The organism is Noviherbaspirillum sp. L7-7A (genome assembly GCF_019052805.1).
Classification (GTDB): Bacteria; Pseudomonadota; Gammaproteobacteria; order Burkholderiales; family Burkholderiaceae_D; genus Noviherbaspirillum_A.
Genome location: NZ_JAHQRJ010000001.1, coordinates 566,825 through 794,870, shown reverse-complemented (window position 1 = coordinate 794,870; position 228,046 = coordinate 566,825). Strand labels below are relative to the sequence as shown.

209 protein-coding genes, 7 tRNA genes and 3 pseudogenes (1 of these 219 only partly in view) are annotated in these 228,046 nt (G+C 63.2%); 85 read left to right on the top strand and 134 right to left on the bottom strand.

Going from position 1 to position 228,046, the window contains the following annotated elements:
* Window positions 1–128, bottom strand: partial view of a flagellar basal body rod protein FlgC gene (gene flgC / locus KTQ42_RS03640; RefSeq protein ID WP_217344259.1) — the beginning only. The gene continues 277 nt to the left of window position 1, outside the view; only the first 128 of its 405 coding nucleotides appear in the window; it begins with the start codon at window positions 126–128; the stop codon falls past the left edge of the window.
* An 11-nt stretch (window positions 129–139) separates the two neighbouring features.
* On the bottom strand, window positions 140–592 hold the full coding sequence (locus KTQ42_RS03635) for a flagellar basal body rod protein FlgB (protein WP_217344258.1): 453 nt from the start codon (window positions 590–592) through the stop codon (window positions 140–142).
* 155 nt (window positions 593–747) lie between these two features.
* Here KTQ42_RS03635 and flgA point away from each other — a divergent pair, with 155 nt between their 5' ends.
* The 3 genes from flgA to KTQ42_RS03620 all read left to right on the top strand — a co-directional run bounded on the left by flgA (window position 748) and on the right by KTQ42_RS03620 (window position 2,309).
* Window positions 748–1,443 (top strand): flagellar basal body P-ring formation chaperone FlgA, encoded by a 696-nt coding sequence (gene flgA / locus KTQ42_RS03630; protein WP_217344257.1) that lies wholly within the window; start codon window positions 748–750, stop codon window positions 1,441–1,443.
* Window positions 1,444–1,537: 94 nt separating this feature from the next.
* Window positions 1,538–1,840, top strand: a complete 303-nt coding sequence (gene flgM, locus KTQ42_RS03625; RefSeq protein ID WP_217344256.1) for a flagellar biosynthesis anti-sigma factor FlgM — start codon at window positions 1,538–1,540, stop codon at window positions 1,838–1,840.
* A gap of 1 nt (window position 1,841) precedes the next feature.
* Window positions 1,842–2,309, top strand: coding sequence for a flagellar protein FlgN (locus KTQ42_RS03620; protein WP_217344255.1), 468 nt, complete (start codon window positions 1,842–1,844; stop codon window positions 2,307–2,309).
* Between the two features lie 33 nt (window positions 2,310–2,342).
* On the opposite strand, the gene rraA is transcribed toward KTQ42_RS03620, so the two are convergent.
* Both rraA and KTQ42_RS03610 read right to left on the bottom strand, forming a co-directional pair.
* Window positions 2,343–2,843, bottom strand: coding sequence for a ribonuclease E activity regulator RraA (rraA, locus tag KTQ42_RS03615; protein WP_217344254.1), 501 nt, complete (start codon window positions 2,841–2,843; stop codon window positions 2,343–2,345).
* A 28-nt stretch (window positions 2,844–2,871) separates the two neighbouring features.
* Window positions 2,872–3,483: a ParA family protein gene (locus KTQ42_RS03610; protein ID WP_217344253.1), complete on the bottom strand. Its 612-nt coding sequence runs from the start codon at window positions 3,481–3,483 to the stop codon at window positions 2,872–2,874.
* A gap of 103 nt (window positions 3,484–3,586) precedes the next feature.
* On the opposite strand from KTQ42_RS03610, the gene KTQ42_RS03605 reads away from it, so the two are divergent.
* On the top strand, window positions 3,587–4,003 hold the full coding sequence (locus KTQ42_RS03605) for a PaaI family thioesterase (RefSeq protein WP_217344252.1): 417 nt from the start codon (window positions 3,587–3,589) through the stop codon (window positions 4,001–4,003).
* A gap of 88 nt (window positions 4,004–4,091) precedes the next feature.
* Window positions 4,092–7,379, top strand: coding sequence for a carboxyl transferase domain-containing protein (locus tag KTQ42_RS03600; protein ID WP_217344251.1), 3,288 nt, complete (start codon window positions 4,092–4,094; stop codon window positions 7,377–7,379).
* A gap of 53 nt (window positions 7,380–7,432) precedes the next feature.
* Here the strand turns inward: KTQ42_RS03600 and KTQ42_RS03595 are convergent, their stop codons facing one another.
* Window positions 7,433–8,737, bottom strand: coding sequence for an ankyrin repeat domain-containing protein (locus KTQ42_RS03595; RefSeq protein WP_217344250.1), 1,305 nt, complete (start codon window positions 8,735–8,737; stop codon window positions 7,433–7,435).
* A gap of 378 nt (window positions 8,738–9,115) precedes the next feature.
* The gene (locus KTQ42_RS03590) at window positions 9,116–9,526 is read right to left on the bottom strand and encodes a hypothetical protein (protein WP_217347046.1); all 411 of its coding nucleotides are present in this window, start codon (window positions 9,524–9,526) and stop codon (window positions 9,116–9,118) included.
* On the opposite strand from KTQ42_RS03590, the gene KTQ42_RS03585 reads away from it, so the two are divergent.
* Window positions 9,525–10,820, top strand: a complete 1,296-nt coding sequence (locus KTQ42_RS03585; RefSeq protein ID WP_249222630.1) for a family 1 glycosylhydrolase — start codon at window positions 9,525–9,527, stop codon at window positions 10,818–10,820. The genes KTQ42_RS03590 and KTQ42_RS03585 overlap by 2 nt on opposite strands.
* 17 nt (window positions 10,821–10,837) lie before the next feature.
* On the top strand, window positions 10,838–11,575 hold the full coding sequence (locus KTQ42_RS03580; RefSeq protein ID WP_217344249.1) for an SDR family NAD(P)-dependent oxidoreductase: 738 nt from the start codon (window positions 10,838–10,840) through the stop codon (window positions 11,573–11,575).
* A 374-nt stretch (window positions 11,576–11,949) separates the two neighbouring features.
* On the opposite strand, the gene hemW is transcribed toward KTQ42_RS03580, so the two are convergent.
* The 5 genes from hemW to KTQ42_RS03555 form a co-directional block, all read right to left on the bottom strand.
* Window positions 11,950–13,179, bottom strand: coding sequence for a radical SAM family heme chaperone HemW (gene hemW / locus KTQ42_RS03575; protein ID WP_217344248.1), 1,230 nt, complete (start codon window positions 13,177–13,179; stop codon window positions 11,950–11,952).
* On the bottom strand, window positions 13,176–13,760 hold the full coding sequence (gene rdgB, locus KTQ42_RS03570; protein WP_217344247.1) for an RdgB/HAM1 family non-canonical purine NTP pyrophosphatase: 585 nt from the start codon (window positions 13,758–13,760) through the stop codon (window positions 13,176–13,178). The genes hemW and rdgB overlap by 4 nt, the downstream gene beginning before the upstream one ends.
* 67 nt (window positions 13,761–13,827) lie before the next feature.
* Complete coding sequence (gene rph, locus KTQ42_RS03565; RefSeq protein ID WP_217344246.1) at window positions 13,828–14,562, bottom strand: ribonuclease PH; 735 nt, start codon at window positions 14,560–14,562, stop codon at window positions 13,828–13,830.
* 8 nt (window positions 14,563–14,570) lie between these two features.
* Entirely contained in the window at window positions 14,571–15,503 is a 933-nt protein-coding gene (locus KTQ42_RS03560) for a PP2C family serine/threonine-protein phosphatase (RefSeq protein ID WP_217344245.1), read from the bottom strand.
* A 6-nt stretch (window positions 15,504–15,509) separates the two neighbouring features.
* Entirely contained in the window at window positions 15,510–16,511 is a 1,002-nt protein-coding gene (locus tag KTQ42_RS03555; protein ID WP_217344244.1) for a serine/threonine-protein kinase, read from the bottom strand.
* A 166-nt stretch (window positions 16,512–16,677) separates the two neighbouring features.
* Between KTQ42_RS03555 and KTQ42_RS03550 the strand changes: the two genes are divergently transcribed.
* From KTQ42_RS03550 to KTQ42_RS03540, 3 genes are all read left to right on the top strand, one after another.
* Window positions 16,678–17,577, top strand: a complete 900-nt coding sequence (locus KTQ42_RS03550) for a YicC/YloC family endoribonuclease (RefSeq protein WP_217346801.1) — start codon at window positions 16,678–16,680, stop codon at window positions 17,575–17,577.
* Between the two features lie 182 nt (window positions 17,578–17,759).
* Window positions 17,760–18,323, top strand: coding sequence for a biliverdin-producing heme oxygenase (locus KTQ42_RS03545; protein ID WP_217344243.1), 564 nt, complete (start codon window positions 17,760–17,762; stop codon window positions 18,321–18,323).
* Window positions 18,320–20,527 (top strand): ATP-binding protein, encoded by a 2,208-nt coding sequence (locus KTQ42_RS03540; protein WP_217344242.1) that lies wholly within the window; start codon window positions 18,320–18,322, stop codon window positions 20,525–20,527. The genes KTQ42_RS03545 and KTQ42_RS03540 overlap by 4 nt, the downstream gene beginning before the upstream one ends.
* A gap of 18 nt (window positions 20,528–20,545) precedes the next feature.
* Here KTQ42_RS03540 and KTQ42_RS03535 read toward each other — a convergent pair whose 3' ends face one another.
* Complete coding sequence (locus KTQ42_RS03535) at window positions 20,546–21,187, bottom strand: response regulator transcription factor (RefSeq protein ID WP_217344241.1); 642 nt, start codon at window positions 21,185–21,187, stop codon at window positions 20,546–20,548.
* 172 nt (window positions 21,188–21,359) lie between these two features.
* Between KTQ42_RS03535 and gmk the strand changes: the two genes are divergently transcribed.
* Genes gmk through KTQ42_RS03520 form a run of 3 tightly spaced genes read left to right on the top strand, consistent with a single transcriptional unit; the run spans window position 21,360 to window position 24,543 of the window.
* Window positions 21,360–22,004, top strand: coding sequence for a guanylate kinase (gene gmk / locus KTQ42_RS03530; RefSeq protein WP_217344240.1), 645 nt, complete (start codon window positions 21,360–21,362; stop codon window positions 22,002–22,004).
* Between the two features lie 22 nt (window positions 22,005–22,026).
* Entirely contained in the window at window positions 22,027–22,230 is a 204-nt protein-coding gene (gene rpoZ, locus KTQ42_RS03525) for a DNA-directed RNA polymerase subunit omega (protein ID WP_194714881.1), read from the top strand.
* 39 nt (window positions 22,231–22,269) lie between these two features.
* Entirely contained in the window at window positions 22,270–24,543 is a 2,274-nt protein-coding gene (locus KTQ42_RS03520) for a bifunctional (p)ppGpp synthetase/guanosine-3',5'-bis(diphosphate) 3'-pyrophosphohydrolase (protein WP_217344239.1), read from the top strand.
* A gap of 494 nt (window positions 24,544–25,037) precedes the next feature.
* Here the strand turns inward: KTQ42_RS03520 and KTQ42_RS03515 are convergent, their stop codons facing one another.
* Complete coding sequence (locus KTQ42_RS03515; RefSeq protein ID WP_217344238.1) at window positions 25,038–25,793, bottom strand: regulatory protein RecX; 756 nt, start codon at window positions 25,791–25,793, stop codon at window positions 25,038–25,040.
* Between the two features lie 79 nt (window positions 25,794–25,872).
* A complete protein-coding gene (locus KTQ42_RS03510; RefSeq protein ID WP_249222629.1) occupies window positions 25,873–27,348 on the bottom strand; it encodes an iron-containing redox enzyme family protein in 1,476 nt (491 codons plus the stop codon).
* Between the two features lie 242 nt (window positions 27,349–27,590).
* Here KTQ42_RS03510 and glpD point away from each other — a divergent pair, with 242 nt between their 5' ends.
* Genes glpD through KTQ42_RS03490 form a run of 4 tightly spaced genes read left to right on the top strand, consistent with a single transcriptional unit; the run spans window position 27,591 to window position 31,491 of the window.
* Complete coding sequence (gene glpD, locus KTQ42_RS03505; protein WP_217344237.1) at window positions 27,591–29,108, top strand: glycerol-3-phosphate dehydrogenase; 1,518 nt, start codon at window positions 27,591–27,593, stop codon at window positions 29,106–29,108.
* Window positions 29,105–29,794, top strand: coding sequence for an MgtC/SapB family protein (locus tag KTQ42_RS03500; RefSeq protein WP_217344236.1), 690 nt, complete (start codon window positions 29,105–29,107; stop codon window positions 29,792–29,794). Before glpD ends, KTQ42_RS03500 begins: the two co-directional genes overlap by 4 nt.
* Before the next feature lie 29 nt (window positions 29,795–29,823).
* Window positions 29,824–30,678, top strand: a complete 855-nt coding sequence (locus tag KTQ42_RS03495) for an endonuclease/exonuclease/phosphatase family protein (RefSeq protein WP_217344235.1) — start codon at window positions 29,824–29,826, stop codon at window positions 30,676–30,678.
* 15 nt (window positions 30,679–30,693) lie between these two features.
* Complete coding sequence (locus tag KTQ42_RS03490; RefSeq protein ID WP_217344234.1) at window positions 30,694–31,491, top strand: HAD-IIB family hydrolase; 798 nt, start codon at window positions 30,694–30,696, stop codon at window positions 31,489–31,491.
* Between the two features lie 15 nt (window positions 31,492–31,506).
* Here KTQ42_RS03490 and KTQ42_RS03485 read toward each other — a convergent pair whose 3' ends face one another.
* The 15 genes and pseudogenes from KTQ42_RS03485 to rpsO form a co-directional block, all read right to left on the bottom strand.
* Window positions 31,507–31,998 carry an RES family NAD+ phosphorylase gene (locus KTQ42_RS03485; protein WP_217344233.1) on the bottom strand — a complete coding sequence of 164 codons (492 nt, stop codon included), beginning with the start codon at window positions 31,996–31,998 and terminating at the stop codon, window positions 31,507–31,509.
* A complete protein-coding gene (locus KTQ42_RS24210; protein WP_217344232.1) occupies window positions 31,998–32,486 on the bottom strand; it encodes an antitoxin Xre/MbcA/ParS toxin-binding domain-containing protein in 489 nt (162 codons plus the stop codon). The genes KTQ42_RS03485 and KTQ42_RS24210 overlap by 1 nt, the downstream gene beginning before the upstream one ends.
* A gap of 104 nt (window positions 32,487–32,590) precedes the next feature.
* A complete protein-coding gene (ugpQ, locus tag KTQ42_RS03475; RefSeq protein ID WP_217344231.1) occupies window positions 32,591–33,358 on the bottom strand; it encodes a glycerophosphodiester phosphodiesterase in 768 nt (255 codons plus the stop codon).
* A 27-nt stretch (window positions 33,359–33,385) separates the two neighbouring features.
* Window positions 33,386–34,081: an MgtC/SapB family protein gene (locus tag KTQ42_RS03470; RefSeq protein ID WP_217344230.1), complete on the bottom strand. Its 696-nt coding sequence runs from the start codon at window positions 34,079–34,081 to the stop codon at window positions 33,386–33,388.
* A complete protein-coding gene (locus tag KTQ42_RS03465) occupies window positions 34,078–35,109 on the bottom strand; it encodes a sugar-binding transcriptional regulator (protein WP_217344229.1) in 1,032 nt (343 codons plus the stop codon). The genes KTQ42_RS03470 and KTQ42_RS03465 overlap by 4 nt, the downstream gene beginning before the upstream one ends.
* A gap of 88 nt (window positions 35,110–35,197) precedes the next feature.
* A complete protein-coding gene (locus tag KTQ42_RS03460; RefSeq protein ID WP_217344228.1) occupies window positions 35,198–36,100 on the bottom strand; it encodes a hypothetical protein in 903 nt (300 codons plus the stop codon).
* A 42-nt stretch (window positions 36,101–36,142) separates the two neighbouring features.
* Complete coding sequence (locus KTQ42_RS03455) at window positions 36,143–37,213, bottom strand: sn-glycerol-3-phosphate import ATP-binding protein UgpC (protein ID WP_217344227.1); 1,071 nt, start codon at window positions 37,211–37,213, stop codon at window positions 36,143–36,145.
* Window positions 37,214–37,305: 92 nt separating this feature from the next.
* Window positions 37,306–38,154 (bottom strand): sn-glycerol-3-phosphate ABC transporter permease UgpE, encoded by an 849-nt coding sequence (gene ugpE, locus KTQ42_RS03450; RefSeq protein ID WP_217344226.1) that lies wholly within the window; start codon window positions 38,152–38,154, stop codon window positions 37,306–37,308.
* Window positions 38,151–39,034, bottom strand: a pseudogene (ugpA, locus tag KTQ42_RS03445) (sn-glycerol-3-phosphate ABC transporter permease UgpA). The gene ugpE and the pseudogene ugpA overlap by 4 nt, the downstream one beginning before the upstream one ends.
* 22 nt (window positions 39,035–39,056) lie before the next feature.
* Complete coding sequence (gene ugpB, locus KTQ42_RS03440; protein ID WP_217344225.1) at window positions 39,057–40,367, bottom strand: sn-glycerol-3-phosphate ABC transporter substrate-binding protein UgpB; 1,311 nt, start codon at window positions 40,365–40,367, stop codon at window positions 39,057–39,059.
* Window positions 40,368–40,661: 294 nt separating this feature from the next.
* Window positions 40,662–41,591, bottom strand: a complete 930-nt coding sequence (locus tag KTQ42_RS03435; protein WP_217344224.1) for a DUF808 domain-containing protein — start codon at window positions 41,589–41,591, stop codon at window positions 40,662–40,664.
* 12 nt (window positions 41,592–41,603) lie between these two features.
* Window positions 41,604–42,455 (bottom strand): metallophosphoesterase, encoded by an 852-nt coding sequence (locus tag KTQ42_RS03430; protein ID WP_217344223.1) that lies wholly within the window; start codon window positions 42,453–42,455, stop codon window positions 41,604–41,606.
* The gene (locus tag KTQ42_RS03425) at window positions 42,452–43,399 is read right to left on the bottom strand and encodes a diacylglycerol kinase family protein (RefSeq protein ID WP_217344222.1); all 948 of its coding nucleotides are present in this window, start codon (window positions 43,397–43,399) and stop codon (window positions 42,452–42,454) included. The genes KTQ42_RS03430 and KTQ42_RS03425 overlap by 4 nt, the downstream gene beginning before the upstream one ends.
* A 318-nt stretch (window positions 43,400–43,717) precedes the next feature.
* On the bottom strand, window positions 43,718–45,817 hold the full coding sequence (pnp, locus tag KTQ42_RS03420; protein ID WP_217344221.1) for a polyribonucleotide nucleotidyltransferase: 2,100 nt from the start codon (window positions 45,815–45,817) through the stop codon (window positions 43,718–43,720).
* Window positions 45,818–46,004: 187 nt separating this feature from the next.
* Window positions 46,005–46,274, bottom strand: a complete 270-nt coding sequence (rpsO, locus tag KTQ42_RS03415; protein ID WP_194713528.1) for a 30S ribosomal protein S15 — start codon at window positions 46,272–46,274, stop codon at window positions 46,005–46,007.
* A 153-nt stretch (window positions 46,275–46,427) separates the two neighbouring features.
* Between rpsO and KTQ42_RS03410 the strand changes: the two genes are divergently transcribed.
* Both KTQ42_RS03410 and KTQ42_RS03405 read left to right on the top strand, forming a co-directional pair.
* Complete coding sequence (locus tag KTQ42_RS03410; RefSeq protein WP_249222628.1) at window positions 46,428–46,946, top strand: outer membrane protein assembly factor BamE; 519 nt, start codon at window positions 46,428–46,430, stop codon at window positions 46,944–46,946.
* 111 nt (window positions 46,947–47,057) lie between these two features.
* Window positions 47,058–47,483 (top strand): Hsp20/alpha crystallin family protein, encoded by a 426-nt coding sequence (locus tag KTQ42_RS03405; RefSeq protein WP_217344220.1) that lies wholly within the window; start codon window positions 47,058–47,060, stop codon window positions 47,481–47,483.
* A 287-nt stretch (window positions 47,484–47,770) separates the two neighbouring features.
* Here the strand turns inward: KTQ42_RS03405 and KTQ42_RS03400 are convergent.
* From KTQ42_RS03400 to gltX, 7 genes are all read right to left on the bottom strand, one after another.
* Window positions 47,771–47,846, bottom strand: a tRNA-Glu gene (locus KTQ42_RS03400).
* Between the two features lie 97 nt (window positions 47,847–47,943).
* Window positions 47,944–48,019: transfer RNA gene (locus KTQ42_RS03395), tRNA-Glu, on the bottom strand.
* Window positions 48,020–48,088: 69 nt separating this feature from the next.
* Window positions 48,089–48,164: transfer RNA gene (locus tag KTQ42_RS03390), tRNA-Ala, on the bottom strand.
* A gap of 144 nt (window positions 48,165–48,308) precedes the next feature.
* A tRNA-Glu gene (locus tag KTQ42_RS03385) sits at window positions 48,309–48,384 on the bottom strand.
* 52 nt (window positions 48,385–48,436) lie between these two features.
* Window positions 48,437–48,512: transfer RNA gene (locus KTQ42_RS03380), tRNA-Ala, on the bottom strand.
* An 81-nt stretch (window positions 48,513–48,593) separates the two neighbouring features.
* Entirely contained in the window at window positions 48,594–50,135 is a 1,542-nt protein-coding gene (locus KTQ42_RS03375) for an ATP-binding protein (RefSeq protein WP_217344219.1), read from the bottom strand.
* A 192-nt stretch (window positions 50,136–50,327) separates the two neighbouring features.
* Window positions 50,328–51,713, bottom strand: a complete 1,386-nt coding sequence (gltX, locus tag KTQ42_RS03370; RefSeq protein WP_217344218.1) for a glutamate--tRNA ligase — start codon at window positions 51,711–51,713, stop codon at window positions 50,328–50,330.
* A gap of 196 nt (window positions 51,714–51,909) precedes the next feature.
* Between gltX and metG the strand changes: the two genes are divergently transcribed.
* Both metG and KTQ42_RS03360 read left to right on the top strand, forming a co-directional pair.
* Window positions 51,910–53,982, top strand: coding sequence for a methionine--tRNA ligase (metG, locus tag KTQ42_RS03365; RefSeq protein ID WP_217344217.1), 2,073 nt, complete (start codon window positions 51,910–51,912; stop codon window positions 53,980–53,982).
* Window positions 53,983–53,988: 6 nt separating this feature from the next.
* Window positions 53,989–54,468 (top strand): GNAT family N-acetyltransferase, encoded by a 480-nt coding sequence (locus KTQ42_RS03360; protein ID WP_217344216.1) that lies wholly within the window; start codon window positions 53,989–53,991, stop codon window positions 54,466–54,468.
* Window positions 54,469–54,502: 34 nt separating this feature from the next.
* Here the strand turns inward: KTQ42_RS03360 and bamE are convergent, their stop codons facing one another.
* Window positions 54,503–55,015 (bottom strand): outer membrane protein assembly factor BamE, encoded by a 513-nt coding sequence (bamE, locus tag KTQ42_RS03355; protein WP_217344215.1) that lies wholly within the window; start codon window positions 55,013–55,015, stop codon window positions 54,503–54,505.
* 79 nt (window positions 55,016–55,094) lie between these two features.
* Between bamE and KTQ42_RS03350 the strand changes: the two genes are divergently transcribed.
* From KTQ42_RS03350 to panC, 3 genes are read left to right on the top strand one after another with little or no spacing between them, the layout of a single operon-like run.
* Window positions 55,095–55,301, top strand: coding sequence for a DUF3460 family protein (locus KTQ42_RS03350; protein ID WP_217344214.1), 207 nt, complete (start codon window positions 55,095–55,097; stop codon window positions 55,299–55,301).
* Window positions 55,302–55,311: 10 nt separating this feature from the next.
* The gene (locus tag KTQ42_RS03345) at window positions 55,312–56,145 is read left to right on the top strand and encodes a ScpA family protein (protein WP_217344213.1); all 834 of its coding nucleotides are present in this window, start codon (window positions 55,312–55,314) and stop codon (window positions 56,143–56,145) included.
* 45 nt (window positions 56,146–56,190) lie between these two features.
* The gene (panC, locus tag KTQ42_RS03340) at window positions 56,191–57,030 is read left to right on the top strand and encodes a pantoate--beta-alanine ligase (RefSeq protein ID WP_217344212.1); all 840 of its coding nucleotides are present in this window, start codon (window positions 56,191–56,193) and stop codon (window positions 57,028–57,030) included.
* Window positions 57,031–57,652: 622 nt separating this feature from the next.
* Here panC and clpB read toward each other — a convergent pair.
* The 8 genes from clpB to KTQ42_RS03300 all read right to left on the bottom strand — a co-directional run bounded on the left by clpB (window position 57,653) and on the right by KTQ42_RS03300 (window position 67,068).
* Window positions 57,653–60,238: an ATP-dependent chaperone ClpB gene (gene clpB / locus KTQ42_RS03335; protein ID WP_217344211.1), complete on the bottom strand. Its 2,586-nt coding sequence runs from the start codon at window positions 60,236–60,238 to the stop codon at window positions 57,653–57,655.
* 229 nt (window positions 60,239–60,467) lie between these two features.
* A complete protein-coding gene (gene crcB, locus KTQ42_RS03330; protein ID WP_217344210.1) occupies window positions 60,468–60,842 on the bottom strand; it encodes a fluoride efflux transporter CrcB in 375 nt (124 codons plus the stop codon).
* Window positions 60,839–61,300 (bottom strand): molybdopterin synthase catalytic subunit MoaE, encoded by a 462-nt coding sequence (moaE, locus tag KTQ42_RS03325; protein ID WP_217344209.1) that lies wholly within the window; start codon window positions 61,298–61,300, stop codon window positions 60,839–60,841. Before moaE ends, crcB begins: the two co-directional genes overlap by 4 nt.
* Window positions 61,301–61,317: 17 nt before the next feature.
* The gene (moaD, locus tag KTQ42_RS03320; RefSeq protein ID WP_217344208.1) at window positions 61,318–61,575 is read right to left on the bottom strand and encodes a molybdopterin converting factor subunit 1; all 258 of its coding nucleotides are present in this window, start codon (window positions 61,573–61,575) and stop codon (window positions 61,318–61,320) included.
* Window positions 61,572–62,807 (bottom strand): gephyrin-like molybdotransferase Glp, encoded by a 1,236-nt coding sequence (glp, locus tag KTQ42_RS03315; RefSeq protein WP_249222627.1) that lies wholly within the window; start codon window positions 62,805–62,807, stop codon window positions 61,572–61,574. Before glp ends, moaD begins: the two co-directional genes overlap by 4 nt.
* Before the next feature lie 9 nt (window positions 62,808–62,816).
* The gene (gene thrC, locus KTQ42_RS03310; protein WP_217344207.1) at window positions 62,817–64,277 is read right to left on the bottom strand and encodes a threonine synthase; all 1,461 of its coding nucleotides are present in this window, start codon (window positions 64,275–64,277) and stop codon (window positions 62,817–62,819) included.
* Between the two features lie 145 nt (window positions 64,278–64,422).
* A complete protein-coding gene (locus tag KTQ42_RS03305) occupies window positions 64,423–65,733 on the bottom strand; it encodes a homoserine dehydrogenase (protein ID WP_217344206.1) in 1,311 nt (436 codons plus the stop codon).
* A gap of 105 nt (window positions 65,734–65,838) precedes the next feature.
* Complete coding sequence (locus tag KTQ42_RS03300) at window positions 65,839–67,068, bottom strand: pyridoxal phosphate-dependent aminotransferase (RefSeq protein ID WP_217344205.1); 1,230 nt, start codon at window positions 67,066–67,068, stop codon at window positions 65,839–65,841.
* Window positions 67,069–67,249: 181 nt separating this feature from the next.
* On the opposite strand from KTQ42_RS03300, the gene KTQ42_RS03295 reads away from it, so the two are divergent.
* From KTQ42_RS03295 to KTQ42_RS03285, 3 genes are all read left to right on the top strand, one after another.
* On the top strand, window positions 67,250–67,633 hold the full coding sequence (locus KTQ42_RS03295) for an Mth938-like domain-containing protein (protein WP_217344204.1): 384 nt from the start codon (window positions 67,250–67,252) through the stop codon (window positions 67,631–67,633).
* A 229-nt stretch (window positions 67,634–67,862) separates the two neighbouring features.
* Window positions 67,863–68,339, top strand: a complete 477-nt coding sequence (locus tag KTQ42_RS03290) for a peroxiredoxin (protein WP_349292118.1) — start codon at window positions 67,863–67,865, stop codon at window positions 68,337–68,339.
* Between the two features lie 193 nt (window positions 68,340–68,532).
* Window positions 68,533–70,194: a PhoH family protein gene (locus KTQ42_RS03285; protein WP_217344203.1), complete on the top strand. Its 1,662-nt coding sequence runs from the start codon at window positions 68,533–68,535 to the stop codon at window positions 70,192–70,194.
* A 38-nt stretch (window positions 70,195–70,232) separates the two neighbouring features.
* On the opposite strand, the gene KTQ42_RS03280 is transcribed toward KTQ42_RS03285, so the two are convergent.
* The 4 genes from KTQ42_RS03280 to KTQ42_RS03265 all read right to left on the bottom strand — a co-directional run bounded on the left by KTQ42_RS03280 (window position 70,233) and on the right by KTQ42_RS03265 (window position 74,429).
* Window positions 70,233–71,147, bottom strand: a complete 915-nt coding sequence (locus KTQ42_RS03280; RefSeq protein WP_217344202.1) for a hypothetical protein — start codon at window positions 71,145–71,147, stop codon at window positions 70,233–70,235.
* Window positions 71,148–71,252: 105 nt separating this feature from the next.
* Window positions 71,253–72,260, bottom strand: coding sequence for an inorganic phosphate transporter (locus KTQ42_RS03275; protein ID WP_217344201.1), 1,008 nt, complete (start codon window positions 72,258–72,260; stop codon window positions 71,253–71,255).
* A gap of 90 nt (window positions 72,261–72,350) precedes the next feature.
* Window positions 72,351–72,977 carry a DUF47 domain-containing protein gene (locus tag KTQ42_RS03270; RefSeq protein ID WP_194713508.1) on the bottom strand — a complete coding sequence of 209 codons (627 nt, stop codon included), beginning with the start codon at window positions 72,975–72,977 and terminating at the stop codon, window positions 72,351–72,353.
* Window positions 72,978–73,034: 57 nt separating this feature from the next.
* On the bottom strand, window positions 73,035–74,429 hold the full coding sequence (locus KTQ42_RS03265; RefSeq protein WP_217344200.1) for a replicative DNA helicase: 1,395 nt from the start codon (window positions 74,427–74,429) through the stop codon (window positions 73,035–73,037).
* 146 nt (window positions 74,430–74,575) lie between these two features.
* Here KTQ42_RS03265 and KTQ42_RS03260 point away from each other — a divergent pair, with 146 nt between their 5' ends.
* Window positions 74,576–75,019, top strand: coding sequence for a MarR family transcriptional regulator (locus KTQ42_RS03260; protein ID WP_217344199.1), 444 nt, complete (start codon window positions 74,576–74,578; stop codon window positions 75,017–75,019).
* Window positions 75,020–75,132: 113 nt separating this feature from the next.
* Here the strand turns inward: KTQ42_RS03260 and rplI are convergent, their stop codons facing one another.
* From rplI to rpsF, 4 genes are read right to left on the bottom strand one after another with little or no spacing between them, the layout of a single operon-like run.
* Window positions 75,133–75,585 (bottom strand): 50S ribosomal protein L9, encoded by a 453-nt coding sequence (rplI, locus tag KTQ42_RS03255; RefSeq protein ID WP_217344198.1) that lies wholly within the window; start codon window positions 75,583–75,585, stop codon window positions 75,133–75,135.
* A gap of 25 nt (window positions 75,586–75,610) precedes the next feature.
* Entirely contained in the window at window positions 75,611–75,895 is a 285-nt protein-coding gene (gene rpsR / locus KTQ42_RS03250) for a 30S ribosomal protein S18 (RefSeq protein WP_194713504.1), read from the bottom strand.
* A gap of 1 nt (window position 75,896) precedes the next feature.
* Window positions 75,897–76,217: a primosomal replication protein N gene (priB, locus tag KTQ42_RS03245; protein WP_217344197.1), complete on the bottom strand. Its 321-nt coding sequence runs from the start codon at window positions 76,215–76,217 to the stop codon at window positions 75,897–75,899.
* A 21-nt stretch (window positions 76,218–76,238) separates the two neighbouring features.
* Complete coding sequence (gene rpsF / locus KTQ42_RS03240) at window positions 76,239–76,607, bottom strand: 30S ribosomal protein S6 (protein ID WP_217344196.1); 369 nt, start codon at window positions 76,605–76,607, stop codon at window positions 76,239–76,241.
* A gap of 269 nt (window positions 76,608–76,876) precedes the next feature.
* On the opposite strand from rpsF, the gene lexA reads away from it, so the two are divergent.
* On the top strand, window positions 76,877–77,533 hold the full coding sequence (lexA, locus tag KTQ42_RS03235) for a transcriptional repressor LexA (RefSeq protein WP_217344195.1): 657 nt from the start codon (window positions 76,877–76,879) through the stop codon (window positions 77,531–77,533).
* A 329-nt stretch (window positions 77,534–77,862) separates the two neighbouring features.
* On the opposite strand, the gene KTQ42_RS03230 is transcribed toward lexA, so the two are convergent.
* Window positions 77,863–78,693, bottom strand: a complete 831-nt coding sequence (locus KTQ42_RS03230; protein WP_217344194.1) for an RNA methyltransferase — start codon at window positions 78,691–78,693, stop codon at window positions 77,863–77,865.
* Window positions 78,694–78,846: 153 nt separating this feature from the next.
* Between KTQ42_RS03230 and KTQ42_RS03225 the strand changes: the two genes are divergently transcribed.
* A complete protein-coding gene (locus tag KTQ42_RS03225; protein ID WP_249222626.1) occupies window positions 78,847–79,641 on the top strand; it encodes an inositol monophosphatase family protein in 795 nt (264 codons plus the stop codon).
* 167 nt (window positions 79,642–79,808) lie between these two features.
* Window positions 79,809–81,143 carry a DEAD/DEAH box helicase gene (locus KTQ42_RS03220; protein WP_217344193.1) on the top strand — a complete coding sequence of 445 codons (1,335 nt, stop codon included), beginning with the start codon at window positions 79,809–79,811 and terminating at the stop codon, window positions 81,141–81,143.
* Window positions 81,144–81,189: 46 nt separating this feature from the next.
* On the opposite strand, the gene KTQ42_RS03215 is transcribed toward KTQ42_RS03220, so the two are convergent.
* Window positions 81,190–81,570, bottom strand: a complete 381-nt coding sequence (locus KTQ42_RS03215) for a hypothetical protein (RefSeq protein ID WP_217344192.1) — start codon at window positions 81,568–81,570, stop codon at window positions 81,190–81,192.
* Between the two features lie 211 nt (window positions 81,571–81,781).
* On the opposite strand from KTQ42_RS03215, the gene KTQ42_RS03210 reads away from it, so the two are divergent.
* The 5 genes from KTQ42_RS03210 to KTQ42_RS03190 all read left to right on the top strand — a co-directional run bounded on the left by KTQ42_RS03210 (window position 81,782) and on the right by KTQ42_RS03190 (window position 91,064).
* Window positions 81,782–82,396: a response regulator gene (locus tag KTQ42_RS03210; protein WP_217344191.1), complete on the top strand. Its 615-nt coding sequence runs from the start codon at window positions 81,782–81,784 to the stop codon at window positions 82,394–82,396.
* Between the two features lie 348 nt (window positions 82,397–82,744).
* Window positions 82,745–83,122: a hypothetical protein gene (locus KTQ42_RS03205; protein ID WP_217344190.1), complete on the top strand. Its 378-nt coding sequence runs from the start codon at window positions 82,745–82,747 to the stop codon at window positions 83,120–83,122.
* Window positions 83,123–87,349: an EAL domain-containing protein gene (locus tag KTQ42_RS24205; protein ID WP_217344189.1), complete on the top strand. Its 4,227-nt coding sequence runs from the start codon at window positions 83,123–83,125 to the stop codon at window positions 87,347–87,349.
* A 194-nt stretch (window positions 87,350–87,543) separates the two neighbouring features.
* Window positions 87,544–90,153: a DNA mismatch repair protein MutS gene (gene mutS, locus KTQ42_RS03195; RefSeq protein WP_249222625.1), complete on the top strand. Its 2,610-nt coding sequence runs from the start codon at window positions 87,544–87,546 to the stop codon at window positions 90,151–90,153.
* Complete coding sequence (locus tag KTQ42_RS03190; RefSeq protein ID WP_217344188.1) at window positions 90,150–91,064, top strand: hypothetical protein; 915 nt, start codon at window positions 90,150–90,152, stop codon at window positions 91,062–91,064. The genes mutS and KTQ42_RS03190 overlap by 4 nt, the downstream gene beginning before the upstream one ends.
* Window positions 91,065–91,143: 79 nt before the next feature.
* On the opposite strand, the gene KTQ42_RS03185 is transcribed toward KTQ42_RS03190, so the two are convergent.
* The gene (locus KTQ42_RS03185) at window positions 91,144–91,680 is read right to left on the bottom strand and encodes a peptidylprolyl isomerase (RefSeq protein WP_217344187.1); all 537 of its coding nucleotides are present in this window, start codon (window positions 91,678–91,680) and stop codon (window positions 91,144–91,146) included.
* A 96-nt stretch (window positions 91,681–91,776) separates the two neighbouring features.
* On the opposite strand from KTQ42_RS03185, the gene KTQ42_RS03180 reads away from it, so the two are divergent.
* Together KTQ42_RS03180 and KTQ42_RS03175 are read left to right on the top strand one after the other, a co-directional pair.
* Window positions 91,777–92,898, top strand: a complete 1,122-nt coding sequence (locus KTQ42_RS03180; RefSeq protein ID WP_217344186.1) for a cupin domain-containing protein — start codon at window positions 91,777–91,779, stop codon at window positions 92,896–92,898.
* 228 nt (window positions 92,899–93,126) lie between these two features.
* Window positions 93,127–93,414, top strand: coding sequence for a hypothetical protein (locus KTQ42_RS03175; protein WP_217344185.1), 288 nt, complete (start codon window positions 93,127–93,129; stop codon window positions 93,412–93,414).
* Between the two features lie 143 nt (window positions 93,415–93,557).
* Here KTQ42_RS03175 and KTQ42_RS03170 read toward each other — a convergent pair whose 3' ends face one another.
* From KTQ42_RS03170 to KTQ42_RS03125, 10 genes are all read right to left on the bottom strand, one after another.
* Window positions 93,558–94,337, bottom strand: a complete 780-nt coding sequence (locus tag KTQ42_RS03170) for an MBL fold metallo-hydrolase (RefSeq protein WP_217344184.1) — start codon at window positions 94,335–94,337, stop codon at window positions 93,558–93,560.
* A 14-nt stretch (window positions 94,338–94,351) separates the two neighbouring features.
* The gene (gene bamC / locus KTQ42_RS03165) at window positions 94,352–95,542 is read right to left on the bottom strand and encodes an outer membrane protein assembly factor BamC (protein WP_249222624.1); all 1,191 of its coding nucleotides are present in this window, start codon (window positions 95,540–95,542) and stop codon (window positions 94,352–94,354) included.
* Window positions 95,543–95,623: 81 nt separating this feature from the next.
* Complete coding sequence (gene dapA / locus KTQ42_RS03160; protein WP_217344182.1) at window positions 95,624–96,502, bottom strand: 4-hydroxy-tetrahydrodipicolinate synthase; 879 nt, start codon at window positions 96,500–96,502, stop codon at window positions 95,624–95,626.
* Between the two features lie 80 nt (window positions 96,503–96,582).
* The gene (locus KTQ42_RS03155; protein ID WP_217344181.1) at window positions 96,583–97,149 is read right to left on the bottom strand and encodes a class I SAM-dependent methyltransferase; all 567 of its coding nucleotides are present in this window, start codon (window positions 97,147–97,149) and stop codon (window positions 96,583–96,585) included.
* Window positions 97,149–98,351: a tryptophan--tRNA ligase gene (locus tag KTQ42_RS03150; protein WP_217344180.1), complete on the bottom strand. Its 1,203-nt coding sequence runs from the start codon at window positions 98,349–98,351 to the stop codon at window positions 97,149–97,151. The genes KTQ42_RS03155 and KTQ42_RS03150 overlap by 1 nt, the downstream gene beginning before the upstream one ends.
* 6 nt (window positions 98,352–98,357) lie before the next feature.
* Window positions 98,358–99,014 carry a site-2 protease family protein gene (locus tag KTQ42_RS03145; RefSeq protein WP_217344179.1) on the bottom strand — a complete coding sequence of 219 codons (657 nt, stop codon included), beginning with the start codon at window positions 99,012–99,014 and terminating at the stop codon, window positions 98,358–98,360.
* A gap of 41 nt (window positions 99,015–99,055) precedes the next feature.
* Window positions 99,056–99,679 carry an L-threonylcarbamoyladenylate synthase gene (locus tag KTQ42_RS03140; RefSeq protein ID WP_217344178.1) on the bottom strand — a complete coding sequence of 208 codons (624 nt, stop codon included), beginning with the start codon at window positions 99,677–99,679 and terminating at the stop codon, window positions 99,056–99,058.
* A 60-nt stretch (window positions 99,680–99,739) separates the two neighbouring features.
* The gene (htpX, locus tag KTQ42_RS03135) at window positions 99,740–100,612 is read right to left on the bottom strand and encodes a protease HtpX (protein ID WP_217344177.1); all 873 of its coding nucleotides are present in this window, start codon (window positions 100,610–100,612) and stop codon (window positions 99,740–99,742) included.
* Between the two features lie 242 nt (window positions 100,613–100,854).
* The gene (locus tag KTQ42_RS03130) at window positions 100,855–101,691 is read right to left on the bottom strand and encodes a 3',5'-nucleoside bisphosphate phosphatase (protein WP_217344176.1); all 837 of its coding nucleotides are present in this window, start codon (window positions 101,689–101,691) and stop codon (window positions 100,855–100,857) included.
* A 244-nt stretch (window positions 101,692–101,935) separates the two neighbouring features.
* On the bottom strand, window positions 101,936–102,811 hold the full coding sequence (locus KTQ42_RS03125; protein WP_217344175.1) for an alpha/beta hydrolase: 876 nt from the start codon (window positions 102,809–102,811) through the stop codon (window positions 101,936–101,938).
* Window positions 102,812–102,931: 120 nt separating this feature from the next.
* Between KTQ42_RS03125 and KTQ42_RS03120 the strand changes: the two are divergent.
* Window positions 102,932–104,617 (top strand): annotated as a pseudogene (locus tag KTQ42_RS03120) (AMP-binding protein).
* Window positions 104,618–104,654: 37 nt separating this feature from the next.
* On the opposite strand, the gene KTQ42_RS03115 reads toward KTQ42_RS03120, so the two are convergent.
* Both KTQ42_RS03115 and KTQ42_RS03110 read right to left on the bottom strand, forming a co-directional pair.
* A complete protein-coding gene (locus KTQ42_RS03115; protein ID WP_217344174.1) occupies window positions 104,655–104,909 on the bottom strand; it encodes a hypothetical protein in 255 nt (84 codons plus the stop codon).
* Window positions 104,910–105,034: 125 nt separating this feature from the next.
* Window positions 105,035–105,859 (bottom strand): ferritin-like domain-containing protein, encoded by an 825-nt coding sequence (locus tag KTQ42_RS03110; protein ID WP_217344173.1) that lies wholly within the window; start codon window positions 105,857–105,859, stop codon window positions 105,035–105,037.
* Window positions 105,860–105,913: 54 nt separating this feature from the next.
* On the opposite strand from KTQ42_RS03110, the gene KTQ42_RS03105 reads away from it, so the two are divergent.
* A complete protein-coding gene (locus KTQ42_RS03105; RefSeq protein WP_194713480.1) occupies window positions 105,914–106,438 on the top strand; it encodes a gamma carbonic anhydrase family protein in 525 nt (174 codons plus the stop codon).
* The gene (hslO, locus tag KTQ42_RS03100) at window positions 106,438–107,367 is read left to right on the top strand and encodes an Hsp33 family molecular chaperone HslO (RefSeq protein WP_217344172.1); all 930 of its coding nucleotides are present in this window, start codon (window positions 106,438–106,440) and stop codon (window positions 107,365–107,367) included. The genes KTQ42_RS03105 and hslO overlap by 1 nt, the downstream gene beginning before the upstream one ends.
* Window positions 107,368–107,689: 322 nt before the next feature.
* Here the strand turns inward: hslO and KTQ42_RS03095 are convergent, their stop codons facing one another.
* From KTQ42_RS03095 to KTQ42_RS03035, 13 genes are all read right to left on the bottom strand, one after another.
* Window positions 107,690–109,087, bottom strand: coding sequence for an IS66 family transposase (locus KTQ42_RS03095; protein ID WP_217343761.1), 1,398 nt, complete (start codon window positions 109,085–109,087; stop codon window positions 107,690–107,692).
* A 433-nt stretch (window positions 109,088–109,520) separates the two neighbouring features.
* Window positions 109,521–109,814, bottom strand: coding sequence for a hypothetical protein (locus KTQ42_RS03090; RefSeq protein ID WP_217344171.1), 294 nt, complete (start codon window positions 109,812–109,814; stop codon window positions 109,521–109,523).
* Between the two features lie 15 nt (window positions 109,815–109,829).
* Window positions 109,830–110,180, bottom strand: coding sequence for a cell division protein FtsB (ftsB, locus tag KTQ42_RS03085; protein ID WP_217344170.1), 351 nt, complete (start codon window positions 110,178–110,180; stop codon window positions 109,830–109,832).
* Window positions 110,181–110,232: 52 nt separating this feature from the next.
* Window positions 110,233–111,516 carry a phosphopyruvate hydratase gene (gene eno, locus KTQ42_RS03080; protein ID WP_217344169.1) on the bottom strand — a complete coding sequence of 428 codons (1,284 nt, stop codon included), beginning with the start codon at window positions 111,514–111,516 and terminating at the stop codon, window positions 110,233–110,235.
* A gap of 72 nt (window positions 111,517–111,588) precedes the next feature.
* Complete coding sequence (gene kdsA / locus KTQ42_RS03075) at window positions 111,589–112,443, bottom strand: 3-deoxy-8-phosphooctulonate synthase (protein WP_217344168.1); 855 nt, start codon at window positions 112,441–112,443, stop codon at window positions 111,589–111,591.
* Entirely contained in the window at window positions 112,440–114,098 is a 1,659-nt protein-coding gene (locus tag KTQ42_RS03070; protein ID WP_217344167.1) for a CTP synthase, read from the bottom strand. Before KTQ42_RS03070 ends, kdsA begins: the two co-directional genes overlap by 4 nt.
* A 121-nt stretch (window positions 114,099–114,219) precedes the next feature.
* Entirely contained in the window at window positions 114,220–115,011 is a 792-nt protein-coding gene (locus KTQ42_RS03065; protein ID WP_217344166.1) for an alpha/beta hydrolase, read from the bottom strand.
* A gap of 290 nt (window positions 115,012–115,301) precedes the next feature.
* Complete coding sequence (locus KTQ42_RS03060) at window positions 115,302–115,520, bottom strand: hypothetical protein (protein WP_217344165.1); 219 nt, start codon at window positions 115,518–115,520, stop codon at window positions 115,302–115,304.
* A gap of 243 nt (window positions 115,521–115,763) precedes the next feature.
* The gene (locus KTQ42_RS03055) at window positions 115,764–116,609 is read right to left on the bottom strand and encodes a DMT family transporter (RefSeq protein ID WP_217344164.1); all 846 of its coding nucleotides are present in this window, start codon (window positions 116,607–116,609) and stop codon (window positions 115,764–115,766) included.
* Between the two features lie 229 nt (window positions 116,610–116,838).
* A complete protein-coding gene (locus tag KTQ42_RS03050) occupies window positions 116,839–119,265 on the bottom strand; it encodes a DNA internalization-related competence protein ComEC/Rec2 (protein WP_217344163.1) in 2,427 nt (808 codons plus the stop codon).
* A gap of 5 nt (window positions 119,266–119,270) precedes the next feature.
* Entirely contained in the window at window positions 119,271–120,068 is a 798-nt protein-coding gene (locus KTQ42_RS03045) for a TatD family hydrolase (protein WP_217344162.1), read from the bottom strand.
* Window positions 120,069–120,080: 12 nt separating this feature from the next.
* Window positions 120,081–120,812 (bottom strand): lipoprotein-releasing ABC transporter ATP-binding protein LolD, encoded by a 732-nt coding sequence (lolD, locus tag KTQ42_RS03040; RefSeq protein ID WP_217346794.1) that lies wholly within the window; start codon window positions 120,810–120,812, stop codon window positions 120,081–120,083.
* A gap of 28 nt (window positions 120,813–120,840) precedes the next feature.
* Window positions 120,841–122,103, bottom strand: coding sequence for a lipoprotein-releasing ABC transporter permease subunit (locus KTQ42_RS03035; protein ID WP_217344161.1), 1,263 nt, complete (start codon window positions 122,101–122,103; stop codon window positions 120,841–120,843).
* 229 nt (window positions 122,104–122,332) lie between these two features.
* Between KTQ42_RS03035 and KTQ42_RS03030 the strand changes: the two genes are divergently transcribed.
* Window positions 122,333–123,379, top strand: a complete 1,047-nt coding sequence (locus KTQ42_RS03030) for a hypothetical protein (protein WP_217344160.1) — start codon at window positions 122,333–122,335, stop codon at window positions 123,377–123,379.
* The gene (recJ, locus tag KTQ42_RS03025) at window positions 123,376–125,070 is read left to right on the top strand and encodes a single-stranded-DNA-specific exonuclease RecJ (RefSeq protein WP_217344159.1); all 1,695 of its coding nucleotides are present in this window, start codon (window positions 123,376–123,378) and stop codon (window positions 125,068–125,070) included. Before KTQ42_RS03030 ends, recJ begins: the two co-directional genes overlap by 4 nt.
* Window positions 125,071–125,140: 70 nt before the next feature.
* Here the strand turns inward: recJ and KTQ42_RS03020 are convergent, their stop codons facing one another.
* Complete coding sequence (locus KTQ42_RS03020; protein WP_217344158.1) at window positions 125,141–126,640, bottom strand: hypothetical protein; 1,500 nt, start codon at window positions 126,638–126,640, stop codon at window positions 125,141–125,143.
* Window positions 126,641–126,897: 257 nt separating this feature from the next.
* Here KTQ42_RS03020 and prfB point away from each other — a divergent pair.
* The 3 genes from prfB to KTQ42_RS03005 all read left to right on the top strand — a co-directional run bounded on the left by prfB (window position 126,898) and on the right by KTQ42_RS03005 (window position 130,418).
* Window positions 126,898–128,002 (top strand): peptide chain release factor 2 gene (gene prfB, locus KTQ42_RS03015; protein WP_217344157.1). Its coding sequence is split into 2 segments (ribosomal slippage): window positions 126,898–126,978 and window positions 126,980–128,002, totalling 1,104 coding nucleotides; the frame shifts between segments, so codons are not numbered across the junction.
* Between the two features lie 2 nt (window positions 128,003–128,004).
* A complete protein-coding gene (lysS, locus tag KTQ42_RS03010; protein ID WP_217344156.1) occupies window positions 128,005–129,534 on the top strand; it encodes a lysine--tRNA ligase in 1,530 nt (509 codons plus the stop codon).
* Between the two features lie 170 nt (window positions 129,535–129,704).
* Window positions 129,705–130,418: a glycine zipper 2TM domain-containing protein gene (locus tag KTQ42_RS03005; protein WP_349292117.1), complete on the top strand. Its 714-nt coding sequence runs from the start codon at window positions 129,705–129,707 to the stop codon at window positions 130,416–130,418.
* A 252-nt stretch (window positions 130,419–130,670) separates the two neighbouring features.
* Here KTQ42_RS03005 and KTQ42_RS03000 read toward each other — a convergent pair whose 3' ends face one another.
* Together KTQ42_RS03000 and KTQ42_RS02995 are read right to left on the bottom strand one after the other, a co-directional pair.
* Window positions 130,671–133,145, bottom strand: a complete 2,475-nt coding sequence (locus KTQ42_RS03000; protein ID WP_217344155.1) for a DUF2309 domain-containing protein — start codon at window positions 133,143–133,145, stop codon at window positions 130,671–130,673.
* The gene (locus KTQ42_RS02995; protein WP_217344154.1) at window positions 133,142–134,701 is read right to left on the bottom strand and encodes an NADH-quinone oxidoreductase subunit L; all 1,560 of its coding nucleotides are present in this window, start codon (window positions 134,699–134,701) and stop codon (window positions 133,142–133,144) included. Before KTQ42_RS02995 ends, KTQ42_RS03000 begins: the two co-directional genes overlap by 4 nt.
* Window positions 134,702–134,797: 96 nt before the next feature.
* On the opposite strand from KTQ42_RS02995, the gene KTQ42_RS02990 reads away from it, so the two are divergent.
* Window positions 134,798–135,685: a LysR substrate-binding domain-containing protein gene (locus KTQ42_RS02990; RefSeq protein ID WP_217344153.1), complete on the top strand. Its 888-nt coding sequence runs from the start codon at window positions 134,798–134,800 to the stop codon at window positions 135,683–135,685.
* A gap of 137 nt (window positions 135,686–135,822) precedes the next feature.
* Here the strand turns inward: KTQ42_RS02990 and iscX are convergent, their stop codons facing one another.
* The 10 genes from iscX to uvrB form a co-directional block, all read right to left on the bottom strand.
* Complete coding sequence (gene iscX, locus KTQ42_RS02985) at window positions 135,823–136,017, bottom strand: Fe-S cluster assembly protein IscX (RefSeq protein ID WP_217344152.1); 195 nt, start codon at window positions 136,015–136,017, stop codon at window positions 135,823–135,825.
* Window positions 136,018–136,031: 14 nt separating this feature from the next.
* The gene (gene fdx, locus KTQ42_RS02980; protein WP_217344151.1) at window positions 136,032–136,370 is read right to left on the bottom strand and encodes an ISC system 2Fe-2S type ferredoxin; all 339 of its coding nucleotides are present in this window, start codon (window positions 136,368–136,370) and stop codon (window positions 136,032–136,034) included.
* Between the two features lie 41 nt (window positions 136,371–136,411).
* Window positions 136,412–138,277, bottom strand: coding sequence for a Fe-S protein assembly chaperone HscA (gene hscA, locus KTQ42_RS02975; RefSeq protein ID WP_217344150.1), 1,866 nt, complete (start codon window positions 138,275–138,277; stop codon window positions 136,412–136,414).
* 9 nt (window positions 138,278–138,286) lie between these two features.
* Window positions 138,287–138,802, bottom strand: a complete 516-nt coding sequence (gene hscB, locus KTQ42_RS02970) for a Fe-S protein assembly co-chaperone HscB (protein ID WP_217344149.1) — start codon at window positions 138,800–138,802, stop codon at window positions 138,287–138,289.
* Between the two features lie 90 nt (window positions 138,803–138,892).
* Window positions 138,893–139,216: an iron-sulfur cluster assembly protein IscA gene (gene iscA / locus KTQ42_RS02965; RefSeq protein ID WP_217344148.1), complete on the bottom strand. Its 324-nt coding sequence runs from the start codon at window positions 139,214–139,216 to the stop codon at window positions 138,893–138,895.
* Window positions 139,217–139,277: 61 nt separating this feature from the next.
* Window positions 139,278–139,676: a Fe-S cluster assembly scaffold IscU gene (gene iscU, locus KTQ42_RS02960; protein ID WP_217344147.1), complete on the bottom strand. Its 399-nt coding sequence runs from the start codon at window positions 139,674–139,676 to the stop codon at window positions 139,278–139,280.
* Between the two features lie 24 nt (window positions 139,677–139,700).
* Window positions 139,701–140,954 carry an IscS subfamily cysteine desulfurase gene (locus KTQ42_RS02955; protein WP_217344146.1) on the bottom strand — a complete coding sequence of 418 codons (1,254 nt, stop codon included), beginning with the start codon at window positions 140,952–140,954 and terminating at the stop codon, window positions 139,701–139,703.
* 20 nt (window positions 140,955–140,974) lie between these two features.
* Window positions 140,975–141,448: a Fe-S cluster assembly transcriptional regulator IscR gene (gene iscR / locus KTQ42_RS02950; protein WP_194714484.1), complete on the bottom strand. Its 474-nt coding sequence runs from the start codon at window positions 141,446–141,448 to the stop codon at window positions 140,975–140,977.
* A 150-nt stretch (window positions 141,449–141,598) separates the two neighbouring features.
* Window positions 141,599–142,384 carry a uracil-DNA glycosylase gene (locus KTQ42_RS02945; protein WP_217344145.1) on the bottom strand — a complete coding sequence of 262 codons (786 nt, stop codon included), beginning with the start codon at window positions 142,382–142,384 and terminating at the stop codon, window positions 141,599–141,601.
* Between the two features lie 45 nt (window positions 142,385–142,429).
* Window positions 142,430–144,523, bottom strand: coding sequence for an excinuclease ABC subunit UvrB (gene uvrB / locus KTQ42_RS02940; protein WP_217344144.1), 2,094 nt, complete (start codon window positions 144,521–144,523; stop codon window positions 142,430–142,432).
* 116 nt (window positions 144,524–144,639) lie between these two features.
* Here uvrB and KTQ42_RS02935 point away from each other — a divergent pair, with 116 nt between their 5' ends.
* The 4 genes from KTQ42_RS02935 (at window position 144,640) to KTQ42_RS02920 (ending at window position 146,722) form a co-directional block, all read left to right on the top strand.
* Window positions 144,640–145,854, top strand: coding sequence for an amino acid aminotransferase (locus KTQ42_RS02935; RefSeq protein ID WP_217344143.1), 1,215 nt, complete (start codon window positions 144,640–144,642; stop codon window positions 145,852–145,854).
* 101 nt (window positions 145,855–145,955) lie between these two features.
* Window positions 145,956–146,031 (top strand) — tRNA-Asn (locus KTQ42_RS02930).
* 127 nt (window positions 146,032–146,158) lie between these two features.
* Window positions 146,159–146,234: transfer RNA gene (locus KTQ42_RS02925), tRNA-Asn, on the top strand.
* A 296-nt stretch (window positions 146,235–146,530) separates the two neighbouring features.
* A complete protein-coding gene (locus tag KTQ42_RS02920; RefSeq protein WP_217344142.1) occupies window positions 146,531–146,722 on the top strand; it encodes a hypothetical protein in 192 nt (63 codons plus the stop codon).
* 25 nt (window positions 146,723–146,747) lie between these two features.
* Here the strand turns inward: KTQ42_RS02920 and KTQ42_RS02915 are convergent, their stop codons facing one another.
* The gene (locus KTQ42_RS02915) at window positions 146,748–147,377 is read right to left on the bottom strand and encodes a phospholipase D family protein (RefSeq protein WP_217344141.1); all 630 of its coding nucleotides are present in this window, start codon (window positions 147,375–147,377) and stop codon (window positions 146,748–146,750) included.
* Between the two features lie 638 nt (window positions 147,378–148,015).
* Between KTQ42_RS02915 and KTQ42_RS02910 the strand changes: the two genes are divergently transcribed.
* Together KTQ42_RS02910 and KTQ42_RS02905 are read left to right on the top strand one after the other, a co-directional pair.
* Window positions 148,016–148,810, top strand: coding sequence for a helix-turn-helix domain-containing protein (locus KTQ42_RS02910; protein ID WP_249222838.1), 795 nt, complete (start codon window positions 148,016–148,018; stop codon window positions 148,808–148,810).
* A gap of 206 nt (window positions 148,811–149,016) precedes the next feature.
* A complete protein-coding gene (locus tag KTQ42_RS02905) occupies window positions 149,017–150,138 on the top strand; it encodes an NDP-sugar synthase (protein WP_217344139.1) in 1,122 nt (373 codons plus the stop codon).
* 30 nt (window positions 150,139–150,168) lie between these two features.
* Here KTQ42_RS02905 and KTQ42_RS02900 read toward each other — a convergent pair whose 3' ends face one another.
* The 3 genes from KTQ42_RS02900 to KTQ42_RS02890 are packed head-to-tail and all read right to left on the bottom strand — an operon-like array spanning window position 150,169 to window position 152,925.
* Complete coding sequence (locus KTQ42_RS02900; RefSeq protein WP_217347045.1) at window positions 150,169–151,155, bottom strand: sterol desaturase family protein; 987 nt, start codon at window positions 151,153–151,155, stop codon at window positions 150,169–150,171.
* Complete coding sequence (locus tag KTQ42_RS02895) at window positions 151,152–151,997, bottom strand: polysaccharide deacetylase family protein (protein ID WP_217344138.1); 846 nt, start codon at window positions 151,995–151,997, stop codon at window positions 151,152–151,154. Before KTQ42_RS02895 ends, KTQ42_RS02900 begins: the two co-directional genes overlap by 4 nt.
* Entirely contained in the window at window positions 151,963–152,925 is a 963-nt protein-coding gene (locus tag KTQ42_RS02890; protein WP_217344137.1) for a cytochrome D1 domain-containing protein, read from the bottom strand. The genes KTQ42_RS02895 and KTQ42_RS02890 overlap by 35 nt, the downstream gene beginning before the upstream one ends.
* A gap of 424 nt (window positions 152,926–153,349) precedes the next feature.
* Between KTQ42_RS02890 and KTQ42_RS02885 the strand changes: the two genes are divergently transcribed.
* From KTQ42_RS02885 to KTQ42_RS02875, 3 genes are all read left to right on the top strand, one after another.
* A complete protein-coding gene (locus tag KTQ42_RS02885; protein ID WP_349292116.1) occupies window positions 153,350–154,456 on the top strand; it encodes an ABC transporter substrate-binding protein in 1,107 nt (368 codons plus the stop codon).
* Between the two features lie 72 nt (window positions 154,457–154,528).
* The gene (locus KTQ42_RS02880) at window positions 154,529–155,833 is read left to right on the top strand and encodes a diguanylate cyclase (protein ID WP_217344135.1); all 1,305 of its coding nucleotides are present in this window, start codon (window positions 154,529–154,531) and stop codon (window positions 155,831–155,833) included.
* A 244-nt stretch (window positions 155,834–156,077) separates the two neighbouring features.
* A complete protein-coding gene (locus KTQ42_RS02875) occupies window positions 156,078–156,314 on the top strand; it encodes a hypothetical protein (RefSeq protein ID WP_217344134.1) in 237 nt (78 codons plus the stop codon).
* On the opposite strand, the gene KTQ42_RS02870 is transcribed toward KTQ42_RS02875, so the two are convergent.
* Window positions 156,295–158,715 (bottom strand): EAL domain-containing protein, encoded by a 2,421-nt coding sequence (locus KTQ42_RS02870; RefSeq protein ID WP_217344133.1) that lies wholly within the window; start codon window positions 158,713–158,715, stop codon window positions 156,295–156,297. The genes KTQ42_RS02875 and KTQ42_RS02870 overlap by 20 nt on opposite strands.
* A 336-nt stretch (window positions 158,716–159,051) precedes the next feature.
* Between KTQ42_RS02870 and KTQ42_RS02865 the strand changes: the two genes are divergently transcribed.
* The 4 genes from KTQ42_RS02865 (at window position 159,052) to KTQ42_RS02850 (ending at window position 162,510) form a co-directional block, all read left to right on the top strand.
* The gene (locus tag KTQ42_RS02865) at window positions 159,052–159,696 is read left to right on the top strand and encodes a response regulator transcription factor (protein ID WP_217346792.1); all 645 of its coding nucleotides are present in this window, start codon (window positions 159,052–159,054) and stop codon (window positions 159,694–159,696) included.
* Window positions 159,697–160,140: 444 nt separating this feature from the next.
* Window positions 160,141–160,962 (top strand): helix-turn-helix domain-containing protein, encoded by an 822-nt coding sequence (locus tag KTQ42_RS02860; RefSeq protein WP_217346791.1) that lies wholly within the window; start codon window positions 160,141–160,143, stop codon window positions 160,960–160,962.
* A gap of 125 nt (window positions 160,963–161,087) precedes the next feature.
* Window positions 161,088–161,918: a response regulator gene (locus tag KTQ42_RS02855; protein WP_217344132.1), complete on the top strand. Its 831-nt coding sequence runs from the start codon at window positions 161,088–161,090 to the stop codon at window positions 161,916–161,918.
* A 31-nt stretch (window positions 161,919–161,949) separates the two neighbouring features.
* Window positions 161,950–162,510 (top strand): response regulator, encoded by a 561-nt coding sequence (locus KTQ42_RS02850; RefSeq protein WP_217344131.1) that lies wholly within the window; start codon window positions 161,950–161,952, stop codon window positions 162,508–162,510.
* Here the strand turns inward: KTQ42_RS02850 and KTQ42_RS02845 are convergent.
* Together KTQ42_RS02845 and KTQ42_RS02840 are read right to left on the bottom strand one after the other, a co-directional pair.
* A complete protein-coding gene (locus tag KTQ42_RS02845) occupies window positions 162,413–163,237 on the bottom strand; it encodes an IclR family transcriptional regulator (RefSeq protein WP_249222622.1) in 825 nt (274 codons plus the stop codon). The two genes, KTQ42_RS02850 and KTQ42_RS02845, sit on opposite strands and share 98 nt — an antisense overlap.
* A gap of 37 nt (window positions 163,238–163,274) precedes the next feature.
* Window positions 163,275–164,807 carry an AMP-binding protein gene (locus KTQ42_RS02840; RefSeq protein ID WP_249222621.1) on the bottom strand — a complete coding sequence of 511 codons (1,533 nt, stop codon included), beginning with the start codon at window positions 164,805–164,807 and terminating at the stop codon, window positions 163,275–163,277.
* A 335-nt stretch (window positions 164,808–165,142) separates the two neighbouring features.
* On the opposite strand from KTQ42_RS02840, the gene KTQ42_RS02835 reads away from it, so the two are divergent.
* The 4 genes from KTQ42_RS02835 to KTQ42_RS02820 all read left to right on the top strand — a co-directional run bounded on the left by KTQ42_RS02835 (window position 165,143) and on the right by KTQ42_RS02820 (window position 170,298).
* Window positions 165,143–166,684, top strand: coding sequence for a 3-hydroxyacyl-CoA dehydrogenase (locus KTQ42_RS02835; RefSeq protein ID WP_217344129.1), 1,542 nt, complete (start codon window positions 165,143–165,145; stop codon window positions 166,682–166,684).
* A gap of 72 nt (window positions 166,685–166,756) precedes the next feature.
* Window positions 166,757–167,935, top strand: a complete 1,179-nt coding sequence (locus KTQ42_RS02830) for an acyl-CoA dehydrogenase (protein WP_217344128.1) — start codon at window positions 166,757–166,759, stop codon at window positions 167,933–167,935.
* Between the two features lie 20 nt (window positions 167,936–167,955).
* On the top strand, window positions 167,956–169,152 hold the full coding sequence (locus KTQ42_RS02825; RefSeq protein WP_217344127.1) for an acyl-CoA dehydrogenase family protein: 1,197 nt from the start codon (window positions 167,956–167,958) through the stop codon (window positions 169,150–169,152).
* 3 nt (window positions 169,153–169,155) lie between these two features.
* Window positions 169,156–170,298, top strand: coding sequence for an acyl-CoA dehydrogenase family protein (locus KTQ42_RS02820; protein ID WP_217344126.1), 1,143 nt, complete (start codon window positions 169,156–169,158; stop codon window positions 170,296–170,298).
* Window positions 170,299–170,406: 108 nt separating this feature from the next.
* Here KTQ42_RS02820 and KTQ42_RS02815 read toward each other — a convergent pair whose 3' ends face one another.
* Entirely contained in the window at window positions 170,407–170,799 is a 393-nt protein-coding gene (locus KTQ42_RS02815) for a hypothetical protein (protein ID WP_217344125.1), read from the bottom strand.
* Window positions 170,800–171,082: 283 nt separating this feature from the next.
* Here KTQ42_RS02815 and minC point away from each other — a divergent pair, with 283 nt between their 5' ends.
* The 4 genes from minC (at window position 171,083) to KTQ42_RS02795 (ending at window position 173,262) form a co-directional block, all read left to right on the top strand.
* The gene (gene minC / locus KTQ42_RS02810; RefSeq protein WP_217344124.1) at window positions 171,083–171,862 is read left to right on the top strand and encodes a septum site-determining protein MinC; all 780 of its coding nucleotides are present in this window, start codon (window positions 171,083–171,085) and stop codon (window positions 171,860–171,862) included.
* A gap of 39 nt (window positions 171,863–171,901) precedes the next feature.
* Window positions 171,902–172,717: a septum site-determining protein MinD gene (gene minD / locus KTQ42_RS02805; protein ID WP_217344123.1), complete on the top strand. Its 816-nt coding sequence runs from the start codon at window positions 171,902–171,904 to the stop codon at window positions 172,715–172,717.
* 1 nt (window position 172,718) lies between these two features.
* Entirely contained in the window at window positions 172,719–172,979 is a 261-nt protein-coding gene (gene minE / locus KTQ42_RS02800) for a cell division topological specificity factor MinE (protein WP_217344122.1), read from the top strand.
* Window positions 172,980–173,079: 100 nt separating this feature from the next.
* The gene (locus KTQ42_RS02795; RefSeq protein ID WP_217344121.1) at window positions 173,080–173,262 is read left to right on the top strand and encodes a hypothetical protein; all 183 of its coding nucleotides are present in this window, start codon (window positions 173,080–173,082) and stop codon (window positions 173,260–173,262) included.
* A 56-nt stretch (window positions 173,263–173,318) separates the two neighbouring features.
* Here KTQ42_RS02795 and KTQ42_RS02790 read toward each other — a convergent pair whose 3' ends face one another.
* Both KTQ42_RS02790 and KTQ42_RS02785 read right to left on the bottom strand, forming a co-directional pair.
* Window positions 173,319–173,681, bottom strand: coding sequence for a hypothetical protein (locus KTQ42_RS02790; RefSeq protein WP_217344120.1), 363 nt, complete (start codon window positions 173,679–173,681; stop codon window positions 173,319–173,321).
* Between the two features lie 40 nt (window positions 173,682–173,721).
* On the bottom strand, window positions 173,722–174,237 hold the full coding sequence (locus KTQ42_RS02785) for a hypothetical protein (RefSeq protein WP_217344119.1): 516 nt from the start codon (window positions 174,235–174,237) through the stop codon (window positions 173,722–173,724).
* A 1,284-nt stretch (window positions 174,238–175,521) separates the two neighbouring features.
* On the opposite strand from KTQ42_RS02785, the gene KTQ42_RS02780 reads away from it, so the two are divergent.
* On the top strand, window positions 175,522–176,322 hold the full coding sequence (locus tag KTQ42_RS02780; RefSeq protein ID WP_217344118.1) for a DUF429 domain-containing protein: 801 nt from the start codon (window positions 175,522–175,524) through the stop codon (window positions 176,320–176,322).
* 324 nt (window positions 176,323–176,646) lie between these two features.
* Here the strand turns inward: KTQ42_RS02780 and KTQ42_RS02775 are convergent, their stop codons facing one another.
* A complete protein-coding gene (locus KTQ42_RS02775) occupies window positions 176,647–178,146 on the bottom strand; it encodes a hypothetical protein (RefSeq protein ID WP_217344117.1) in 1,500 nt (499 codons plus the stop codon).
* Between the two features lie 311 nt (window positions 178,147–178,457).
* On the opposite strand from KTQ42_RS02775, the gene KTQ42_RS02770 reads away from it, so the two are divergent.
* On the top strand, window positions 178,458–180,383 hold the full coding sequence (locus tag KTQ42_RS02770) for an AsmA family protein (protein ID WP_217344116.1): 1,926 nt from the start codon (window positions 178,458–178,460) through the stop codon (window positions 180,381–180,383).
* A gap of 33 nt (window positions 180,384–180,416) precedes the next feature.
* Here the strand turns inward: KTQ42_RS02770 and KTQ42_RS02765 are convergent, their stop codons facing one another.
* Complete coding sequence (locus KTQ42_RS02765) at window positions 180,417–182,420, bottom strand: acetoacetate--CoA ligase (RefSeq protein ID WP_217344115.1); 2,004 nt, start codon at window positions 182,418–182,420, stop codon at window positions 180,417–180,419.
* A gap of 294 nt (window positions 182,421–182,714) precedes the next feature.
* On the bottom strand, window positions 182,715–183,308 hold the full coding sequence (locus KTQ42_RS24200) for a hypothetical protein (RefSeq protein WP_217344114.1): 594 nt from the start codon (window positions 183,306–183,308) through the stop codon (window positions 182,715–182,717).
* Between KTQ42_RS24200 and KTQ42_RS02755 the strand changes: the two genes are divergently transcribed.
* Complete coding sequence (locus KTQ42_RS02755) at window positions 183,283–183,579, top strand: hypothetical protein (RefSeq protein WP_217344113.1); 297 nt, start codon at window positions 183,283–183,285, stop codon at window positions 183,577–183,579. The genes KTQ42_RS24200 and KTQ42_RS02755 overlap by 26 nt on opposite strands.
* A gap of 126 nt (window positions 183,580–183,705) precedes the next feature.
* Entirely contained in the window at window positions 183,706–184,074 is a 369-nt protein-coding gene (locus tag KTQ42_RS02750) for a hypothetical protein (protein ID WP_217344112.1), read from the top strand.
* Between the two features lie 12 nt (window positions 184,075–184,086).
* Here KTQ42_RS02750 and KTQ42_RS02745 read toward each other — a convergent pair whose 3' ends face one another.
* Complete coding sequence (locus KTQ42_RS02745; RefSeq protein WP_217344111.1) at window positions 184,087–185,013, bottom strand: 3'-5' exonuclease; 927 nt, start codon at window positions 185,011–185,013, stop codon at window positions 184,087–184,089.
* Between the two features lie 219 nt (window positions 185,014–185,232).
* On the opposite strand from KTQ42_RS02745, the gene KTQ42_RS02740 reads away from it, so the two are divergent.
* Complete coding sequence (locus KTQ42_RS02740; protein ID WP_217344110.1) at window positions 185,233–187,455, top strand: YgiQ family radical SAM protein; 2,223 nt, start codon at window positions 185,233–185,235, stop codon at window positions 187,453–187,455.
* A 321-nt stretch (window positions 187,456–187,776) separates the two neighbouring features.
* Here KTQ42_RS02740 and KTQ42_RS02735 read toward each other — a convergent pair whose 3' ends face one another.
* Window positions 187,777–189,891, bottom strand: a complete 2,115-nt coding sequence (locus KTQ42_RS02735) for an EAL domain-containing protein (RefSeq protein ID WP_217344109.1) — start codon at window positions 189,889–189,891, stop codon at window positions 187,777–187,779.
* A 205-nt stretch (window positions 189,892–190,096) separates the two neighbouring features.
* Here KTQ42_RS02735 and KTQ42_RS02730 point away from each other — a divergent pair, with 205 nt between their 5' ends.
* From KTQ42_RS02730 to KTQ42_RS02720, 3 genes are all read left to right on the top strand, one after another.
* Complete coding sequence (locus tag KTQ42_RS02730) at window positions 190,097–190,591, top strand: dihydrofolate reductase (protein ID WP_217346789.1); 495 nt, start codon at window positions 190,097–190,099, stop codon at window positions 190,589–190,591.
* A 17-nt stretch (window positions 190,592–190,608) separates the two neighbouring features.
* Window positions 190,609–191,178, top strand: coding sequence for a DUF4337 domain-containing protein (locus KTQ42_RS02725; RefSeq protein WP_217344108.1), 570 nt, complete (start codon window positions 190,609–190,611; stop codon window positions 191,176–191,178).
* Window positions 191,179–191,397: 219 nt separating this feature from the next.
* The gene (locus KTQ42_RS02720) at window positions 191,398–193,653 is read left to right on the top strand and encodes an arginine/lysine/ornithine decarboxylase (protein ID WP_217344107.1); all 2,256 of its coding nucleotides are present in this window, start codon (window positions 191,398–191,400) and stop codon (window positions 193,651–193,653) included.
* 649 nt (window positions 193,654–194,302) lie between these two features.
* On the opposite strand, the pseudogene KTQ42_RS02715 reads toward KTQ42_RS02720, so the two are convergent.
* Together KTQ42_RS02715 and KTQ42_RS02705 are read right to left on the bottom strand one after the other, a co-directional pair.
* Window positions 194,303–194,884, bottom strand: a pseudogene (locus KTQ42_RS02715) (transposase).
* Between the two features lie 29 nt (window positions 194,885–194,913).
* Complete coding sequence (locus KTQ42_RS02705) at window positions 194,914–195,699, bottom strand: transposase (RefSeq protein WP_217344104.1); 786 nt, start codon at window positions 195,697–195,699, stop codon at window positions 194,914–194,916.
* A 21-nt stretch (window positions 195,700–195,720) separates the two neighbouring features.
* Between KTQ42_RS02705 and KTQ42_RS02700 the strand changes: the two genes are divergently transcribed.
* Window positions 195,721–196,113 (top strand): hypothetical protein, encoded by a 393-nt coding sequence (locus KTQ42_RS02700; RefSeq protein ID WP_217344103.1) that lies wholly within the window; start codon window positions 195,721–195,723, stop codon window positions 196,111–196,113.
* On the opposite strand, the gene KTQ42_RS02695 is transcribed toward KTQ42_RS02700, so the two are convergent.
* Window positions 196,086–197,285 (bottom strand): hypothetical protein, encoded by a 1,200-nt coding sequence (locus KTQ42_RS02695; protein ID WP_217344102.1) that lies wholly within the window; start codon window positions 197,283–197,285, stop codon window positions 196,086–196,088. The genes KTQ42_RS02700 and KTQ42_RS02695 overlap by 28 nt on opposite strands.
* 165 nt (window positions 197,286–197,450) lie before the next feature.
* On the opposite strand from KTQ42_RS02695, the gene KTQ42_RS02690 reads away from it, so the two are divergent.
* On the top strand, window positions 197,451–197,729 hold the full coding sequence (locus KTQ42_RS02690) for a hypothetical protein (RefSeq protein WP_217344101.1): 279 nt from the start codon (window positions 197,451–197,453) through the stop codon (window positions 197,727–197,729).
* A gap of 35 nt (window positions 197,730–197,764) precedes the next feature.
* Window positions 197,765–198,187, top strand: coding sequence for a hypothetical protein (locus KTQ42_RS02685; protein ID WP_217344100.1), 423 nt, complete (start codon window positions 197,765–197,767; stop codon window positions 198,185–198,187).
* Window positions 198,188–198,241: 54 nt separating this feature from the next.
* On the opposite strand, the gene KTQ42_RS02680 is transcribed toward KTQ42_RS02685, so the two are convergent.
* Entirely contained in the window at window positions 198,242–200,410 is a 2,169-nt protein-coding gene (locus tag KTQ42_RS02680) for a hypothetical protein (RefSeq protein WP_217344099.1), read from the bottom strand.
* Window positions 200,411–200,666: 256 nt separating this feature from the next.
* Between KTQ42_RS02680 and KTQ42_RS02675 the strand changes: the two genes are divergently transcribed.
* Entirely contained in the window at window positions 200,667–200,867 is a 201-nt protein-coding gene (locus tag KTQ42_RS02675; RefSeq protein WP_217344098.1) for a hypothetical protein, read from the top strand.
* A 75-nt stretch (window positions 200,868–200,942) separates the two neighbouring features.
* On the top strand, window positions 200,943–201,170 hold the full coding sequence (locus KTQ42_RS02670) for a hypothetical protein (protein WP_217344097.1): 228 nt from the start codon (window positions 200,943–200,945) through the stop codon (window positions 201,168–201,170).
* Between the two features lie 20 nt (window positions 201,171–201,190).
* Here KTQ42_RS02670 and KTQ42_RS02665 read toward each other — a convergent pair whose 3' ends face one another.
* The 11 genes from KTQ42_RS02665 to KTQ42_RS02615 all read right to left on the bottom strand — a co-directional run bounded on the left by KTQ42_RS02665 (window position 201,191) and on the right by KTQ42_RS02615 (window position 213,745).
* Window positions 201,191–201,355, bottom strand: a complete 165-nt coding sequence (locus tag KTQ42_RS02665) for a hypothetical protein (RefSeq protein ID WP_217344096.1) — start codon at window positions 201,353–201,355, stop codon at window positions 201,191–201,193.
* Between the two features lie 212 nt (window positions 201,356–201,567).
* On the bottom strand, window positions 201,568–201,942 hold the full coding sequence (hpxZ, locus tag KTQ42_RS02660) for an oxalurate catabolism protein HpxZ (protein ID WP_217344095.1): 375 nt from the start codon (window positions 201,940–201,942) through the stop codon (window positions 201,568–201,570).
* A 34-nt stretch (window positions 201,943–201,976) separates the two neighbouring features.
* Window positions 201,977–202,744, bottom strand: a complete 768-nt coding sequence (locus tag KTQ42_RS02655; RefSeq protein WP_249222620.1) for an ABC transporter permease — start codon at window positions 202,742–202,744, stop codon at window positions 201,977–201,979.
* Window positions 202,741–203,523, bottom strand: a complete 783-nt coding sequence (locus KTQ42_RS02650) for an ABC transporter ATP-binding protein (RefSeq protein ID WP_249222835.1) — start codon at window positions 203,521–203,523, stop codon at window positions 202,741–202,743. Before KTQ42_RS02650 ends, KTQ42_RS02655 begins: the two co-directional genes overlap by 4 nt.
* A 68-nt stretch (window positions 203,524–203,591) precedes the next feature.
* A complete protein-coding gene (locus KTQ42_RS02645) occupies window positions 203,592–204,563 on the bottom strand; it encodes an ABC transporter substrate-binding protein (RefSeq protein ID WP_217344093.1) in 972 nt (323 codons plus the stop codon).
* A 19-nt stretch (window positions 204,564–204,582) separates the two neighbouring features.
* Window positions 204,583–205,083 carry a VOC family protein gene (locus KTQ42_RS02640; RefSeq protein ID WP_249222619.1) on the bottom strand — a complete coding sequence of 167 codons (501 nt, stop codon included), beginning with the start codon at window positions 205,081–205,083 and terminating at the stop codon, window positions 204,583–204,585.
* Entirely contained in the window at window positions 205,080–206,312 is a 1,233-nt protein-coding gene (locus KTQ42_RS02635; RefSeq protein ID WP_217344092.1) for an NAD(P)/FAD-dependent oxidoreductase, read from the bottom strand. The genes KTQ42_RS02640 and KTQ42_RS02635 overlap by 4 nt, the downstream gene beginning before the upstream one ends.
* Window positions 206,309–207,799 (bottom strand): amidase, encoded by a 1,491-nt coding sequence (locus tag KTQ42_RS02630; RefSeq protein ID WP_249222618.1) that lies wholly within the window; start codon window positions 207,797–207,799, stop codon window positions 206,309–206,311. Before KTQ42_RS02630 ends, KTQ42_RS02635 begins: the two co-directional genes overlap by 4 nt.
* On the bottom strand, window positions 207,796–208,905 hold the full coding sequence (locus KTQ42_RS02625; protein WP_217344091.1) for a ring-opening amidohydrolase: 1,110 nt from the start codon (window positions 208,903–208,905) through the stop codon (window positions 207,796–207,798). The genes KTQ42_RS02630 and KTQ42_RS02625 overlap by 4 nt, the downstream gene beginning before the upstream one ends.
* An 824-nt stretch (window positions 208,906–209,729) precedes the next feature.
* Entirely contained in the window at window positions 209,730–212,282 is a 2,553-nt protein-coding gene (gene mdoH, locus KTQ42_RS02620) for a glucans biosynthesis glucosyltransferase MdoH (protein WP_217344090.1), read from the bottom strand.
* Entirely contained in the window at window positions 212,282–213,745 is a 1,464-nt protein-coding gene (locus tag KTQ42_RS02615; RefSeq protein WP_249222834.1) for a glucan biosynthesis protein G, read from the bottom strand. Before KTQ42_RS02615 ends, mdoH begins: the two co-directional genes overlap by 1 nt.
* A 695-nt stretch (window positions 213,746–214,440) precedes the next feature.
* Between KTQ42_RS02615 and KTQ42_RS02610 the strand changes: the two genes are divergently transcribed.
* Complete coding sequence (locus KTQ42_RS02610) at window positions 214,441–214,677, top strand: hypothetical protein (protein WP_217344088.1); 237 nt, start codon at window positions 214,441–214,443, stop codon at window positions 214,675–214,677.
* Between the two features lie 343 nt (window positions 214,678–215,020).
* On the opposite strand, the gene KTQ42_RS02605 is transcribed toward KTQ42_RS02610, so the two are convergent.
* From KTQ42_RS02605 to KTQ42_RS02595, 3 genes are all read right to left on the bottom strand, one after another.
* Window positions 215,021–215,782, bottom strand: coding sequence for an ABC transporter permease (locus tag KTQ42_RS02605; RefSeq protein WP_217346785.1), 762 nt, complete (start codon window positions 215,780–215,782; stop codon window positions 215,021–215,023).
* Window positions 215,783–215,793: 11 nt separating this feature from the next.
* The gene (locus KTQ42_RS02600; protein ID WP_217344087.1) at window positions 215,794–216,579 is read right to left on the bottom strand and encodes an ABC transporter ATP-binding protein; all 786 of its coding nucleotides are present in this window, start codon (window positions 216,577–216,579) and stop codon (window positions 215,794–215,796) included.
* Between the two features lie 68 nt (window positions 216,580–216,647).
* Window positions 216,648–217,679: an ABC transporter substrate-binding protein gene (locus tag KTQ42_RS02595; RefSeq protein ID WP_217344086.1), complete on the bottom strand. Its 1,032-nt coding sequence runs from the start codon at window positions 217,677–217,679 to the stop codon at window positions 216,648–216,650.
* Window positions 217,680–217,875: 196 nt separating this feature from the next.
* On the opposite strand from KTQ42_RS02595, the gene KTQ42_RS02590 reads away from it, so the two are divergent.
* Both KTQ42_RS02590 and KTQ42_RS02585 read left to right on the top strand, forming a co-directional pair.
* Window positions 217,876–219,306 carry an amidohydrolase family protein gene (locus KTQ42_RS02590; protein ID WP_217344085.1) on the top strand — a complete coding sequence of 477 codons (1,431 nt, stop codon included), beginning with the start codon at window positions 217,876–217,878 and terminating at the stop codon, window positions 219,304–219,306.
* A gap of 84 nt (window positions 219,307–219,390) precedes the next feature.
* Window positions 219,391–220,263, top strand: a complete 873-nt coding sequence (locus KTQ42_RS02585; protein ID WP_217344084.1) for an alpha/beta hydrolase-fold protein — start codon at window positions 219,391–219,393, stop codon at window positions 220,261–220,263.
* Here the strand turns inward: KTQ42_RS02585 and KTQ42_RS02580 are convergent.
* The 7 genes from KTQ42_RS02580 to KTQ42_RS02550 form a co-directional block, all read right to left on the bottom strand.
* Window positions 220,251–220,925 (bottom strand): TIGR04282 family arsenosugar biosynthesis glycosyltransferase, encoded by a 675-nt coding sequence (locus KTQ42_RS02580; RefSeq protein WP_217344083.1) that lies wholly within the window; start codon window positions 220,923–220,925, stop codon window positions 220,251–220,253. The genes KTQ42_RS02585 and KTQ42_RS02580 overlap by 13 nt on opposite strands.
* Window positions 220,922–221,605: a TIGR04283 family arsenosugar biosynthesis glycosyltransferase gene (locus tag KTQ42_RS02575; RefSeq protein WP_217344082.1), complete on the bottom strand. Its 684-nt coding sequence runs from the start codon at window positions 221,603–221,605 to the stop codon at window positions 220,922–220,924. The genes KTQ42_RS02580 and KTQ42_RS02575 overlap by 4 nt, the downstream gene beginning before the upstream one ends.
* A 24-nt stretch (window positions 221,606–221,629) precedes the next feature.
* Window positions 221,630–223,780: a bifunctional TVP38/TMEM64 family protein/FAD-dependent oxidoreductase gene (locus tag KTQ42_RS02570; protein ID WP_217344081.1), complete on the bottom strand. Its 2,151-nt coding sequence runs from the start codon at window positions 223,778–223,780 to the stop codon at window positions 221,630–221,632.
* Between the two features lie 52 nt (window positions 223,781–223,832).
* Window positions 223,833–224,825 carry a hypothetical protein gene (locus KTQ42_RS02565; protein ID WP_217344080.1) on the bottom strand — a complete coding sequence of 331 codons (993 nt, stop codon included), beginning with the start codon at window positions 224,823–224,825 and terminating at the stop codon, window positions 223,833–223,835.
* Window positions 224,822–225,781, bottom strand: coding sequence for an arsenosugar biosynthesis radical SAM (seleno)protein ArsS (gene arsS / locus KTQ42_RS02560; protein WP_217344079.1), 960 nt, complete (start codon window positions 225,779–225,781; stop codon window positions 224,822–224,824). The genes KTQ42_RS02565 and arsS overlap by 4 nt, the downstream gene beginning before the upstream one ends.
* A gap of 81 nt (window positions 225,782–225,862) precedes the next feature.
* Complete coding sequence (locus tag KTQ42_RS02555; RefSeq protein WP_217346784.1) at window positions 225,863–226,732, bottom strand: ABC transporter permease subunit; 870 nt, start codon at window positions 226,730–226,732, stop codon at window positions 225,863–225,865.
* A 2-nt stretch (window positions 226,733–226,734) separates the two neighbouring features.
* The gene (locus tag KTQ42_RS02550; RefSeq protein WP_217344078.1) at window positions 226,735–227,607 is read right to left on the bottom strand and encodes a phosphate/phosphite/phosphonate ABC transporter substrate-binding protein; all 873 of its coding nucleotides are present in this window, start codon (window positions 227,605–227,607) and stop codon (window positions 226,735–226,737) included.
* A gap of 72 nt (window positions 227,608–227,679) precedes the next feature.
* Here KTQ42_RS02550 and KTQ42_RS02545 point away from each other — a divergent pair, with 72 nt between their 5' ends.
* The gene (locus KTQ42_RS02545) at window positions 227,680–227,913 is read left to right on the top strand and encodes a hypothetical protein (protein ID WP_217344077.1); all 234 of its coding nucleotides are present in this window, start codon (window positions 227,680–227,682) and stop codon (window positions 227,911–227,913) included.
* Window positions 227,914–228,046: the final 133 nt, after the last annotated feature.

Genomic DNA, 228,046 nt, shown 5'->3' with positions numbered 1-228,046 from the left:
CGGTAGGGCTGGCCGGTGGCGCTGGTGGCGCTGTCGGCATTGGCCAGGTTGGACGCCACGGTGTTGAGCCGGTGCCCCTGGGCGCTCATGGCCGAGCCGGCCACGTTGAAGATATTGAACAGCGACATGGCCTTTTCCCTTAACCCTGGATCGCGGTCAGCAGGTTCTTGATCTGGCTGCTGATCATCGTGATGCTGGCTTCATAGCGCAGCGCGTTGTTGGTGAACTGGTTGCGCTCGACTTCCATGTCCACCGTATTGCCATCCACCCCACCCTGCACGCCGGTGCGGTACAGCAGCGACGGCGCGCCGGCGACCAGGGTCGCGCCATTGCCGCCCGTTGCGCCCTGATGGCCGGCTGCGGTGCGGGCCAGGCCGGGCGCCGGCGCCGCCGGTGCGGCCGGTGCGGCCGGTGCGGCCGGATTGCCGCGGCCTACCGCGCCCTGCAGGGCTTGCGCGAAATCGAAGTCGCGGGCCTTGTAGTTGGGCGTGTCGGCATTGGCGATATTCGAAGCCAGAACCTGCTGGCGCTGGGCGCCGAGCTTCAGCGCCGCTTCATGAAAGGCCAGCGCCTGATCCAGTTTTCCTATCATTTCCGCTCCTGATGGTGGAATTGCATGCTGTGCATGGTAAATAAGCGGCGAGACTATCCATCGGGCAATAAAGGCGGCAAATCGCGGCCTGTTTGCCGCTTTGCCGCAAGCGCCGCGCCTTACCATGCAGGCTGGAATAAAACTCGGGTCAGACCATGAAACCTCAGTACAGCGCCCTGGCGCTTCTCGTCCTTGCCGGCGCCGCCAGCGCGCAGACCGCACCGGCGCGGCAGGACCACGCCGTGTTGCGCCAGACGGTCAGCCAGTTCCTGACGGTGCAGGCAGGCGGCCTGCCGGGCCAGATCACGGTCACGGTCGGCGCCATCGACCCGCGCCTGAACCTGGCCGCCTGCGCCGCGCCGGAAGCCTTCCTGCCCAATGGCGCCCGCGCCTGGGGCAAGACCTCGGTCGGCGTGCGCTGCGTGGCGCCCTCGCCCTGGACGGTCTACATCCCGGCGATGGTGCAGGTGCAGGGCGAATACCTGGCGGCGGCGGTGCCGCTGGCGCAGGGCCAGACCATAGGACCGAATGACGTCGCCAGAGTCAGCGGCGACCTGACCGCGCTGCCGCCGGGCATCGTTACCGAACAGGCGCAGGCGGTCGGCCATACCGTGGCCCGCTCGGTCGCGGTCGGCGCGCCGCTGCGCCAGGATGCGCTGCGCAGCCAGCAGGCGGTGGCGCAGGGCCAGGTGGTGCGCCTGGTATCCTCCGGGCCGGGATTCAAGGTGACCGCCGACGGCCGCGCGCTGGCCAATGGCAGCGACGGCCAGGTGGTGCAGGTCAAGACCCAGAACGGCCAGGTGGTGTCGGGCGTGGCGCGTGCCGGCGGCACGGTTGAAGTGACTTTTTAACTTGTTGTCGAAAAGAGGGTTAAAGTTTTTGCCAGACGCGCCGTAAAGCAGACATGGCAGAGGAATGTCCCCTCGAAACGACTAAGGAAACGTCATGAAAATCAATGACTCCGGCTCCATCAAGAAGCCCGCCGCGACCAGCGTGGCCGCAACCCAGACCGGCGCCAGCAAGGGCGCCGACAAAGCCGCCGCCACCGCCGCGGCTACCGACAACGTGCGCCTGTCCAGCCAGGCCAAGGCGCTCTCCTCCACGTCGTCCTCTGGCGTCTTCGATGCCAAGAAGGTCGAAGAGATCAAGGCCGCCATTGCCAATGGCACTTTCCAGGTCGACGCCAGCAAGGTCGCCGACGGCCTGATCGATTCGGTCAAGGACCTGATGAATCAGAAACGGAAATAGCATGACGCCAGCGCAGCACGGCCCCGCCGCCCTCATCGCCACTGAACTCGAACTCGCCCGCCAGCTGCAGGAATGCCTGCAGCAGGAGCAGGCCGAACTGGTGCGGGCCGACGTGGCTGCGCTGGCGCAAACGGCCGGGCGCAAGACCGGCCTGGTCGATCAGATGAACCTGCTGGCCCAGTCGCGCATGCAGGCTGTCGCCGCCGCCGGCCATGCAGGCGCCGAAGCCGGCATGCTGGCCTGGCTGGCCGCGCAGGATGAAGCGGTGCGCGCCGACTGGCAGGCGCTGCTGGCAGCAGCCGCATCAGGCAAGGAACTCAACCGCACCAACGGCCTGCTGATCCACCAGCACCTGAGCCGCAACCAGGCCGGCCTGCAGGCGCTGCGCGGCGGCGGCCAGCCGGCGGTGTATGGCCGCGACGGCCAGCAGAATGTCCGCACTGCAGGCCGCAGCTTCGTCGCCGGCTGATCCGGCAGGCCGCGCAGGCGGCCCGGCAAGGCCTTAGCCCTTGCCCAATGCCGTCCTGGACACCAGCACCCCATCCGCATCCGCATGGATCCAGTCGCCCGGCCGCACCGCCACGCCGGCGATGACGACCTGCAGTTCCTTGTCGCCCGCGCCCTTGCGCACGCTGCGCTGCGGATGCAGCGCCAGCGCGCGGATGCCGATATCGCAGGCATTGAGCTCGGCCGAATCGCGCACGCAGCCATGCACGACGATGCCGGCCCAGCCATTCCTTTCCGCCAGCACGCCCAGGTTGCCGCCCACCAGCGCGCAGCGCAGGCTGCCGCCGCCGTCCACCACCAGCACCCGGCCATTGCCCGGCGTTTCCAGCGTGGCGCGCACCAGCACGTTGTCTTCGAATACCTTCAGCGTGGCGGCCTGGCCGGAAAAGGCGGCGCGCCGGCCGAGCGCGATGAAGACCGGCGGCAGCACGGTCAGGCTGCCGTCGGCGATCAGGTTTTCATTGGCGTCGCACAGGTCGCAGGTGGAAAAGTCCATAAGAGCTCCGGTTGATGAGGAAAGTCGTTCAGCAATCTATCCAGTCCAGCAGCGGCTGCCATTGCGCAATGTCGCGCTCGACCCGGGCCGGCGCCGCATCCCACAGTGTGGCGCCCAGCGCAGCCAGCTGCACGTAGTTCTGCGTCTCGCGCAGATAGCCCAGCACCGGCATGCCCAGCTGGCCGACATAGTGGGCCAGCTGGTCGGCGGCGCGGGTGCGCGGATTGACCCGCATGCCGATGATGCCGACCTGCAGGCTGCCGCGCCGGCTTGCCAGGCGCTGCAGGAAGGCCTCGGTGGCGAGGATGTCGAACATCGACGGCTGCAGCGGCACCAGCAGGCGGTCGGCCACCCGCAGCGCCCGCTCCAGTTGCGGCCCGGCCATGCCGGCCGGGGTATCCAGCACCAGATGGGTGACGCCGCGCGGCGGCCGGGCCACCCGGTCCGGGCCGATGTCCCATGGCGCGATGGCCGGCAGGCCCGCCGGCCGCAATGCCAGCCAGGCACGCGAGGACTGCTGGCTGTCGAGGTCGCCCAGCATCACCTTGTGCCCTTTCCGGGCAAGGCAGCCCGCAAGATTGGTGGCCAGCGTGCTCTTGCCGACGCCGCCCTTGGGATTCGCAATGACGATGACGGGCACGGCATTCTCCTCGTTTTCTCTTGGGCGCCTGAGCGATGAAAGGCTGCATGGACAGGAAATTTTCGTGCAAGAATAGCACGCCCTATTCTGACCGGAGCCCGCCATGCAGCACACGCCCGAGCATTTCAATTCCATCCAGAACGGCACCCTGCCCGGCGTGCTCGGACTGCAGGTCACTGCGGTCGGCGCCGACGGCGTACGTGCCACCATGGCCATCACGCCGGCCCACATGGCGCCCAACGGCTTCCTGCATGCCGCCTCCATCGTGACCCTGGCCGACACCTGCTGCGGCTATGGCTGCATGTCGCAACTGCCGCAGGGCGCAAGCGGCTTCACCACCGTCGAGCTCAAGAGCAATCACCTCGGCACCGCGCTGGAAGGCAGCATCGAATGCCATGCCCGGCCAGTGCACCTGGGCCGCACCACCCAGGTCTGGGACGCCACCGTCAGCGTCGCCGGCAGCGGCAAGACGATCGCGCTGTTCCGCTGCACGCAGATGGTGCTGTGGCCCAAGGCATGAATCGCATGGATTCCGCATTGATTCGACAACCATCGCAGCGGCCGTGCAGCGCCGCACCGACAAGCTAACCTGAACACGGACCCTTCGCATGACATTGAAGAAGCTACTGATCGCCAACCGCGGCGAGATTGCGATTCGCATCGCCCGCGCCGCGGCGGCGCTCGAGATTCCCACTGTTGCCATTTATAGCGAGGACGATGCCGATGCGCTGCATGTGCGCCTGGCTGATGAAAGCCACGCGCTCGACGGACGCGGCGCCCGCCCCTATCTCGACATCCATCAGATGCTGTCAGCGGCGCAGGCGCATGGCTGCGACGCGCTGCATCCCGGTTACGGCTTCTTGAGCGAGAGCGCTGCCTTTGCAGATGCTTGCGCCACGGCCGGCCTGGTGTTCGTCGGCCCTTCGCCCGGAGCCTTGCGGCTATTCGGCGACAAGGGCCAGGCGCGCGCGCTGGCGCGGCGGCTGGGCGTACCGGTGATGGCCGGCACGGATGGTCCGACCACGCTGGCGCAGGCACGGGATTTCATGGCCGGCCTGGGCGCCGGAGCCGCGGCGATGGTCAAGGCGGTGGCGGGCGGCGGCGGGCGCGGCATGCGCGTCGTGCGGCATGCCGACGCGCTGGCCGACGCCTTCGAGCGCTGCCGATCCGAAGCCGAGGCGGCATTCGGCAATGGCGAACTGTACCTGGAGCGTTATTTGCCGGCGGCGCGGCATGTCGAAGTGCAGGTGCTGGCCGATGGACGCGGCGCGGTGTCCCATCTGTGGGAGCGGGAATGCACGCTGCAGCGGCGTCACCAGAAACTGGTGGAAGTCACGCCCAGCCCGACGCTGCATGCGCGTCAGCGCGAGGCAATGACGCAAGCCGCGCTGTGCATGGCCCATGAAGCCGGCTATGCCAGCCTGGGCACCTTCGAATTCCTGCTCAATGCCGATGAGGATGCGGATGCCGGCTGGGCCTTCATCGAGGCCAATCCGCGGCTGCAGGTGGAGCACACCGTGACCGAGCAGGTCACCGGCATCGACCTGGTGCAGGCGCAGCTCCAGATCGCCGGCGGCGCCACGCTGGCAGCGCTGGGCCTGCTGCAGCAGGACATCCCGGCGCCGCGCGGCTATGCGCTGCAATGCCGCGTCAACCTGGAGACCATGACTGCCGACGGCGGCGCGCTGCCGGCCGGCGGCGTCATCACCGCCTACGAGCCGCCATCCGGCCCCGGCGTGCGGGTCGACGGCCATGGCTATGCCGGCTATGTCACCTCTCCGGCCTTTGATTCGCTGCTGGCCAAGGTCATCGTGCAGGCGCCGCATTACGCGCAGGCGCTGACACGCGCGGCGCGGGCGCTGTCGGAATTCCGGCTCGAGGGCGTGGACAGCAACCTCGGCTTCCTGCAAAACCTGCTGCGCCATCCCGCGCTTGCCAACAGCCAGGTGAGCACCAGCTTCATCGACCGGCATGCGGCCGAATTGCTGTCGTCCGCGCTGCCTCCTCGCCGCCACGCGCAGCATCGCGCCGGGGCAGCCGCGGCAGGCGCACGCGCTGCCTTTCCCGCACCGCCCGGCACGGAAACGGTCGGCGCGCCGCTGCAGGGCTCGGTGGTCAGCATCGCCGTGCAGCCTGGCGACACGGTGCGCGCCGGGCAGCGGCTGGCGGTGCTGGAAGCGATGAAGATGGAGCATCTGGTTGCCGCGCCGCTGTCGGGCATCGTGCGCCAGCTGGCGGCGCGGCCCGGCCAGGTGCTGGCGGCCGGCGAAGCCATCTGCCATATCGAGCCGGCCGACGTCGACGGCGACGATGCGGGAGACGCAACCGAGATCGATCTGGATGCGATCCGCCCCGATTTGCGCAATGCGCTGGAACGGCATGCGATCGGGCTCGATGCGCAGCGGCCGGACGCGGTGGCGCGCCGGCGCAAGACCGGACAGCGCACTGCACGGGAAAACCTCGACGACCTGTGCGACCCCGGTAGCCTGCGTGAATACGGCGCTCTGGCGCTGGCCGCACAGCGCCGGCGGCGGCCGATGGATGAGCTCATCCGCATCAGCCCGGCCGACGGCCTGGTGTCCGGCATCGCCAGCATCAATGGCGACCTGTTCGACGAGGAGCGCGCGCGCTGCCTGGTGATGGCCTACGACTACACCGTGATGGCCGGCACCCAGGGCATGATGAACCACAGGAAGACCGACCGCATGCTGCGCCTGGCCGAGCAATGGCGCCTGCCGGTGGTGTTCTTCACCGAGGGCGGCGGGGGCCGGCCGGGCGACACCGATGCGCTGCTGGTGGCCGGCCTGGACTGCACCTCCTTCGCGGCCTATGCCCGGCTTTCGGGCCTGGTGCCACGGGTGGGCATCGTGTCGGGCCGCTGCTTTGCCGGCAATGCGGCATTCCTGGGCTGCAGCGACGTCATCATCGCCACGGAGAACGCCACCATCGGCATGGGCGGGCCGGCCATGATCGAAGGCGGCGGCCTGGGCGTCTACCTTCCCGAGGAAGTTGGGCCGGTGGCAATGCAGAGCCCGAACGGCGTGATCGACCTGGTGGTGCGCGACGAGGCCGAGGCGGTGCGTGCGGCCAAGCAATATCTGGCCTATTTTCAGGGCACGCTGGCAGACTGGACCTGCGCCGACCAGCGCCTGCTGCGCCATGCGATTCCCGAGAACCGGCTGCGGGTCTACGACATCCGCACCCTCGTGGAAACGCTGGCCGACACCGGCTCGGTGCTGGAACTGCGGCGCGACTTCGGCGTGGGCATGATTACCGCGCTCGCACGCATAGAAGGCCGTCCCGTTGGGCTGATCGCCAACAACCCGGCCCATCTGGGCGGCGCCATCGACGCCGACGGCGCCGACAAGGCGGCCCGCTTCATGCAGCTGTGCGACGCCTTCGGTTTGCCCATCGTATCGCTGTGCGACACGCCCGGCTTCATGGTCGGCCCCGATGCCGAAGCCACCGGCATGGTGCGCCATGTGTCGCGCATGTTCGTCACCGCGGCCAGCCTGTCGGTGCCGCTGTATGCCATCGTGCTGCGCAAGGGTTATGGCCTGGGCGCGCAATCCATGGCGGCCGGCAGCTTCGGCGCGCCTTTCTTCACCATCGCCTGGCCGTCGGCCGAGTTCGGCGCGATGGGCATCGAGGGTTCGATCCGGCTCGGCTACCGCAAGGAGCTGGAAGCGATTGCCGACCCTGCGGAACGCAAGCGGCAGTTCGATGCGATGGTGGCGGCAGCCTACGAGAATGGACGCGCGGTCAACATGGCGTCCTACCTGGAGATCGACGATGTGATCGACCCGGCCGAGACCCGCGGCTGGATCATGCGCGGCCTGAAGTCGGCCCCGGCGGCGCGGGAGGGAAGGAAGCGCCGCTTTGTCGATACCTGGTGAGGTCCGGGACCGGCTCGTTCACAACTGACCTGTTGGCCTGTTGGCCTGTTGTGTTATTGCTGAGCGCCACGGGCCAGGAGGCAGTCGACAATGCCCCGATGGCCTGATCCAATGGCTCTGCTCAGCGCGGTGTCGCCATTGGCATCAACGACGTTGACATCGGCCCCACAATCAATCAGCAGTTCGACCATGTCATCAAGTCCCCTGGAAACCGCAAACAGCAGGGCCGGCTGCGGCACGCGTTCCAGGCGCGGCGGCCCCAGCGTACGCCTGCCAGGGCCGTCCTCGTCCTGGAATTCGGCATCCTCCGTCTTGCAGACGGCCTCGCCAATATGACGCACCATGCGCGCATGGTGCGTCATTGTTGCCCCGCGCCCCAGCAAAATATGAACCATATGCTTGTTCGACAACTCGACCGCGCACAGCAGGGGCGTGTAGTAGCGCGTATCACGGGCGTCGATGTCGGCCCCGGCATCCAGCAATGCAGTCACGCAGGCCACGCTGTCGCCGCGCACGGCATAAAAAAGCGCGGTGGCAGCCATCCAGTCGGGCTCATCGGGATTGGCGTGAGCGGCCAGCAGATCGCGGAGCATTTCGATATCGCCCCTTGCCGCCGACACCATCAGCGGCGTCATGCTCGACATCTCGTGAAAATGGCAATCGACCTGCGAATGTTTCTGAAGAAGCAGGCGCGTCATTTCTGCATCTTCAAGCAGAACCGCTTCGAACAGGGCCGAACAGCCTTTGTTGTTAGGCTGGTCAATTTCCTGCTGGCTCATCCGGTCAAGCAGCGCTGCGGCAGCAGCATGCTGCCGGCATAGCACCGCCACGTGCAGCGCGGTGTTGCCGGCATTGTCGCGCTTACCCGCATTGGCGCCGTGATCGAGCAGCGCGTGAATCACCTCTGGCGAGCCGCCGGAGGCCGCATAGATCAACGGCGTCCGCTTTTGCCCGGAGCGGGCATTGACGTCAGCACCGGCATCGACCAGCAGGTGCAAGCCCTTCAGATGCCCCAGATTGGCCAGCGCATGCAGCAGCATCGGACTTTCCCTTGCGCGCTGCCGCAGGTCCGCGCAGGCCAGCAGCGCTGCCTCGATGGCAACTGGATCCTGCTCCCGCAGTGCTGCGTCCAGGCTGTCCTCTTCTTCCGATTCCGAATCCGAGGAAGCGCTTTCCTCCGTCGATGAAGTGCTGGCTTTTTCCTTACTATCTTCTTCCTTACTGCTTACTTCGCTACCGGCCTTTTCCTTACTGGCATCTTCCTTGAAACCCAGTCCCTTGCTTGAGGGCGATGGCGTCGGCCTCTGTGCTGACTTTGACTGGTCGAGGAAAGGCGTTGCCCGTTGCGCGCTGCGCAAATGCGCAAATGCGCATCCATTACGACCTCTACTGCGGCCCGATGCTGCAAGGCGCCGGGCTGCCCGGCCCGCGCGGTCGTCGACTTGTCGACGACATCAATGCGATTGTCCATTTCCTGCCTTCCTGATCGACGCGAGCCCAAAGCGCGGGGGTCGCTGGCGCGCTTCGCCGCGAAGCGAAGTCAACGTCCGTAAAAGAAATGCATCGCTGGTTCCTGAACAATGCTTGAACAAGATCAATAGCGCGAACCAGGAGACGCCAGAGACACTTTCACGATTCGTCGATGGCCGCTGCGGAAGCCATTGACGATGCCTTGGACGGCGGTTCGGCAGTTGCCATGACGCGCCAATGTTTGTGTCGCCGTTAAAGTCTTTTTCTTATTGTGCGTGCGCAGTAACCCGCCATACCGCATCGCCAACGTCGTCGGCGATGCGCAGCGCGCCCTTCCTGTCCCGTGCCAGCCCGACTGGTACGCCATACAGCTTCTTGTCGTCGCCGGAGCAAATGCCGCTGACGACGACCTTGCGTTGCCCCACTTGCTTGCCCTGCCGGAAACCGACAAAGACAACTGCATAGCCGCTGAGTGGCGCACGGTCCCAGCTGCCATGCTCGCTGACGAACGCACCGCCTTGGTACGCCTCCCGCAGCGCATTGTCAGGCGAGGAACCCAGGCCCAGCGCGGCACATGAATCATTCCAATCGCTGCGTGATATCAGGCCGCAATCCTGCCGCTGGCGAACCCTGACCGGTATCCAGCATCCAATCCTCACGAGGAGTGATGCGATCATGTCTGGATTCATTTTTGCCACCGGAATAGAAAACAGCATTCCCACGATTGATGGCGGCCGCCTGAGAATGGATGAGCTGGAAAAGTGCGGCCACTACCAGCACTGGGAAACCGATTTCAGGCTGGTCAGGGAACTGGGCACTGGTTTCCTGCGCTACGGCCCGCCACTTCACCGTGCCTTTCTCGGTGCCGACCGGTATGACTGGGAATTCGCCGATCTTGCCTTCGGGAGGCTGCAGGCACTGGGCATCGTGCCTATCGTCGACCTTTGCCATTTCGGCGTGCCGGGCTGGATCGGCAATTTTCAGAACCCCGACTTCCCGACACTCCTGGCGCAATATGCAGCGGCCTTCGCCCGGCGTTATCCGTGGGTGCAGCTCTATACCCCGGTCAACGAGATGTATATCTGCGCCCTGTTTTCCGGACTGTATGGCTGGTGGAATGAGCAGATGACCACGGACCGGGGCTTCGTCACGGCATTGAAGCATGTGGTCAAGGCCAATTTGCTGGCGATGCGGGCAATCCTGGCGGCGCGGCCGGATGCCATCTTCATCCAGAGCGAATCCTCGGAGTATTTTCACGCCGAGAACCCGAAGGCGATCGGCCCGGCCGAACTGATGAACGCTCGCCGCTTTCTTTCGCTGGACCTGAACTATGGCCGCCGGGTGGATTCCGAGATGTACGAATACGTGACGGACAACGGCATGACCCGCGAGGAATACCACTTCTTCCTCGACAATCACCTGAAGCATCACTGCATCATGGGCAACGACTACTACATCACCAATGAGCACAGGGTCGATGCCACCGGTCTGTGCTGCGCCTCTGGCGAAATCCTTGGGTATTCCGTCATTACCAGCATGTATTACCAGCGTTACCAGTTGCCGGTCATGCATACCGAGACCAATGCCTGCGAGGGCCCGAAAGGCAATGAAGCGGTGAACTGGCTGTGGAAGGAATGGGCCAATGTCCTGCGGGTCAGGAACGATGGCGTGCCCATCGTCGGCTTCACCTGGTATTCGCTGACGGACCAGGTCGACTGGGACAGTGCGCTGCGCGAAAACAATGGCAACGTCAATGCGCTTGGCCTGTATGACCTCGACCGCAATATCCGGCCGGTCGGCCGGGCCTATCAGAAACTGATTGCGGACTGGCGCGAAGTCCTGCCGACCCAGAGCGTCTGCCTGCAGGTGCCCATCGTGATGCCCGCGCAAGCGCAGGAAGTTGCGCCGGCGGCGGAGCCGGCCGGGCCCGATGCCACTGCTGCAACTGCGGCGCCGGCCAACACGCAATAGAGGACAGGGAGCAGAAGATGCGGTTTTCCGACAGGGTGGTCGTCGTCACGGGCGGCGCCAGCGGCATTGGCCTGGCCACGGCGCAGCGCTTCGCCTCCGAGCAGGCAAAGGTGGTGATTGCGGACAGGGACAGCCAGCGAGCGGAAACCGCCGCCCGGCAGTTGCGCGCGGCAGGCGCGGCCGGAGTTCTGGCAAGCACCTGCGACGTCGCGGTGGAAGCGCAGGTCAAGGCGACGATCGATGCCGCCATTGAACACTTCGGCCGGCTCGATGTGGTCGTCAACAATGCCGGCCTGATGACCTTCCGTTCCCTGGGCAAGTTGACGCAGGAGGAGTGGCGACGGGTACTGGATGTGGATCTTCTGGGCGCGTTCTATTTCATCAAGCATGGCTTTGCCGTGATGAAGCCAGGCAGCGCGGTCGTCAACGTCGCCAGCATTCATGCAATCCAGACCAGTCCGCTGGATGCGCCCTATGCCGCTGCAAAGGCGGCGCTGCTGTCGCTGACACGCAGCGCCGCCATCGAGGGAATGAATCAGCAAATACGGGTCAATGCCATCCTGCCGGGCGCGATAGACACGCCCATGCTTTGGGACAATCCCAACGTTCGATCGGGCGCGGAAAGCATCGACCCCAAGGATGTTGGCAAGCCCGCGCATGTGGCGGCGGCGATTGCCTTTCTCGCGTCAGAGGACGCCGCCTTCATTCAGGGCACGACGCTGATCGTGGATGGCGGACGCCTGGCCCGGCTATGAGCCTTTATACCAATCCCAATCCGTAACGTCCCGGATGAAACCGATGGATTTTTTCGCGCGGCAAGACGGGTGAGGCGTCAATAGCCCAGCTATCGACGACGATCCCAACGCAGCCAGGCGGACAAAGACGCGGTTTCATGGGGCGTTATGGGTTGGGATTGGTATAAAGCCTGAGCGGTAAGGCAGATGGTCCACCGCCGGCGCGGTATCGCAAAACATCATCGTCCTGCGGCATCACCACTCGGCTACGAGAAACAAGACCTGCTGCATGCGACCCGGTCCGCCCCAGCGCATTCTTTCCGGTGCCAGGAAAACGTATTGAAAATGCCGAGCCCGCACTCCTTGCCCGCCTGCAGGAGAAGTTCAGGAGCCTGCTACGGCTGCTCCATCAGGAACATTTCCTGCAGGTCGTTCAGGAAGCGCTGGCCCAGCACGGTGGGCCGGATCAGCTTGTGGTCGCGGTACAGCAAGCCCTTGGCCTCCGCCGCATTGAGCCGCTCCTCGATGGCATTGAGCGACAGGCCGGTACGCTCGGCGAACAGGCGCGGATCGAAGCCGCCCGTCAGCCGCAATGCATTGAGCATGAACTCGAACCCGAGGTCGGCCCGCCCCACTTCGTTTTCCTCGTGGACCGCATTGCCGGCCATGGCCTGTTCCATATAGGTTTTCGGCATCTTGAAGCGCGCCTGGCGCACGATGCGATGCGGGAAGGATATCTTGGAATGGGCGCCGGCGCCCACGCCGAGGTAGTCGCCGAATTCCCAGTAATTGCGGTTGTGCCGCGCCTGGCGTCCGGGCTGGGCATAGGCCGACACTTCGTAATGCTCGAAGCCGGCCGCTGCCATGCGCTCGGCAATCATGTCCTGCATCTCGGCGCTGGCGTCGTCGTCCGGCAGCGCTGGCGGGTACTTGGCGAACTCGGTATTGGGCTCCATCGTCAAGTGATACAGCGACAGGTGCGGCGGCGCGAACGACAGCGCGGTCGCGAGATCCGCCCCGGCCTCGGCCAGCGTCTGCGAAGGCAGCGCATACATCAGGTCGAGGTTGAAATTGTCGAAGCTGGCCTGCGCAATGTCGATCGCGCGCCGGGCCTGCTCGCCGTCATGGATGCGGCCCAGCGCCTGCAGATGGTGTGGACTGAAGCTCTGGATGCCGATCGACAGCCGGTTGATGCCCGAGGCGCGGTAGGACCTGAACTTCTCGGCTTCGAAGGTACCGGGATTGGCTTCCATCGTGATCTCGGCCGAGCCATCGAGCGGCAGCAGGGCGCGGATGTCAGACATCAGCCGGTCCAGGCCGCGCGCCGACATCAGGCTGGGCGTGCCGCCGCCGATGAAGATGGTGTAGATCTTGCGGCCCCAGATCAGCGGCAGCGCGGTTTCCAGATCGGCCCGCACCGCATCCAGGTAGGCCTCTTCGGGAAAGTCCCCGCTGGCCTGATGCGAATTGAAGTCGCAGTAAGGGCACTTGCGCACGCACCAGGGGAAATGCACATACAGCGACAGCGGCGGCAAGGCCGTGAGGTTGAGCGCGCCGGGCGACAGGTAGGCGCCGGCGGCGCGGGCAGCGGCGGGCCGGGCGCCGGCCGGAACAATGGGTATCACTTCAGCTTCTCCACCAGCGCGCGCAGGGCCTGGCCGCGATGCGACAGCCGGTTCTTGTCGGCGGCCGGCAGTTCGGCCGCGGTCAGGCCCAGTTCCGGCAGCAGGAAGTAAGGGTCGTAGCCAAAGCCGCCCTCGCCGCGTGGCGCCTCCAGCATCACGCCATTCCAGCGGCCGTCGGCGATCACCGGCTGCGGATCGTCGGCATGGCGCACATAGACCAGCACGCAGTAGTAATAGGCCGATTTGTCGGCATGCGGCGCCAGGTCGGCAATGAGCTTGTCGTTATTGCGCTGGTCCGATTTCGGCTCGCCGGCATAGCGCGCCGACAGCACGCCGGGCGCGCCGCCCAGCGCATTGACGCAGACGCCGGAATCGTCGGCCAGCGCCGGCAGGCCGGTCAGGCGCGATGCATGGCGCGCCTTTTCCAGTGCGTTCTCGACGAAGGTCAGGTGCGGTTCCTCGGCCTCGGGCACGTTGTGCATGCCCTGCGGCTCCACCGCGAGGCCCAGCGGCGCCAGCAGGGTCGCGAATTCGCGCAGCTTGCCGGCATTGTTTGATGCAAGAATCAGTTTCTGTGTCATGGGAAAAGCGAAATCGTATTGAATGAAGCCGGCGTGGTGACGCAGCAGCGATGAAACGATGCGGCAATCAGCTGACGAGCCCCAGCGCGCGCTGCTGCTGGCGTACCAGTTCGGCGATGCCGCCTTCGGCCAGGTCCAGCAGGCTGTTCATGGCGCGCCGGTCGAAGGCCTCGCCCTCGGCGGTGCCCTGCACTTCGATGAACTGGCCGGCTTCGGTCATGACCACGTTCATGTCGGTGTCGCAGCCGGAGTCTTCCACATAGTCCAGGTCCAGCAGCGGCAGGCCGCGGTAGATGCCGACCGATACCGCCGCCACGAAATGCCGCACCGGCACCGCGGTAAGCACGCCGCTGTCGACCAGCTTCGCGAACGCATCATAGGCGGCGACCATGGCGCCGGTGATGGACGCGGTGCGGGTGCCGCCGTCGGCCTGCAGCACATCGCAGTCCAGTTGCAGCGTGCGTTCGCCGAAGGCGCGCAGGTCGAAGGCGGCGCGCAGCGAGCGGCCGATCAGGCGCTGGATTTCCTGGGTGCGCCCGGACTGCTTGCCCTTGGCCGCCTCGCGGTCCATGCGGCTGTGGGTCGAGCGCGGCAGCATGCCGTATTCGGCGGTCAGCCAGCCCTGCCCCTGGCCTTTGAGGAAGGGCGGCACCTTGTCCTGCAGGCTGGCGGTGCACAGCACCCGGGTGTCGCCGCATTCGATCAGCACCGAACCCTCGGCATGCCTGGTGTAGTGACGGGTAATGCGCAATTGGCGCAACTGGTCGGCGGCGCGTCCGCCGGCGCGTTCTGGCTGCTGCATGGTTGTCCTCAGTTTTTGGATGTCAGCCGCGACGACTTGTCGATCGCGTCGCGGATTTCGGCAATGGCCTTTTCAATTTCCTGCTCGTCGAACTGGTCGGCGTCTTCCAGGTCGGCATGGCGCGGCGCATGGATGGTGGTGGTCACCGCGCCCAGCGGCACCAGGCTGGTGGTGATCAGGCCGCTGCCCTGGCTGGCAAAGCCGCCATCTTCCCACATCATCGCCAGCGCCGTGACATTGTCGCTGTGCCGCCCGGCCAGCGAGGCCGCCGCCTGCACCATGTCCGGCACCGCCCGCACCACCGTGCTGCCGGCCAGCGCCGACGCCAGCGCCTGCTCGGGCAGCACCGACCAGAGGCCGTCGGAACACATCAGGATCACGTCGCCCGACTGCAGCGTGGCCGGCTTGCCCATGTCCACCAGCGGAATATGCGGCGCGCCCAGGCAGTTGAACAGCTTGTTGCGGTCGGGATGGGTGTCGCGCTCGGCCGGGTCCAGCTTGCCCTGCGCAATCAGGGCCTCTACCCGCGAATGGTCCCGCGTGCGCGACACGATCTGGCCGCGCCGCATCCAGTACAGCCGAGAATCGCCGCAGTGCGCCCACAGCGCCGTGCCATGCTGCACCAGGCAGGCCACCAGCGTGGTGCGCGGCGTTTCCGGCAGGTTGTTGACGGCGCGGTAGCGATGGATTTCCCGGTGCGCGGCAAACATGCCGTCTTCCAGGAACTGCTCGGGCTTCTTCACATGCGGCGTGGCCATTTCCTGGAACAGCGCCGACATGGTCTGCATCGCAATGGTTGCCGCCACCTCGCCCTGGAGATGGCCGCCCATGCCGTCGGCCAGCAGCATCAGCAGCGCGTCGCGGGTATAGCAATAGCCCATGCGGTCCTGGTTGAGCTTGCGCCCGCCGATCAGGCTTTCCTGGTAGATGGAGAATCGCATCGCGGCTTACCTCGTGTTTTCCTGGATGGTGTCGGCGTCGGGCTGGCGACGCGGCGAGAACAGCGCGCGCCACTGGCGCTTCACGCGCGCCAGCAGATCCGGCGCCGGCGGTGCCTGCAGCGGTTCCTCGCGCAGCGCCTTCTGCAGCGCGAACACGCTTTGCGGGCGCTGCAGAGGATCGGTCATCAGGCACCAGCGGATCACCTGGATCAGCTCGGCCGAATAGACGCCGTGCAGCTTCTGGAAATGATGTTCCATGCGGTCGTTCTTCAGGCGCTGGTCGGCCGCCTGCGGCGGCGCGCCCACCATGCAGGCGAACATCGAGGCGCCAATGCTGTAGATGTCGGACCACGGCCCCAGGTCGCCGCCGCGGGTATAGAGCTCGGGCGGCGCAAAGCCCGGCGTGTACATCGGATACAGCTTGGGCAGGTCGGCGCGCAGTGTCTGCCGGGCCGCGCCGAAATCGAGCAGGATGGGCGTGCCGTCCAGCCGGAGATAAATGTTGGCAGGCTTCAGGTCCAGGTGCAGCAGCTTGTTGGCATGCACCTCGCGCAGCCCCTGCATCACCTGGCTGAACATGCGGCGGATGAAGCGCTCCGACACCAGCGGCTTTTCGCCGCGCTCGCGGCGGCGCAGGATATGGTCCTGCAGCGAGCGGCCGGACTCGTAGGCCATCACCATGTAGACGGTGTCGTGGGCGCGGAAGAAATTCTGCACCGACACCACATTCGGATGGCCGATGCGGGCCAGCGCCCTGCCCTCCTCGAAGAAACATTTCAGGCCGATGCGAAACACCGGCAGGTTCTCGGGCGCGATCTGCGGCGCGAGTTCGCCCGACTTTCGCAACGCCAGCGAACTCGGCAGGTATTCCTTGATCGCCACCGGCTTGCCTTCCTCGTCATGGGCGAGATAGACGATGCTGAAGCCGCCGGCGGCGATCTTCTTGACAATGCGGTAGCCGGAAACCAGCAATCCTTCCGGCAATGGGGCATTGTTTTGCGCGGCCATGTCTTTCCTGAGTCCTTGATGTCGTATACTGCCGCCGCGAGGCGTCTGGTGATCCGCGGCCCTCCCTGCCATGACTGGCAAGCCGGCGCCGCCGGCAAGCATGGATTGTGTTTAACAATCCCCGATTTGTAAAGAATTCAAGGACTTCATCTTGGCTATCAGCAGCATGACAGGCTACGCGGTCACCACCCGCGAAACAGCGCACGGCACCCTGACCCTCGAATTACGCAGCGTCAACTCCCGCTTCCTCGACTTGCAGTTCCGCATCAATGACGACCTGCGCTCCTTCGAGCCGATGTTGCGGGAAGCCATCATGTCGCGCATCGTGCGCGGCAAGGTGGAGTGCCGGCTGAGCTTCGGCCGCAAGGCCGCCGGGCCGGGCAATGCGGTCAATACCGCGCTGCTGGAGCAGCTGGCGGCACTGCAGGCGCAGGTGCAAACCCGTTTTGGCGATGCCGCGCCGCTGTCGGTGAATGAACTGCTGCGCTGGCCCGGCATGCTGGAGGAAGCCGCCGCCTCGCAGGAAACCCTGCAGGCCGAGATCGGCGCCGCCGCCGCCGACACGCTGAACGCCTTTGTCGAGTCGCGCCAGCGCGAGGGCGCGGCGCTGGAAACCATGCTGCTGGCGCGGGTCGCCGACATGGAGCAGATCGTGGCCCGGATCACGCCCATCGTGCCGCAGGTGATTTCCCAGTTCCAGCAGAAGGCCACCGACCGCATGCGCGAAACCCTGGGCCTGGCCTGGCAGTCGGCTGAGGCCGGCGCCCAGCCGCAGATGTCGCAGCAGGAAGCCGCCGAGCGCATCCGCCAGGAAGTCACGCTATATGGCATCCGCATCGACATCGCCGAGGAACTGACCCGCCTGGGCGCGCATCTCGGGGAAACCCGCCATATTTTGAAAAAAGGCGGCCAGGTCGGCAAGCGGCTGGACTTCATGATGCAGGAGCTCAACCGCGAGGCCAATACGGTGGGCTCGAAGGCGCCTGCCAAGGAATTGTCCGACGCGGCCATGGCCTTGAAACTGTTGATCGAACAAATGAGGGAACAGGTGCAAAACCTCGAATAAGCGGACTCATGCGGTAGCCGCACAACAGTCGCGGTTGCCGGTCCGGCTGGACAATGCGCAGGCGCAAATCCTGCGCAGTAGGCGTTAAGCGAGCATTCCGACGGTGCGTATAATTTCCCGTCAAACATACTCCGATAGCCAGCCTGACGGCCCACGCCAAATATTTCCTGATGCCAAATGCAATGCTCATCATGCGGGAAGCCACCCGCGCCATTCATGATGATTTCGAAACAGGCCTGAAAGTTGGCCGGCCGGATGCTGGCCGCGATGACTACCTTGGCTTCATCAGCGCAATGTACGGCTGGCTGAGCCCGTTCGAGGCGCGCCTGTGGCAGGCTGAATGGCCGTCGGCACTGACGCCGCAAACACGCGGCCAGAAAAGCGCCTGGCTGGAATGCGACCTGCGCGCCGCCGGCCTGGACGATGCCGCCATCGCCGCGCTGCCGCTGGCGCCCGACACCCTGCTGCTGGACACCCCGGCCCGCCGTTTCGGGGTGGCCTACGTGATGGAAGGCGCCCAGCTCGGCTCCCAGCTGCTGGCAAAAACCCTGAAGCCCAGGCTGGCGCCGTGGCCGGCGCGCTGGCTGTCCGGCTATGGCGAGAATGCATCTGCTTACTGGCTGAGCTTTCGCAAGGAGGCCGAACGGGCGCTGGCCGATGCCCAGTCGCAAACGGAGGCCGGCGCTGCCGCGGCTGCCGCATTCCGCAGCCTGGCCGACTGGTTCCAGGCAAGAGGCGCCGCATGAGCACCGGCATGCCTGCAGTCGATCTCACCAACTGCGATCGCGAGCCCATCCATATCCCCGGCTCGATACAGCCGCACGGCGCGCTGCTGGCCTTCATGCCGGACGGCGCCCTGGCGGTGCGCAGCGCCAATGCGGCCGCGATGCTGGGCGAGCTGCCGGCGCCGGGCGAGCGGCTCGACGAACGGCACCTGAGCGCCCTGCTGCGCAGCGAGATCGGCAGCGCGCTGCAGGCCTTCGACAGCGTGCTCGGCTCGCTGTCAGCCGAACTGCTCACGCGCTGCTTCGACGTGATCATGCACCAGGCCGACGGCCTGCTGGTGGTCGAGTTCGAGGAACGCGAAGCCGCCAGCGACAAGCTGGAAACCTTTGCGCTGCGCGCCCAGAAGTCGATTGCGCGCATCCAGCGCCAGCGCAGCATCGAGCAGCTGCTCGCGGTGGCGGTAGAGGAAATCGCCCGGCTGTCGGGCTTCGACCGCGTGATGGCCTACCGCTTCCTGCATGACGACAGCGGCGAGGTGGTGGCCGAGCACCGGCGCGCCGATCTGCCGCCCTATCTCGGGCAGCGCTATCCGGCCAGCGACATACCGCGCCAGGCGCGCCGCCTGTATGTGCTCAACCCCATCCGCCTGATCGCCGATGTCGGCTACCAGCCGGTGCCGCTGGTCCCGGAGATCGCGCCCCACACCCGGGCGCCGCTCGATCTATCGGAGAGCATGCTGCGCAGCGTCTCGCCGGTGCATATCGAGTACCTGAGGAACATGGGCGTGGCGGCCTCGATGAGCATTTCCATCGTGGTCAAGGGCAGGCTCTGGGGCCTGTTCGCCTGCCATCACGCCACGCCTTACCTGGTGCCGCATGCGGTGCGCATGTCATGCCAGGTGCTGTCGCAGATCGTCAGCATGCTGGTCGACCGCAACCTGACCGCGCAGCACGCGGCGGCATTGCAGCGATCGCTCGCGCTGCGCGACGTGATCCTGCAGCAGTTCGAACGCAATGACGACATCGTGCTGGCGCTGGCCGAGGATCCGACGCCGTTCCGGCAACTGCTCGCCTCTGACGGCGTGGCCGCCTCGGCCGAGGGTGCGCTGCATATCAGCGGCGCCGGGCCGGAACGGGAAGCGCTGGGCGCACTGATCGAATGGCTGGTCGAGACCGATCAGCCTGACATCTTCCATACCGCCAGCCTGCCCGGGGATGTGCCGCATCTGGCCGGGCGCTTCGGCGCCGTCTGCGGCGTGCTGGCGCTGCGCTTTGACCGCGAGCAGAAAGGCTATGCCTTCTGGTTCCGCAATGAGCAGGTGATGGATGTGCGCTGGGCCGGCCCGCCGCACAAGGAAATGGCGCATGGCCCGCTGGGGCCGCGCCTGACGCCGCGCGGCTCCTTCGAAGAATGGAAGGAAACGGTGCGCGGCCAGAGCCTGCCGTGGGGACGCAGCGATATCGACATCGCCTTCGCGCTGCGCGGCGGCCTGCAGGAAGGTTCGATGGCCAAGGCCAGCGCCCTGCGCCGCGCACGCGAGATGCTGATGGCGACGCTGGGCCATGACCTGCGCGACCCGCTGCAGGCCATCATGATCGCCGCCCAGATGCTGGACCTGAACAGCGGCAGTGGCGGCGTGCATAACCGGCTGTCGCAGCGCATCACCTCATCCAGCGGGCGCATGCAGCGGTTGATCGACCAGATGGTCGACATCAGCAGCCTGCAGGGCGGACTGGGCTTGCCGGTCAGCATGCGCGAGGTCGAACTCGGCCCGCTGCTGGCGGAAGTGACGGAGGAGATACGGCTGGCCCAGCCCGGCGTCGAACTCCATGCCCGGATCGATGGCCTGGGCACGGTGCGGGTCGATCCGGACCGCATCAGCCAGATGGTGTCCAACCTGGTCAGCAATAGCTGCAAGCATGGCGTGCCCGGCACGCCGGTGCTGCTGGAAGGCTGCCGCCTCGATGACGCGGTGGTGATCACGGTCAGCAACCGCGGCGCGCCGATCGCGCCGGAACTGGTGGACACCCTGTTCCTGCCCTACAAGCCCGGCTCGCTCAACAATAGCCGCAACCGCGGTGGCCAGGGGCTGGGACTGTATATCGTGCATGAAATTGTGAAGGCGCATGGCGGCACGATAGGCGTGCGCTGCGCCGGTGGCATGGTGGTATTCGAGGTGCGCCTGCCGCAGAGCGAGACGCCGGTCAGGCAGGCCGCCGCATAGAGCGGCAACGTGGAGCGCTCAAACCAGGAGACCTGTTTCGAGCGCGTAGCGGGTCAGCTCGACATTGCTGCGGGTGCCGGTCTTGGCCAGGATGCGTGAGCGATAGGTCGTGACGGTGCTCGGGCTCAGGTGCAGCATGTCGGCAATGCGCACCAGGCTCTCGCCTGCGGCAAGCAGCTTCAGCACTTCGAGCTCGCGCTGCGACAGGGTTTCATGGGAAGCCACATTGCCACGGCTGATCATGCTGGCCAGCTTCTCGGTCAGGGTCGTGCTGACATGGTGGCCGCCGGCGGCTGCCTTGCGCACCGCATCGGCAATGGTGCCGGCCGGCGTGTTCTTGGTGAGGTAGCCCGCCGCGCCCAGCTTGAGCGCCCGCACAGCGTACACCTGCTCGGCATACATGCTCAGCATGAGCACCGCCAGCCGCGGACGCACCGCGCGGATCGCCTTCAGCAATTCCAGTCCGCTCTTGTCGGGCAGCGCAATGTCGAGCAGCGCCACATCCAGCCGCTCGCTCTGTACCAGCTGCATGGCCGCCTCGGCCGTCTCGGCCTCGCCCACGACCTCGATATCGTCAGCCGTGCTGAGCATCAGCCGCACGCCGTTACGCGCGATGATGTGGTCATCGACGATCAGCACACGAATCTTGTCAGCGCGCAAAGTCTCGCTCCTCGTTGGCCGGACAAGCGCCTCGACCCTGGTTTGATTTCAAAAACTGCATCATACCGCTGACCGCCACTTTCCTGCAGGGCGCCGTCTGCGCCAAATGCGGCGCCTGCCGGCCGGCTGCTACAATACCGCCGCAATACCGGCTTACACATCAAGGTTCTCCATGCCCCTTCTCTCGGCCCCCTCCGGCAGCCTGTTCATGGTCGTTGCGCCTTCCGGCGCCGGCAAGTCCACCCTGGTCAACGCGCTGCTGGCGCAGGACAGCGCGATCCGCCTGTCCGTTTCCTATACCACCCGGCCGCCCCGTCCCGGCGAGCAGAACGGGCGCGAATACCACTTCATTACTGTCGACGACTTCCTTGCCCGTCGCGAGGCCGGCGAGTTCCTGGAGTCGGCCGAAGTGCATGGCAACTACTACGGCACCTCGCGCATCTGGATCCACGAGCAGATGCGCGCAGGCACCGATGTGCTGCTGGAAATCGACTGGCAGGGCGCGCAGCAGGTGCGCAAGCAGTTTCCGCATGCGGTCGGCATGTTCATCCTGCCGCCGTCGATCTCTGCGCTGGAGGAAAGGCTGCACAAGCGCGGCCAGGACGATCCTCAGGTCATCACCCGTCGCCTGCTGGCGGCCGGCGGGGAGATCGCCCATGCGCCCGACTTCGAGTATGTTATTATCAACCACGAATTTTCCGTGGCCCTATCCGAACTGACTTCCATCGTTAAAGCAACCCGCTGCAGGTTCCCGCAGCAAGCGGCCCGCAACGCCTCCCTGTTTGCCCAACTGGGCATTCATGCCAACTTAAGTTAATCACTGTCATCCTGGAGCACAAATGGCACGCATTACCATCGAGGACTGCCTCGTCAAGATCCCAAACCGTTTTCAACTGACCCTGGCCGCCACCTACCGGGCCCGCCAGCTGGTCCAGGGCCACACCGCGATGGTGGATGCCAAGGACAAGCCGACCGTTCTAGCACTGCGTGAAATCGCCGCCGGCAAGGTGGGCATTGAAATGCTGAAGAAAGTCCCGAGCTAATCCTCCTCTTCCTGCGCGCTTAGTCGCTGATAAGCATTCATGAACCTGACCTCAACAGATTCGACCGTATCAGCCGCAACCGCGCAGCGGGGTGATACGCCCCGCACGCCCAACCAGCGGCCGACCCGGCAGGATCCGTCGGCTGCACCCGCTCCCGCACCGGGAGTGGCTTCCGTCTCCCGCCTCTCCGAACAGCTTGCCGAATACCTGACGCCTTCCGAACTGAAGAAGGTCAAGGAGGCCTATCGCTTCTCTGATGAGAAGCATCTGGGCCAGATGCGCAAGTCGGGCGAGCCGTATATTTCCCATCCGATCGCCGTGGCCGAGATCTGCGCCGAGTGGAAGCTCGATGCGCAAGCCATCATGGCCGCACTGCTGCACGACGTGATGGAAGACCAGGACGTGCAGAAGGACGAGCTGATCGAGCGCTTTGGCGCGCCGGTGGCATCGCTGGTGGACGGCCTGTCCAAGCTCGACAAGATCGAGTTCCAGACCCAGATCGAGATGCAGGCGGAAAACTTCCGCAAGATGCTGCTGGCCATGGCCCGCGACGTGCGGGTGATCCTGGTCAAGCTGGCCGACCGGCTGCACAACATGCGCACCCTGGGCCACATGGATGCCCACAAGCGTCGCCGCATCGCGCGCGAGACCATGGATGTCTACGTGCCGATCGCGCACCGGCTGGGCCTGAACAACCTGTACCGCGAACTGCAGGACCTGTCCTTCTCGCATCTGTACCCGGTGCGTTACCGCACGCTCGGCAAGGCGGTGAAGGCGGCACGCGGCAACCGCCGCGAGGTGGTCAGCAAGATCATGGATGCGGTCAAGAACACGCTGGCGGCCACCGGCATCCAGGCCGAGGTGTATGGCCGCGAGAAAACCCTGTTCGGCATCTACCGCAAGATGCGCAACAAGCACCTGTCGTTCTCGCAGGTGCTCGACGTGTACGGCTTTCGCATCGTGGTCGACAGCTTTGCCAACTGCTACGTTGCGCTTGGCACGCTGCATGCGCTGTACAAGCCCATGCCGGGCAAGTTCAAGGACTACATCGCCATTCCCAAGCTCAACGGCTACCAATCGCTGCACACCACGCTGATCGGCCCCTATGGCACGCCGGTCGAGTTCCAGATCCGCACCGCCGACATGCACCGGGTGGCCGAATCCGGCGTGGCCGCACACTGGCTCTACAAGAACGACGAAGGCGCCCTGACCGACCTGCAGCAGCGCACCCATGCCTGGCTGCAGTCGCTGCTGGACATCCAGAAGCAGACCGGCGACTCGGCCGAGTTCCTGGAGCATGTGAAGGTCGACCTGTTTCCGGATTCGGTCTATGTGTTCACGCCGAAGTCCAAGATCATCTCGCTGCCGCGCGGCGCCACAGCGCTGGACTTTGCCTACACCATCCATACCGACATCGGCGACCATGCGGTGGAAGGCATCATCAATCACGAGCATGTGCCATTGCGCACCGAACTGCGCAATGGCGACATCGTCGAGATCGTTTCCTCGTCGGACGCGCGGCCGAGCCCGACCTGGCTGGGCTTCGTGCGCACCGGCAAGGCGCGCTCCGCGATCCGGCATCATCTGCGCACCATCAACCGCTCGGAATCGGTGGCGCTGGGCCGAGATCTGCTGGCACAGGCGCTGGAAGCGCTGAATCTCTCGCCCGACCTGCCGGCGCCGCTGGCCGAACGCCTGCTCAAGGAGTCCAGCGCCAAATCGCTGGAAGACCTCCATGCAGACATCGGCGTGGGCAAGCGCATGGCCACGCTGGTGGCGCGCCATATCTTCGGCCTGGCGGAGAACGCCACCGGTTCGGCGCCGGCCGTGGACGACCAGGGCGAGCTGATACCCAACAAGCTCGACCCGGTGGTCATTACCGGCAGCGAAGGCACCGCGGTGCATCTGGGCCAGTGCTGCCTGCCGATTCCGGGCGACAGCATGTATGGCCAGTTCCGGCGCGATCAGGGCCTGACGGTGCATGCCGCGGACTGTGACATCGCCAAGCGCCAACGCGCCAAGGAACCGGAACGCTGGACCGAAGTGGTCTGGAGCCCGGAAGTGAATCGCCGCTTCGACTGCCGCATCAAGGTGCTGGTGCATAACGAAAAAGGCGCGCTGGCGCGTGTGGCTGCCGAACTGGGCGAGTCCGACGCCAACATCGTGCATGTCAGCATGGATGACGACAAGGATCAGGTGATGCAGCAGCTGCGCTTTACGGTGCAGGTGGAGGACCGGATTCATCTGGCGCGGCTGATGCGGAATGTGCGGGGGATACCGAGTGTGGCGCGGATTTTGAGGGAGCGCTCTTAGGGCGGGGAGCGCAAGGGATGTTTGCGGGGGTGGCACCCTGCTTCCTGCTGAGTGCTTCCTGCTGAGTGCTTCCTGCTTCCTGCTGAGTGCTTCCTGCTGACTGCTGATTGCCTCGTGGTGCCGTTTTACGTCTGGTGACCCAACACGCCTGCACTGTCGTCATGACCAGGCCGGGTGTTCGCCCCGGCAGGCGACCTACTTCTTTTGCTTCGCCAAAAGAAGTAGGCAAGAAAAGGCGACCCGGTGATCGCGCCCCGCTGCGTGGGGTCCCCGTGACGGCGACGCCTGAAGCGGGGCGCGGCTAAACTCGCTGCGCTGCGCTGCGCTCAAACAGACGCCGCACCTTATCCGCTTCAGGCATCGCCGTCACGGCGCGCTCAACGGGACTTGACCTGCAACGGCAACTGCAACTCAACTGCAACTGCAACTGAAATAGGGACGACAACGGGTATCGTGCGGTGCTTCCCAAGGAGCTTTCATCCTGTAAAAATAACTCATTCACTCTCGCCAATGTCCTCCACCCAGCTGCCATCCGTACCCAGCGACTCGATGCCGGTCCGGATGGCCTTGGAGGAAAAGCCGCGGTAGGCCAGGAAGCGGTAGATCTTCAGCTTGAGTTCCTGCGTCATGCCGTCGCGCTTGACCTGGGCCTGAAATTTGGCCACCGCATGCAATACCCGCTCCTCTTCCGGCGCCAGCTGCTGCACCTGCGACTTGGCCAGATCGGCTTCGATGCCCTTCTGGCGCAAGGTCATTTCGATGCGCCGGTTGCCGGCGCGATTCTCGATGCCGCGTGAACGCTGTTCGGCGAAACGGCCATCATCCTGATAACGGTTGCCGATGACAAAGGCCATTGCGTCTTCCACTTCGGCCTCGTCATAGCTTTTGGAAGCAAGCTTCCTGCGCAATGCGGCGGCGCTGTAGTCCTGCCGCGCAAGCAGCCACACGGCATAGGCCTTGGCCGACTGCGCCGGCTTTTCCGGTGGCGCGCCGGGCTCGCGCGGAGCGACCGGCCTGCGCTTGCGGTCCGACGTGCGGCTGTATTCGCCTGGAGCGGCCGTGGTGCGCGCGGGCCGCTTGCGGTCGGACGTGCGGGTGTATTCGCCGGGGATGGGTTCCGGCTTGCGGCGGCCGAAACTGCTGGCCTGGCGGCGCGGCTTGTCAGGCTTGTCGGTGCCTGCAGGCTGGGCGCCAGCCTCTTCCTCCGGCAGCGGTTCGGGCACGCCGGTTTTCTTGTTGATCAGATACATGGCTGCACAGGCGGCAATGAAGATCGTTCGATGATACTGGATCGACCGCGCCTGTGCCGCCCTGCCTTCAGCTAGCGCTTCACGCCAGCATGCGGCTGTAGATACGCGTGGCCATCAGCCCGGCCGGCGTATGGTGGCTGGCCGGCGCCATCAGCTGCACCAGCAAATCCATTGCCTGTTCGCGGCTTTCCTGCGCAGCCAGGGTTTCCTCCAGGGTGCGCAGTTCGCTGTTGAAGTCGTTCTGCCCTTCGGTCGCGCTGCGCTGCGCCGGATTGCGCAGCACGCCGCGTACGCCATGCCAGTCGCTTGGCGCCGGCTGGCCCAGCGTGTCCATCAGCCGCTGCCGGGCGCGGAAGCTGATCTGGCGGCGCTGCGCACCTTCCCAGTCGGCCGCGATCCAGTCATGGATCACCTGCTGCTCATAAGCGGAAAACACGCCGAACATTTCGGCCCGTTCACCCTGCAGCAGACGCCAGAAGCGGCTGTTCTGCGGGTCGTCGCCGCGCCGGATCCAGTCGCGCTCGACCAGCGCATCGAGGAAGGCGGGAATCTGCGTCGGGTCCGACAGCCAGTCGTTGACGGCGCGGCCGCCGATGCGGCAGTAGTCGGAGTGGGCTTCCTTGCCGGTCGCGCTCTTGCCGGTAAATACCGCCACGATTTCCCGATCAATATCGAATTCGGCGATCACGGAATTGGTGCAGGCGCCCAGCATGTTGAGCTTGTAGCCGCGCGCCACACGCTGCATGAAAGCCTGACGGTCGCCCACCCGCGGCATGGTTTCCATCAAGCCTTCGAGCGCCTTGCGGGCATGGCCGGTGTCGGCATTGTCAACCGTGACATGCAGCGTGAAATAAGTCGGGTCGATGCCGAGTTCATTGAGTTCATAGGCGCAGATCAGCAGGTGCAGCGGCAGTTGTTCATAGCCGAGGTTAAAGCCAATGACTTCCGGCAAAAAGTCGCCGGCATGCCGGGCCAGCGCCAGCTGGATCACGCCCTGCACATAGTGGTCTTCACTCAGGTTTTCCCAATGCTCGCAGCCGTGCGCGGCCAAAAGCCGCTTGAACAGCAGCACATGATTGCGCTCTGGCACGCCGTCGCCGAGCTCTTCCAGGTAGATGCGTATCAGCGCGGTAAAGCGGGCATCGTTCCAGTAAGGCGTCAGGCCGTACAGCCAGGCGCCATCGACCAGCTTGGTCGGCGCAACCGACTTCAGGAAGTACAGCGCATGCGACTTGCTGGAAAAATACTGGCGCGGCCCGCCCGCCTTGCGTGCTTCCAGGTAGTGCCGGTAGCGCTGGCCGACCAGGGCAGTGTTGCTGGCAATCCAGTCGCCTATGTCGTCCATCTGCTCCGGCAGGTCGGATTCCAACTCGTCTGTTGCCACCAGTTGTTGCCGCAGCCACTGCTCGCTGCGTTGCAGCGCTGATGGCTCCGGCTGGTCGCGCATCAGTTCGCGGTACAGCCGGCGCAGCGGTGTTGCCGACGCCGGCGCCGCGATGCCGCTCGCAGGGCGGGCCGGCTGGATGTAGTGAATGTCGTCAGTCAGGTTTTGCATGATGTCTTCTGTTCGCTGCCCGCTGCTGGAAGAGCTGCCGGCTGTCATGGTGGCCTAAGCCAAAAGTGGTTCGATTATCGGAACCACGTTGCGGACCAACAATCAGCGAACAGGAGGAAAAGGGGTCGGACGATGCCTACAAGCGGCGGAAATCTTCGTACTGCACAATATTTCAAACATATTGCACATACGTTCAAAGGGGCGTATATTTACAGTTGTTCATACGCTCGGCACAAACGTTCATGACTTTTCCCAATCAAGTTGACTTGTTGATCATCGGCGGCGGCATCAACGGCGCCGGCATCGCCCGCGACGCCGCCGGCCGCGGTTTGTCGGTCGCCCTGTGCGAGCAGAATGACTTTGCCAGCGCCACCTCGTCGGCCAGTACCAAGCTGATCCACGGCGGCCTGCGTTACCTCGAACATTATGAATTCCGGCTGGTGGGCGAAGCGCTGGCCGAACGGGAAGTGCTGCTGCGCATTGCGCCGCATATTGCATGGCCGCTGCGCTTCGTGATGCCGCATGCCAGGGGATTGCGGCCGGGATGGATGATACGGCTGGGCCTGCTGATGTACGACCGCCTCGGCGGCAAGACCACCCTGCCGCGTTCTTCCGGCATCAGCCTGCTGCGCACGCCCTACGGTGCCGGCCTGAAGACCGAATTTCACAAGGGTTACATCTATTCCGACGCCTGGGTCGACGACGCCCGGCTGGTGCTGCTCAACCTGCGCTCGGCGGCCGAGCATGGCGCAGCGATCCTGCCGCGCACCCGCTTCCTCACGGCGCGCCGCGAGAACGGCCTGTGGCATGCGGAACTGGAAGACCTGCGCACCGGCCAGCGCCATGCGGTGCGCTCGCGCATGCTGGTCAACGCGGCCGGACCGTGGGTCAGCAAGGTGGCGGGCAGCATGGGCAAGGCCAGGACCAGGGCCGGCGTGCGCCTGGTCAAGGGCAGCCATATCGTGGTGCCCAAGCTGTATGAAGGCGAGCATGCCTACATCGTGCAGGACAGCGGCAAGCGCATCATTTTCATGATTCCCTACGAGCGCGATTTCACTTTGATCGGCACTACCGACATGGTGGTCAACGACATCAGCGAAGGCAGTGCGATCAGCCAGGAAGAACTGGATTACCTGTGCGCCCAGGTCAGCCGCTACTCTGCCCGGCCGGTCACGCCCGACCAGGTGGTCTGGAGCTACAGCGGCATCCGCCCGCTGTATGACGACGGCACCGAAGATCCGTCCGCCGTCACCCGCGACTACACCCTGGTGCTGGAGGATGGCGATGTCAACGTGCCGCAGCTGTCGGTCTATGGCGGCAAGATCACGACCTATCGCAAGCTGGCCGAGGCCGCGCTGGACAAGCTGGCGCCATGGATGGGAACAGCCAGCGGCAAATGGACCGGCACCGAACCGCTGCCCGGCGGCGATCTCGGACCGGGCGGACAGGCCGGTTTCCTGCCGCAGCTCGCCGCCCGCTATCCCGGCATGCCAGAGTCCCTGCTGACCGCGCTGATGCAGCGCCATGGCACCAACACCGAGGCAATCCTGGGCGATGCCGCAAGGCCGGCGGACCTCGGCGAGTATTTCGGCGGCAACCTGTACGAGCGCGAAGTGCGCTACCTGGTCGAGCATGAATGGGCGCAGCACCCCGACGACATCCTGTGGCGCCGTACCAAGGCCGGCCTGCACATGAGCCCGGAACAGCGGGCGCGTTTTTCCCTCTATATGGAAAGCATCGCCCCGCAGCAGCCGGCATGAACCTTCTTTACGAAAACATCCTGCTTCACCTCCTGACAGCCCTCGTGGCGGGCGGCCTGATCGGCCTGGAGCGCAGTTACCACGGCCGTCCGGCGGGCTTTCGCACCCATGTGCTGGTCTGCGTATCGTCGAGCATGCTGATGCTGGTCACGCTGTACCAGTCGAGCTGGTATATCGCGCCGCTGGCCGATACGGTACGTACCGACCCGACCCGCATGGCGCAGGGCATCATGACCGGCATCGGTTTTCTGGGCGCGGGCGTGATCATGAAGGACGGCCTGTCGGTGCGCGGCCTGACCACCGCCGCCTCGATCTGGATGACGGCCGCCATCGGCATCCTGGCCGGCATCGGCTTCTATTTCCCGGTGTTCGTGGTCACGACGCTGACCGTGGCGGCGCTGTCCATCTTCCGCTGGCTGGAACGCATCCTGCCGTCCTATTACTATGCGCACCACGTGGTGCGCTTTTCCTGCGCCGGCGTGATGGATGAGGAGGCGCTGCGCGAACTGATCGCCGCCCACGGCTTTACCATCGCCAACATGAGCTACAGCATGGAAGACTCGGGCCGCATTTTCGAATACCGCATGGTAATCCGCTCGCGCGACCGCGATAATGCCACGCGGCTGGCCCAGACCTGGCACCGCGCCAATGGCAGCGTGCTGGGCTTTCGCATCGAGCCTGCCTGACGCCAGCGCCTGCAACGGGAGGATGCCTGATGAATCTGATTACCTGGAATATCCAGTGGGGCCGCGGCTGCGACGGCGTGGTGGATCTGCGCCGCATCGTCGGCCATGCCCGCGCGCTGGCCGACTTCGACGTGCTGTGCCTGCAGGAAGTGGCGGACAACTTCCCGGCACTGAAGGGCAACAACGACGCCAACCAGTTCGCCGCGCTGGCCGCGCTGCTGCCCGGCTATGCGGCGATCGACGGCGTGGCGATCGACCTGCCCGGCCAGCAGGGACGCCGGCGCCGCTTCGGCAACATGATCCTGTCGCGGCTGCCGGTGCGGCAGGTGCTGCGCCATCTGCTGCCCTCGCCGCCCGACCCCGCCGTGAAGAACATGCGCCGCATGGCCCTGGAAGCCGTGCTGGAGGCGCCGTTCGGCCTGGTGAGGGTAGTCACTACCCATCTCGAATACTATTCGGCGCCGCAGCGCGCGGCCCAGGTGGAAGCCCTGCGCGGCCTGCATGCCGAAGCCTGCGCAGAGGCGCGCGGCTTCGTTGAAACCGACAGCAGCGAAGGCACGTTCCGCAGCCTGCCGCGTCCGGCATCGGCCATCTTCACGGCCGACTTCAACTACCAGCCCGACGATCGCCTGCATGCCCGCATGCAGCAGGGCCATGCCGACGGCAGCCCCGCGCTGCGCGACGCCTGGGCGGCGCGCTGGCCGGGCGTGCCGCATCCGCCGACCCTGGGCCTGTACGACAGGCGGCAATGGCCATCGGCCATGAGCACCGATTTCATCTACGTGACCGACGACCTGGCGCCCCGGATTGCCGATGTCCGGGTCGATGGCGCAACCCAGGCATCCGACCACCAGCCGGTGCTGATCACGCTGCAACAAGACTAGGAAAGAACAACCCGCATGCTGCCACTGCACGACCTGCCAGACGCCACCCTCGCCCGCATCACCGGCCTGTTCCTCGATATCGACGACACCCTCACCACCGAAGGCAAGCTGCCGGCCAATGCCTATGCCGCGCTGGAAGCGCTGCAACGAAGCGGCCTGCGGGTGATCCCGATAACGGGCCGGCCGGCCGGCTGGTGCGACCACATCGCCCGCATGTGGCCGGTCGATGCGGTGGTGGGCGAGAACGGCGCATTCTACTTCTGGCACGATGAACAGGGCCGCAAGCTGCGGCAGCGCTTCCTGGCCGGCGAAGCGTCCCGCGCCGCCAATGCTGCCCGCCTGAAGGAGATTGCCGGCGCGATCCTGCAAGCGGTGCCGGGCTGCGCGCTGGCCTCGGACCAGTTCTGCCGCATCGCTGACATCGCCATCGATTTCTGCGAGGACGTGCCGGCGCTGCCCAGGCACGAGGTCGACCGCATTGCCACGCTGATGCGCGACGCCGGCATGACGGCCAAAATCAGCTCCATCCATGTCAACGGCTGGTTTGGCGACTACGACAAGCTGGGCATGGCGCGCATGCTGATGCGGGAGCGCTATGGCGTGGACCTGGATGCGGAACGGGAGCGCTACATCTTTATCGGCGACTCGCCGAACGACGAGCCGATGTTTGCCTACTTTCCGAATGCGGTAGGCGTGGCCAATGTGGCTGACTTCACCGACCGCATGCGGCATGCCCCTGCCTACGTGACCGGAGCGCGCTGCGGTGCGGGTTTCGTGGAACTGGCCAGGCGCCTGCTGTCGGCCCGCGCCTGACGTCGCTGGCCGGCGTCAAGGCCGCGGATCGTAGATGAACCGCCGCGCCACCGAGGCGCGGATCAGGCGCACATCGGCATGGGCCGGGTTGATCAGCAGATCGCTCTCTTCCGGCACGATCGCGGACGGCACTTCCAGTACGGCGGCCACGGCGCTGTCCAACCAGCGGTCGCCCTGGGCGATCGTGGCCGACCCAGCCGGCTCCGCCAGCCAGGCAGGATCGAGGTCGGCCGGCGTCAGGCGGCTGCGCCGTTCCCAGACCGCAAGCGCGATATCGATGCGCACCAGAAAGGCATTGCGCACGGCAATGCTGTCGCCCAGATGGGCCAGGGTTTCCAGCGTGGCCAGCGCAATGCTGGCGGAGGCATACAGCACCGAGCGCCCCTTGCTGTTCCAGCGGCCGCCGGTCTTCTTCGCGCCGCCGCCGCTCAGGTCATCCGCCGAAAACTCTGGCGTGTGCTTGGCGATGCGCCATACCGTAATGCCGGGAGCCTTGCCAGCCGTCATCAGGACAGCACGCCGTATTCGATGCGGCTCAGGGTGTCCTGCACCAGTTCATAGCCTGCTTCGGTATCGAGCAGCGCCAGCGGCGCCTCGCCGCCCAGCGCGCGGTTTTCCCGGTTGATCCAGACGATGGCGGCCGCCTCGTCTTCCAGCACTGCCTGGGCACGCTCCAGCACGCGGTGCACCCGGTACATCCGGTCCTGCTCCACTGCCGCCAGCGGCTGGCCCTTGCTGACACGGCTTTTCAGCGTACTGCGGGGCAGGCGCAGGCGTTCATACAACTTGTCCTGGCTGATGCCCAGCCGGCTGGCGGTGTCGGCCACGATCTGGGCCGGCATGCCGGCCCGCATCGCGCCAACCACGTCGATGGCGCTGGCATTGAATCCGGCGCTGTAAGGCGCCAGGTTTCGCGCGACCGTGTGTACCGGGTCGGTTTCGGGCAGGCGGTATTTGACGGATTTGCGGTCTGAAGGCGGTTTGGCAGTGGTCACGGCTGTCCAGAACAGGATGAAATTTCGTCCAATTCCATACCAGATTCTTTTTCCGCCAGGCTTTGTTTCCAGCCGTCCGCTCCGCCAGGCAGGCCAACGCCGCCTTACCCGGCGAAGTCCGGCCCGATCAGATCGATCCGGTCGGTGCAGAATGCATCCACGCCCCATTCCAGCAGCCGCCTTGCCGCTTCCGGGTCGTCGACGGTGTAGCAGAAGAGGCCATAGCCGGCGTCCTTGATCGCCTGCGCCTGCTCCTGCTTCAGGTTCCTGTGGTTGGTATGGAGCGCCATTGCGCCGACCTGCTCCAGCCTGGCCTGCCAGTCCTCGGGCACATGGCCGATCAGCAGGCCGCGCGGGATGTCGGGCGCGATATCGCGCGCCGCCATCAGCGCCTCCGGCGAAAACGAGGAAAACAGCGGCAGCGGCATCGAAGCGTCGTCGGCCAAGCGGGCTTCGGCCTGCTGCGCCAGCATCTGCTTCAAAAGCGCAGCGGCGGCACGCCCGGTCTCGGCGGCGAAACCGGGCGAGGGCTTGATCTCGGCATTCATCCAGATGCCCTCGCGGTGGCAGAACGCGATGACCTGCGCAAAGCCGGGCACCGGTTCTCCCGCGAACTGCGGGCCGAACCAGCTGCCGGCATCCATGCCCGCCAGCAGCGCGGCGCTGGTTTCGGCGACATTGCCGATGCCGGGCACGGTGCGGCCGAAGGCGGGATCATGCATCAGCACCGGCACGCCGTCGGCGGCCAGCATCACATCGAATTCCACGGCGCGATAGCCGTGCGCCAGGCCGCAGCGCAGGCCGGCAAGTGTGTTTTCGGGCGCAAGCGTGCCGCCACCGCGATGCGCGATGACGCGGGGAAAAGGCCACATCGTGTATTACTCCTTCAGGCTAGGGAATCAGGCGGGATCGATGCGAAACTCGATCACGCCATGGCGCATGCTGCGCCAGGAATCGACCAGACGGCTGGCATTGGCGCGGTCGCGCGAGCGGATCACCATGCGGTACTCGAAGGTGCGGCCGGCGTCCTGCATGCCGTAACTGAGGTTGGCGATGGAAAAGCCATGCTCGGCGATCAGGGCGCGCAAGGCATCTTCCTCCATCACGCTGTCGGACTGGAAGCGCACCACATGCTGCGCATAGTAATAGGACGGCAGCACGCCTTCCAGCCAGCGGAAGAAGGACAGCGCCGATACCGTCAGCACCGTCACCACCACCACCGGGAAATAGAAGCCGATGCCGGCCAGGATGCCGATGGCGGCCGTCATCCAGATCGAGGCCGCGGTGGTCAGGCCGCGCACCGAGAAGCCATCCTTCATGATCACGCCGGCGCCCAGGAAGCCAATGCCGGTCATGATGCCCTGCGCCATGCGGGTGGGGTCGGTGCTGGTTGGCGCATGCCCTGGTTCCATGCCATACCAGACCGACTGGTACAGCGTCACCAGCATCAGCATGCTGGCCGACACGCATACCAGCACATGGGTGCGAAAGCCCGCCGGACGCCCCTGGTAGCTGCGCTCCAGGCCAATCAGCCCGCCGGCAATCAGCGCCACCAGCAGATGCTGGATGATCTTGTATTGAATCGACTCCGTCATCGCTGCGCTCCGGCCGGCCCGGCCTCTGGCGACTCCGGCGGACTGCTTTCCAGCAGCAGCCTGGCGGTGGGCTCGTCGATGATCAGTTCATTGACGAAGCCGCCGCGCAGCGCCGCCCGCAGGCCTTCGACCTTGCCGCGGCCGGATGCCACGCAGATTGAATGCCTGGCGTGCCTGAACAGTTCCAGGTCGGGACCGCTGGTGCGGCTGTTGAGCGCGATGTCGCGATAGCTGCCGTCGGCGCGGAAGAACACGGTGGCGATGTCGCCCACCGCCCCGGCCTCGGTCACGGCCTGCAGGTCCTGCGGATCGAGGTAGCCGCCGCTATGGATCTGGCTCGGCACTTCGGCCGCCAGCGCGCCGACGCTATAGACCAGGATATCGCAGCGCTGCTGCAGCTCCACCAGCCGCCGCACGCTGCGCTCGCGCCACAGCGCGGTCTTGGTCTCGGCATAGTCGAAGAAGGCCGGCACCGGGAACGGCTGCGGCCGGGCGCCGTAGTTGGTGGCGAAGCGCATGATGATCTCGCTGGAAAACGCGTTCGACATGCTGTGGGTGTTGCCGGAGCCGTTCAGCTGCACCACTTCCACATTGACGGTGGACTTGGGCGTGAGACGGGAGACGATTTCATTGACCGTGTTGCCCCAGGCCAGGCCGATCACCATGTTGGATTGCACCAGCCGGTTCAGGTAGCTGGCGGCATGGCTGGCGACCCGCTCCAGCCATTCCCGCTCGCCGCCGGACTCGCGCACCGATACCACATGCGCCTGCGGCAGGCCGAAGCGCTGCTTCAGTTCGGCCTCGATCTGCTGCGGATGATCGCGCGGATCGTTGATATGGATTTCCACCAGGCCGTTGTCGCGCGCAAAGCTCAGCAGGCGCGAGACCTTGGAGCGCGACAGGTTCAGTTCGCGCGCGATGTCGGTCGTCGTCATGTCCTGGTAGTAGTACAGCCGCGCCACCGTGATGGCATTGATGTACTGGGCCGAATCCTCGGTGGAAGGGACGATCTGCTTGTCATGATGCATGGCGGCGTTTCCATAGGGCTGGCCTTGCGGCCGGCCTCGTTGATAGTCAATTGGCAAGCATGATACTGCAGGCATCCCTTTCCCCGGCCTAGCGCAGCCGCGCCGGGTCGATCGAGAACAGCACCGGATACGCATGCGACCAGCGCGACCAGCGCAGCGAGCCTGCTTCAGAGACCATCCACAGCCTGCCCTGCGCATCGAAGGAGATGTCTTCAACGCCGATCACCATGTCGTAGGAAGCCAGCACCGCGCCGCTGGCGGCGTCGAGCTTCTTCAGCGCGCCGGTCTTGCTGTTGGAAAAGGTCATCCACAACCCGCCTTCACCGTCGAACGCGGCGCCCTGCGCCAGGGCGGGCACTGCAAGGACGCGGCTGGCATCGGCCGGCGCCAGCACTGTGCCGTCACGGGTATCGAACAGCGACAGCGGCAGGAAGAAGCCGCGCGCCTTGTCCGCGTCCTTTTCCGATGAGGCAATGAAGATGGACTTGCCGTCGAAGCCGGCCAGGGAGCCTTTCATGTCGCCGCCCAGCCCCAGCGTGGCCACCACGAAATCGTCCCGCCCGCCAAGGGCGCGCGCCAGGTCGATCTTGTAGAGCTTGCGGGTGTCGGCCACCAGCAGCATGCCCTGTCCCAGAGAGGCCAGGCCGCCGGCGTGGCCGCAGGCGGGCGGCATGTCGAACTGGCCGGTGGTGCGGCCGCTGGCCGGGTCGATCCGGTAGACCCGGCACGGACCGCTGCCAACCTTGGGATCGGCGCTGCGGTAGCTTGATACCAGCAGCACGCCATCGGCCACGGCAACGCCCTGCGGCACATAGCCTTCATCGATGCCAGGCGCCCAGATGCGACTCAGGATGGCCGCATCGTTCGGCACCGCCGGCAGCTCGCCGGAAAGATGCGCGGGCCGCGCGCCCAGCACCCCGGCGGCGCCGGCATGGCTGCCCGCCATCAGCAGCATGGCAAGCGCCGCCAGCGTGCCTGCAAGCCGGATCATCGGCCTTCCCTTCCCTTGCAGCTTCGCCGCCCCATCATGGCGTCAATTGAGGCGCTGGGTCGTGGCCGCATCGAACCAGTGGACCGAGCTGGCCTCGAAGCCGGCGCTGACCCGCTGCCCGGCTGCAACGGGCGTGCCGGCCGGCGCGCGGATCACCAGCGGCTGGCTGCCGGCGCGGGTATGCACCAGGAGGTCGGCGCCGAGCGACTCCACCATCTCGACTTCCATCTCCAGGCCAGGCCGGCCCAGTTGCAGGTGTTCCGGTCGTATGCCCAGGATGCATTCGGCCTGCGCAGGCACGGCCACGCCGGCCGGCAGCGACACGGCGCCATCGCCTTCGAGCTGGAAGCTCCCGCCCGCCACGGTCTTGCCATGCAGCAGATTCATCGGCGGCGAACCGATGAAGCTGGCCACGAAGGTGGTGGCCGGACGGCCATAGACTTCGGCCGGCGTGCCGATCTGCTCGGCGCGGCCGCCGTTCATCACGATCATGCGCTGGCCCAGCGTCATCGCCTCGACCTGGTCATGGGTCACATACAGGCTGGTAGTGCCGAGCGCGCGATGCATCTTCTGGATTTCCAGGCGCATCTGCACCCGCAGCTTGGCGTCGAGGTTGGACAGCGGCTCGTCGAACAGGAACACTGCCGGCTCGCGCACGATGGCGCGGCCCATCGCCACCCGCTGGCGCTGGCCGCCGGACAGCTGGCGCGGCGTGCGTTGCAGCAGCGCGCCCAGCTCCAGGATGCCGGCCGCCTTCTGCACCCGCGCATCGATGTCTTCCTTGGAAAAGCGCCGGATCTTCAGGCCATAGGCCATGTTCTCGTAGACGCTCATATGCGGATACAGCGCATAGTTCTGGAACACCATGGCGATGTCGCGGTCCTTGGGCTCCAGGTTGTTGACCACGCGGTCGCCGATCACGATGTCGCCGCCGGTGATCTCCTCCAGGCCCGCCACCATGCGCAGCAGCGTGGACTTGCCGCAGCCGGACGGGCCGACCATCACGATGAATTCGCCATCGTCGATATCAATCGAGATGCCGTGGATGACGGCGACCGATTTGGCGCCACTGCCATAGGTCTTGGTGATGTTTTTCAGATGTACTTGTGCCATGTCTCTTTCCTGTGCCGCCGCCGGAATGGCGCGGCGTGTTCGCTAAATCGTCGGCCGCAAGGCCAGCGCCGGTTCCGCCGGCGCAACCCGCCCTACTTCTCCGAATCGACCAGTCCCTTGACGAACCATTTCTGCATGATCACCACGACCAGGCCGGGCGGCAGCATCGCCATGATCAGCGTGGCCATCACCATGTTCCATTCCACCGCCGCGTCGCCGCCGGCGATCAGGCGCTTGATGCCGATGCCGATCGGGTACATGTCCTGGTCGGTGGCGATCAGGAGCGGCCACAGGTACTGGTTCCAGCCATAGATGAACATGATCACGAACAGCGCCAGCACGTTGGTGCGCGACAGCGGCCAGATCACATCCTTGAAGAAGCGAAGCGGCCCGGCGCCGTCAATGCGCGCCGCTTCCGCCAGTTCATCCGGCACGGTCAGGAAGAACTGGCGGAACAGGAAGGTCGCGGTGGCTGAGGCCATCAGCGGTATCGTCAGGCCGGCATAGGTGTTGAGCATGCCGAGGTCGGACACCACCTTGTAGGTTGGCGTGATGCGCACCTCCACCGGCAGCATCAGCGTCAGGAAGATCATCCAGAAGAACAGGCCGCGCCCCGGGAAGCGGAAGTAGACCAGCGCGAACGCCGACAGCATCGAGATCGCGATCTTGCCGATGGCGATCGCCAGCGCCGACACCAGGCTGACCCACATCATGCGGCCCACCGGCGCCACCGCGGTGCGGGTGGTGCCGGCGCCCAGCACCTGGGTGTAGTTCTCGATCATGTGGCTGCCCGGCACCAGCGAGATCGGCGACATCGACGCCTGCTCCACGGTCTGGGTGCTGGCGACGAAGGCCACGTAGACGGGGAATGCCACGATCAGCACGCCCAGGATCAGCACCAGATGGCTGATCATGTCGAGGATTGGTCTGCGCTCGATCATGAGTAATTCACTTTCTTTTCAACGTAACGGAACTGCACCACGGTCAGCGTGATGACGATGAACATCAGCACCACCGACTGCGCCGCCGAGCTGCCCAGGTCGCCCCCTTGAAGCCGTCGGTGAAGACCTTGAACACCAGGATCTCGGTGTCCTTGCCCGGCCCGCCCGAGGTGGTCGCCTCGATGATGCCGAAGGTGTCGAAGAAGGCATAGACGATGTTGATCACCAAGAGGAAGAAGGTGGTCGGCGACAGCAGCGGGAAGACGATGGAGAAGAAGCGCCTCACCGGGCCGGCGCCATCGATCGCGGCCGCCTCGATCAGCGACTTCGGTATCGACTGCAGGCCGGCCAGGAAGAACAGGAAGTTGTAGCTGATCTGCTTCCAGACCGCGGCAACCACGATCAGTATCATCGCGTGGGTGCCGTTCAGGGTGTGGTTCCAGTCGATGCCCAGCGGCCGCAGCGCATGCGAGATGATGCCCAGGGTCGGGCTGAGCAGGAACATCCACAGCACGCCCACCACCACCGGCGCCACCGCATAGGGCCAGATCAGGAAGGTGCGGTAGATCGCGGTGCCGCGCACCACGCGGTCGGCGAAGACGGCCAGGATCAGCGATATCGTCAGGCCCAGCACCGCCACCGATACCGAGAAGATGGCGGTGGTCTTGAACGACTCCAGGTAGCTGGGGTCGTTCCACAGCGCCTCGAAGTTCTCGAACCAGACGAACTGCACGCTGCTGCCGAAGGCGTCCTGCAGCAGCACCGACTGGTACAGCGCCTGCACCGCAGGCCAGAAAAAGAACAGGACGGAAACGATCAGCTGCGGCGCAACCAGCGCGAAGGGCAGCCAGGCGGATTTGTAACGGGCGCGTTTTTCCATGATTTCCTTCGTGTTGCCGCGGCTAGCGGTTGGCTTTTTCGAACCGGGCCAGCTGCTCGTCGCCGCGCTTGACGGCCGCGTCCAGCGCATCTTTTGCGGTCTTCTTGCCCGACCAGACGTTTTCCAGTTCCTCGTCGATGATATTGCGTATCTGGACGAAATTGCCGAGGCGGATGCCGCGCGACTTGTCGGTGGTCTTGACGATCATCTGCTGCACGGCGATGTCGGTGCCGGGATTGTTCTGATAAAAGCCGGACTTGCTGGTCAGTTCATAGGCCACCTTGGTGGTGGGCAGATAGTTGGTGTCCTGATGCCACTTGGCCTGCACCTCGGGCTGCGACAGGAACTTGAAGAAGCGCGCCACGCCACGGTTCTCGCTGGCGCTCTTGCCGCTCATGGCCCACAGCGAGGCGCCGCCCAGCACGGTGTTCTGCGGTGCGCCCGGCACGTCGCTGTAGTACGGCAGCGCCGCCACGGCAAACCTGAACCTGGCGTTCTTGGCGATGTTGGCATAGGTGGCGCTGGACGATGTGAGCATTGCGCATTCGCCGGAATAGAACTTGGCATCCGGCTCGCTCTTGCGGCCGCCATAGGTGAAGTAACCCTGCCTGGCCCAGTTCGCCAGGTTCTCGACATGGCGCACATGCAGCGGGCTGTTGAACTTCAGGCGGGTATCGAGACCCCCCAGGCCATTGCCCTTGCTGGCGAATTCCACGTTATGCCATGCAGAGAAGCTCTCAAGATGCACCCAGGACTGCCAGCCGGTGGTGTAGGCGCAGCGTTCGCCGCTGGCCTTGAGCTTGGCCGCGGCCGACACCACGTCCTGCCAGGTCACCGGCGGCTTTTCCGGATCCAGCCCGGCCTTGGCGAACTTGTCCCTGTTGTAATAAAAGACCGTAGTCGACGCATTGAACGGCAGCGATTGCATCTCGCCGCGGGCCGACGTGTAGTAACCGGCCACGGCGGGCACGTAGACGGACGGGTCGAAACTCTCGCCCGCCTTCTTCATCAGGTCGGACACCGGCACCACCGCGCCCCTGGCATACATCATGGTGGCGGTGCCGACTTCGAACACCTGCAGGATGTTGGGCGCATTGCCGGCGCGGAAGGCCGCGATCGCGGCTGCCATGGCTTCGTCGTAACCGCCCTTGTAGGTGGCGATGATCCTGTAGTCGGACTGGCTCTTGTTGAACTGGTCGGCCAGTTCCAGCACCCGGTCGCTGATTGCGCCGGTCTGGGAATACCACCATTGGATGTCGGTAGCGGCCTGAGCCGCGCTCAGGGAAGCGGCGCAGAGGCCGGCGGCGCACAAGGCCTTCTTGGCGTGGAACATACGGGTCTCCTGTCAGTATTCTCTTCCGGACGCGTGGCCTGGCATCCGGAATGGGCTGGCGCGGCAGGCTTGCCAGCTTGAAAGCTGCGAGAATATAACTGATGTTGAACGTATGTGCAATTAATTTGAAATTATGTGCATCAATAGTAGGCAAGCAGGTAAACCTGCCTGTCAACCGGATCAGGAGGCTAGCCGCCTGACATGCATTCTTGCAAGAATTCCTGGCGGGTACCAGCACCGAACACAATGACCTGCTACGCCGGCCGGGCAAGGCAAACCAGACCGGCGCCCTGTTCAACGCCCCATCAACTTCTTCACCAGGCCAACCACCATGAACACAATGGCTCCGGCGACGACGCCCGCCACCGCGCCGCCGGCAGCACTGGCCAGCCAGCCCAGGACGCCGCCCACGCCAGGCACGGCATGCGCGGCTTCCTCCAGATGATGCAGCCACTCCCCCAGTGCCGCTATGCCATGCACCAGGATGCCGCCGCCGACCATGAACATCGCCGCGGTGCCGACGATGGACAGCAGCTTCATCAGCTTGGGCGCACCGGCCAGGATCAGCCGTCCCAGTGAGCGCTGGAAGCCCGCTCCCGGCCCGGGACGCTGGCTCAGGTAAAGGCCGCCGTCGTCGAGCTTGACGATGCCCGCCACCAGGCCATACACCCCGATGGTCATTGCCACCGCAATGCCCGACAGCACCAGCACCTGGGTTGCCAGCGGCGCGTTGGCTACCACCCCCAGCGTGATGGCAATGATTTCGGCCGAGAGGATGAAGTCGGTCCGGACGGCGCCCTTGATCTTGTCCTTTTCCATTGCCACCATATCGACCTTCGGATCGGCCAGCGCATGCGCCAGCGCTTCATGCCCGGCGTCGCCGCCATGCGGCCAGAACCGGTGCGCCAGCTTCTCGAAGCCTTCGTAGCACAGGAAGGCGCCGCCTATCATCAGCAGCGGCGTCACCAGCCACGGTGCAAAGGCGCTGATGGCCAGCGCGGCCGGCACCAGTATCGCCTTGTTGATCATCGATCCCTTGGCCACGGCCCATACCACCGGCAGTTCGCGGTCTGCATTGACGCCAGTGACCTGCTGCGCATTCAGCGCCAGGTCGTCGCCCAGAACACCGCTGGTTTTCTTCGCGGCGACCTTGGCCATCACCGAGACATCGTCGAGGATGCTGGCAATATCATCGATCAGCGCCAACAGGTTGCTAGCTGCCATACACGCTCCTTGTCATTCGTTGGAAAAATCGTTCGCCGTTGCTTGCGCCACGCCCCGGTCCAGATCGAGCGCCACCACGTTCACCGGCGTGAAGTGCCGCGTCTGGTGCTGGTAGTCCCAGCGTTCCACGGCGCATGTCATCGGCCCCTGCCCGCCATTGTCATAGCGGATCAGGTTGACGGAATTGCTGGCGCCATGCCGCACCCGCGACGATACCGCAGTGCCAGCCTGCACTGCCCACAATCGCCGCGCCACCTTGTCATGCCGCTCGTGCAGCGCGCATACATAGGGCAGATGGATATGCCCGCCCAGGATCAGGTCGGCGCCCGCCTCCGCCCAGCGCCGCACCGCGGCGGCGCTGCCATGCAGCACATTGCATTCATCTTCCGGTAGCAGCGCGCAGATAGGCTGGTGCGTCACCACGATGCGCAACTGCGCCGCAGGCGACGCCTCCAGCCTGGCGGCCACCCGCTGTATCTGCGCCGGCGACACTTCGCCGTCGGCATGCTTGTACGGGCGCGTGGTATTGACGGTTACCACCAGCAGCTGCGGCTGCTCGAACTCCGGCTCGAGTTCATCGCCAAAGGCGCGCCGGTAATTGGCATAGGGCGCCACCATGCGCAGGCCGACATTGAACAGCGGTATGTCATGGTTGCCCGGAATGGCGACCAGCGGCGTTGGCGCCAGGCGGTCGACGAAGGCGCGCGCGGCGGCGAACTGGCTGCGGCGGGCGCGCTGCGTGATGTCGCCGGACAGCACCACCAGGTCTGGCGCCTGTTCCCGTATCAGGCGCACCAGCGCCTCCACCACGTCGTTCTGCTCGGTGCCGAAATGGGTATCGGAAATCTGGATCAGCAGGCTCATGCTGCCTCACCCGTCGGTGCAACGCTCTTGAGCAGATAGAGCGGCTGCGGCGACACCCGGAATTGCAGGGGTTCGGCCATCTGCATGATCTCGCCGTCGACTGCCACCTTGATGCTGCGCGTGCGCCGCCCTGCCCGCATCACTTCCAGTTCGCGCAGCAGGAAGCTGCGCACATGTTTGGCATCGCCCAGGTTGCCGAGCGCACCGCGCAGCGCCAGCCAGAGCAGCGACAGGGTGCCAACCGGATGCGGCGCGATTGCCACCAGAAAGCCATGGTCCAGCGCCGCGGCCTCCTCCATGCCTATCTGTTCCAGTTGCAGCCGGTTGTTGCCGACGAACAGCGTCGGCGTGCGCCAGCCAGCGACTTCGCCATCCTTTTCCAGCCGCAGGCGCAGTTGTCGCCGGGCGCGCAGCACGCTGACCAGCCCGGCCCACAAGGCTACCAGCCGGCTGCGGCCATACTGCTTCTTCCAGGCCTCCCTGTCCTCCAGCAATTTGGGATACAGCCCGAGGCTGGCATTGACCAGGAACGCCCTGTCATTGACCAGTCCTACCTGCACCGCATGCGGCGTGGCGGTCAGCAGCATGCGCACCGCCTGCTCCGGATCTTCGGGTATGCCGTGGGTGCGGCCGAAATAATTGAAGGTGCCATGCGGCAGGACACCCAGCGGACACGCGCTTGCCAGCACGGCATTGGCCACCGTGTTGATGGTGCCATCGCCGCCGGCCACCACCACGGCGCCGCCGACATGATTGGCCTCCAGCACCGCCGCCCGCGCCACCGTGGCCAGCTCGGCCGGGTTTTCCACCAGGCGCAGGTGATGCTCGCGCCCTGCTTCCCGCATCACGCGCGCAATGACTGCCCGCGTGGCGTCGGATTCCCGATGGCCGGATGCGGTGTTGAGGATGATGAAGAACGGCATTTCTGGTTGCATGGCGGACATGGAAGCGTCATGGGTCAGTAATCGATGAAGGCAGGCGTTTCGGCAGACAGCACGGAGTATAGGAATACCGGGTGCTGCACATCGGTCTGTTAGCTCACATCACGCCACATAAACTGCAAAAAGGTTGCGCAAGCCGCAACCGTTAACAAGCAGCCTTTGCGGTGCTGCGGGGATTTCGCGCATCCAGGCAATCATTATCACCATGCCACCAGATTGTTCCCGCCCTTGGCCCCGGTAATGAACGTGTTCACGCCTGGGCAAAAAAAATCCGGGGCAAGCCCCGGATTTTTCAGATGCAAAGCAAGAGCGTTTACCGCCTCACTCCGCGGCGGCTTCCGCTGCCACTGCCTTCATCGACAGCTTCAGGCGGCCACGGTCATCGGTTTCCAGAACCTTGACACGAACCTGCTGGCCTTCCTTCAGGTAGTCAGCGACCGCATTGACGCGCTCGTTGGCGATCTGGCTGATATGCAGCAGGCCATCCTTGCCCGGCATGACCTGCACGATGGCGCCGAAATCCAGCAGCTTCAGCACGGTGCCTTCATAGGTCTTGCCCACTTCGACCGATGCGGTCAGCTCTTCGATGCGGCGCTTGGCTTCCTGGCCGGCGGCAGCGTCGACCGAAGCGATGGTGACGACGCCTTCGTCGCTGATGTCGATCTGGGTGCCGGTTTCCTCGGTCAGCGCGCGGATCACCGCGCCGCCCTTGCCGATTACGTCGCGGATCTTTTCCGGGTTGATGCGGACAGTGATCAGGCGCGGCGCGAAATTGGACAGCTCGGCCTTGCCATGCGGCACGGCTTCCTGCATCTTGGCCAGGATATGCACGCGGCCTTCCTTGGCCTGTGCCAGTGCGACCTGCATGATTTCCTTGGTGATGCCCTGGATCTTGATGTCCATCTGCAGCGCGGTGATGCCTTGCGCAGTTCCGGCCACCTTGAAGTCCATGTCGCCGAGGTGATCTTCATCGCCCAGGATGTCGGTCAGGACGGCGAACTTGCTGCCTTCCTTGATCAGGCCCATGGCGATGCCGGCCACATGCGACTTCATCGGCACGCCGGCGTCCATCAGCGCCAGGCAGCCGCCGCAGACCGACGCCATCGACGACGAGCCGTTGGACTCGGTGATTTCCGATACCAGGCGCACCGAGTAGCTGAAATCTTCCGGCGCCGGCAGCGCTGCCAGCAGCGCGCGCTTGGCCAGGCGGCCATGGCCGATCTCGCGGCGCTTGGGCGTGCCCACGCGGCCGGTTTCGCCGGTGGCGAACGGAGGCATGTTGTAGTGGAGCATGAAGCGGTCGCTGTACTCGCCCATCAGCGCATCGATCTTCTGTTCGTCGCGGGCAGTGCCAAGCGTGGCAATGACCAGCGCCTGGGTTTCGCCGCGGGTGAACAGGGCCGAACCGTGGGTACGCGGCAGCACGCCGGTACGGATCGAGATCGGACGCACGGTGCGGGTGTCGCGGCCGTCGATGCGCGGCTCGCCTTCCAGGATCTGGGAGCGCACGATCTTCGCTTCCAGGTCGAACAGGATGTTGCCCACTTCAACGCTGTCGGCCGACACGCCATCGGCGGCCAGCGCGGCGGCGACCTGGGACGAGACGTCCTTCAGCTTGCCGGTACGGGCCTGCTTGTCGCGCACCTGGTAAGCCTCGCGCAGCGGGCCTTCGGCCAGCGCGGTCACGCGGGAAATCAGTTCTTCATTCTTCGCGGCGGGCTGCCATTCCAGTTCCGGCTTGCCGCCGTCGCGCACCAGTTCATGGATCGCATCGATCACGGCCTTCATCTGGTCGTGGCCATAGACCACCGCGCCCAGCATGACTTCCTCGGACAGTTCCTGCGCTTCCGATTCCACCATCAGCACCGCGGTCTCGGTGCCGGCAACCACCAGGTCGAGCTGGGTATTGGCCAGTTGCGACACGGTCGGGTTGAGCACGTACTCGCCGTTGATGTAGCCCACGCGGGCGGCGCCGATCGGGCCGTTGAACGGGATGCCGGACACGCACAGCGCAGCCGAGGCGCCGATCATTGCGGCGATGTCGGGATCGACTTCCGGATTGACCGACAGCACGTGGATGATGATCTGCACTTCATTCAGATAGCCTTCCGGGAACAGCGGACGGATCGGGCGATCGATCAGGCGCGAGGTCAGGGTTTCCTTCTCCGAAGGACGGCCTTCGCGCTTGAAGAAACCGCCGGGGATACGGCCGGCGGCATAGCTTTTCTCGATGTAATCAACGGTCAACGGGAAAAAGTCCTGGCCCGGCTTCACATCCTTCTTGGCCACGACAGTCGCCAGCACAACGGTATCCTCGATCGACACCATGACGGCGCCGGAAGCCTGGCGGGCGATCTCGCCGGTTTCCAGGGTGACCTGGTGCTGACCATACTGGAAGGTCTTGCTTACTTTATTGAACACGGTGATTCCTTTCTATTTTGCCGACAGATTTTCAGGAGCTGTCGTTCCACCTCACCACCGACGACGCGACATCGTCGCGCCGTCTTCATGCATCCAGGGAATGGCAAAAGAACCGCAAAACGCAAAATGCCCGCATCAGCATCACTGACGCAGGCATTTCACATGTTTCTTGGATCTGGCAATGCGATTACTTGCGCAGGCCGAGCTTCTCGATCAGTGCGCGATAGCGGGTTGCGTCCTTGCCCTTCAGGTAGGACAGCAGGCTCTTGCGGCGGTTAACCATCATGATCAGGCCACGGCGGGAGTGGTGATCCTTGGTGTGGGCCTTGAAGTGGCTGTTGAGTTCGTTGATGCGTGCCGTCAGCAGTGCGACCTGCACTTCCGGGGAGCCCGTATCGTTCTGGCCGCGCGCGTTGTCCGCGATAATGGCTGCCTTGCTGCTTTTTTCTACCGACATGATGTACCTTTCACATGCGGTGCCTGGAGAGATTACCCCGGACACCGTGAACAAAGTGTTAATGAAATTCCAGCCCGAATGGACAGGATCGGCGAGTATAGCGGATTACCGCCGGCGATTCAAACCTTATATACCGCATCGAGGAGAGCAGGAATGATGACTTACCGGAGCGCCGCAATCACTGCCCTGTTTGCGCTCGGCAGCCTGGCTGGCTGCAGCAGTATCTATCTTGCCCCGCCACAGCCGGGCGAGTCCGAAGCCAGCATCGTGGCCCGGCTGGGCGAGCCGACCCATCGCTACGGCGAAGGCAATACCCACCTGCTGGAATACATGACCGGCCCGTGGGGCCAGTCCACCTTCATGGCGCGCATCGGCGCCGACGGCCGCCTGATCTCGTACGAGCAGGTGCTCGATACCGCGCACTTCAGCAGGATCGTCCCCGGCAAGTCGGACAAGCAGGAAGTGCTGCACCTGATCGGCGCGCCCAGCGCGACCTCCTACCTGACGCTGCCGCAGCTGGAGGTCTGGTCTTACCCCTATCGCGAAAGCAATGCCTGGGACTCGGTGATGCATGTCCATTTCGACAATGCCGGCATCGTCCGCATGCTGCAGAACGGCCCCGACCGGCGCCGTACGCCAGACATGGCATGGCCGATGGGCAGTGGGCTCTGAACATGGGCTTCCCACGCAATTCGCCATTTTCGGACTCTTGAAATCGATCTGAAGCGCCTTATTTACGGATCATCGGAGCGATGGCTCCAGACCCAATCAGGAGAAAAAGAAATGAATGTGATTCTGCGTAACCGTGCTTTTCCCGTCCTTAACAACCGCGCCTTCGACAGCAGCTTCGAGCGCCTGGTCGGCAACCTTCTCGACAACGCGCCGCTGGCGCCCCGGGTGAATGTGGTGGAAACCGGCGCCGAGTACCGAATCGAGGCGGAACTGCCTGGCGTGATTCGTGAAGACATCAGGATTTCGGTCGACAAGAAGCGCGTCTCGATCGAAGCCGAGGCGAAGGTGGCAAATGAAGTGGCCGAAGGCGAGAAAGCACTGCTGACCGAGCGCACTGCCCGCAAGTTCGGCCGCGTATTCACGCTGCCGACCGAAGTGGATGATGCCGCCGCAGTGGCCAAACTGGAAAACGGCGTGCTGAGCCTGACCCTGCCGAAAAAAGCGGCTGATCAGCCGAAGCAGATCACCGTCCAGTAAAAGCAGGAGCAGGCGCTGTCATCCGGATCAGTGGCATTGGCAGACTGAGGCCGCGCTGACCGGGCTCCATGCGCGGCTTGCTGCGGGAAACAAAAAGAAAAGGGCCGGATGAAGATCCGGAGCTTTTTCTTTTTTCTGGCGTCCCCAAGGGGATTCGCCTGCATCCTGCAGGCCGCCGACCGGGCTTGCAAGCCCGGTCGCTTCGAATCCCCCGGAATGCGCTCAAGCGCATTCCTGTTGGGGACTTACAAATGGAAAAAGCTCCTTGCGGAGCTTTTTCTTTTTTCTGGCGTCCCCAAGGGGATTCGAACCCCTGTACTCACCGTGAAAGGGTGATGTCCTAGGCCTCTAGACGATGGGGACAAAACTTGTCCGACTACTTGCGGCAGCGATGCCGCCTAAAATCAGGGGCCGCTCTGCGGCCCCGATTTTGGTTCAGGCATTGCTGCCCGGATGATGCTGGCGTCCCCAAGGGGATTCGAACCCCTGTACTCACCGTGAAAGGGTGATGTCCTAGGCCTCTAGACGATGGGGACATGAATATGCCCGTACTGCCGGCCTTTGCTACTCATTACTACCAAACTGCTTTCCTGCTTCTTCTGCGATGGTGGAGGTAAGCGGGATCGAACCGCTGACCTCTTGCATGCCATGCAAGCGCTCTCCCAGCTGAGCTATACCCCCCTGTGCGAAGAAGCGGAATTATAGCCTAGCAATACTATGCTGTAAATCGCCTTTGCCAAAATCTTGCGATCACCGCACCGTGTAACCTGAGCGTCTTCAAACAAAAACCCGCCAGCCCTGTTGCGTCGGCTGGCGGGCCTGTCCTGGCGTCCCCAAGGGGATTCGAACCCCTGTACTCACCGTGAAAGGGTGATGTCCTAGGCCTCTAGACGATGGGGACAGAAACTGCCCATACTGCTGGCCACACACGATATTGCCTGACTATTTGCTGTTGGTGGAGGTAAGCGGGATCGAACCGCTGACCTCTTGCATGCCATGCAAGCGCTCTCCCAGCTGAGCTATACCCCCGAACAGGCGGCGAATTATAGCAAAGGGTTTTCCGCAATACAAATATGCGCGGTGAACTTTTTTACATGAACCGTTTGCCCTTCAGGCAGCCCATTGCGACAGCTGCGACAGCAGGCAGCGGGTATCGACCGGCTTGACGAAATACTCATCGAAGCCAGCCTGCAAGGCGCGGGCACGATCCCGCTCGTGGCCATAGCCGCTCAGGCCCAGCAGCCGGCAATCCTGACCGCCCGGCAGTGCGCGCACGCGCCGCGCCAGGCTATAGCCATCGACATCCGGCAGGCCGATATCGAAAATGCAGACCTCCGGCAGGCTGGCTTCCAGCGTGGCCAGCGCGCCGCCGACGTCATACCTGACCGCCACCTGATGCCCGGCATCTTTCAGGAAGGCGGCCAGGGTATCGGCAGCGTCGGCATTGTCATCCACCAGCAGGATCCGCAGCGGATGGGCCGCCACCTGCGCATGGTCCAGCAGTTCCGGCTGCATGTGTCCGGGCGCCATGTCCGGCAGCCGCAGGCGCGGCAGGCGCACGGCAAAACGGCTGCCCTGCCCGATCCCGCCACTGCTGGCGCATACCGTGCCCTGATGCAACTCCGTCAGGCTCTTGACCAGCGCAAGCCCGAGGCCCAGCCCGCCCTGCGACCGGTCGGGCGAACGCTCGGCCTGGGTAAACAGGTCGAACACCTGGGACAGCAGCGCTGGCGCTATGCCGATGCCATTGTCGGTGACGGCCAGTTCGACATGCTCCGGCTGCAGGCTGATCGCAAGACTGATGGCGCCGCCTTCCGGCGTGTATTTGGCCGCGTTGTTGAGCAGGTTGGCGATGATCTGGACCATCCGGGAGCGATCGGCGAAGATGCAGGCCGGCTCCTCGGACGGCTGCACCGTCAGCCGGTGGCGGCGCGCATCAAGCAGCGGGCGCACCTGCTCGACCGCGTCGATCAGCAGCGTGTTCAGGTCCAGCGCATGCTGCTCCAGAACCACCAGGCCGCGGGTGACGCGGGACACATCCAGCAAGTCATCCACCAGGCCCACCATATGGCCGACCTGCCGCGCAATAACCTGGCTCAGCTGGTCCACGCGGGCCGTATCGCCGGGTGCTCCCATCAGCAGCTGCGCGGCCATGCTGATCGGCGCAATCGGGTTGCGCAGTTCGTGCGCCAGCATTGCGAGGAACTCATCCTTGCGGCGGTCGGCTTCGCGCAATGCCGCGGCCGCGCGGTTGCGCTCGGTGACATCGCGCACGATCGCAATCAGCACTTCCTCGCCATGGATGTCGACAATATTGGCAGATGCCTCGACCTCGATCACTCGGCCATCGGCGCAGCGCAGGTAGCCGGGGTAATCCCGCACGGCCCGTTCCTGGTGCAGTTTTATTGCATAGGCCCGTCGCTGGTCCGCGCCGAATTCCGGCCAGATGCCGACTTCGTAGGAAGTCTTGCCGATTACGTCCTCGCGCCGGAAACCGAGCAGGCGCTCGAAACCCGGATTGACGTCGATGAAGCAGCCGTCCGACAGCCGGCTGAAGGCAATATAGTCGGGCGACGCATAGAAAATGCGCCGGTATATCTCCAGTTCGCTGGCGCCGGCAAGCTTGGCCAGCGCGTCGACCTCTGTCTCCATCCTGTGCGTTTCCATTGAACGCCCTTGTCGTCCGCACACCTGGGCAACGGCAGCGTCAGACGCCGCCACGGCCCGGGCCGGTATTGTTTTAAGCCACCACTACGCCGCGTACTGTGCCATAAAATCGATGCAGTATATTAACTTCCGCCAAATTTTTTAACTTATTGCGCCCGCCCTGTTAGGGCGTCATGTTTACCGATGAAGGCGCGCCAGCACCGCATTCCGACCAAACAGCTCCACCACCGCATCGATCGACGGCGTCTGCAACTGGCCGGTCAGCAGCAGGCGCAGCGGCATGGCCAGTTGCGGCATTTTCAGCTTGTGGGCCGCCAGCACGTCCTTGAGCATGGCCGACAGCGACGCCTTGTCCCAGGCAACCGTCTTCAGCCGCTCGGCATAGTCCGCCAGCGCCGGCTGCACCGCGCCGGTCAGGTGCTGGGCCAGCAAGGCCGGATCCGGCCGTGGCTGGCGGTAGAACAGCATCGCCGCATCGGCCAGCTCCACCACCGTGGCGGCGCGTTCCTTCATCAGGGCAATCACCGCCGGCAAGGGCGGCGCGCCGCTGAAGTCGGCGCCATCCCGCTCCAGCTGCGGCCGGGCCAGGTCGGCCAGCCGCTCGTTGTCGGCCGCCTTGATGTAGTGATTATTCAGCCAGGCCAGCTTTTCAGGATTGAACTGGGCGGGCGAGCGCGACAGGTGATCCAGGTCGAACCAGCTGCAGAACTGTTCCATCGTGAAAACCTCCTCGTCGCCATGGCTCCAGCCCAGCCGCGCCAGATAGTTCAGCATGGCTTCCGGCAGATAGCCCTGGGCCGGGTACTCCATCACGCTGACCGCGCCGTGCCGCTTGGACAGCTTTTCGCCGTCGGCGCCGAGGATCATCGGCACATGGCCGTAGATCGGCGGCGTGGCGCCGAGCGCCTTGAGGATATTGATCTGGCGCGGCGTGTTGTTGACATGGTCGTCGCCGCGGATCACATGGGTGATGCGCATGTCCCAGTCGTCCACCACCACGCAGAAGTTATAGGTGGGCGTGCCATCGGGGCGCGCAATGATCAGGTCGTCCATCTCGCGGTTGGCGATGGTGATCGGGCCCTTGACCGCATCTTCCCAGGTGACCTCGCCGTCGGCCGGATTACGGAAACGCACCACCGGCTTGCGGCCTTCCGGCACCGGCGGCAGGGTCTTGCCCGGCTCGGGGCGCCAGGTGCCGTCGTAGCGCGGCTTTTCGCCGAGGGCGCGCTGGCGCTCGCGCATGGCCTCCACCTCTTCCGGCGTGCAATAGCAGTAATAGGCGGTGCCGGCCTCGAGCATCTGGGCGATCACCTCGCGGTAGCGGTCCATGCGCTGCATCTGGTAGAACGGGCCTTCGTCGTGATGCAGGCCCAGCCACTGCATGCCGTCGATGATGGCCTGGACCGCTTCCGGCGTGGAACGTTCCAGATCGGTGTCCTCGATGCGCAGGATGAACACGCCTTCGAAGCGGCGGGCATAGGCCCAGGCGAACAGCGCGGTGCGGGCGCCGCCCAGGTGGAGAAAGCCGGTCGGGCTGGGAGCGAAGCGGGTGCGTACGGTCATGGCGGAATAGGTGGACGGCCAACCTGTCTGGCGGCCTGTGCTGGAAAAACCGCCATTCTAGCGCCTGCGCCGCCTGCCATCCATGCGCCATCCGTGCGGCCGCGGTCCGCGTGCGGGCGCGGCAACCTCGCATGGACTGCTAGAATTGACCCTTTATCCAGTTCGCCACTCCTCTTTTACCCGAACGCATTTCCCTATGAGCCAGCCACAGCCGCGCAAGCTATTCGTCACGACCGCCCTGCCCTACGCCAACGGCGCATTCCATATCGGCCACATCATGGAGTACATCCAGGCCGACATCTGGGTACGCTTCCAGCGCATGCAGGGCAACGAAGTCAACTTCGTCGGCGCCGACGATGCGCATGGCGCGCCCATCATGATCGCCGCCGAAAAGGCGGGCGTGACGCCGCAGGAATTCGTCGCCCGCATCGCCGCCGGCCGCAAGCAGTACCTGGATGGCTTCCATATCGCCTTCGACAACTGGCATTCCACCGATGGCCCGGAAAACCACCAGCTGTCGCAGGACATCTACCGCCGGCTGCGCGACGACGCCAAGCTGATTTCAATGAAGACCGTCGAGCAGTTCTTCGACCCGGTCAAGAGCATGTTCCTGCCCGACCGCTACATCAAGGGCGAGTGCCCGAAGTGCCATGCCAAGGACCAGTACGGCGATTCCTGCGAGGTCTGCGGCGCGGTCTATGCAGCCACCGAGCTGATCAACCCGTATTCCACCCTGACCGGCGCCACGCCGGTGATGAAGACGTCCGAACACTATTTCTTCCGCCTGTCCGACCCGAAGTGCCGCGACTTCCTGCGCGAATGGGCGCTGGACGACAAGCGCCTGCAGCCGGAAGTGGCCAACAAGGCGCGCGAATGGCTGGAAGGCGACGACGGCCTGGGCGACTGGGACATCAGCCGCGACGCGCCCTACTTCGGCATCGAGATTCCGGACGCGCCGGGCAAGTATTTCTATGTCTGGCTGGATGCGCCGATCGGCTACCTGGCCTCGCTGAAGAACTACTTCGCCAGGACCGGCCGCGACTACGATGCCTTCATGGCCGACCCGGCCACCGAGCAATATCACTTCATCGGCAAGGACATCACCTATTTCCACACCCTGTTCTGGCCGGCGATGCTGCATTTCGCCGGCCTGAAGGTGCCCAACAATGTGTTCGTGCATGGCTTCATCACGGTCAGCGGCGAGAAAATGTCGAAGTCGCGCGGCACCGGCATCTCGCCGCTGCGCTACCTGGAAGTCGGCATGAACCCGGAATGGCTGCGCTACTACATCGCAGCCAAGCTGTCGGCCAAGGTGGAGGATGTGGACTTCAACCCGGAAGACTTCATCGCCCGCGTCAACAGCGACCTGATCGGCAAGTACGTCAACATCGCCAGCCGCGCCGCCGGCTTCATCACCAAGCGCTTCGAGGGCCGTCTGAGTTCCGACTGGGCCAGTGCGGCCGACCCCTTCCTGGCGCGCCTGCGCGAGGCCGGCGCATCGATCCAGGCGCTGTATGAAGGCCGGGAATACGGCAAGGCGCTGCGCGCCGTGATGGACGAAGCCGACGCGGTGAATGCCTATGTCGACGCCAACAAGCCCTGGGAACTGGCGAAGAATCCGGAAAACGGTGCGCTCCTGCAGGAAGTCTGCAGCCGCCTGATCGAGGCCTTCCGCATCCTGACGATCTACCTGAAGCCGGTGCTGCCGGCGCTGGCGCAGCAGGTGGAAACCCTGCTCAATGTCGGGCCTCTGCAATGGCCCGACGTCCGCACGCCGCTGCCGACCGGCCACCGGATCAACACCTATTCCCACCTGATGACCAGGGTGGAGCCCAAGATGCTGGATGCGCTGTTCGATGCGCCCGCCGCACCCGCCACACCGGCGGCCGACGAAGCGCCGGCGGCTGCCGGCATCGAACCGCTGGCGCCCGAAATCAGGATCGACGACTTCGCAAAGATTGATCTGCGCATTGCGCTGATCGTCGATTGCGCCGCCGTGGACGGCTCCGACAAGCTGCTGCGCCTGACGCTGGATGTCGGCGAAGGCCGCATGCGCAACGTGTTCTCGGGCATCAAGTCGTCCTACGATCCGTCGCAGCTGGTTGGCAAGCTGACGGTGCTGGTGGCCAACCTGGCGCCGCGCAAGATGAAGTTCGGCGTGTCCGAAGGCATGGTGCTGGCGGCATCGGCGGCCGACGAGAAAGCCGATTCCGGCATCTACATCCTCACCCCGTGGCCGGGCGCCAGGCCCGGCATGCGCATCCGCTGAGCCGCCATGGGCCTGGTGCTGCGCGAAGCCACGCTGGCCGATGCACCGTTGCTGGCGGAACTGACGCGGTCAGCGTGGCGCCAGACCGTGGCGGTGACATCCAGCGGCCACCGGGAAACCGCGGTACAGGTTGCGGAGCATTTGCAGCATGGCGGCGGCTTCATTCTGCTGATCGACGAGCAGCCGGCCGGCGCGGTGCGCTGGCTGCCGGTGGACGGCGCCGCCGATGTCTGGCAGATCCTGCGCATGGGCGTGCTGCCCGACTATCGCGGCAGGCACCTCTCGCAACATCTGCTGGAAGCGGTGCTGCATCATGCGCAGTCCTGCGGCGTTGAAGAGCTGAGGCTGGCAGTACGCGCCGAGCAGACCAGGCTGGTGCATCTGTACGCCGCTTACGGTTTCGAACTGGCGCCGGAGCTGGAATACGGGCTGGCCAATCCGGTCGAGCCGCCGCCGGTGGTGATGCGGCGCCGGCTGCGGCGCTGAGCGCGGTTTCTCAATTCATCAGCGCCCACGCAGCTCAGTAATTCGCCTGGGGATCAGGCGACGCCGAGGTGCCGGTCACCCGCCCGGTGGCACGGTCGAAATGCACATTGAACATGCGGGTCTTCTGCGTGGCGTCGAGATAGCGCCAGTCCCACACTTCCTCGTTCTTGAGCTTGAATTCCGCCACGCTCTTGGGCCTGCCCAGCAGGCGCCGGACCGCATCCCTGCTCATGCCAGGCTTGATCTTCCCGAAGGTTTCCTCGGTCAGCACCTGCCGGTAATCCACCAGCTTGCCGCTGCGGTCGATCTCGAACATCCAGGTGCGGCTGCCTTCCGGCCCTTTCGGATATTCCAGCGTGCGCGCGCCGCTTTCCTCTTCCCACACCGTGTCCGGCTGGCCCATCACGCCGCGCACATCAGACTCGGTGGAAATGCCTTTCGCCAGTTTATCCAAGCCAAACTCCTGTATTGGACCTCCTTCCCGGTCGCAGCCGCCGAGCGGCAGCAGGCATGCCAGTGCCAGCAGCCCTGCAAGCAATGTTTTCATAGACTCTCCCGTGACGAAATCCTGCAACACTCAGGGTAGAATAGCGCCTGTTTCCATCCCCCACCTTGTTTAAAACCCCATGAAACTCAGCAAGCAGCAGCAAGGCTATCAATCCGAACTGACCCAGTTCCTGTCCACCCTCAAGCAGCAGAACCCCAATCTGGAAGCGTCGCAGCGCGAAGGCCGCGCCCGCCTGTGGGACCAGCCGGCCCTGGACCTCGATACGCAGGACCGCGTGAACGCGTCCCGCGTGCGCCAGAAGCCCTACGTCTATCAGAACACCTGATCCTTTCGTCATGACCGTCGACAGCGCCGTGGCGCCCGACAGCATCGCGGCAGGCCCGGCGCACGACGACCTGCCTCTGGCGCGGCTCTATGGCGAGCCGCTGCTCAAGCTGCCCAACGACCTGTACATCCCGCCGGATGCGCTGGAAATCTTCCTCGATGCCTTCGAAGGCCCCCTGGACCTGCTGCTCTACCTGATCCGCAAGCAGAACTTCAATATCCTCGACATCCCGATGGCGCAGGTCACGCGCCAGTACCTGGGCTATATCGAACAGGTACGGTTGCACAACCTGGAGCTGGCTGCGGAATACCTTCTGATGGCGGCCATGCTCATCGAGATCAAGTCGCGCATGCTGCTGCCGGTGAAGAAGGCCGACGACGAGGAAGCTGCCGACCCGCGCGCGGAACTGGTGCGGCGCCTGCTCGAATACGAGCAGATGAAGCTGGCCGCGCGCCAGATCGATGAACTGCCGCAACTTGGCCGCGACACCGTGGCGGCCCAGATCCATATCGAGCAGAGCCTGGTGCTGCGCTGGCCGGAGGTCAATGCGGCGGACCTGCAGGCAGCCTGGGCCGATCTGCAAAAGCGCGCCCGGCTGGTGGCGCACCACACCATCAACCGCGAAACCCTGTCGGTGCGCGCCCACATGACGGGCATCCTCCGGCGGCTGCAGTCGGCCCGCTTCGTCGAGTTTTCCGATTTGTTTCAACCGGAAATGGGCGTGCCGGTGCTGGTGGTCAATTTCATTGCGCTCCTGGAGCTGGCCAAGGAAACCCTGATCGAAATTACCCAGGCCGAGGCGTTCGCGCCGATCTACGTGCGGCTATCCTATACACCAAGCTGAAATCTTTCCGGCCGCGGATCGCGGCGCATTCAAGAAGGCTGATTCATGAAAATCATTTCCTCCATCGACGAGTTGCGCGACCAGATGCGCGGCCAGCTGCGCACCGTGTTCGTGCCAACCATGGGCAACCTGCATGAAGGACATCTGTCGCTGATGCGGCTGGCGCGCAAGCATGGCGACCCCATCGTCGCCTCCATCTTCGTCAACCGGCTGCAGTTCGGGCCGAACGAGGACTTCGACAAATATCCGCGCACCTTCCATGCCGATGTCGAGAAGCTGGAAAAGGAAGGCGTCTATGTGCTGTTCGCGCCGACCGAGAAGGATCTCTATCCGGAACCACAGCAATTCCGCGTCAGCCCGCCGAATGACCTTGGCGATATCCTCGAAGGCGAATTCCGGCCAGGCTTTTTCGGCGGCGTCACCACGGTAGTGCTGAAGCTGTTTTCCTGCGTGCAGCCCAGGGTGGCCGTGTTCGGCAAGAAGGATTACCAGCAGCTGATGATCGTGCGGAACATGTGCCGCCAGTTCGCGCTGCCAACCGAGATCATCGCCGCCGAAACCTATCGGGCCGAGGATGGCCTGGCGCTGTCGTCGCGCAACGTCTATCTGTCGGAACCCGAGCGAACAGAAGCGCCGGCGCTGTACCGCACGCTGAATGAAGTGGCGGCGGAAGTGCGCAAGGGACAGCCCGATATCTTCACGCTGGAACGCGACGCGATGGCCCGCCTGACAGCCCGTGGCTGGAAGCCTGACTACATCTCGATCCGCAAGCGCATCGACCTGCAGCCGCCTTCGGCCGGCGACATCGCGCAGGGAGAGCCGCTGGTGGTGCTGGCCGCTGCCAAGCTCGGTGCGACCCGCCTGATCGACAACCTCGAAATCTGAGCCTTCTGGCAGCGTCGGACGTTATCGCAAGGCTTTTCCGGGCCGTGGTGATGTCTGACGGTTTGCTTGCCTGAACTAACTTCTCCCGCCGCTCCACCGTTTCCGTTTATCCTCCCGCTGCCTTTTTTCGTCAGGCGTGAAATTTTCCCTGAGTATCAACGACTTGCCCTTTTCACAGCCTGCTTATCAACAGGGTAGCCCACACAATCTGTGGAAAACTCGGCTGGTTTCGGAATACTGGGCATGGCGTCGGCCACCACCCCCGTTTGCGGCGCTGTCCCTCAGCACTTGATGGTTGTTGCCCGCCACTGCCCATTTTCTCTGCTTTGCGAATTAGTCATTATGTTTCAAAGACTTGCATTTTTTGCATCCGGCTTATCCACAAACTAGCCCACATCTTTTGTGGAAAAAATTTTCCGAAATCGGAACAAAGTTATGCACCGCTCAATAAATATTCCTGCCGATAGCAAAAAAATATTTCCCATACGAATCAGTGACTTGCCGACTAACCCACAGACTTACTCACAGAGTTAATCACATAAATTGTGGATAAGTGTCTCCCACGAAAAAAACCCGCCTCCGGAAAGGCGGGTCTGCCGGGTAGGCCAGCTAGCGAGCCAGTTCAGGCAGCGGCTTTCCCGAAACTCAGTTCGCCGTTGCTGACATTGACGTCGATGACGTCCTTCGGACCGAACTTGCCCTGCAAAATGGCTTTGGACAGCGGGTTCTCGATTTCCTGCTGTATTGCCCGCTTCAACGGCCGGGCGCCATACACCGGATCGAACCCGGCCTCGGCAATCTTCTGCAGTGCCGCGTCGCTCATCTGCAGCGCCATGTCCATCTTCGCCAGGCGCTGTTCCAGCACCGCCAGCTGGATCTTGGCGATCGCGCCGATATTCTTCTCGTCCAGCGCATGGAACACCACGATCTCGTCGATCCGGTTGATGAACTCCGGCCGGAAATGGCTGCGCACTTCGGCCATCACCGCCAGCTTCACCAGCGCCGGGTCGCTGTCTTCCATCGACTGGATCTTGTGCGAACCCAGGTTGGAGGTCATCACCACCACGGTGTTCTTGAAGTCCACCGTGCGGCCCTGGCCGTCGGTCATGCGGCCGTCGTCCAGCACCTGCAGCAGCACATTGAACACGTCCGGATGCGCCTTCTCGATCTCGTCGAGCAGGATCACGCTGTAGGGCTTGCGCCGCACCGCCTCGGTCAGGTAGCCGCCTTCCTCGTAGCCCACATAGCCCGGCGGCGCGCCGATCAGGCGGGCCACCGAATGCTTCTCCATGAATTCGCTCATGTCGATGCGAATCAGCGCTTCCTCGGTGTCGAACAGGAAGCTGGCCAGCGCCTTGCACAGCTCGGTCTTGCCGACGCCGGTGGGCCCGAGGAACATGAAGGAACCATACGGCCGTCCGGGGTCGCCCAGGCCGGCGCGCGAGCGGCGGATCGCATCCGACACCGCAACGATGGCCTCGTGCTGGCCGATCACCCGCTTGTGCAGTTCATCTTCCATGTGCACCAGCTTGTCGCGCTCGCCTTGCATCATCTTCGACACGGGAATGCCGGTCGCGCGCGATACCACCTCGGCGATTTCCTCGGCGCCGACCTGGGTGCGCACCAGCTGCGGCCTGCCCGGCGTGACTTCGTCGGCATCGGCCTGCTTCAGCTGCGCTTCCAGTTCGGGCAGGCGGCCGTATTGCAGCTCGGAGACTTTCTGCCAGTCGCTCTTGCGCTTGGCTTCCTCCATCTGCAGCCGCACCTTTTCCAGCTCTTCCTTGATGTGCTTGCTGCCCTGCACTGCCGCCTTTTCCGACTTCCAGATTTCCTCCAGGTCGGCGTATTCCCGCTCCAGGCGGCCGATCTCTTCCTCGATCAGGCCGAAGCGGCGCTGCGATGCCTCGTCGGTTTCCTTGCGCACCGCCTCGCGCTCGATCTTCAGCTGGATCAGGCGACGGTCCAGCTTGTCCATGACTTCCGGCTTGGAATCGATCTCGATCTTGATCTTGGATGCGGCTTCGTCGATCAGGTCGATCGCCTTGTCCGGCAGGAAGCGGTCGGTGATATAGCGGTGCGACAGCTCGGCCGCGGCGACGATCGCCGGGTCGGTGATGTCCACGCCGTGATGCACCTCGTAGCGCTCCTGCAGGCCGCGCAGGATGGCGATGGTGGCTTCCACGCTGGGCTCGTCCACCATGATCTTCTGGAAGCGCCGTTCCAGCGCTGCATCCTTCTCGACGTACTTGCGGTATTCGTCCAGCGTGGTGGCGCCGACGCAGTGCAGCTCGCCGCGGGCCAGGGCGGGCTTCAACATGTTGCCGGCGTCCATCGCGCCTTCGGCCTTGCCTGCGCCCACCATCGTATGCAGCTCATCGATGAAGACGATGGTCTGGCCCTCATCCTGCGCCAGCTCCTTGAGCACCGCCTTGAGCCTTTCCTCGAATTCGCCGCGGTACTTGGCGCCGGCCAAGAGCGCTGCCATGTCCAGCGACAGCACCCGCTTGCCCTTGAGGCTGTCCGGCACCTCGCCATTGACGATGCGCTGGGCCAGGCCTTCGACGATGGCGGTCTTGCCCACGCCCGGCTCGCCGATCAGCACCGGATTGTTCTTGCTGCGCCGCTGCAGCACCTGGATGGCGCGGCGGATCTCGTCGTCGCGCCCGATCACCGGGTCGAGCTTGCCCTGGCGGGCGCGCTCGGTCAGGTCCATCGTGTATTTCTTCAGCGATTCGCGCTGCCCTTCGGCATCCTGCGAATTCACATTGCCGCCGCCGCGCACGGCCGTGATCGCGGCTTCCAGCGCATTGCGGGTCAGGCCGTTTTCGCGGGCCAGGCGGCCGGCTTCGGACTTGTCCTCGGTGAGTGCCAACAGCACCATTTCGCTGGCGATGAACTGGTCGCCATGCTTCTGCGCTTCCTTGTCGGCCAGGTTCAGCAGCGACAGCAGTTCGCGGCCGATCTGGACCTCGCCGCCGTTGCCGCTGACCTTGGGCAGGCGCTGCAGCGCGCTCTTCAGGCCGTTGGTCAGGCCGCCGATGTTGGCGCCGGCCCTTTGCAGCAGCGAACGGCTGCCGCCATCGTCCTGGTTCAACAGGGCGATCAGCAAGTGCACCGGGTCGATGTACTGGTTGTCATTGCCCACGGCCTGGCTTTGCGCGTCGGCCAGGGCTTCCTGGAGTTTGGTAGTGAGTTTGTCGAGTCGCATCGCAATGCTCCTGATAGTTTTAATCTAAGCGACAAATTGGGCTGTTGATTCGCTTTTCAAGCGTATGCCGCAAGCGCTGGCTCGCAGTCACTGTAGCGGCTGCCCGGTCCCTGCCCGGTTGATATAGGTCAAGCGCCGCCGGATGAAGCACGGACGGACAATGGTGCGAGCCGGTCTATGAAAGGGAAAACAGCAGGCCGGAAACAAGCCGTGAAGAGTGGACCAGTCGCTAGCCGGCCAATGCGCGATAGGCAGCGAAACCGGCGATGCAGCAGGCAATCGAGCCTGCCAGATGCAGCAGGATATGGCCCAGCGCCCAGCCGTACTGGCCGCGCTGGAGCAGGATCATCGATTCGGCGGAGAAAGTGGAAAAGGTGGTGAGGCCGCCGAGGAAGCCGGTGACGGCGAACAGCCGCCATTCAATTGGCAAGCCGGGGTAGCGCTCGAAAAATGCGACGGCAATGCCGATCAGGAAACCGCCGGACAGATTGGCCACCAGCGTGCCGTAAGGCAGCATCGCATTCGCGGTGTTGAGCGCGATGCCGAGCAGCCAGCGCAGCCAGGCGCCGAGCGCGGCGCCCACGCCGACCGCAAGCCAGCTCACGCGGCCGGCTCCGACCACCTGCGCAGCGCGGCTTCGTCGCTGCTGCGGGCGTCGACCCAGCGCGCGCCTTCGGGCGTCTGTTCCTTCTTCCAGAACGGCGCTTCGCTCTTCAGGTAATCCATGATGAATTCGCAGGCGGCGAATGCCTCGCCGCGATGGGCGGACAAGGTCACCACCAGCACGATCTGCTCCTGCGGCAGCAAGGGCCCGACCCGGTGGATCACCAGCGCATCGGCCAGCTTGAAACGCACCCTGGCGCGTTCGACGATGTCTTCCAGCGCCTTCTCGGTCATGCCGGGATAATGCTCCAGCTCCATCTCGGCGACGCTGGCGCCTTCATTGATGTCGCGCACGGTGCCGATGAAGGTCGCCACCGCGCCCACCTCAGGCCGCCCTGCGCGCAACTGGCGCACCTCGGTGGACAGGTCGAAATCCTCAGTCTGCACGCGTACCGGCATGATGTGCTCCGTAGAAGTCAGCCGCCGGTCACGGGCGGAAAGAAAGCCACTTCACAACCTTCCGACAGCGGCGTGGCCTCGTCCGCCATCTGCTGGTTGCAGGCCATGCGCAGCGCCCGACCCGGCGCCAGCGCCGCCGCCCAGGCCTCGCCGCGCTCGCGCAGGTGATGGCGCAAGGCGCCCACCGTGCCAACCTCCTGCGGCAGGTCCAGCGTTTCCTGCGACGTGCCAAGCGCCTCGCGGATGCTGGCAAAAAAACGCAACTGTATCTTCATGACAGGTAGAGCATCTGGTTGAACGGAAGGAAGCGCACCAGGTCGCCAGGCGCAATCGTCTGGCCGGGCGGATTGTCGATCAGGCCATCGCCCCAGACGGTGGAAGTCAGCACGCCCGAGCCCTGGTTGGGGAACAGGTCCAGGCCGCCGTTGGCGTTGACGCGCGCTCGCAGGAATTCGTTGCGGCGGTCGGCCCTGGGCCAGGCGAAGTCGGCGCGCAGCATGAAGCCGGCCGGCGCCGCGTCGGACATCCCGGCCAGGCGGCGGATGAAGGGCCGCACGAACAGCAGGAAGGTCACGAAGGAGGACACCGGATTGCCAGGCAGGCCAAGGAAGAACGCGCTGTCGCCGGCATTGCCGTTGCGGCTGACTTCGCCAAAGGCCAGCGGCTTGCCCGGCTTGACCGCGATCTGCCACATGTTGAGCCTGCCTTCGGCTTCCACCGCCGGCTTGATATGGTCTTCCTCGCCGACCGAGACGCCGCCGGAGGTGATGATCAGGTCATGCCCGGCAGCCGCTGCGCGCAGGGTGTCGCGGGTGGCCTGCAGCGTATCCGGCACGATGCCGTAGTCGGTGATGTCGCAGCCCAGGTTCTCCAGCAGGCCGCGCAGTGTGTAGCGGTTGGAGTTGTAGATCGCGCCTGGCGCCAGAGGCTCGCCCGGCATCGCCAGTTCGTCGCCGGTGAAGAACACCGCCACCCGCGGCCGGCGCAGCACCGGCAGTTCGGCCAGGCCGACCGAGGCAGCCAGGCCCATTTCCTGCGCCCGCAGCAGCGTGCCGGCCGCCAGGATCACGCCGCCGGCGCGGATGTCCTCGCCGGCGCGGCGGATCCAGGCGCCGGCCTGCGGCGCCGCATTGATCCGCACCAGATCGCCGTCGACCTCGCAGGCTTCCTGCATCACCACCGCATCGGCGCCGGCCGGGATCATCGCACCGGTGAAGATGCGCGCCGCGGTGCCGGGCTGCAACGGCTGGCCGACATGGCCGGCCGGGATGCGCTGCGATACCGGCAGCCGCGCCGCGCCGCTGGCGCAGTCGGCGGCGCGCACCGCATAGCCGTCCATCTGGGTGTTGTCGGCCGGCGGCACGTCGAGTTGCGAGCGCTGGTCGGCAGCCAGCACGCGGCCGTTGGCCTGCAATGTGGAGACGGTTTCGGTGTCGGTGAGCGGGCGCGCCGCGCCCATCAGGAAGTCGAGCGCCTCGCGCACGGTCAGCATGGGCCTGGCATTCATGGTCGCTTCCTAGAGTCCGGTATGGACCGCGATGTACTGCTTGACCTCGGCCGCGTCGGCCGGCATCACCACGAAGCGCTGCGGCAGCGACTCGATGTTCTCGAAGCCGTGCGGCCGCTCGGCATCATGGCCCAGCGCTTCCTGAATGGTCTCGTTGAACTTGGCCGGCAGCGCGGTCTCGAGCACGATCATGGGCACGCCCGGCCTGACGTATTCCCGCGCGACCTTCACGCCGTCGGCGGTGTGGGTATCGATGGTCACGCCGTAACGCGCATGCACGTCGCGTATCGTCGCCAGCCTGTCCTGGTGGATGGACTTGCCGGACACGAAACCGTACTGCGCCACCCTGGCGAATTCATCGCCGTCGCTGCCCGGGCCGCCCGACAGGTCGAAGCCGCCGTGCGTTTCCACTTTCCTGAACAGCGCCTTCACCCGATCGCCATCGCGGCCAAGCAAGTCGTAGATGAAGCGCTCGAAGTTGGACGCCTTGCTGATGTCCATGCTGGGGCTGGTGGTGTGATAGGTCTCGGACGACTTGCGCACCCGGTAGATGCCGGTGCGGAAGAATTCATCCAGCACATCGTTCTCGTTGGTGGCCACCACCAGCTGGTCGATCGGCAGGCCCATCATGCGCGCAATGTGGCCGGCGCAGACATTGCCGAAATTCCCCGATGGCACGGTGAACGAGACCTTCTGCTCGTTCGATGTGGTGGCCAGCAGGTAGCCGCGGAAGTAATACACCACCTGCGCCACGACGCGTGCCCAGTTGATGGAATTGACCGTGCCGATCTTCTGCGCGCCCTTGTAGGCGAGGTCGTTGGACACCGCCTTGACGATATCCTGGCAATCGTCGAACACGCCTTCGACCGCGATGTTGAAGATGTTCTCGTCCTGCAGGCTGAACATCTGCGCGGTCTGGAAGGCGCTCATCTTGCGGTGCGGCGACAGCATGAACACCCGTATGCCCTTCTTGCCGCGCATCGCATATTCTGCCGCGCTGCCGGTGTCGCCCGAGGTCGCGCCGAGGATGTTGAGCTCGGCATTCTGGCGGCTCAGGGTGTATTCGAACAGGTTGCCCAGCAGCTGCATGGCCATGTCCTTGAAGGCCAGCGTCGGGCCGTTGGACAGCGCCTGCAGCATCAGCTTGCCACCATCCTTTTCCTCCAGCGTGCACAGCGGTGTGATCAGTGCGGCATCCTCGCCCTCGCGGCCGTTGCAGTACACCTCGGCGGTATAGGTTTTGCGCACCAGCGCGCGCAGGTCCTCGACCGGGATATCGGTGGCGAAGCGCGACAGGATCTCGAAGGCCAGGTCGGCATACGACAGGTTGCGCCAGGCATCGAGTTCGGCGCCGCTGACCTGCGGATAGACGTCCGGCAGATAGAGGCCGCCGTCCGGCGCCAGGCCGGCCAGCAGGATTTCGGAAAAGTTCTGGGCTGCGGCATGGCCGCGGGTGGAGATGTAATGCATCGGCTGTCTGGTGGCGTGTGGCGTGGGGATGGCGAATTATAAGGCCTTGCCCCGGCGGACACGGGGCAAGAGGCTGTCATGGACCGCAGAAAGGCGCCTGCGGGCCCTGGGCCGGGACGGCATGCGCGGCCAATGCCGCGCGGGCTCAGGCCAGTTGCTCGAGCCTGATCCGCGTGACCCGGCCTTCCACTGTCGGCAGCGCCTCGATGCGGGCAATCGCCGCATCGACATGCTTTTCCTGTGTCTGGTGCGTCAGCAGGATGATGTCGGTCTGGGTCTCGCCTTCGCCCGGCTCCTTCTGCAGCATCGCGTCGATCGAGATGGTGGCGTCGGCCAAGATGCGGGTGATGTCGGCCAGCACGCCGAGCTTGTCGGCCACGCAGATGCGCAGGTAATAGCTGGTGGTGACTTCCGACATCGGCAGCACCGGCGTGTCCGACATCGCATCCGGCTGGAAGGCCAGGTGCGGCACCCGGTGTCCGGGGTCGGCGGTGGCCAGGCGGGTGATGTCGACCAGGTCGGCAATCACGGCCGAAGCGGTCGGCTCCGCGCCCGCGCCCTTGCCGTAGTAGAGCGTGGCGCCCACTGCGTCGCCCTGCACCAGCACCGCGTTCATCGCGCCTTCGACATTGGCGATCAGGCGCTTGGACGGGATCAGCGTCGGATGCACCCGCAGCTCGATGCCGGCATCGGTGCGGCGGGCAATGCCCAGCAGCTTGATGCGGTAGCCCAGTTGCTCGGCGTAGCGGATATCGGTGGCGCTGAGCTTGGTGATGCCTTCTACATGCGCGCGGTCGAACTGCACCGGTATCCCGAAGGCAATCGCCGACATCAGGGTTGCCTTGTGGGCCGCGTCCACGCCTTCGATGTCGAAGGTCGGGTCGGCTTCGGCATAGCCCAGGCGCTGCGCCTCCTTCAGCACGGTGCCGAAGTCCAGGCCCTTGTCGCGCATCTCGGACAGGATGAAGTTGGTGGTGCCATTGATGATGCCGGCCACCCATTCGATGCGGTTGGCAGACAGGCCTTCGCGCAAGGCCTTGATGATGGGGATGCCGCCGGCCACTGCCGCTTCGAAGGCCACCATCACGCCCTTGTCCTGCGCGGCGCGGAAGATCTCGGTGCCATGGATGGCCAGCAGCGCCTTGTTGGCCGTGACCACATGCTTGCCGTTGGCGATGGCCTTCAGCACCAGTTCCTTGGCGATGCCGTAGCCGCCGATCAGCTCGACCACGATGTCGATGTCGGGATGGTTCACCACCAAGTTGGCATCATTGACCACTTCGCACTGGCCATGGGTCAGCTCGGTGGCGCGGGCCGTGTTCAGGTCCGCCACCATCACAATCTCGATGCCGCGGCCGGCACGGCGGCGGATCTCTTCCTGATTGCGTTTGAGGACGTCAAAGGTGCCGCCGCCGACGGTGCCTATGCCTAACAAGCCTACTTTGATGGGTTTCATGGTGATTCCGGACTCTGGTGACAAATGATTGGGGATGGGAATGGCGCCGGCATCGGCCGGCTGCCTGCAGCAGGCCGATGCCAGCCCGTGCTGCGCGTGCGCTTTCTATGCGATGCTGTGACGCCGCCGGTAGCCGTCGAGGAAGCGGGCAATGCGTCCAACAGCTTCGGTCAGGTCGTCGGTATTGGGCAGGAACACGACGCGGAAATGGTCCGTGGTCGGGCAGTTGAAGCCGGTGCCCTGCACGATCAGCACCCGCTCTTCGGCCAGCAGCTCATAGGCGAATTGCTGGTCGTCTGCGATCGGATACATCTTCGGATCGAGCCGCGGGAACATGTACAGCGCCGACTTCGGCTTGACGCAGGTGACGCCCGGAATGTCGGTCAGAAGCTTGTGCGCAAGGTCACGCTGGCGCAGCAGCCTGCCGCCCGGACGCACCAGGTCGTCGATGCTCTGGTAGCCGCCGAGCGCGGTCTGGATGGCGAACTGGCCGGGTGCATTCGCGCACAGCCGCATCGAGGCCAGCATGTTCAGGCCTTCGATGTAATCCTTCGCATGCTTCTTCTCGCCCGACACCACCATCCAGCCGGCGCGATAGCCGCAGGAGCGATAGTTCTTCGACAGGCCGTTCAGGGTGATGAACAGCACGTCGTCGGCCAGCGACGCCAGCGAGGTATGGGTATTGCCGTCGTACAGCACCTTGTCGTAGATCTCGTCGGCAAACACCACCAACTGGTGCTTGCGCGCCAGTTCGACGATCTCCTTCAACAGGTCAACGGAGTACAGCGCGCCGGTCGGGTTGTTCGGATTGATCACCACGATGGCCCGGGTATTGGACGTGATCTTCTTCCTGATGTCCTCGATGTCGGGCATCCATTCCGACTGCTCGTCGCAGACATAATGGATGGGCGTCCCGCCGGACAGGCTGACCGCCGCGGTCCACAGCGGATAGTCCGGCGCCGGCACGAGCACTTCATCGCCGGTATTGAGCAGCGCATTCATGCTCAATACGATCAGCTCGGAGGCGCCATTGCCCAGGTAGATGTCATCGATGGTGACGCCGCCGATGTTCTTCTGCTGGGTGTAGTGCATCACCGCCTTGCGCGGCGCGAACAGGCCCTTGGAATCGGTGTAGCCGGAAGCATTGCCCATGTTGCGGATCATGTCCTGCACGATCTCGTCCGGCGCGTCGAATCCGAAGGCGGCCAGGTTGCCGATGTTGAGCTTGATGATCTTGTGACCATCCTCTTCCATCTGACGTGCCTTTTCCAGCACGGGACCACGGATGTCGTAACAGACGTCTGCCAGTTTCCTGGATTTCTGAATCGGTCGCACGGGGCGCTTCCTTGAAATGTGAGGCGGTCAGGCTGAATGCTGCGCCGCGATAAAAGGCCCATTTTGCCGAAAGCAACTGGTTTTATCAATCGATACCGAAAGTTCGAATATTGAAAACCGTTACAATGCTCCTCATTTCCGCCTGTCCGCCGGCATTCGACATGGCCGGCGCATTCATCTCATGAAGCTACACGCCACTTCCACCCAGCAATACCAGACCGTCACCGCCTACGACGAGAGCGGTGTCGAGATCAATGCCGTCCACTACCGCAACAGCCTGGTGGTCATGCCCGAAATGGCTCCCGTCGATTGGCCGGTCGCGTCCTTCGACGCCCTTGCCGCAGAGGACTTCCAGCATATCGATGCCCTCTCACCCGATGTCGTCATCCTCGGTACTGGCGCCCGCCAGCACTTCATCCATCCGAAACTGATTGCGTCGCTCAATGCGCGCCGGGTCGGCGTGGAAACCATGGACAACCAGGCGGCATGCCGGACTTACAACATCCTGATGGCGGAAGGTCGCAAGGTGGCGCTGGCGCTCATTCTGGAATCGCCACAAGGCTGACTATCCTGTCATGCGGACAGATTATTCCGGCTCTGATCAACGCCGGAATGGCTTTGATGATGTTGAACTTGAAACCCGGAAACCCGGCCCAATATGGCCTGCATTCCCGGGCGTCCGCCACCCGGCGACGGGCGCCCAAGCGGTGAACGTTCTCCGTGCTGGCCCGCTCTATGGCTTTGACCGGCTGCCGATTGGCCGGCAAACATCGATGTAACAACAGGAGAACACTGTGGTAGAGAGCCCACCTGCGCTGCACGAAATCGTGCCTGATTTTTCTGCCGCCATGACCAGCGACCAGACTTTTCACCTTGCAGACTATCGGGGCAAGAACATCGTTCTGTACTTTTATCCAAAGGACAATACGCCAGGCTGCACCACCGAAGGCATTCGCTTTCGTGAGCTGTATCCCGAATTCCAGCATGCCAATACGGAAATCTTTGGCGTCAGCCGCGACAGCCTGCGCTCCCATGAAAGCTTCCGCACCAAGCTGGCGATGCCCTTTCAGTTGATTTCGGATCCCGACGAAGCCCTTTGCAATCTCTTCAATGTGATCAGAAGCAAGACCATGTACGGAAAAGCCGTGCGCGGCATTGATCGCAGCACATTCATCATTGACGCTTCCGGGCGATTAGTGAAAGAATGGCGTGGAGTGAAAGTGCCCGGGCATGTTGATGAAGTGCTCGAATTCGTGAAGGCTATCCATTAATTCGCTCGATACGTTGAAGCCTAAAAGAAACCTCAGTCCAGAGCCGTTTGAAGAAAAGGAGCCTTCCTTTTCCAAAACGGCTTTTTGCATTCTGCGGTACCGCAGCCATTCCATGCACTACCCCGCCAACCGTCCCTCCTGTCCGTCCGCCCACCCGGCTGGCGGCCTGCGGACATCCTAGATTGAGGTCCTGATGCCCCTTCCGAAACTACCGACCAAGCCTGCAACGCTGCTCTCCCCGAGCGACTATCCCAAGGCGGAAAAAGGCAAGACCGTTAAGCCATCGATCAAGCTGCTTGAACCTGCAGCCGCGCCTGCCCGGCCAGAACCGGCGCCTGCCACCCGCGCCAAGCTGCCCGAACTCGCCGCGGCCAAGTCGCGCCCGAAGGTACTGAAGGCAGTTGAAACCCGCGCCAAGTCCAGCACCAGCCGCGCCGCCGACAAGGCTGGCAGCACCAAATTGTTCGTGCTCGACACCAATGTGCTGATGCATGATCCGACCTCGCTGTTCCGCTTCGAGGAACATGACGTCTATCTGCCGATGATGACGCTGGAGGAACTGGACAATCACAAGAAGGGCATGTCCGAGGTGGCGCGCAATGCGAGACAGGTATCGCGCTCGCTCGACGCGCTGGTTGCCGACATCGACGACAACGCCATCGATGACGGCATCCCGCTGGCCAAGCTGGGCAACAAGGACGCCCGCGGCCACCTGTTCTTCCAGACCAAGCTGCAGAATATCGAGCTGCCCGAAGGCCTGCCGGTCGGCAAGGCGGACAACCAGATCCTCGGCGTGGTTCGCGCGCTCGAAGCGCAGTATCCGGGACGCGCGATCGTGCTGGTGTCGAAGGATATCAACATGCGCATCAAGGCGCGGGCGATGGGCCTGCCGGCCGAGGAGTATTTCAACGACCATGTGCTGGAAGACACCGACCTGCTGTACTCCGGCATCCTGCAATTGCCGGACGACTTCTGGACCAAGCATGGGAAGGGCATGGAGTCCTGGCAGGAGAGCAAGAATGGCACTGGCTATACCTATTACAGGCTGACCGGGCCGCTGGTGCCGGCAATGCTGGTCAACCAGTTCGTCTACATGGAGCCCAGCAACGGCGAGGCATCGTTCTATGGCAATGTCACGCAGATCAATGGCAAGACCGCCGTCATCCGCACCCTGCGCGACTACAGCCACAACAAGAACAGCGTCTGGGGCATCACTGCACGCAACCGCGAGCAGAACTTCGCCTTGAATTTGCTGATGGATCCGGAATGCGATTTCGTCTCGCTGCTGGGACAGGCCGGCACCGGCAAGACCCTGCTGGCCCTGGCCGCCGGCCTGACGCAGGTGCTGGAAACCAAGACCTATAACGAAATCATCGTTACCCGGGTCACGGTGCCGGTCGGCGAAGACATCGGCTTCCTGCCGGGCACCGAAGAGGAAAAGATGTCGCCCTGGATGGGTGCCTTCGACGACAACCTCGAAGTCCTCAACAAGTCGGATAACGAGGCCGGCGAATGGGGCCGCGCCGCGACCCAGGACCTGATCCGTTCACGCATCAAGATCAAGTCGCTCAACTTCATGCGCGGGCGTACCTTCGTCAACAAGTACCTGATCATCGACGAAGCCCAGAACCTCACGCCCAAGCAGATGAAGACCCTGATGACGCGCGCGGGCCCCGGCACCAAGATCGTCTGCCTCGGTAACATTGCGCAGATCGATACGCCTTACCTGACCGAAGGCTCCAGCGGCCTGACTTATGTAGTCGACCGCTTCAAGGGCTGGTCGCATGGCGGCCATGTGACGCTGGCCCGCGGCGAACGGTCGCGTCTGGCGGATCATGCGAGCGAGGTGCTGTAACCGCAATGAAAGCGGGACTCGCTCCCGCATCTGAAACCTTACTGACTACTCAACGTCAACCGGGCCGGCGAATCGCATTCGAAGGCCCGGTTTTTTTTCAGGGCTGCGGTTGCAAGGTCATTGAACACAACGGCGACCGTATCGCCGTGCGCTTCCCATGCACGGGTGGCCTTCGTCACTTCATCGGCTGCATAGGTGTCGAGCGCATTGGCAGTAAGGTTGTCGATCAGCGCAAAGCCAAATGCAATCGGCTCGCGGCCAGATGAAGAAGGCAGCATGGCATTGAATTTCAGGCCCTGCTCCAGAGCAGTCCGGTCGGCTTCGGTGCATTGCAGATGCTTGACAGCCGTCAGAAAGCACATGGTTTTTTCATTGCCTTCCCTGTCCTTCCACTTGTCGGTGTGGATACAGACGCGTGGCTCCCAGCCTGCGTCCGTCTCGATGGCATCGAGCAGCTGCGCCAACTGCCCTTGCACCCGGCTCGCTTCAGGCGTTGCAACAGATAGACCTTCACGCATCACCTTTGGCCTCGCAGCAGCCAGGATGGCGCTCTTCAGCGGCGTCTCCGGATTGGGAAGGTAGCCGCCGACGCAGGTATTCATCTGCAAGGGATAGGGCTGTCCATTCGGTGCACGGCAAGACTGAAGCGCAGGGTTGGCACGCAGCGATCCAAAGACAAAGCGTCCACTCTCGGTGTGCAGGATGACGATTGCCCCTGCGCCATCAGGACGATAACCAGGAAAGCGCGGTGAGCTTGCTGCGGCCATATCGCAAAGGCTTTGGGCTGACTGCGACATGTCGATCTGGCCGCTGATCACGGTCATGATATCCGAGCCGCGCTCCAGAACGGTCAGCGTGGGGCCTGGCTGCTGCGCACGGCCAGTCGGGACAGCCGACCGGAACGCTGCCTGTGCATTGGTAGTTGGAGCAGGAACGCTGGGAAAAGGTCGCATGGAAAGTTTCTCCGGAAAAGGTGGTTAAAAATAAAAATGCGCCACGTATGTGACGCATTCCTATTCTTGGCTCCGGAGAAAACCGCCAGGGCGACGACACCCGTCTTAGAGGATCAGCGTGCCTATCCACCATGCAATCGCCGCCATGAAGGCGGAAGCCGGGATCGTGAAGACCCAGGCCCAGACGATGTTGCCCGCCACGCCCCAACGTACCGCCGACATCTTCTTGGATGCACCGACGCCGACGATGGCGCCGGTGATGGTATGCGTGGTCGACACGGGCACGCCCAGCGCGGTGGCAAGGAACAGCGTGATCGCGCCGCCGGTTTCGGCACAGAAGCCGCCGACCGGCTTCAGCTTGGTGATCTTCTGGCCCATGGTCTTGACGATGCGCCAGCCGCCGAACAGCGTGCCCAGGCTGATGGCGGTATAGCAGGAGATCACCACCCACCATGGCAAGTGCTCATCCGGCGACGAGGCGCCGGCGGCGATCAGCAGCATCCAGATAATGCCCATGGTCTTTTGCGCGTCGTTGCCGCCATGCCCCAGGCTGTACATCGAGGCAGACACCAGCTGCATGCGGCGGAACCACTTGTCGACCCGGCGTGGCGTCGCCCGCACGAACAGCCAGGACACCAGCACCATCATCAGCGAGCCGAAGATGAAGCCCAGCAGCGGCGACAGCACGATGAACAGGATGGTCTTGAGCAGTCCGCCGGCGATCAGGGAGCCGGTGCCAGCCTTCGCGACAGCGGCGCCCACCAGGCCGCCGATCAGCGCATGCGAGGAAGACGAAGGAATGCCGTAATACCAGGTGATCAGATTCCAGACGATGGCGCCCACCAGCGCGCCGAACACCACATAGTGGTCCACCACGGAAGGATCGATCGTGCCCTTCCCGACCGTTGTCGCCACCTTTAGCTGGAATACCAGAATCGCGACGAAGTTGAAGGTGGCGGCCATGGCCACGGCGGTCTGCGGCTTGAGCACGCCGGTCGATACCACGGTTGCGATCGCATTGGCGGCATCATGGAAGCCGTTCATGAAATCGAATATCAGCGCCAGCGCAACAAGGAATGCGAGAGCATAGATGCTGATCTGTAGAGTTTGCATAATTGTTCTTGGGATTTTGTTAAGGCAGGCGTGCGCCAGGGATGGCGCATGCCAGAGAAGGCGGCACGCAGCCGCCGGCATCGGAAAACGTCAGGCGTTTTCGACGATGATGCCTTCCAGGATATTGGCCACGTCCTCGCAGCGGTCGGTCACGGTTTCGAGGATCTCGTAGATGGCCTTGAGCTTGATGAGGTTGCGAACATCGGGCTCGTCGCGGAACAGCTTGGACATGGCGGCGCGCATCACATGGTCGGCGTCCGATTCCAGGCGGTCGATCTCGGCGCAGATGGCGAGGATCTCGCGCGAATTGTCCATGTTGTGCAGCAGGGCGACGCCGGCGCGGACCTTTTCGGTACAGGCCAGGCACAGCTCGGCCAGGCGCTTGGCTTCCGGTGTGGTGTTCTTGATGTCGTATAGGGAAATCGTCTGGGCCGCATCTTCGAGCAGGTCGAGGATGTCATCCATGCGGGTGATCAGCTGATGGATGTCGTCGCGGTCGAGCGGCGTAATGAAGGTCTTGTGCAGCATTTCCAGCGTGTTGTGGGTGACCTTGTCAGCCTGCTTCTCGATGCCTTCGATGGCATGCACCCGGTTTTCCAGGTCATCGAAACTCGTCATCAGCGCCACCATCTCGCGCGCGCCCTTGACGCACAGGTCGGCATGCTGAATGAACAGCTCGAAAAACTTGCCCTCGTTGGGCATCAGACGTCCAAACATGATTATTTCTCCAGATAAAAAGAGGTGACAGCGTCCTTGCGTTGGCCGCGACAGCGCTTACTCGCTGCTGTACATCGGCGCATTGCCAACGTAGTTGTCAAACTTGGTGAACTGGCCAAGGAATGTCAGCCGAACCGCCCCGATGGGGCCATTACGCTGCTTGCCGATGATGATTTCGGCAGTGCCCTTGTCCTGGGAATCGGGGTTATACACTTCATCGCGATAAATGAACAGAATGACGTCGGCATCCTGCTCGATAGCGCCGGATTCGCGCAGATCGGACATCACCGGGCGCTTGTTGGGCCGCTGCTCCAGCGAGCGGTTCAGCTGCGACAGCGCAATGACCGGACAGTTGAGCTCCTTTGCCAGGCCCTTCAGGTTACGCGAGATTTCCGAGATTTCCGTTGCCCGGTTTTCGCCGGCCGAGTTCGCCGACATCAGCTGCAGGTAGTCGACGATGATCAGGCCCAGCTTGCCGCATTGCCGGGACAAACGGCGAGAACGGGCGCGCAATTCGATCGAGCTCAACGCCGGCGTCTCGTCGATGTAGAGCTGGGCATCATTCATTTTCTGGATCGCATGGGTCAGGCGCGGCCAGTCCTCGTCGGCCAGCCGGCCGGTGCGCAGCCTGTGCTGGTCGAGCTTGCCCACCGAACCCAGCATACGCATGGCCAGCTGCGCGCCACCCATTTCCATCGAGAACACGGCCACCGGAAGGCCGCTGTCGATCGCCACGTTCTCGCCGATGTTGATCGAGAATGCCGTCTTGCCCATCGAAGGACGGCCGGCAACGATGATCAGGTCGCCCGGCTGCAGGCCGGAGGTCATGCGATCGAGGTCGACAAAACCGGTTGGCACGCCGGTGATGTCATTCTGGCTATCACGGTTGTACAGTTCGTCGATGCGCTCGACCACCTGGGTCAGCAGGGGCTGGATTTCCTGGAAGCCCTGGGCGCCGCGTGCGCCCTCCTCGGCAATGGCAAAAATCTTGGATTCCGCCTCGTCCAGCATCTGCTTGACTTCCTTGCCCTGCGGGTTGAAGGCGTCGCCGGAAATCTCGTCAGCCACCGTAATCAGTTTGCGCAGCACGCCACGGTCGCGCACGATCTCGGCATAGCGGCGGATATTGGCGGCAGATGGCGTGTTTTGCGCCAGCGCATTCAGGTAGCTGAGGCCACCCACTTCCTCTGCCTTGCCCGAAGAGGAAAGCGCCTCGTAGACAGTAATGACGTCCGCGGGGCGGGAATTATTGATTAATTTGACAATATGCTGGAAGATCAGGCGGTGATCGTACCGATAGAAATCTTCCTGGCTAACAAAATCGGCGATGCGGTCCCAGGCAGCATTGTCCAGAAGCAGACCGCCCAGCACGGACTGTTCTGCTTCAATGGAATGTGGCGGGACGCGGAGGGAATCGACTTGCGGATCGGGACGGCTATTCATGGCGCGCATTATACCTGCTCGCCGCAGGCCAAAGCAGCAGGCCAAGAATTCGCTCACCGAACTGTTTACGCTTCGATACGGTACTTGATCATCGGGTACTTGATAATTGGATGGCCCCTGTTTACATTGGCTGCTCCTTTCACCTGACGCCGCCCATGAGCCAACCTTACCGACTGGACAACTACACCCCGGATGAGAGCATCGGCTACCTGCTCAAACGCGCCGGCGGCCAATTGAGCACGACGATAGACCGCGCGCTTGCCGAGTTCGACATGACCCATGCCCAGCTCGGCATTTTTCTGCGCCTGCTGCACGGCCATGCCGACACGGCAGCCGACCTGGCACGGGAAATGGCCATTGATACCGGCGCAATGACGCGGGCGCTGGACCGGCTGGAGGAAAAGGGTTTCATACGGCGCCTGCGCAGCCATGCCGACCGGCGCATGGTGCAAGTCAGCCTGACGGACAAGGGCAAGAGCCTGGCCGACCAAATGACGCTGGTAGCCATCAATGCGCTCAACCATCACCTGCGTGACTTCACGCCCGATGAAGTCGCGCAATTCAAAGTCTTCCTGCGGCGGATGATAGGCAACAGCTGAGCCTTGACATGTTGCCCAGTGCTGCGCCTTCGCAACGGCGATGCAACGAATCAGGCAGGCAAAAAAAATGCCGGGGATCCCCGGCATTTTTTATCGGATAAGAATCCGCGGCATCAGGCGTGCTCGCCCTGCACTGCAACGGTCAGTTCAACCGCCACGTCGGTGTGCAGCGAAACGGTGACAGGATGCTCGCCGGTGGTCTTGATCGGACCTTGGGGCATGCGAACCTGCGCCTTTTCAACGGCAAAGCCCTGCTTGCTCAGCGCTTCGGCAACGTCTGCGTTGGTGACGGAACCGAACAGACGGCCGTCAACACCCGCTTTTTGCGAAATCTGAACGGTCAGGCCGTTCATCTTGTCGCCTTGCGCCTGGGCAGCTGCCAGCTTCTCGGCGGCGGCCTTTTCCAGGTCAGCGCGCTTGACTTCGAATTCAGCCACGGCGGCCTGGGTTGCACGGCGTGCCATGCGGTTAGGGATCAGGAAGTTACGTGCGTAACCGTCCTTGACGCGAACGACGTCGCCCAGATTGCCCAGATTGACGACTTTATCCAACAGAATGACTTGCATGTTTTTCTCCTATTCCAGTCGTCGATTACGCGTTGTGCAGATCGGTGTACGGCAGCAGCGCGAGATAGCGTGCGCGCTTGATTGCGGTGTCGACCTGACGCTGGTAGTGGGCACGGGTGCCGGTCAGGCGTGCCGGCATGATCTTGCCGTTTTCCTGGACGAAGTCCTTCAGGGTGTCGACGTCCTTGTAGTCCACCTGCTCGACCTTGGCGGCGGTGAAGCGGCAGAACTTCTTGCGCTTGAACAGGGGGTTCTGCTGCTTGCGCTTTTCCTTGAGCTTGCTCTTGTCGAATTTTTTACCGAATGCCATTTTAGGCTCCTGTATCTATATCACTATGTTGGTTGACTGCCTCGAAATCGCTGACATGAAACACGAGGCTTTTACTGTTGCGACTCTTGCGAGAGAGGAAGCCGGAAAACCGGTAGGTTCCGCCCAGGTCGGCATTGTGGAATCTTCCTGAAATCTCGCCAGCGGCAACCGCGGCGATTTCAAATTCCACCCGTCTGTCTATTTTCGCCTCGGTCTGCTGCGATACATGCAGCAAACGGGCGGAGACGATCGGGATGCCTGCCGGGGTGTAGCGCAGAACCTCGCGCTCGGCAATTGTTGCAACAAACTGAAACTGGTTCACGCTCCGGGAATATCCCTCGCCTTAGGCAGCGCTGGCTTCAGCGCGGTGGCTCTTGGCGGCGTCTTCCTTCTGCACTGCCTTCATCATCGGCGACGGGCTGGTTTCAGCGCGCTTCATCTTGACGGTCAGGTGACGCAGGACAGCGTCGTTGAACTTGAAGCCGGTTTCGATTTCGGCAAGCGTCTCGCTGTCGCATTCGATGTTCAGGCAAACATAGTGTGCCTTGGCAAGCTTCTGGATCATGTAAGCCATCTGGCGACGGCCCCAGTCTTCAACGCGGTGAACGATACCGCCGCGGGTGGTAACGATGCCCTTGTAACGCTCGATCATCGCCGGAACCTGCTCGCTCTGGTCCGGGTGAACGATAAATACGATTTCATAATGACGCATGAAAACTCCTTTTGGACTGATTGAAGAATCGCCCACCCCGGCGTCAAGACGAGTGTGGGAAGAGGAAAACCCGCGATCATACTAGAAAGCCCGATCCGACTCAAGCCGTTTAACTGCTCCGGCAAGATTTCCCTAATATATTCCGTTAAATGCAGCTAATTCGCGGGTTATACGCTTGCTTTTATACAGCCACTGTATAAAAATACAGGCTGTCATTCCAAACAGCTTTACAATTTCGGCACCCCGCTTCTTACAATCCAGGTGTTCCCATGATCAAACTTACCGCCCGCCAGGAACAGATACTCAAACTGATCCAGGATGCCATCGAAAACACCGGCTTTCCTCCCACCCGTGCTGAAATCGCCCAGATACTGGGTTTTCGTTCCGCGAATGCCGCCGAAGAACATCTGCAGGCGCTGGCCCGCAAGGGCGCCATTGAAATATCGCCTGGCACGTCGCGCGGCATCCGGCTGGTAGACGCCTCGCACGACAGAGCCGGCTTGCGTGGCATGGCGCCGGCATCACATCCGGCAGTCATGCACCTGAGCCTGCCCCTGGTCGGCCGGGTGGCTGCCGGTTCGCCCATCCTCGCGCAGGAACATATCGATGCGACCTATAGCGTCGACCCGTCGCTGTTCCGCAGCCGCCCCGACTATCTGCTGAAGGTACGCGGCATGTCGATGCGCGACGCCGGCATCATGGACGGCGACCTGCTGGCGGTGAAGAAGGCGGACAGCGCCAAGAACGGCGAGATCGTCGTCGCCCGTCTGGGAGATGATGTCACCGTAAAGCGCTACAAGAAGTCCGGGTCCGTGATCGAACTTCTTCCCGAAAACCCGGACTTTGAAACCATACGGGTACACCCGGGACGCGAAGAATTTGCGCTGGAAGGCCTTGCGGTGGGTTTGCTGCGCGCCTGGAGCTAGGACAGGCATCAGGGGCCGGCACTAGCTTCCTGCTAGCCAAGCCTGACCCCTGTCATTGCACTTCCGGTTGCTGCCTTACCGGTTATCGCAGCACTTACTGTCATATCGACCACCCGAAATCCGACCTGCACGTGGCACCAGCGGCCAGAATCTGCATGTTTGACATGGCCTTCAGTACTTAATGCCGGCTTGCCGGCAGGCTTGGATCGCGATTGCGGTTGCGGCTTGCATTGCCTGGCAAGTTAAGGAGCAGGACGCCTCGGCTGCTTGCCTTTGGCAGGCCTTGCAGCGGGCCCACGGCCCCGGCAGCCTGTGCGGCAAGACACCATTTAATCCGCTTGACCATTGTGTCGTCCCTTGCCTTCATTCAAAGGCGCTTCGCCCTGCTGCGCAGCCGCTGCCGCATTCCGTCCCTGCCCTCTTCTTCCCGGCTCCGCCTGCAATATCTGGCGGGCGATGCCGCGCAGGATGTTGACCTCTTCTGTTTCAAGACCGCTACGGGCGAACATGCGCTTGATGCGCGGCATCAGCTTCTTGGGACTGGCGGGGTTCAAAAAGCCGAGATGAACGAGGGCTTCTTCCAGATGCGCATACATGCCGTCGATCTGGACCCTGTCCGCCGCCTCGCCGCGAAATCCCACACCCGCCTCCGGCAATGCATCGCCGAGCGAAGCGAGCCGGCACTCATAGGCAAGCACCTGCACCGCCTGCGCCAGATTGAGCGACGAGTAGTCGGGATTGGCCGGGATGTTGATCAGCACATTGCAGCGCTGCACCACCTCGTTGGGCAGCCCGAAGCGCTCATTGCCAAACAATACCGCTGCCTTCAGGCCTTCGTCCGCCGTCAGATGGGCAGCCATGCCGCGCGGCGTCAGCACGGGCGGCGAGTATTCCCGCAAGCGGGCGCTGACCGCGGCAGCGAAGTTGCAGCCGGCCAGTGCCTCATCGACCGTCTCGACGATCCGCGCGCCGGCCAGAATATCCTGGGCGCCGCTGGCGAATGCCACCGCTTCCTCTTCCTGCAGCGCATCGTCGCGCCGCGGGCGCACCAGCACGAGTTCGGAGAAGCCCATGGTTTTCATGGCGCGGGCGGCGGCGCCGATATTGCCCGGACGACTGGTTTCGACCAGCACAAAGCGAACGCGGTGGAAAAGAGACATACTGGTTTTCAAGGCTTCATTTAAAATAGCGGGAATTTCGCGGACGGGCTGGCAAGCTGCAGGAACCGAGCCAACCGGACCGCATCGCTCATTAATATTCTTTCCATGCGGTCCATTGCCTCACGAGGCATGCGCCATTTTAACGGAACCACTATGCATCCCATGATCAATACGGCGGTCAAAGCCGCCCGCCGCGCGTCCGCCATCATCAACCGCGCTTCCTTCGACCTCGACCGACTGCAGGTCACGGAGAAAAACCACAACGACTTCGTCACCGAAGTCGACCAGGCCGCCGAACAGGCAATCATCGAGGTACTGCGTAGCGCCTACCCGGATCATGCGATCCTGGCGGAGGAATCCGGCGCATCGGCCAACCTGCATGACGAGAATGAAAACGTATGGATCATCGATCCGCTCGACGGCACCACCAACTTCATCCATGGCTTTCCCCAGTACTGCGTATCGATTGCGCTGCAGCAGCGCGGCCAGATCACGCAGGCAGTGGTATATGACCCGAGCCGCAACGACCTGTTCACCGCATCCAAGGGCGCTGGCGCCTACCTGAATGAAAAGCGTATCCGCGTGACCCGCCGCGACAGGCTGGCCGACGCCCTGGTCGGCACCGGTTTCCCGTTTTCCAACATGGACGCGCTGGATGAATATCTGAAGATGTTCAAGATCATGACCCAGAAAACCGCCGGACTGCGCCGCCCCGGCGCGGCAGCGCTGGACCTGGCCTATGTCGCCTGCGGTCGCCTCGACGGCTTCTTTGAAAAGAACCTGAAGCCCTGGGATGCCGCCGCTGGCTCGCTGCTCATTACCGAAGCGGGCGGCATCGTCGGCACCTTCGCCGGCGAATCCGACTATCTGTACAAGGGCGATATCATCGCCGGCAACCCGAAGATTTTTGCCCAGATGGTCGCGCACCTGTCGCCATTCTCCCGCTGATCCACCACGCCAATTCACCGTTTTGGCGCGCCACTCCGGCGCGCCTGTTATACTGCGGCGCGCGGCACACTGCCAGTATGCTGCCGCTGTCGACTCCGACCCCTACTTCCCGATCCGTCTGCCGGCTGCTGGCGCTCATGGCGGGCCGATCCATCCAATAGAGCTTTATGTCATTTAAAGAACTCGGCTTGTCCGAAGCAATTGTTCGCGCCGTTACAGAACAGGGCTACAACAGCCCCACCCCGATCCAGAAGCAGGCGATTCCCGCCGTCCTCGCCGGCGGCGACCTGCTGGCTGGCGCTCAGACCGGCACCGGCAAGACCGCCGGCTTTACCCTGCCGATACTGCACCGGCTTTCCAGCGCGGGCTCGCAGCCTGCCTCCGCCGCGCGCCCGATCCGCGCATTGATCCTGACACCCACCCGCGAACTGGCGGCACAGGTCGAAGAAAGCGTGCGCACCTATGGCAAATACCTGAAGCTGAACTCGGCCGTGATCTTCGGCGGCGTCGGCATCCATCCGCAGATCAAGACGCTGAAACAGGGCGTCGACATCCTGGTCGCCACCCCTGGCCGCCTGCTGGACCATATGCAGCAAGGCACGATCGATCTGAAGAAAATCGAAATCCTGGTGCTCGACGAAGCCGACCGGATGCTGGACATGGGCTTCATCCGCGACATCCGCAAGGTGCTGGCCGCACTGCCGCCCAAGCGCCAGAACCTGCTGTTTTCCGCCACTTTCTCCGACGAGATCAAGGCGCTGGCCGATGGCCTGCTGGATTCGCCGGCCATGATCGAGGTGGCACGCCGCAATTCGACCGTGGAAGTGATTGCGCAGAAAATCCACCCGGTCGACCGTGACCGCAAGCATCCGCTGCTGGCCCATCTGATCAAGGCCCATGACTGGCGCCAGGTGCTGGTGTTTACCCGCACCAAGCACGGTGCGAACCGCCTGGTGGAACAGCTGGGCAAGGATGGCATCACCGGCATGGCCATCCATGGCAACAAGAGCCAGACGGCGCGCACGCGGGCGCTGGCCGAGTTCAAGGATGGCAGCCTGCAGGTGCTGGTAGCGACCGACATCGCCGCCCGTGGCATCGATATCGATCAGTTGCCGCATGTGGTGAATTACGACTTGCCGAATGTGCCGGAAGATTATGTCCATCGCATCGGCCGCACTGGCCGCGCAGGCGCAACGGGTGAAGCGGTTTCGCTGGTATGCGTGGACGAGCACATCATGCTGCGTGACATCGAACGCCTGATCAAGCGTGAATTGCCGCGGGAAGTGGTTGCCGGTTTCGAGCCGGACCCGACGGCACGGCCACAGCCAATCCAGCTGCGTAGCGGGAATGGCGGCGGCAGGAATAATCCGCCGCGGGCCAATGCCCAGCCGCGCGCGAGGACGGCGGCTCCGGCGGGCAGGACAGCCGGCAGCGGTACGGGTAATCGTGGCGCCGGGTCGGAAAACCGGCGCAGCGACAACCGTTCACGCAAGTTTGGCTAAGCGCCCATGATGCAACAGCGCCGCGATAGCGGCGCTGTTGCATTGCTTAGTCAGCGGTGCGCGCAGTACGGCGCTTTCTGGCCGGCAGCGGCGCGATGGGGCTGTATACAACATTCTTCAGCGTCCTACCTTCACGTGGCTGCGGAATCGGCAAACCCAGCATGGTCCTGACCTTGTTGATCGACATGCCAGTCACATCATGAATGCGCACCAGCAGGCCTGCCGATACGCCAATCTTGTTGTTGCGCAGCTTGCTGATCACTGGCGGCGGCACCATCAGCTTGCGCGACAGAGCGGCGTCGCTCGTCACCTTGAGGTTTGCCATCAACGCATCCAGCATCGGGCCGTGGTTGCATCCAGCAGATGAACCCGCCATCGATTCCAAGTCATTCATCGTTTTTTCCTTATCCGTTTTTTCAGTTGTCATTGCGCACAACGTTGCTTTTGCGTCCTGCGTGCTGCATCGTGCGAACGCGAATTAAAGAATGAGAACCATTATTTGTGGAAAACTGTTGTTTTCAACAAATAGCGTTACGACTGCATAACTATGTCCCCATGGAAACGACATCATAGGCCAAAATTTTAAGAAATACAATAATTTGACATATTTGGTATTTTTTATGAGAATTAACAAAATCATGAATGCGGAGTCCAATATGACTGAAGGTGTATGCACTACCCAACAAGCAGCGACCTTGCTCGGCATGTCGGTTACTTCCGTGCAGCATCTGGTCGAGTCAGGGGAAATTGAAGCCTGGAAGACACGCGGTGGCCATCGCCGGATTCCAATCTCCGCCGTACATGCCTACAAGGCCACCATCGGCAAGACACCAACCCAGGTTGACGATCGTTTTACCGTACTGATTGTTGAGGACAACCCAGTGCAACGTGGCATCTATGAAGCGCAGCTTGCCGCATGGAAGATGCCAATCGATGTCAGGATGTGCGAAAACGGTTACAAGGCACTGATCGATATCGCCGGGGTGCGTCCAGACATCCTGCTACTGGACATCGTCATGCGGGGTATCGACGGCTACGAGGTCATGCAAACCGTGATGTCCTACTCGGAACTGTCGGACATCAATATCGCGGTACTGACCAGCCTGAGCCTGGAAGAACTGGAAGCACGAGGCGGCTTGCCCAAGGGCGTCACCTACTTTCCCAAACCCATCGTCTATGAGGAATTGAAAGGCTACATTCGGGCCTGCCATGCGCAGAAGGCCAAGCGCGCGCCTATGCGTTCTTCTGTCTAGTGCTTGCAAAAAGTTGAATCAGTCAGTGGTCCCGCTGACCAAGTTGGCAAAATTAACAGTCTCGCCTGGCAATGCCGGAATCTGGAGAAATAAGCACATGTGCAGACAGGGTGTTTATTCCTGCCATGTAGCTGCAACACCAGGCAATGACCTGCCGACCGTGATGAACTTTTTCGCTGCCGCACCGCCGCTTCCTGCGAAAAAAGGGCGGCGGGAGAAAAAGTTTATTATCGGAAATCACTCCTGGGCGCCCAGAAATTAAAAGTTAATGTATATTAACTTTTAATTTCTACTGCTCTACCTTCAATCATTACCATGCATGCAGTGTTACAGAGGCTGGGCCGCCTGATGCGCCAACATCGCGCAGCCAGGCGCAAGCCATCAACCAGCATGGTGGCGGCCCTGTTTGTGGTGATGGCCTGCCTGCTAGTGTTGGGCATCAATGGATGGCGCAGCATAAGCGCCCGCCAGCAACAGCTGGCCGAGACGAAGACTTCCGCATCCAACCTGGCCCGCGCCGTTTCCCAGCATGCCAATGACACCCTGCGCGTAGCCGATACCACCCTGATCAGCATCGTCCAGCAAGTGGAGGCGGACGGCCTCGATGCAGACCGCAGCCAGTCCATGCATCAGTTCCTGATGCGCCTCACCCAGGAAATCCCGCTGCTGGACAAGCTCACGATCATGGACAGCCAGGGGCGCTGGCTGGTGAATTCCCAGCAATAAATGCGTCACGACCTGACCAGCGAATTTCGCGAATATTTCATCTATCACCGTGACAATCGCAGTGCCGCCGCTTTCGTGGGGCCACCGCTGAGGGACCGCACCACTGGCGCCTGGGTCGTCACCCTGTCGCGCCGGATAAACAGCCCGTCAGGGCAGTTTGCCGGCGTTGCCGTCGCTTCGATCAGCCTGGCCTACCTTCAGCGATTCCACGAGCGCTTCGATATCGGCAAGGATGGCGCCCTCATTCTGATGCTGGCGGATGGCAAGGTACTGACGCGCCGTCCAGTGGTGGAAAACCTGATCGGCAAGAATATTTCCGACCGCCCCCTGTACCGCGATTACCTTGCCAGAAGCAGCGAAGGCAATGCCCTGCTAACAGCACAGCAGGATGGCATCGAGCGCATCTATGGCTATGTGCAGCTCACGGACTTCCCGCTGATCGCCGTGGCGGCGCTGGGCAAGGAAGAGGTGCTCGGACCCTGGCGCTCGGACACCTTCTTCACTACCATTGCAGTGACCGGACTGGTCCTGCTGCTTCAATTTCTCGGATTTGGCCTGGTGCGCCAGATCCGCCTGCAGGCAAGGACTGAATCGGCCCTGGTGTCCAGCGAATTCCGATGGAAGAACGCACTGGAGAGTACCGGCGATATCGTCTGGGACCTTGAACACCGGAGCGGCTCGGTCAAGTTGTCCAAGGAATGGTCCCTGTTGATGGGCTATCCACCCAACAGCCCGGGGCGAAACATCGACAAATTCAGGGATTTGCTGCATCCCGATGACAGGCAGGCTGCCCTTGAAAAGTTTGAACGGTATCTGCGTGGCGAAACCACGGAGTTCGTCAACACCCAGCGGGTTCAGACCCGTGACGGTCAATGGAAGTGGCTGCTGACACGCGGCATGGTGGTAGCGCGGGATGCCAATGGCAGGCCCCTGCGCACCCTGGGCACCCATACCGACATCAGCGAACAGAAGGCGCAGGAGGAAAAGCTGCGCACCGCCCGTGATGCGCTGGAAGCACGGGTGGACCAGCGCACCAGGGAGCTGCGCCATAACAATGCCCTGCTGTTGAACGAGATCACGGAACGCAAGCGTGCCGAGCAAGCCCTGCAGGAAAGCGAGCTGCGCTGGAAATTCGCGCTCGAAGGCGCGGGCGACGGCATATGGGACTGGGACATTCCAGGCCGGCTGCTGCACACATCGCGCCGCTGGCGCGCCATGCTGGGCTACGGCGACGAAGAAGCAAGCGAATCCGTCGAGACATGGCGCGAGCATATCCATCCGGACGATGTCGAGCGGGTCAGCCGCATGGCGCTGGATGCGGCCAGGGGCCGCATTCCGGCTTATCACGCAGAACTGCGGCGGCGTGGCAGGAACGGCGCCTGGACCTGGGTGCTTGACCGCGGCACTGTCGTCAGCCGCGATGCGCAGGGCAAGCCGCTGCGCATGATAGGCACCACGATTGACATCACTGAACGCAAGGAAGCGGCGCTGGAACTGAGCCGCACCAATCGCGCGCTGAAGATGCTGGGCCGCTGCAACGAGGCGCTGCTGCGCTCGTCCGACGAAGCCACGCTGCTGCAGCAGGTGTGCAATGTCATCCGTGAGGTGGGCGGCTACCGGATGGCATGGGTAGGCCAGGCCGAACAGGACGCCAGGCGCAGCGTCGTGCCGGTGGCGCATGCCGGCGACGACCGCGACAGGGCCTACCTGAAACAGCTGAAAATGACCTGGTCGGAGCAGCATCCGGGAGGCCGCGGCCCGGTTGGGAAGGCTATCCGCAGTGCCCAGCCTTCCATCTCCGGCGACCTTTTGCATGATCCTGACTATGCCAACGACCCGGTGTTCGCGGCCTGGCTGGAATGGGTGGAGCAACGCGGCTACCGCTCGGTGTTGTGCCTGCCGCTGCGCGACAAGGACCGCGCCTTTGGCGTGCTCGCAATGTATTCCGAAGCCGTTGAGCAGGCCACCGCCGAAGAGACACGCCTGCTGCAGGAACTGGCCGACAACCTTGCCTACGGCATGGTCACGCTGCGCGCCGAGGAAGAGCGGCGGCGCATGCAGGCGGCGGTGCTGAAGATCGCGGCCGGGGTCTCGTCCAGCACGGGCACGCAATTTTTCCAGCAGCTCTGCCACAACATCACCGATGCGCTGCATGCGCAGGCCGCGCTGGCAATACGGCTGCATCCCGACCGGCCCGGCGAGGCGGCGACGGTAGCGGCAATCGTGCAGGGCGAACTGATCGCCAATTGCAGCTTTGCGATCGCGGGATCGCCATGCGACACCCTGCTGCAGCAAGGCGCCGCGGCTGGCGGCATGCGGCTCGAAGGCCGCTTTCCTGCCGGCTCGGCACTCGAACAGCTCAATGGCCAGCCCTGCATGGGCGCATTGCTGGAGAACGGTGCCGGCAAGCCGATCGGCATGCTGCTGGTCCTGAGCGGACAGGCGCCGCCCGCCTCCGACTTTGGCATCTCCACACTGCGCATCTTCGCCTCCCGCGCCGCCATGGAAATGGAACGCGAGGAAGCGGCCCGGCGCATCGGCGCCCAAGCTTCCCTGCTGGACAAGGCGCAGGATGCCATCATCGTGCGCGACCTCCAGCACGGCATTCATTTCTGGAACGACGGCGCGGCCCGGCTCTATGGCTGGCGCGCCGATGAAGCAGTCGGCAGGTCGATTGCCAGCCTGCTCTACAGCGACCAGCAGCAGTTCAATGCCGCCACCGAGCAGGTGATCCGCAATGGCGAATGGCGTGGCGAGATCGTGCAGCGGCGCAAGGACGGCAGCAGCATCACCGTCGAAGGACACTGGACCCTGGTGCGGGACGACGCCGGCCAGCCCAAGTCCATCCTGGCCATCAACACCGATGTCACCGAGCGCAATGCGGCGCAGGAAAAGATACAGCGGCTCGCTTACTACGACCCGCTGACCCGGCTGCCCAACCGGGTGCTGCTGCGGGAGCGTCTGCAGGCGCTGCTCTCCACCCACGACTTCCGGCAGGGCCTGGCTGCGCTGTTCTTCATCGACCTCGACAATTTCAAGACCCTGAACGATTCGGTCGGCCACGACCAGGGCGATCTTTTGCTGCAACAGGTAGCGCAGCGGCTGTCGGGCTGCGTGGATGCCGAATCGACCGTTGCCAGGCTGGGCGGCGACGAGTTCGTGATCCTGCTGCCTGGCCTGGCGGCGGACGAGCCGGGCGCGGAGAGCCAGGCAGTCGAGGCGGCAAAACGGATGATCGAGGCGCTCAACGCGCCCTATCGCCTGGCCACGCTGATGCACCACAGCACCGTCAGCATAGGCATTACCCTGATCAGGCAGCAGAGCGATACCGTGACCGAATTGCTCAAGCACGCTGACCTGGCCATGTATCGCGCCAAGAACGCGGGCAAGAACACCCTGCGCCTGTTCACGCCCGACATGCAGCAGGCAGTGACGGCGCGCGCTGCGCTCGAAGCCGATCTGCGACAGGCGCTGGCGCAAAACGAGTTCATCCTGCATTACCAGCCGCAGGTCGATGCCGCATCCCAGGTGACGGGCGCGGAAGCGCTGGTGCGCTGGCGCAGCCCGGCGCGCGGCCTGGTCAGCCCGGCGCTGTTCATTCCGCTGGCCGAGGAATCCGGCCTGATTCTTGAGCTTGGCCGCATGGTGCTGGAAGCTGCCTGCGCGACCCTGGCGCGCTGGGCGGAGATGCCGGCGATGGCCCACCTGTCCGTGGCGGTCAACGTCAGCGCGCGCCAGTTCCTTCATCCCGATTTCGTGTCGCAGGCGATGGACGCGCTCATGCATAGCGGGGCCAATCCCCACCGCCTGAAATTGGAACTGACGGAGAGCGTGATCATCGAGGAAGTCGATACGGTGATTGACAGAATGCGCCTGCTGAAGTCGCACGGCGTCATGTTCTCGCTCGACGATTTCGGCACCGGCTACTCCTCGCTGGCCTACCTGAAGCAACTGCCGCTGGATCAGCTCAAGATCGACCAGTCGTTCGTGCGGGATGTACTGGACGATCCGAATGACGCAGCGATCGTGCGGTCCATCATCGCGCTTGGCCAGAGCCTGGGCCTGACGCTGATTGCCGAAGGCGTGGAAACGGCGCCGCAACGCGACTTCCTCGCCGCGCACGGCTGTCCGGCCTGCCAGGGATATCTCTTCAGCAAGCCGCTGCCGCTTCCGGAATTCGAATCGTATTGCGCTACCCAGGGCGTGCCCGCGCCGCACTTTGCCTGATACGCCAGCCCCCTCTGGCCCGGCCGGTCGCATACAATCTTGTCTTTGGCCTGCCTGACAAGGGCAGCGCCAGCCCGACACCCTCACTTTATTGCACACAAGCATGCGCCGGCCGCCAAGCGGTGGTGCGACAGGCAAGCAATCGGACGGACACAGCGTTGAAACCCACTGAAAACACCAGTTTTTTGCAAAACATGGAAAAACAGACGCCCATGATGCAGCAGTACCTGCGCATCAAGGCTGCCTATCCGCACATCCTGCTGTTCTACCGCATGGGTGATTTCTATGAACTGTTCTTCGACGATGCCGAGAAAGCGGCGCGGCTGCTGGGCATCACACTGACGCAGCGCGGCACCTCCAACGGCGCGCCGATCAGGATGGCCGGCGTGCCCTTCCATTCGGTTGACCAGTACCTGGCGCGCCTGGTGCGGGCCGGCGAGTCGGTCGCCATCTGCGAACAGATCGGCGACCCCGCCACCAGCAAGGGCCCGGTGGAACGCAAGGTGGTACGCATCATCACGCCCGGCACCCTGACCGATGCCGACCTGCTGCCCGAAAAGGCCGAGCGCCCGCTGCTGGCGCTGTGCCGCCATGCACAGCGCAAGACCATGTCCATTGGCCTGGCCTGGCTGTCCATGGCCAGCGGCGCGCTGCGCCTGCTGGAATTCTCCGGCGAACCCGGTTTCGTGCAGGCCAGATTGCGGCATGAACTGGAACGCATCGCGCCGGCCGAAATCCTGCTCGGCGACGACTGCGATGCCGACGCCGAATGGGCCGCGCATGCAACCACGGTGCCGGGCTGGCATTACGATGTGCCGGCCGGCGAAAAGGCCCTGCTGGCGCAATTATCCTCGGCCACGCTTTCCGGCTACGGCGCCGACGGCCTGCATTCCGCGCTCGGCGCGGCCGGCGCGCTGCTGCGCTATGCACAGTCGACGCAAAGCCAGAGCCTGCAGCATGTGCGCTCGCTGACGGTGGAAAAGGAAAACGAATTCATCGGCCTGGACGCCGCAACCCGGCGCAACCTGGAACTGTCGGAGTCGTTGCGCAGCCAGGACCCCGGCCCTACCCTGTTCTCGCTGCTCGACCACTGCCGCACCACCATGGGTTCGCGCATGCTGCGCCACTGGCTGCATCATCCGCTGCGCGAGCGCCTGACGGCACAGCGGCGCCATGCCGCGATCAATGCGCTGCTGCGCGCCGACAGTTGCAGCAGCCTGTCGGACAGCCTGTGCGATGTGCCCGATATCGAGCGCATCACCACCCGCATCGCGCTGCTGTCTGCGCGGCCGCGCGACCTGGCTGGTCTCGCACGCGGCCTGCAGCAGCTGCCCGCCATCCGCGGCTGTATCGATGCCTGCCTGCGCGACGCGGAAGCATCGCTGCTGGTCAGTCTGGGCAACCGGCTGGCCACGCCGCATGCCTGCCTGGACCTGCTGACGCGCGCCATCATGCCGGAGCCGGCCGCCATGGTGCGCGATGGCGGCGTGATCGCGGCCGGCTTCGACGCCGAGCTCGACGAACTGCGCGGCCTGTCGCAGAATGCCGGCCAGTTCCTGCTCGACCTCGAAACCCGGGAACGGGCACGCACCGGCATCGCCAACCTGCGGGTCGAATACAACAAGGTGCATGGCTTCTATATCGAAGTCACCCATGGCCAGACCGACAAGGTGCCCGAGGACTACCGGCGCCGCCAGACCCTGAAGAATGCCGAGCGCTACATCACGCCCGAACTGAAGGCGTTCGAGGACAAGGCGCTGTCGGCGCAGGAGCGCGCGCTGTCGCGGGAGAAGCATCTGTATGAACAGCTGCTGCGCGACCTGGCCGAGCATATCGACACCTTGCAGTCGGTGGCGCGCGCCATCGCCGAGACCGATGTGCTGATGTCCCTGGCCAGCCATGCGCTGCGCCATGGCTGGTGCGCGCCGATGCTGGTCGACGAGCCCATGCTGGCCATCGAGCAGGGCCGCCATCCGGTGGTGGAAAACACGATCGAGCGCTTCATCGCCAATGACTGCGCGCTTGGCGACGACAAGCGCCTGCTGCTCATCACCGGCCCCAACATGGGCGGCAAGTCGACCTACATGCGGCAGGTGGCGCTGATCGCGCTGCTGGCCTATGTCGGCAGCTTCGTTCCCGCGGCCAGCGCCACCATCGGGCCGATCGACCGCATCTATACCCGCATCGGCGCGGCAGATGACCTGGCTGGCGGACGCTCCACCTTCATGGTCGAGATGACGGAGTCGGCGGCCATCCTGAACGGCGCAACCGCGCAGTCGCTGGTGCTGATGGATGAAGTGGGCCGCGGCACCTCCACCTTCGACGGCCTGGCGCTGGCCTGGGCGATTGCCCGCCACCTGATTGAAACCACGCGCAGCTTTACCCTGTTCGCCACCCATTACTTCGAACTGACGCAACTGCCGGAGGCTTATCCGTCCGCGGCGAATGTCCATCTGTCGGCGGTTGAGCACAAGGACAGCATCGTCTTCCTGCACGCGGTGCAGCCGGGCCCGGCCTCACAGAGCTATGGACTGCAGGTCGCCCAGCTGGCCGGCGTGCCGCCGGCGGTGATCCGCGCCGCGCGCCGCCATCTGGCCGAACTGGAAGCGCATTCCATGCAGCCGTCGCCACAGTTCGACCTGTTCTCGGCCGCCGCGCCGGCCGAGCCGGTAGACGACGTGCCGCCCGCGCCAGGCGCGCTGGCGCAGGCACTGGCCGAACTCGATCCGGACGCCATGGCGCCGCGCGAGGCGCTGGACGCCCTGTACCGCCTTAAAGCGCTGTTGCGGCAAGACGGCGAATGACCGGGCCGCATGCGCGCTGCCTGGCGCTGATGCTGGCGCTGGCCCTGCCTGTGCCGGCGTTGGCCCAGCCCACGCCATTCAGCTTCGGCGCGATCGGCCATGTGTTTCGCGCCGCAGCCGACGGCGGCGTCATGCGCAAGGCCATCATCGAGAGCGACGCCGACAACCTGGCTTTCGTGGTGGTCAATGGCGTCAAGGCCGCGGATGAACCGTGCAGCGATGCGCTATACGACCAGCGCCTGGCGATGCTGTCGCAGGCCAAGAACGGCGTGGTGCTGTCGCTGGCCGGAAGCGACTGGGCCGACTGCAAGCGCAGCAACGGCCGCCCGGCGGCGATGGAGCGACTCACCAGGATCAGGGACGTCTATTTTCAGGAAGAAATGAGTTTTGGCGCGACCCGGCTTCCGTTGTCGCGCCAGTCGACTTCGAATAAATTCCGCAGCTATGCGGAAAATGCGCGCTGGGAAGTGGGCAATATCGTGTTCGCCACCATCAACCTGCCGGCGCCGAACAATCATTACCTCACCGATGCCGGCCGCAATGGGGAATTCGAAGACAGGCTGATCGCCAACCGCTACTGGCTGCAACGCACCTTTACCTTTGCCCAGCGGGAAAAGCGGGATGGCATCGTTCTGTTCTGCGACGGCAACCCGGCAGTGCTGTCAGGACGCACCGGCATGCGCGCGCCGGACGGCACGCGGGATGGCTTCGTTGAAGTGCGGCGCCAGATCGCTGCGCTGGCCAGCGCCTACAACGGCAAGGTGCTGGTAGTACATGGCAGCGCCCGCCTGCCAGCACCGAAAACCATAGGCTGGCGCGGCAATCTTGGCGAACTGGCATTGCCGGCGGGATGGCTCAAGGTCAACGTCAAGCCCGATGATGAAACGCTGTTTTCGCTCAGCGAGCGCTGATTGAAAGCAAAGGCCCCGCTGCCGGTTTCGCTTGGGCGAAATGGCCGGGCGGGGCCGTTTGAAAACCTGGCGTACAGGCTTAGTGGACCTGGATCGTACGGTAGGAATCGCCTTCGTCATCATCGTCGTCATGATGACCGTGGCCATGGGCGCCATGCACATGCCCATGGGCGATTTCTTCGTCCGTTGCGGTGCGTACTTCAGTCACATTGAGTTCGAAACGCAATGCCATGCCTGCCAGCGGATGATTGCCATCAAGTACGACCTTGTCGTCGGCAATATCGGTCACGGTGAAGATCATGGCTTCGTCCTCGCTGCCGGAGTCGGGCATGCCTTCAAACTGCATGCCGACCTGGGTGTCTTCAGGGAAGCGGTTGCGCGGTTCGACCTTCACCAGCTCGGCGTCGTATTCGCCAAATGCGTCTTCCGGCTCGACCTGGATCTGGCCCTGATAGCCCTGCTCCTTGCCGTCCAGTGCCGCTTCGATTGCCGGCAGCGTGTTTTCGTAGTCGCCATGCAGGTACACCATGGGCTCGCTGCTTTCCTCGATCAGATTGCCTTGGGCATCCGATAATTTGTAGTGGACTGTCACTACGGTGTTCTTGGCAATCTTCATGACCCTTCCTTTCAGTGAATATGACGGCGATTATACGCGGCGCATCGGGTGCTTTTGGAGTGACCTGCAGCAGCCCGTTTCCGGGATAATACCGCCATGAAAAAAATGACCCTGTTAGGCGACATTACGCCGGCCCAGTTCTTGCGCGATTACTGGCACAAGAAACCTCTTTTGATCCGACAAGCGCTGCCGGGTTTCCAGCCTTTGCTGCCACGGGACGATTTGTTTGCGCTGGCCGCGCGGGATGACGTCGAGTCCCGCCTGATCATCCGCGATGGCGGCAAGTGGAATCTGCAGTCCGGGCCACAGGCCAGCCTGCCCGATCCGGCCCGGAAGGACTGGACGCTCCTGGTGCAGGGCGTGAATCTGCATGACGATGCAGCCGATGCCCTGCTGCGGCAGTTCCGCTTCATTCCCGATGTCCGGCTGGACGATCTGATGATCAGCTATGCCAGCGATAATGGCGGCGTCGGGCCGCATTTCGACTCCTACGATGTGTTCCTGCTGCAGGCGCATGGCCAGCGCCGCTGGCGCATCAGCGCCCAGAAAGACCTGTCGCTGGTGGAAGGCATGCCGTTGAAGATCCTGGCCAATTTCGAGGCGGAGGAGGAATTCCTGCTGGAGCCGGGCGACATGCTGTACCTGCCGCCGCATTATGCGCACGACGGCACGGCAGTCGGCGAATGCATGACCTATTCAATCGGCTTTCGCGCACCGGCCTATCAGGAACTGGGAGAAGCCTTCCTGCAGTTCATGGCCGATAGCATCGACTTGCCCGGCCGCTATGCCGATCCGGACCTGTCGCCCGCGAAAAACCCGGCGGAGATCGGCAAGCCCATGCTCGACGCCGTTGCCGCGGAACTGGCCAAGGTGCGCTTTACCGAGGACGATATCGCCATCTTCCTGGGCGAATACATGTCCGAGCCCAAGCCGGCCGTCTACTTCGACACCCCCAGTCCCCTGCTCCAACCGGCCAAGTTCCGCCAGCGCGTGCTGAGGAAAGGCGTGAAGTTGTCGCGCAAGACCAGCATGCTGTATGCCGGCAAGCATCTGTTCATCAACGGCGAATCGTTCGCCATCGGCCGGGCTGACCGCAAGGCGCTGCTCCTGCTTGCCAATGAGCGTTCGCTGAGCGGTGAAGAAGTGGCGGCAAGTTCCGATGATGTGCAGGAAGCCTTGTATACATGGTACGAGGACGGATGGCTGCTGCCGGGGTGATGCCGGCCGAAAACTTTTGTTACATAAAAGCCAGCGCAAAACCGGGTTTTGGGACCGTTGGCGGAGTTGGCTTTATCCCAATGGCAAATGATTCCGCTATAATGGCCGGCTTAGGAATCCTGGCTTGTGCGGTGCATCATTGAACACCTGACACGGGCTCTGTATGCCTATCGAGCGATATTACCGGTAACCATTCGTCGCAAATTGCTAATCCACTGAGGAAATTTCATGAAAAAAACATATCTGATCGCTACCCTGCTGGCTGCCGTTGCTCTGTCGGCTTGCGGCAAGAAGGAAGAAGCTGCTGCTCCTGCCGCCGCACCTGCTGTAGAAGCACCTGCCGCCGCTCCGGCTGCCGCGCCTGCTGCACCTGCTGCTGAAGCACCTGCCGCTGCACCGGCTGCTGACGCTGCTGCTGCACAAGCTGCTTCCGCTGCCTCCGACGCTGCCGCCGCCGCTTCCGCTGCTGCTTCCGCAGCGTCCGAAGCCGCCAGCGCCGCTGCTGCAGCAAAGTAATCAGCATAGCGATCTCAAACCGGCCTTCTGGCCGGTTTTTTTCGTCTTGTGAAAGCGTGTTGGGAGCCGTGGTGTAAGGAATGCAGCACGGGTTGCTGGCTGGTGCGAGAGCGCAATCCATGCCTTCGGACCAGCGGCGATAATCAGGCTTCGATGCCGGTCCAGCCAAAGCCTTCGGACTGACAGGCGATGATGATGTCGGGACCGCCGCCAACCAGCACGCTCTCAAGCGCCTGGCGGGCCAGTTCAGGGGTATTGTTCTGCTGGCTCAGATGCGCGCCGACAACACGCTGCAGCCGGCTGCGATCGATCGCCGCGAGAATGTCGGCCGCGGTGTCATTCGACAGATGGCCATAGGCGCCGCCGATGCGCTGCTTCAGCGACCAGGGGTAACGCGAGTTGGCCAGCATGTCGCGGTCGTGATTGCATTCCAGGACCAGCGCGTCGCAGCCGCCCAGCGCCTGCACCAGGTGCGGCGTGGACTGGCCGGCATCGGTCAGAACGCCCAGACGGGCCTTGCCGTCGTTGAGCACATACTGCACCGGCTCACGGGCATCGTGCGGCACGGTATAAGGCGTCAGTTCCAGGTCGCCTATCTCCAGGGCGTCGCCATCGCGGCAGATGTTGATCGCCACATCATGGCAGTCGCGCTGCACTGCCTGCCAGGTGCCATAGCTGAGCCAGACCGGCACCCGGTGACGGCGGGCGAACTTGAACACGCCGCCGACGTGGTCCGAATGCTCATGGGTGACGACGATGCCGTTCAGCTCGCCCGGCAACATGCCCAGGCGCGCCAGGCGGCGTTCGGTTTCACGGATACCAAAGCCGCAGTCCAGCATCACACTGGTGCGGGCAGCGCCGGCGCCGCCCGAAATCAACAGCGCATTGCCTTCGCTGCCACTGCCCAGACTGGCAAATCTCAAACCCCTACCCGTCCTTACTTGAGTTGCTCGGTCAGCAAGGCCAGGATGCGATCGCCGGTCTTGGAAGTTTCCGGATTGCCCTCGTTGTTGAGCACGCTGACCTGGCTGACCTCGCCGGCCGGCTTGACTGCGATCTGGTAGCGCTGGGCCTGCTTGGACTTGTCATCCTTGGAGCCGGAGAACATGCGGCTCAGGAAGCCTTTCTGGGCAACCTTGCCATTGGCGTCCTGGTTCTGGTCCACATAGCGGACGTAATACACGCCCTGCGAGCGGTTGCGGTCTTCGACCGTGAAGCCAACCCGGTCCAGCGCCAGTCCCACGCGGCGCCATGCGCGCTCGAAGCTTTCATCGACCTGGACCACGCCGCCGTTGGGGGCGCGTACCAGCTTGGCACGCGACTGATCGACCGGCGCGGCATTGGCGACGATCGCCTTGGCCCGGGTGTTCTCGACGCCCAGTCGTGCCATCAGGCGCGACAGGAATTCCGCTTCCAGTTCCGGATCGGCCGGGCGCGGCGTCCAGACGGTTCTTTCCTTTTCCACGCCGGTCAGCACTTCCTGCGCGCCGCGATGGCTGATGTAGACCTCGGTGCCGCCGTCGGCGGTGCGCTCGAATCGGGTGCGGAACTTGTCGCGCTCGCCGGTGGAGTAGAAGGAATCCAGCGCCTTGCCCAGCGTGTTGCGCAGGAAGCCTTCCGGTATCTTGGCGCGGTTTTCCGCCCAGTCGGTTTCCATGACGCCGGCTTCCTGGTTCTCGGAAGCGATCAGGAAGCCCGAATCCTGCCAGAACTCCTTGACCTGCGGCCACAGCACTTCCGGCGCCATCTTCACCACCAGCCAGCGCTGGCTGCCGTCGCGCTCCACCCTTGCCTGCTCGGTCACGCGCGGGGCTATCGGGGTGGCAGCGGTCGAGGCCGCAGGTGCAGCCGCCGTGGCGCTCTGCGCCATGTTGAAGCCGGATGCGGTGGCCGTGCCGCGGTTGGTGGACTCGGGCAGCGCATAACGGTTATCGCGCTGCAGTTGGGTCAGGTCGGGCGGCACTTCCAGTGACTTGCCCTTGCTGACAGCGGTCGACGCGCTTTTGTAATCGATGCGTTCCGGTTCGAGCAGAGTGCCGAAGGAGGAATTGATGGAGCCGCAGCCAGCGAGGCTGGCCAGGGCGAGCGCATAAGCGATATTGCGCTGCACGGTGCTGCGTTCTGCCATAAAGGTGGTCTTCCGAAAGGTCATGGTCGTGCTGAATCAGTAAGGAAGAGCGGCATTGCCGCCCCGGACCAGCAAAGCAAGCTATTGTAATACACCCGACTCGCGCAATGCCGCGCGCACCGTCTCGCGCAGGCCTTCGGCCAGCGGCACCAGCGGCAGCCGGATGCCATGCTCCATCAGACCCATTTCCGCCATTGCCCATTTCACCGGCACCGGGTTGGGTTCGACGAAGAGCTTGTTATGCAGCGGCAGCAGGCGGTTGTTGATGCGCACCGCCTCGGCGATATTGCCGGCCATGGCGGCCACGCACAGTTCATGCATGGCGCGCGGCGCCACGTTGGCGGTGACCGAGATATTGCCCTTGCCGCCGCACAGCATCAGTGCCATCGCGGTCGGATCGTCGCCCGAATACACCGCAAAGGAAGCAGGCGCCAGGCGGATCAGGTCGGTGTCGCGGCCGATGTTGCCGGTGGCTTCCTTCACGCCCACCACGCCCGGCACCTCGGCCAGACGCAGGATGGTGTCATTGGACATGTCGGCCACGGTGCGGCCCGGCACGTTGTAGAGGATCACTGGCAGGTCAACCGATTCGGCGATCTTCCTGAAATGCTGGTACATGCCTTCCTGGGTCGGGCGGTTGTAATACGGCACCACCTGCAGCGATGCATCGGCGCCGACTTCCTTCGCATAGCGGGTCAGTTCGATCGCTTCGGCAGTCGAGTTGCCGCCGGTGCCGGCGATGATGGGAATGCGGCGGGCCGTATGCTCGACCGCCACCTTGATCAGTTCGCAATGCTCGTCCACCGAGACAGTGGGCGACTCGCCGGTGGTGCCGACGATGACAATGCCATCGGTGCCTTCGGCGATATGCCAGTCGATCAGCTTGCGCAGGCCGGGCAGGTCGAGACTGCCGTCGGCATGCATGGGAGTGACGATTGCTACGATGCTGCCCTGGATCATGATGTTGTATGAGGGAAAATTGTTTAAGGGGACGATTGTAGCGGATAGCACCGGACCGCGGTACCGCCGCCCACAACCGGTTACAAGGCCAGCGCCCGGGCCGGATCGGCATCGGGATCATGGCGCAGCGCGCAGATGCGCTGCACCAGCGCCGGCTTGGGCTGGGACAGATAGCCATCCTCGTAAGCCAGCACCCGCATGCCGTCGCCATGCAGCCTGACCTGTTCGATCAGCTCGCCTGGCTGCAGCAGGAAGTCCGGGCTGGACGGCCTGCCATATTGGCCATTGCCCGCCGCAAAAGTTTCATAAATCAGCACGCCGCCAGGTGCCAGCGCCTCCAGCAACGGCCCAAACAGCGGCCGGTGCAGATAGTTGGTCACCACGATACCTGCGAAGCGGCGTCCGGCATACGGCCATGGCGCGCCGTCTTCCAGGTCATGCCGCTCGCAGCGGATGCCGGGCGCGGCGCAGGCGGCCAGCGCCTGTTCGTCGCGGTCCACCGCCAGCACCGGGTGGCCCAGCCCGGCCAGCAGGCGGGCATGGCGCCCGCTGCCGCAGGCCAGGTCCAGCACCTCGCCTGCTGGAATCAGCGGTGCAAAGCGCCGCACCCAGGGCGAGGCGGCGGCCACGGGAGCATGCGCCGCCATCAGCTGTACGACAGGCCCATGACGTCGCGCACGTCGCGCATGGTTTCCTGCGCCATCCGGCGCGCCTTTTCGCAGCCGTCGGCGATGATGGCGCGCACCAGCGTCGGGTCGTCCAGGTATTGCTGGGCGCGCTCGCGCATCGGCTCCTGCTCCTTCAGCACCGCGTCGATCACGGGCTGCTTGCATTCCAGGCAGCCGATGCCGGCGCTGCGGCAGCCGGTCGCTGCCCATTGCCTGGTCGGCTCGTCGGAATAGACCTTGTGCAGCTGCCAGACCGGGCAACGCTCGGGTTCGCCCGGATCGGTGCGGCGCACCCGCGCCGGGTCGGTGGGCATGGTGCGCATTTTCTTGGTGACCGATTCACGGTCTTCCCGCAGGCCGATGGAGTTGCCATAGCTCTTGGACATCTTCTGGCCATCCAGGCCCGGCAGGCGGGACGCCTCGGTCAGCAGGGCGCGCGGCTCGACCAGGATCAGCTTGCGGCTGCCTTCGAGATAGCCGAACAGGCGCTCGCGGTCGATCATGGACAGGTTCTGCGCCTCGTCCAGCATGGCCCGCGCCTGCTCGATGGCGTCGGCGCTGCCCTTTTCCTGGAACTCGGTGCGCAGCTCGATATAGAGACGGGCGCGCTTGCCGCCCAGCTTCTTCACCGCCTCCTTCGCCTTTTCCTCGAAGTCCTTTTCCTTGCCGTAGATGTGATTGAAGCGCCGCGCCAGCTCGCGCATCATTTCAATGTGCGGCACCTGGTCCTCGCCCACCGGCACCATGCTGGCGCGGTAGATCAGCACGTCGGCCGCCTGCAGCAGCGGATAGCCCAGGAAGCCATAAGTCGCCAGGTCGCGGTCGGCCAGCTTTTCCTGCTGGTCCTTGTAGGTCGGCACGCGCTCCAGCCAGCCCAGCGGCGTGGTCATCGACAGCAGCAGGTGCAGCTCGGCATGCTCGGGCACCTTGGACTGGATGAACAGGGTGGACTGCGCCGGGTCGATGCCGGCGGCCAGCCAGTCGATCACCATGTCCCAGGTGCTTTTCTCAATGATGCTCGGATCGTCGTAGTGCGTGGTCAGGGCATGCCAGTCAGCGACGAAAAACAGGCATTCATGCTCGGACTGCAGCTTCACCCAGTTCTTCAGGGCGCCGTGGAAATGGCCAAGGTGCATTACGCCGGTGGGGCGCATGCCGGAGACTACGCGATCAGGGTACATGTTGGTTCAGCTCAAAAGAAAAGTCAGGGGGGAAATCAGCGCCATCAGCGCGGTATTGGCAACCATCATCACCGGCGCCATCCAGTACTTCAGAAAGCCCAGCATGGCCAGGCCCAGCACGATGAAAAAGCCATAGTTCTCCAGCTGCGCATATTTGTAGGCATAGGGCGCCGGCAGGATGCTGGTCAGCACGCGGCCGCCGTCCAGCGGCGGCACCGGGAACAGGTTGAAGGCGAAGATCACGAGATTGGTCAGGATGCCGGCCTGCGCCATGCGCATGAAGTAGTCGCCGGCATCCATGAACATGCCGAAGACCATCACGGCGATCATCCACAGCAGGGCCATCAGCAGGTTCGCGCCCGGCCCGGCCAGCGCCACCCAGGCCATGTCGCGCTTGGGATTGCGCAGGTTGCGGTATTCCACCGGCACCGGCTTGGCATAGCCGAACAGGAAGGGGCTGCCGACGAAGAACAGCACGATGGGAATGAGCAGCGTGCCAACCGGGTCGATATGCTTGGCCGGGTTCAGGCTCATGCGGCCTTCCATGAAGGCGGTATTGTCGCCAAAGTAGCGCGCGGCATAGGCATGCGCGGCCTCATGCAGCGTGATCGCAAACAGGATGGGCAGCGCGTAGACGGCAAAGGTCTGGATCAGATTGTTCATCGCACGGATTTTAACAGAGGCCAATTGCGGGCCTGGCAGGCTCAGAGCCCGAATGGTGCGGCGTCGCCCAGGCCCTGGCGCACCAGGATCGGCTCGCTGCCGCTCAGATCGATGATGGTGGTAGGTTCAAGCTGGCAGGCGCCACCGTCGATGATGAGATCGATCACCTTTTCCAGGCCATCGCGAATCTCTTCCGGGTCGGACAGGGGATGTTCTTCGTCCGGCAGGATCAGGGTGGTGCCCAGCAGCGGCTCGCCCAGTTCTTCCAGCAGGGCCTGGGCGATGGCGTTGTCGGGCACGCGCAGGCCGATCGTTTTGCGCGACGGGTGGCTCAGGCGGCGCGGCACTTCCTTGGTGGCTTCCAGGATGAAGGTATAGGCGCCGGGCGTTGCCGCCTTCAGCAGCCGGTACTGCTTGTTGTCGACCCGCGAATACTGGGCGATCTCGCTCAGGTCGCGGCACAGCAGCGTCAGGTGATGCTTGTCATCGATGCCGCGGATGCGGCGCAGGCGGTCGACCGCGGCCTTGTCGTCAAGCCGCGCCACCAGCGCGTAACAGGCGTCGGTCGGCAGCGCGACGATGCCGCCGGACTGGATGATCTGGGCTGCCTGCCTGATCAGGCGCAGCTGGGGATTTTCGGGATGGATCTGGAAAAATTGGCTCATCGAATAAAAAAGGCGGAAGCTTCACGCCGCCGCCCTCCTGGATTGAAAATGACTACCGCGTCAGCGCATCCCGCGCAGCGCGGCAATGCGCTGCTCGATCGGCGGATGGGTAGAGAACAGGTCAAGGAAGCCGGGCTTGTCATGGATGCCCAGCGTGGCGACCGATTCCGGCAGGTGGCTGGGCTCGACGCCGCCGAGGCGGGCCAATGCCTTGACCATGGGCTGCGGGCTGCCCAGCAGCTGTGCCGAGCCGGCGTCGGCGCGGAACTCGCGATGGCGCGAGAACCAGGCCACGATCATCGACGCGGCGATGCCGAACACGATCTGGCACACCATCACCGTGACCATGTAGCCGATGCCGGGGCCGCTGTTGTTGTCACGCGAGATGGCGCGGTCGACCACATAGCCGACCACGCGCGAGAGGAACACCACGAAGGTGTTGACCACGCCCTGCACCAGGGTCATGGTCACCATGTCGCCGTTGGCAATGTGCGCGATCTCGTGGCCCAGCACGGCCTCGACCTCGTCGCGCGTCATGCCCTGCAGCAGGCCGGTGGAAACCGCAACCAGCGCCGAATTCTTGAAGGCGCCGGTGGCGAAGGCATTCGGCTCGCCTTCATAGACCGCGACTTCGGGCATGCGGATGCCGGCGCGGTCGGACAGCTTCTGCACCGTATCGAGCAGCCACAGCTCGGTGGAATTGGCGGGCGCATCGATTACCTGGGCGCCGGTCGACCATTTCGCCATGGGCTTGCTGATGAGCAGGGAGATGATGGAGCCCGTGAAGCCCACCACCGCCGAGAACACCAGCAGCATCGGCAGGTTGAGCCCTGACCCGGCCAGGAAGCGGTTCACGCCCAGCAGCGACAGGACGACGGACAGCACGACGAGCACTGCGATGTTCGTTGCCAGGAACAGGAATATTCGTTTCATTGATTGGTCTCCCTTTTTAACGTCCTGCATATGCGGCCTGGCGCCAGGCTCTTCAAGAGCCGGCGCCAGGCCAGAAGCAATACTGGAGCGTGTTCGCCCCGACCTGGCTTGTCGATGCCGGCCGGATTACCCCCGGCACTGCGTTGCGCCGTATCAAAGTACCCCGGTACGACGCGTCGGCACGCCTTGTTCCGGGGGTAATCCGCCTCGGTCTCGCCTAAGCCAGTCAGGGCGAACACGCTCTAGATAACCCAGTCGTGCCAGACCGGCTTGACGCTGGATGGCAGCGGCGGCAGCGCGCCCAGGTCCACCCGCGACTCGCCGGGGCCGTGGAAGTCCGAGCCGCGCGAGGCCAGGAAGCCGTAGCGCTGCGCGACCCTGGCATATTCCTCGTACTGGTCGGGCGTATGGCTGCCGGTGATGACTTCGATCGCGGTGCCGCCCAGGTCCTTGAACTCCGAGAACAGCGCGTCGTAGGCCATGGCGTCGAAGTTGTAGCGGCCGGGATGGGCGATCACGGCGGTGCCGCCGGCTGCCCTGATCCATTCAACCGCCTGCTGCAGGGAAGCCCAGCGGTGCGGCACGTAGCCGGGCTTGCCCTCGATCAGGTAATTGCGGAACACGGACGGCACATCGCGGCAGATGCCGCGGTCGATGATGTAGCGCGCAAAGTGGGTGCGGGAAATCAGGTCCGGGTTGCCGGCATAGGCCAGCGCGCCCTCATAGGCGTCGGGTATGCCGGCCGCGGCCAGTTGCCCGGCCATTTCGCGGGCGCGCAGTTCGCGCCCCGAACGCGTGAGGGCCAGGCCGGCCAGAAGCACCGGGTTGCGCTCGTCCACATGCAGGCCGACGATGTGCACCGTCTGACCGGCCCAGGTGATGGAGATTTCCACGCCGGGCACGAAAGGCAGGCCCAGCGACGCGGCGGCGGCGCGCGCTTCGGCGATGCCGCCGACCTCGTCGTGGTCCGTCAGCGCCCAGACATCGACGCCGCGCGCCTTGGCGCGCGCCGCCAGCGACGCGGGCGCGAGTACGCCATCGGACACATTGGAATGACAGTGAAGATCAAAGTTGCGCATGCGGTATCGGGGCCAGGTTCTGCTTGGGAAGACATGATTGTACGCTGGCGGTTCCGCGGTCGCTGGGCTAGGAGCCTGCGCGGCAGAAGGCTTTGATGCGAAACCCGCGAAAGACGGGTGCGGTTTGATAGCACTGACAAGCCCAGGGTGGTCCCCTGGGCGCAGGCAGTGATGCCGAACCGGACCGTTTTCTCGCGCGTTGCAGCCGCCGATCCTTCTGCCGCGCAGGCTCCTATAACAGGCGCTACGCCAGAAAGCCTTCAATGATGTCAGCAAGGATCTCGGGCTGGTCATGATGCAGCATGTGGCCGGCGTTTTCTATCATGCGGGAAGTGACCTTCGGTATGGTGGCGATGCGGCGGTCGATTTCAAGTCTTGCCTCTTCCCGCGCGCCCATCCAGCGCCAGAGATCGGTGTCGCTGGCTTCCATGTACAGCGTGGGCGCCTCGATGCGCGCCCAGCAGGCCATGATCTCGTCGCGATGGTACAGAAGCGGGCTGATGCCCTTGTGGGCCGGATCGCCCAGGATTTCCCAGACGCCGGGCGCGGTTTCGCTTGCCCAGTGGCCCGACAGGAAGGCGGCGCGCTCGTCGGACAGACGCGGATTGGTCTTCTGCAGACGGGCCGCGACCTCGGCCTGCGAGCCATAGGCGCGCATCGTCGGCGGCGTGCGCAGTTCATTGAGCCATTTCTCGACACGGCGCGGCGCCTGTTCCGGGCGGCTGGCCGGCATGCCCACGCCTTCCAGGTTGATCAGCCGCGCGATGCGCTGCGGCCGCACGCCGGCATAGGTCGTCACCACGTGGCCGCCCATGCTGTGGCCGAGCAGGTTGATCGCGTCACCAGGTGCGTAGTGGTCGAGCAGCGCGTCCAGGTCGCCCAGGTAATCATGGAACCAGTAGGTGTCGGAATGGGCTGACTCGGTCAGGCCGAAGCCGCGCCAGTCGGGCGCGATCACATGCCAGTCTTTCTTCAGGCAGTCGACCATGAACTGGAACGAGGCAGCCACGTCCATCCAGCCATGCACCATGAACAGCTTGGGCGCGCCGGCGTCGCCCCAGTGCCGGACGTGGTAGCGCAGGCGGCGGATGGTCAGGAATTCGGAGCGGGATGGTTTCATGGTGATCGGGTGTCTGGTGAGGAAAGAGGCGCCAAGCGATAATACGATCGCCTTTTCCGCTGACCTTGCTGACAGGCAGCTTAAAAAGAACGATCGTTCGATAATTATAATGGAGACAGCATGATATCCGCCAGCAACAACGCTGCGCCTGCGACCGACGACTACGACGCGCTGTACCAGGGCTTTCACTGGCATGTGCCGCCCGACTTCAACATTGCGCAGCTGTGCTGCATCCGCTGGGCGGACGATCCGCAGCGCATCGCCATCCATTACGAGGACGATGCCGGCAACACCGCCAGCCTGACCTATGCCGGCCTGCTGCGCGATGCCACGCGCCTGGCGCAGGCCATGCACAGGCATGGCGTGGACCGCGGCGACCGGGTTGCCATCGTGCTGCCGCAGCGCCCGGAAACCGCAGTGGCGCATATTGCCTGCCACCTGATCGGCGCGATTGCCATGCCACTGTCCATCCTGTTCGGCCCGGACGCCCTGGCTTACCGCTTGCAGGACAGCGCCGCGGTGATGGCCATCGTCGACCGGGCCGCTATTGCCCCGCTCAACGATGTGCGCCGGGACTGCCCATCGCTCAAGCGCCTCCTGGGCATGGAGTGCGATGGCGAACTGGACTGGGCATCGGAACTGGCGGCATCCGACGGCAAGCTCGAACCGGTCGCAACCAGTGCGCAGGATCCGGCCATCCTGATCTATACCAGCGGCACCACCGGCGCGCCCAAGGGTGCGCTGCTGCCGCAATCGGCCCTGCTGGGCAACCTGACCGGCTTCGTCGCCTCGCAGAACTGGTTTCCGCAGGAAGGCGACGTGTTCTGGTCGCCGGCCGACTGGGCCTGGACCGGCGGCCTGATGGACGCCCTGCTGCCATCGCTGTATTTCGGCATGCCCATTGTCGGTTACCGCGGCCGCTTTTCGGCAGAGACGGCCTTCCGGCTGATGGAGAAATACGGCGTCACCAACACCTTCCTGTTCCCCACCGCGCTGAAGATGATGATGAAGGCCATACCGGCGCCGCGCGAACATTACCGGCTGCGGCTGCGCGCCATCATGAGCGCCGGCGAAGCGGTCGGCGACGCGGTCTTCCATTGGGTGCAGGATGCGCTGGGCGTAACCGTCAATGAAATGTTCGGCCAGACCGAGATGAATTACATCGTCGGCAACAGCGCCGGCCGCTGGCCGGCGCGGCCGGGCAGCATGGGCCGACCCTACCCCGGCCACCGGGTGGCGGTGATTGACGACGACGGCAAGCCGGTCGAGCCCGGCGTGATTGGCGAAGTGGCGCTGCACCGCACCGATATCCATGGCCATCCCGACCCGGTGTTCTTCCTGGGCTACTGGAACAATCCGCAAGCCACCGCGGCCAAGTACAGCGGCGACTGATGCCGCACCGGCGACCTGGCCAGCAGCGATGCCGACAGCTATCTGTGGTACCAGGGACGGGCGGACGACATGTTCAAGGCCGCCGGCTACCGCATCGGCCCGTCGGAAATCGAGAACTGCCTGGTCAAGCATCCGGCGGTGGGGAATGCGGCCGTGGTGCCCAAGCCCGATCCGGAGCGCGGCAATATCGTCAAGGCGTTCATTGTGCTGGCGGAAAATGCCGGGATTGCCGATGAGGCTGCCCGCCAGCGTCTCGTGGCGGAATTGCAGGAGCATGTGCGGGGCAAGCTTGCGCCCTATGAATATCCGAAGGAGATCGAATTTCTCGATGCGCTGCCCATGACCACCACCGGCAAGGTGCAGCGCAGGGTATTGCGCGAGCGGGAAGCGCAGCAGGCAACGCCGGCCGGCTGACTATTTCATCTACCGGAACCAGCCGGCGCGGCCGGATTTATTTTTTCTCGCCGTTCTTGGCCTGGGCCTGCTCGGCTTCCTTGCGGATGTTTTCGCCGGCCTTTTCCATGCCGGCGCCGGCCTTCTCGGCCAGCTTGTTGATGCCTTCGGTGGCCTTGACCGCGGCCTGGTCGATCTTCTGGCCTACCTGCTCGGCCGGCCCTTCGGTGCGCGCCGGGTCGTCGCGCTGGCAGCCCGCCAGCGCGGCCAGCAGTATGCCCAGCGCGATCGCTGATGTTAATGATGCTTTCATGTATCACTCCCGATGATGGTCTGATGGATGAGGGCGGATCCGGCCTGACCTGGCTCGCCGATGCCGCTGGACTCCGCTCCGGCAATCCCCAGTGTAGCGTTGCGGCCCCAGCCCGCAATCGGCTATCAGCAACCCAGTTGCGCAAGCTCCAACTCGGAAAATCCGGCGGCGCGCCGCGCCTCCATGTTGAACGGCCCGCGCAGCGGCGGCGCGTTGTAGCGGCTTGCCAGCTCGGCATATGCCGGCACCGGGTCCAGTCCGCGCTCGCGGCACAGGTAGCCGTACCAGCGGTTGCCGATGGCCACATGGCCGATTTCGTCGCGCAGGATGATGTCGAGGATGGCTGCCGCTTCCAGGTCGCCAGCCTGGGCCAGCTTGGCCCGCACCGGCGGCGACGCATCCAGTCCCCGGGCTTCAAGCGTGCGCGGCACCAGCGCCATGCGGGCCAGCACATCGCCCGCGGTTTTCTCGGCCATGTCCCACAGGCTGTTGTGGGCGGTGAAGTCGCCATAGGCATGGCCCAGGGTGGCCAGATGCGCTGCCAGCAGGGAAAAGTGATACGCCTCCTCGGCAGCGACCTGCAGCCAGTCGGCGTAATAGCCGGCCGGCATGGCTGCGTAGCGCCAGATCGCATCCAGCGCCAGATTGATCGCATTGAACTCGATGTGCGCCAGCGCATGCACGAGCGCCGCCCTGCCCTCGGCGGTCCGCATCGAGCGCCGCTCTACTGCCAGAGGCGGCACCAGTTCCGGGCGCGCGGGCCGGCCCGGAATGCCCGGCGGCGCGGCCAAGGCACGTTCGGGCGCAAGGCTGACGGCACCCTGCAGCCAGCGCTGGCGCAGTGCGGTCACGCCCGCCGCCTTGCCTGCCGGGTCGGCTTCCAGCAGCCAGCCCAGGGCGGCGCCGCGCAATTCGTCGTTGATGGCTTGTTCGGTGGTCGGTGAATTCATGGAGGCGGCGGTAAAATACGGCTCGTCAAAAACCTTCCATTCTACGAAAAATCCATGGCCATCTACCAACTGGGCGACCTCGTCCCTGACGTTCATCCGACCGCTTACGTTGCGGAAACCGCCACCGTGATCGGGCGGGTCAAGCTGGAAGCCCATACCAGCGTCTGGTCCAACGTAACCATCCGCGGCGACAATGACCAGATCACCATCGGCGAGAACAGCAACATCCAGGAATCGGCGGTCCTGCATACCGATCCCGGTTTCCTGCTGACGCTGGGACGCGGCGTGACCGTTGGCCATCAGGCGATGTTGCATGGCTGCACCATCGGCGACAACACCCTGATCGGCATCCAGGCGGTGGTCTTGAATAACGCGAAGATCGGCCGCAACTGCCTGGTTGGCGCCGGTGCGCTGGTCACGGAAAACAAGGAGTTCCCGGACAATGCGCTCATCATCGGTTCGCCTGCCAAAGTGGCGCGGATACTTTCGGACGAGGAAGTCGCCGGCCTTCAACGCCCCAGCGCCGGTTATGTACAGCGAGCGCAGGACTTCAAGACTAGCCTGAAGCGAATCGATTGATGACGGATACCCTGCAAAAATTCATGTTTGAAGACACGCCCGTGCGCGGCGAGCTGGTGGAGCTTTCCGACACCTGGCGTGAAATCCTTTCCCGGCGCGACTATCCCCGTCCGGTGCGCTCGCTGCTGGGCGAGATGCTGGCGGCGGCGGCGCTGCTGTCGGCCAACCTGAAGTTCAATGGCGCGCTGGTGATGCAGATCCATGGCGACGGCCCGCTGCATCTGCTGGTGGTGGAATGCGATGCCGAGCTGAAGATGCGCGCGACTGCCAAGCTGGCGCCGGATGCCGTGGTGGCGGACGACATCACCCTGACCGAGCTGGTCAACCGCAACGGCAATGGCCGCTTCGCCATCACGCTCGATCCCAAGGACAAGCTGCCCGGCCAGCAGCCGTACCAGGGCATCGTGCCGCTTGACGGTGGATCGATTGCCGTGATCATTGAAAACTACATGATGCGTTCCGAGCAGCTCGACACCAGGTTGTGGCTGGCCGCCGACGACCAGGTATCGCGCGGCCTGCTGCTGCAGAAGCTGCCGACCCAGGGCGGGGTGGGCGCGCCCTCGTCCGACGATGCCCTGGAAGCCTGGGACCGCACCGTGATGCTGGCCTCGACACTGCGTCCGGACGAGCTGCTGAGCACCGACATCCAGACCGTGATGCGGCGGCTGTTCTGGGAAGAGACGATACGGGTATTCGACCCGCTGAGCCCGGCCTTTCACTGCACCTGCAACCGGGAACGGGTGGGCAACATGCTCAAGATGCTGGGCGAGGAGGAAGTCGAGGCGGCGATCGCCGAAGTCGGCCATCTGGCCATCGACTGCGATTTTTGCGGGCAGCATTACGACTTCGACAAGGTGGATTGCGCGCAGCTGTTTGCGGCCGAATCGACAGTGGATGCGTTGCAGACGCCGGGGCCGAGCCGGCATTGAGTCGCAGGACGGAGCGCCGTTGCAGTTGCAGTTACGCGCAGCGACAGATGCCGTTGCTTCTGCCGTCGCGGTTGCGGTTGCGGTTGCCGTTGCCGTTGCAGTGAAGTCCCGTTGAGCGCGCCCTGAGGGCGATGCCTGAAGCGGATAAGGTGCGGCGTCTGTCTGAGCGTAGCGTAGCGAGTTTAGCCGCGCCCCGCTTCAGGCGTCGACGGCACGGGGACCCCGCGCAGCGGGGCGCGATCATCGGGTCGCCTTTTCTTGCCTACTTCTTTTGGCGAAGCGTAACTATTCAGCATTCATAGAACGCAAGACGTATGCAGCCTTAACCTGTCGAAGGCATGCGACCGCTAAATAGCATGGTCAATGCCTGTATCAGATCCTTCGATTGCTTCTGCAATGTCCCTATGTAGGAACGAATGCTGCAATACGCCTGCGCGCCCGCAAAGCTGCGGTAGCATCCGCATACCTTCTGCTTGAGCTTGGGCATGCGAAGGTCGCGCTCGGCAAGGTTGTTCGTGAACGGCACCCGTGCATCATGCATGAAACGCAGCACATCATCAGCGTGTTGCTCCAGCCGCTTGATCAGGTTGTATGTGGTGCTTTGCTTGATGCCGCCTCGCTTGTCCTTGCGGGTCAGGTCAGTCAGCCTTTGCGGATTATGCTGGCGACCCTGCTCAAGGAGCTCACGGTATCGGCGACGGTAGCTTGCAGCAACATGCTGGCTCAACACCCCATCCTCGCTGGCATCCACAGCATGATTCATCTTCACAAGCAAGCTCATCATGTCTTGCGCCCATTGCTGCCCGGTCGAGTCGATTACGAACTCCAGCTCACGCAAATGATGCGCGTTGCATAACGCATGTTGTACGTTGAAACGGTAGTAGGAAGGCCAGCCGTCATGCACGGCCACACCCTTGAAGCGCGGCAGCAGGTTCAACGCCTCCAGCGCCTGGTAGCCGCGGCGCGCATGCACCTGATAGACCACTGCGTCCTCGGTCGATGCACTGTGCATCCAGTACAGCTTGGTGCCCACGCGCATGCCCGTTTCATCGAAGTGCACTACTGGCGCCTGCAGCAGTGACTCGCCCAGCGCCTGCACCACCGGTGCCACAGCGGCGTGCGCCTGCGCAATGGCGGCATGCACGCTGGCCGGGGACATCGTCACGCCAAACAAGTCCTGCATCAGGCGCGTGCATCGCTTCATCGGCACATGCTGATACTGCGTCAGATAAACCACCGCAGCCTTGATGGTCGCACCGTACTGTGCCGCCTGCGTCACCCCCTCGGGATAGCATCCGGTATGCGCCTGGCCGCAACGGCAGCGCACACGCTGCAGGCGATGCTCGATCACCGTCATGCGAATGGCAGGCAAGTCAATGACCTGACGCCCTTGCACATCGATCGTGGCGGTGCGCAGGTCGAGTTTGCTGCCACATGCCGTGCAGCGTTGCGGTGGCTGATGCACTTGCACTTGGTCAGCCACGTCGACTCGTTTCAATGTCGATCCGGGATGTCCCTTCTGCCCGCCCGCACTGGCCTTGCCAGCCACGCGGCGTGATTTAGGCTTGCGTTTGAAGCCGTCTGACGAAGGCGGCTTGCTGGAGTTACTGCTGTTTTTAAGCAGCATCGCTTCGAGCTTGTCGAGGCGATCCCAGAGTTGCAGGATCAGCTCGTCCTTTTGCTCGAAGCTCAGAGTGGAGAGATCGGGACGTGATTTCATGACATCGCACTATGCACCTGAATGAAGGAATTTAACAGTCTGATGCTGAATAGTTACGGCGAAGCAAAAGAAGTAGGTCGCCTGCCGGGGCGAACACCCGGCCTGGTCATGACGACAGTGCAGTCGGGTTGTTTCACCAGGCGTGAAGGCGTCACTGCGAAGCAGCAGTTGCTCTTGACGTTTGCAGAGCTCGCTTACAAAAGTCAACTTCAACGACGACAGTGCTGCCCGTGCCTTGCCGGGTGACGCAATGCGATTGCACTGCCGTGGAGGCAAGCCGGGAGTCCGTCCCGGCGGCCGGGTCACTTTTTTGCTCCGCCAAAAAAGTGACCAAAAAAGGCGGCCCCGATGATCGCGCCCTCGCTGCGCGAGGGTCCCCGTGTCAGCGGTACCCGAAGCGGGGCGCGGCTAAACTCGCTCCGCTTCGCTCCACTCAGACAGACGCCGCACCTTTTCCCGCTCCGGGCACCGCTGACACGGCGCGCTCAACGGGGATTTCCACTGCAACAGCTACTTCAAAAACAACGGCAACGGCAACGGCAACGGCAACGGCAACGGCAACTGCGACCGCAACCGCAACCGCAACCGCAACCGCAACCGCTTCGGAACTTGCGTTCGCGCTTGCCTCTCTCCATGCATTGACCTTCAGGCATGAGCTTGAAAGGCGATCTCGGTCTTTCCGCTCCAGTGCGCCCCAATCCGCATCGACCATAAAAAAAAGCGCCATTGAATGGCGCCTTCTTCATTGCGGCTTCTTGCGCGGCGGCGGCTTCTTCACCGGCTTGACCGGCGCCGCCACTTCCTGCAGCGGCGGACTGGTATTCGGGTCCAGGATCTGCACGAAGATCTCGTCCTGCTTGATCATGCCGAGTTCATAGCGCGCCCTCTCCTCGACCGCGCCGGTGCCCTCTTTCAGGTCCTGCACTTCCGAGGCCAGCTTGCCGTTGCGGGCACGCAGTTCGTCATTCTTTCTCTGCGCGGCAAAGACCTGCTGGTCCAGGTCCCAGACCCTGAGCCATCCGCCCTTGCCCAACCAAAGCGGAAACTGAACCAGAATAAGCAAGGCCGCAAGACTAAACAGAATCAGACGCATGGACGCACTTCGCAAGTAGCAGCCGGCGGCACGAGCCGCCGGCGGGGGCGGATTACTTCAGGTTGTAAAACGCTTCGCGGCCAGGGTAGGTGGCGATGTCGCCCAGGTCTTCCTCGATGCGCAGCAGCTGATTGTACTTGGCCATGCGGTCCGAACGGGACATCGAGCCGGTCTTGATCTGCAGCGCATTGGTACCGACGGCGATGTCGGCAATGGTCGAGTCCTCGGTCTCGCCCGAACGGTGCGAAATCACCGCTGTGTAGCCGGCGCGCTTGGCCATTTCGATCGCGGCGAAGGTCTCGGTCAGGGTGCCGATCTGGTTGATCTTGATCAGGATGGAATTGGCGATGTCCTTCTGGATGCCTTCACGCAGGATCTTGGTGTTGGTGACGAACAGGTCGTCGCCCACCAGCTGGATCCGCTTGCCCAGGGTCTTGGTCAGCGTCGCCCAGCCGTCCCAGTCGTTCTCGGCCATGCCGTCCTCGATCGAGATGATCGGGTACTTGTCGCACCAGGTTGCCAGCAGGTTTGTGAAGTCGGACGAGGACAAGGCCAGGCCTTCGCCGTCCAGGCGATACTTGCCATCCTTGTAGAACTCGGAAGCGGCGCAGTCCAGGCCCAGCGCGATCTGGGTGCCCGGCTCGTAGCCGGCCTGCTCGATGGCCTGCAGGATCAGCTTGATCGCCGCTTCATGGTTGGCCACCGACGGGGCGAAGCCGCCTTCGTCGCCGACCGCGGTGGTCAGCTTGTTGTCGTGCAGGATCTTCTTCAGGGTGTGGAACACCTCGGCGCCGTAGCGGATCGCTTCGCGAAAGCTGGGCGCGCCGACCGGGATGATCATGAATTCCTGAAGGTCCAGGTTGTTGTCGGCATGGGCGCCGCCGTTGATCACGTTCATCATCGGCACCGGCATCTGCATCGCGCCGGAGCCGCCGAAATAGCGGTACAGCGGCAGGCCGGCTTCCTCGGCGGCGGCCTTGGCCACGGCCATCGAGACGGCCAGCGTCGCGTTGGCGCCCAGGCGGGCCTTGTTCTCGGTGCCGTCCAGGTCGATCAGGGTGCGGTCCAGGAAAGCCTGCTCATTGGCGTCCAGGCCCATGATGGCTTCGGAGATCTCGGTGTTGATGTTCTCGCAGGCCTTGAGCACGCCCTTGCCGAAGTAGCGGCTCTTGTCGCCGTCGCGCAGCTCGATTGCCTCGCGCGAGCCGGTCGACGCGCCCGACGGCACGGCGGCACGGCCCATCACGCCGGATTCCAGCAGCACATCGCACTCAACGGTCGGGTTGCCACGGGAATCGATCACTTCGCGGCCGATAATATCAACAATAGCGCTCATTCAAGTCTCTCCAATGTGTACGAAAAGGGGGCGGGCCGCCGTGCCGGGCCCGCTTGTTCTTTACTTGCCGCCTCAGGCGAAGCCGTTTTCCAGGAAGCCGGCGCGCTTGACCACGCGGTCCAGGTCCTGCAGTGTCGCCAGCAGTTCCTTCATGCGTCCCAGCGGCACCGCGTTGGGGCCGTCGGACTTGGCTTCCGCCGGATTCGGGTGGGTTTCCATGAACAGGCCGGCGATGCCGACCGCCACGGCGGCACGCGCCAGCACCGGCACGAATTCGCGCTGGCCGCCGGAAGACGTGCCCTGCCCGCCCGGCAGCTGCACCGAATGGGTGGCGTCGAACACCACAGGGCAGCCGGTCTCGCGCATGATCGCCAGCGAGCGCATGTCGGACACCAGGTTGTTGTAGCCGAAGGATACGCCGCGCTCGCAGGCCATGAAGTTGTCTTCGTTCAGGCCGGCCTCGCGGGCCGCGTCGCGCGCCTTGTCGATGACATTCTTCATGTCATGCGGCGCCAGGAACTGGCCCTTCTTGATGTTGACAGGCTTGCCGGAACGGCCGCAGGCCTGGATGAAGTCGGTCTGGCGGCACAGGAAGGCCGGCGTCTGCAGCACGTCGACCACAGCGGCCACTGGCGCGATCTCGTCGATGGCGTGGATGTCGGTCAGCACCGGCACGCCCAGCGCCTTCTTCACGTCCGTCAGGATGTCCAGGCCCTGTTCCATGCCCAGCCCGCGAAACGAGGTGCCGGACGAGCGGTTGGCCTTGTCGAAGGACGACTTGTAGATGAAGGGGATGCCCAGCGCAGCCGTGATTTCCTTCAGCTGGCCGGCGGTGTCATGCGCCATCTGGCGCGACTCGATCACGCAGGGGCCGGCGATCAGGAAGAACGGCTGCTCAAAGCCGACATCGAATCCGCATAGCTTCATGCCGCTTTCCTTTCGGACAGCGCCTGCTTGTGCGCCAGCGCAGCCTTGATGAACGAGATGAACAGCGGGTGGCCGTCGCGCGGCGTGGACTTGAATTCCGGGTGATATTGCACGCCCATGTACCACGGGTGCGCATTCTCGCCGCTGCGCGGCAGTTCCATGATCTCGCACAGCGACTCGGTCGGCGTGCGCGCCGCCACGATCAGGCCAGCCTCTTCCACCCGGCCCAGGTAATGGTTGTTGGCTTCATAGCGATGGCGATGGCGCTCGGTGACCACCGCGCCATAGATCTCGGCGGCCAGCGTGCCCGGCTTGACTTCGCAGGTCTGCGCGCCCAGGCGCATGGTGCCGCCGAGGTCGGAATTGGCGTCGCGCTTCTCGACCTTGCCGTCGTGGTTCTGCCATTCATTGATCAGCGCCACCACCGGATGCTCGGTGCCGGTGTCGAACTCGGTCGAGTTCGCATGGGCCAGGCCAGCCTTGTTGCGCGCATATTCGATCAGCGCAACCTGCATGCCCAGGCAGATGCCAAGATACGGAATCTTGTTTTCGCGGGCAAAGCGGGCGGCGGCGATCTTGCCTTCCACGCCGCGCTTGCCGAAGCCGCCCGGCACCAGGATGGCGTCGAACTTCTGCAGCTGGCCGGTGCCATGCTGCTCGATCTCTTCCGAGTCCACGTATTCGATGTTGACCCGGCTCTCGGTATGGATGCCGGCGTGGCGCAGCGCCTCGGTCAGCGACTTGTACGACTCGGTCAGGTCGACGTACTTGCCGACCATGCCGATGGTCACGTCGGCCTTCGGGTTTTCCAGCGCGTGCACCAGGCGGGTCCACATCGACAGGTCGGCGGGCTTGGGCGAAAGCGCCAGGCATTCGCAGACGATGGCGTCCAGGCCCTGGTCGTGCAGCATCTGCGGGATCTTGTAGATGGTGTCGGCATCCCACACCGAGATCACGCCGGCTTCCTGCACATTGGAGAACAGGGAGATCTTGGCCCGCTCGTCGTCCGGAATGCGGCGGTCGGCGCGGCACAGCAACGCATCCGGCGAAATGCCGATCTCGCGCAGCTTCTGCACGCTGTGCTGGGTCGGCTTGGTCTTCAGTTCGCCGGCCGACGCCAGGTAAGGCACCAGCGTCAGGTGGACGAAGGCGGTGGAATTGCGGCCGGCGCGCAGCGCCAGCTGGCGTGCCGCTTCCAGGAAGGGCAGCGACTCGATGTCGCCGACCGTGCCGCCGATCTCGACGATGGCCACGTCATGGCCTTCGGCGCCACGGTGGATGTATTCCTGGATTTCATTGGTAATGTGCGGAATCACCTGCACCGTCTTGCCCAGGTATTCGCCGCGGCGCTCCTTGCGGATGACCGACTCGTAGATCTGGCCGGTGGTGAAATTGTTCACCTTCTTCATCTTCGGCGTGATGAAGCGCTCGTAGTGGCCGAGGTCGAGGTCGGTTTCGGCGCCGTCGTCGGTGACGAACACCTCGCCGTGCTGGAACGGGCTCATGGTGCCGGGATCGACGTTGATATACGGATCCAGCTTCAGGAGGGTGACTTTGAGGCCGCGGGATTCGAGGATCGCAGCCAGGGAGGCGGCGGCGATTCCCTTGCCCAGGGAAGACACGACGCCGCCAGTGACGAATACAAACTTGGTCATTACAGATGGTGCCGAACGGCACGTGCGGGAAATGGAAATTATACCGCAAACCACTTTGGTTCCAGCCTCCGCGGGCCGGGTCATTGATTCCGCTAAAGCCGCGATGTTGCAAGCATGCAATTCAGGCGTGCAGCAGCGCCTGCACCATCTGGTGCACCGCACTGGCCGCCGCCACAGGATGCTCCAGCGGAAACAGGTGGCCGCCCGGTATCTTGCGGAAATGCCGGCCGACCAGGCGCCGGGTGGCGCGCAGGCCAGCCTGGCGGCACTCCACCGAATCGGCGCCGCCGATAAAGCCCACCGGCACCGGGAAATTCTCCCTGAGCAGCGAGCCGAGATGATGCGGCAGGCTGCGGTAGACCGCGGTTTCCGCTTCGCGGGTGAAGCGCAGCGTCACGCCATCTTCCTGCGCCACGGTGCCGTGCTCCACGTAGTCGCGCAGCACCGCTGGCGGCCAGGCGGCAAACAGCGGTTTGGCGGCGTAATGCTGGTAGGCCGCTTCCCTGTCAGGAAACTGGTTCCGGCGTTTTTCGGAAAACCGCGCCGGCGACAGCTTGCGGTCCAGGCCCACCGACTTGGCGATGCGCAGCAGCACAGCGCGCCAGCCGGCCACGACCGGCGCATCCATCAGCACCACTGCGCGCACCAGGTCAGGCCGAGCGCGCGCCGCCATCAGGCTCAGCATGCCGCCCATGGAATGCCCGACGAGGATGGCCGGATGACGCGGATCCAGCGCATCCACCAGTTCCTGTACCAGCGACGCCCAGCCGTTTTCGATGGGATAGTCCGGGTTGTGGGCATGCAGCGGCAAGGCAGAAATGGTGTAGTGCGACTTCAGGTGGCTGAAAAAAACCCGGTAGGTGTCTGTCGGGAAACTGTTGGCGTGGACGAACTGGATCAGCTGCTGGCTCATGGACTGCTGCGGCAAGGCATTGGGACTGGGAAAAGCATTCTACGGGATTACGCGCAGCGCGATCTTGCGTAGGAAGGACATCAAGAACCGTAATGGGTTGCCAGCCCGCCTGATCGCTCCGCGGATGGGAATAGACATCGCACATTCGGTATTGACAGCGAAAGGCAGTCGCTGATGTTAAATCGCGAAAAAATTGCGCCACGGCTTTGCATTCACGCCCGCGGGAGACTCCTGCCTGTAGACGCCTTTGCTCTTAGATGGCGCCTGGTGAGTTAAGCGGGGACCAAGAATCAGGCATAGTCGATTCTCTTTTTGCTGTTCTTTTTGTTGAGTATTTCCACATCGGTTGGGCCAGATACAGAAGCCGGTTCGATGTGCTGGCCATTGCCGGTGATGGCACTTCCCCCGCCGGTGATCGTATCGAGCAGATCGTCGGAAAGCGACTGCTCTTTACTGCTGCCCACGGCCGCATTCCTGACCTGCACATCCTGTCTCTGTTGATCCTTCACGGCAGGTTCCTTGAAAGTAGATGGATTTCGCTGAAGATCCGTTAATCGCACATTTACCCGACATCGTATTGGTGTTCAAATGCGGCCATCCTATCCTCTCTGCGCAAATTTCTCGGCAAATTTATTTCAGCAGCTCACCGGCTTCGGCAGGCGGCACTGGAAACAACAGGTCCGGAATGCCGGCATGGCGGCGCATGCTTGCCCTTCCGAAAAGGCATGCAGCAACGTTCAGGCTCCCGGCCTTCACCCGCGTTGCTGCGGTTTCCTGGCCATGACCAGCGCAAGACCGCCCAGAATCGCCAATGCGGAATACAGCAGCTGCAAGGAGAACGGCTCCGACAGCAGCACCACGCCGCCCAGCGTTGCCAGCACCGGCACGCTCAACTGGACGCTGGCCGCCACCGTGGCAGTCAAGCCGCGCAGGGCCTGGTACCAGATCACATAGCCCAGCCCCGAGGCCAACGCGCCCGACGACAGCGCGTAAGCAATGCCGGCGCCATCGACTTCGGACCACGGCAAAAGAACCAGGCCAAGTGCGATGGCAATTGGCGCTGCCCGCAGGAAATTGCCCGCCGTAGCGTTCGCCGGATCGCCGGAACCTTTCGCCCGCAAGGAATACACGCCCCAGCTGATGCCTGCGGCTGCCATCAAGAGGGAGTGCGGCAAGGATGGCGCGGCAAGTCCGGGCAACAGCAAGGCAACCAGGCCCAAGCCCGCGATCATCAGTCCAGCCACCTGCCGCGCGGTGAGTCTTTCGCCTGCATACAGCCCATGGCCAATCATGGTTGCCTGCACCGCGCCAAACAGCAGCAAGGCGCCGGTTGCGGCGGTCAGCCCGAGGTAGGCCCAGGAAAATCCGGCGGCATAGATGAACAATGACCAGGCCGAACGCCAGTTGCCAGCAGCAAGCGGCCGGGCCCCGCGAGCCCGGATGATCAGCGCCAGCACCAATGCGCCCGACGCGATGCGCAGGGCGGTGAAGCTGGCGGCATCGATATGCCCGTCCTTCAAGGCCAGCCGGCACAGCAGGGAATTGGCGGCGAAGGCCAGCATGGCGAGGAAGGTCAGGCAGGCAGTGCGCATCGTCATCGTTGTTCTTTCCTATGGTTCAAGGCTAGATAAAGCAATTTACTGCCTGAATTTTCGGCCAGGCGTAAGCGCCGTTGACGCCAGAAGATGAAACCGTCTGACAAGCTTGGAGATCGCAAGCCGGCGTAGGGCCACTATGCCGGCTCTGCGATGATCAGGTTGGACCGCTGACATGCCCAGCGTTCCACGGGCCGACACCGCCTGAGACATCCCGGCGGCGCTTCGTCGGCTACCTGCCAAACCAATAGCGTTTTTGCTTGAGCCTGCGGGTTTCTATGCCGACCACTCCTGGCGCCCCTCCGCTCGCACTGGCGGCAAAATCCAGCACCACGGCGCCGTCCATATCCGACCGCAGCCGCCGCACGCCGCGTGCCACATAGCGCTGCTCCACCTCCGCTTTCGGATGTCTATACCGGTTGCGGTACCCGACCTGGAATACCGCGATCTGCGGGGCCACCGCGTCCAGGAAGTCCGGTGTCGACGAGGTGCCGCTGCCATGATGCGGCGCCAGCAGCACGGTCGATGGCAGGCGTTGCGGCATGCCCGACAGCAGCAGCGATTCCTGCGGCGCCTCGATGTCGCCGGCCAGCAGCATCGACACGCCGCCGGCGCTCACCTTCAGCGTGCAGCTGCGGCCATTGGGCTTCTGGCCAGGGATGTCATAGATGGAAGGCGTCGGATGCAGCATCTCGAAGCGCACGCCGTCCCAGGTCCAGTTCTGCCCGGCGAGGCAACGGCTGTGGCGGCTGGCCTGGTTGATGATCTCGTGGCCCGGCTCGAGCGAGGAGCCGACCCAGCCGACGTCGATCTCGTCCAGCACCGACAAGGCGCCGCCGGCATGGTCGATATCGCTGTGGGACACCAGCATCGCATCCAGCCGGCTGATGCCGCGATAGCGCAGATAGGGCAGGATCACGCGGCTGCCGCCATCCGAATCCGGCGTGTAGGCCGGACCGGTGTCGTACAGCAGGCGATGGCTTGCGGTTTCCACCAGCAGCGCATTCCCCTGGCCGACGTCGAAGGCCGTTACCCGAAAGCCCTGCTCCGGCGCATCGGGCGCATGCAGCAGCAGCGGCAGCCACAGCAGCAGGCCCAGCCAGCGCGCCGGCCAGCCGCGTGGCGCGAGCAGCCACAGCATGCCGGTCAGGCCCAGCGCAAACATCCACCATGCCGGTATCGGCGCGGCCCACACCGCCAGGGCGAAGCCGCTCAGCCATTCAAGCAACAGCGCCAGTTGCGCCACCAGCCAGTGCGCTGCCTGTAGCAGCCAAGCCGACAGCGGCGCCGGCGCGACGCTGCCGGCCAGCGCCAGCGGCGTGACCGCAAAGCTCACCAGCGGAATCGCCACCGCATTGGCCAGCGGGCTGACCAGCGAGATCTGGCCGAACAGCAGCAGCGTCAATGGAACCAGGCCCACCGTCACCGCATACTGGGTGCGCGCGGCGTCGCACAGCATCTGCCTGCGCGATGCCGTTCCGTCCGGCGCGGAGGAACGCTGGCGGCCCACCGAGACATACAGGATCACCGCGACCGCGCTGAAGGACAGCCAGAAACCCGGCCACAGCACGGCCCAGGGATCCAGCAGCAGCACCATCGCCAGTGCGGTGCACAGCACATGCGACACGCTGGCGATGCGCCCGGTCCAGAGCGCGATGCCCAGCACTGCGATCATGTAGAGCGTGCGCTGGGCCGGCACGCCGAAGCCGGCCAGCAGCACATAGACCAGCGCCGCCGCGGTACCGGCCAGGGCGGCCACCTTTTGCGCCGGCAGCAGCAGCGGCAATTGGGCGCGGGTGTAGAAGGAGCGCCGCCACAGTGCCTGCACCGACGCAGCGAACAGGCCGGCCACCATGGTGATATGCAGGCCCGAGATCGACACCAGGTGGCCGATGCCGGTGCGGGTGAAGACCTTCCAGTCGTCCTGGCCAATGTCACGCTGGTCGCCGATGACCAGCGCAATGATCACGCCGGCATAGCGCTGCCCCGCCAGCGCTGTCGCCATGCGCTCGCGCAGCCAGCCGCGGCAACGTTGGACCATGGCCGTGGGGCTGAAGACAAAGGCGTCCAGCTTGCGATTGCCGCTGTCGGGAGCCACTCCACGCACGCTGCCGGTGGCGCGCAAACCCTGCTCCAGCAGCCAGGCCTCGTAATCGAAGCCGCCCAGGTTTGCATTGCCATGCGGCCGCTTCAGTTTTACCGATAGCCGCCAGCGCTCTCCCGGGCGCAGGGCCGGCGGCGACAGTTTCGCGCGTGGATCGTCATACCAGGACAGCGCAATCCGCGACGGCAGCGCCAGCGCGCTGCCGTCGGCACCGGCTGCCTGCTCCACCGTGAAGTGAAAACGCAGGCCGCGCTCGAAGCGATATGGCAGATTGGCCACCACGCCGGTCACCGTCAGTTCCTGTCCTTCCAGCGCAACGGGCAGTTCCTCGGCAAGGTACTGCGTGGCCAGCAGCGCAGCCCACAGAAAGCCGGTGATGACGCCGCTGGCGATGCGAGCCAGGACGCGCGCCCATGCGCGGTGCATGCGCCGCGCCAGCAAGGCCGCCAGCATCAGGGCCATGAGCAGCAGGGCGGTCTGCATCATGCCGGGCAGCGCGGGCCGGGTCTGCAGCAGGCAGACGCCGGACGCGAATCCGAGCAGCAGGCCGCGCACGGCGCTCAGGCGGGAAGCTGCAGCCGCGGCAGCGCGGCATGCGCATTCGCGGTGGTGAGGGAGGCGATCTCGTCGACCGGCATGCTTCGCAGCTCGGCCAGCGCCGCGCCGATGCGCGGCAGTTGTTCAGGGGTGTTGCGCTGCGGATGCAGCCATGCCGGGGAAATGTCCGGCGCATCGGTTTCCAGCACCAGCGCCGAGGCCGGCACGGTGGACGCCAGCCGGCGTATCTGCAGCGCCCGCGGAAAGGTCATCGCGCCGCCGAAGCCGAGCTTGAACCCCAGTGCGATGAAGGTCTCTGCCTGCTGGAAGCTGCCGTTGAAGGCATGGGCGATGCCGCCCGGCAGGGCGATGCGGCGCAGGTATTTCAGGATGATGTCCTGCGAGCGACGCACATGCAGCAGCACCGGCAGGCCGACGTCGCGCGCCAGCTTCAACTGCTCCTGGTAGAAATATTCCTGCTTCTGCCGCATTGCCGGCTCGCACAGATCGGGCAGGAAAAAATCCAGGCCGATCTCGCCGATGGCCACCAGGTTCGGATCGTCCATGGCGCCGGCCACCGTCTGGCGCAGCAGGTCCAGGTCTTCCTCGCCGGCGCCCGGCACGCAGATCGGATGAATGCCCAGCGCATAACGGCAGTTGGGCTGACGGGCGGAGAGGTCGCGCACCAGGCGGAAGTTGTGCCGGTCCACCGCCGGGATCACGATCTGGCCGACACCCTGTTCACCGGCCTGCCGCGCAATGGCGTCGGAGGCGCCGCCGAACTCGCCGGCGTCAAGGTGGCAGTGTGTGTCTATCCACATCGGGGTTGGTCCTCAGTCCACGTAGGGTTCCAGGCCATTGTCGGAAAGCCGCAGCACGCGGTCGCAATGGCGCGCCAGCTCGATGTCATGAGTCACGATCACGAAGGAAGTTCCGAGGGTGCGCGACAGTTCCAGCATCAGGTCGAAGGTTCTCTGTGCGGTGTGGCGGTCGAGGTTGCCGGTGGGCTCGTCGGCCAGCACGCAGGCCGGCTGCGTCACCAGCGCCCGCGCCAGCGCCACCCGCTGGCGCTCGCCGCCGGACAGTTCGCCCGGCACATGGGTGACCCGCTTTTCCAGGCCGACACGGGCCAGGATCGCGGCGGCGATTTCGTGCGCCTGGCTGCGCGGCATGCGCCGGATCAGGAGCGGCATGGCCACATTGTCGAGCGCGGAAAACTCGGGCAGCAGATGATGGAACTGATAGACGAAGCCCAGCGATTCATTGCGCAGCCGGCCGCGGGTCCTTTCATCGAGCGAGGCGAAGTCCCGGCCCTGAAGTTGTACGCGGCCGGCGCTTGGCACGTCCAGTCCGCCCAGCAGATGCAGAAGGGTCGACTTGCCCGAGCCCGATGCGCCGACGATGGCGACCCGCTCGCCGCGATGCACCTCGAAGCTGATGCCCGACAGCACATCCACCGAATACTTGCCCTGGGTATAGGTCTTGCCCAGGCCCTGGCAGGACAGCACTGCCTGGCCGGCCGGCGGCTGGCCTGCCGCCTGCTGCTGCGCTTTCTGCTGATTCATCACGCTACTCATGGTTGTCATTTCCGGATCATTCATAGCGCAGCGCCTCGGCCGGGCGCACCCGCGCCGCCCGCCAGCTCGGATACAGGGTTGCCAGGAACGCCAGCACCACTGCCACCATGCCGATGGTCCAGACATCCGGCCAGCGCAGGTCGGACGGCAAGGCGCTGATCAGGTAGATGTCGCGCGGCAGGAACTGCACGCCCAGCAGGTGCTCGATGAAGGGCACGATGATATCCACGTTCAGCGCCACCAGCACGCCGCCGCCCACGCCGATGGCGGTGCCGATCAGCCCCACCAGCGCGCCCTGGATCATGAAGATCTTCATGATCGAGCCGGGCGAGGAGCCGAGCGTGCGCAGGATGGCGATGTCGGCCTGCTTGTCGGTCACCGTCATCACCAGCGTCGACACCAGGTTGAAGGCGGCCACCGCGATGATCAGGGTCAGGATGATGAACATCATGCGCTTCTCGGTCTGCACCGCGGCGAACCAGTTGCGGTTCTGCTGGGACCAGTCGCGGATCAGCACGTCGCCCGTCAGGATGCGCGACAGGTCCTGCGCCACCTGCGGCGCCTGCTGCATGTCAGCGATGCGCAGCCGCAGGCCGGAAGGCGCCGACAGCCGGAACATCTTTTCCGCATCTTCCAGATGCATGAAGGCCAGCGAGGAATCGAATTCGAAATGCCCCGCTTCGAAGATGCCGACCACCGTGAACTGCTTCAGGCGCGGTATCACGCCGGCCGGCGTGACCTGCCCCTGCGGCGCAATCAGCGTGACCCGGTCGCCGACCCGCGCCTGCATGCTGCGCGCCAGTTCCAGCCCCAGCACGATATTGAATTCACCCGGCCGCAGGTCATTGAAGCTGCCCTGCTTGACCTGGGACGCCACATCCGACACCTTGGGCTCCTCCTGCGGCAGCACGCCGCGCACCACCACGCCGCGCACGGTGTCGTCACGCGTCATCATGGCCTGTCCGGCGACATAGGGCGCCGCACCCTTGACCTCGCGGTCCATGAAGGCTTCCTTCGCGGTCTGCTGCCAGTCGGGCAAGGCGCCGGTGGCGTCGAACACCTCGATATGGGCCAGCACCGACAGCATGCGGTCGCGCACTTCCTTCTGGAAGCCGTTCATCACCGACAGCACCACGATCAGCGCGGCCACGCCCAGTGCGATGCCGGCCATGGAGATCATGGAAATAAAGGAAATGAAACTGTTGCGCGCGCTGCGCTTGCCGGCGCGGGTATAGCGCAGGCCGACCAGCCATTCGAACGGCAAGTTCTTGAGACTCAAATGAAAACTCCTGAAGGCAAAAGGCAGGTAGGCGGCTGGCGACAGGACATGGCCGCGGAATGCGGCCAGCGGCGACCGCCTCGCGATGCCGCCCGCAGTTTGCCATAGTCCGGGTTTCATTTCAGGACATTGCGCAAAAGAATGACAGTATGACAATGTTCCGACAGTGCTGAACCGATACCGCGCATCGGTCACAATCCCCGTCCTGCTTTGCCCTTACAATCCCGGCATGCCGCAACTCGATATCCTGCTTCCCTTCAGTTTCCCCTCTCCGGAATTGGCCGCCGACCTGCTGCGCGCCCTGCGCCTGCCGGCGTTTTCCCTGCTGGCCGCGCGCGGCACGCCCGGCGCGCTGCAAACCAGCGAAGACTTTTCCCATGCGCTGCAGCATGAAGCCTGGCTGGCGCGCCGTTTCGGGCTGGACGCAGGCATGGAGCAAGGCGGCAGTCCGCCGGTGGCGCCGGCCGCGATGGCGGCGGCCGGCCTGGCGCCTGAAGCCGGCCAGTGGTTCATGCTGCAGCCGGCGCACCTGCATGTGGCGCGCGACCACCTGGTGCTGACCGACCGCCGCCAGCTGGCGCTGGAGGAAGCCGATTCACGCGCCCTGTTCGCCAGCGCCAGCGCCCTGTTCGAGGAAGCCGGCATGCCGCTGCGCTATGGCGATGCGCACACCTGGTTCCTGCGCGCGGACGACTGGCGCGACCTCAAGACCGCCACCATGGACGCCGCCTGCGGCCGCAACATCGATATCTGGATGCCCAGGGGCGCAGGCGAGCGCGCCTGGCGCAAGCTGCAGAATGAAGTGCAGATGGAATGGCATGCCCACCCGGTCAACGAGGCCCGCGCCGGCCGCGGCGCCAAGCCGGTCAATTCGGTCTGGCTGTGGGGCGGCGGCGAAGCGGTCCATGCCATGCCGCAGCCTGCCTACAGCCATGTATGGGCATCGGGCTGGCCCGCTGCGCTGGCCGCTGGCGCGATCAGCAGCATGCCGGCCGACGCCGGCGCACTGCTGGCTGCCGAACCCGAACGCGGCCTGCTGCTGATCGATGACCTGAGCGCGCCGGCGCTGGCCGGCGACTGGTCTGCCTGGCTGGAAGCCTTCCATGCGATCGACGCCGACTGGCTCGCACCGCTGGTGGCAGGGCTGCGTGCCGGCAAGCTCAGCGGGCTTAAACTCGTCACGAGCGACGGCAACCGGCTGCGCGAAACCGATGTCAGCCGCCTGGCCCTGAAAAAATTCTGGCTCCAACCTTCTCTCGCCCGACTCGTTCCATGACCCGCATCGCCACCCGACCCTATTCCTTCCGCCACGCGGAGATGCTGCGCCAGAGCGGCGTGCACCCGGTGCTGGCGCGGCTGTTCGCGGCGCGCGGCCTGGTCGACCCGAGCGAGCTGTCGTCCGAATTTTCCGCGCTGATCGCGCCGTCCGGCCTGCTGCATATAGATGCCGCCGCCGTCTTCCTGGCCGACGCGATCGCCGCGCAAAAGCGCATGACCATCGTCGCCGACTACGACTGCGACGGCGCCACCGCCTGCGCGGTGGCATTGCGCGGCCTGAAGGCGATGGGCGCAAAAATTGACTACATCGTGCCCAACCGCTTCGAATACGGCTATGGCCTGACGCCTGAAATCGTGGAACTGGCAGTGCGGGAAAAGTCGCCCGACATCATCGTGACCGTCGACAACGGCATTGCCAGCATCGACGGCGTGGCCGAAGCGAACCGGCGCGGCATTGAGGTGGTGGTGACCGACCACCACCTGCCGGCCGACAGCCTGCCGGCGGCGCGCGTGATCGTCAACCCGAACCAGCCAGCCTGCGGCTTTCCGAGCAAGAACCTGGCTGGCGTCGGCGTGATGTTCTACGTGCTGCTGGCCTTGCGGGCGGAACTGCGCCGGCGCGGCGTGTTCACGGCGGAAAACCAGCCGCGGCTGGATGCGCTGCTGGACCTGGTGGCGCTGGGCACGGTGGCCGACGTGGTCAAGCTCGACGCCAACAACCGGGTGCTGGTCGCGCAGGGATTGAAGCGCATGCGCGCCGGGCGCATGCATGTCGGCATTGCGGCCCTTTTCCGCGTGGCCGGCCGGGAGGCGCGCCGCGCCAGTCCCTTTGACCTGGGCTTTGCGGTCGGGCCGCGCCTGAACGCCGCCGGCCGCCTGGCCGACATGTCGCTCGGCATCGAATGCCTGACCACGGACGACGCCGGCCGCGCCTGGGAAATCGCGCAGCAGCTCGACACCATCAACCGCGAGCGACGGGTGATCGAGGCGCAGATGCAGGACAGCGCGCTGGCCTCGCTCGACCATATCGACCCGCGCGACAACACCACCATCAGCATCTATGACGACAGCTGGCACCAGGGCGTGATCGGCATCGTCGCTTCGCGCCTCAAGGACAAGTTCTACCGCCCCACCATCACCTTCGCGCCGGCCGGCGACGGCCTGATCAAGGGCTCGGGCCGCTCGATCGCCGGCTTCCATTTGCGCGACGGCCTGGACCTGGTGTCTAAGCATGCGCCGACGCTGATCGAGAAATTCGGCGGCCACTCGATGGCCGCCGGCCTGACGATACGGGCCGACAACCTCGAAGGCTTTACCCATGCCTTCGAGGAGGTGGGCCGCGCTTCATTGACCAGGGCGCAGCTGGAACGGGTGCTGGAAACCGACGGCCCGCTGGAAGACGCCTATTTCTCCACCGCCTTCATCGAGCTGATCGATGGCCACGTCTGGGGCCAGGGCTTCGCGCCGCCGGTGTTCTGCGATGAGTTCCGGGTGGTGAGCCAGCGGGTGCTGAAGGAAAGGCATCTGAAGCTGCTGCTGGAAAAGAATGGCCAGCAATACGATGCGATCTGGTTCGGCCATGCGGAGGGGTTGCCGGAACGGGTGAATGTGGCGTTCCGGCTGGATGCGAATGAATTCAATGGCAGGACCAGGGTGCAATTGCTGGTGGAGCATGCGGAGGCGGCCTGAATGAGCCACGGCTGCAGCAATGCATCGCAGTCTAGCGGGAGTCAGAGCAGCACAGCGGTATGAAAGACGATCAAGCCTTTGGAACCAATTCATCGATCGCACCCATCACTTCCCTGAAGGTGGCGACACTATCCGAATAATCGTTCATTGAAAACACACGACCGATCCCGCGTTTCTCCCTGAGATATTGCAACGAGCCCGTATTGGCATCCTGATCGGGCCTGGATCGCTCCCTAATAGCCTCCCTCAACTCCATTGCTTCGGCCGGGTCCAGGCAAGGGAGATAATCCTGCATTAATCGCCTGGCAGCCGCTTTCCCCTTTTCCAGGCTGATCGGCACACGCGATTCACCGATCGCTTCCAGCTCTTTGATAAAGAACCGATAAGGAAGCCGCATTTCCTTTGCGGCGGTTTCGAACAATTCCTTCGCGGAGGTCTCGGCAAATCCGCAAGTCGCTTCCACGAAGCGCTTTACTTCATTAAAGTCCGTGATGCATATTGCTGCTGCACAGGCGCCATTTCTTTCATTGGGCTGCATCCACTTAAGGGAAGCCGCATGGTAGCCCGCATGCTTCATTGTCCGGATGAATTTCCCGGCATGGAGCGCGTCACTGAAATAAAGCGTCAATCCGGCACTTGAAAGATGGGCGTTGGACACTCGCGCATTTTTTTCCACCCCTCGCAGCAACAAGCTGGCCGTCGCGGCGATGGATTCCCTGATGCCATTCGCTGCAACAGGCGCTACGTGTCTGAATACTGGCGCTTCAACATACTCCTGGCCGGCATGTTCAATCTCGGATTGCATGCTGACGTAGCCGTCAATACCAGGGAGCCCAGGTGCGAGAAACATTCCCAGGCGAGAAAGCACATCCAGTGGCAGCATTCCCAGGGCGGCAGCATCTCCGGTACGGACAGCTTGTGCAATGAGCGGCGCAGCCAGGCTGATTTCAATCGGGATTCCTTCCGCGATCATGCGAATGGAATGAGCGCTTTCCACGCGCATCGTCGCATAGAAACGGTTTTCCATGCTTTTGATTTCCACTTCGATGAGACGCGCGAAGTACGGTGTCTTCTTTAAGACCTTGTCCACAAATGCCGCAGCCTGGTCTTTTTTCTCGAAAGGATCTGAGTCGAACATGACCAGATTTTCATTCACCACGCGCCACTCGACACCGGTTCCTGATTTCAGCTTATCCGCCACAGTTTTTGCGCCTGTCGTTTGGTATTCCACATCTCCACAGGCAGTGAGATTGATTTCCTCGTGAATGCAGGACAACCGAGTATCAGCTGGATAGCGCCTTCCACCAAATGAAAAGCCAAAGGAACGTCCAAGCTCGATTGGCGGAAACGCGTGGGTAGATTGTCCGCCCCGGTGATACAGCAAGTGCGCCAAGTCCTTCAAGGAAGAGCCGGCTCCTATCTCTACCACTGTGAGTCTGGTGCCATCAGGCGTTCTGAACGTCAGCGTTTCCGGGCATGCAACCTTTCCGGCAGCGTCATTGCAATGCTCGAATCGCTCGACGGAAGCGCTGGCAGGGGTTCCCACTGGTTTTTGTGCGGTTGGATACATGACAACTCATTTTTAAAATTGGCTGGAAAAAAATGGGTATCAAAAATAATAAGTAGCGTTCGCTCGTTGTGCGCTACAGGTAGAAAACCATGCCCCGGCGGCCCAATGGCCGGGAACCGTTGCAGCAGCAGGTGGAAGCGCCGAGAAGTGTCGAGCCGAATGAACCAGGCAACCAGATTTCTCCGTAAGGACGCCGCCAGCCTCACCCTCCCCTTCAGTTATAATCGCCGGTTTCCCCCGCACGAGACGCACACATCATGGAAGCAGAACGCCTGAACTCCCTGTCGGCCTTGCTGGCCGACCTGACCACCCGGGAAGCTGAACTTCGGAGGTATCTTTGACTTCGATAACAAGTCAGAGAAACTAGAGCAGGTCAACCAGGAACTCGAAGATCCCACCGTCTGGAACGACCAGAAACGCGCGCTGGCCCTCGGCCAGGAAAAAAAGGCGCTGGAAGGCGTGGTTCATTCCCTTACCGACATCGATGCCGGACTGCGCGACGCCCGCGATCTGTTCGACATGGCCCGCGAAGAGCAGGACGACGACACCCTCGAAGCCATCGAGGCCGACGCGGCCGGCCTGCAGAAGCAGGTGGAAACCCTGGAATTCCGGCGCATGTTCGCCAACCCGATGGACCCCAACAACTGCTTCATCGATATCCAGGCTGGCGCCGGCGGCACCGAGGCCCAGGACTGGGCGTCGATGCTGCTGCGCCAGTACCTGCGCTATTGCGAGCGCAAGGGCTTCAAGGTCGAGATCCTGGAGCAGTCCGAGGGCGAAGTCGCCGGCATCAAGACCGCGACGCTGAAGGTCGAAGGCGAATATGCCTACGGCTTCCTGCGCACCGAGACCGGCGTGCATCGCCTGGTGCGCAAGTCGCCGTTCGACTCCGCCGGCGGCCGCCATACCTCGTTTGCCAGCGTGTTCGTCTATCCGGAAGTCGACGAGTCGATCGACATCGACGTCAATCCGGCAGACGTGCGCGTTGACACCTACCGCGCTTCCGGCGCCGGCGGCCAGCACATCAACAAGACCGATTCCGCAGTGCGCCTGACCCATGCGCCTTCCGGCATCGTGGTGCAGTGCCAGAACGACCGCAGCCAGCACCGCAACCGGGCCGAGGCCTGGGAAATGCTGAAGTCGCGGCTGTATGAACTGGAACTGCGCAAGCGCATGAGCGAGCAGCAGAAGCTGGAAGACTCCAAGACCGATGTCGGCTGGGGCCACCAGATACGCTCCTACGTGCTGGACCAGTCCCGCATCAAGGACCTGCGCACCAGCTTCGAAACCGGCAATACCAAGTCGGTGCTCGATGGCGACCTCGACGGCTTTATTGCCGCCTCCCTGAAACAAGGCGTTTAAGCATGATGACTGACAAATACACCGCGCTGACGGAAGAAAAGGACGAGAACTCCATCATCGCCGAGCGTCGCGGCAAGCTGGCGGCGCTGCGCGAGCAAGGTCCGGCCTTCCCTAATGACTTCCGTCCGCAGCATCAGGCCGCCGCGCTGCAGGCCGAGTACGGCAATGTCGACCGCGAACTGCTGGAAAGCCAGCCGGTGAAGGTGGTTGTGGCCGGCCGCATGATGTTGAAGCGCGTGATGGGCAAGGCCTCGTTTGCCACCATCCAGGACGCTTCCGGCCCGCGCGCCGATGGCCGCATCCAGCTCTACATCAGCAACGAGCTGACCGGCGAGGCGGCGCATGAAGCCTTCAAGCATTACGACATGGGCGACATCCTCGGTGCCGAGGGCACCCTGTTCAAGACCAAGACCGGCGAGCTGTCGGTCAAGGTCAGCACGCTGCGCCTGATCACCAAGTCGCTGCGGCCGCTGCCGGACAAGTTCCACGGCCTGGCCGACCAGGAAACCAAGTACCGCCAGCGCTACGTCGACCTGATCATGAACGAGGACACCCGGCGCACCTTCAAGGCGCGCACCGCGGCCATGTCCTCGATCCGCCGCTTCATGGCCGAGAACGGCTTCATGGAAGTCGAGACGCCGATGCTGCACACGATCCCCGGCGGCGCGGCGGCCAAGCCCTTCATCACCCATCACAATGCGCTGGACATGGAAATGTTCCTGCGCATCGCGCCCGAGCTGTACCTGAAGCGGCTGGTGGTGGGCGGCTTCGACCGGGTGTTCGAGGTCAATCGCAATTTCCGCAATGAGGGCGTGTCGCCGCGCCACAATCCGGAATTCACGATGATGGAGTTCTACGCCGCCTACACCGATTACAAGTGGCTGATGGACTTCACCGAAGCCGTGATCCGCCAGGCAGCGGTGGATGCCCATGGCACCGCGCAACTGACCTACCAGGGCCGCGAGCTGGACCTGTCCAGGCCTTTCCGCCGCATGACCATCGTGGAAGCGATCAACATGTACGCGCCGCATTACACCGCTGAGCAATTGCAGGATGCCGGTTTCCTGAGGGCGGAACTGCTGAAGTTCGGCGTGAAGCCGCACGTGATTTCCGGGCTGGGGGCGCTGCAGCTGTCGCTGTTCGAGGAAACCGCCGAAGCCCAGCTGTGGGAGCCTACTTACATCATCGACTATCCGGTCGAAGTGTCGCCGCTGGCCCGCGCCTCGGATACGGTGCCGGGCATCACCGAGCGTTTCGAGCTGTTCATCACCGGCCGCGAAATCGCCAACGGCTTCTCCGAACTCAATGACGCGGAAGACCAGGCGGCACGCTTCCAGGCCCAGGTGGCCGCGAAGAATGCCGGCGACGAGGAGGCGATGTACTACGACGCCGATTACATCCGGGCGCTGGAATACGGCATGCCGCCGGCCGGCGGCTGCGGCATCGGCATAGACCGGTTGATGATGCTGATCACCGATTCGCCGAATATCCGCGACGTGATCCTGTTCCCGCATCTGCGCCGCGAAGACTGATTTTTCTTCACGACTCATTTCTGGTCCTGTTCCTGGCCCGCTTGTGCGACAACGCAGGCGGGCCAGTTTTCATTCTGGGCCGCACGTTACATCCTCTTACACCTTACACACCTTCCTTCTGTTAATCGCACAAGCGTTTAAAGATAATAAAAAGCAAACAACAGGAGCTGATGATGGATACCTATAACAAGCCAGGCAGCAAGCCCAACCGACTTCATCCGCTGGTCGCCGGCGCAGCCATTTCGGTAATGCTTGCCAGCCTGACCGGCGTAGCCGCAATGACCGGGCTGCTGCCGAATTCCCATAGTGAAAACAAGCTTGCTGCGGAAGCGGCTCATCCACAAGCGGCGCAGTCCTTGGCAACGAAACCAGCTGCGGTGGCAAAGACACCCAAGGCCGTCGGCGGCGAGCGACTGGCACTGAAGGACGAGGAGCAGGCACCGTCGCCCCGCCAGCAACAGGCCGCCTCCTTGCCCGCATCGCAGGCTGGTCATGCGGCGCCGGATTATGCGCAAGACATGGTGCGCGTAGCCCAGCCGGCCCGTGCCTGCAGCAATTGCGGCCGTGTGGAATCGGTGCATGCCGTGCAATCGCAGGCCGATCCCAGCGGTGTCGGCGTGGTGGGCGGCGCGGTGGTTGGCGGGCTCCTGGGCAACCAGGTAGGCGGCGGTACCGGCAGGACCCTGGCGACCATTGCCGGCGCGGTTGGCGGCGGCTATGCAGGTAACGAGGTTGAAAAGCGTACGCGCAGCGCGACCAGCTATCAGGTCAGGGTGCGCATGGAAAACGGCCAGGTGCGCAGCTTCCCCTACAACAACCAGCCGCCATGGCATCAGGGCGACCGGGTGCGGGTGGTGGATGGCTATCTGCAGCCGGACCGTTAGAGCGGTTGCGGTGTACGGAGCTTTTTCCGCAAGTCGCTTTTTTGCCGGGATAGCATTTTTCGCCTGATGCCTTGGTAGGGTGTAATACCCCGCAGAGGCATTACACTGCGGGTCGCAGACCGGGATCGCATTGTCGGCAGACTTCCTTGATCAACCACTCGTGTAATACCCCGCAGGGGTATTGCGCCCTACGAACGCTGCCGATTGCCTGTCCCAGGTCGTTCTTCCGCAGCGCAGGCACTGCCTGCGGGTTCATACCACCTGCGAAGCATCTCCTTCAGAAACTTTATTCCACGCCTGCCAGGCGCCATCAGCAAACGCTTCCACGGCAGAGGTATTGCTGTCGATGCGGAACAGATAAAGCCACTTGTTTTCCACCAGCTGACGTACCGCTTCATGCCTGGCCATCACCGCCTCGATGCGTTCGCGCGGCGCCTCGATGAATACGGACAGGCGCAGCGGCGTATGCATCCACTGCTGGCCGTCGTGCAACGATTGCATCGGCAGGCCAATGCGCAGGTCGCCGCCATTGCCTTCGAACACGCCGATATGGCCGCCCACCACGTTATGCAGCACCTTGTTGCCGCTGCCGTAACGGCCATTGTCGACCGTGGATGCGTAGTACTGCATGTTGATCCAGTGGGCCACTACCATGGGCGCGGTCATGATCAGTTCCAGAATGCTGTTGTCGGCATCCTGGGTCCACTGGTAATCATGCAGAAAGCTGCGCCCCTGCAGATTGATGCCCAGGGTACGCACACGCGGCGCGGCAATGAAGGCGGCATTGTTGGCCAGCCCCCACTCCGGGCGGGTCTGCGCCCAGTCATTCGAGCGCGATGTCAGCGCGTCGCGCAGTGCCTGCGGCTGCGCTGCGAGATGCGCCATGCCAAGCGCCGGCGCCCGCTCCCGGCGCGCCAGGTCGCCAGCCAGCGATAGCCAGCCGCGCAAGGCCGCAAGATCCTGCTGGTGGCTGGCTGGCACGGCAGCGGTGTCGAACAGCGCCACCTCATCCGTCGTGGTGTTGTGCAGGCCGGCGACAAACACCGTGTCATGCGGAATCGGCGTGCCGCGCACGACGAGCAGTTCGCGCACGCCTTTGTGGTTCAGGAGTGCGGCCAGGGCGCGTGCATTGACTTCACCAGTCTGTCCGCAGCAGGCGCCGCAATCCAGGCCTGCGGCATGGGGGTTGTTTGCGCTCTGGCTGCCATGACCGGCAAGCAGCACGGTGCGGGCAAAGCCGTCGCGCAAGCCCATGGCCTTGAGCACCTTTTCCGCCAGATCGGCCTGCTGCACCAGCGCATCGCTGCCTTCGAACACCAGGACAGGACGCAGCCCGGCCTGATCGGCAACGCCTTGCCTGCCCGGATCCGCCAGCGCATGCCGTGCCGGCAGGCTGCGCCTGACCAGCTTGGCAAGATAGGAAAGGCCCAGGGTTTCCACCAGGGCGAACGCGGAACCCGGCAGGCGCTGAAACGGCTGCCATGACTTCACGGCGCCCAGCCTGGCACGCCGCGCCGCCGCCAGTTCGCGGTCCTGTTCGGGCACGCCGCAGCTGTCCGTCACGCACAGGCTGGGCGAGAGCAGACCGGGCAATTGCGGCCGGACGAGGTCACTGCCCAGCGCCCGATAACTGATGGGCAGGCCGAAGAAGCCCGCGAAGCCCATGGTTTGCACCTGCGGCGAAACGGCTTCGAGCGCGCGGCGCAGCACCTCGGAACGCACGTCGATGCAGAACACGGCCTGCACGGCCGTGGCGGTGGCAGGCTGCGCAGGCCTGCGCATCAGTGAAGCGCACAGCCTTTCCTGATAGGCGATTTCCAGCGCTCTTTGCAGCAGTCCATCGATATCCGGCTGAGCGGCGGCGGCGCTCTGCCCTCCTTCGGGGTCGAAATGCCAGGCTGCCTTGCCGGTACCGGATCCTTCCTCATGCAGCAGGTATTCCCAGCACAACCGGATCGCCAGCAGATCGACAATGTGCTCGTCATCCCTGCCTTCCAGCCTGGCTTGCCAGCGCAGATAGGCGCACCATGCGGCCCAGCCATTGATGCGCAGCAGGCACGCAGTCATCAGGGACTGGCTGCTGGAGGCCGGCACGGCCAGGCCGTCGATGGCCATGGCAATGGCCTCCATTGCCGTGCCAGGCAGGGACTGAATGCGGCTACGCAGTTGAGGCGCGTTCATCAGCATGCCAATGCCGTAGTCATGCAGGAGATTGGCGTGCCAGCCGGCATAGAGGGTGGACGCATGCGGCAGGTGCCAGTCTGCCTGGTCCGTATCGAAATAGGCTGCGCAGAACTGGCTCACCTGATGGGTGATCGTTGCGCGCCAGGCCGGCTCGCGGGACAGGTCACGGTCCGCGTCGAGCAGGTCCGACGGCAACGGCAGCACAGCAGGAAGCGGCGCCGGCTGGTTCATTGCCTCGATCACGCTGTCGACACTGCACAAGGCGCCGGCTTCCCTGATCGCAAGGGCCAGATGAGCGTGCGTCAGCTGCCCTTTCTCCCATGCGTTCCGGTAGAAGGAACGCGGCATCCACATCCGGCTGCCGGCCAGGCGGCCAAGCTGGGCGGCGGTGGCCTCGAAAGGCTGATTCACCCAGTTCCAGTAGGGATTGACGGCGATGAAGCGGTCCAGAGGCCAGGTCGGAGCGATCGTCCGGCAGGCTGCTTCCAGCGCTTCCGTGATGGTTTCCTCTACAGGGCGAAACACGGCGTCTGCGATTTTCATGCTTGTTCTCCGGTGGCGACGTTGAATTGGTGTGGCGGGCGCTGAGGCAACTGCACCGGCCAGATGCGGAAGGTCAGCCTGGTAAAGCGCTCATCGAGATAAAAGCCGGCATAGGCCCAGGGATACAGCGCAACCGAAAGCCGTCCGCCGGGAAAGGCAAGCAGCCAAGCCTGCACGCCGTACAGCAGCGCAAAGCAGATCGCGACCCAGGCCACCAGGAATGACGCAACCTGGCTATCCGGCAGTGCCAGCAGCGTCGCAAACAGCAGATGCCATCCAACATAAAGCTGGGCCAGCAACAGCACCGCCAGCAGGCCACGCAGCATGCCGGAGAGCTTGTCCTGCCAGAGCAGCGGAGCCAGCCCGAGGCCGATGATGAGCACCACGATGGCGGGCACTTGCGCATGCGGCGACACCAACTGCCACATGAATGTGGAGAGCCAGACGGCAGCCATGGCCAGCGGCGCGGCGGCAAGACGCCCAAGGAACAGATGCATTGGAGCGGCTCCGACGCTATTGGGAAACAGCTGGCGGCGACGGGTATCCATCACCGCCTCGCCGGCCGTCAAAAAGGCGTAGGCCTTGTACAGCGAATGCGCCAGCAGGTGCAGCAAGGCCAGTTCATACAGGCCCAGACCGCATTCCAGCAGCATGAAGCCCATCTGCGCGCAAGTTGACCATGCCAGCCTGACCTTGATGCTGATGCGGGTCATCATCACCAGGCCGGCCAGCACCGCGGTCAGGCTGCCGACAATGACCAGCATCGCCTGCGCCACGGGTGCGGCCGACAGCAGCGCCGCCAGCCTGATGAGCACGAAGCCGCCCAGGTTGACCACGCCCGCATGCAGCAGTGCGGATACCGGCGTCGGCGCTTCCATGACCTGGATCAGCCAGCCGTGCACCGGCAGTTGCGCCGACTTGAAGATCACCGCCAGGGCGATCAATGCCATCGCGGCATGCATGCTGGGGGCCAGCTTCGCGGAGGCAGCAACGTGGGCAGCGATGCCCTGCATGGAAAGCGTGCCTGCCTCGGAATAGATCAGCCACAGCGCGAGGGCGAGGCTGAGATCGGCCAGCCGGCTGGCCAGGAATTTCTTGTGCGCGACCACGCATGCCACGGGGCGGTCGGCATAGAACATCAGCAAGCGATGCAGGCCCAGGCTGCTGGATAGCCATGCCAGCGCCAGCACGCCAAGGTGATCGGTGATAAACACCACGCTGACGGAGGCAAGCGTGAACAGCATGGCGGCGATATAGCCACGCTGGCCAGGCTCTCCCTGCAGATACCGACGGGAAAAGCGCAGGATGACCCAGCTGAGGAGGCTAATCAGGCAGGCCATTGCAAGGCCAGGCGCATCGATTGCAACATGGCCCGTGGCGGCCTGCGCGGCTGCAACCGCCACAGCGCACACTGCCACGCCAAGGGCGCCGGCCGCGCTCGCTTCGGCAAACCGCCATGCACGGGTCTCGCCAACGCCGGCAAGCGCGGGAACAAGGGCAAGCGCATAGGCCAGCGGCATCAGCCATAGCCATGCAGCGACATCAGGATGCATCATTCGAATACTCCGGCAGAAAAGATGCGTTACTGTGCCGGCCAGTGCCGCTTAAGTAAAATATATAATTAACCAATAATAATTCATTAAAACAGAACGATGCCCTTTTCACGCCTGAATTACCGCCACCTCTACTACTTCTGGATGGTTGCCAAGGAAGGCCACCTGACGCGGGTTGCGGAGCAGATGCACCTGTCGCAGTCGGCGCTGTCGATGCAGATCAGGCAGCTCGAAGAGCAGCTCGGCTATGCGCTGTTCCTGCGTGAAGGCCGCACCCTGAAGCTCACCGAGCTCGGCCATGTGGTGCTGGATTACGCGGACAATATCTTCGCCATGGGCAATGAGCTGATGGAAGTGGTGGCCGCCGGCAAGGGCCACAGGTCGCAGCGCCTGCGCGTGGGCGCGGTCGCCACGCTGTCGCGAAATTTCCAGGAAAATTTTCTGCGGCCCGTAATGGGCATGGAAGATGTGAAGCTGGTGCTGGAATCCGGCACGCTGGACGAGTTGCTCGGCCGGCTTGCGGTGCACAAGCTGGACATCGTGCTGTCGAACCGGCCTGTGAGTGCCAATGAAGAGCAGGCGTGGCGCTGTCGCAGGATAGCCAGGCAGCCGGTCTGCCTGGTTGGCAGGCCGCGTGCAGACAGCAAGCCATTCCGGTTTCCTGCCGGCCTGAAGGGCATGAAACTGCTGCTGCCCGGCCACAGCAGCGACATCCGTACCGAATTCAACATGCTGTGTGAAGCCAGAGGCATCGCCATGGATATCTTCGCGGAGGTCGACGACATGGCCATGCTGCGACTGCTGGCGCGCGACTCGGGCGGCGTGGCGCTGGTGCCGGCCGTGGTGGTACAGGACGAATTGAAGATGGGTGTGCTGCAGCAGTACTGCGTGGTGCCGGAGGTGTTTGAGAATTTTTATGCGATTACGACGGAAAGGCAGTTCCAGCCGAAAGTGCTGGAGGCGCTGCTGACGCAGAGCCTGCCGTGAGTGAAGGCAGGAGCCAGGGCAGCGTCACGGCCTCGGCCTGCTGACGAAGGGGATCGCACTGCCTACGGCAGAAATCAAAAAGCCCCGGCGCCAATCAAGGCGACGGGGCTTTTGCGTGGATGCGCAAGAACCAAGCCCTACTCCGCTTCCTCTATCCAGGCCATCTGGATGGCTTCCAGGATCTTTTCATTCGACCGCGACGGCTCGTCATCGAAGCCATCGAGCTCGCAGACCCAGCGATGCAGATCGGTAAAGCGCACGGTCAGCGGGTTGACTTCCGGGTGCTTCTCGAACAGCTCTTCCGCGATGCGTATGGTGTCGGTCCACTTCATGGTCGCCTCCTTGCTCAGTGATTTTCGCGCGCATGGTTGATGGTGTATTTCGGGATCTCCACCACCAGGTCCTCCTCGTCCACCACCGCCTGGCAGGATAGCCGCGAACTCGCTTCCAGGCCCCAGGCCATGTCCAGCAGGTCTTCTTCCTTTTCCTGCGGCTCGTTGAGCGAGTCGAATCCCTCGCGCACGATCACGTGGCAGGTGGTGCAGGCGCAGGACATCTCGCAGGCATGCTCGATCTCGATATCGTTTTCCAGCAGCGCATTGCAGACTGTGATGCCCTTGGGCGCTTCGATCACTGCGCCTTCCGGGCACAGGGTGGGATGGGGTAACACGACGATTTGTGGCACGTGGCTTTCCTTCAAAAATCCTGTTTGTTCAATGCGCCCGTTCAGGCAATCTCGTCCAGCTTCCTGCCGGCCAGCGCGGCACGCACGCTGCGGTCCATGCGCCTTGCGGCGAATTCCTCGGTGCCGCGGGCCAGGGCTTCCACCGCTTCCTTGATGGCCTGGTGGTCGCTACCCTGCGCAGTCATGCGCAGCGACTCGATCAAGCGTGCAATGTCGGCCCGCTCCTCAGCAGACAGCAAGGCGGCATCCGCATCCAGCGCCGATTGCGTGGCCAGCAGGATGCGCTCGGCTTCCACCTGCTCTTCCCGTAACGCACGCAGCTGCATGTCGGTGTCGGCGGAAGAAAACGATTCCTGCAGCATGCGGGAGATGTCGTCGTCGCCCAGGCCATAGGACGGCTTGACGGTGATCGATGCTTCCACGCCGGAGATCAGCTCGCGCGCCGATACCGACAGCAGGCCATCGGCATCGACCTGGTAGGTGATGCGGATGCGGGCGGCGCCGGCCGCCATCGGCGGTATGCCGCGCAGCTCGAAGCGCGCCAGCGAGCGGCAGTCCGACACCAGCTCGCGCTCGCCCTGCACCACGTGGATCGCCATCGCGGTCTGGCCATCCTTGAAGGTGGTGAATTCCTGCGCTCGCGCGCAGGGAATGGTCGAATTGCGCGGAATGACCTTCTCGGCCAGGCCGCCCATGGTTTCCACGCCCAGCGATAGCGGGATCACGTCCAGCAGCAGCCAGTCGTCGCCCGGCGCGCGGTTGCCCGCCAGCAGATTGGCCTGCACCGCGGCGCCCAGCGCCACTACCTTGTCCGGGTCGATATTGGCCAGCGGCAGGGTCTGGAAGAATTCGCCGACGGCCTTGCGGATATGCGGCATCCGGGTTGCGCCGCCAACCAGCACCACGCCGTCCACATCGTCCACCGCCAGGGCGGCATCGCGCAGCGCCTTGCGCGATGCGGTAATGGTCTTGGCCACCAGGTGCTGGGTGATGTCGAAGAAGGTGGAGGCGGTCAGCGTCAGGTGCACTTCCTCACCGGAGCCCAGCACCGCGTCGATATGGGTTTCCGCATTGGTCGACAGCAGTTCCTTGGCTTCCCGCGCCTTGACCATCAGCACCCGTGTGTCTTCATCCGACAGCGGCGACAGATGGGAATGCTCGACGATCCAGCAGAAGATCCTGTGGTCGAAATCGTCGCCGCCAAGCGCGGAGTCGCCGCCGGTGGCCAGCACCTCGAACACGCCCTTGGACAGGCGCAAGATGGAAATATCGAAGGTGCCGCCGCCCAGGTCATACACCGCGTACACGCCTTCCGAGCCATGGTCCAGGCCATAGGCAATCGCGGCGGCGGTCGGCTCGTTGAGCAGGCGCAGCACGTTGAGGCCGGCCAGCTTGGCCGCATCCTTGGTGGCCTGTCGCTGGGCATCGTCGAAATAGGCCGGCACGGTAATCACCGCGCCCACCAGGTCGTCGCCCAGCGCATCCTCGGCGCGCTGGCGCAGCGTGGCAAGGATCTGGGCCGAGATCTCGACCGGGCTCTTGACGCCGGCGACGGTGCGCAACTGCACCATGCCCGGCTGGTCGACGAAGTCGTACGGCATGTTTTCCGCATGGGCGATGTCCTTCAGGCCGCGGCCCATGAAGCGCTTGACCGACACCACCGTGTTGCGCGGGTCGGTGGTCTGCGCCGCCTGTGCCTTGTGGCCGATGTTGGCATGGCCGTTGGGCAGGTAGCGCACCACCGACGGCAGCAGCGCATGGCCCTCCTCGTCGTCCAGCACTTCGGGAATGCTGTTGCGCACGGTGGCGACCAGCGAATTGGTGGTGCCGAGGTCGATGCCGACTGCCAGCCTGTGCTGGTGCGGCGCGGTGGACATGCCGGGTTCTGAAATCTGCAGTAATGCCATGGTGTGGTCTTAATCCGTCAAGCGGTCGAAAGCGGCGGCGACTTCGTCGCCGAATTTTTCCAGGAACATCAGCTGGCGCACGCCCTGCGCGGCAGTGGCGAAGTCGCGGCCATCCAGCGCGGTGCCGATCCGGCCCAGTTCCTGGCGGCGCACCGTGCCGAGTTCCTTGTCCAGGCGCTCCAGCGCATCGAGGTCGCGGCCGGCGCGGGCATCGTCCAGCGCCTCGCGCCATTCCATCTGCTGCATCAGGAAGGCCGGCGCCATTGCGGTGTTGGACTCGGCCTGCAGTTCCACGCCGTTCAGTTCGCACAGGTAAGTGGCGCGCTTGAGCGGCGACTTCAGCGTCTGGTAGGCTTCGTTGGCGCGGGTGGCCCATTGCATCGCGACGCGCTTCTCGGCGTCGGGGCTGCTGGCGAACTTGTCCGGATGCACCTGGTTCTGCACTTCACGATAAGCCTGGTCCAGCGCCTTCATGTCGACGTCAAACCGCTGCGGCAGGTGGAACAGCTCAAAGTGATTTTGCATGGTCATCTAAAACAAAAGCCTGTCCGACTTCAACAGGCTGGGTCAACACAGGCATTAAGCCTGTTGCCGGGACAAGGCAGGGATCGTGGCTCAGATGCGGAAGCTCTCGCCGCAGCCGCACTCATCCTTGACGTTCGGGTTATGGAACTTGAAGCCCTCGTTCAGGCCTTCGCGCGCGAAGTCCAGCTCGGTGCCGTCGATATACGGCAGGCTCTTCGGGTCTACGAAGACCTTCACGCCATGCGACTCGAACACATTGTCCTCCGCCGCCGCCTCGTCCACGTACTCCAGCTTGTAGGCCAGGCCGGAACAGCCGGTGGTGCGCACGCCGAAGCGCAGGCCCAGGCCCTTGCCGCGCCGGTCTATGTACCGGGTGATATGCTTTGCCGCTTTTTCAGTCAGTGTGATTGCCATCGTTACGCTCTCTCCATGATGCCGGCGGACGGTATCGCCGTCCGCCCATGCCGCCCTGCTCTCAGGCGACTTCGCTGCCGGCGCCGTGCTTGGCCTTGTAGTCCTGCACCGCGGCCTTGATCGCGTCTTCCGCCAGGATCGAGCAGTGGATCTTCACCGGCGGCAGCGCCAGCTCTTCCGCGATCTGGGTGTTCTTGATCGACATCGCCTGGTCCAAAGTCTTGCCCTTGACCCATTCCGTGATCAGCGAGGACGACGCGATGGCCGAGCCGCAGCCATAGGTCTTGAACTTGGCATCCTCGATCACGCCATCGGCGCCGACCTTGATCTGCAGCTTCATCACGTCGCCGCAGGCCGGCGCGCCGACCATGCCGGTGCCGACGGTCTCGTCGCCCTTTTCAAACGCGCCCACATTGCGCGGGTTTTCATAGTGGTCCAGTACCTTGTCCGAATAAGCCATGGTGTTGCTCCTTGAATGCAGTAATTAGTGTGCCGCCCATTGGATCGAATTGATGTCGATCCCTTCCTTGTACATGTCCCACAGCGGCGACAGTTCGCGCAGCTTGGTCACCTTGTCCTTGATCAGCTGGATCGTGAAGTCCACGTCTTCCTCGGTGGTGAAGCGGCCGAAGGTGAAGCGGATCGAGCTGTGCGCCAGTTCGTCGCTGCGACCCAGCGCCCTCAGCACATAAGATGGCTCCAGGCTGGCCGAAGTACAAGCCGAACCGGACGACACCGCGATGTCCTTGATCGCCATGATCAGCGACTCGCCTTCCACATAGTTGAAGCTCACGTTCAGGTTGTGCGGCACGCGATGCTCCATGTCGCCGTTCACATAGACTTCTTCCATCTGCGTGAGGCCAGCGGCCAGGCGGTCGCGCAGCGCGCGGATGCGCCCGATCTCGCTGTCCATCTCTTCCTTGGCGATGCGGAAGGCTTCGCCCATGCCGACGATCTGGTGCACCGGCAGCGTGCCCGAACGCAGGCCGCGCTCATGTCCGCCGCCATGCATCTGCGGCTCGATCCGCACGCGCGGCTTGCGGCGTACGTACAGCGCGCCGATGCCTTTCGGGCCATAGGTCTTGTGCGCGGTGAAGGTCATCAGGTCGACCTTGGTCTTCTGCAGGTCGATCGGCATCTTGCCGGTGGCCTGGGCTGCGTCGCAATGGAAGACGATGCCCTTCTTGCGGCAAAGCTCGCCGATCTCGTCGATCGGCTGGATCACGCCGATCTCGTTATTGACCAGCATCACCGAGACCAGGATGGTGTCCGGGCGGATCGCTTCTTCCAGCTGGGCGATGGTGATCAGGCCATTGTCCTGCGGCTGCAGGTAGGTGGCCTCGAAGCCCTGGCGCTCCAGCTCGCGCACGGTGTCCAGCACGGCCTTGTGCTCGGTCTTGACCGTGATGATGTGCTTGCCCTTGGTCTTGTAGAAATGCGCGGCGCCCTTCAGCGCCAGGTTGTTCCCTTCAGTCGCGCCGGAGGTCCAGATGATCTCGCGCGGGTCGGCATTGACCAGCGCCGCCACCTGTTCGCGCGCCTGCTCCACCGCCTGCTCCGCGGTCCAGCCATACATGTGGCTGCGCGACGCCGGATTACCGAACTGCTCGCGCAGGTAGGGAATCATCTTGTCGGCCACGCGCGGATCGATCGGCGTGGTCGCCGAATAATCCATATAAATGGGGAAATGCGGCGCTTTCAGGGTGTCGATCAGGTTTTTGGTCAGGGGTGCATTCATAGTGTTCAACTCCGTTCGGATCAGGCGGCCGCTTGGGGACGATGTACGACGACCACGTTGTGTTCATTCATTTTTTGCTTCTGCTGGTCTACCAGATCCTTCAGGGACACCGAGTCCAGGTAATCGACCATCTTGGCATTGAGCGTCGCCCACAGGTCATGCGTCATGCAGCGGGTGCCGTTTTCCGGGGTATGGCCGTGGCAGTTTTCCTTGCCGCCGCACTGCGTGGCGTCCAGTGGCTCGTCGACGGCGATGATGATGTCGGCCACCGTCACGTCTTCCGCCTTGCGCGCCAGGTGGTAACCGCCACCCGGGCCGCGCACGGATTCGACGATTTCATGTCGGCGCAGCTTGCCAAACAGCTGCTCCAGATAAGACAGGGAAATTTCCTGACGCTGGCTGATGCCGGAGAGCGTGACCGGACCCTTGTCCTGGCGCAGCGCCAGGTCAATCATCGCGGTGACGGCAAAACGGCCTTTGGTTGTTAAACGCATGCATCCGGCTCCAAGTACACAGAAAAGACATTCCCGAACATTTCGGTCAAGTATAACAAACTTGAGTAATCTTGTCAGGTATTGGTTTCGGATGGAACCTTTGGAATTCCTGGCCCGCCCGCATTATTTCACAGGTAAGAAATTAACGTATCACCTGAGCAATAAATCCATCGGCCCGAACAGGGCTTGCATGCCGGCGTTATCGATGAAGGTCAGGTTGTAGGGATGTTCGGACACCACCTTGGGGAACAGCGCATTTTCCGGCAAACCGCTCAGAAGCTCCGCGGCCTTGCCCCACAGCACCATGGTTGGCAATGCCGCCTTTTCCTTGTCAGCCTGCACGGCCAGTGCTGCCAGCACTGCCTGCATCAGCGGCTGCCATGCCTTCGCCTCCTTCAGCGGCGGCACATGCGGGCGAAACACCAGCGCGGCATTCAGGAGCAAAAAACCGTGCTGCAGCAGCTTGTCCTGCAACTCTTCCCGGGTCTGTATCCATGGCGAACCGGCAGCGCTGGCCTGGGCCGCAATCGGTTCCAGGGCCGCGCCGCTGGTCTGTCCTTTTTTCAGGTGACCGCTGGTCACCAGCAGCATTTTCATGAAGTTGCGCAGCGAAGTCGCGCGATTGACCGGCTTGGACAAGCCTTTCTCCGACCATAGCGCATGCACCGCGCCATCCATGAAGCAATAGCCGGTGGCGCTTTCGGCCCGGGGATATGGCCCCTCGCCGACCAGCACATAACGCACCGACGGCAAAGGCTGGGAAAAGGCCGCGAAAATCCGGCCTTCGGTCGGCAAAAAGGTGTCCGCTGCCAGTTCGGGCAGATATTTCGGATTGGCCCTGGAGACGGCGGCCAGACCGTCATGCAGCACTGGCCGCCAGGAGGCATGCGCCAGCTTCAGCGCATCGGTGAACAAGGAAGGAATCGCGTCGGACATCGGCTGCACCCGCAAGCAAAATCGCGATTTTACGTTGTCCGGTAATTAACTGCGGGCGATAGGAACAACGTTGTCGCTGCCGCCGGCGCCAAACAACTGCTCTTTCAGAATCCGCAACTGGTCGCGCACCTGCGCTGCCTTCTCGAATTCCAGGTTCTTGGCATGATCAATCATCGCTTTTTCCAGGCGCTTGATTTCCTTGCTGACCTGTTTTTCGCTCATCGACTCATACTTGGCCTGCTCCTGCGCCACCTGCAGCTCGGCACGCGCTTCCTGCGGGCTGTAGACGCCATCGATCAGGTCGCGGATTTCCTTGCGGATGCCCATCGGCGTGATGTTGTTGGCGGTGTTGAACGCAACCTGCTTGGCGCGGCGACGCTCGGTCTCGCCTATCGCCCGTTTCATCGAATCCGTCACCTTGTCGCCGTACAGAATGGCCATGCCGTTCAGGTTACGCGCGGCGCGGCCGATGGTCTGGATCAGGCTGCGCTCGGAACGCAGGAAGCCTTCCTTGTCCGCATCGAGGATCGCCACCAGCGACACTTCCGGAATATCCAGCCCCTCGCGCAACAGGTTGATGCCGATCAGCACGTCAAAGGTTCCGATACGCAGGTCGCGGATGATTTCCACCCGCTCGACGGTATCGATATCGCTGTGCAGATAACGCACCTTGACGCCGTTGTCACTGAGGAATTCGGTCAGCTGTTCGGCCATGCGCTTGGTCAGGGTCGTGACCAGCACGCGTTCATTCTTCGCTACCCGATCAGTGATTTCCGACATCAGGTCATCGACCTGTGTGCTTGCCGGGCGCACCGCGATGATGGGGTCCACCAGACCGGTCGGCCGTACCACTTGCTCGACAACCTGGTCGGCATGCGAACCTTCATATTCGGACGGCGTGGCCGAGACGAAGACCGTCTGCCGCATCTTGGTTTCAAATTCATCGAAGCGCAGCGGACGATTATCGAGCGCCGATGGCAGACGGAAGCCGTAATCCACCAGATTGGTCTTGCGCGCCCGGTCGCCGTTATACATGCCGCTCAGCTGTCCGATCAGCACATGGGATTCGTCCAGGAACATCAGCGCATCACGCGGCAGATAATCGACCAGCGTCGGCGGCGGCTCACCCGGCTTGGCGCCGCTCAGGTGACGTGAATAGTTCTCGATGCCCTTGGTAAAGCCGATTTCCTGCATCATTTCCAGGTCGAAGCGGGTGCGCTGCTCCAGCCGCTGCTCCTCGATCAGCTTGTTTTCCTTGCGGAAGAAATCCAGGCGTTCACGCAATTCTTCCTTGATCGATTCGATCGCCCGCAGAACGGTGCCGCGCGGCGTCACGTAGTGCGAGCCGGGATACACGGTAAAGCGCGGAATCTTTTGCCGGATACGGCCGGTCAGCGGATCGAAAAGCTGCAGGCTTTCGATTTCATCATCAAATGTCTCCACCCGAATCGCCAGTTCCGCATGTTCCGCCGGGAAAATATCGACGGTATCGCCGCGCACACGGAAGGTGCCGCGCCCGAAGTCGACTTCATTGCGGGTGTACTGCATCTGGATCAGACGTGCGATCAGGTCGCGCTGGCTGACCTTGTCCTTGGCCCGCAGGGTCAGGATCATCTGATGATATTCATTTGGATTACCGATACCGTAGATCGCCGACACGGTGGCGACGATCACCACGTCGCGCCGCTCCATCAAGGACTTGGTGCAGGACAGGCGCATCTGCTCGATATGTTCGTTGATCGAAGAATCCTTTTCGATGAACAGATCGCGCTGGGGCACGTAGGCTTCCGGCTGATAGTAATCGTAGTAACTGACGAAATACTCCACCGCATTACGCGGAAAAAACTCGCGGAATTCGCTGTAGAGCTGGGCCGCCAGGGTCTTGTTGGGCGCAAAGACGATGGCCGGACGGCCCGAGCGGGCGATCACATTGGCCATCGTGTATGTCTTGCCGGAGCCGGTCACCCCGAGCAAGGTCTGGTAGAACAAACCATCGTCTATCCCCTCCACCAGCTTGGCGATAGCATCCGGCTGATCGCCGGCAGGCGGAAACGGCTGGTAAAGCTGGTAGGAAGAATTGGGAAAAGTAATGATTTTCGATTCGTCGATCGTGCTGGAAACCTCGGATAATTCAGCCATTGTCATCAGACCTTTGGTAAAATATCAGGCTGCATATTTACGCAAGGCAACACGCCCTCCACGCAGTATTCAACCCGACTGTAATCGATTTTGCGGTCACTTTTCATTCAACCACAATGAACGCACCTGCTCCTGCATCCCTCTTTGCCGCCATCGAGATGGCGCCCCGCGACCCGATTCTGGGCATTACCGAAGCCTTTGTTGCAGACAAGAATCTCAACAAGATCAACCTCGGCGTCGGCGTATATTACGATGACAACGGCAAGGTGCCTTTGCTGGAATGCGTGCGCAAGGCGGAAGCGCTGCTGATGGAGAAAGCCGCGCCGCGTACCTATCTTCCGATCGACGGCCTGGCTGCGTATGACAAAGCGGTGCAAGAACTCGTATTTGGGGCTGACAGCGCAGTAATTCAAGAAAAACGTGCGATTACCGTTCAAGCTTTGGGCGGCACCGGCGGCCTGAAACTGGGCGCCGATTTCCTGAAGCGCTTCTCGCCGAACGCGCAGGTCTGGATCAGCGATCCGAGCTGGGAAAACCATCGCGCGCTGTTCGAATCGGCTGGCTTCACTGTTAACAACTACCCCTACTACGACCCCGCCAGCCGCGGCGTGAACTTTGACGGCATGCTCAGTGCGCTGCAAACCATGCCGGCCGGTTCCATCGTCGTGCTGCATGCCTGCTGCCACAACCCGACCGGCGCCGACCTGAGCGATGCCCAGTGGGACCAGGTGATTGAAGTGGTCAGCCAGCGCGGCCTGCTGCCTTTCCTGGACATGGCGTACCAGGGCTTCGGCGACGGCATCGAGCAGGATGGCAATGTGGTGCATCGCTTCGCCGCTACCGGCGGCCCGCTGTTCGTTTCGAACTCCTTCTCCAAGTCGTTCTCGCTGTACGGCGAGCGCGTTGGCGCGCTGAGCATCGTTGCTGTCAGCGCCGAGGAAGCGTCACGCGTGCTGTCCCAACTGAAGCGCGTCATCCGCACCAACTATTCCAACCCGCCCATCCATGGCGGCCAGGTGGTTGCCACCGTGCTGTCGACGCCGGAACTGCGCCAGATGTGGGAAGAGGAACTGGCTGGCATGCGGGTACGCATTCGCGAGATGCGCAAGCTGCTGGTGGACAAGCTGGTTGAAAACGGCGCGTCGCAGGATTTCGGCTTCGTGGTTCGCCAGCGTGGCATGTTCTCCTATTCCGGCCTGACCAAGGCACAGGTCGAGCGTCTGCGTACCGAGCATTCGATCTATGCAATCGACACCGGCCGCATCTGCGTTGCCGCCCTGAACAGCAAGAACATCGACCTGGTCGCCAAGGCAATCGCAAGCGTTCTGTAAAGACAGGTAAAAAACCGGGCATTTGCCCGGCGAATTGTAGTCTTTATCTACTGCAATGCTTTGACAAAGTAAGATCGGCAAGACTATAATCTTGCCTCCTTTCCCTGATAGCTCAGTCGGTAGAGCGACGGACTGTTAATCCGCAGGTCCCTGGTTCGAGTCCAGGTCGGGGAGCCAGAACAAGAGGGCCTGATTGCAAGATCAGGCCCTTTTCTCTTTAGTGAGAGCACTGCGGCGACGCGGTGAATTTTTTAAGAAACGCTCTTGGCGAACTGCAATATCCCGCCTATAATAGCGCCTCTTTTCCCTGATAGCTCAGTCGGTAGAGCGACGGACTGTTAATCCGCAGGTCCCTGGTTCGAGTCCAGGTCGGGGAGCCAGAATACAAAAAGCCACGTTCACACGTGGCTTTTTTCATTTCCGCAGCCGCCAGAACGTGCCGGCATCATGAAAACTTTTCCGATCCTTTTTACCAGGATTGCTTTTTTTTCAATGCGCAGCAATTGCAGTCTCTTTATGATTTCAAGATAAAAGTCCTGCTATTGAGGTGTTTGGCCGTTAAATAATTACTTTAGCTGCACACCCTCTTCCATTCCCCGTCTGGCATGCCGATTGCATAACATTCCCAAATCATCAGCATACCCATGCATTGCCGCATCCAAGGAGAATGAGAACCATGAAACGATCCGACGAGATGATAGACATGCTGGTCTCTTCCGTCAGGGAAGACACCAGCGAGAGGGACAAGGCTGTTCTCCGACGTGTACTGTGTGAGCTTGTGCGCGTTGCCCAGGCGGAATCGGTCCAGTCTATTGAAGCCGACTTCCGCGCCGTGGAAATGGCGATCAGCAGCAAGTATCGCCACTAGAAGGCCTATTCGGCCCTGAAACTCATCAGTATGTACTCTTGTAATCCCGGCCCTGGTCGAAACGGTCCTGCCAGTGTTTCAGGTAGGACAAGGCAAGGTCGGGGTTATTCCAGATAACCATCACATTCTCGCTATTCGACTTGGCCGCTGCCTTGCTGTAATTAAAGGAGCCGGTCTGCACGGTAGCCTTATCCACCACCATGTATTTGTCGTGATGAATCGCGTAACGCGAGATCGTGCGGGTGGGAATACCTGCGCCAATTAGTAAATTCAGCGCCGCCAGGCTGGCCTTGGATTTGTTCCCGTTTTCATCCACCACGACACGCACATCCACGCCGCGCTTCTTGGCATTGAGCAGCGCTTTTGCGATAACCGGGGAAGTAAATGAATACGCTGCTACCCCGATGCTGCTGCGGGCCGACTGAATTGCCTTGACGACCAGATCCTCGCTCCCTTCATTCGGCGAGAATGCGACCTCGATCACCTGGGTGCCCGGCACCTGCGCTGAACCGCTGCCGCGTACGCCGGCACCGCGCAGCAGATCGCCTGTCTTTTCGAGGACCTGATCGACCAGCATTTCCACAGCGTCTCCACTTTTTGCAGAGACACCGAAATAGGCCGTAGCCAGGATCAGGGTAAGAAGGATCTTTTTCATGTGCCGCTATCGATTACTCTGCTCGTTTAAAGAGCGAAAGCGGCTGAATTGTACTGTATATCTATACAGAGCAATAAGCGTTCATGGAACTTATGTTCGTTTTCATAGGTACAAATTGCCTGCCAACGGGCCGATCGCCAAGTAACGCTGGCCGGCTCTAAAGGTTCTCGGAAAAGTAGTTTCACGCTGCCAAGCCCTCTCCAAAGCCGACATCGCGCAAAGCAATCGCAAATAACTGCCATGGAGTCTACGAAAAGCATTATTTTCCTGCAACCTGCTATAGAAAAAGCAGTCATATTCCTGCTTCCGACACGAGCCGCCAGCAAAACCTGCCTCGCTGTCATCCCTCCGCGCCCTCCCGAGCAACGCGAAAAAGTCGCGGGACTTCATCTTTTCCTACAACGCAACAAGTGCCTGTCCTATACCGGCCGCGTTTTCATTTCGACATACTTCCTCCTGAGACTGCCGCACAGAAATGCTGACGCTTAAGAAGATGCGGCGCTAATCGATTCAAACTTAACCCATCACAGGAGATCACCATGTCGTGTGCGCAAACTATCGAAAGCAACACTGCTCCGACTACTACACCGACGCGGTCTGCGGGATCGGGCAGTCGCACGCATAAAATCTGGTCCAATATGCATGATGTCTGTAATCTCCTCCGCATTCCGTCAGGCACATTCGTCGGCGACGACGACCAGCATTTCCAGCATGTCCAGTTCAAGGCCGGTCAACGCATCCATACCGCGGGCCAGCCGTTCGACATGCTCTACATCGTTAATTGCGGCTTCCTGAAGTCGGTAATGATCGATGAATTCGGCAACGAGCAGATTCTCAGCTTCCCGATGAAGGGCGACCTGTTCGGCATCGATGGCATCCACACCAAAAAGTACACCTCCGAAGCAGTGGCATTGTCGAGCTGCGACATCATCCTCATTCCGTTCGCGAAATTCGCCGCTCTCGGCCGCACCAACCCGGTTCTGGAAACCGCGTTGTACGGTCTGATGAGCCGGGAACTGATTCGTGAGCAGGGCATGATTACCATGCTGGGTTCCCTGACGGTTGAAGCCCGCGTTGCGCGCTTCCTGGTGTCGCTGTCCGAGCGCTTTTCGGCGATTGGCTACTCCGGCAAGGCTTTCAACCTGCCGATGACCCGTCGCGAGATTGGCAATTACCTGGGTGTGACGCTGGAAACCGCCAGCCGCACGCTGTCGGCCTTTAATGAGCTGGGCCTGATTTCAGTTGACCAGCGTTCCATCTACATCCACGACATCAACGCATTGAAAACCCTGCGTCGCTTGCCACCGTCCCGTGCGCGGATCGAACAGCAGGAAAAGAAAGCTGCCGCAGCTGCCGCCGCCGCCTCTTCGGGCAGCGAATTTATCCAGGTAACGCCGTCGACGGCAATGCGCGAGCAGATGGCAGTTGTGTAAACCCTGTTGTGGGCGCATTGGAAACAGATAGCCACTTGTATTTCGTTTCACGCCCAGCAAAAAACGCCGGATCAGCGACTTGGTTGTCATCATGACATCCAGCCGTGGTTCGGCGTTTTCATGCCCGCCCCCGGCACACCAGTCATGAGGTTCTGGACTGCAGGCTTATCCTTATCGATCAACAACCATTACTCACGAGTGAATATATGAAAGCAATGATACTCGCCGCTGGCAAGGGGACGCGCGTACGGCCACTGACCTATGATTTGCCCAAGCCCATGATTCCGGTGCTGGGCAAGCCTGTCATGGCCTATCTGATCGAGCATCTGGCACGTTGTGGCGTGGATGAGATCATGGTCAACGTCAGTCACCTGCACGAAAAGATCGAGGAATATTTTGGCGAGGGCCAGCAGTTCGGCGTCCGTATCGGCTATTCCTTCGAAGGCTATACGGACGATAAGGGCGAGGTCGTGCCGGTACCGCTTGGATCGGCCGGTGGCATGAAGAAAATCCAGGAATTCGGTGGCTTCTTCGATGAAACGACAATCGTGCTCTGTGGTGATGCGCTGATCGACCTCGACATCAAGGCCGCCGTGGAAGAACACAGGCGCAAGGGCGCAATGGCAACCGTGATTACCAAGGAAGTGCCTTGGGACAAGGTTTCAAGCTATGGCGTTGTAGTTACCGATGGCGATGGCCGCATCCAGCGTTTCCAGGAAAAGCCGGCGCAGGAAGAGGCGCTTTCCAATTTCGCCAGCACCGGCATTTATATCTTCGAACCGGAAGTGATCGACCTGATCCCGTCAGGCACCGAGTTCGATATCGGCTCCGACCTGTTCCCGCTCCTGGCGGAAAAAGGCCTGCCGTTCTATGCCCAGGGCCGGCCTTTCGAATGGATCGATATCGGCAGCATTACCGACTTCTGGACCGTGCTGCAAAGCGTGATGCAGGGCGAAGTGGAAAGCCTCAAGTTGCCGGGCAGGCAGGTGGCCGACGGCGTCTGGGTTGGATTGAACGCCCGCATAGACTGGGAAGGCACAACGATCGAAGGCCCGGTATACATCGGTTCCGGCGCCCATATCGAGGCCGGCTGTCACATCGTCGGGCCGACCTGGATTGGACATGGCAGCCACATTGTCGGCGGCGCCGAAGTGGTGCGCAGCATGATTTTCGAATACACCCGCATTGCCCATGATGTCGAAGTCGAGGACATGATCGTCTTCAAGGACTACTGCGTCAGCCGCGACGGCGAAATGCGCCATATCAGCGACTGCACCGACACCATCTGGGGCAATGCCCGCGACCGCCGCATCGCGCGACGCGCCTGAAGAAGCAGCACCCCGAACGACAGCGGGACGTCAGCGACGCGCCCGCTGGCCGTACTCCACCATGCGTCGCAGGCCCAGCCATTGCTGGCGCCAGAAGCCCCGGCCATAGTCCCTGCCCTTGCCTTGCGGCGGCGGCAGCTGGTCCCGTATACCGGTCAGTGCAAATCCACCGCCGAAGCGGGCCGTGCCGAACAGCACGTCCCATACTGGAAACAGCACCGCGAAGTTGTGACCGCCCAGGCTGCCGCGGCCACGGCTCTCATGACCGACCCCGATCGCATGATGCAGCCGGTGAAAGCGTGGGGAAACCAGCAGGCGCTCACCCACCGAACCGAAGTGCAGCCGGATATTGGCATGCTGGACACTCTGCAGAATGCGCGACAGGGCAACCAGCAGAACATACTGTCCTGGCTGCACGCCGATGAACAGCGCGATGACCGCCAGGAACAGATCGCGCAGCAAATCATCCAGCAGGTGGTTGCGGTCGTCGCTCCAGAGATTCATGTTCTGCTGGCTGTGATGCAGGCTGTGCAGCCCCCACCACCAGCCGATATTGTGCTGGGCGCGGTGATACCAGTAATCGAAAAAGTCCAGCACGAACAGATACAGGAAGAAGGACACCAGCGGCAGGTCGGTGACGCCGGGCCAGACCTTGTCGAGATCAAACTGATGTATGCCGTGCAGGTGCAGGAAGGCAGTGAACTGGTCGATCAGCGGATCGAGCAAAAAGAAAATTACCAAGGTAAAAGCGCCCAGGCGATGCACCACGGTATAGATGAAATCATTCCAGCGCGCTCGGCGATCATTGAACGCATGGACGGGAATCAGCGCCTCCAGCGGACGCAGCACCAGCCACAGCAGCACCAGCTCGCAGACGCCAATCAGAAACCATTCCGTCCCTTCGAAGGCATTCTCGGTAAATTCTCCCAGGCCCGACCAGAACAGCAGCGGCTGCACAACGGTTTCGAACAGCCATGCCTGGGCAGTGGCAAAAGAATCGGACAGCGATGCGATCACGGGCGACTTCCTTTCACGGCGACGCCGGACTGCAGCCGCTTGCCCAAATCGGGATGCTCGCGCAGCGTCGCAAAACAAAAGCCCTTCTGTTCCAGCCCGGCCAGCAATGGTTCCAGCACCGCGGGCGCCCATGGGTCCTTGCGTGACCAGATACCGAGATGCGCCATGAAGATATCGCCGTCACGCAGTCCATTGAGTGCGCGCGCCAGCAGCGCCTGATTCGAGACACGCTCGCTGGGCAATTCATCGCCCGAAAACCCGGCCGGCGCCCAGCCGGCATGCACCAGGCCGCAGGCCTGGCCGGCCGCCTGGCTCGCCTTGGTCAGCTTGCCACCTGGCGCGCGCCAGAAGGGATCCAGCCCGGCGCCGGTCAGCTCGCGGAACCGGCCATCGACACGGCGCAATTCATCGCAATACTGCTGCTGCGTCCAGACCAGTTTCCTGCCAGCCTGCGGCCCGAACTGCGGCCGCACTTCCAGCTTGCCGTCAGACATGTCGCGCAGCGCATAAACATGATCGAACGTATGGCTGCCGAAGGCATGGCCTTCCGCACGCAGCGCTTTCCAGTACGGCGCCCAGGACGGGTCGAGGGAATAATCGTCGCGTACGGTCTTTTCATTGGCCAGGAAGAAAGTGGCCTTGGCATGATGACGGCGCAGCGTGTCCGCAATGAGCTGCGCCTGGGACTGGCTGCCCGTGTCGAAGGTCAGGTAGATGGTGCCGCGGCAGTCGCCGGCATGCGCCACGGATGCCCCCGGCGCAGTCGACAGGAGGATGCAAGAAGCAGCGACAAGGCGTCGCACCGGCTTACCTCGGTGAGTGATTGATGAAATAGACGCCATGCGGCGAGCGGCCTACCGGGATCATCTGTATGACTTTCTTGCTCGGCACATCGATCACGGCCACCTTCTTGATCCAGCGCAGCGTGACCCACAATGTCTTGCCATCGTCAGTCAGTTCCATGCAGTCCGGACCGCCCGGAACGTCGATCGTGCCCACGTTCTCCAGCTTTTCCTGGTCGATGATGTTGATGGTATTGGAGACCCGGTTGGAAACGAAGATGAAGCGCTTGTCGCCGGTCAGGCGGAAATTGTGCGCGCCCGCCCCTGCCTTGATCCGCTTGACGGTTTGCTGCGTGCGCCAGTCGATCACCTCGACATAATCGCTACCCATGATGCCGACCAGCAGATATTTTTCGTCTGGCGTCATGGCGATACCGGCAGGCAGCTTTCCGACCGGCATGGTCCATTTCACTGCTTGCGTGGTCAGGTCGATGGCGCTGACCTGGTCGCTTCCCTGCAGGGTGATGAACACCATCCTGCTGTCCCTGGTGAATGCCATGTGGCTGGGCATCTTGGCCAGCGGCACCCGCTTGTTCAGCTTCAGGTCCTTGCCGTCATAGGCATAGATATCCACCCGGTCCAGGCGCAGCGCATTGGAGACGAACCACTTGCTGTCCGGCGAAAAACCGATCTGGTAGGGATCGATGATGTCCGGGATCCGGCGCTGCATCTGGCCGGTGCGCGGGTCCAGGAAAATCAGTTCATTGCTGACGGCACTGGCAACGATGAGCGACTTGTTGTCCGGTGTTGCCATCAGATGGTGTGGCTCCTTGCCTACCGGGAGGGAACCGATTTCCTGATGGGTCACCTGGTCCAGCAGGCTGACTGTGGCATCCCGTGAATTCAGGACAACGACGACATTGGCGTGCGCTACGGCGGCTGTCAGAGCAAGGACAAGACAGATGGCGCGACGAAGAAGTTGAAGCATGATGACCATTCAAACAAGACGATTAACAGAGACTTTCCTTGACACCGGCAGCGTTGCCCCGAAGCTGCAAGCGCATCGTGGATCGCCATGCCAGCCGGAGAATCGGCCCGGCAGATTCAGTATCACTACCCGGCTAAACGTTCTCTCATGGCAGGTCGCTGACCGAGCATCACTATAACTGAATCGACTTTCGCACCCGGAATAATTTCAGAAACGACCACAGGGTTTTCGTCAGCAGCGTTTCATCCCGCCGACAAGCCACGAATGTCTTGCAATTACAAATTACGAACATAAATTTCTTTAAATCAATACAAATATTGCATGTGGGAATGCATTTTTCTGATACATTCGACTTGCCGTCAAGATTGCCCAGAGGCTACTCATGTTTTCCTTATCCAGTCGTTTCGCCCACAGCCTTGCCTGCGTGCTGCTGGCTCTGTCACCCATGCTCTGCCTTGCGGAAGCCGGGGTCAGCGCCAACCGGATCTTGCTGGGCCAGTCCGCCGCCTTCAGCGGCCCTGCCGCTCAACTGGGCATTGACCTGAATGCCGGCGCACGGTTGTATTTTGACCAGATCAACAAACAGGGTGGAATTCATGGCAGAAGGATCGAGATCGTTACTGCCGATGACAAATACGAGCCCGCATTGACGGTCGAAAATACCAGGCGCCTGATACAGAATGATCAGGTATTCGCCCTGTTCGGCTATGTTGGTACACCCACGAGCAACGCTGCACTTCCCGTCTTTAGCAGCGCCAAAGTGCCATTTTTCGCGCCCTTCACTGGGGCCCTTTCGCTACGCGAGCCATTCAACCGGCAGATATTCCATATCCGCGCCGGTTACGTGGAGGAAACCGAACATCTGGTCGATCAGCTGGTGCGTGTTGGCATACGCAATATCGCTGCATTCCATCAGAACGATGCCTACGGCCAGGCCGGCCTGGATGGCGTCCAGCGGGCGCTACGCAAGCGCAACATGAACCTTGTCGATAGCACCACCGTCGAGCGCAACAGCAACAACGTCAGCCAGGCGGCGCAGCGGCTGCTCGCCAGGCGTCCCGATGCAATCATTCAGATCAGTACCTATGCCGCGTCGGCCGCCCTGGTCAAGCAGATGCGGGCTGCGGGATATACCGGCCAGTTCCACAATGTGTCCTTCGTCGGCAGCCAGCCGCTGGCGCAGGCGCTCGGCCCGGATGGCCAGGGCGTAGGCGTATCGCAGGTCGTTCCCTTTCCCTGGAAAGCCTCGAACCCGGTGGTGGCCGAATATGCACGCGCCCTGAAAAACGAGGGCAAGGGCGAGCCCAACTTTTCCAGCCTGGAAGGCTACATCGCCGCCAAGGTCTTTGCCGAAGGGCTGCGGCGTGCCGGCGCGGACCTGAGTCGGGAGAAATTCATTGCCGCGCTCGAGACCATCACGCTGAAAAATTACGACATCGGCTTTCCAGTCGAATTTTCGCCAACACGGCATACCGGATCGACCTTTGTCGATATGACCGTCATCACCAAGAACGAAAAATTCCTTAATTGAACTTCCCGGCTATCGCCGCCAGTTGACGCTGTGCCAGGCAACGCCTTTTCCTGACGACCCATCCTGCCCGCCATGTCCAACCACTGCACCCTGCTCTACGCCGAATCCGATGCCCTGCGCGCGCGCGATGTCCAGCGCCGCCTGGAACCGTGCGGCATTGACGCCATCCTGGTAAGCAGCGACATGGCGGGCATCACCGCACTGTCGCAGCACCGCATTGACATGCTCGTGGCGAATTTCCGGCTTGCCAGCGGCAGTGGCCTGGATATTCTGCGGTCCGCCCGCAAATCCCGCCCTGACCTTCCCGTGCTGTTGCTGGTGGAACCGGCCGACATCGCCCAGGCAGCGCCGGCCTTGCGCCAGGAGAACCTGGACTATCTGGTCAAGGATAGCGAGGAACTGTATATCGACCAGCTGCCGCGCCTGGCCAGGCGCTTGGTGCCTGTATTTGCCGCGGAAAACGAGACAAATTCCCGGACCATCGACGCCGCACTGGAAAAGGAGCGCAGCCTCATGCTGGCGATTGCCAACAGCCAGGAAAGCGGCCTGGCCGTGTTCGATCCGCAATACCGGCTGCGACTGTGCAATGCCCGCTTTTCCTCACTGCTTGGCTTGCCGGAAAGCCTGACAGGCAGCGGCAACGCATTGGTTGAAATCCTGCACTACCGCGCTGCGCGGGGCGACTTTGGCGACGCTGCATTTGCCGAAGTCGTCGAGCAACAAATGCGCCGACTGACATCCGAACCGGCGTTTTGCTTCGAGCAGGAAAACTCGGCCGGAACGGCCTGCGAAATCAGGGGCAACCGGCTCGACGATGGCAGCCTGATGCTGAAAGTCACCGAACTGGGCAGCGCCGCACGGCTGGAACAGCACAACTGGCGCAATGCCAACTTCGACAGCCTGACCGGCTTGCCTGGCAGGGCACTATTCGTGGAATTGCTGAAGCACCAGGTGCAGCGTGGCAGCCGTTGCGGCTACAACGGCGCCGCGCTCTTGCTGCTCGACCTCGATGGCTTCAGACAACTCAATCAGGCCTATGGCAACCGCCACTGCGATCAATTGCTTGCCGAGGTGGCGAGAAGACTGATGCGCGCGGTGCGTGAATCGGACGTGGTTGGCCGACTGAATGGCGACCAGTTCGGCATCCTGGTCGTCGACGTCAACACATCCGAAAACACCGAGATTGTCGCAGGCAAGCTGCTGGCGGCGATCGCCCGGCCATTCAGGATAGACGGCATGGAAATCAGGATAACGGCCAGCATCGGCATATGCTTCCATCCAGCCGAACTGCACAGCGCCACGTCATTGGTAGACATGGTGGAAGAAGCTGTCGTCAAGGCAAAAACCGCAGGTAAAAACCGCTATATGTTTGCGTGAAATCATGCGGGATGCGCACGGCGGCAAAACCTGATGTAACATGCCGACTTCGGCGATTTTCATGCAGATAACAAATAGTTAATGCTTATTTGCAAGAAGATAACGGAATGCAGCTTTTTTAATACACTCGCCGCGCCGATTCACCCTTTCCTAAATCCTGGTAAGAAATTTACTTGGGGAAACTTTTGTTTGTCGCGATAATGTGCAGATCCTGTCGCCACATCCCCGCTCATCAAGGTTTTTCATGAACAACCAGTCCAAACCGAACAAATCCCGATTCCTTTCCGCCTTCTCGAAGAATTATTCCGGTCCGCTGAGCCACGTCGCCCTGTCCGCGTTGAGCGCCTGGATGATGGTCCAAGGCCTCAAGGGCCTGGCCGGCTTCACCGTCAGCACCCAAAGCGCGATGGCTGACCTCGTCGGCATTGTCGTCATCGTCGGCATTGCCCGCTGGATGCGGGTCAAGCCGGACGTGAAGTAAGCGTAGCGGCGGGGTGCCGATGCATGAATTCCCGCAACTGGTCAACGGATAAGGGTTGGCTCAGGTAGTAGCCTTGAATCGCATCGCAGTCGTGACGCTGCAAAAAGCCAAGTTGATCCGGCGTTTCAACTCCCTCGGCAATGACTTTCAGGTTGAGTGCGTGCCCCATCGCAATGATGGCCTTGACGATGGCGGCATCATTCTGCTCGCCCGGAACGTCCTGCACGAAGGACCGGTCTATCTTCAGGCTGTTCACCGGAAAGCGCTTCAGTTGCGCCAGCGACGAATAGCCAGTGCCGAAGTCGTCGACCGCAATCTGCACGCCAATCGCCTGCAAGGCGGATAAAACCTTCACCGCGCGCGCCGGATCCTCGATCACCAGGCTTTCCGTCACTTCAAGCTCGAGCAGTGCGCCATCCAGATCGTAGCGCCGGATGGCGGATTCGATATGGGCAGCCAGAGCGGGGTCGGCAAACTGACGGGCCGACAAATTGATGGCGACTGGCAACACGACCTCGCCTGCTGATCGCCAGGCCGCCATCTGCCGGCACGCTTCATTCAGCACCCAGTTGCCGATGTCCATGATGTCGCCGGAAGTCTCGGCGATCGGGATGAACATGGATGGCGACAGCAAGCCATATTGCGGATGCATCCAGCGCACCAGCGCTTCCGCGCCTGTCACCTGCCCGGACCGCAGTTCCAGCTTGGGTTGGTACAGCAGGCATAGTTCCTTGCGCTGGGCTGCACCGGGCAGATCCGCCCTTAATGCCAGCCGCTGCACCGAGGCGGCCAGCATATCGGCGGCGTAATGACAGACCACATTGCCGCCCTGCGCCTTGGCCTGGCTCATCGCCAGGTCGGCACCGCGCATCAAGGCCTGGGCATCGTCGCCATCGTCCGGAAAGAGGCATAGGCCGATGCTGGCCGTCTGGCGAAATACCCGCTGGTCCACTTCGACCGGTTCAGACAGCGCCTGGGCCAGTTCCCGCGCCACGGATTGCAGGCTTTCCATCGAGGCAGGATTACGCACCAGCACGACGAATTCATCGGCGCCCAGCCGTGCAGTCTCATCGGCTGCGCCGGCAACCTGGCGCAAGCGGCGCGCCGCCTGCCGCAGGACGGCATCGCCCGCCTTCTGCCCCAGGCTTTCATTGACCAGCCTGAAGCGATCCAGATCGATGCAAAGCAGCCCCGCCGCCTGTCCCCGCCGCCGTGCCTGATGCAACTCCTCCTCAAGCAGCTGCCGGAAACGATCGCGGTTGGGCAGGCCGGTCAATGCGTCATAACTCGAAAGGTCGCGTATCTGGCGCTCGGCAATATAGGCACTGACCGCAACGCCGGCCAGGTCGGCTGCGGCGGTCAGGATCTCCATTTCAAATTGACTCGGGGCGCCTGGTATGTGATGGTAGATCGCCACGGTGCCGAGAACTTGGCCTGACTTGCCGAAGAACGGCCTTGAATAGCAAGCCGCCAAACCGTTGGGCACTGCCAGGCCCTGGTAATTACGCCACAGGGGGTCACTGGCGATGTCGGTGGTAATGACCGGAGCGCGTCGATAGGCGGCGGCGCCGCAGGAGCCGGTAGCGGGATCCACCGTTAACTCCAGAATTGCCTGATGAAATGATGAAGGGAGCGACGGCCCGGCGGAGCGTCCGAAATGCTCGCCGTCCTCGCTCAGCAGCAGCACGGAACACAGCGAATCCGGCGCCAGTTGCTCAACCATGCGCGCGACATCCTCCAGAATGGCCTGCAGGTCATCGCCATGCAGGACCATTTTCATCACACGCGCCTGGGCTGCGAGAAAACCGGACAACACGGACGCTTCGGACACCGCAGCGCTGGCTGCCTGCGGCGAGCCACTGCCTGCAGCCAGTTTTGTGCTTTTTCCCAGGGGACGGTCGCGCGCCAGCAATGCCTGAAGCGTCGCGCCATTGGTAATCGGATGAAGCATGGCCACGATGCGGGTAATGTGCCCGCCTTCATCAAACGCCATGCCGCGCATGGTTGCGGTAACTGGCAGCCATCCTTCAGGAGTACGCACGCGCAGATCGACGGTCACGATGGGCATGTTTCGCGAAAGACAGCGGCTGATTGCCGCATTGAGTTCGCTATGATCATTCGGATGAAGCAGGGCGCGGGCCGCCATCGCATCGAGATAGCTTGGGACGGCGTCGCTTTGTTCAGGCCCTGCAGTTGGGTGCAGGATGCACACCAGATCATCTTCGATCTGCCATATCACCGTAATCGTTTCAAGCACGCTGCTGACAAGCTCGCGCACGGAAGCAGTCATTCCCCCGCCTTCGCCATGACTTAAGGCATCGCTTCTGTCCGATTCGCCGCGGTTCATTCCCATCCCTGTTACCCACCGATGTGTGTTCAGTGACCCCCAATCGATTACCAAAACTCAGTTTCCTTGCAAGAAACTGAAGATATAGTCGCACCGAGGCCGGGCAGGCTCTATGCGCAGGATCATTATTCGGACAATATTTATTCATTGTTGCTTTTTTGTTATTTACAGATGTCCGGGTCACCGATTACCAGAAGTCAGCGAAGAGACGTGGTTGTATGAAAATTTCACCATTTCCAGTGAAACGGTTGAAGCATCAAAAGAACAACGCGGACTAGGCGTTCCAGCACAACCTATCTATACTTTCGCAAGCACTGGACATGCATGTCTGGCAACATCACAGGCGTGCTCACGATTTCCAACAAGAAATTTGCCGAAGGCAAGCCAACCATGATTCGCATCGTAATTGCTGATGATCACACCATCATGCGTGAAGGGCTCAAACGCATTCTGGATGGCGCAGATGACATCGAAGTGGTAGGAGAAGCAGTTGATGGTTTTGAAGTTCTGGCGCAGGTGCGCAAGGGCGGATTCGATCTGCTGATGCTGGACCTGTCGATGCCCGGACGCAGCGGGGTCGAACTGATCCGTCAGATCAAGGACGAGGTGCCCAAGCTCAATATACTCATCCTGACAATGCATGAGGAAGAGCAGTATGCGGTGCGCGCCATTCGGGCTGGCGCCCGTGGCTATCTCACCAAGGAGAGCGCAGGCACCCAGCTTGTCAGCGCCATACGCCGGGTGGCATCGGGCAGGCCTTACATCAGCATCGAGGTTGCCGAGCAACTGGCCATGGAAGCCATGCCATCAGTGGAAGAGCTACCGCACAAATATCTTTCCGACCGGGAATTCGAGGTATTCAGCTTGCTTGTCATAGGCAAATCGATTACCGAGATCGCGGAGCTCCTGCATCTGAGCGTCAAGACCGTGAGTACTCACAAGACGCGAATCCTGCACAAGATGGGCATGCCTTCCCTGGCTGAACTGGTGCAATACGCGGTAGCACACCGCCTGCTGATGCCAATGCGGCTTTAATTGCCGATTAATGAACGCCCCGAAACCTGTGCCAGCAGGTTTCGTCCGATTTTGGGCAGTCAATCTGGCCGTTAACCGCTCCATTTGTCTGTCAGCGGACATGTAGGACAGCCGTAGGAAAATCCCTACACTCCCATTCAGCGCATCCCGATAGTCAGTAACCGCCAGTATTGGGATACTTGCCCACGTGTTTCACGCGCCTTGCTTCAAGTAGTAACAAACCTGGCTGCCACGCCTTAAGACGCAAAAACCGTGCGTCACCGATCTGGCAGGCAAGGCACGCAAGACATTGATGCCATGCAAGACCACTGCCGGGAACTGGCTTTCGTCCCCTTTCCGGCCCGATGCTGTATCTATGCAATGATTTGGGAGATCGCTATGGGTGCCACGCAAGTTCAAGAAAACCGTTCCGACGCCGCTGCGATGTCGATGCGCCTGCCGCCGATGGAAGCCGGCTGGCAGCGTCAAGGCAAGCTCTGGTCCAATCTGAAAGAGTTGTGCGCGCTGCTGCGGATTCCAGCGACATCCACGATGAACGATGATGACTTGCTGTTCCAGCATGTGCAGTTCAAGACCGGGCAACGCATCCACACCATAGGGCAGCCATTCGATACGCTCTACATTGTCCATTCAGGTTTCCTGAAAACCGTCCTGATCGACGAATACGGCAACGAGCAGGTCTTGAGCTTCCCGATGAAAGGCGACTTGTTCGGCGTGGATGGCATTCATACCCGGCGTTATGCATCGGAGGCGGTGGCGCTGTCGAATTGCGACCTGGTATTGCTCCCATTCAAGAAATTTACCGCTCTTGGCCGCACGCACATCGAACTCGAGCATGCGATGTACAGCGTGATGAGCCGCGAGCTCGTGCGCGAGCAGGCCATGGTTAGCATGCTGGGTGCGCTCAGTGCCGAAGCCAGGGTGGCGCGTTTCCTGGTTTCGCTGTCGGAGCGTTTTGCCGACATGGGGTATTCCAGCAAGCTGTTCAACCTGCGCATGACCCGTCACGAGATTGGCAGCTACCTTGGCCTGACCCTGGAAACAGTGAGCCGCACGCTGTCTGCATTCAACGAGATCGGGCTGATCACCGTCGACCAGCGCTCGATCGGCATTTGCGATGCCGATTCGCTGCGCACCCTGCGCCGCCTGCCGCCATCGACCACCCGCAACCGCCAGGCTGCCGGCCGCAAGAACCGGACGGCGCCCGTGACGGAAGAACCAACGAGTCCCGAGCCTGCGACCTGGGATCAATTGATGAGCGCCTGACCTGCGCTGCCTGCGCTGCCTTTTTTGACAGCCGGCACGGGTGGGGTCTAACATCCGACCCCACCCGTGCCGGCTGTTCGTGGCCATGATGCGTTGCACGGCCTCCAGATCAAACCGAAAGCCACATGTCATCTGACGGACTGTCTTCAGCCATGGATGCCGTTCGCCGTATTCCCGGCGCAATGGCGCGCCGCATTCTTGTCGCGGATGACAGCCCGGTCAACTGCATCGTGGCCCAGCGCATGCTGCACAGCCTGGGCTTTCCTTCCGAGATGGCGACGACCGGCAGCGAAGCCCTGGAGCGGCACCGGAAACGTCCCTATGACCTGATCCTGATGGACAGCCAGATGGCGGGCGTCAACGGGTTTGAAGCGGCCACGCGCATCCGTGCCGTACAGCGGCATGGCACGGTACCGTTAATCGCCTGCACCACCGCATCGTCGGATGAACAGCGCAATGCCTGCCTGCGCGCGGGCATGGATGATGTATGCGTCAAGCCTCTTCAACCAGTGCAGCTGCGTAACCTCCTTCTGCTCTGGCTGCCAGCGCACACGCTGGAAGAGGCCAGCCGGCGCGACGCGCTGACCAGGGCCGAACTGCTTTCCCTGGCCAGCTTGTTTGGCGCCGGCTTCGACGATGTCGTGCTGACATTCCCGAACGATACGGAAGCACGCCTTCTGGCACTGCGGCAAGCGGCTGCGGGAAGCGACATGCTGCAACTTCGCAGGGTCGCACATGCGCTTGCCGGCAGTTGCGCCTCGATCGCCGGATGGCGCATGGCTGGCTTGTGCCGGGTACTGGAACTGAAGTGCCAGGCGGGGCAGCGCGCCGGCCTGACCCGCCTGCTGGCTGACATCGGCAAGGCTTATTGCAGTTTTAATTTACAGCTCGATCATGTCTTGCGTTGTCAGCAGTTGAGCCAGGCCAATGAGCATTCATCACCGACGCGATACTAATACGCCCGTTCCGTCATCTGGGAGGCCATCCATGCAAACTTCATCGGCACGCGTTCAAATTGCGGTTTCCCGCCGTGCACTGGTGATCGATGACAGTTCCGTGGAACGGATGCTGGCAACGGCTGTTCTGCAAAAGTTGGGCTTTGCCGTGCATTGCGCCGGCACAGCGGAAGAAGCGCTGGCGCTGCTGGCGCATTGCAGCGTCGATCTGGTCATGTGCGACCTGGCCCTTCCCGGCATGGACGGCCTGACCCTGCTGGCAGCGCTACGGGCTTGTCCGGCGCCGCCTCCCTGCATCGTGCTTTCCGCGCATGACGATCCACGCCATGCGCTGGCTGCCATGCAGGCCGGTGCGCGCGCTTATCTGGTCAAGCCGCTGCGCCTGGCCGACATGCGTGAAGCGGTTGCTGCAATCCATCCGGCGCAGCGGCCGGAACCAGCATCTGAACACATTGCGTCCACGGCTGCCGCCGCCGCAGCGGATCCGGTCCGTCTCAACCGTAGTGTCCGACGGACGGGCGCCGCAGTTGTGCAACCAGTTCGATCAGTCTTGGCCTTACTTCTTCAAGCAGGAATTCGCGCGACAGGTTGAACGCCGGCCCGCCACAGTTGATGCTGAGCGGCGCCGCGTTTTCGGTTGGCCTGAAGGCCACCGCGATGGCGTTCACGTCCGGCTGCCAGTCGCCGAAAGAGGTGCAGCAACCCAGCGTGTGATACTCGTCGACTGCGCGCATCACCCGGTCGCGCAGCGCCGGCCAGGCCAGCTCGTCGAGGTCACGCACCCGCTCCAGGATGTCATTGCGCTCATTGCTGGAGACTTCGGCCAGATAGGCGCGACCCATCGCGGTGCTGGCCACCGGAATGCGCGCGCCCACATCCAGGCGCAGGGTCAGCGCCGCCTGGCTGCGGCAGTTTTCAACGTAGATCATGCTGAGGCGGTCACGCATGCCCAGCGACACCATCGTGTGGGAAAAGTCCGCCAGTTCCTGCATCAGGGGCCGCGCCATCTGGCGTATGTCCAGCCGGGACAGCATTGCGCTGCCCAATGCCAGGGTCGCGGTGCCCAGCCGGTACTTGCCGGCCTGTTCGTCGTATTGCAGGTATCCCAGCTTGGTCAGGGTGTAGGTCAGGCGGGAGACAGTGGACTTGGGCAGCTTGCTGCGTTCGGCCAGTTCCTGGTTGCCCAGGAGCTTGTCTCCCGAGCGGAAGCAGGCCAGCAGTTCCAGTCCCCGCGCCAGCGCGGTGACGAAATGCCGGTCTTCCTTGATGTTGGGCCGGCTCAAGGCGGCATCGGGCGACGTCATTAATTGTTGCGTCATGGTCTTGCTCCCCTGGTTATCGATGTCAGTGCCGTTGTCAGTAGCCCGTGGAGGCCATGCGCTGCAATTCCTTCTTGAGGATCTTGCCCGTCGCCGCCGCCGGCAGGTGTTCCATGATGACGATCCGGCTTGGCACCTTGTACGGCGACAGCCGTTCCCTGGCATAGGCACGCAGCGCTTCCTCGCCGACCTGCGCATCCTTCGCAATCTCGACGAAGGCCATCACTTCCTCATTGCCTTCGACGGCACGCCCGACCACCGCCGACTGCACCACGTCGGGATGCGCATTGAGCACCTGCTCGACTTCGATCGGGTAGACATTGAAGCCGGAGCGTATGATCAGTTCCTTGCTGCGTCCGACAACATGGAAGGCGCCGTCGGCATCGATGCGCCCGAGGTCGCCGGTGCGCAGCCAGCCATCGCGGGTGATGGTTTCGGCGGTCAGTTCCGGCGCCTGGTAATAGCCCAGCATCACATTCGGGCCGCGCACCTGGATCTCGCCCACGCCCTGCGGATCAGGCTCGGCGCCATACAGCCGCACTTCCACGCCAGGAATCGCCTGGCCAACCGAGCAGTCGGTGCGCGGCGCATCAAGCCTGGTCTGGCAGATCGAGGGAGAGGCCTCGGTCATGCCGTATCCGTTTTGCAGGGGCAGATGGAAGGCCTTTTCGAATGCCGACTTCAGGGCCGGCGTCAGCGGCGCGCCGCCGGACTGGGCAACCCGCAGATGCGGCGCCGGCAGCGCATTGCCGCTGCTTTCGCTCCAGGCCAGCAGCTTGGCATACATCGCCGGCGCGCCATGCATCACGGTCACGCCACGCATCGCAAGCGCATGCGCCAGCGCCGCCTCGGAGAAGCGCGGCACCAGCATCAGCGTAGCGCCGCTTATCATTGACGCCACCAGCAAGGCTGACAGCCCGTACACATGGGACAGCGGCAGCACGCCGTAGACCGTGTCGCCCGGCGCCAGGCCGCGCATGCGGCGATTGTTGTTGCCGATGAAAAGGAGATTGGCATGACTCAGCATGACGGCCTTGGGCGCACCGGTCGTGCCCGAGGTGTAGACCAGCACGGCAGGCTGGCGCCCGGCGGCATCGAACACTGGCTCGGGCTCGGTGCGGATGTTCAACGGTCCCATTGCGATTTGCCCGATCACGGGCCACTGCTGCAATTCCGCCCCGCGGGCCTGGCCGTGTGCCTGCGCTGCAGCCGAACCGGTGCCGAAGTACAGCGTGCGGCGCGCCCCGGAATGGGTGATGAAGTTATCGATCTCACGGTCCGACAGGCGCGCATTCACCGTCGCGGACCAGGCATCGAGCCGGCTTACAGCCAGGATGCACACTGCCAGCGCTACCGAATTCTCGGCAACCAGCAGCACCCTGTCGCCAGAACGCACGCCGGCTGCCGCCAGTTGCGCCGCCACCGCGCCCACTGCTTCCGGCATTTCACGGTAACGCAGGGTCAGGTGCTCGTCCGTCAGGGCAATGTTGTCGGGATGGCTTGCCACCCACGGCAGAAATGCCTCGTGGATGCGGCGCGGCAAAGCCGGCTCGGCCGCTTGGTTCAGCATATTGTCTCCTCGCATGCTGTTTTGCATGCATTCTGTTTCAGGCGATACTGTCATAATGGAACCCAAAAATCAATTTCATTCAGAATTGAATTCTGCACTGCAAAACCAGCATTTTAGTGTGATTCGATGTTGAAGTGGTAGACCTCGCACCGCCACCGGCATTGCCTCTGAACAATCAGTTAGTACGGCTGCGCGCAATTCTTGACATCTTTATGGCACTCACATAGAGTTCCGCATGCCCAAACAGCATTCCACCGTGCAGAATAAAAATTCGCACCGAAAAACTCCCGACCTGGCGTCGCGGCGAAACAAGAAAACCTCGCAGGAGATCAAGCATGCAATCCAGTTACCTTCCTGAGCCAACGTCACCTGACCTGGTCATCGGCATCATCGGCTGCGGCGTGATGGGACGTGGCATTGCCCAGATTGCTGCGCTGGCCGGCGCCACCGTCTGGCTCAACGACACCCGCGCCGGCGCCGCAGAGGCAGCCAGGCAGGCGCTGGCTGGCACCTTCAACATGCTGACCGAAAAGGGCAAACTGCAGCGCGAGGCCGCAGACAGCGCCATCGCCCGCCTGCATGCCGGCGACGACCTGCAGCAACTGGCCGGTTGCCATGTGATCGTCGAAGCCATCGTCGAACAACTGGAAGCGAAGAAGACCCTGTTCCGCACGCTGGAAGACATCGTCAATCCGGGCGCCATCCTGGCAACCAATACCTCCTCCCTGTCGGTGACGTCGATTGCCGCCGGCCTGAAACGGCCGGAACAGGTGGCCGGCTTCCACTTCTTCAATCCGGTGCCGCTGATGAAGATCGTCGAGGCGATCGGCGGCCTGATGACCTCACCGGAAATCGTCGACTACATGCTGGCGCTGGGCCGTCACTGGGGCCACACCGCGGTGCGCGCCAAGGACACGCCGGGCTTCATCGTCAATCATGCCGGCCGCGGATTCGGCACCGAGGGCCTGCGCATCCTGGCCGAGAACGTGACCGACATTCCGACGCTGGACCGCATCCTGCGCGACGGCCCCGGCTTCAAGCTGGGCCCGTGCGAGCTGATGGACCTGACCGGCCTGGACGTATCCCATCCGGTGATGGAATCGATCTATCACCAGTACTATGAAGAGCCGCGCTTCCGTCCGCAGAACCTGACGCGCCAGATGCTGGACGCCGGCGCGGTCGGCCGCAAGGCCGGCCATGGCTTCTACCGCTACAGCGCCGAGGGCAAGAAGGAGGTCGCCGCCGAGCCGGCGCCCTCTTCCGCCCTGCCGCCCAGTGTCTGGCTGTCGCAGGCCCGGCCAGAACTGGCGGCGCGCATCGCGCCTTTCCTGCAGGCAGCCGGCGTATCGCTGGAAGACGGCGCCAGGCCGAGCGAACGCGCACTGTGCATCGTTACGCCCCTGGGCGACGATGCCACCCGCTGCTGCGTGGCGCAGGGCCTGGACCCGCGCCGCACGGTCGGCGTGGAAACCCTGTTCGACCTGACCCGCCGCCGCGTGGCCATGACCACGCCCGCCACCGATGCCGCCCATGCCGAGATGGCGCGCGGCCTGCTGGGCGCCGACGGCGTGCCGGTCAGCCTGGTGCGCGACAGCAGCGGCCTGGTGTCGCAGCGCGTGGTGGCGCATATCATCAATATCGCCGCCGAGATTGCGCAGCAGAATATCGCCGAGCCGGCCGACATCGACCGCGCCGTCACCCTGGGCCTGGGTTATCCGCGCGGTCCGCTGGCCTGGGGCGACGAGCTGGGCGCGCGCACGGTGCTGACCATCCTCAACAACCTGCTGCAGGAAACCGGCGACCCGCGTTATCGCGCCAGCCAGTGGCTGCGGCGCCGCGCCGAACTCGGCCTGTCGCTGTTGCAGCGCGAAGTCTGATCCGAACCGGCCTGCGCTGTTTCACGTTGGCCACCCCTTGCCTTAGAACGAACATTCAATCTGGAGAACGCCATGCAAGCCAAAGCACAATTCCACTGGGACGACCCGCTGCTGCTGGACCAGCAGCTGACTGACGAAGAGCGCATGGTGCGCGATGCCGCGGCTGCATACTGCCAGGACAAGCTGCAGCCGCGCGTGCTGGAAGCCTTCCGCAACGAGACCACCGACCCCGCCATCTTCCGCGAAATGGGCGAACTCGGCCTGCTCGGCCCGACCATTCCCGAACAGTACGGCGGCCCCGGCCTGAACTATGTCAGCTACGGCCTGATCGCGCGCGAAGTCGAGCGCGTCGACTCCGGCTACCGCTCGATGATGAGCGTGCAGTCCTCATTGGTGATGGTGCCCATCTATGAATTCGGCACCGAGCAGCAGAAGCAGAAGTTCCTGCCCAAGCTGGCCCGCGGCGAGTGGATAGGCTGCTTCGGCCTGACCGAGCCGAACCACGGTTCCGACCCCGGCTCCATGATTACCCGCGCCAAGAAGGTCAATGGCGGCTACGAGCTGACCGGCGCCAAGATGTGGATTTCCAACTCCCCGATCGCTGACGTGTTCGTGGTCTGGGCCAAGGACGACGAAGGCGCGATCCGCGGCTTCATCCTGGAAAAGGGCATGCAGGGCCTGTCGGCCCCGGCCATCCACGGCAAGTTCGGCCTGCGCGCCTCGATCACCGGCGAAATCGTGATGGACGGCGTGTTCTGCCCGGAAGAGAATGCCTTCCCGGACGTGCGCGGCCTGAAGGGCCCGTTCACCTGCCTGAATTCGGCCCGCTATGGCATCGCCTGGGGCGCGCTGGGCGCGGCCGAAGCCTGCTGGCATACCGCGCGCCAGTATGTGCTGGACCGCAAGCAGTTCGGCAAGCCGCTGGCGGCCAACCAGCTGATCCAGAAGAAGCTGGCCGACATGCAGACCGAGATCACGCTGGGCCTGCAGGGCTGCCTGCGGTTGGGCCGGATGAAGGACGAAGGCACGGCGGCGACCTCGATCACCTCGATCATGAAGCGCAATTCCTGCGGCAAGGCGCTGGACGTGGCCCGCATGGCGCGCGACATGCTGGGCGGCAATGGCATCTCGGACGAGTTCGGCGTGATCCGCCACATGGTCAACCTTGAAGTGGTCAATACCTATGAAGGCACCCACGACATCCATGCGCTGATCCTGGGCCGCGAACAAACCGGCATCGCCGCGTTCTGAGAGCGGCGTCGGAGACCAACATGGACTTGAACTTCACAGCGGAAGAAACCGCATTCCGGGAACAGGTGCGCAGCTTCATGCAGGAAAAGCTGCCGGCCGACATCCGCAAGAAAGTACTGGGCGGCCTGATCGTCGAGCGCGACGACTATGTGCGCTGGCAGCGCATCCTGCATGAGCAGGGCTGGGGCGCGCCGGCCTGGCCGCAGCAGTTCGGCGGCACCGGCTGGAATGCCACCCAGCAGTACATCTTCGAGGAAGAGTCGGCCGCGGCCGGCGCGCCGCGCGCGGTGCCCTTCGGCCTGAAGATGGTGGCGCCGGTCATCATGGCCTTCGGCTCGCCGGCGCAGCAGCAGCGCTTCCTGCCCAAGATCCTGGCGGCCGAGGAATGGTGGTGCCAGGGTTATTCCGAACCCGGCGCCGGCTCCGACCTGGCCTCGCTGAAGATGCGCGCGGTACGGGAAGGCAACGAATACGTGCTCAATGGCCAGAAAACCTGGACCACGCTGGGCCAGTATGCCGACTGGATCTTCTGCCTGGTGCGCACCGACTTCGAAGCCAAGGCGCAGCGCGGCATTTCCTTCCTGCTGGTGAAGATGGACACGCCAGGGATCACGGTGCGTCCCATCATCACGATGGACGGCGCGCACGAGGTCAATGAAGTCTACTTCGAGAACGTGCGGGTGCCGGTCGAGAACCTGATCGGCGAGGAGAACAAGGGCTGGACCTATGCCAAGTTCCTGCTGGGCCACGAGCGCACCAACATTGCCGGCATCGGCATCGCCAAGCGCGAGCTGGCACGCCTGAAGCGGGTTGCGCTGCAGGAGCAGAAGAATGGCAAGCCGCTCCTGAAGGACCCGATGTTCGCCGCCCGCGTGGCGCAGGTGGAAGTCGACCTGACCGCGCTGGAAATCACCAATCTGCGTGTGCTGTCGGCAGAAGCCGAGCATCGCGCGCCGGGGCCGGAAGCGTCGATCCTGAAGATCAAGGGCACCGAGATCCAGCAGGCCATCACCGAGCTGCTGACCCAGGCGGTCGGACCGTATGCGCTGCAGCTGCGGCGCGAGGCAATGGCGGCCGGCTATCAGGGCGAGCATATCGGCCCCGACTATGCCACGCCGCTGGCCGCCGGCTATCTCAACATGCGCAAGCTGTCGATCTATGGCGGCTCCAACGAGATTCAGAAAAACATCATCTCGCAAATGATCCTGGGACTGTAAGACATGGACTTCACATTCACGGAAGAGCAGCAGATGCTGCAGGACACCACGCGGCGCTTCATCGCCCGGGATTACAGCTTCGACACCCGGCGCGAGCGCGCCAGGGCGGCGCGCGAGGGCCGCGCCGACCGCAAGGTCTGGCAGGGCTTGGCCGACCTCGGCCTGACCGCGCTGAACGTGCCGGAAGAAGACGGCGGCCTGGGCGGCAACGCCATCGACACCATGCTGGTGATGACGGCGCTGGGCGAAGGCCTGGTGCTGGAGCCCTTTCTCTCCAGCGCGGTCATGGCGACGAAGGCGCTGGCCACGCTGGGCAGCCCGGCGCAGAAGGAAGCGATGCTGCCGGCACTGGCCAGCGGCGAGATGATCGCGGTGTTTGCCCATGACGAGGCGGCCAGCCGCTTCGACTGGAAAGCCATCGAGACCAGCGCCCGCGAGGACGACGGCAGCTATGTGCTCAACGGCCGCAAGAGCATGATTGCCTATGCGCCCCATGCCGACGTGCTGCTGGTGACGGCCCGCATCGAAGGTCCGGACCAGCCCGGCGCCCTGGCCGTCTTCGCCGTGCCCAAGGATGCGGCCGGCCTGCGCATCACGCCCTTCCCCATGGTCGACGGCGCGATCGGCGGCGAGATCCTGCTCGACGACGTCACCGTGCCGGCGCAGGCCCTGCTGGGCGAGTCCAGCGACGACGCGGAAAGCCGTATCGGCGAAGTACTCGATGCCGGCCTGGCCGCGATCTGCGCCGAAGCCGTCGGCGCGCTCGACAAGCTGCTGGCGGCCACGGTGGAGTATGCCCGCACCCGCAAGCAGTTCGGCGTGCCGATCGGCAAATTCCAGGCGCTGCAGCACAGGATGGCCGACATGGTGTTGCATATCGAGCAGGCGCGTTCGATGGCCTATCTGGCCTCGGTGCGCTGCACCGACACCGACCTGGCGCGCCGCCGGCGCGACCTGTCGGCCGCCAAGGTCGTGGTTGGCCAGGCCTGCCGCTTCGTCGGCCAGCAGGCGGTACAGCTGCACGGCGGCATGGGCGTTACCGACGAGCTCGATGTGAGTCATTACTTCAAGCGCCTGATGGCCATCGAGATGCAGTTCGGCAGCACGGACACGCATCTGGAACAGGTGGCGGCCGCGCTGGCCTGAAGCCAGTCACAAGGACCGCCCTGAGACGCAAAGGCCGCGGCGAGTCCGCGGCCTTTGCTTTTTTTGGCGGAATTTGCAGCCAGTCGCTGCTCAGTCCGTCCCGCGCAATTAGCGATAGAGGACCATCGCCGGAATGGTTGCACCGTTTTCCCCGACCTTGTCCAGCACTTGCTGCTGTTCGGCTGCATTGCCGCCCAGCCCCTTCAGCCATGCCAGCACTTCATTGCGCAATTGCAGCCTCGGACGTGTTTCGATTTCCAGTTGTGTCAGGAATAGCGCGAAGGTGCCAGCGGCGGGATGGGACGCGCAAGCGGCGACATCGGGTCCGATCAGCTCGGGAGTCCATGCCATCAGGGCACGGGCAAGTTGCGATACCGCCTCGTGATCCAGTCTGTCGCCGGCAAGCTCCTCCGAGCAGGATTCGGTGCTTTCGGTGTCGCGATCCCAGTGGGCATCACGCAACCCAGCGAATACGGAACGGTTAACGGGATTCATGGACATTGTCTCCTTGAAAAAATCTGCTTTGTAACCTTTGCGCCGGATTCATGACTTCCTTGACGCATGCGGCGGCCAGTAAATCGGTTTTCACCCGGCTTTATGTCACCAGAGGAAGAAGAAAGCCGAACGGTTGACGTTATAATGGCCGCCGGACTGCAAGCGGTTACAAGCACCCTTGCAAGTGGGCCGCCGGATCGCGGCCCGTTTTATTGAGTGCCTGCAATATTCGTTCTGGCGCCACAAGTTCGCCGGTCCGGAAATCTTCTGTCTTCATCCCTGGTTTCTTATGTCCAATACCCAAGTGCGCAAGCCCATCGAAATCAAGATTTCCACTGTCGTCGCGGTCGCGGCCATCCTCGGCGATACCAGCATGCCTGTGCTGCAGGCGGCAATGACGGAAATGACGGGCGGCGCCGCCGATTACTTCGACGGCGAATTCGCCATCATCGACCTTGGCTCGATGGCGCCTGCGCCCGCAACGGTCGACTGGCCGGGCCTGGTTGCCCTGTTCAAGTCGCATGGACTCAATCCGGTTGCGGTGCGCAATGCGCCGCCGGCACTGGAAGCGGAAATACTGGCGCAAGGCCTGTCGCTGGATGTGGTTGCCAAGCCCCGCGGCACGCCGCGCGCGGTGCAGGAGCCAGCGCCTGCGCCAGCGGCTCCCGCGCCGCAACCCGCACCGGCACAGCCGGCGCCCGTGGCGCAGCAACCGGTGGCACGCGGCGCCATGATCATCGATACGCCGGTGCGTGCCGGCCAGCGGGTCTATGCCCATGGCTGCGACCTGATCGTTACCGCCGCTGTCAATAATGGCGCTGAACTGATTGCCGATGGCAGCATCCATGTCTACGCACCGCTGCGCGGCCGAGCGCTGGCCGGTGCCTCGGGCGACAGCACTGCCCGCATTTTCGCCATGAGCATGGAACCCGAGCTGGTGTCGATTGCCGGCTATTACCGCACATTCGATGATGGACTGCCCAAGGACCTGGCGCATGCGCCGGGCCAGGTGCGCCTGCTGGGCGACCGCATTGAAATCATCGCAATGACGAGCGCATTGCATCGTTAAACGTTGTCAACACCGTTTTTCTAATAAAGGAGTTTGTTTGTGGCAAAGATAATCGTCGTAACGTCCGGCAAGGGCGGCGTTGGCAAAACCACTTCCAGCGCCAGCTTCGCGTCCGGCCTGGCTCTGCGCGGCCACAAGACCGCCGTGCTCGATTTCGACGTCGGCCTGCGCAACCTCGACCTGATCATGGGCTGCGAACGGCGCGTGGTGTACGACCTGATCAATGTGATCAACCAGGAAGCCACCCTGAACCAGGCGCTGATCAAGGACAAGCATTGCGAGAACCTGTTCGTGCTGCCGGCATCGCAAACCCGCGACAAGGACGCGCTGACCGAAGACGGCGTGGAACGGGTGCTGAAGGACCTGGCGGCAATGGACTTCGAATACGTGATCTGCGATTCCCCTGCCGGCATCGAGCGCGGCGCCGTGATGGCGCTGACCTTTGCCGACGAGGCAGTGATTGTCACCAATCCGGAAGTCTCCTCGGTGCGCGACTCCGATCGCATCCTGGGCATCATCCAGGCCAAGTCGCGGCGTGCCCAATCGGGCGGAGAGCCGGTCAAGGAACACCTGCTGATTACCCGCTACGTGCCCAAGCGCGTCGAAGCCGGCGAAATGCTGTCCTATACCGACGTGCAGGAGATCCTGCGCATACCGCTGATCGGCATCATTCCCGAGTCGGAATCGGTCCTGCATGCTTCCAACCAGGGCAATCCTGCCATCCATATCGAAGGCAGCGACGTGTCGCAGGCTTACAAGGACGTGGTATCGCGTTTCCTCGGCGAGGATGTGCCGATGCGCTTTACCACCTATGAAAAACCCGGGCTGTTCCAGAGAATCTTTAGAGGCAAGTGACATGGCCCTGCTCTCTTTCCTGTTCAGCAACAAACCCAAGTCCGCCAACGCGGCCAAGGAACGGCTGCAGATCATCATCGCGCGCGAGCGCAATGGCACCGCAGGACCTGACTTTTTGCCGGCCCTGCACAAGGAGCTGATCGAAGTCATTTCCAAGTACACCAAGGTCAATGCCGACGACATCAAGATTTCACTTGATCGCCAGGGCAACCTGGAAGTGCTGGATGTGAACGTGGTACTGCCGGACGCCGCGCCACGCTGATTTATCTGCGACTACCGTGAGCAACACAGCATGGCGTGTGCTTGACGCCAGTTCCAGCCGTGCATCTCAAACCGCCTGCAACCAGGGCGGAAGGCCATGAATGGACTTCCGCTTTGGCCCGCTTCTCAATTCCGACCAAATTGACTTCGGCGCCGCATCGCGGCAATCCGCTGTCGACGCACTGGCGAAGAGCCGCGGCCTGTTGCGTGCCTGTTTTGTCTTTCTCGCCAGGGTAGTCAAGCCGGAAGCGCTCCAGGCTTCCAGAAGGTTTCTCAATGGGTAAGCCGCCAGCCATTCCGGGCTTGCTTCAGAGACCGGCAAGTTCGGGACGGGCATTGCTTAATCATCCTTTGTGCCTTTAGCGGTTTTGCCCGGTTTCTTCTCGATCCTGTCTTCCTTCGCTGCCTTTTTTTCCTTGCCGACATTCCCGGACTTGTCGCCTTCTCCGGTCTCCCGGATGTCGGCATTTGTTTCCTGTTCGTGCCGTATTGCCTTGGGCTTTGCTTTTTTCCCTTCTCCTGCTCGAACCGGACCGGCCTCCTGCTGCCTCACCTCGAGCGTTGCCCGCTTTTTCTTCTGCCTGCAAACGCTTGCCGGACTAGTCGGCCGACTTGGTGCTGAAGACTCGCTGTCAGGCACACTTTCGGCTGCAGGCGAATTCTTACGGTTGCCCTTTTTGTCCTGGAGAACCGGCCTGTCCATACCCGCCTTCATTCCAAGCGGAAGGACGTCATCCGGGATGTCATCCCGTTATTTCAGGCGACTCGCCCACTGCGGTTTCCCGATTGCTGCGCCTGAAATCCATCAGCACACTGACTTGCTGGAAAAAGTCGAGCCATATCCGGAAATACGCTCTTTCTTCCGGCAATGCGCCCGAGTCCGGTCTGACAAGCGCTTTGATCTTTTCACGGAAGAGCAATATTTCATTGACATAACCTAATTCATTTTCGATTTCTTCGACCAGGGCATCACGAATGGCAATCCCCTTGGCCGCTTCGGCAAAGCCGACCAGAGCCAGAAATTTGTACGCAACGCAATAAATGTCTGACCAACCCTTGGTGAAGACGCCAAAACATTGCTCGAACAGTCGCAATACGGATTGGTCGATGTGATATTTTTCGAACTTCTTGTCGGCTTTCTTTTTCCAGCCGAGCAGCGCTTTTTCCTTGGAGTCAAAGCCGGCAAGTTGTTCCTCTGGAAGCTCCAGGAGCGCTTTCTTTCCGCCTTCGGGCGATGAAACAGGGAACAAGGCAGCCATCGAACCAGCGCGCCGATGCTTATGGGGAGCGGCCTGGGCATCTGCCTGGGCGAAGCATTGCCCAGTTTTATCAGCGCACTGGTGACGTTCGAATGCTGATCGCCTAGGTGAATCCGGACCAGCTCCTTGCTTCTGTTATCGATCACTCTACGCAATTTGTCCAGATGGGCAGCGGAAGACTGCGTGCCTGCAGAACTCCCTTCCCTGAGCAGCGCTTTCGCCACCCGCAACGCACAGTTGAACAGGCTTATCCACACACCCAGCTTTTCTCCCTGTGCGGATCTGGTCCTCTTCTGGTAATCCCACCAGGAATTCATTTGGCGGGCCAACGCTTGCATGCTTTCATCGGTCGCAAATTTTGCATCCACCAAGCCGATGAAGCCTTCAGCAAAGTCATTGTCAAGAGTGCAATTACTTGTTGTGGATGGTATGCGTCCGACCTGCCTGACCAGCTCACTGCCACAGGTATCGGGGTAGGAAGTACCATGGAGCAGCATCGCGCACTCGCAGTAGTGTTCCCATACCGGAGTCAACCTGTCGTCTCCTCTGTGCAGGAACACTACCCGTGCTTGCGGCGCCGCTGGCTTGGCGGTGGTGACGGTAGAAGCAGTTGTCTTGGTTGTCGCGCCGGTCGTGGTTGTCGTGGTCGGATAGACAGTGCTATTGGTGGCCGCGATTGTGATTGGGCCGGCAGCGATGATCGATGTCGTAATAACATGTCCGTCACTCATCGACACGCGATCCGCCGGCGGGGCTCCGGCACTCAGCTGGCTGACTGTCTTGCTGCTGCGAGCCTGGATTACTGGCACATCGTTTCTTTCCTGTTGCATAGGTGAATCTTTTTCTGCTCCCTTGCCTTGTACGAAAGCGAGCGACGCATTTTCCTGTGCTGAACTGTTTACAAAAATTAATTTTTCTGCATTCATTAAAAACATTCCTCTTCGCGGTGATAGGCAAGCAGCGGCGTGAGTCGTCCGCGATAGCGAATGAGTTCCATGCTGCCATGCGTTTTGCTCCGTGCGCCAACGCACTCCCGATTGCAGGAAACCCACGAGATAATGCAGCCATTACTACCAGTCCTTTCGGTAATCGTCATGAATCCCAGGCTTCGGTTTCTGTATTCCCTGCTTGTCCTTTTCCTTGTGCTGGGCCTATGTGCCTATGCTGCCTCTGCACTCCTGGGCTGGACGCCGGGCACCCACGGCTTGCCGCCGGATATCGCCGCCATACAACCGGCGGCAAGAGGATTCTGATGTCCGCGCAATGCGCAGCAGGCGCGCGGACATGAAGCTACACGGCATTGACTACACGTCGGCGCCCAGCCGGCGCAAGGGCATCACCATCGCCAGCGGCGAGTTGCAGGGCGATGTCTACGTGCTCGCAGCGCTGGTTTCCCTGCCTGACCATGCGGCTTTCGATGACTGGTTACGTCAGCCAGGTCCATGGCTGGGCGCCTTTGATTTTCCCTTTTCCCTGCCGCGTGAACTGGTGGAACACCTGGGCTGGCCAACCGAATGGGAAGCATTGATGCGCCATGTCGGGACCTTGAGCCGCGCCGACCTGCGCACCACCTTCAAGGCCTTCTGCGATGCGCGCCCCGTGGGCGGGAAGTTTGCTCACCGGGCGACCGACTATCCCGCCGGCTCATCGCCATCGATGAAATGGGTTAACCCGCCGGTGGCCTATATGCTGCATGCGGGCGTGCCGCAACTGCTGGCGGCAGGCGTGACGATCTACCATCTGCATCCGGGCGATCCGGACCGTGTCGCGCTGGAAGGCTACCCGGGCATGGTGGCGCGCGACATTACCCGCGATTCATACAAGAACGACCAGCCCAGCAAGCAGACGCCGGCGCGGCGCGATGCCCGTGAACGTATTGTCGCGGCGCTGGAAGCCGGCCAGCATCGATGGGCCGTCAGACTTGATGCCGGTCGCTTCCGGGATGCGCTGATTGACGATGGCAGCGCAGATTTGCTCGATGCGGTGCTATGCGGAATGCTTGCAGCCTGGGCGTGGCAGAGACGGAATACACGCTACGGCCTGCCCTCGTTCGATACGCTGGAAGGCTGGATCGTTGGCGCATAGAGCTTGTCCTGGATATCGGGCCAGGTCCCGAAGTCGTCGCCTGGTGATACCAATCCCAGTCCATGACATCCCGGATGAAACCGACGAATTTTTTCGTCTGGCAAGAGCGGCACCGGCTTGCCAGCCGGTGCGCACGCTGCACGCGGGAAAGGAGTCAATAGCCTGGCGATTGACGACGATCCCAACGCAGCCAGGCGGGAAAAGATGCGGTTTTATGAGACTTCATGGATTGGATTGGTTGTAGACGCTGAGCGCAGCGACGAGGCAGTAGCCGGATAAGGCGAAAAGCTGCAATGCCTGGGAAACCATTGCAGCTTCCTGATGCTAGTTGGACGACGTCTTTCCATGCGCTTCCGCAGGCGTCACGGTAGTGCCGGATACGGGCAGGTTACCGGCTCGCTGCACCGACGAATGATGGGCAGGACTAGGCGATGCGATCGTCTCCTTGACGGCCATGTTTTTCAGCCTTGGATCGGACTCCCTGATGATGAACTTGGCCTGGCGTTTGAGCGCTGGCTTATCCCACCGGAGGATAGGTGGCTTGGTCGGACTGCGATATTTGTGTCCAGGCGGCGACAGCTCGGTATCGGCGCCCACATCCAAGGTCCGCGTTGAAGCATGCCGGTGCAAGGGTAGTGCCTGCCCTTCCGAAGCTCCTTGATCATCAGGGGCAGGGGTGCACGCCTTTTGGCGGTCAAGGGTCTTCTGCTTTTTTTGCGGCGGCATGCCCCCACCCCCGATCGCATCGGCAAAGGCGCGTTTGCCTGCCACTTGCGTGCGAACAGGCTCGGCGGCTTGCCATTGCGCCTGGGGCGGGCTAGCTTCCGGCTGACCAAGCAGTAGGGTGAAGTCCGTTTCCAGCCACTCCTGCCTGAGGGTTTCGATGATGTTGTCCCTCACATCCTGGCGCTGCGTTGTCCTGAGCGCAATTAACGCGCTGAAGAAGCGGCTGAAAAAATGAGCTTGTTCCCGCAGCGGCCCATCCGCATTCCTGCTCACTGCCACGGCATTGCGGAAAAGCGTTTCGAACTCTGTAAAAGCACCGTCTTCCCGCTCAGAAATTACCATCAGGCTCTGGTAAAAGGCCAGCGGATTGCGGATACCACCCTTCAGGATGGTATGCACGGGCGTGTCGATGCTCTGCTCCAGCGAACCGATTGCGCCATGCAGCGGATAGACCTGCCGGAACATCCGGTGCAGAGGATGCGCCAGCATCCATTGCCCATAATTCAGGTTTCCGTCGCCCGAGCCGGGATAATGGAAGAATGCTGCGGCGGCGGCCTTCAGGCTCTGCTTGCGCTGCCCCGGTGCGGAAGCAGCGGGCAAGGAAGGCGGCGACCCATCCGCCAGCGGCACGGCAACCGGGGGCGGCGTGGCCCGGCTCAGGTCACCTGGGGCTATCGGCTCTCTGGCATCGAGCAGCCACATGATGTTGAGCTGCCCCAGCGGGTCGGTGCCACTTGCGCCCTCGTTCCCATACAGCCTCAGCAGGGAGCGGGGGCCGTTGTCGTTGTCGTCGCCAAGCAGGCGGTGAATCTGTCGCAGCGCCCTGTTTGGCAGCGGCAAATCCGGGCAGTGATCGTTGGACAGCTCGTTGCCGGCTTGCTCAACCGTTACTCTGGCAGGGCTGGCTGGCGCAGTGTCATTGCGTTGATTTGCCACTACCTGGTCAAGAAGCGGCAGCGCCGGGAGACGTTCCGACAGCGATCTGATGACAACGCCGGAGACTTGCTGCGTTGATGCCTGCTGGCCGGCTTCAGGTCTTTCTGCAAGGTTTTCGCCGCATGCCTCGGCACGTATCTGTTTGATGAAGTTGACTGCCATTTTTTCCTCTGTTTGAAGTTTGGGTTGGCTGTAAAATCCGCCCCTTTGTCGGCCCAAGGCCCGTCTTGTTCCTTCCATACGGCTGCTCGATGCATGGCTGTCCGGTTTCACAACAAGCGCAGCAAAGCGGGCAGCGCGAGGACAGGCAATCGCTGCTGAAAGGGCATGTGCTGCCTGGCGCAACAAGCCAGGCGAACACACAACTGTTGATGGATTTCCGATGTCGAGGCTGTTGTCAGGCAGGCAATCACCACGCTTCCCTACAATGCAGTCTGCAGCGTGCCTCGATCAATCGAACCGAAGGAATCCGTATGGCTGGCTGGCGCGGCAAGGCGCTCGGAGTCGGAACGCTGACAGCGGCATTGCTGGCCGGCGCGGTCCTTGCCGGCCAGCTGCTGCTGGACCAGCAAACCCTCATCGCCACGGCACGGGACCGGGTGCAGGCAGCCACCGGGCGCCAGCTGCAGATCGCCACGCTATCGGTGCGCTGGCTGCCCCTGCCCGCCTTGCGGGCCACGGGCGTCGCGCTATCCAGCCCGGACTGGGCGCAACACCGCGACATGATCGAAGCCGACCAAGTCGACATGCAACTGTCGTGGCGGGCGCTGCTGTCAGGCCGCCTGGCGCCTGGCGCCATCCTGATAAGGCAAGCAGGCATCCATCTCGAAACCAGCGCCGATGGCAAACGGAGCTGGCATATCGCATCCGATGGCAAGGCTTCCGGCGCGCACTGGCAGTACCTGAGAGAGCTGCGCGCCGAGACGATCGACCTGGTGTACCGCAATCCGGCTGGCGAGCATTTATGGAAGATACAGTCGATGGCCGCCAGCTCCGCGCCAAGCTGGCGCAATGCGCAGCTACAGGCCGACCTGCTGCGAGGATCGGAGCGCATGCATCTGGAAGCGGACATGGCGGACCTGTCGCAAGCCGGTCAGGCCGGCGCATCGAGCCAAGGGCGCATCGTGCTGCGCCTGCCCAATGCTTCGGCGACGCTGTCTGGCATATTGCCGTTGTCGCAAAAGGGCAGCGCCGCCATGGCGGCCGATCTGGCGGTGCAGGCGGACTCTGCCGCCCAGGCAATCGGCTTCTTCAGCGCTGCCAATCCAGTCGAAGCGCCCCCGGCGGCGCTATCGCTGCAGGCCCGCCTGCGCGGTGCCGATCAGGCGCTCACGTTCGACATTACCGAACTGAAGCTGGGTTCAACCGAAGCCAGCGGCAGCCTCACATTGCGCCACGACAGCGGCAAGCCGCTGCTTGAAGGACACCTTGCGATTCCCAGCCTCGACTGGACCACATTGCGCCGGGAAGCCGGCAAGCCGCCCCTGGCGCCGCTGGCCAAGGGCGAGATATTCAGACGCGATCCCCTGCCCTGGAAATCGATGGCAGCGCTAGCCGGAGTCGATAGCAGATTGACGCTTTCAATCGACAAGCTCAGGCTGCATTCGGGAATCCGTGTAGGCCAGCTTCAGGCCAGCCTGCGCGGCGGAGGCGGCCGGATCAGTATCGCGCCCTTCTCCATGGCCCTCCTGGGCGGCACCGCCAGCGGCAAGCTCAACCTGGATGGAGCGCGGCATGCCGCCGACCTGACGCTGGACGCCAGCGGCATAACGCTGGAACGCTGGTTCAGCGAGCGGGGGCGCAAGCTGCCCGTCACCGGCGGACCGATGCGCATTCATGCCAGCCTCCAGGCAAGAGGCGACACCCAGCGCGACATCGCCGCCAGCGCCGATGGCCTGATTACGGTGCGCGGCGGCGCCACGGTGATCCGCTCGGAAAAGGCGGGCAATGCGGAAAGCCTGCTGACCGATCTGTTTCCGCTGTTTTCCGAGCGCGATGCCAGCCAGCTGCGGCTGCAATGCTTTGCTGGCCGGCTGCCGCTGCGCCGCGGCCAGGCCAATGGCGCGCTGGTGGGCGCACGCAGCGATGCCAGCCAGCTGCTGACACGGGGCAGCATCGATCTGCGGCAGCAGGACGTGGACCTGCGCGGCAGGGTGCGCGCCCGCAACGGCATCAGCCTGGGCGTGGCGCTGGTGAGCGGGGATGTGGTGATTGCCGGACCTCTGGCCAAACCGAAAATGGCGCTGGATCCCTCCAGCCCGGGAGCGCTGGCGCGGCTCGGTGCGGCAGTGCTGACCGGCGGGCTGAGCGTGGTCGCCACCGCCGCCTGGGATGCGGCCAATCCCGCAGCCAATCCCTGCGAGGCGGCACTGGAAGAACGGCGCGCCGCGGCCAGGTAGCGGGCGCCGGTTGCCAGCTGTTACGCGAGTCGACTAGGCGCCGGCGGCGCCGGCGTCGCGCTGGCTGGCAAGCGCCATGTAGTAATCGAGGCTATCCGGATTGGCCATCGCATCACGGTTGGCCACCTGCTCCACCGGCATGCCCAGGAACAGCTTCTTGACCGGCAGCTCCATCTTCTTGCCGGTCAAGGTGCGCGGCACCTGCTCGACCTGGCAGATGTCGTTGGGCACATGGCGCGCCGACAGCTCGGTGCGGATGCGTTCGCGGATGCGCTGCTGCAGCGCCGCGTCCAGCGTCACGCCTTCACGCAGCACCACGAACAGTGGCATCCAGGATTCGCGGCCCAGATATTCCAGGTCCACCACCAGGCTGTCCAGCACTTCGGGCAGATCCTCCACCACGCGGTAGATCTCGGCCGTGCCCATCCGTATGCCGTGGCGGTTGATGGTGGTGTCGGAGCGGCCGTAGATGATGGCGCCGCCGCGCGGCGTGATGCGCAGCCAGTCGCCATGGCGCCACAGGCCCGGATAGGTGTCGAAGTAGCTTTCCAGGTAGCGCTTGTTGCCGGCATCGTTCCAGAAATAGAGCGGCATCGATGGCATCGGCTCGGTGACCACCAGTTCGCCGACCGCATCCTGCAGCTTGTTGCCCCGCTCATCCAGAGCATAGACGGCGATGCCGAGGCCGCGCGCCTGCATCTCGCCGGCATGCACAGGCAGGATCGGACAGGCGCCGACGAAGGCAGCAGCGATATCGGTGCCGCCGCTGATGGCGGCCAGCAGCAGGTCGTCCTTCACATGGCGGTAGATCCATTCATAGCCTTCGGCCGACAGCGGCGAGCCGGTGACGCCCACCGCGCGCAGCGGCGACAGGTCGGCTATCTGCGCCGGCTCCAGGCCGGCCTTCATGCAATTGGCGAAATAGGCAGCGCCGGCGCCAAAGAAGGTCAGTCTGGCCTCATCGGCAAAGCGCCAGAGCGTGCCCAGGTCCGGATAGCCCGGATTGCCGTCGTAGATGCAGATGGTGGCGCCGACCAGGAGGCCCATGACCTGGGAATTCCACATGATCCAGCCGGTGGTGGAAAACCACAGGAAGCGGTCGCGCTCGCCCAGGTCCAGCTGCAGCGCATGGCCCTTGAGGTTCTCGATCAGCGCGCCGCCATGGCCGTGCACGATGGGCTTGGGCATGCCGGTGGTGCCGGAGGAATACAGGATCCACAGGGGGTGGTCGAACGGCAGTTGCTCGAACCGCATAGGCTGGGACCTGGCCGCCGGATGGTCCAGCAGCGCCTGCCACGGCATGGCGTCTTCCAGCGCGGCGTTCCGGTTCAGGTAAGGCAGCAGCACGGTATGTTCCAGCGTCGGCAGCGCCTCGCGCAGGGTGCGCACCACATCCATGCGATCGAAATCGCGGCCGCCGTAACGGTAGCCATCGACCGCCAGCAGCAGCTTGGGGTCGATCTGGCGGAAACGGTCCAGCACGCTGGCATGGCCCATGTCGGGCGAGCAGCTCGACCAGATGGCGCCGATGCTGGCGCAGGCAAGAAAGGCGATCGCGGTTTCCGGGATGTTGGGCAGGTAGGCCACCACCCGGTCGCCCGGGCCAATGCCGAGCGCACGCAGCGTATTGGCTACTGCCGTGATCCGGCTGCGCAGCTCACGCCAGGACAGTTGCGACAGGCCCCGCAGTTCGGAGCGGGAAATGATGGCTGGCGCATCGGCTGCCGCCTCATCGGTATGGAAGCGGAACACCTGCTCGGCAAAATTGAGCCGGGCGCCATCGAACCATGCTGCGCCAGGCATCTTGTGCTCGTTCAGTACCGCTGTGTAGGGGGCAGAGCTCCTGATGTCAAAGTACTGCCAGATCGATTCCCAGAAATCCTCCAGATGGCTAACCGACCATTCCCAGCAGGCGTCGTAGCTGGAAAAGGAGAGCTTCCTTTCGCGCGCCAGCCACTGCAGGTAATCATTGAGGCGGCTTCCGGCAATGCGCTCCGGTGAGGGCGACCACAGGGGGGTTGGGTGCTCGATGGACATCAGGTGTGCTCCGTATCGTTATTGTGGTGAAAGGTTTGCGAAAGATTAACGCAAAAATGACGGGCAGGCAGTGAGGGTCAGGCATGGGCCCCGCTTTAATTCGGCGCAATGCAAGCCTGCCATCGGGATGATAAAGAGTTAAATGGCCTTGCCATTTCAATAAACGTCGGGATTGTGTTCGGTAGCGAACCGAATCCGCAGGCGTAAATGTTTTATCTTCATTTCAATAAATGGCAAAGCTGTATGCTTCGGCGTGCCGGCAACTCAGCGATTGGCGCGTCGGCCCGCCTTGCCTTATACCCCGGTCCGCATAGCGGATGTTTGATCGTCGAATTTTATAAAGGAAAGCATCATGGTGGATACCAGCAAGAATATGCCAGGCAGCAGCACCGGATCGACCACCGGCTCCACGGGCGGTTCGTCCAATTCCACCACCGCCGGCAGCACGACGCAGAAGCCGTCGAGCACGGGTGGCAGCAGCTTCCCGACATCCGGCGCCAGCACCAGCGGCACGTCCACGCCGGGTTCGGCAGGTACTTCAGGCGCAACTGGCTCCAGCGGTTCGACTGGCTCCGGCGGCTCCAGCGGTGCAACCGGATCCACAGGCTCCACCACCGGAAGCGGCGTTGCCGGCTCGACTACGGCCAAGCCCACTACCGGTTCGACCGGGTCCACTGGTTCCACCGGTTCGACCGGGTCCACTGGTTCCACCGGGTCGACCGGGTCTACTGGTTCCACCGGGTCGACGGGATCTACCGGCTCGACCGGTTCCACGGGCTCATCGACTTCCAGCACGCCCTCCACTGGTGCCGCTTCCAGCACCACGCCGGCACCGGGCTCGATGGGCGGTTCGGCAACCGCAGTGAAGGATCGTGTCGACGAAGTCAAGACCACCGCGCATGACACGATAGACAAGGCCGCAGAAGCCGCCCGTCCGACCGTCGAAAAGCTGTCAAGCACAGCCCATGTCGCCGTTGACAAGATGTCGACCGCTGCGTCGCAGGCGGCCAGCATGATGACGGAAAAGGCAGGCCAGATGAAGGACCTGCAGGACCAGGTCATCGCCGACACCCGTGTAAGGGTGCGTGAAAAGCCAATGACGGCACTGGCGATCGCCGCCGGCGCTGGCTTCATCCTCAGCCGCCTGCTGCGTCGTTAATCCTGCCTGACCAGGGCGGACCCAGCGTCCGCCCTGTTTTCCACGTTCAGAATTTCTCGATAGTTGCATCTTCTGCGCAGTTGATGCGCAGCGCGCCCGCTTGCATGCCACACAGGAGAAACACCAATGACAAAAACGCTTACCCTGACGGCCTGCCTGATCGCGACGGCAATGGTCATCACCGGCTGTAACCGCAACGATGCGCCCAAGCCGACGACCGCTGCCACCGCAGTGAGCCAGCCCGGCGCCGCCACGGTGGAAAGCAAGGGCAGCTCGGTTGCCCTGCCGCCCTCCTCTCTGCCGCAACAGGATGCCGCGATGGCACCGCAGGCGCCTTCGGCAGCAGCTACCGTTCCCGACTCGGCCAGCCCGTCGCAGGCCAATCCGCAAACGCTGAGCAAGCAGCAGGAATCGACTGCAATGCCCATGCCCGGACAGGTCAACAACCATTCCACGCCCGAGTCCATCGACAAGCCCGGCGCGCCGCCGAAATAAGCCGGACGTCGATCAGATGTCCCGGCTGAATAATCTGCCGGGACGCAGCGAAAAGCGGCACAGCGCATCCATCGCCTCGAAATCCAGGCTGGTGGCCCGGCCGCCATACACGTGCGCCTTGAGCCAGGCGATTTCCCCGGCCATTAACTCTCCCGCCAGGGTGCGGTGCCAGCAGCGGCGGTCGCCATCCCAACGATAGGAACGGGCCTTCAGCATATCCTTGCTGTCAAACGGCGCGCGTAGCGCATAGACACGGAAATCGCGTACATGGGCCTGTTCCAGCATGCAGGACAGACCAAGGCGGCCAGACACCGGCAGTGGTTTTTGCAGCAGTTCCAGCAAGGCCAGGCAGTCCGCCTGCGCCCGGTGCGCCTCGAAGAAAAAGCCGAGGCGGTAAGCCAGATATTCCAGCTTGGCCGATGCCATGCTCTCTTCCGCCCATGACACCTGCTGCAGCGAGCAGGCCCAGGGCAGCGTCTCGAAGACCGGCAGGCGCGCTTCCAGGAAGGGACGATCGAAGCGCGCATTGTGCGCAATCACCAGTTCCACACCGTCCAGCATTGCAGCCACCCGCGCATCGTCGATGCGCTTGCCGGCCACCATATCGTCCGTAATGCCATGCACTGAGGTCGATGCCGGCGGTATCGGCCGACCCGGGTCTTCCAGTTCATCAAGAATGTTCAGTATCCGGTAGACCTGGCCGCTTTCCCGGTCGAACTCGAACACCACCATCGCGAATTCGATGATGGCATCCACTTCCAGCGACAATCCGGTGGTTTCCGTGTCCACCACCACGCCACGGGCCAGCGGCCTGCCGTCAGGTTCGGCATAGCAGCGGCGCTCCGCCAGCCGGCGCAAGACCCGGTAATCGGCATGGCTTTCCAGGTGTTGCGCCAGGCGCTCGGCATCGATGGCGGCAAGAAAGTCGGATTCAGACATAAGATTGGGCGGTGACAGCACAGGCGGCGAGTATAAGATGTTTTATCTTCGCTAACGAGGCAGGAAGGCAACACTGCCTGCCATTTCACCGGCTTGACTTCCCGGCTTTTTGGCGGTATCCGGCTAGGTTTCGATAAAGCTGTCATACTCTCGCCTTCCCCCAAATTCCACCTACCCGCATCGCCGCCCGCGGCGCACGCGCTTACCTTCATTGGCCCCATGGAAGCACCGAAAAACATCCGTTCCTACCCGCGTTATCGTCCCGACTATGTCAAGCCGGCGGCTTTCCTGCCCACTACCCGGGCGGAAATGGATGCGCTGGGCTGGGACAGCTGCGACGTGATCCTGGTTACCGGCGACGCCTACATCGACCATCCCAGCTTCGGCATGGCGCTGGTGGGCCGCTTGCTGGAAGCGCAGGGCTTCCGGGTCGGCATCATCACCCAGCCGGACTGGCTGTCGGCGGATGACTTCCGGGCGCTGGGCCGGCCCAATCTGTATTTCGGCATCACCGCCGGCAACATGGATTCGATGATCAACCGCTATACCTCCGACCGGAAGATCCGCTCCGAGGATGCCTACACGCCCAACGGCGAACCGAACAAGCGCCCGGACCGGGCCGTTGTGGTCTACGCCCAGCGGGTGCGCGAAGCCTATCCGGAAGTCGGCGTGGTGATCGGCAGCATCGAGGCCAGCCTGCGCCGGATCGCCCACTACGACTACTGGTCGGACAAGGTCAAGCGCTCGGTGCTGCCGGACTCCAAGGCCGACATCCTGATCTTCGGCAATGCCGAGCGGGCGCTGATCGCGTTGACGCACCGCGTCGCGGCTGGCGAATCCATCAAGTCCATCCGCGACCTGCGCGGCACCGCCTTTATGGTGCCGCATGGCTGGAAGCCGGCGCCGGACTGGAGCGAGGCGAACTCGACCCGCATCGATACGCCGGGCCGGGTCGAGCCGCATCCGGACCCGTATGAAATGAAATCCAAGGAAGACGCGTCCTGCAAGAGCGAGGCGGCGCCGGAAGCGCCCAAGCCGGTGCTGATCCTGTCGCGCGAGGAGCGCATGGCGGCCCTGAAGGAAGTGCGCAGCAAGACCGTGGTGCGCCTGCCCTCCTTCGAGCAGGTCAAGGATGATGCGGTGATGTATGCCCATGCATCGCGGGTGTTTCACCTGGAATCGAATCCCGGCAATGCCCGCGCCCTGGTGCAGCATCATGGCGACCGCGATGTCTGGCTGAATGCGCCGCCGCTGCCGCTGGCCATGGATGAAATGGATTTCGTCTTCGACATGCCGTATGCACGCTCGCCGCATCCGCGCTATGGCAAGGCCCGCATCCCGGCCTGGGAAATGATCCGCTTCTCGGTCAACATCATGCGCGGCTGCTTTGGCGGATGCACTTTCTGCTCGATCACCGAGCATGAGGGTCGCATCATCCAGAGCCGGTCGGAGCCGTCCATCCTGCGCGAGATCGAACTGATCCGCGACAAGACCAAGGGCTTCACCGGCACCATTTCCGACCTTGGCGGCCCCACCGCCAACATGTACCGGCTGGCCTGCAAGGACAAGAAGATCGAGGAATCCTGCCGGCGCCTGTCGTGCGTCTATCCGACCATCTGCTCCAACCTCGGCACCGACCACGGCAAGCTGATCCAGCTGTACCGCAAGGCGCGCGCCATTCCGGGCATCAAGAAGATTCTGGTGAGTTCGGGGCTGCGTTACGACCTGGCGGTACGCTCGCCCGAATATGTGAAGGAACTGGTCACCCACCATGTGGGCGGTCTGCTGAAGATCGCGCCCGAGCATTCGGAAACCGGCCCGCTGTCGAAGATGATGAAGCCCGGCATGGGCGCCTACCATGCGTTCAAGGAAATGTTCGAGCGCTTCTCGAAGGAGGCCGGCAAGGAACAGTACCTGATCCCCTATTTCATCGCCGCCCACCCGGGCACGACGGACGAGGACATGCTGAACCTGGCGCTGTGGCTGAAGAAGAACGACTTCCGCCTGGACCAGGTGCAAACCTTCCTGCCCACGCCGATGGCGCTGGCCACGGCGATGTATCACACCCGCAAGAATCCGCTGCACAAGGTGACGGACGAGTCGGAAATCGTGGAAACGGTGCGGGCCGGCAAGGTCCGCAAGCTGCACAAGGCTTTCCTGCGCTATCACGACCCGGCCAACTGGGACATCCTGCGGGAAGGCCTGCATCGCATGGGCCGTTCCGACCTGATCGGCAACGGCCCCCATCACCTGGTGCCACGCAGCGCCCCGACGCCTGGCCTGCAGGCCATCGAACGCAAGCGCGAGACGCCGGGTCCGGACAAGCTGGCGCGCAAATTCGGCCAGAACCGGCCTCGTCCGGGCGCGGCCGTGCAGCGACAGCCCGTACGTGCCATCGGAACAGCGCCCAAGGCGGCGCGCAAGTCTGGGCGGACGGTGTAGGGAGTATTTTGCGGGGCTTGCCGGCCGTGATCAGTCAATGCCGGCAGCCTTGATAGCCGTTGGACTGCCATTCTGCATGGCCGATGGCAATGTGTCGGCACCGATGTGCGGGCGTGTTCTCCTGCGGCGCGAGGCGGGTTGCCAGTTATCCTCGCCCATGAGTTGAAACGGTTCGGGCCTGACCAGCTTGCCGGTATCAGCCTGATTGGCCCCGGCAAAGTGTGGCGGCGATTGGTCGAAGCGCCGTCAGGACTCGCTGCCGTGCTCTCCATCGAGACGATGTGCTCTCATCTCGCCTGACCCGATCCGGTTGAAAGCGCCTTATCGCTCGTTGACCGCCATCGCATGCGGCAGGCCCACCACCTCGCCGGCCGGCACTGGCCGCCCGAAATAGAAGCCCTGCACCACGTCGCAACCGAGTTCCTGCAGCGCTTCCACCTGCTCGCCCGTTTCCACGCCCTCCGCAATGACCTGCATGCCAAGGTTATGGCCAAGCTGGATGATGGAACGGGCAATGGCCTCGTCTTTCTTGGAAGTCGTCAGATGATCGATGAACTGCTTGTCGATTTTGAGCGCGTCCAGCGAGAACTGCTTCAAATAGGCCAGCGACGAATAACCGGTACCGAAATCGTCCACGGACAGCTTCAGCCCGAGGCGCTTCAATGAGCGCAGCACCTCTCGCGTATGTTCCGTATTGGACATGAGCATGCTTTCGGTAAGCTCGATTTCCAACTGATAGGCAGGCAGCTCGTTGGTTTCCAATACCTGCTGGATCTGCGATACCAGCTTCTTGTCGACGAACTGCCGCGGCGACAGGTTGACCGACAGCACGCACTGCTCCGGCAGCACGCTATCCCAGGCATGCCGCTGGCGGCAGCCGGTGGAAAAGACCCACTGCCCCATCGGTATGATCAACCCGGTTTCTTCCAGCATGGGCACGAAGGTGCTCGGCGCCACGCGCCCGATCTGCTCATGTTGCCAGCGCAGCAGGGCTTCGTATCCCACCACGTTGCCGCTGGCAATATCGACCTGCGGCTGGTAGTGCAGCGAGAATTCGTCATCCTTCACCGCCAGCCGCAGCGCCTGTTCCAGCATCAGGCGCTGGCGCGCCTTGGCATTCATTTCAGGCATGTAGAAGTGGTAGAGATTGCGGCCGTCGCTCTTGGCCTGATACATCGCGACGCCGGCAGCCTGCATCAGCAGGTCCACGTCTTCCGCGCACTCCGGAAACGTGGCGATGCCGATGCTGGCGCTGATGGCCACCTGCATGCCGTCTTCCAGCCGGAATGGCTGGCGCAATGCCGTCAAAATCTTGGATGCGACATGCGCGGCACTGGCGCCATGATCGAGTTCATCCAGCACGACGGAGAACTCATCGCCACCGATGCGAGAGACGATGTCATAGGAACGGACGCATTCGCGCAGACGCTGCGCGGTAGCTGCCAGCAGGTGGTCGCCCGCGCCGTGGCCCAGCGTGTCGTTGATGCGCTTGAAATGATCGAGATCGATGAACATCAGCGCCACGCTCTTTCTGGCGCGACGGGCGCGTTCCAGCGCGGTGCGAAAGGCCGCCTTGAAACCGCTGCGGTTGTGCAGGCCCGTCAGGCTGTCGGTCACGGCCTGACGGCGCAGCTGATCTTCCAGCGCCTTGCGGCCGGTGATGTCCTGAAATACCAGCACCAGGCCATCGGCATGTCCCGACAGGGGCGATATATGCAGGCTGACCCGAAAGCGGCTGCCGTCGCATCGCATGAGGCTGGCCTCATCCAGCGTGCTTTCGACGCCCTGGCGCAGGCTATGGAAAAACGGCGACTCTTCCCAGCAGGCGCTGGAACAAGCGGGCGTGGGGTAAAACGACATGAAGTCGACGCCCACGATCTGGTCGCGCTCGGCGCCCAGCATGGCCCGCGCGGCCGGATTGGCGAACCGGACCCGTCCGGCCCGGTCCATGCCGATGACGCCATCGCCGGCCGCATTGAGCATGGATTCGTAATACGCCTTGGTGCTGTCGATATGCGCGACCGCTTCCTTGAGCTTGCGGCGGTTGCGGTCCAGTTCCAGCAGCACCGCAATCTTGCCTGACAGGACATTGCTGCCCGGCGGCTTGCCAAGGTAATCGATCGCGCCGGCGTCATAAGCGGTTTCAATGGCGGCTTCATCCCATGCGCCGTTGGCGAGCATGATCACCGGAATATGCCGCGTGCGGGAGTTTTCCCGTATCCAGCGGGTAATCTCGAAGCCGTCCATGGCCGGCTGCTCGGTGTCCACCAGCGCCAGCGCCACGTCGTGCATCAGCAGCAGCTCGAGCGCTTCTTCGCCGCTTTCAGCCCGCAGCAGCCGCACCTTCTCCGCCGCCATCAGCGGTGCGAGCAGCGCCTCGGTCTGGGTTTGCCGATCCACCAGCAGTACGATCTGGCTACTGGATGAGTCATTCAATTTGGGAAGTAAGGAATCCATAGCGGCGTGAGTGGCGCATAACGAGTTGCGCGCTGCATCATGCGATGCGGTTTTTATTCATTTTCGAGTGCAGGGTCTGAATCGATCAGTATCAAACTGCAAAGTTCCAGCCTTGGTCGTCGGCAGTTTCGACCGGATCAAGGAATTCGGATTACCATTGCGCCTTTCGGCTTCTTCACTGCTTATGTCATTGCCCAGGATCACCTTTATCGTCGCCATGGACCGCGAGCGCGGCATCGGCATCAACAATCAGCTGCCGTGGCATCTGCCGGAGGATCTGGCGCATTTCAAGCGCACCACGACTGGCCACCCCATCATCATGGGGCGCAAGACTTACGAGTCGATTGGCCGGCCACTGCCAAACCGGCGCAACATCGTGGTGACCCGAAACCCCGGTTGGCAAGCGGCAGGCGTCGAAACCGCCGCCTCACCGCAGGCTGCCTGCAGCCTCGTAGCGGAAGGCGAACAGGCATTTATCATTGGTGGCGCCGAGCTGTTTGTTCAGACGCTGCCCCTGGCTGACTGCCTGATCGTCACCGAAATCGACGGCGAATACCCTTGCGACACTTTTTTTCCAGAGATTAAAAATGACGCCTGGAAAGAGACCGACAGGCGGGAGTATCATTCGGCAGCAAGCGGGCTGGCGTATGCAATCGTCACCTACATCCGCACACAGTAATTTTTTCAGGAGCAGCAATGTCAGGAGGCGGATTTCATGTACACGGGCCGCATGATCATGCGGTCGAACATGCGGCGCATGGCGGCGACAGCTTTTCAAGCAGGATTGCCGTGATGACCGCGGTGCTGGCAACCATAGGCGCCACTTTTGGCTACCTCGGCGGCGCCACCCAGAACGACGCCGCGATGTACAAGAATGATGCGGCAATCAGGAAGACCGCCGCGTCGAACCAGTGGAATTACTACCAGGCCAAATCGAACAAGCAGAATCTGGCGGAACTGGCCATGTCGCTGCCTGGCGTCGACCAGCAGCGGTATAAGGCGGAGGTCGAACGTTACAAGTCGGAGAAGGAAGAGATCAGGCGCGATGCGGAAAAGCTGGAAGCGCAGTCGACCGAATTCGACAAGCGGTCGGCGGAGTCCATGCACCAGCATCACCGCTGGGCGCTGGCCACCACCACCGAGCAGGTGGCAATCTCGCTGGCGGCAATCACGCTGCTCACGCGCAGGCGCTGGCTGGAAATCGCGTCCTATGGGGTGGCAGTGGCAGGCATCGCCGTGGGAGTCATGGCCTGGCTGCACCTGTAGACGTTGCCATTGCCCGTCATGCGTCCCGGCGCAAAGGGCAGCTGGCCTCATCCGGCTTCCTGACGAATCGGCACTGCCCTTACGCCAGATCGCGAAAATCACAAGTCCCCGCGCCGGCATTTACCCCGCATGCCGGCCATATCTGAGAAAATTCGGCTTTCGCATTTTTAGCGCGGCCTTCGCCGGGCGCACACAGCGCCCTGCCCGCCAGGAGATTTCATGAAATTCCGCTTCCCCATCGTCATCATCGACGAAGACTTCCGCTCCGAAAACACCTCCGGCCTGGGCATACGCGCGCTGGCCGACGCAATGGAAAAGGAAGGCATGGAAGTCGTCGGCGTGACCAGCTACGGCGACCTGTCCCAGTTCGCGCAGCAGCAGTCGCGCGCCTCGGCCTTCATTCTTTCCATCGACGACGAGGAATTCGGCGGCGGCTCCACCGAGGAGACTGACACCGCGCTCAAGGCGCTGCGCGCCTTCGTCGAGGAGATCCGCTACAAGAACGCCGATATCCCGATCTACCTGTACGGCGAAACCCGGACCTCGCGCCACATCCCCAACGACATCCTGCGCGAGCTGCACGGCTTCATCCACATGTTCGAGGACACGCCGGAATTCGTCGCGCGCCACATCATCCGCGAAGCCAAGTCCTATCTGGACGGCCTGTCGCCGCCCTTCTTCCGGGCGCTGGTGCATTACGCGCAGGACGGCTCCTATTCCTGGCACTGCCCCGGCCACTCCGGCGGCGTGGCCTTCCTGAAGTCCCCGATCGGCCAGATGTTCCACCAGTTCTTCGGCGAGAACATGCTGCGCGCCGACGTCTGCAACGCCGTCGAGGAACTGGGCCAGCTGCTCGACCACACCGGCCCTGTCGCGGCATCGGAGCGCAATGCGGCGCGCATCTTCAATGCCGACCACTGCTACTTCGTCACCAACGGCACTTCCACCTCCAACAAGATGGTCTGGCACTCTACCGTGGCGCCGGGCGACATCGTGGTGGTGGACCGCAACTGTCACAAGTCCATCCTGCACTCCATCATCATGACCGGCGCGATTCCGGTGTTCCTGATGCCGACCCGCAATCACCTCGGCATCATCGGCCCGATTCCGCTGGAAGAATTCAAGATGGAAAACATCATGAAGAAGGTGGAAGCCAATCCGTTCGCGCGCGAGGCGGTCAACAAGAAGCCGCGCATCCTGACCATCACCCAGTCGACCTATGACGGCGTGCTGTACAACGTCGAAACCCTGAAGAGCATGCTCGACGGCGAGATCGACACCCTGCACTTCGACGAGGCCTGGCTGCCGCATGCGACCTTCCACGACTTCTATCGCAACATGCATGCGATCGGCAAGGACCGGCCGCGCGCCAAGGAATCGATGATCTTCTCGACCCAGTCGACCCACAAGCTGCTGGCCGGCCTGTCGCAGGCGTCGCAGATCCTGGTGCGGGAATCGGAATCGGTGAAGCTGGACCAGGACGCGTTCAACGAGGCCTACCTGATGCATACCTCCACCTCGCCGCAGTACGCCATCATCGCTTCCTGCGACGTCGCCGCGGCCATGATGGAGCCGCCGGGCGGCACCGCGCTGGTCGAGGAAAGCATCCTGGAAGCACTGGACTTCCGCCGCGCGATGCGCAAGATCGACCAGGAATGGGGCCAGGACTGGTGGTTCCAGGTCTGGGGTCCGGACAACTTCGCCGAGGACGGCATCGGCTCGCGGGAAGACTGGATGATCCGCGCCGAGGACGACTGGCACGGCTTCGGCAAGCTCGCGCCCGGCTTCAACATGCTCGATCCGATCAAGGCCACCATCGTCACGCCGGGCCTGTCGCTGGACGGCCAGTTCGGCGAGACCGGCATCCCGGCCTCCATCGTCACCAAGTACCTTGCCGAGCACGGCGTAATTGTGGAGAAGGCAGGCCTGTATTCCTTCTTCATCATGTTCACCATTGGCATCACCAAGGGCCGCTGGAACACGCTGCTGACCGCGCTGCAGCAGTTCAAGGACGACTACGACAAGAACCAGCCGATGTGGCGCATCCTGCCCGAGTTCGCGGCCGCCAACATGCGTTACGAGCGGGTTGGCCTGCGCGACCTGTGCCAGCAGATCCATGGCTTCTACAAGCTGTATGACGTAGCGCGCCTGACCACCGAGATGTACCTGTCGGACATGCAGCCGGCAATGAAGCCGTCGGACGCGTTCTCGCGCATGGCCCACCGCGAGATCGACCGGGTGCCCATCGATGAACTGGAAGGCCGTGTAACGTCGATCCTTCTCACGCCCTACCCGCCCGGCATTCCGCTGCTGATTCCCGGCGAGCGCTTCAACAAGACCATCGTCGACTACCTGAAATTCGCGCGCGACTTCAACGAGCGCTTCCCGGGTTTCGAGACCGATGTGCATGGCCTGGTGACGCGTGAGGTGGATGGCAAGCGCGGCTACTTCGTCGACTGCGTGCGGCAGGACTAAGTACTGATAGCACCTGCATGGGGGCCTAGTCTGCGAAAGTGGACCAGGCCTTTTTTCATGCACCTTGCATGGATTCGGATGCGCTTTGCAGCTGCTTGTATGCGGGTGCGGTGACTTAGGCGATGCGGAGGGTTGCCGTTGCTTTTGAAGTTGCCGTTGCCGTTAAGTCCCGTTGAGCGCGCCGTGTCAGCGGTACCCGGAGCGGATAAGGTGCGGCGTCTGTTTGAGCGCAGCGTAGCGGAGCGAGTTTAGCCGCGCCCCGCTCCGGGTACCGCTGACACGGGAACCCCGCGCAGCGGGGCGCGAACACCGGGTCGCCTTTTTTTGGTTACTTTTTTTGGCGAAGCAAAAAAAGTAACCCGGCCGCCGGGACGGACTCCCGGCTTGTCTCCACGGTAGTGCAGCCGCCTTGCGTCACCCGGCAAGGCACGGGCAGCACTGTCGTCGTTGTCTTTGACGTTCGTCGTTACGATGCGAACTGCGACCGTCAAAAGCAACTGCTGCTTCGCAGTGACGCCTTTACGCCGGGTGAAACAAGCCCACTGCACTGTCGTCATGACCAGGCCGGGTGTTCGCCCCGGCAGGCGACCTACTTCTTTTGCTTCGCCGTAACTATTCAGCATTCATAGAACGCAAGACGTATGCAGCCTTAACCTGTCGAAGGCATGCGACCGCTAAATAGCATGGTCAATGCCTGTATCAGATCCTTCGATTGCTTCTGCAATGTCCCTATGTAGGAACGAATGCTGCAATACGCCTGCGCGCCCGCAAAGCTGCGGTAGCATCCGCATACCTTCTGCTTGAGCTTGGGCATGCGAAGGTCGCGCTCGGCAAGGTTGTTCGTGAACGGCACCCGTGCATCATGCATGAAACGCAGCACATCATCAGCGTGTTGCTCCAGCCGCTTGATCAGGTTGTATGTGGTGCTTTGCTTGATGCCGCCTCGCTTGTCCTTGCGGGTCAGGTCAGTCAGCCTTTGCGGATTATGCTGGCGACCCTGCTCAAGGAGCTCACGGTATCGGCGACGGTAGCTTGCAGCAACATGCTGGCTCAACACCCCATCCTCGCTGGCATCCACAGCATGATTCATCTTCACAAGCAAGCTCATCATGTCTTGCGCTCATTGCTGCCCGGTCGAGTCGATTACGAACTCCAGCTCACGCAAATGATGCGCGTTGCATAACGCATGTTGTACGTTGAAACGGTAGTAGGAAGGCCAGCCGTCATGCACGGCCACACCCTTGAAGCGCGGCAGCAGGTTCAACGCCTCCAGCGCCTGGTAGCCGCGGCGGCATGCACCTGATAGACCACTGCGTCCTCGGTCGATGCACTGTGCATCCAGTACAGCTTGGTGCCCACGCGCATGCCCGTTTCATCGAAGTGCACTACTGGCGCCTGCAGCAGTGACTCGCCCAGCGCCTGCACCACCGGTGCCACAGCGGCGTGCGCCTGCGCAATGGCGGCATGCACGCTGGCCGGGGACATCGTCACGCCAAACAAGTCCTGCATCAGGCGCGTGCATCGCTTCATCGGCACATGCTGATACTGCGTCAGATAAACCACCGCAGCCTTGATGGTCGCACCGTACTGTGCCGCCTGCGTCACCCCCTCGGGATAGCATCCGGTATGCGCCTGGCCGCAACGGCAGCGCACACGCTGCAGGCGATGCTCGATCACCGTCATGCGAATGGCAGGCAAGTCAATGACCTGACGCCCTTGCACATCGATCGTGGCGGTGCGCAGGTCGAGTTTGCTGCCACATGCCGTGCAGCGTTGCGGTGGCTGATGCACTTGCACTTGGTCAGCCACGTCGACTCGTTTCAATGTCGATCCGGGATGTCCCTTCTGCCCGCCCGCACTGGCCTTGCCAGCCACGCGGCGTGATTTAGGCTTGCGTTTGAAGCCGTCTGACGAAGGCGGCTTGCTGGAGTTACTGCTGTTTTTAAGCAGCATCGCTTCGAGCTTGTCGAGGCGATCCCAGAGTTGCAGGATCAGCTCGTCCTTTTGCTCGAAGCTCAGAGTGGAGAGATCGGGACGTGATTTCATGACATCGCACTATGCGCCTGAATGAAGGAATTTAACAGTCTGATGCTGAATAGTTACGGCGAAGCAAAAGAAGTAGGCAAGAAAAGGCGACCCGGTGATCGCGCCCCCGCTGCGCGGGGGTTCCCGTGCCGTCGACGCCTGAAGCGGGGCGCGGCTAAACTCGCTACGCTGCGCTTCGCTCAGACAGACGCCGCACCTTATCCGCTTCAGGCATCGCCGTCACGGCGCGCTCAACGGGACTTGAACCGCAACGGCAACGGCAGAAGCAACTGCAACGGCAACGGCAACGGCAACGGCAACGGCAACGGCAACGGCAACGGCAACGGCAACGGCAACGGCATGCTGGCTTCCGCACCTGGACCAGACAAGGCCCTCCCCGCTAGCGCCTACCGGCTGGCCCCAATCAGCAAATAACCCCTGGTCCAGCTCGGCGACTGACCATTGATCTGCCCCACCGCATGAATGCGCTCGCCGGACAGTCCCAGCCCATAGCGTGGATCAAACAGCAGGGTGTTGATGAAGGTGCCATTGGCACAGGCAGTTTGAGCAAAGCCAGATGTGCCGCCCTGGGCCGGCACGACCTTCAGGCTCCAGGCATCGGTGCCGCCGCACTGGCGCTCCAGCATCTGCGACAACATGGACGGACGGTCCAGCACATGCCAGTTGTTCAACGCATGATAGACGGACGCGATGCCAATAAAGTCGCCACCAAAGCCGGCGGCGATCACCTTGTCCCGCACCTGGAATGCCGACACCACGGTCTGGTAAAGATCCTCGCAGCGACCATACCGGTAATTGCCGGAAAGGATGGCGCCTGCATCCAAGCCGCCGGGCGGACTGCCCCTGTCGTTGTTGGGATAGCATGGGTTGTCCTTCGGGCCGGAGGCCAGAATCATCGCCTTGCGCGCCTCGTTCTGACCCAGCCCCAGGAAGCTCACGCTCAGCACCGTGTAGGAGGTACCTGCAATGGTAACCGCACGGGCATGCGGATGGTCGCGCTGGCTGGTCTCATACGCCACCTGCGCCGATGCGCCGCCGACTTCCACCAGGCCGGCAGTCCTGTGTCCGGGCTGGAAATTCCCATGCAGGTAGTTCACGTCCGCCCATGCGTACAAACCTTCCTCGTCGCCGGAAATGGTGCGCAGCTCGCCGGCCCGGTAACCGTTGCCCAGGATGGCGCGGCGCACGCTGCGGTAGATGGCCTGGGCCGCCGGCGCATCGTTCTGTTCGAGCAGTCGCATGCCGGCCGTCGCAAGCACATCGACCGGCACCGTATCGCGCCCAATCCGCCGCGCCAGCAGCCAGTCGTTCAGGGCCTGCAACAAGGGCTGCATGGCTTGCGGCCCCGCCTGCTCCGATTGCGCCTGATAGCTCGACAGCCCGTCCCCGCCAGCTGATTCCAGCTGCGCGACGTCGGTAATGACCATGCCTTCGCTGTTGCGGCTGGCCTGATAGAGGTGAATGCGCGAGCCGCTGCTGCCGGCATCCACCACCGCACGGTAGGACAAGGTCGGCGACGGGTCGGCGCAGGCCGTCAGGAACAGCAGCGAGGCGATGACGATGAGGTGGTTGCGTAGTCTAATCAACTGGATGTCCTTCCCGGATTGCCGCGCCGGCTGGGCCGCGGCCGCGCAATGGCGGCCACTTTTAGCAGAGCCGCCCTCGCCTGTCCAGCGGCGGCCATCCCAGGCAGGGTATCCGCCGCCGGCCTGCATTCAAAACCCCGCGCGCTGCTGGTATGATGCTGCCCCATGATCGATCCCGTAGACGACCTCACCCGCCCGCTGCCAGTGGCCACCGCCTGCCCGATCCGCATGCAATTCGCCGAGCCTGACCGGCTTCATACCGTGGTGCTGATGCAGGACCTGTTCGAGCAATGGGTCATCATCCAGGGCTGGGCTGGCCGGGCCGGCAGACGCGGCCGCTGCGGCGGCAAGAGCCTGCCGATTGGCAGCCTCGAAGCCGGCATCGCGGCGTTGAAGGATATCGCGCAACGCCATCGGAAACAGGGCCGCACGCTGGTTTCCTGAAACCGGCGGCCATTCTTCTTTAAAGGACTTCGGCAGTGCAATTCAAGGAACAGGGCGGCAAGGTGCAGGTGCTGCTGTACACCGGTTTCGACGAGGCCAGGAACGCGCCCATCGTGCGCATCGTCGGATCCTTCGACAAGTACACCTACAAGCCCTCGCCCGGCCTTCTGGACAAACTCTCCCTGGAACAGCGCGACGAGCTCGACGCCGAATGCAATCGGCGCCGGCAAGCCGCGCTGGCGTTGAACCGCCAGCATTACATCAATTCCCTGGCCGCCAATATCCGCGGCGCCTGCGACAGCCTGGACAACAATGCCGCGCTGACCGCGCAGCAAAGCGACGAGATCTGGGACGCCATGGCGGACCTGGTGCGCGCGATGCGGGAAGCCGGCTATCCGCGCCCTAGCCGGGACAGGAAGCCGGGCGCGGAAGCGGGCCAGGGCAGCCTGTTCGACTGAACGACGGCTGCTGCTCCGATGGCCGCTGCCTGCGGCCATCGGAGCGCTTGACGTTCAGGTTTGTTTGGCGGCACCTTGCAGCCGTTGGAGCAGCGCCTGCAAGGTCGCCGTTGTCAGTGCCCTGGCCGGATCGCTCTGCCCTTCCTGCTTGCCCGCTTCGTTCAACTTCACGATCTCGTTGGGCGCCAGGGCAGGCCTTTGGGCCTGGATGAAATGCTTGATCAGCGTATCCTCGTAATAGCCGCGGATAATCTGTTCCGGGCCCATTCCCATTGCCCCGCTATCGAGCCACAGCTGGGCCTTGTTCAGAAATGCATTTTTCAGGGTGTCGTCGGCGAGTTCCTGGCCGGCGGCCGCATCGCTCAGCAATGCGTCAATCGTGGCTTCGGCCATCCGCACATTGATGCTGGAGTTGTAGGCCGGCGCCGGCTTCGCGCAAACCTTGGTCCGCCAGATGAAGGACATTTCTTCCGGCCTGGGCTTTTCCCAGCCGTTCGTCTTTCTGGGCCATTCCTCGCAGGCCTGCTTCAGCTTGTCGAAGTCGGCATCGCTCACTTTTTGCCTTAGCCGCATCGCGTTGAAGAAATGCCGCAACACCAGATCCTCGAATATTTTCTGCAAGGCGAGCGCCGGGCTTCCGCCTGTTCCTTCATTGCACCAGGCAAGGAAGTCCTGCTTCAGCGACGCCTCCAGCGAAGGAAATCGCTCAAGGTATGCGCGACGCCGCTTGTCCGTCAGGAGCTTGTTGAGCAGACCGGATTGCATGTCGTTTAGCGCGGTCAGGCCCTTCGATGTCTTGGCAACTTTCTTTTCCCTTTTAGGACTTGTGTCAGTGGCATCCGCTTCCCGGGCCCGGCTTGCGCGCGGTGATGAAACTGCCTGTTCGGCTTTGCCTGCGACAACAACGACCGGCTGGGCATTCGTCGCTAAGGTGGTCGCGCTCGGCTCTACCTCCTTCCTGGCTCGCTTGTAGATTTCCGCCAGCTTTTCCTTGAATGCGGTTTCACCAAGCTGCTCTTCCTTCTTGCGCCATTTGCGCAGACGCTTCGAAAACTCCAGGTCAAGAGCCGGCCTTGCTTTGAACGCGTCTTCATGGTGCTTTCTGAAGTCATCAATCCAACGCCTCTGGGCGGCCCTGCCGTTGGCGCCTGCAGCGGATGTGTCGTCCGGCTTGCCCTGTTCAACCAGACTGCCTTCCTTCTTCATGGCCTCAAGGAAATCCTTTCCCTGCAGGAGAGTGGGAGCGCTTGCATGCCCCTTTCTTGGCAGGAGCTTCCTGTCGCTCGTGCCGTCGGTCTTTTTTTTCCTGTTGACCTTTTCGAGCCGCTGTTCCTTGACTTCAAGCGCACGCAGCTCGGTGGCCTCGTGGTCGGGCAGAAACTGGTCCGCGTAGGCGATGAAGTTTTCGCGAAACGGCTTGTAACGCTGCGCGAATAGCTTGTTGGCGGCGGCGCTTGCCTTGGTCAGGGCGTTATAGGCATCGCCGCCAGCCGGCGTCTGCTCCAGGTCGCTCGGCGCCAGGAAAGGACTGATGCAACGCGTGAAGATAATGCCCTTGAAAAAATTGAGGCGGCACTCCTTGATGTATTTTGCGGTGATGGCCTTGCTCACCAACAGCGGCGAATAGAAATCGACCACCCATCCATATTGCTTGCGAAGGTCATTGATCTTCTGGGGAAGGAGATCGCCCTTGTCGTTACAGTTCCTTTTGTCAGCCTTCAGTGTTTCAACTTCCTGCTTCATCGAATCGCGCGCCAGTTTCTGGCCGTCGCGCCAGTGAATCATCGCCTTGACCAGATTCCGGTCCAGGGCAAGGAACAGCGACTTGATGGAGCCTGGCAGGCCGCAATCCTCATAGTCCTGCCTGTCGCCACAGATCAGGCTGAATAGGGGCTGCAAAAGCTTCATCCCATAATCGCAATCGATCGAACTGGATTGCCCGATGGCTTCATCGACTGCACCGGTCGTTTTCGTTAATTTTCTGAGGTGCCTGCCAGGGTCGGCCAGGATCCTCCTGCGCACCTCGTCGACTACCTCCGAGAATTGATGCGGCTTTATCTGCTCCAGAAAATAATCGGCCAGCTTGTAATACACTTTTTCCCCGCCGTAGGCAGGATTCGAGCGCCCTATTGTGTCGGCATTGAAGCCCTGTACCGCCTCCGCCAACACGCAACGGCGCGCGGTCTCCTCTATCCCGCCCTTCTGTACCTCAAGCGGCAGCAAGACCGCTGGCGGAACGTAGACAGGCGCTGTAGCCCGTGGTGATGCAGGCCTTCGGGTCGGCGAGACTTGCGTCTGACGCGGTGACACCGGTGGCGCATCCGCTGGCGGCGGGGGTGCCGGTTGAAGGGATAACGGCGCAGTTGGCGCCGGAAACGCTGGGGGGCGCGACGGCAAAGGCGGTAAAACCCGGTTCAGCCCCATGCCGGCGATCCCTGCGCCAGACGCCTGGCCTGACGATCCCCCTGGCGATGCAAGCATGCTGGACACCCTTCTTGTTTTCCTTTCCATACTTGCTGAATTGTCATTCGCGCTTGCGCCGGCCTCCGGCGTCTGCAACGCCACTTTGGAAAGAGACGTTGAACTACTCACGTTGGACGAAGGCTTACCCGAGGCGTGCAGCGCTGAAGTGCTGCCAAGGGAGGGGGTCAATGGTCCAAGTGAAGTCAACGAAGGATAGTTTGCTGGACTGGCGCCAGGCGAAGACGCCGGCGATGCGGGCAACGTCAACGGAAGCAGTGAAGTCAGCGAAGCCGTGGCGGAACGCGGCGCGGCGGTGATGCCGGACGTATCGCGACCGCCGGGGGATGGCATCTTGCGCGATGGCCAGGCGGGTAAGGGCGGCGGCGATCCGGTCGGCTGGATATTTGCGCCGGCATTGACGCTTGCCGACGGATTTTGCAGGGATGCATCCGGAGGCTTGCCGGAAAATGCAGGGTTTGGCCAGAACGGCGGCGGCGTCGAAGGTGGCGGCGGACGGTAGCTTACCGATGGCATGGCGAGCTACCGGGCCTGCTGGGATTGGGGCAGATCGCTGCGCGCATCCTGCACGATGGCCGTGTTGCCGGTCCGAACCGCTTCGCCCTGCCGATTCACATTGTTCAAGGTCATGTCGACCTGATGGTTGTTGCCGCCCGATACACCTGTCGAACTTGTCTGCTGAGCCATGAATTTTCCGCCGTATCAAAGAAATAGCGGCCTACGCTTGCGCGTAAGCCACCGGATCGTCAAATGTGATGCGGGGTTCTGGGTAACATTAACAGTTCAGCTGTTCACGGTGTCGGCACCGCTACAAGCGGGGCCGACAGCCTGCATAACGTGATCATTCGTCAGGGCTTGCACGCACGAGCGAGACGTGGGCATCTCAGCGCCTGCCTTCCTCAAGTCATCAGGCTCACATGCGCGGCAACGACCTTCCATCCATCGGCGAAGCGTACCCAGGTCTGCGACTGCCGCCCGATGCGGTCGCTGCCGGGACGGCTGAACTCGATATTGGCCACGCCGTGGTCCGTCCCGAAGGTGGTGATGGCGGTGCGCAGCACGGTGCGATCGAGGTTCTTCGCCGGCCGGCTGTTGCGAAATGCCTGTATCTCGTCAAAGCCATACAGATTTTCGCCGGCGCCGTAGCGCAGCGTATGCGGCGAGTTCCAGAACAGCCGGTCCAGCGTCGGCACGTCGTTGCTCACCAAGGCCTGTTCATACTCGGCAAAGGCCTTCTGCAACTGCGCCATGGTTTCCGGATCATTGATCAGCATGCGGCGCGCTCCTCTTCGTTAGTTGGTCGATGCATCATTTTCCGCCCCAGTGCACGAAGCGCCGCTCCGCCACGATGAACAGCAGGTTGAGCAGATAGCCCAGCGCACCGGCGGCGAAGATGGAGGCGTACATGTCGGGCATGTCGAACACCATCTGCGACTTCAGGATGCGCTGGCCGAGGCCGTCGGTGGAGCCGATGAACATCTCGGCGACGATCACGATCACCAGCGCCAGCGACACCCCCGAGCGCATGCCGACGAAGGTCTGCGGCAGGCTTTCCCAGATCGTCACGTCCGACAGCACCTGCAGCCTTGACGCCCCCATCACCCGCGCCGCCAGCTGTCGCTGCTTGCGCGCATTCATCACGCCGTAGGCGGTGGCGAACAGGATGGCCAGCGCCGCGCCGAATGCAGCGACCGCGATCTTGGTGCTCTCGCCGCTGCCGAACAGGATCAGGAACAGCGGGAACATGGCCGAGGCCGGCGTCGAGCGGAAGAAGTCGATCGGGAATTCCAGTGCGCGGTAGACCTTGTCGGACGAGCCCAGCAGGATGCCCAGGGGCACTGCGATCACCAGCGCGATGGCAAAGGAGATGCCGGTGCGCGCCACCGTGCGCCGCAGGTCGGCCCACAGCGAGCCTTCCTCCAGGCCTTGCCAGAACGCCCTGAACGACTGCGCCGGCGATGGCAGCAGCACCGGGTCGACCAGGCGCATCTCGAAGGCCAGTTCCCAGAACACCACCAGCAGAAACAGGCCCAGCACCGGCTGCAGCCGGCTCATCAGTTCCTCGCTGCTCTTCATTTCCTCACCTCGCGTTGAAAGATTTCCAGGCTATGGCCCTTGACCCGCAGGAAGTCGGGCGTGAGCGTGGTTTCGGCGCTGCGCGGACGCGGCGCGTCGAAGGGCACGAAGTCGGCGATGCGGGTCGGATTGCGCGACAGCAGCAGCACGTAGTCGGCCAGGTAGACCGCCTCGTCGAGGTCGTGCGACACCAGCAGCGTGGTGACCGGGCGCTCGATGAAGACCTTCTGCAGCCGGTCGCGCAGGAACTGGGTCATTTCATAGTCCAGGGCCGAGAACGGCTCGTCCAGGAACAGCACTTCCGGGTCCACCACCAGGGCGCGCATGATCGACACCATCTGCTGCTGGCCGCCGGACATCTGGTACGGATACTTGTTGAGGTCGATCTTCACGTCGAAGCTTTCCACCAGCCGGTCGATGCGGGCTTCCTTCTCGCCTTTCGACAGGCCCAGGTATTTCATCGGATAGCGGATGTTGTCGATGGCGCGCATCCATGGGAACACCGCTTCGCGGTAGTTCTGGAACACATAGCCGATGCGGGTGTCATGCACGTCCTTGCCGTCGAACAGGATCTGGCCCCTGTCATACGGCAGGATGCCGGCGATCATGTTGATCAGCGTGCTCTTGCCGCAGCCGTTGGGGCCGAAGATGGAGATGATCTTGCCCTTCGGGATGTCGAGGTCGAAGCCGTCATACAGCGTATGGGCGCCGAAGGTCTTGTGCAGGCCGCGTATCGTGATATGGGTGCCCGGCGCATACCAGCGATGGCCGAGGTCCATGCCGGCGATCTCGCCGGCGCCGGGCGGGCGCGCCGCCTGCGGCGCTTCCATGTGTTTCAAGGCCTGCATCACATCCCCCTGATCATTGCGGCGGCGTCGACCGCGCCCTTGACCACGCCGAGACCAACGCCGATGTCGACGAACTTCTGGAAGTCCGTCTTCTGCGCCGCCGTCATGTCCTTGACCATCACGAAGTTCGCCAGCGGCACCGTGGCGGCAAGCGCGGCCGGCACGCTCATGTCCTTGGCCAGCAGCTCGCGCGCGCTGGCGTCGCTGTTGGCGGCGGCAACCGACTTGGCCCAGGCCCTGGCGAAACGGGCGGCGACATCGGGCCGCTCGGCGATGAGCTTGTTGGACAGCGCGCCGCCGGCGGCGAATGCCTGCGAGGACGGATTGCCCAGCAGGTGGGTGGAGATCACGCCGGCTTCAAGCCGGCGCGCCACGCCCTGCTTGATCATGGTGGAAGCCACCGGCTCAAGGGTGTAGCCGGCGTCGAAGGTGCCGGCCTGCAGCGCACCCATATGCACCGACAGCTGCTGCTCCTGCATCGTGTAATCCTTGTTCTCTTCCAGGCCGATGGCCTTGAGCACGGCCTTGGCGGTGCCGACGTTGGCCGGGCCGGGCGCGGAGAACAGTTTGGCTCCCTTCAGGTCCTTCAGCGTTTTGGCTTGCGAGCCGGCCCTGACCACGAACTGCTCGGTGATGTACTGCGCATTCTGGCCGTTGAGCGAGATGTAGGTCAGCGTGTTGGGGCGGCGCTGGCTGATGTTGGCGCCTTCCAGCGTGACCAGGTTGGAGGCGGCGTCGATGTCGCCGCTGACCATGGACTGCACGATCAGCGGGGCCGATGCCAGCGTGACGGTCTCGACCGCGATGCCGGCTTCCTTGAAATAGCCGCGCTCGACGCCGACGAAGTACGGCAGCGCGGAACTGGAAGCGAATACGCCGACGCGCACCTTGTCCTCGGCATGGGCAATGGAAACGGTGGCAAGGCCGGCGGCAACGGTGAAGGCGATCCTGCAGAGTTTGATGATTTTCATAACGGTCCTTCAGGGTTGATCAGGGTTGGATCAGGGAATAGGTGGAGGGATCGAAGAAGCCGGCGCCGGCCACATAGCGGCGCGCGGCGGACAGGTCGGGCGGCGGTCCGGTCTCGGCGTCGCCATTGAAGGTCAGCTCCAGTTGCACGCCGCTGGGGTCGTAGACGAACAGCTGCCACAGCGCGGTGCCCGGCACCACGAACTCGCGCCAGTCCAGGCCATGCGCGATGAAGCGGGCCCTGAAGCCGGCATAGCCGCTGCACGACAGCGACAGATGGTCGATGGCGGCGCTGCCCAGCGGAGCGCGCCCATCGGCGCCCAGGGCTGGTCCGCCAGCGTAGATATGGATGATGGCGGCGCCGCCCGGCTGCGGGCAGGCCAGCCAGGCGCCGGGATAGCCGAAGTCGGGACGCACAACTTCAAGCAGGCCCAATACCCCGGTATAGAAGCGGCGTGTCGCATCCAGGTCGGCGGTCTTGATCGCGACATGGAACAGGCCATGCACCATGGCGGCCGTCATGATGCCGCTCCGGCCGGCGCCACGTCGCGGTAAAGGCGGCGCAGCTTTTCCTGGAACGGCGGCTGCATCTTCTTCAGCGAGCCGGCCACGGGGTCGGCGCCGGCGAACAGGGTGTCGCTGGCTTCCAGCGAGAAGTCCATCACGAAGCGGATGCGTTCGGCGCGCGTTGCATCGAAGGCGTCCAGCCATTCCCGCACGTTAATGCTGCCGGCCGCCAGCCGTTGCGCGATCAGCCCGGCCGCCACGCAGCCATCCTCGATCGCCTGGGTGGCGCCCTGCCCCAGCGTCGGCACCATGCCGTGCGCGGCATCGCCAAGATAGAGAATGGGTGCGTCGGCATCCAGATAGCCGGCCTCGGTTTCCTGCAGGCGCGCCCAATGGATCTGGTCGACATGGGCGCACAGGGTCTCGGTCAGCCAGGCCGCCTGGGCGCCAGCCGCGCCATGGGCCGGCGTGTAATAGCGGCGCAGCGCCTCTGCCGATTTATCGTCGGCGACGATCTCGTTGCCATCGGCCAGCGGGAAGGTGCCCGCCATGTAGATGTGGCCGGGCGGCACGCGGAATGCCAGCAGCCGGTGCGGGCCGTTGAACCACTGCTCGTAATCGTCGATCAGCCCGCCCGAGGTGTCAGGCACCAGCAGGCGGAAGATCGCCACGCCGACCTGGCGCATCGCCGGCGCGCCGGACAGCGCGCGGCGGGTATCGGAATAGCGGCCGTCGGCGCCGATCAGCAGGTCGATGTCGTCCAGCGTGCAGCTTGCGCCATCGGCTTCGTAGCGGATGCGGCAGCGGCCGTCCGGCTGGCGCGCCATGTCCCTGATCGTCACGCCATAACGCACCGCATCGCCGGCGCCTTCGCGCAGCACGCGGTACAGCTCGGACCAGCGGATGCGCACGCCGTCATTGTCGGCCACCTGCGACAGCGGCAGCGAGAACAGCTCGGTGCCGTCGGTCAGCGAGGTGCGCCAGCTCTTCCAGGGCAGGCTTGCAGCCTGCACCGCGTCGGCCAGCGCCGGGTCGTGGGCACGCAGAAGCTTGATGGCATTGGGCCCGATGTTGAGGCCAGTGCCGGCCTCGCTGTGGTCGTCGCGCGCCACCCGCTCCAGGCAGGTCAGCTCGACATCCTGCCGCTGCGCCAGATGGCGCGCGACGATGCAGCCGGCCACGCCCGCGCCGACAATGGCGATGCGCAGCTTGCGGCTCTGATGGTGGGTCTGTTGACTGTTCATGCTTCCTCCCTAGCGGATTGCATGCCAGTTCCGCATGCACCGGCATCGTGCATCGGCTGGCGTTCCCAAAGCGGCGCAAACGGACGCGCCCTTTCCAGTTGCCGGCCGATGGCGCACAGCCAGCCGTCGGCGCCATGGCGACCCACCAGCTGTATGCCCAGCGGCATGCCGGTGGCGCCCAGGCCGGCCGGCATGGCCAGCGCCGGCAGGCCGGCGGCATTGACGAATGCGGTGAAGATCGCATGGCTGCGCGGGCCGGCCGGGCGGCCGTCGATCAGGGGCGGATACGGCGCCTGCACCGGCCACGGCTGGGCGGCGGCCGAGGGCAGCAGCAGGCAGTCGATGTCCTGCATCAGCAGCGAGAGCACATCGCGCAGCCGCGTGACCGCGCCCAGTGCGGCCATCAGCTCGGCGTCGCTGCGCTGCCTGCCCTGCTCCAGCATGGCGGCCAGCGGCGGCGACAGCGCCTGTTCGCGGCCCGCATGATGCGTAGCCATCAGCCAGGCCAGCCCGCTGCCGCTCAGCACCGGCCAGGCGACATCGTTGATCCCGGCCATTGCCTGCACCAGCATGGCGCGCTGGGCCGGGCTGAGGGCGACCGGCACATGCCCCAGCCTGGACAGCCCCTGCCACGACGCCTCGGCGGCATCGGCGCTGTCGGCATCGACCGGGGCATCGGCCAGGCCGTTGAGCAGCGCAACGCGGGCCGGCGCCGGCTGTTCGGGAACGCAGAACGGCAATGACTGGAACGGCGCGGAGCGGCTGTCCGCGGCCGACCAGGGCGACAGCTCGCGCATGGCCAGCACCAGGTCGTCCACGCTGCGGGCGATCGGCCCGGCCACTTCGAAGTCGTGCAGGAATACCGGGAAGCCGTGGCTGCGCGGCACCCGGCCGGTGGATGGCTTGAGGCCAACGCAGCCCGTATGGGCGCATGGCCGCCGGATCGAGCCGCCGCCATCAGTGGCCAGCGCCAGCGGCGCAATGCCGGACGCCACCGCGGCCGCCGCGCCGCCGCTGGAGCCGCCCGGCGTCAGGGCCGTATTCCACGGGTTGCGGGTGACGCCGAACACCGCATTGTCGGTGGTGCCGGAGACGGTCAGCTCGGGCACATTGGTCTTGCCGACCAGGACCGCGCCGCCCTGGCGCAGCCGCGCCACCGGCAGCTCGTCGGCATCGGGCACGTAATCGGCATACAGCGCGCTGCCAAAGGTCGAGCGCAGGCCGCCGGTCAGTATGTTGTCCTTGACGGTGAAGGGCACGCCGTCCAGCGCCGACAACGCGCAGCCCGAACGCCAGCGCCGGGCGCTGGCTTCGGCCGCGGCGCGCGCGGCCTGGCGGTCAATGCTGACAACGGCATTGATGCGCGGATTGACTTCCTCCATGCGGGCCAGGACCGATGCCAGCGCATCGACCGGATCGAGCGCGCCACGCCGGTAGGCCTGCGCCAGCGAGCGGGCCGACAGCATCCAGGGTTGCGCCTGCATCATGCGTCCCTGGCGGTGGAAGCGATCACCGCGATCAGCCCGCCGCCGTCCGGTCCCTGATGCTCGGCGCCGCCGGACACGAAGATGCGGCCGTCGCCGATCACGCCCGCCACCATGCCGCCCACCGCGCCGCGGATATGGCGCTGGGCATTAATGTCGGTGTCGTCCAGCATGGTGTGGCGGCTGGCGCGCACCCGGCCGTTACGTTGCGGTTCGCACTTGACGAACACGCCGGCGATGCGCTCCAGCGCGTTTGGACTCAGTTGCGGCGAGGCCGCCAGCCCGAGGTCGGCCAGCGTGGCCGCCACCGCGCCGATGTCGAGCGCGTCGCGCATGGGCCGGTGCGCAATGCGATATGGCCCGCTCCAGTGCGGGCTGTTGCCCAGCACGATGACTTCGTTGCAGCTGATCTCCACGCCCGAAGACACGCTGGCGCGTTCGGAATACAGCGCCATGTCCGACAGCAGCGCCGCATCCGTCAATGCTGCCTCGTCGATCTCGCCCAGCGCCAGCGCCACGCCGAGCGCGCCGGCGGCGCGGGCATAGGCCATGGCCTTGTTCGGGTCGCCGCTGACTGGCTCCAGTCCGCAGGCGCGGGCCTGCTCGGCCCGTGCCACGGTGATGCACGGCGTCTTGATCTGCACGAAATGCACCTGCGCCGGATCGTCCAGGCCGGCGTCGTCCATGGCCGCCCTGACGGCCCGGGCGATCTGGCGGGCATGGCTGGCGCGGCCGATCTGCTCCACGGCGGTCGGGGCCGAGAAGGCCAGGCCGGTCGCCAGCGCCGGGCCATCATCCGCTGCCTGTTCCGGCAGGCGGCAGAACACCACGTAATGCGGACTCAGCACGCCTTCGGTGCCGCCGGAGAGGATGCAGGGAATCCGCGCCGCCAGCTCGGCCGGGCTGGACTGCAGGTGCCCGGACAGCATCTGCATCAGCGACTGGGTGAAGTAACCGCGGGTGAAATCATTGACGCCGCCGTTGCCTTCGGTCTTGCCGATCACGGCGACGATCTGGCCGGCATGGATGGCGCCGTTGTTGATCAGGGCATCAAGGGCGGATACATCGCCCGGATGCGCCATGGTGAGGAGATGGACTTGGGTTTGCATGGCTGCATCTTGCGGCAGTGCGAGCGCGATGCGGTAGCGCTTAATTTCGACCGGGGCGAGCGCAAATTGTGTGCGGTCTGGGAGCAGTGACGGTTGCAGGGGCCGTTGCCGTTGCTTTTGAAGTGGCGGTTGCCGTTGCCGTTGCTTTTGACGTTGGGGTTCCCGTCTGTGTACCGCCGTGTCGGCGGTGCCCGGAGCGGGAAAAGGTGCGGCGTCTGTCTGAGCCAAGCGCAGCTTGGCGAGTTTAGCCGCGCCCCGCTCCGGGCCCCGACGGCACGGGAACCCCGCGCAGCGGGGCGGCACAGTCGGGGTCGCCTTTTTTGGTTACTTTTTTGGCGAAGCAAAAAAGTGACTCGCCCGCCGGGGCGAACACCCGGCCTGGTCATGATGCGGGGACATGCGCATTGGGTCACCCGGCGTGAAGGCGTGACTGCGAAGCAGCAGTTGCTTTTGACGTTAAGCCACGTTCAACGGACACGTCAAAGACAACACCGACAGTGCTGCACGTGCCTCGCCGGGTGACGCAATGCGGCTGCACTGCCGTGGAGACAAGCCGGGTATTCGCCCCGGCAGGCGACCTACTTCTTTTGCTTCGCCAAAAGAAGTAGGCAAGAAAAGGCGACCCGGTGATCGCGCCCCGCTGCGCGGGGTGCCCGTGCCAGCGGTACCCGGAGCGGGGCGCGGCTAAACTCGCTCCACTTCGTTGCGCTCAGACAGACGCCGCACCTTATCCGCTCCGGGCACCGCTGGCACGGCGCGCTCAACGGGATTTCACTGCAACGTCAAAAACAACGGCAACGGCAACGGCAACGGCCGCTGCCGCCTCAAAGGCCATCAGCCGCGCCCACGGCTTTATTCAGCCCCCCCGACATCGCGGCTCGCCATCCGGGATGCACGCCGTCGCCGCTCCACAAGGCCAGGTGCAGGCGCGACAGCAGACGCGGATCATTTAGCAGGGACCATTTCTCGACCTCGGACAACTGCGCGGGATCCGACTTCAGCACCTTCTGCAGCATGTGCTCGCGCTTCTCGGAAAGCCGCCGGACGGCATCCCGCGGCCGCACGCTGGCGCAGGCCAGCGCATTGACCAGCGGGTCCACGGCCGCTTCGATGAAACCGGGCTGCCCGGGCGTGGCCGCCGCATGCGCCCTGGCGTCGACCAGCTCGCGCGGCGGATGGGCCTCTTCCGGAATGACGAACAGCTTCATGCGACGCAGCAGCCGGCCCAGCGATACCCGCGAGGACAGCACCGAAATCGGGATCGACAGCACCAGCGCGCCCGCGATCGGCAGCAGCCAGGGCAGGTAGGACGGGTCCAGCAGGTAGACGCCGCCGCCCCACACCAGGCCCAGCAGGGTATGCATGCCATGCTTCCTGACGCCCTCGTCCCAGTGAGTTTCGGAGTCCTGCCGCGGCGGCGACTTCCAGGTCATTTCCAGGCCCAGGAAGGCGGCGCTGACGAAACGGCTGTGGAACAGCATGCGCACTGGCGCCAGCAGCATCGAGAAGATCAGCTCGATCAACATGCTGATGGCCACTCGGATGCGTCCTCCGTAACCACGCGCGCCCTGCAGCCAGATCAGCAGCACGCTCAGGATCTTGGGCAGGAACAGCAGCAGCGCGGTGGCGCCAAACAGCGCCAGCGCCTTTTCCGGATGCCATTGCGGCCAGATCGGGAAGAGCTGCCGCGGTTCGACGAAGTACTGCGGCTCGGTCAGCGCATGCCAGGCCAGAAGGCCGGTGGACAGCACCAGGAACATGAACCACAGCGGCGCGGAGATATAGGCCATCACGCCCGTGACGAACACTGCCCGATGCACCGGGTGCATGCCGCGCGCGGCGAACAGCCGGAAGTTCATCAGGTTGCCATGGCACCAGCGGCGGTCGCGCTTCAACTCGTCCAGCAGGTTGGGCGGCATTTCCTCGTAGCTGCCGTCGAGGTCGTAGGCGATCCAGACGCCCCAGCCGGCGCGTCGCATCAGCGCCGCCTCGACGAAGTCATGCGACAGGATCTCGCCGGCCAGCGAGCCTTCGCCCGGCAGCGGCGCCAGCGCGCAGTGGCGCACGAAGGGATCGAGCCGGATGATGGCGTTGTGGCCCCAGTAATGGGACTCGCCGAGCTGCCAGTAATGCAGGCCGGCGGTAAACAGCGGGCCATAGACGCGGGTGGAAAACTGCTGGATGCGGGCATACAGCGTGTCGCGCCCGGCCGCGCGCGGGGCGGTCTGGATGATGCCGGCGCTGGGCTGGCTTTCCATCAGCCGCACCAGCGTGGTCAGGCATTCGCCGCTCATCACGCTGTCGGCATCGAGCACGATCATGTAGCGGTAATCCCTGGCCCAGCGGCGGCAGAAGTCGTCGATATTGCCGCTCTTGCGCTTGACGCGGCGAAAGCGCCGGCGATAGAAGATCTTGCCAAAGCCGCCCACCGCCTTGCACAGCCGCGACCAGGCCGCCACCTCGGCGGCGCAGATGTCGCTCTGGTAGCTGTCGCTGAGCACGAAGAAGTCGAAACGGTCCAGCTCGCCGGTGCGCTGCACCGATTCGAAAGTGGCGCGCAGGCCGGCAAACACCGCCGTCACGTCTTCATTGCAGATCGGCATGACGATGGCGGTGCGGGCATTCGCCGCGATCGGCGTGCGGTCCGCTGCGTTGCGCGATATCAGGTAGCGGTCGCTGCCGCGCAGCAGCACCAGGAAACCGGTCATTGCGGTCCAGAAGCCGGCCGAGACCCAGCAGAACAGCACCGCGAAGAACGCCATCGTCACCATTTCCATCGGCCGCGTGCCCTGGTAGGGCAATACCCGCGACATGAACCAGGTGGCGATCGCCGTCTGCGACAGCATCAGGAGCAGCAGCACGCCGCGCCGCAGGCTGCCATGCGGCTGCCGTTCCGCGCTGGCATCGGGCGCGTTGCCGCCGGCCTGCGGCGAATCCGCCGGCCACGGCTCGCGGGTGCGGGTGGGACGCCGCAGGGCCCAGTCGCGCGGCCGGCGCAGCATCGACTCGCTCCAGCGGGTGATGGCATTCAGGGTGCCCCACGGATGCGGCGTCATCGAGACGCGGTTCAGCGGCGGCATGCTGTGCAGGCGGGCATGGCCGTTGTCGGCCGGCGTCGTCTCGGGCGCGGCGTCGGCCAGGGCCAGGCGCGCGGCCACCGAGCCATAGGCCGGCTCGGCCGGCTGCGCGGCATCATGCGCCAGCGCATGATGCAGGCTGGCCATGGCTTCCTTCTCGGTTGCGTTGGGATCCAGCGCCATGCGCGATTCGACCGCGGCGCGCTGGGCAGGCGTCAGGCCAAGGCGGTCGAGATAATGCGCGACGGTGGTTGCCGCCTGCGGCGTGGGGTAGACGGGCAATCCTTCGTTTGCGCGCATCAGTCCGGGCTCAGTATGTAGCTCCACGTTTCCGACAGAGTGAGGTTGTTGTTACGCAAAAAGCCGCGCAGCTCGACCGGCTTGGACGTGTCGTTGCGGCTCATTCTCATCGTCATGCGCCATCCGCCAGTGACATCGTTGTGGATGGTATTGGTTTCCAGCAGCTTGCCATTGCTGTCGACACTGATCACCGCCTCCGGCTTGGCATCCGCCGGCAGCTTGGCCAGGCTCGGGCCTTCGAAGTCGACCGCCAGGGTAATGCTGTCGTCGGTGCGCCGCGGATAGCCCTGGCCGCGCCGCGTCTGCGTCACCCATGACAGGGGCGGCTTGCGTTCCTTTTCCTTCTGCCATAACAGGCGGTATTCAAAGTCGAACGGCGCGCCGGGCTTGGGCGGCGCATCCGGCACCCAGTACGCCACGATGTTGTCGTTGGTTTCGTCAGGCGTGGGAATCTGCACCAGTTCCACCCGGCCCGACCCCCACTTGCCTTTCGGTTCGACCCAGCCGCTGGGCCGCAGTTCAAAGCGCGACTCCAGGTCTTCATAGCTGGTGTATTCGCGGTCGCGCTGCATCATGCCAAAGCCGCCCGGATTGGACAGCGCATAGGACGTGACCAGCAGCTTCTTCGGATTCGACAGCGGCCGCCAGATCCATTCGCCGGTGCCCGACTGCACCGACAGGCCGTCCGAGTCGTGCACTTCCGGCCGGTAATCTTCCTGCGGCGAGCGCTGGTTCTCGCCGGAGAAGAACATCGAGGTCAATGGCGCCAGGCCCACCTTGGTGATGTTTTCGCGGGCAAACAGGCGCGACTTCACATCGATGGCGGTATCGACGCCCGGACGCAGCAGGAAGCGGTAGGCGCCGGTCATGCGGCGCGAGTTGAGCAACGCATAGATCACCAGTTCCTTCGCGCCCGCCTCGGGCCGCTCGATCCAGAACTCGGTGAACAGGGGGAACTCCTCGCCGGAGTTGAGCGCGGTGTCCAGCGCCAGGCCGCGCGCCGACAGGCCGTAGCGCTGGTCCTTGCCGACCGCCCGGAAATAGCTGGCGCCGAGGAATACCAGCACCTCGTCCTTGTACTTGGGCGTATTGACCGGGTAATGCACCCGGAAGCCGGCGAAGTCGAGCCCGTTCAGGTCCTTCAGGTTGATCTTGTTGGCGCCGTAGTCGAATGCCTGCGGATCGAACTTGATCGGCCGCACCGCCTTGCCGGCGACCTCATTGATGCGCACCGGCGTGTCGAAGATGCGCCCGGGATGGAAGAAGGCCAGTTCGAACGGCAGCCTGGCGTCGCGCCAGTAAGCCTTCTCGGGATTGAAACGGATGTCGCGGTACTGGTCGTAGGTCAGGTCCTGCAGGGACTTTGGCAGTTCGCTCTTGGGACGCTTGTAGGGCGACGCGGCCAGCGTTTTGGCCTGGGCCGCGACATCCTCGAAATTGAATGCCCATGCACTGCCCGGCATGGCCAGCGCCCATGCCGCGACGGCTGCCGGCAGCAGCGAAGCAATTGGAGAAAACAGGGTAAACAGCTTGTTGCCAGGCATGGCGCTCCTATCTGATGTTGCCCAGCGCGGCGGCCTTCGTCACCAACGCGCAATATTGTTAAATTCAGAACGGGCAGTACTTTGCCAATCTGGAGGGAATTTGTCGAGCCGGGACGGGAGGGAAGAATCGCGGTGCTTCATGCTAATGGATTCCTGAGACCCAGGCCGAGCTCGACAGTTCCATCCGCACCGGCCACGGCGCGGCACCCTGGCAATGCCCTGCACGCCCCGTCGCCGTCCGGCTCCCGCTTCAGCGCCTTCTGGCGGCACGGCTGATTGCGGGAAAAAACAGCCCGGCAACCAACCGGTGCCGGGCTCAAATCCCGTACAAGTCAAGGCTACGGGAAGCGGAGGAGACCTCCGCTGTCGGAACCTGCATCGTAGCCCTGCCGGAAACATTGACTGTGAGATAAATCACAGAACATGCAAGTTTTGCAAGCCCATTTTCATTCGTGATATCTGCTATCAATCTGGATCTATGCGTCAGGGACTGACTTTGTACTAACTCACCAAAGAAATAACTATACCTGATAGTAGTTATGGTCACTTGAAATTGGAATACCGGTATTACCGTCCATATACTCCTTCCATACAGAAATTTTCAGGAGTAAATCATGTCCTCGATCGCCCTTCCCCAACATTCCAGCGATAACGGCCTGAGCTATGGCGCCAATGTCGGCCGCGCTTTCCGTTCGCTGCTGGCTGCCCTGCTGGCAGTCAAGCCTGCCAAGCAAGCCGCTCCGGCGGCGAAACTGCGCGACCAGCTGGCGCTGTTCCGCCTGGCGCGCGACTACGAAGCCCTGTCGCCCAACCTGGCCGCGGAGCTGCGCTTCATCGCCTCGCGCGGCTGAACCGTAGCGCAAGGAAGTCATCATGACGGCCATGGACATCCGGCTGCTGCTCGCGGGTGGCGTTGCCATTGTCACGCTGGTGGCGGCAGTATCCATGGTGCTGGCCATGAGCCGACGCCACGGCAGCCACCGACGAGCCTGAAGCTGGCCGCGGCAATGAAAAAGCGCCCTTGGGGCGCTTTTTCATTGCCTGGCGAAGCCGACACGTGGCTACTCCGGTCTGCAACGGCCGTGCAATACCCTTCGGGTATTGCACCCTCCAAGGCATGCCCGGTGCCAGGTAACGTACGGTGAAAGAGCTGTACCCAACGCACGCGCGCCGCCCTGACCCAAGCCATTTCTATCAATGCGCACCCCGATGCGCCCATCCCGTGGTCCGCTTCTCCACCACCGAGAACAATTCATACATCGTCATCGCCATCGCGCCAATGACCACCAGGCCGGCAAAGGCCAGCGGCATGCGCATCGACGAGCCGGCCGACACCAGCAGATAGCCGATGCCTTCGTTGGACGCGGTCATTTCCGATACTGTGGTGCCGACGAAGGCCAGCGTGATGGCCACCTTCAGCGACGCGAAGAAATACGGCAGCGAGCGCGGCAGGCCGACCTTGAGCAGCACATCCAGCCGGCGCGCGCCCAGCACCCGCAGCACATCCTCCATTTCCGGCTCCAGTGTCGCCAGGCCAGTGGCGATATTGACCATGATCGGGAAGAAGGAAATCAGGAAGGCAGTCAAAATGGCGGGACCCGCGCCGATGCCGAACCACACCACCAAAATAGGCACGAAGGCGGCCTTGGGCAGCGCATTGAAGGCGGTCATCAGCGGATAGGCCGCCGAGTAAAGAAAAGGCGACGAGCCGATGATCATGCCCAGCACCACGCCCACCACCACGGCGATTGCGAAGCCGGCCATCGTGACCCAGAAAGTGCGCCAGGCATGCAGCGCAATGGCGCCGGCGAATTCCACCATCGACTGCACGATCGCGGCCGGGCTGGGGAAAATGAATTCCGACACATCGAACAGGCTGCAGATGGCCTGCCAGATGACCAGCACCAGCGCCATCAGCAGCCAGGGCGCGCTTTTTTGCAACAGGGTTTTATTCATCATCATTCCTCTCAAGCCGTGCGCACGCGGCCGATATGCTCGCGCAGCTCATGCACCAGCGCGCTGAAGGGTTCGGTATAGGTCAGCTCCAGCTCGCGCGGACCGGGCAGCGGATTTTCGCGACGGGCGACGATGCGTCCCGGACGGCGGCTCATCACATAGATGGTGTCGGCCAGGAAGGCAGCCTCGCGCAAGTCGTGCGTGACCAGGATCACATTGAATTTCTGCGCCGCCTGCAGATCGCGCAGGATGCACCACAGCTCTTCGCGGGTGAAGGCGTCGAGCGCGCCGAACGGCTCGTCTAGCAGCAGCATCTTGGGCTCATGGATCAGCGCGCGGCAGATGGAGGCGCGCTGCTGCATGCCGCCGGACAGCTGCCAGGGAAACTTCTGCGCATAGCCATCCAGGCCGACGGCCTTCAGCAGCTTCAGCGCGCGCTCCTCGTATTCGGCGCGATGCTGGCGGAAGCGGCTGCGGTGCGGCTCCACGATTTCCAGCGGCAGCAGCACATTGTCCAGCGTGGTGCGCCATGGCAGCAGGGTCGGCGCCTGGAAGGCCATGCCGACGATCTTTAACGGACCGGTGACGGGTGCGCCATCGATGGCGACGCTGCCGCGGGTCGGCGCCTTCAGGCCGGTGGCCAGCTTCATGAAGGTGGATTTGCCGCAGCCGGACGGGCCGACAATGGCGATGAATTCACCCTGGCGGGTGGTAAGGGAAATGTCTTCGACGGCGAAGTCGCCGCTGTCGTTATAGGCGAGGAAGACGTTCTGGAAATTGACAAAGGTGGCGGACATGACGGCTCGGGTGTGCCCCCACCGCATCGGTGAGGGCCGGTTGCAACGGATGAGGACTTGCTTGGTGCTTATTTCGGAAAGACGTTGAGATCCGCCTTCGACGGCAGGAAGGACGCATTCCAGACGGCGTTCGGATCAACCCGGGTCTTTGTGCCGTAGGCGTCGGATACCTGGGATGCCATCAGCGACAGGCGCGGCGCCGATACCTGGCCATAGCCTTCGGCCCTGGCGTTGGGCGTGGCAATGGAACTGGCAATGGCCAGTTTCAGGCGGCGCGCTTCCAGCTTTTCATCCACCAGCGCATCGCGCGCCTTGATCGATGCGACCGCCGCATCCGGATTGGCCATCACATCCTTCGATGCCTTGGCGAAGGCGCGCAGGAAGGCCTTGATCGCTTCCGGATTCTGCTTGACCAGGTTGTCGGAAGCGATGATGGCATTGCCGTACAGCTTCACGCCATTGTTCGGATAGGACAGCACCACGATGTCCTCGTCCTTCACGCCGCGGGCGTTGAGGTTGAGCAGCGAGGTGAAGTAGAAGCCGGTAATGGCATCGATGTCGCCACGCGCCAGCATGGTCTCGCGCAGCTGCGGGTCCATGCTGACCCAGGTTGCCTTGCTCACGTCCAGGCCATTGGCCTTGGCGAAGATCGGGTAGGCGCGGCGGCCGGCGTCGAATACCGGCGCACCCAGCTTCTTGCCATTAAGGTCGGCCGGGCTCTTGATGCCGGACTTCTTCAGCGCCATCACCGCGGCCGGCGTGTCGTTATAGACCATCATCACCGCCACCGGCTTGGATGGCGCGGTCGGGTTGTTGGCGCTGAATTCCATCAGCGCGGCCATGTCGGCGAAGCCCATGTCATAGCTGCCCGACGCCACCCGGTTGACCGCATTGCCGGAGCCATTGCCGGCATCGATGGTGACATCCAGCTTTTCCTGTTCGAAGTAGCCCTTGCTCTTGGCGACGAGGAATAGCGCTGAAGGCCCCTCGAACCGCCAGTCGAGCTGGAACTTGATCTTGGTTTCCTGAGCATGGCTGGCGGCCGATGCGGCGCACAGCATCAGTGCAGCGCCGAGGTGAAATGACTTAAAACGGGGCATGATTGTCCTATCTATGTTGCTTGATCCAAAGTGGTGCGCACCTGATTCGAGCAGTCAACGACCGAATCCGCGTCTTTCCAGGGATCAGCAATAACCGTACCCGTTTGCTGCTTTCTTCTCCCTGTAAAAACCATGTGGCAGGAAACTTGCAGCGGCGGCTGGCTTCGGCGCTTTCCTTTTGATAACGGCCTCATTCATGATCCAGACATCACACACATCCATCCTGATTTCCAATGCTCACAGCATCCTCACCGGCCGCGCCGACGATGGCGGCCGCACAGCCGGCCCCGACATCCGCGTCGTCGACGGCCGCATCCAGGCCATCGGCAAGCTGACCGCCCTGCCCGGCGAACGCGTGCTCGACGCTACCGACTGCGTGGTCTACCCGGCCTGGGTCAACACCCATCACCACCTGTTCCAGTCGCTATTAAAAGGCGACCCGGGCGGCCTGAACCTGTCCCTGACCGAATGGCTGGCGGCCACGCCCTATCGCTATCGCGCCCGCTTCGACGAGAAGCTGTTCCGGCTGGCCGCGCGCATCGGCCTGGTCGAGCTGGCGCGCTCGGGTTGCGGCACGGTGGCCGACCACCACTATCTGTATTACCCCGACATGCCCTATGACAGCTCGGCCATCCTGTTCGAGGAAGCCGAGGCGCTGGGCCTGCGCTTCGTGCTGTGCCGTGGCGGCGCCACCCAGACCCGGCAGCTGGAAGCCGAACTGCCGAGCGCGCTGCGGCCGGAGTCGCTGCAGGCCTATCAGGACGACGTGGCGCGTCTGGCTGCGCTCTACCACGATGCGGCGCCGGATGCGATGCGGCGCATCGTGATGGCGCCCACCACGCCGCTGTATTCGGTGCAGCCGGCCGAGCTGCGCGAGCTGGCCGCCTTCGGCCGCAGCCTGGGCCTGCGCCTGCACAGCCACCTGTCCGAGACGGTGGAATACCAGCAGGCCGCGCGCGGCAAGTTCGGCTGCTCGCCGGTGGCATTCGTGGGCGAGCATGACTGGCTGGGGCCGGATGTCTGGTACGCCCATCTGGTCAAGCTCGAGGCGGAGGAAATCGCGCTGCTGGGACAGACCGGCACCGGCATCGCCCACTGCCCGCAGAGCAACGGCCGGCTGGGCAGCGGCATCGCGCCGGTGCGCCAGCTGGAAGCGGCCGGCGTGACAGTCTCCATCGGCGTCGACGGCGCCGCTTCCAACGAGGCGGCGGACATGATTTCGGAAACCCATGCGGCCTGGCTGATGCAACGCGCCCGCGGCGGCCAGGATGCCCTGCCCGCCTATGCCGGCGGCAGTTCCGAAGGCGGCGCCGACGCCGCCAGCATCGAGGACGTCGTGCGCTGGGGCAGCACCGGCGGCGCCCGCGTGCTGGGCATCGAGGGCCTGCAGGGCATCGCGGTAGGCGGCTGCGCCGACATTGCCGTCTATGCGCTGGACGACCCGCGCTATTTCGGCCTCCATGACCCGGCCATCGGGCCGGTGGCCTGCGGCGGACGGCCGCACCTGAAATGGCTGTTCGTTCAAGGTCGCGCAGTGGTCGAGAACGACAGCCTGCCTGGCGTGGACCTGGCGCAGCTGGGACGCGAGGCGCGGGCGGCAGTGAAGAGCCTGCTCAGCGGAACATAAGTAAGTAAGCACGCACGCCTGAATCGCTTCAACCTGGAACCGGTCATTTTTTCTTTCCACGAAAACAATTCACCGGGAGAAAAAATGACGATCAAGGCGAGGGCGTTGCTGCTGGCTATTCTGTTTTGGGCAATCCCGGCCGGCCATGCATGGGCCGGACGCGCAGTGCTGGACAGTTACCCGTCAACCATACTGAACCGCAGGGTCAGTTTCTCGGTCTACCTTCCTGACCGCTATGACGCGGCAACGCATCAGTTCCCGGCGCTTTATCTGTTGCATGGCCTGGATGGCGACCAGAATGAATGGCTTGAAAACGGCGCCCTGGAAACCGTGAATGCATTGATGGCAAAACGCGAGCTACGTCCCATGCTGTCGATCATGCCAAGCTTCGGCGAACAATCCTGGTGGGTCGATGGCGAGCAGGACAAAGCGGAAAGTGCCCTGATACGTGAATTGATTCCCTATGTTGAAGGCAAGTACAAGGTGTTGCAAGACAGGCGCGGCCGTGCGTTGGCAGGCTGGTCGATGGGAGCTTACGGCGCGCTGAACCTTGCGCTGAGACATCCGGACTTCTTCTGCGCGGCCGCCGTGATCAGCCCGGAGATCTACCAGCCGCTGCCAGCTGCTACTTCCGGCATACGGCGCATGCCGCAATTCATGCGTCACGGCGTCTTTGATCCCGCCGTCTGGCAGTCGCTGAACTATCCAGCCCATCTGCAGGCCTATCGCGACAACCCGAGGCGCGTACCGATCTGGATTGCCACCGGCGATGACGACCAGTTGCTTGGCCTGGTGCCCATGGCCACCCGCCTCTACGGCGAGCTGGCCGCCATACAGCCGGAGAAGGTGGAGTTGCGGGTAATCGATGGCGAACTGGACTGGGCCACGGTGCGCAGGGCGCTGCCGGACGCGCTGCGTTATCTGGAAAGGCAATGCCTGCCGGATCAGCGCAGGTAGCGGGCAGGCGGCGCCGGCCCGGCGGCCTTATCGCCTGACTCAAGCAGCGGCCGCGCCCGCAGATAATCCGCCGGCGTGTCCACGTCCCACAATGCCGGCATTTCAAGCCAGTCCTGGCCGCTTTGCCAGCCGGCTTCCCGCAGGCGCTGCCGCGTCTGCGCCATCACCTGCGCGGTGCTCCATGCCACATCGTCGAAGCAGCGTGGCGCCAGACCGCCACGGCGCGCGCCGACCAGCACATAGCCGCCATCCTCGGCCGGCGTGAACACCATGCGCGCCGCATCGAGTGCAGCGGCAGCCGCCTGCAGAGCCCCGACATTGAAGGCCGGGCAGTCGGTGCCGATCAGCAGCGCCTTGCGATGCGTGGCGAGAACGGCCTGCAGGCAGTGGGCCATGCGCAGGCCAAGATCGCCGTCCGCCTGCGGCAGGCAGGGCACGTTGAAATGACTGGCGCATGCACGCAGGAAGGGATGACCGATATCGCCGGCGCACCAGAGCGAAACGCTGGCGTCGGGCACTGCGCGGGCGGTTTCCAGGGTGCGCCAGGCCATCCGGCGCTGGGCGCCGGCCGCGCCCTCCTCGCCAAGCAGCGGAATCAGGCGGGTCTTGGCCGCGCCCGGCACCGGCGCGCGGCTGAAGATGGCGATATGCAGGTCACTCATGCCTGTTTCCGGTAGCCGTATTGCCTTGCCAGCCGCTCGGGGTCGGCGCCCAGGAAGTAGGCCAGGCGCAGCCGCCACATCAGGAAGATGGTGCGCCAAATCCCATTCTTTTCCCATCGGCGTGCCGAGGTCAGCACCCGCTGGCGCAGGCAGGCCGGCCGGGCCATTTGCCGCGCCCGCTTGCAGAAGGCGATGTCTTCCATCAGCGCCAGTTGCGGAAAGCCGCCGGCCTGCAGATAGAAGGCGCGGTGCATGAAGATCGCCTGGTCGCCGGTGGCGATTGCCGTCAGCCTGGAACGCAGGTTCATCATGGCAGCGATCAGCCGGAACATCGGATGCGCGCCATCCAGCGCCACGTCGAAGCGACCCCAGGCATGGCTGCGCAGGGCAGCCTCTATCAATGCATCGGCGCCCGGCGGCAGCAGCGTGTCGGCATGCAGGAACAGCAGCGCATCGCCGCTGGCGGCCAGCGCGCCTGCATGCATCTGGCTGGCCCGGCCCCGCTGCGCTGCGATCACCAGGTCCGCATGCGGGGCAGCCAGCGCCGCCGTATCGTCGCCGCTGCCGCCATCGACCACCACCAGTTGCGCCCCGTGTTCGCGCAAGGGCGCCAGCCGCCGCAGCAAGGGTCCGATGCCGGCCGCTTCATTGAGCACCGGGATGATGATGGATAGCCGCATCGCCTGTCTCGCCAATGTCAATGCTCAGCCGCGCTGCCATGCATGGAAGCGCTGCACCCAGCCCAGCAGCCGCTCGGGCGCATGGGCCCGCTTCCAGTTGCCTGCCGCGTACTTGTTGGACTCGGCCAGCGTCGGGTAGATATGGATGGTGCCCAGCAGCTTGTTCATGCCCAGGCCATGCTTCATCGCCAGCACGAATTCGGCAATCAGGTCGCCGGCATGTTCGCCGACGATGGTCGCGCCCAGTATTTTGTCCTTGCCCGGCACGGTCAGCACCTTGACCCAGCCGTGGGCAACGCCGTCGGCGATGGCCCGGTCGAGGTCGTCGATGCCATAGCGCGTGACTTCGAAGGCAATGCCCTTCTCCTTCGCCTCCCGTTCGTTCAGGCCGACGCGCGCCACCTCGGGCTCGATGAAGGTGGCCCAGGGAATCACCGTGTAGTCCGCCCTGAAGCGCCGGAAGCGGCCGAACAGGCCGTTGACCGCGGCATACCAGGCCTGGTGCGCGGCGACATGGGTGAACTGGTAAGGACCGGCCACGTCGCCGGCGGCGAGGATGTTGGGATACAGCGTCTGCAGGCAGTCATCGGTCTCGACCGTGCGCGCAGCCGTGACCGGTATGCCCAGCTCCTCCAGTCCATAGCCGGCAGTGTTGGCAACCCGCCCCAGCGCGCAGATCACCTTGTCGAAGGCGATGCGCAGTTCGCCGCCGGCATGGCTGGCAATCAGTATCCTGTCCCCGCCTTCGACCAGAAAACGCTGCGCCTTGTGTCCGGTCAGCACCTGTATGCCTTCAGCACGAAAGCGTGCCGCCACCAGGTCGGAGACGTCGGCATCCTCGCGCGCCATCAGGCGCTCGCCCATTTCCACCAGCGTGACTTCCGACCCCAGCCTGGCAAAGGCCTGCGCCAGCTCGCAGCCGATCGGGCCGCCGCCCAGCACCAGGAGGCGGCGCGGCAGCGCATCGAGTTCCCACAGCGTGTCGGAAGTCAGGCAGCCGACCTGGTCCAGGCCGGGCAGCGGCGGCACGAAAGGCCGGGCGCCGGCGGCGATCACGATGCTGCGGGTCGTCAGCAGCCGCGTGCCTCCGCCGGCCTCCTTCACTTCCACCGCGAACGGCGAGACGATGCGGGCCTCGCCGATCACGGGCTCCACGCCCAGGCCGGTATAGCGCGCCACCGAGTCATGCGGCTCGATCTCCGCGATCACCCGCCGCACCCGCGCCATCACGGCCGAGAAATCAACGCGGGCATCGGCATTGGCCAGGCCGTAGTCGCCGGCATGCCGGATCTGCGACATCAGCCGTGCGCTCTTGATCAATGCCTTGGACGGCACGCAGCCGGTGTTGAGGCAGTCGCCGCCCACGCGGTGCTTTTCCACCAGCGCCACCTTCGCCTTGACCGCGCTGGCGATATAGGCCGACACCAGCCCGGCCGATCCGGCGCCGATCACCACCATGTTGTAGTCGACCCGGCGCGGCCGCGGCCAGCGCGCATAGACCCGGCGCGCCTTGTAGGCATCGATCGCCTTCTTGGCCAGCAGCGGGAAGATGCCGAGCAGCGTGAACGACAGCAGGAGGCCGGGCGACAGGATGCCGCGCAGCGAGGTGAGCTGGGCCAGCTGGGTGCCGGCATTCACATAGACCGCGGTGCCGGCCAGCATGCCGAGCTGGCTGACCCAGTAGAAGGTGGGCACCGGCAGCGCGGTCAGGCCCATCAGCAGGTTGATCAGGAAGAACGGAAACAGCGGCACCAGGCGCAGCGTGAACAGGTAGAAGGCGCCGTCGCGGGCTATGCCCTGGTCGATGGCCTTCGCACGGTCGCCGAAGCGGCGCTTGACGGTGTCGCGCAGCAAAAAGCGCGCGGCGAGGAAGGCCAGCGTGGCGCCGATGGTGGAGGCAAAGGAGACGATCAGGAGGCCCAGCCAGAAGCCGAACACGGCGCCCGCGCCCAGCGTCAGGATGGCGGCGCCGGGAATGGACAACGCAGCGGCTGCGGTATAGACGGCAAAGAACAGCGCCGCGCTGCGCCCCGGATGCAGCGCGGCATAGGCCGACAGCGCTTCCTGCCGAGCCTTCAGCGCCTCCAGGCTCAGGTAGCGGCCCAGGTCAAAGGCAAGGAAGGCTGCGATCGCGGCGGCGACCAGCAGGAGCAGCAACAGGCGTCTGGTTTTCATCGGGGTTCGGGTGGGGTTGATGGTGCGCCCGGCTTCGGCGGGACAGCCTGGCTCATCGGTAGGCATCGCGCGGGCCGTACGCGGGCCCCTGCTCGATGCGCCGGAAATAGGAAAGATGGGCCGGCGAGCCCGGCGGCCAGTCGGCCAGGAAGCGCGATCGCCAGGCATCATGGTCATAGCGCACCGCCAGCGCGGCGACATGCAGCATGCGGCCCGCCACCGGCCAGGCCGCTTCATGCAGCACCGGCAGCGACGCTGGCGCGGGCGTGGAGGCGATGCGGCTGATCACGCCATGCCGCATGCCGCCGAAGTTGGGCATGCCGGCTGCGCCATTGTTGATCACGGCATGCGTGCGGCCGGCGGCATCGAAGCGGCGAAATGCCGGCAGGCAGGTATGGCTGCTGGCGAAGACATCGATGCCGGACTGGCTGAACTGGCGCAGCAGGCCGTCGCGCCGGGCGGGATCGTCCAGGCTGCCCCGTGCGAAGCCCCAGCCGGCCAGCGCCTGCGCATCGCCATGCACGATGCCGATGCGCGCGCCTGCCACCTGCGCCACCGCATGCATGGCCAGGGCGCCCATCAGCAGGCGCTGATGCGGATGGCGCATGGCCGTGGCGCGCAGGCGCAGCAGGATCTGGTTGGAGCGTTCGACCTCGTCGTCGCCGACATCGTCCGGATAGCCGCAGCCGCAGCCGAATCCGGCGTCATCGGCGGCCAGTTCGGTTTCGACATTGCCGCGCAGCGCGATATGGCGCAGCACCCGGCGGTGGATGTCGGCAAATGCCGCATCGCTGGCGTCGAACCAGTGGAAGTCGCCGTTGAAGGCGAGCGTGGGCGGCCTTTGCGCCTGCTGCGCCTCCTGCGCCGCCAGGGCCTCGATCGCATCCAGCGCCTCGGGGTTGCCGTACAGGCCGCCGATCACGTACAGGGTCTCGCAGGCGAAGTCCGGCGCGCGCCGGAAAACGCCTGCGCCATAGCCATAGCTGGCCGGGCAGCTGCGGCCCGCAGCACTGCTCACGTCGCCCAGGTCGCTCAGTCCACTCACGCGAGCGCGCCGCCGCAGCTGCTGCCGGCGCCGGCGGTGCAGGCCCAGCAATGGTCGGCCACCGCCACCGGCTTGCCCTGCAGGCCGCTGCCGAGCATGTCGGCCAGGTGCATGCGGCGGCTTCCGTCATGCCGCATCGGCATGCCCAGCATCTGGTTGAAGTCGCAGTCGTACAGATAGCCCTGGTAGTCGACCGACACCAGCGAGCGGCACATCACCTGCTTCAGGTTGGCATCCTGGTGGGCATCCCGCAGCAGCTGCATGTAGCCGTTGAACTGGCCCTTGGACAGCAGCATGCTGCCGAAGCGCTGGATCGGCATGTTGGTGATGGTGAAGAGCTGGTTGAAGCGGATGCCGAACTGCTCGCCGAGGAAGCGGTCGTAGTCGGCCTTCAGGCGTGCCTGCGGCGGCGGCAGCGACGGGCCCTGCGGGTTATAGACCAGGTGCAGCTGCAGCGCCGGGGCCATGCCATAACCCAGCGTATTGAGCAGCTGCAGCATGCGAATGCTAGTTTCGAAGGTGCCGCGGCCGCGCTGGCGGTCGACATTGTCTTCCAGGTAGCAGGGCAAGGAAGCCACGATCTGCACCTGCTGGCTGGCCAGGAAGCGCGCCATGTCCTCATAACCCGGCTCGTCCAGGATGGTCAGGTTGCAGCGGTCCATCACCGTCACGCCGAGCGCGCGCGCCGACTCGACCAGGTAGCGGAAGTGCGGATTCATCTCGGGCGCGCCGCCGGTCAGGTCGAGCGTGGCGATGCCGCCCCGCCGCAGCACGTCCAGCACCTGCTCCACGGTCGCGCGGTCCATCTGCTCGGTGCGGTTGGGGCCGGCGTTGACATGGCAGTGCACGCAGGTCTGGTTGCAGGTATAGCCCAGGTTGACCTGGAGCGTGTCCGGCTGCCGGCGCCGGATGGCGGGGAAATCAGTATCGACCAGCAGGGGAAAGGTAGCGCGCATGGAAAGTTGTCCGGAGAAAAACGAGTGCAAAGCATAAACCGAAACCGGCTTGCACGTCGCTTGCCCGGTTGGCGATGGTGCTCAGTGCCGAAGCGCCAGTTCGGCCCTGACCCGCCGGCTGACCCGGTCGAACAGGGTCACCAGCAGCACGATGGCCAGCAGCAGCGTTGCCAGCCGTCCCCACTGGAACAGCGACACCGCCTCCGACACGAGCAGCCCGAGGCCGCCGACGCCGATCAGTCCCAGCACGGTGGAGTCGCGCACATTGAATTCCCATATATACAAGTGGATGGCCAGCGCCTGCGGCAGCATGGTGCGCGGCAGCGCATGCACCAGGGTCTGCAGCGGCGTCATGCCCAGCACCAGGCCGGCATCGATCAGGCGCCGGTCCACGGCCTCGATCGCATCCGCATACAGCTTGCCGTAGCTGCCGAAGGAATGAAAGGCAATCGCCAGGATGCCCGCCATCGGGCCGAGCCCGATGATGCCCACCAGCAGCAGGCCGAATACCAAAGCATGGATGGCGCGTGCCGCATCCAGCAGCAGCCGCGCCGGTGCCGCCATCCAGCGCGGCGCCAGCATGTTGCGGGCAGCCAGCACGCCGAACGGCAGCGCCGCCAGCGCGGCGGCCAGCGAGCCCAGGGTGGCGACCTTCATCGTGGTCCATACCGCATCAAACAGGCCAAGCAGATAGGAACGCTCCAGCGCCCGCCTGTCCTCGGTGCGCAGCACCCGGCCGGCTTCATCGCGATAGGCAAATTCGCGCTCGCCCAGCCAGGCCTCGACCAGGCTGGGCCGGGACAGTTCCTGCAGCGTGCGCGTCAGGTTTTGCCACGGCTTGCGGCCAAACTGGAAATCGCCGGCACGCACGAAGCTGGCCACGCTGGCGACGATCAGCAGGCCATACAGCAGCGCGAACAGCCACAGCCGCGTCTTGCCACGCGTGGCCATGGTCACGGGCGCGGCTGCAGCTTGCCGGTGGCCAGGCCAGCGTCACGGATCGGCTTGTACAGCGCATCGTCGCTTGCAACGAAGCCGGTGTAATGCGCCGGCAGCAAGCCCGGGTTGGCCTGGGCCGGCGCGCCGGCCTGTTCCAGTGCGGCCTTCAGTCTGGCCACCAGCGCCTTGTCGCGCGCCAGGTCGGCGCTGACGGCGAAGGCATCGTTGGGCAGCGGCGCCGAGGTCCAGATGACCTTGCTGTCGGCAGCCTTGATCAGGCCCTGCTCGATCATGGCATTGCGGTTGCGGTCGTAGTCGGCGCCGGCATCGAGCTCGCCGCGGGTCACCTGGGTTTCGATGGCCTGGTGTTTGGTATAGACCACCTTGCCGAGGAATTTTTCCGGGTCCTGGATGCCCATGGTCAGGAACTGGTAGGTCGGGATCAGGTAGCCCGAGGTGGAGCCCTTGTCGCCAAAGGCGAAGTGCTTGCCCTTGAGGTCAGCCAGGCTCTGGATGCCGCTGTCGGGCCGGGTCACAATCAACGCATGGTAGGTCGGCTTGCCGTCGTAGAGGATGGTCGCCACCGCCTGCGCGCCGGCATTGCGATTGGCCAGCACATAACCCCACGGCCCCAGCAGCGCGATGTCGGTTTCGCCGCTGGCCAGCGACTTGGCCAGCCCTTCCCAGCTGTCGACGGTGCGCAGCTGCACCTTGCGGCCCAGTTTCCCTGCCAGGTAATCGGCCAGCGGACGATAGGTGGCGTCATTCTTCTCCCTGTCCGGCTGGAACAGGCCCACGCCAAAGCGCAGCGTATCGTCGGCCAGCGCGGGGAGTGTCGACGCCAGCAGCAGGACAAGAACGGCGCGGCGAAGTGTGGGCAGGATCATGGGCGGCTTCATCAGGTCAGTGGATGGGAGGCGGCATTGTAATCGTCATGCGGGCTTGCCGCATCGCGCGGTGTGGGGCTGGATGCAGCCGCAAATGCAGAAGCTATCAGTTCGGTCCTGGCGACGGCCGTCGCAGTTGCAGTTGCAGTTGAACTTGCCGTTGCATTTGAACTTGCCGTTGCAGTTGAACTTGCCGTTGCATTTGAACTTGCCGTTGCATTTGAACTTGCCGTTGCTTTTCAACTCCCCGTTGAGCGCGCCGTGTCAGCGGTGCCCGGAGCGGGAAAAGGTGCGGCGTCTGTTTGAGCGCAGCGTAGCGTAGCGAGTTTAGCCGCGCCCCGCTCCGGGTACCGCTGACACGGGAACCCCGCGCAGCGGGGCGCGATCACCGGGGCCGCCTTTTTTGGTTACTTTTTTGGCGGAGCAAAAAAGTAACCCG

Bases quoted from the DNA above. Each gene is read 5' to 3' on its own strand.
- thrC (WP_217344207.1), bottom strand. From the start codon at position 64,277: ATGCATTACATCTCCACCCGCGGCCATGCCGCAGCCCAGAACTTTTCC.
- KTQ42_RS03145 (WP_217344179.1), bottom strand. From the start codon at position 99,014: ATGAACAATCTGATCCAGACCTTTGCCGTCTACGCGCTGCCCATCCTG.
- KTQ42_RS03210 (WP_217344191.1), top strand. From the start codon at position 81,782: ATGAATGCGGAGTCCAATATGACTGAAGGTGTATGCACTACCCAACAA.
- KTQ42_RS03345 (WP_217344213.1), top strand. From the start codon at position 55,312: ATGACCGTCGACAGCGCCGTGGCGCCCGACAGCATCGCGGCAGGCCCG.
- KTQ42_RS02580 (WP_217344083.1), bottom strand. From the start codon at position 220,925: ATGAGTGACCTGCATATCGCCATCTTCAGCCGCGCGCCGGTGCCGGGC.
- rdgB (WP_217344247.1), bottom strand. From the start codon at position 13,760: ATGACACAGAAACTGATTCTTGCATCAAACAATGCCGGCAAGCTGCGC.
- KTQ42_RS02780 (WP_217344118.1), top strand. From the start codon at position 175,522: ATGAAGCTACACGGCATTGACTACACGTCGGCGCCCAGCCGGCGCAAG.
- KTQ42_RS02770 (WP_217344116.1), top strand. From the start codon at position 178,458: ATGGCTGGCTGGCGCGGCAAGGCGCTCGGAGTCGGAACGCTGACAGCG.
- KTQ42_RS02570 (WP_217344081.1), bottom strand. From the start codon at position 223,780: ATGAAAACCAGACGCCTGTTGCTGCTCCTGCTGGTCGCCGCCGCGATC.
- KTQ42_RS02585 (WP_217344084.1), top strand. From the start codon at position 219,391: ATGACGATCAAGGCGAGGGCGTTGCTGCTGGCTATTCTGTTTTGGGCA.
- KTQ42_RS03275 (WP_217344201.1), bottom strand. From the start codon at position 72,260: ATGCAAACTCTACAGATCAGCATCTATGCTCTCGCATTCCTTGTTGCG.
- clpB (WP_217344211.1), bottom strand. From the start codon at position 60,238: ATGCGACTCGACAAACTCACTACCAAACTCCAGGAAGCCCTGGCCGAC.
- KTQ42_RS02595 (WP_217344086.1), bottom strand. From the start codon at position 217,679: ATGCCCCGTTTTAAGTCATTTCACCTCGGCGCTGCACTGATGCTGTGC.
- KTQ42_RS03070 (WP_217344167.1), bottom strand. From the start codon at position 114,098: ATGACCAAGTTTGTATTCGTCACTGGCGGCGTCGTGTCTTCCCTGGGC.
- KTQ42_RS03190 (WP_217344188.1), top strand. From the start codon at position 90,150: ATGACCGGGCCGCATGCGCGCTGCCTGGCGCTGATGCTGGCGCTGGCC.
- KTQ42_RS02845 (WP_249222622.1), bottom strand. From the start codon at position 163,237: ATGACGCAACAATTAATGACGTCGCCCGATGCCGCCTTGAGCCGGCCC.
- rpsF (WP_217344196.1), bottom strand. From the start codon at position 76,607: ATGCGTCATTATGAAATCGTATTTATCGTTCACCCGGACCAGAGCGAG.
- minC (WP_217344124.1), top strand. From the start codon at position 171,083: ATGTCCAATACCCAAGTGCGCAAGCCCATCGAAATCAAGATTTCCACT.
- KTQ42_RS02880 (WP_217344135.1), top strand. From the start codon at position 154,529: ATGTCCAACCACTGCACCCTGCTCTACGCCGAATCCGATGCCCTGCGC.
- KTQ42_RS02615 (WP_249222834.1), bottom strand. From the start codon at position 213,745: ATGCCGGGCAGTGCATGGGCATTCAATTTCGAGGATGTCGCGGCCCAG.
- KTQ42_RS03045 (WP_217344162.1), bottom strand. From the start codon at position 120,068: ATGTGGATAGACACACACTGCCACCTTGACGCCGGCGAGTTCGGCGGC.
- KTQ42_RS03410 (WP_249222628.1), top strand. From the start codon at position 46,428: ATGATGACTTACCGGAGCGCCGCAATCACTGCCCTGTTTGCGCTCGGC.
- KTQ42_RS02765 (WP_217344115.1), bottom strand. From the start codon at position 182,420: ATGTCCATCGAGCACCCAACCCCCCTGTGGTCGCCCTCACCGGAGCGC.
- rpsO (WP_194713528.1), bottom strand. From the start codon at position 46,274: ATGTCGGTAGAAAAAAGCAGCAAGGCAGCCATTATCGCGGACAACGCG.
- KTQ42_RS03515 (WP_217344238.1), bottom strand. From the start codon at position 25,793: ATGTATCTGATCAACAAGAAAACCGGCGTGCCCGAACCGCTGCCGGAG.
- KTQ42_RS02895 (WP_217344138.1), bottom strand. From the start codon at position 151,997: ATGGCGTCTATTTCATCAATCACTCACCGAGGTAAGCCGGTGCGACGC.
- gmk (WP_217344240.1), top strand. From the start codon at position 21,360: ATGCCCCTTCTCTCGGCCCCCTCCGGCAGCCTGTTCATGGTCGTTGCG.
- KTQ42_RS02725 (WP_217344108.1), top strand. From the start codon at position 190,609: ATGTCAGGAGGCGGATTTCATGTACACGGGCCGCATGATCATGCGGTC.
- hscB (WP_217344149.1), bottom strand. From the start codon at position 138,802: ATGCAAAATCACTTTGAGCTGTTCCACCTGCCGCAGCGGTTTGACGTC.
- KTQ42_RS03405 (WP_217344220.1), top strand. From the start codon at position 47,058: ATGAATGTGATTCTGCGTAACCGTGCTTTTCCCGTCCTTAACAACCGC.
- KTQ42_RS03115 (WP_217344174.1), bottom strand. From the start codon at position 104,909: ATGAAAGCATCATTAACATCAGCGATCGCGCTGGGCATACTGCTGGCC.
- KTQ42_RS03510 (WP_249222629.1), bottom strand. From the start codon at position 27,348: ATGCAAAACCTGACTGACGACATTCACTACATCCAGCCGGCCCGCCCT.
- iscR (WP_194714484.1), bottom strand. From the start codon at position 141,448: ATGCGTTTAACAACCAAAGGCCGTTTTGCCGTCACCGCGATGATTGAC.
- uvrB (WP_217344144.1), bottom strand. From the start codon at position 144,523: ATGGCTGAATTATCCGAGGTTTCCAGCACGATCGACGAATCGAAAATC.
- KTQ42_RS03555 (WP_217344244.1), bottom strand. From the start codon at position 16,511: ATGGCCGCGCAAAACAATGCCCCATTGCCGGAAGGATTGCTGGTTTCC.
- ftsB (WP_217344170.1), bottom strand. From the start codon at position 110,180: ATGCGTCTGATTCTGTTTAGTCTTGCGGCCTTGCTTATTCTGGTTCAG.
- KTQ42_RS02790 (WP_217344120.1), bottom strand. From the start codon at position 173,681: ATGGACAGGCCGGTTCTCCAGGACAAAAAGGGCAACCGTAAGAATTCG.
- KTQ42_RS03580 (WP_217344249.1), top strand. From the start codon at position 10,838: ATGCGGTTTTCCGACAGGGTGGTCGTCGTCACGGGCGGCGCCAGCGGC.
- KTQ42_RS03375 (WP_217344219.1), bottom strand. From the start codon at position 50,135: ATGGAGACAGAGGTCGACGCGCTGGCCAAGCTTGCCGGCGCCAGCGAA.
- KTQ42_RS03020 (WP_217344158.1), bottom strand. From the start codon at position 126,640: ATGTATCCAACCGCACAAAAACCAGTGGGAACCCCTGCCAGCGCTTCC.
- glp (WP_249222627.1), bottom strand. From the start codon at position 62,807: ATGAATGCCAGGCCCATGCTGACCGTGCGCGAGGCGCTCGACTTCCTG.
- kdsA (WP_217344168.1), bottom strand. From the start codon at position 112,443: ATGAAGCTATGCGGATTCGATGTCGGCTTTGAGCAGCCGTTCTTCCTG.
- KTQ42_RS03000 (WP_217344155.1), bottom strand. From the start codon at position 133,145: ATGAAAATCGCAGACGCCGTGTTTCGCCCTGTAGAGGAAACCATCACG.
- KTQ42_RS03265 (WP_217344200.1), bottom strand. From the start codon at position 74,429: ATGCGCGCCATGAATAGCCGTCCCGATCCGCAAGTCGATTCCCTCCGC.
- rpoZ (WP_194714881.1), top strand. From the start codon at position 22,027: ATGGCACGCATTACCATCGAGGACTGCCTCGTCAAGATCCCAAACCGT.
- lolD (WP_217346794.1), bottom strand. From the start codon at position 120,812: ATGAATCAGCAGAAAGCGCAGCAGCAGGCGGCAGGCCAGCCGCCGGCC.
- KTQ42_RS02605 (WP_217346785.1), bottom strand. From the start codon at position 215,782: ATGAATAAAACCCTGTTGCAAAAAAGCGCGCCCTGGCTGCTGATGGCG.
- KTQ42_RS02860 (WP_217346791.1), top strand. From the start codon at position 160,141: ATGGAAGCCGGCTGGCAGCGTCAAGGCAAGCTCTGGTCCAATCTGAAA.
- KTQ42_RS03600 (WP_217344251.1), top strand. From the start codon at position 4,092: ATGACATTGAAGAAGCTACTGATCGCCAACCGCGGCGAGATTGCGATT.
- KTQ42_RS03435 (WP_217344224.1), bottom strand. From the start codon at position 41,591: ATGGCAGCTAGCAACCTGTTGGCGCTGATCGATGATATTGCCAGCATC.
- KTQ42_RS03270 (WP_194713508.1), bottom strand. From the start codon at position 72,977: ATGTTTGGACGTCTGATGCCCAACGAGGGCAAGTTTTTCGAGCTGTTC.
- KTQ42_RS02865 (WP_217346792.1), top strand. From the start codon at position 159,052: ATGATTCGCATCGTAATTGCTGATGATCACACCATCATGCGTGAAGGG.
- rpsR (WP_194713504.1), bottom strand. From the start codon at position 75,895: ATGGCATTCGGTAAAAAATTCGACAAGAGCAAGCTCAAGGAAAAGCGC.
- KTQ42_RS02740 (WP_217344110.1), top strand. From the start codon at position 185,233: ATGGAAGCACCGAAAAACATCCGTTCCTACCCGCGTTATCGTCCCGAC.
- KTQ42_RS03180 (WP_217344186.1), top strand. From the start codon at position 91,777: ATGAAAAAAATGACCCTGTTAGGCGACATTACGCCGGCCCAGTTCTTG.
- hpxZ (WP_217344095.1), bottom strand. From the start codon at position 201,942: ATGCTGATCAATGATCCGGAAACCATGGCGCAGTTGCAGAAGGCCTTT.
- KTQ42_RS03185 (WP_217344187.1), bottom strand. From the start codon at position 91,680: ATGAAGATTGCCAAGAACACCGTAGTGACAGTCCACTACAAATTATCG.
- iscX (WP_217344152.1), bottom strand. From the start codon at position 136,017: ATGAAGTGGACCGACACCATACGCATCGCGGAAGAGCTGTTCGAGAAG.
- KTQ42_RS02655 (WP_249222620.1), bottom strand. From the start codon at position 202,744: ATGAAGAGCAGCGAGGAACTGATGAGCCGGCTGCAGCCGGTGCTGGGC.
- dapA (WP_217344182.1), bottom strand. From the start codon at position 96,502: ATGATCCAGGGCAGCATCGTAGCAATCGTCACTCCCATGCATGCCGAC.
- KTQ42_RS03125 (WP_217344175.1), bottom strand. From the start codon at position 102,811: ATGAAACCATCCCGCTCCGAATTCCTGACCATCCGCCGCCTGCGCTAC.
- KTQ42_RS02750 (WP_217344112.1), top strand. From the start codon at position 183,706: ATGACAAAAACGCTTACCCTGACGGCCTGCCTGATCGCGACGGCAATG.
- KTQ42_RS03110 (WP_217344173.1), bottom strand. From the start codon at position 105,859: ATGAATTCACCGACCACCGAACAAGCCATCAACGACGAATTGCGCGGC.
- KTQ42_RS03550 (WP_217346801.1), top strand. From the start codon at position 16,678: ATGACAGGCTACGCGGTCACCACCCGCGAAACAGCGCACGGCACCCTG.
- hscA (WP_217344150.1), bottom strand. From the start codon at position 138,277: ATGGCATTACTGCAGATTTCAGAACCCGGCATGTCCACCGCGCCGCAC.
- KTQ42_RS02675 (WP_217344098.1), top strand. From the start codon at position 200,667: ATGCTGGACACCCTTCTTGTTTTCCTTTCCATACTTGCTGAATTGTCA.
- lysS (WP_217344156.1), top strand. From the start codon at position 128,005: ATGATGACTGACAAATACACCGCGCTGACGGAAGAAAAGGACGAGAAC.
- KTQ42_RS02690 (WP_217344101.1), top strand. From the start codon at position 197,451: ATGATCGATCCCGTAGACGACCTCACCCGCCCGCTGCCAGTGGCCACC.
- KTQ42_RS03305 (WP_217344206.1), bottom strand. From the start codon at position 65,733: ATGAAACCCATCAAAGTAGGCTTGTTAGGCATAGGCACCGTCGGCGGC.
- arsS (WP_217344079.1), bottom strand. From the start codon at position 225,781: ATGCGCGCTACCTTTCCCCTGCTGGTCGATACTGATTTCCCCGCCATC.
- hslO (WP_217344172.1), top strand. From the start codon at position 106,438: ATGACGGATACCCTGCAAAAATTCATGTTTGAAGACACGCCCGTGCGC.
- KTQ42_RS03225 (WP_249222626.1), top strand. From the start codon at position 78,847: ATGCATCCCATGATCAATACGGCGGTCAAAGCCGCCCGCCGCGCGTCC.
- KTQ42_RS03470 (WP_217344230.1), bottom strand. From the start codon at position 34,081: ATGACGGAGTCGATTCAATACAAGATCATCCAGCATCTGCTGGTGGCG.
- KTQ42_RS02855 (WP_217344132.1), top strand. From the start codon at position 161,088: ATGTCATCTGACGGACTGTCTTCAGCCATGGATGCCGTTCGCCGTATT.
- moaD (WP_217344208.1), bottom strand. From the start codon at position 61,575: ATGAAGATACAGTTGCGTTTTTTTGCCAGCATCCGCGAGGCGCTTGGC.
- KTQ42_RS03065 (WP_217344166.1), bottom strand. From the start codon at position 115,011: ATGAGCCAGCAGCTGATCCAGTTCGTCCACGCCAACAGTTTCCCGACA.
- KTQ42_RS02705 (WP_217344104.1), bottom strand. From the start codon at position 195,699: ATGAAATCACGTCCCGATCTCTCCACTCTGAGCTTCGAGCAAAAGGAC.
- KTQ42_RS03220 (WP_217344193.1), top strand. From the start codon at position 79,809: ATGTCATTTAAAGAACTCGGCTTGTCCGAAGCAATTGTTCGCGCCGTT.
- KTQ42_RS03150 (WP_217344180.1), bottom strand. From the start codon at position 98,351: ATGTACCCTGATCGCGTAGTCTCCGGCATGCGCCCCACCGGCGTAATG.
- KTQ42_RS03465 (WP_217344229.1), bottom strand. From the start codon at position 35,109: ATGCATCATGACAAGCAGATCGTCCCTTCCACCGAGGATTCGGCCCAG.
- KTQ42_RS02730 (WP_217346789.1), top strand. From the start codon at position 190,097: ATGTCATTGCCCAGGATCACCTTTATCGTCGCCATGGACCGCGAGCGC.
- KTQ42_RS02590 (WP_217344085.1), top strand. From the start codon at position 217,876: ATGATCCAGACATCACACACATCCATCCTGATTTCCAATGCTCACAGC.
- KTQ42_RS02815 (WP_217344125.1), bottom strand. From the start codon at position 170,799: ATGTCCATGAATCCCGTTAACCGTTCCGTATTCGCTGGGTTGCGTGAT.
- KTQ42_RS03425 (WP_217344222.1), bottom strand. From the start codon at position 43,399: ATGTCCGCCATGCAACCAGAAATGCCGTTCTTCATCATCCTCAACACC.
- KTQ42_RS02935 (WP_217344143.1), top strand. From the start codon at position 144,640: ATGAACGCACCTGCTCCTGCATCCCTCTTTGCCGCCATCGAGATGGCG.
- KTQ42_RS02720 (WP_217344107.1), top strand. From the start codon at position 191,398: ATGAAATTCCGCTTCCCCATCGTCATCATCGACGAAGACTTCCGCTCC.
- iscA (WP_217344148.1), bottom strand. From the start codon at position 139,216: ATGGCAATCACACTGACTGAAAAAGCGGCAAAGCATATCACCCGGTAC.
- KTQ42_RS03635 (WP_217344258.1), bottom strand. From the start codon at position 592: ATGATAGGAAAACTGGATCAGGCGCTGGCCTTTCATGAAGCGGCGCTG.
- KTQ42_RS03540 (WP_217344242.1), top strand. From the start codon at position 18,320: ATGAGCACCGGCATGCCTGCAGTCGATCTCACCAACTGCGATCGCGAG.
- KTQ42_RS02645 (WP_217344093.1), bottom strand. From the start codon at position 204,563: ATGAAAATCATCAAACTCTGCAGGATCGCCTTCACCGTTGCCGCCGGC.
- KTQ42_RS02840 (WP_249222621.1), bottom strand. From the start codon at position 164,807: ATGCTGAACCAAGCGGCCGAGCCGGCTTTGCCGCGCCGCATCCACGAG.
- KTQ42_RS03205 (WP_217344190.1), top strand. From the start codon at position 82,745: ATGCGCCAACATCGCGCAGCCAGGCGCAAGCCATCAACCAGCATGGTG.
- KTQ42_RS03095 (WP_217343761.1), bottom strand. From the start codon at position 109,087: ATGAAATCACGTCCCGATCTCTCCACTCTGAGCTTCGAGCAAAAGGAC.
- KTQ42_RS02915 (WP_217344141.1), bottom strand. From the start codon at position 147,377: ATGAAAAAGATCCTTCTTACCCTGATCCTGGCTACGGCCTATTTCGGT.
- KTQ42_RS02650 (WP_249222835.1), bottom strand. From the start codon at position 203,523: ATGGACCTCGGCCATCGCTGGTATGCGCCGGGCACCCATATCACGATA.
- KTQ42_RS03175 (WP_217344185.1), top strand. From the start codon at position 93,127: ATGAAAAAAACATATCTGATCGCTACCCTGCTGGCTGCCGTTGCTCTG.
- ugpE (WP_217344226.1), bottom strand. From the start codon at position 38,154: ATGATCGAGCGCAGACCAATCCTCGACATGATCAGCCATCTGGTGCTG.
- KTQ42_RS02625 (WP_217344091.1), bottom strand. From the start codon at position 208,905: ATGCAAACCCAAGTCCATCTCCTCACCATGGCGCATCCGGGCGATGTA.
- bamE (WP_217344215.1), bottom strand. From the start codon at position 55,015: ATGAAAACATTGCTTGCAGGGCTGCTGGCACTGGCATGCCTGCTGCCG.
- bamC (WP_249222624.1), bottom strand. From the start codon at position 95,542: ATGGCAGAACGCAGCACCGTGCAGCGCAATATCGCTTATGCGCTCGCC.
- KTQ42_RS02635 (WP_217344092.1), bottom strand. From the start codon at position 206,312: ATGAACAGTCAACAGACCCACCATCAGAGCCGCAAGCTGCGCATCGCC.
- recJ (WP_217344159.1), top strand. From the start codon at position 123,376: ATGACCCGCATCGCCACCCGACCCTATTCCTTCCGCCACGCGGAGATG.
- KTQ42_RS03090 (WP_217344171.1), bottom strand. From the start codon at position 109,814: ATGGCGCTTTTTTTTATGGTCGATGCGGATTGGGGCGCACTGGAGCGG.
- KTQ42_RS03560 (WP_217344245.1), bottom strand. From the start codon at position 15,503: ATGCGATTCTCCATCTACCAGGAAAGCCTGATCGGCGGGCGCAAGCTC.
- KTQ42_RS03230 (WP_217344194.1), bottom strand. From the start codon at position 78,693: ATGTCTCTTTTCCACCGCGTTCGCTTTGTGCTGGTCGAAACCAGTCGT.
- KTQ42_RS02785 (WP_217344119.1), bottom strand. From the start codon at position 174,237: ATGGCTGCCTTGTTCCCTGTTTCATCGCCCGAAGGCGGAAAGAAAGCG.
- KTQ42_RS03140 (WP_217344178.1), bottom strand. From the start codon at position 99,679: ATGAGCCAATTTTTCCAGATCCATCCCGAAAATCCCCAGCTGCGCCTG.
- KTQ42_RS03460 (WP_217344228.1), bottom strand. From the start codon at position 36,100: ATGATCCGGCTTGCAGGCACGCTGGCGGCGCTTGCCATGCTGCTGATG.
- KTQ42_RS02745 (WP_217344111.1), bottom strand. From the start codon at position 185,013: ATGTCTGAATCCGACTTTCTTGCCGCCATCGATGCCGAGCGCCTGGCG.
- KTQ42_RS02610 (WP_217344088.1), top strand. From the start codon at position 214,441: ATGTCCTCGATCGCCCTTCCCCAACATTCCAGCGATAACGGCCTGAGC.
- KTQ42_RS24205 (WP_217344189.1), top strand. From the start codon at position 83,123: ATGCGTCACGACCTGACCAGCGAATTTCGCGAATATTTCATCTATCAC.
- ugpB (WP_217344225.1), bottom strand. From the start codon at position 40,367: ATGTTCCACGCCAAGAAGGCCTTGTGCGCCGCCGGCCTCTGCGCCGCT.
- glpD (WP_217344237.1), top strand. From the start codon at position 27,591: ATGACTTTTCCCAATCAAGTTGACTTGTTGATCATCGGCGGCGGCATC.
- KTQ42_RS03495 (WP_217344235.1), top strand. From the start codon at position 29,824: ATGAATCTGATTACCTGGAATATCCAGTGGGGCCGCGGCTGCGACGGC.
- gltX (WP_217344218.1), bottom strand. From the start codon at position 51,713: ATGACCGTACGCACCCGCTTCGCTCCCAGCCCGACCGGCTTTCTCCAC.
- KTQ42_RS03545 (WP_217344243.1), top strand. From the start codon at position 17,760: ATGCTCATCATGCGGGAAGCCACCCGCGCCATTCATGATGATTTCGAA.
- KTQ42_RS02955 (WP_217344146.1), bottom strand. From the start codon at position 140,954: ATGAATGCACCCCTGACCAAAAACCTGATCGACACCCTGAAAGCGCCG.
- KTQ42_RS02995 (WP_217344154.1), bottom strand. From the start codon at position 134,701: ATGATGCATCCTGATGTCGCTGCATGGCTATGGCTGATGCCGCTGGCC.
- KTQ42_RS03215 (WP_217344192.1), bottom strand. From the start codon at position 81,570: ATGACAACTGAAAAAACGGATAAGGAAAAAACGATGAATGACTTGGAA.
- rph (WP_217344246.1), bottom strand. From the start codon at position 14,562: ATGCAGCAGCCAGAACGCGCCGGCGGACGCGCCGCCGACCAGTTGCGC.
- KTQ42_RS03455 (WP_217344227.1), bottom strand. From the start codon at position 37,213: ATGGCACAAGTACATCTGAAAAACATCACCAAGACCTATGGCAGTGGC.
- eno (WP_217344169.1), bottom strand. From the start codon at position 111,516: ATGAGCGCTATTGTTGATATTATCGGCCGCGAAGTGATCGATTCCCGT.
- ugpQ (WP_217344231.1), bottom strand. From the start codon at position 33,358: ATGTGGCCTTTTCCCCGCGTCATCGCGCATCGCGGTGGCGGCACGCTT.
- KTQ42_RS02835 (WP_217344129.1), top strand. From the start codon at position 165,143: ATGCAATCCAGTTACCTTCCTGAGCCAACGTCACCTGACCTGGTCATC.
- htpX (WP_217344177.1), bottom strand. From the start codon at position 100,612: ATGAAACGAATATTCCTGTTCCTGGCAACGAACATCGCAGTGCTCGTC.
- KTQ42_RS02775 (WP_217344117.1), bottom strand. From the start codon at position 178,146: ATGGCAGTCAACTTCATCAAACAGATACGTGCCGAGGCATGCGGCGAA.
- metG (WP_217344217.1), top strand. From the start codon at position 51,910: ATGAGCCAGCCACAGCCGCGCAAGCTATTCGTCACGACCGCCCTGCCC.
- KTQ42_RS02700 (WP_217344103.1), top strand. From the start codon at position 195,721: ATGAAGGAATTTAACAGTCTGATGCTGAATAGTTACGGCGAAGCAAAA.
- KTQ42_RS03260 (WP_217344199.1), top strand. From the start codon at position 74,576: ATGAGCCAACCTTACCGACTGGACAACTACACCCCGGATGAGAGCATC.
- rplI (WP_217344198.1), bottom strand. From the start codon at position 75,585: ATGCAAGTCATTCTGTTGGATAAAGTCGTCAATCTGGGCAATCTGGGC.
- KTQ42_RS02910 (WP_249222838.1), top strand. From the start codon at position 148,016: ATGCATGATGTCTGTAATCTCCTCCGCATTCCGTCAGGCACATTCGTC.
- KTQ42_RS02795 (WP_217344121.1), top strand. From the start codon at position 173,080: ATGGACTTCCGCTTTGGCCCGCTTCTCAATTCCGACCAAATTGACTTC.
- KTQ42_RS03590 (WP_217347046.1), bottom strand. From the start codon at position 9,526: ATGATCGCATCACTCCTCGTGAGGATTGGATGCTGGATACCGGTCAGG.
- KTQ42_RS02875 (WP_217344134.1), top strand. From the start codon at position 156,078: ATGAACAACCAGTCCAAACCGAACAAATCCCGATTCCTTTCCGCCTTC.
- panC (WP_217344212.1), top strand. From the start codon at position 56,191: ATGAAAATCATTTCCTCCATCGACGAGTTGCGCGACCAGATGCGCGGC.
- KTQ42_RS03155 (WP_217344181.1), bottom strand. From the start codon at position 97,149: ATGGCGGCGCATGCTCCCGTGGCCGCCGCCTCGCCCTGGGTGCGGCGC.
- KTQ42_RS02600 (WP_217344087.1), bottom strand. From the start codon at position 216,579: ATGTCCGCCACCTTTGTCAATTTCCAGAACGTCTTCCTCGCCTATAAC.
- KTQ42_RS02555 (WP_217346784.1), bottom strand. From the start codon at position 226,732: ATGGCCACGCGTGGCAAGACGCGGCTGTGGCTGTTCGCGCTGCTGTAT.
- KTQ42_RS02890 (WP_217344137.1), bottom strand. From the start codon at position 152,925: ATGCTTCAACTTCTTCGTCGCGCCATCTGTCTTGTCCTTGCTCTGACA.
- lexA (WP_217344195.1), top strand. From the start codon at position 76,877: ATGATCAAACTTACCGCCCGCCAGGAACAGATACTCAAACTGATCCAG.
- KTQ42_RS02820 (WP_217344126.1), top strand. From the start codon at position 169,156: ATGGACTTCACATTCACGGAAGAGCAGCAGATGCTGCAGGACACCACG.
- KTQ42_RS02550 (WP_217344078.1), bottom strand. From the start codon at position 227,607: ATGATCCTGCCCACACTTCGCCGCGCCGTTCTTGTCCTGCTGCTGGCG.
- KTQ42_RS03130 (WP_217344176.1), bottom strand. From the start codon at position 101,691: ATGCGCAACTTTGATCTTCACTGTCATTCCAATGTGTCCGATGGCGTA.
- KTQ42_RS03620 (WP_217344255.1), top strand. From the start codon at position 1,842: ATGACGCCAGCGCAGCACGGCCCCGCCGCCCTCATCGCCACTGAACTC.
- KTQ42_RS03430 (WP_217344223.1), bottom strand. From the start codon at position 42,455: ATGAGCCTGCTGATCCAGATTTCCGATACCCATTTCGGCACCGAGCAG.
- KTQ42_RS02575 (WP_217344082.1), bottom strand. From the start codon at position 221,605: ATGCGGCTATCCATCATCATCCCGGTGCTCAATGAAGCGGCCGGCATC.
- mutS (WP_249222625.1), top strand. From the start codon at position 87,544: ATGGAAAAACAGACGCCCATGATGCAGCAGTACCTGCGCATCAAGGCT.
- rraA (WP_217344254.1), bottom strand. From the start codon at position 2,843: ATGGACTTTTCCACCTGCGACCTGTGCGACGCCAATGAAAACCTGATC.
- KTQ42_RS03030 (WP_217344160.1), top strand. From the start codon at position 122,333: ATGCCGCAACTCGATATCCTGCTTCCCTTCAGTTTCCCCTCTCCGGAA.
- KTQ42_RS03280 (WP_217344202.1), bottom strand. From the start codon at position 71,147: ATGCGACCTTTTCCCAGCGTTCCTGCTCCAACTACCAATGCACAGGCA.
- mdoH (WP_217344090.1), bottom strand. From the start codon at position 212,282: ATGCGCGCAAACGAAGGATTGCCCGTCTACCCCACGCCGCAGGCGGCA.
- KTQ42_RS03360 (WP_217344216.1), top strand. From the start codon at position 53,989: ATGGGCCTGGTGCTGCGCGAAGCCACGCTGGCCGATGCACCGTTGCTG.
- KTQ42_RS02640 (WP_249222619.1), bottom strand. From the start codon at position 205,083: ATGACGGCCGCCATGGTGCATGGCCTGTTCCATGTCGCGATCAAGACC.
- KTQ42_RS02630 (WP_249222618.1), bottom strand. From the start codon at position 207,799: ATGATGCAGGCGCAACCCTGGATGCTGTCGGCCCGCTCGCTGGCGCAG.
- KTQ42_RS03490 (WP_217344234.1), top strand. From the start codon at position 30,694: ATGCTGCCACTGCACGACCTGCCAGACGCCACCCTCGCCCGCATCACC.
- flgA (WP_217344257.1), top strand. From the start codon at position 748: ATGAAACCTCAGTACAGCGCCCTGGCGCTTCTCGTCCTTGCCGGCGCC.
- KTQ42_RS03520 (WP_217344239.1), top strand. From the start codon at position 22,270: ATGAACCTGACCTCAACAGATTCGACCGTATCAGCCGCAACCGCGCAG.
- KTQ42_RS02850 (WP_217344131.1), top strand. From the start codon at position 161,950: ATGCAAACTTCATCGGCACGCGTTCAAATTGCGGTTTCCCGCCGTGCA.
- flgM (WP_217344256.1), top strand. From the start codon at position 1,538: ATGAAAATCAATGACTCCGGCTCCATCAAGAAGCCCGCCGCGACCAGC.
- KTQ42_RS02945 (WP_217344145.1), bottom strand. From the start codon at position 142,384: ATGTCCGACGCGATTCCTTCCTTGTTCACCGATGCGCTGAAGCTGGCG.
- KTQ42_RS02990 (WP_217344153.1), top strand. From the start codon at position 134,798: ATGCCCTTTTCACGCCTGAATTACCGCCACCTCTACTACTTCTGGATG.
- KTQ42_RS03285 (WP_217344203.1), top strand. From the start codon at position 68,533: ATGCCCCTTCCGAAACTACCGACCAAGCCTGCAACGCTGCTCTCCCCG.
- KTQ42_RS02665 (WP_217344096.1), bottom strand. From the start codon at position 201,355: ATGGCTCAGCAGACAAGTTCGACAGGTGTATCGGGCGGCAACAACCAT.
- KTQ42_RS03055 (WP_217344164.1), bottom strand. From the start codon at position 116,609: ATGACGATGCGCACTGCCTGCCTGACCTTCCTCGCCATGCTGGCCTTC.
- moaE (WP_217344209.1), bottom strand. From the start codon at position 61,300: ATGCCGGTACGCGTGCAGACTGAGGATTTCGACCTGTCCACCGAGGTG.
- KTQ42_RS03585 (WP_249222630.1), top strand. From the start codon at position 9,525: ATGTCTGGATTCATTTTTGCCACCGGAATAGAAAACAGCATTCCCACG.
- KTQ42_RS03605 (WP_217344252.1), top strand. From the start codon at position 3,587: ATGCAGCACACGCCCGAGCATTTCAATTCCATCCAGAACGGCACCCTG.
- iscU (WP_217344147.1), bottom strand. From the start codon at position 139,676: ATGGCTTATTCGGACAAGGTACTGGACCACTATGAAAACCCGCGCAAT.
- KTQ42_RS03485 (WP_217344233.1), bottom strand. From the start codon at position 31,998: ATGACGGCTGGCAAGGCTCCCGGCATTACGGTATGGCGCATCGCCAAG.
- minE (WP_217344122.1), top strand. From the start codon at position 172,719: ATGGCCCTGCTCTCTTTCCTGTTCAGCAACAAACCCAAGTCCGCCAAC.
- KTQ42_RS02830 (WP_217344128.1), top strand. From the start codon at position 166,757: ATGCAAGCCAAAGCACAATTCCACTGGGACGACCCGCTGCTGCTGGAC.
- KTQ42_RS03500 (WP_217344236.1), top strand. From the start codon at position 29,105: ATGAACCTTCTTTACGAAAACATCCTGCTTCACCTCCTGACAGCCCTC.
- KTQ42_RS03105 (WP_194713480.1), top strand. From the start codon at position 105,914: ATGGCCATCTACCAACTGGGCGACCTCGTCCCTGACGTTCATCCGACC.
- KTQ42_RS02905 (WP_217344139.1), top strand. From the start codon at position 149,017: ATGAAAGCAATGATACTCGCCGCTGGCAAGGGGACGCGCGTACGGCCA.
- KTQ42_RS03005 (WP_349292117.1), top strand. From the start codon at position 129,705: ATGATGGATACCTATAACAAGCCAGGCAGCAAGCCCAACCGACTTCAT.
- KTQ42_RS03350 (WP_217344214.1), top strand. From the start codon at position 55,095: ATGAAACTCAGCAAGCAGCAGCAAGGCTATCAATCCGAACTGACCCAG.
- KTQ42_RS02825 (WP_217344127.1), top strand. From the start codon at position 167,956: ATGGACTTGAACTTCACAGCGGAAGAAACCGCATTCCGGGAACAGGTG.
- KTQ42_RS03295 (WP_217344204.1), top strand. From the start codon at position 67,250: ATGAAGCTACACGCCACTTCCACCCAGCAATACCAGACCGTCACCGCC.
- KTQ42_RS02920 (WP_217344142.1), top strand. From the start codon at position 146,531: ATGAAACGATCCGACGAGATGATAGACATGCTGGTCTCTTCCGTCAGG.